Origin of the sequence: Ramlibacter sp. (genome assembly GCF_035655895.1) — a bacterium.
Taxonomy (GTDB): Bacteria; Pseudomonadota; Gammaproteobacteria; order Burkholderiales; family Burkholderiaceae_C; genus Ramlibacter.
This window is the reverse complement of the sequence record NZ_DASRTN010000006.1, coordinates 388,613-611,441: the sequence shown is the minus strand read 5'-3', so window position 1 is coordinate 611,441 and position 222,829 is coordinate 388,613. Positions and strand designations below refer to the sequence as shown.

General features: G+C 71.5%; 212 protein-coding genes (2 of these 212 cut by a window edge). 101 read left to right on the top strand and 111 right to left on the bottom strand.

The window, feature by feature from the left end; genetic code table 11:
* Positions 1-182, bottom strand: partial view of an acetate--CoA ligase gene (gene acs, locus VFE82_RS06025; protein ID WP_324999344.1) — the 5' end (the start) only. 1,804 nt of this gene lie to the left of the window's left edge; 182 of the gene's 1,986 nt are visible here — the first part of the coding sequence; it begins with the start codon at positions 180-182; its stop codon lies beyond the left edge, outside the window.
* A gap of 190 nt (positions 183-372) precedes the next feature.
* On the opposite strand from acs, the gene VFE82_RS06020 reads away from it, so the two are divergent.
* The 3 genes from VFE82_RS06020 (at position 373) to VFE82_RS06010 (ending at position 3,000) form a co-directional block, all read left to right on the top strand.
* Complete coding sequence (locus tag VFE82_RS06020; protein ID WP_324999343.1) at positions 373-981, top strand: YqhA family protein; 609 nt, start codon at positions 373-375, stop codon at positions 979-981.
* 17 nt (positions 982-998) lie between these two features.
* Complete coding sequence (locus VFE82_RS06015) at positions 999-1,946, top strand: hypothetical protein (protein ID WP_324999342.1); 948 nt, start codon at positions 999-1,001, stop codon at positions 1,944-1,946.
* 148 nt (positions 1,947-2,094) lie between these two features.
* Positions 2,095-3,000 carry a DMT family transporter gene (locus VFE82_RS06010; RefSeq protein WP_324999341.1) on the top strand — a complete coding sequence of 302 codons (906 nt, stop codon included), beginning with the start codon at positions 2,095-2,097 and terminating at the stop codon, positions 2,998-3,000.
* 35 nt (positions 3,001-3,035) lie between these two features.
* Here the strand turns inward: VFE82_RS06010 and VFE82_RS06005 are convergent, their stop codons facing one another.
* The 14 genes from VFE82_RS06005 to VFE82_RS05940 all read right to left on the bottom strand — a co-directional run bounded on the left by VFE82_RS06005 (position 3,036) and on the right by VFE82_RS05940 (position 14,666).
* Positions 3,036-4,037 carry an aldo/keto reductase gene (locus tag VFE82_RS06005; protein WP_324999340.1) on the bottom strand — a complete coding sequence of 334 codons (1,002 nt, stop codon included), beginning with the start codon at positions 4,035-4,037 and terminating at the stop codon, positions 3,036-3,038.
* A gap of 43 nt (positions 4,038-4,080) precedes the next feature.
* The gene (locus VFE82_RS06000; protein ID WP_324999339.1) at positions 4,081-4,551 is read right to left on the bottom strand and encodes a hypothetical protein; all 471 of its coding nucleotides are present in this window, start codon (positions 4,549-4,551) and stop codon (positions 4,081-4,083) included.
* Entirely contained in the window at positions 4,548-4,979 is a 432-nt protein-coding gene (locus VFE82_RS05995) for a helix-turn-helix domain-containing protein (protein ID WP_324999338.1), read from the bottom strand. Before VFE82_RS05995 ends, VFE82_RS06000 begins: the two co-directional genes overlap by 4 nt.
* Positions 4,976-5,374, bottom strand: coding sequence for a GIY-YIG nuclease family protein (locus VFE82_RS05990; protein WP_324999337.1), 399 nt, complete (start codon positions 5,372-5,374; stop codon positions 4,976-4,978). Before VFE82_RS05990 ends, VFE82_RS05995 begins: the two co-directional genes overlap by 4 nt.
* Before the next feature lie 164 nt (positions 5,375-5,538).
* Complete coding sequence (locus VFE82_RS05985; protein ID WP_324999336.1) at positions 5,539-6,492, bottom strand: Gfo/Idh/MocA family oxidoreductase; 954 nt, start codon at positions 6,490-6,492, stop codon at positions 5,539-5,541.
* Complete coding sequence (locus VFE82_RS05980; RefSeq protein ID WP_324999335.1) at positions 6,493-7,344, bottom strand: class III extradiol dioxygenase subunit beta; 852 nt, start codon at positions 7,342-7,344, stop codon at positions 6,493-6,495.
* Entirely contained in the window at positions 7,344-7,733 is a 390-nt protein-coding gene (ligA, locus tag VFE82_RS05975; protein ID WP_324999334.1) for a protocatechuate 4,5-dioxygenase subunit alpha, read from the bottom strand. The genes VFE82_RS05980 and ligA overlap by 1 nt, the downstream gene beginning before the upstream one ends.
* A gap of 2 nt (positions 7,734-7,735) precedes the next feature.
* Positions 7,736-9,469 carry a tannase/feruloyl esterase family alpha/beta hydrolase gene (locus VFE82_RS05970; RefSeq protein WP_324999333.1) on the bottom strand — a complete coding sequence of 578 codons (1,734 nt, stop codon included), beginning with the start codon at positions 9,467-9,469 and terminating at the stop codon, positions 7,736-7,738.
* The gene (locus tag VFE82_RS05965; RefSeq protein ID WP_324999331.1) at positions 9,466-10,401 is read right to left on the bottom strand and encodes an amidohydrolase family protein; all 936 of its coding nucleotides are present in this window, start codon (positions 10,399-10,401) and stop codon (positions 9,466-9,468) included. The genes VFE82_RS05970 and VFE82_RS05965 overlap by 4 nt, the downstream gene beginning before the upstream one ends.
* A gap of 17 nt (positions 10,402-10,418) precedes the next feature.
* Positions 10,419-11,399 (bottom strand): tripartite tricarboxylate transporter substrate binding protein, encoded by a 981-nt coding sequence (locus tag VFE82_RS05960; RefSeq protein ID WP_324999330.1) that lies wholly within the window; start codon positions 11,397-11,399, stop codon positions 10,419-10,421.
* Between the two features lie 20 nt (positions 11,400-11,419).
* Positions 11,420-12,223, bottom strand: coding sequence for a transporter substrate-binding domain-containing protein (locus tag VFE82_RS05955; RefSeq protein ID WP_324999329.1), 804 nt, complete (start codon positions 12,221-12,223; stop codon positions 11,420-11,422).
* A gap of 10 nt (positions 12,224-12,233) precedes the next feature.
* Positions 12,234-12,917, bottom strand: a complete 684-nt coding sequence (gene ligK / locus VFE82_RS05950) for a 4-carboxy-4-hydroxy-2-oxoadipate aldolase/oxaloacetate decarboxylase (protein WP_324999328.1) — start codon at positions 12,915-12,917, stop codon at positions 12,234-12,236.
* Positions 12,918-12,919: 2 nt separating this feature from the next.
* Entirely contained in the window at positions 12,920-13,948 is a 1,029-nt protein-coding gene (locus VFE82_RS05945; protein WP_324999327.1) for an amidohydrolase family protein, read from the bottom strand.
* A 28-nt stretch (positions 13,949-13,976) separates the two neighbouring features.
* A complete protein-coding gene (locus VFE82_RS05940; RefSeq protein WP_324999326.1) occupies positions 13,977-14,666 on the bottom strand; it encodes a substrate-binding domain-containing protein in 690 nt (229 codons plus the stop codon).
* Between the two features lie 122 nt (positions 14,667-14,788).
* Between VFE82_RS05940 and VFE82_RS05935 the strand changes: the two genes are divergently transcribed.
* From VFE82_RS05935 to VFE82_RS05920, 4 genes are read left to right on the top strand one after another with little or no spacing between them, the layout of a single operon-like run.
* A complete protein-coding gene (locus VFE82_RS05935) occupies positions 14,789-15,700 on the top strand; it encodes a LysR substrate-binding domain-containing protein (protein ID WP_324999325.1) in 912 nt (303 codons plus the stop codon).
* Between the two features lie 57 nt (positions 15,701-15,757).
* Positions 15,758-16,762 carry a tripartite tricarboxylate transporter substrate binding protein gene (locus tag VFE82_RS05930; RefSeq protein ID WP_324999324.1) on the top strand — a complete coding sequence of 335 codons (1,005 nt, stop codon included), beginning with the start codon at positions 15,758-15,760 and terminating at the stop codon, positions 16,760-16,762.
* Between the two features lie 58 nt (positions 16,763-16,820).
* On the top strand, positions 16,821-17,711 hold the full coding sequence (locus tag VFE82_RS05925; RefSeq protein WP_324999323.1) for an aldo/keto reductase: 891 nt from the start codon (positions 16,821-16,823) through the stop codon (positions 17,709-17,711).
* A 13-nt stretch (positions 17,712-17,724) separates the two neighbouring features.
* Positions 17,725-18,309, top strand: a complete 585-nt coding sequence (locus VFE82_RS05920) for a DUF6064 family protein (RefSeq protein WP_324999322.1) — start codon at positions 17,725-17,727, stop codon at positions 18,307-18,309.
* On the opposite strand, the gene VFE82_RS05915 is transcribed toward VFE82_RS05920, so the two are convergent.
* From VFE82_RS05915 to VFE82_RS05875, 9 genes are all read right to left on the bottom strand, one after another.
* Positions 18,306-19,268: an AEC family transporter gene (locus tag VFE82_RS05915; RefSeq protein ID WP_324999321.1), complete on the bottom strand. Its 963-nt coding sequence runs from the start codon at positions 19,266-19,268 to the stop codon at positions 18,306-18,308. The genes VFE82_RS05920 and VFE82_RS05915 overlap by 4 nt on opposite strands.
* A gap of 4 nt (positions 19,269-19,272) precedes the next feature.
* Positions 19,273-20,178, bottom strand: coding sequence for an NAD(P)-dependent oxidoreductase (locus tag VFE82_RS05910; protein WP_324999320.1), 906 nt, complete (start codon positions 20,176-20,178; stop codon positions 19,273-19,275).
* 14 nt (positions 20,179-20,192) lie between these two features.
* A complete protein-coding gene (locus VFE82_RS05905) occupies positions 20,193-21,179 on the bottom strand; it encodes a tripartite tricarboxylate transporter substrate binding protein (protein WP_324999319.1) in 987 nt (328 codons plus the stop codon).
* A gap of 28 nt (positions 21,180-21,207) precedes the next feature.
* The gene (locus VFE82_RS05900; RefSeq protein ID WP_324999318.1) at positions 21,208-21,912 is read right to left on the bottom strand and encodes an ABC transporter ATP-binding protein; all 705 of its coding nucleotides are present in this window, start codon (positions 21,910-21,912) and stop codon (positions 21,208-21,210) included.
* Complete coding sequence (locus VFE82_RS05895; RefSeq protein ID WP_324999317.1) at positions 21,905-22,678, bottom strand: ABC transporter ATP-binding protein; 774 nt, start codon at positions 22,676-22,678, stop codon at positions 21,905-21,907. The genes VFE82_RS05900 and VFE82_RS05895 overlap by 8 nt, the downstream gene beginning before the upstream one ends.
* The gene (locus VFE82_RS05890) at positions 22,678-23,703 is read right to left on the bottom strand and encodes a branched-chain amino acid ABC transporter permease (RefSeq protein ID WP_324999316.1); all 1,026 of its coding nucleotides are present in this window, start codon (positions 23,701-23,703) and stop codon (positions 22,678-22,680) included. Before VFE82_RS05890 ends, VFE82_RS05895 begins: the two co-directional genes overlap by 1 nt.
* Positions 23,700-24,575 (bottom strand): branched-chain amino acid ABC transporter permease, encoded by an 876-nt coding sequence (locus VFE82_RS05885; protein WP_324999315.1) that lies wholly within the window; start codon positions 24,573-24,575, stop codon positions 23,700-23,702. The genes VFE82_RS05890 and VFE82_RS05885 overlap by 4 nt, the downstream gene beginning before the upstream one ends.
* A gap of 100 nt (positions 24,576-24,675) precedes the next feature.
* Positions 24,676-25,848 carry an ABC transporter substrate-binding protein gene (locus VFE82_RS05880; protein ID WP_324999314.1) on the bottom strand — a complete coding sequence of 391 codons (1,173 nt, stop codon included), beginning with the start codon at positions 25,846-25,848 and terminating at the stop codon, positions 24,676-24,678.
* A gap of 149 nt (positions 25,849-25,997) precedes the next feature.
* Positions 25,998-26,750: a GntR family transcriptional regulator gene (locus VFE82_RS05875; RefSeq protein ID WP_324999313.1), complete on the bottom strand. Its 753-nt coding sequence runs from the start codon at positions 26,748-26,750 to the stop codon at positions 25,998-26,000.
* A 141-nt stretch (positions 26,751-26,891) separates the two neighbouring features.
* On the opposite strand from VFE82_RS05875, the gene VFE82_RS05870 reads away from it, so the two are divergent.
* Genes VFE82_RS05870 through VFE82_RS05860 form a run of 3 tightly spaced genes read left to right on the top strand, consistent with a single transcriptional unit; the run spans position 26,892 to position 30,058 of the window.
* On the top strand, positions 26,892-27,935 hold the full coding sequence (locus VFE82_RS05870; RefSeq protein WP_324999312.1) for an aromatic ring-hydroxylating dioxygenase subunit alpha: 1,044 nt from the start codon (positions 26,892-26,894) through the stop codon (positions 27,933-27,935).
* A gap of 2 nt (positions 27,936-27,937) precedes the next feature.
* Positions 27,938-28,894, top strand: a complete 957-nt coding sequence (locus tag VFE82_RS05865; protein ID WP_324999311.1) for a PDR/VanB family oxidoreductase — start codon at positions 27,938-27,940, stop codon at positions 28,892-28,894.
* Between the two features lie 51 nt (positions 28,895-28,945).
* Positions 28,946-30,058: a 5-methyltetrahydropteroyltriglutamate--homocysteine S-methyltransferase gene (locus VFE82_RS05860; RefSeq protein ID WP_324999310.1), complete on the top strand. Its 1,113-nt coding sequence runs from the start codon at positions 28,946-28,948 to the stop codon at positions 30,056-30,058.
* Between the two features lie 149 nt (positions 30,059-30,207).
* Here the strand turns inward: VFE82_RS05860 and VFE82_RS05855 are convergent, their stop codons facing one another.
* The 6 genes from VFE82_RS05855 to VFE82_RS05830 all read right to left on the bottom strand — a co-directional run bounded on the left by VFE82_RS05855 (position 30,208) and on the right by VFE82_RS05830 (position 38,202).
* The gene (locus VFE82_RS05855; protein ID WP_324999309.1) at positions 30,208-30,387 is read right to left on the bottom strand and encodes a hypothetical protein; all 180 of its coding nucleotides are present in this window, start codon (positions 30,385-30,387) and stop codon (positions 30,208-30,210) included.
* 197 nt (positions 30,388-30,584) lie between these two features.
* Positions 30,585-31,808: a CaiB/BaiF CoA-transferase family protein gene (locus tag VFE82_RS05850; protein ID WP_324999308.1), complete on the bottom strand. Its 1,224-nt coding sequence runs from the start codon at positions 31,806-31,808 to the stop codon at positions 30,585-30,587.
* Between the two features lie 94 nt (positions 31,809-31,902).
* Positions 31,903-33,438, bottom strand: a complete 1,536-nt coding sequence (locus tag VFE82_RS05845; protein ID WP_324999307.1) for a SpoVR family protein — start codon at positions 33,436-33,438, stop codon at positions 31,903-31,905.
* Positions 33,435-34,775 carry a YeaH/YhbH family protein gene (locus tag VFE82_RS05840; protein WP_324999306.1) on the bottom strand — a complete coding sequence of 447 codons (1,341 nt, stop codon included), beginning with the start codon at positions 34,773-34,775 and terminating at the stop codon, positions 33,435-33,437. The genes VFE82_RS05845 and VFE82_RS05840 overlap by 4 nt, the downstream gene beginning before the upstream one ends.
* Positions 34,776-34,888: 113 nt before the next feature.
* Entirely contained in the window at positions 34,889-36,811 is a 1,923-nt protein-coding gene (locus VFE82_RS05835; protein WP_324999305.1) for a PrkA family serine protein kinase, read from the bottom strand.
* 527 nt (positions 36,812-37,338) lie between these two features.
* The gene (locus VFE82_RS05830) at positions 37,339-38,202 is read right to left on the bottom strand and encodes an amidohydrolase family protein (protein ID WP_324999304.1); all 864 of its coding nucleotides are present in this window, start codon (positions 38,200-38,202) and stop codon (positions 37,339-37,341) included.
* Positions 38,203-38,296: 94 nt separating this feature from the next.
* Here VFE82_RS05830 and VFE82_RS05825 point away from each other — a divergent pair, with 94 nt between their 5' ends.
* The 6 genes from VFE82_RS05825 to VFE82_RS05800 all read left to right on the top strand — a co-directional run bounded on the left by VFE82_RS05825 (position 38,297) and on the right by VFE82_RS05800 (position 43,849).
* Positions 38,297-39,070 carry a crotonase/enoyl-CoA hydratase family protein gene (locus VFE82_RS05825; RefSeq protein ID WP_324999303.1) on the top strand — a complete coding sequence of 258 codons (774 nt, stop codon included), beginning with the start codon at positions 38,297-38,299 and terminating at the stop codon, positions 39,068-39,070.
* Positions 39,071-39,095: 25 nt separating this feature from the next.
* Entirely contained in the window at positions 39,096-40,979 is a 1,884-nt protein-coding gene (locus VFE82_RS05820) for a feruloyl-CoA synthase (protein WP_324999302.1), read from the top strand.
* Positions 40,976-41,740: an SDR family NAD(P)-dependent oxidoreductase gene (locus tag VFE82_RS05815; RefSeq protein WP_324999300.1), complete on the top strand. Its 765-nt coding sequence runs from the start codon at positions 40,976-40,978 to the stop codon at positions 41,738-41,740. The genes VFE82_RS05820 and VFE82_RS05815 overlap by 4 nt, the downstream gene beginning before the upstream one ends.
* Positions 41,741-41,764: 24 nt before the next feature.
* Positions 41,765-42,754 (top strand): Bug family tripartite tricarboxylate transporter substrate binding protein, encoded by a 990-nt coding sequence (locus VFE82_RS05810; RefSeq protein WP_324999299.1) that lies wholly within the window; start codon positions 41,765-41,767, stop codon positions 42,752-42,754.
* A gap of 122 nt (positions 42,755-42,876) precedes the next feature.
* Positions 42,877-43,353 carry a helix-turn-helix domain-containing protein gene (locus VFE82_RS05805; RefSeq protein ID WP_324999298.1) on the top strand — a complete coding sequence of 159 codons (477 nt, stop codon included), beginning with the start codon at positions 42,877-42,879 and terminating at the stop codon, positions 43,351-43,353.
* 148 nt (positions 43,354-43,501) lie between these two features.
* Entirely contained in the window at positions 43,502-43,849 is a 348-nt protein-coding gene (locus VFE82_RS05800) for a hypothetical protein (protein WP_324999297.1), read from the top strand.
* A gap of 178 nt (positions 43,850-44,027) precedes the next feature.
* Here VFE82_RS05800 and VFE82_RS05795 read toward each other — a convergent pair whose 3' ends face one another.
* Complete coding sequence (locus VFE82_RS05795; protein WP_324999296.1) at positions 44,028-45,518, bottom strand: catalase; 1,491 nt, start codon at positions 45,516-45,518, stop codon at positions 44,028-44,030.
* Positions 45,519-45,751: 233 nt separating this feature from the next.
* On the bottom strand, positions 45,752-47,335 hold the full coding sequence (locus VFE82_RS05790; RefSeq protein WP_324999295.1) for a methyl-accepting chemotaxis protein: 1,584 nt from the start codon (positions 47,333-47,335) through the stop codon (positions 45,752-45,754).
* A gap of 199 nt (positions 47,336-47,534) precedes the next feature.
* Here VFE82_RS05790 and VFE82_RS05785 point away from each other — a divergent pair, with 199 nt between their 5' ends.
* Entirely contained in the window at positions 47,535-48,107 is a 573-nt protein-coding gene (locus VFE82_RS05785) for a peroxidase-related enzyme (RefSeq protein ID WP_324999294.1), read from the top strand.
* A 21-nt stretch (positions 48,108-48,128) separates the two neighbouring features.
* On the opposite strand, the gene VFE82_RS05780 is transcribed toward VFE82_RS05785, so the two are convergent.
* Positions 48,129-51,239 carry a hybrid sensor histidine kinase/response regulator gene (locus VFE82_RS05780; protein WP_324999293.1) on the bottom strand — a complete coding sequence of 1,037 codons (3,111 nt, stop codon included), beginning with the start codon at positions 51,237-51,239 and terminating at the stop codon, positions 48,129-48,131.
* A 174-nt stretch (positions 51,240-51,413) separates the two neighbouring features.
* Positions 51,414-52,298 (bottom strand): N-formylglutamate amidohydrolase, encoded by an 885-nt coding sequence (locus VFE82_RS05775; protein ID WP_324999292.1) that lies wholly within the window; start codon positions 52,296-52,298, stop codon positions 51,414-51,416.
* Between the two features lie 106 nt (positions 52,299-52,404).
* Between VFE82_RS05775 and VFE82_RS05770 the strand changes: the two genes are divergently transcribed.
* The 9 genes from VFE82_RS05770 to VFE82_RS05730 all read left to right on the top strand — a co-directional run bounded on the left by VFE82_RS05770 (position 52,405) and on the right by VFE82_RS05730 (position 63,283).
* Positions 52,405-53,247, top strand: a complete 843-nt coding sequence (locus VFE82_RS05770; RefSeq protein WP_324999291.1) for an alpha/beta fold hydrolase — start codon at positions 52,405-52,407, stop codon at positions 53,245-53,247.
* A gap of 45 nt (positions 53,248-53,292) precedes the next feature.
* Entirely contained in the window at positions 53,293-54,183 is an 891-nt protein-coding gene (locus VFE82_RS05765) for a LysR family transcriptional regulator (protein WP_324999290.1), read from the top strand.
* Positions 54,184-54,293: 110 nt separating this feature from the next.
* Complete coding sequence (locus VFE82_RS05760; protein ID WP_324999289.1) at positions 54,294-55,091, top strand: putative hydro-lyase; 798 nt, start codon at positions 54,294-54,296, stop codon at positions 55,089-55,091.
* A 16-nt stretch (positions 55,092-55,107) separates the two neighbouring features.
* A complete protein-coding gene (locus VFE82_RS05755; RefSeq protein WP_324999288.1) occupies positions 55,108-56,073 on the top strand; it encodes a TRAP transporter substrate-binding protein in 966 nt (321 codons plus the stop codon).
* An 8-nt stretch (positions 56,074-56,081) separates the two neighbouring features.
* A complete protein-coding gene (locus VFE82_RS05750) occupies positions 56,082-56,666 on the top strand; it encodes a TRAP transporter small permease subunit (RefSeq protein ID WP_414708726.1) in 585 nt (194 codons plus the stop codon).
* Between the two features lie 10 nt (positions 56,667-56,676).
* Positions 56,677-57,987, top strand: coding sequence for a TRAP transporter large permease subunit (locus tag VFE82_RS05745; protein ID WP_324999287.1), 1,311 nt, complete (start codon positions 56,677-56,679; stop codon positions 57,985-57,987).
* 20 nt (positions 57,988-58,007) lie between these two features.
* Positions 58,008-58,982 (top strand): TRAP transporter substrate-binding protein, encoded by a 975-nt coding sequence (locus VFE82_RS05740; protein WP_324999286.1) that lies wholly within the window; start codon positions 58,008-58,010, stop codon positions 58,980-58,982.
* A 34-nt stretch (positions 58,983-59,016) separates the two neighbouring features.
* Positions 59,017-62,658, top strand: coding sequence for a hydantoinase B/oxoprolinase family protein (locus tag VFE82_RS05735; protein ID WP_324999285.1), 3,642 nt, complete (start codon positions 59,017-59,019; stop codon positions 62,656-62,658).
* Between the two features lie 97 nt (positions 62,659-62,755).
* Complete coding sequence (locus VFE82_RS05730; RefSeq protein WP_324999284.1) at positions 62,756-63,283, top strand: DUF4019 domain-containing protein; 528 nt, start codon at positions 62,756-62,758, stop codon at positions 63,281-63,283.
* Here the strand turns inward: VFE82_RS05730 and VFE82_RS05725 are convergent.
* The 5 genes from VFE82_RS05725 to VFE82_RS05705 form a co-directional block, all read right to left on the bottom strand.
* Positions 63,280-63,921: a DUF4142 domain-containing protein gene (locus VFE82_RS05725; RefSeq protein ID WP_324999283.1), complete on the bottom strand. Its 642-nt coding sequence runs from the start codon at positions 63,919-63,921 to the stop codon at positions 63,280-63,282. The genes VFE82_RS05730 and VFE82_RS05725 overlap by 4 nt on opposite strands.
* A gap of 200 nt (positions 63,922-64,121) precedes the next feature.
* Positions 64,122-64,853, bottom strand: a complete 732-nt coding sequence (locus tag VFE82_RS05720) for a DUF4142 domain-containing protein (RefSeq protein ID WP_324999282.1) — start codon at positions 64,851-64,853, stop codon at positions 64,122-64,124.
* Between the two features lie 65 nt (positions 64,854-64,918).
* Positions 64,919-66,208 (bottom strand): hypothetical protein, encoded by a 1,290-nt coding sequence (locus VFE82_RS05715; RefSeq protein ID WP_324999281.1) that lies wholly within the window; start codon positions 66,206-66,208, stop codon positions 64,919-64,921.
* Between the two features lie 162 nt (positions 66,209-66,370).
* Positions 66,371-67,270: a ZIP family metal transporter gene (locus tag VFE82_RS05710; RefSeq protein ID WP_324999280.1), complete on the bottom strand. Its 900-nt coding sequence runs from the start codon at positions 67,268-67,270 to the stop codon at positions 66,371-66,373.
* 138 nt (positions 67,271-67,408) lie between these two features.
* Complete coding sequence (locus tag VFE82_RS05705; protein WP_324999279.1) at positions 67,409-68,305, bottom strand: dienelactone hydrolase family protein; 897 nt, start codon at positions 68,303-68,305, stop codon at positions 67,409-67,411.
* A gap of 117 nt (positions 68,306-68,422) precedes the next feature.
* On the opposite strand from VFE82_RS05705, the gene VFE82_RS05700 reads away from it, so the two are divergent.
* The gene (locus VFE82_RS05700; protein ID WP_324999278.1) at positions 68,423-68,611 is read left to right on the top strand and encodes a 4-oxalocrotonate tautomerase; all 189 of its coding nucleotides are present in this window, start codon (positions 68,423-68,425) and stop codon (positions 68,609-68,611) included.
* Between the two features lie 15 nt (positions 68,612-68,626).
* Here VFE82_RS05700 and VFE82_RS05695 read toward each other — a convergent pair whose 3' ends face one another.
* Together VFE82_RS05695 and polA are read right to left on the bottom strand one after the other, a co-directional pair.
* Entirely contained in the window at positions 68,627-69,151 is a 525-nt protein-coding gene (locus VFE82_RS05695; RefSeq protein WP_324999277.1) for a hypothetical protein, read from the bottom strand.
* A gap of 111 nt (positions 69,152-69,262) precedes the next feature.
* A complete protein-coding gene (gene polA / locus VFE82_RS05690) occupies positions 69,263-72,088 on the bottom strand; it encodes a DNA polymerase I (RefSeq protein WP_324999276.1) in 2,826 nt (941 codons plus the stop codon).
* A 72-nt stretch (positions 72,089-72,160) separates the two neighbouring features.
* Here polA and VFE82_RS05685 point away from each other — a divergent pair, with 72 nt between their 5' ends.
* The 6 genes from VFE82_RS05685 (at position 72,161) to VFE82_RS05660 (ending at position 77,455) form a co-directional block, all read left to right on the top strand.
* Positions 72,161-72,475 carry a hypothetical protein gene (locus tag VFE82_RS05685; protein WP_324999275.1) on the top strand — a complete coding sequence of 105 codons (315 nt, stop codon included), beginning with the start codon at positions 72,161-72,163 and terminating at the stop codon, positions 72,473-72,475.
* 10 nt (positions 72,476-72,485) lie between these two features.
* Positions 72,486-73,448 carry a homoserine kinase gene (locus VFE82_RS05680; RefSeq protein ID WP_324999274.1) on the top strand — a complete coding sequence of 321 codons (963 nt, stop codon included), beginning with the start codon at positions 72,486-72,488 and terminating at the stop codon, positions 73,446-73,448.
* A gap of 96 nt (positions 73,449-73,544) precedes the next feature.
* Positions 73,545-74,300, top strand: coding sequence for a BPSS1780 family membrane protein (locus tag VFE82_RS05675; RefSeq protein ID WP_324999273.1), 756 nt, complete (start codon positions 73,545-73,547; stop codon positions 74,298-74,300).
* Positions 74,297-75,049 carry an iron dicitrate transport regulator FecR gene (locus VFE82_RS05670; RefSeq protein ID WP_324999272.1) on the top strand — a complete coding sequence of 251 codons (753 nt, stop codon included), beginning with the start codon at positions 74,297-74,299 and terminating at the stop codon, positions 75,047-75,049. The genes VFE82_RS05675 and VFE82_RS05670 overlap by 4 nt, the downstream gene beginning before the upstream one ends.
* Before the next feature lie 117 nt (positions 75,050-75,166).
* On the top strand, positions 75,167-76,918 hold the full coding sequence (locus VFE82_RS05665) for a histidine kinase famiy protein (protein ID WP_324999271.1): 1,752 nt from the start codon (positions 75,167-75,169) through the stop codon (positions 76,916-76,918).
* Positions 76,919-77,245: 327 nt separating this feature from the next.
* Positions 77,246-77,455, top strand: coding sequence for a hypothetical protein (locus tag VFE82_RS05660; RefSeq protein ID WP_324999270.1), 210 nt, complete (start codon positions 77,246-77,248; stop codon positions 77,453-77,455).
* A gap of 91 nt (positions 77,456-77,546) precedes the next feature.
* Here the strand turns inward: VFE82_RS05660 and VFE82_RS05655 are convergent, their stop codons facing one another.
* Positions 77,547-77,834, bottom strand: coding sequence for a hypothetical protein (locus tag VFE82_RS05655; protein ID WP_324999269.1), 288 nt, complete (start codon positions 77,832-77,834; stop codon positions 77,547-77,549).
* A gap of 270 nt (positions 77,835-78,104) precedes the next feature.
* Here VFE82_RS05655 and VFE82_RS05650 point away from each other — a divergent pair, with 270 nt between their 5' ends.
* Complete coding sequence (locus tag VFE82_RS05650) at positions 78,105-79,106, top strand: P1 family peptidase (RefSeq protein ID WP_324999268.1); 1,002 nt, start codon at positions 78,105-78,107, stop codon at positions 79,104-79,106.
* 23 nt (positions 79,107-79,129) lie between these two features.
* Positions 79,130-80,464 carry a TAXI family TRAP transporter solute-binding subunit gene (locus tag VFE82_RS05645; protein ID WP_324999916.1) on the top strand — a complete coding sequence of 445 codons (1,335 nt, stop codon included), beginning with the start codon at positions 79,130-79,132 and terminating at the stop codon, positions 80,462-80,464.
* Here VFE82_RS05645 and VFE82_RS05640 read toward each other — a convergent pair.
* From VFE82_RS05640 to VFE82_RS05625, 4 genes are all read right to left on the bottom strand, one after another.
* A complete protein-coding gene (locus tag VFE82_RS05640; RefSeq protein ID WP_324999267.1) occupies positions 80,461-81,927 on the bottom strand; it encodes a CHAD domain-containing protein in 1,467 nt (488 codons plus the stop codon). The genes VFE82_RS05645 and VFE82_RS05640 overlap by 4 nt on opposite strands.
* Positions 81,928-81,999: 72 nt before the next feature.
* On the bottom strand, positions 82,000-84,258 hold the full coding sequence (locus VFE82_RS05635) for a DUF1631 family protein (protein ID WP_324999266.1): 2,259 nt from the start codon (positions 84,256-84,258) through the stop codon (positions 82,000-82,002).
* A gap of 73 nt (positions 84,259-84,331) precedes the next feature.
* A complete protein-coding gene (ettA, locus tag VFE82_RS05630) occupies positions 84,332-85,999 on the bottom strand; it encodes an energy-dependent translational throttle protein EttA (RefSeq protein WP_324999265.1) in 1,668 nt (555 codons plus the stop codon).
* 171 nt (positions 86,000-86,170) lie between these two features.
* Complete coding sequence (locus tag VFE82_RS05625; protein WP_324999264.1) at positions 86,171-88,348, bottom strand: DUF1631 family protein; 2,178 nt, start codon at positions 88,346-88,348, stop codon at positions 86,171-86,173.
* A 222-nt stretch (positions 88,349-88,570) separates the two neighbouring features.
* Between VFE82_RS05625 and VFE82_RS05620 the strand changes: the two genes are divergently transcribed.
* The 4 genes from VFE82_RS05620 to VFE82_RS05605 all read left to right on the top strand — a co-directional run bounded on the left by VFE82_RS05620 (position 88,571) and on the right by VFE82_RS05605 (position 91,653).
* Complete coding sequence (locus tag VFE82_RS05620; protein WP_324999263.1) at positions 88,571-90,340, top strand: DEAD/DEAH box helicase; 1,770 nt, start codon at positions 88,571-88,573, stop codon at positions 90,338-90,340.
* An 87-nt stretch (positions 90,341-90,427) separates the two neighbouring features.
* Positions 90,428-91,081: a nucleoside-diphosphate sugar epimerase gene (locus VFE82_RS05615; protein WP_324999262.1), complete on the top strand. Its 654-nt coding sequence runs from the start codon at positions 90,428-90,430 to the stop codon at positions 91,079-91,081.
* 109 nt (positions 91,082-91,190) lie between these two features.
* Positions 91,191-91,358 carry a hypothetical protein gene (locus VFE82_RS05610; RefSeq protein WP_324999261.1) on the top strand — a complete coding sequence of 56 codons (168 nt, stop codon included), beginning with the start codon at positions 91,191-91,193 and terminating at the stop codon, positions 91,356-91,358.
* A gap of 7 nt (positions 91,359-91,365) precedes the next feature.
* Positions 91,366-91,653: a hypothetical protein gene (locus VFE82_RS05605; RefSeq protein WP_324999260.1), complete on the top strand. Its 288-nt coding sequence runs from the start codon at positions 91,366-91,368 to the stop codon at positions 91,651-91,653.
* 51 nt (positions 91,654-91,704) lie between these two features.
* Here the strand turns inward: VFE82_RS05605 and VFE82_RS05600 are convergent, their stop codons facing one another.
* The 9 genes from VFE82_RS05600 to VFE82_RS05560 form a co-directional block, all read right to left on the bottom strand.
* Positions 91,705-92,280, bottom strand: coding sequence for a DUF4334 domain-containing protein (locus tag VFE82_RS05600; RefSeq protein WP_324999259.1), 576 nt, complete (start codon positions 92,278-92,280; stop codon positions 91,705-91,707).
* Positions 92,281-92,302: 22 nt separating this feature from the next.
* Positions 92,303-93,508 carry a PAS domain-containing sensor histidine kinase gene (locus VFE82_RS05595; protein ID WP_324999258.1) on the bottom strand — a complete coding sequence of 402 codons (1,206 nt, stop codon included), beginning with the start codon at positions 93,506-93,508 and terminating at the stop codon, positions 92,303-92,305.
* A gap of 125 nt (positions 93,509-93,633) precedes the next feature.
* On the bottom strand, positions 93,634-93,993 hold the full coding sequence (locus VFE82_RS05590) for a hypothetical protein (protein ID WP_324999257.1): 360 nt from the start codon (positions 93,991-93,993) through the stop codon (positions 93,634-93,636).
* 104 nt (positions 93,994-94,097) lie between these two features.
* A complete protein-coding gene (locus VFE82_RS05585; RefSeq protein ID WP_324999256.1) occupies positions 94,098-95,294 on the bottom strand; it encodes a mandelate racemase/muconate lactonizing enzyme family protein in 1,197 nt (398 codons plus the stop codon).
* 23 nt (positions 95,295-95,317) lie between these two features.
* The gene (locus VFE82_RS05580) at positions 95,318-96,100 is read right to left on the bottom strand and encodes a transglutaminase-like domain-containing protein (protein WP_324999255.1); all 783 of its coding nucleotides are present in this window, start codon (positions 96,098-96,100) and stop codon (positions 95,318-95,320) included.
* A 127-nt stretch (positions 96,101-96,227) separates the two neighbouring features.
* Positions 96,228-97,235: a TRAP transporter substrate-binding protein gene (locus VFE82_RS05575; RefSeq protein ID WP_324999254.1), complete on the bottom strand. Its 1,008-nt coding sequence runs from the start codon at positions 97,233-97,235 to the stop codon at positions 96,228-96,230.
* A gap of 55 nt (positions 97,236-97,290) precedes the next feature.
* Positions 97,291-98,589 (bottom strand): TRAP transporter large permease subunit, encoded by a 1,299-nt coding sequence (locus VFE82_RS05570; protein ID WP_324999253.1) that lies wholly within the window; start codon positions 98,587-98,589, stop codon positions 97,291-97,293.
* Complete coding sequence (locus VFE82_RS05565; protein ID WP_324999252.1) at positions 98,586-99,140, bottom strand: TRAP transporter small permease; 555 nt, start codon at positions 99,138-99,140, stop codon at positions 98,586-98,588. The genes VFE82_RS05570 and VFE82_RS05565 overlap by 4 nt, the downstream gene beginning before the upstream one ends.
* Positions 99,141-99,160: 20 nt before the next feature.
* Positions 99,161-99,904 (bottom strand): FadR/GntR family transcriptional regulator, encoded by a 744-nt coding sequence (locus VFE82_RS05560; RefSeq protein ID WP_324999251.1) that lies wholly within the window; start codon positions 99,902-99,904, stop codon positions 99,161-99,163.
* A 68-nt stretch (positions 99,905-99,972) separates the two neighbouring features.
* Between VFE82_RS05560 and VFE82_RS05555 the strand changes: the two genes are divergently transcribed.
* The 4 genes from VFE82_RS05555 to VFE82_RS05540 are packed head-to-tail and all read left to right on the top strand — an operon-like array spanning position 99,973 to position 104,120.
* Positions 99,973-101,715: an IlvD/Edd family dehydratase gene (locus tag VFE82_RS05555; protein WP_324999250.1), complete on the top strand. Its 1,743-nt coding sequence runs from the start codon at positions 99,973-99,975 to the stop codon at positions 101,713-101,715.
* Between the two features lie 42 nt (positions 101,716-101,757).
* The gene (locus tag VFE82_RS05550; RefSeq protein WP_324999249.1) at positions 101,758-102,663 is read left to right on the top strand and encodes a 2-dehydro-3-deoxygalactonokinase; all 906 of its coding nucleotides are present in this window, start codon (positions 101,758-101,760) and stop codon (positions 102,661-102,663) included.
* A complete protein-coding gene (locus VFE82_RS05545; RefSeq protein ID WP_324999248.1) occupies positions 102,660-103,295 on the top strand; it encodes a 2-dehydro-3-deoxy-6-phosphogalactonate aldolase in 636 nt (211 codons plus the stop codon). Before VFE82_RS05550 ends, VFE82_RS05545 begins: the two co-directional genes overlap by 4 nt.
* A gap of 54 nt (positions 103,296-103,349) precedes the next feature.
* The gene (locus tag VFE82_RS05540; protein ID WP_324999247.1) at positions 103,350-104,120 is read left to right on the top strand and encodes an SDR family oxidoreductase; all 771 of its coding nucleotides are present in this window, start codon (positions 103,350-103,352) and stop codon (positions 104,118-104,120) included.
* 84 nt (positions 104,121-104,204) lie between these two features.
* On the opposite strand, the gene VFE82_RS05535 is transcribed toward VFE82_RS05540, so the two are convergent.
* A complete protein-coding gene (locus VFE82_RS05535) occupies positions 104,205-105,644 on the bottom strand; it encodes an NAD-dependent succinate-semialdehyde dehydrogenase (protein ID WP_324999246.1) in 1,440 nt (479 codons plus the stop codon).
* 181 nt (positions 105,645-105,825) lie between these two features.
* Here VFE82_RS05535 and VFE82_RS05530 point away from each other — a divergent pair, with 181 nt between their 5' ends.
* From VFE82_RS05530 to VFE82_RS05520, 3 genes are read left to right on the top strand one after another with little or no spacing between them, the layout of a single operon-like run.
* Positions 105,826-106,023 carry a hypothetical protein gene (locus VFE82_RS05530; protein WP_324999245.1) on the top strand — a complete coding sequence of 66 codons (198 nt, stop codon included), beginning with the start codon at positions 105,826-105,828 and terminating at the stop codon, positions 106,021-106,023.
* Positions 106,024-106,042: 19 nt separating this feature from the next.
* Positions 106,043-106,387, top strand: a complete 345-nt coding sequence (locus VFE82_RS05525) for a hypothetical protein (protein WP_324999244.1) — start codon at positions 106,043-106,045, stop codon at positions 106,385-106,387.
* Between the two features lie 6 nt (positions 106,388-106,393).
* The gene (locus VFE82_RS05520) at positions 106,394-106,864 is read left to right on the top strand and encodes a DUF1810 domain-containing protein (protein WP_324999243.1); all 471 of its coding nucleotides are present in this window, start codon (positions 106,394-106,396) and stop codon (positions 106,862-106,864) included.
* On the opposite strand, the gene VFE82_RS05515 is transcribed toward VFE82_RS05520, so the two are convergent.
* Complete coding sequence (locus VFE82_RS05515) at positions 106,827-107,144, bottom strand: hypothetical protein (RefSeq protein ID WP_324999242.1); 318 nt, start codon at positions 107,142-107,144, stop codon at positions 106,827-106,829. The genes VFE82_RS05520 and VFE82_RS05515 overlap by 38 nt on opposite strands.
* 214 nt (positions 107,145-107,358) lie before the next feature.
* On the opposite strand from VFE82_RS05515, the gene VFE82_RS05510 reads away from it, so the two are divergent.
* From VFE82_RS05510 to VFE82_RS05500, 3 genes are read left to right on the top strand one after another with little or no spacing between them, the layout of a single operon-like run.
* Positions 107,359-108,321: a UDP-glucuronic acid decarboxylase family protein gene (locus VFE82_RS05510; protein ID WP_324999241.1), complete on the top strand. Its 963-nt coding sequence runs from the start codon at positions 107,359-107,361 to the stop codon at positions 108,319-108,321.
* Between the two features lie 10 nt (positions 108,322-108,331).
* Positions 108,332-109,345, top strand: coding sequence for a hypothetical protein (locus tag VFE82_RS05505; protein WP_324999240.1), 1,014 nt, complete (start codon positions 108,332-108,334; stop codon positions 109,343-109,345).
* Positions 109,346-109,912, top strand: a complete 567-nt coding sequence (locus VFE82_RS05500) for a DUF1003 domain-containing protein (RefSeq protein ID WP_324999239.1) — start codon at positions 109,346-109,348, stop codon at positions 109,910-109,912.
* A gap of 21 nt (positions 109,913-109,933) precedes the next feature.
* Here VFE82_RS05500 and VFE82_RS05495 read toward each other — a convergent pair whose 3' ends face one another.
* The 4 genes from VFE82_RS05495 to VFE82_RS05480 form a co-directional block, all read right to left on the bottom strand.
* On the bottom strand, positions 109,934-110,749 hold the full coding sequence (locus VFE82_RS05495) for a glycine zipper 2TM domain-containing protein (protein WP_324999238.1): 816 nt from the start codon (positions 110,747-110,749) through the stop codon (positions 109,934-109,936).
* A gap of 122 nt (positions 110,750-110,871) precedes the next feature.
* Complete coding sequence (locus VFE82_RS05490) at positions 110,872-111,465, bottom strand: histidine phosphatase family protein (RefSeq protein ID WP_324999237.1); 594 nt, start codon at positions 111,463-111,465, stop codon at positions 110,872-110,874.
* Entirely contained in the window at positions 111,462-112,406 is a 945-nt protein-coding gene (locus tag VFE82_RS05485) for a beta-xylosidase (RefSeq protein WP_324999236.1), read from the bottom strand. The genes VFE82_RS05490 and VFE82_RS05485 overlap by 4 nt, the downstream gene beginning before the upstream one ends.
* 6 nt (positions 112,407-112,412) lie before the next feature.
* On the bottom strand, positions 112,413-113,618 hold the full coding sequence (locus VFE82_RS05480; RefSeq protein WP_324999235.1) for an inositol-3-phosphate synthase: 1,206 nt from the start codon (positions 113,616-113,618) through the stop codon (positions 112,413-112,415).
* 179 nt (positions 113,619-113,797) lie between these two features.
* Between VFE82_RS05480 and VFE82_RS05475 the strand changes: the two genes are divergently transcribed.
* Genes VFE82_RS05475 through VFE82_RS05425 form a run of 11 tightly spaced genes read left to right on the top strand, consistent with a single transcriptional unit; the run spans position 113,798 to position 125,609 of the window.
* Positions 113,798-114,913, top strand: coding sequence for an SDR family NAD(P)-dependent oxidoreductase (locus tag VFE82_RS05475; protein ID WP_324999234.1), 1,116 nt, complete (start codon positions 113,798-113,800; stop codon positions 114,911-114,913).
* A gap of 49 nt (positions 114,914-114,962) precedes the next feature.
* Positions 114,963-116,030, top strand: coding sequence for an NAD-dependent epimerase/dehydratase family protein (locus VFE82_RS05470; RefSeq protein ID WP_324999232.1), 1,068 nt, complete (start codon positions 114,963-114,965; stop codon positions 116,028-116,030).
* Between the two features lie 29 nt (positions 116,031-116,059).
* The gene (locus tag VFE82_RS05465) at positions 116,060-117,001 is read left to right on the top strand and encodes an MDR/zinc-dependent alcohol dehydrogenase-like family protein (protein WP_324999231.1); all 942 of its coding nucleotides are present in this window, start codon (positions 116,060-116,062) and stop codon (positions 116,999-117,001) included.
* Complete coding sequence (locus VFE82_RS05460) at positions 116,998-117,993, top strand: Gfo/Idh/MocA family oxidoreductase (RefSeq protein ID WP_324999230.1); 996 nt, start codon at positions 116,998-117,000, stop codon at positions 117,991-117,993. The genes VFE82_RS05465 and VFE82_RS05460 overlap by 4 nt, the downstream gene beginning before the upstream one ends.
* A 19-nt stretch (positions 117,994-118,012) precedes the next feature.
* Positions 118,013-119,104, top strand: coding sequence for a glycosyltransferase family 4 protein (locus tag VFE82_RS05455; protein WP_324999229.1), 1,092 nt, complete (start codon positions 118,013-118,015; stop codon positions 119,102-119,104).
* Positions 119,095-120,216 (top strand): CgeB family protein, encoded by a 1,122-nt coding sequence (locus tag VFE82_RS05450; protein WP_324999228.1) that lies wholly within the window; start codon positions 119,095-119,097, stop codon positions 120,214-120,216. Before VFE82_RS05455 ends, VFE82_RS05450 begins: the two co-directional genes overlap by 10 nt.
* Before the next feature lie 8 nt (positions 120,217-120,224).
* A complete protein-coding gene (locus tag VFE82_RS05445) occupies positions 120,225-121,328 on the top strand; it encodes a CgeB family protein (RefSeq protein ID WP_324999227.1) in 1,104 nt (367 codons plus the stop codon).
* Positions 121,325-122,407, top strand: a complete 1,083-nt coding sequence (locus tag VFE82_RS05440; protein ID WP_324999226.1) for a CgeB family protein — start codon at positions 121,325-121,327, stop codon at positions 122,405-122,407. The genes VFE82_RS05445 and VFE82_RS05440 overlap by 4 nt, the downstream gene beginning before the upstream one ends.
* Positions 122,404-123,765, top strand: coding sequence for a UDP-glucose/GDP-mannose dehydrogenase family protein (locus tag VFE82_RS05435; RefSeq protein WP_324999225.1), 1,362 nt, complete (start codon positions 122,404-122,406; stop codon positions 123,763-123,765). The genes VFE82_RS05440 and VFE82_RS05435 overlap by 4 nt, the downstream gene beginning before the upstream one ends.
* 6 nt (positions 123,766-123,771) lie before the next feature.
* Positions 123,772-124,584 carry a TIGR04290 family methyltransferase gene (locus tag VFE82_RS05430; RefSeq protein WP_324999224.1) on the top strand — a complete coding sequence of 271 codons (813 nt, stop codon included), beginning with the start codon at positions 123,772-123,774 and terminating at the stop codon, positions 124,582-124,584.
* Positions 124,581-125,609 carry an NUDIX domain-containing protein gene (locus VFE82_RS05425; RefSeq protein WP_324999223.1) on the top strand — a complete coding sequence of 343 codons (1,029 nt, stop codon included), beginning with the start codon at positions 124,581-124,583 and terminating at the stop codon, positions 125,607-125,609. Before VFE82_RS05430 ends, VFE82_RS05425 begins: the two co-directional genes overlap by 4 nt.
* A gap of 15 nt (positions 125,610-125,624) precedes the next feature.
* Here VFE82_RS05425 and VFE82_RS05420 read toward each other — a convergent pair whose 3' ends face one another.
* Both VFE82_RS05420 and VFE82_RS05415 read right to left on the bottom strand, forming a co-directional pair.
* A complete protein-coding gene (locus tag VFE82_RS05420) occupies positions 125,625-126,845 on the bottom strand; it encodes an MFS transporter (RefSeq protein WP_324999222.1) in 1,221 nt (406 codons plus the stop codon).
* Positions 126,838-127,296: a MarR family winged helix-turn-helix transcriptional regulator gene (locus tag VFE82_RS05415; RefSeq protein WP_324999221.1), complete on the bottom strand. Its 459-nt coding sequence runs from the start codon at positions 127,294-127,296 to the stop codon at positions 126,838-126,840. The genes VFE82_RS05420 and VFE82_RS05415 overlap by 8 nt, the downstream gene beginning before the upstream one ends.
* A 58-nt stretch (positions 127,297-127,354) precedes the next feature.
* Here VFE82_RS05415 and VFE82_RS05410 point away from each other — a divergent pair, with 58 nt between their 5' ends.
* Positions 127,355-127,900: a PaaI family thioesterase gene (locus tag VFE82_RS05410; protein ID WP_324999220.1), complete on the top strand. Its 546-nt coding sequence runs from the start codon at positions 127,355-127,357 to the stop codon at positions 127,898-127,900.
* A gap of 8 nt (positions 127,901-127,908) precedes the next feature.
* Here VFE82_RS05410 and VFE82_RS05405 read toward each other — a convergent pair whose 3' ends face one another.
* Positions 127,909-128,640 (bottom strand): SGNH/GDSL hydrolase family protein, encoded by a 732-nt coding sequence (locus VFE82_RS05405; RefSeq protein WP_324999219.1) that lies wholly within the window; start codon positions 128,638-128,640, stop codon positions 127,909-127,911.
* A gap of 94 nt (positions 128,641-128,734) precedes the next feature.
* On the opposite strand from VFE82_RS05405, the gene gloA reads away from it, so the two are divergent.
* Positions 128,735-129,121 (top strand): lactoylglutathione lyase, encoded by a 387-nt coding sequence (gene gloA, locus VFE82_RS05400; protein WP_324999218.1) that lies wholly within the window; start codon positions 128,735-128,737, stop codon positions 129,119-129,121.
* Here the strand turns inward: gloA and VFE82_RS05395 are convergent.
* Positions 129,118-129,855, bottom strand: coding sequence for a sulfite exporter TauE/SafE family protein (locus VFE82_RS05395; RefSeq protein WP_324999217.1), 738 nt, complete (start codon positions 129,853-129,855; stop codon positions 129,118-129,120). The genes gloA and VFE82_RS05395 overlap by 4 nt on opposite strands.
* A 118-nt stretch (positions 129,856-129,973) precedes the next feature.
* Between VFE82_RS05395 and VFE82_RS05390 the strand changes: the two genes are divergently transcribed.
* The gene (locus VFE82_RS05390) at positions 129,974-130,699 is read left to right on the top strand and encodes a papain-like cysteine protease family protein (protein WP_324999216.1); all 726 of its coding nucleotides are present in this window, start codon (positions 129,974-129,976) and stop codon (positions 130,697-130,699) included.
* Between the two features lie 113 nt (positions 130,700-130,812).
* On the opposite strand, the gene VFE82_RS05385 is transcribed toward VFE82_RS05390, so the two are convergent.
* From VFE82_RS05385 to VFE82_RS05370, 4 genes are all read right to left on the bottom strand, one after another.
* Entirely contained in the window at positions 130,813-131,484 is a 672-nt protein-coding gene (locus tag VFE82_RS05385; protein ID WP_324999915.1) for a sulfite exporter TauE/SafE family protein, read from the bottom strand.
* Positions 131,485-131,494: 10 nt separating this feature from the next.
* A complete protein-coding gene (gene hemN, locus VFE82_RS05380) occupies positions 131,495-132,871 on the bottom strand; it encodes an oxygen-independent coproporphyrinogen III oxidase (protein WP_324999215.1) in 1,377 nt (458 codons plus the stop codon).
* A gap of 29 nt (positions 132,872-132,900) precedes the next feature.
* Complete coding sequence (locus tag VFE82_RS05375) at positions 132,901-133,338, bottom strand: universal stress protein (protein ID WP_324999214.1); 438 nt, start codon at positions 133,336-133,338, stop codon at positions 132,901-132,903.
* A 220-nt stretch (positions 133,339-133,558) separates the two neighbouring features.
* A complete protein-coding gene (locus VFE82_RS05370) occupies positions 133,559-134,326 on the bottom strand; it encodes a ZIP family zinc transporter (RefSeq protein ID WP_324999213.1) in 768 nt (255 codons plus the stop codon).
* 103 nt (positions 134,327-134,429) lie between these two features.
* Here VFE82_RS05370 and VFE82_RS05365 point away from each other — a divergent pair, with 103 nt between their 5' ends.
* Entirely contained in the window at positions 134,430-134,723 is a 294-nt protein-coding gene (locus tag VFE82_RS05365) for a GNAT family N-acetyltransferase (RefSeq protein ID WP_324999212.1), read from the top strand.
* 213 nt (positions 134,724-134,936) lie between these two features.
* On the opposite strand, the gene VFE82_RS05360 is transcribed toward VFE82_RS05365, so the two are convergent.
* Entirely contained in the window at positions 134,937-135,692 is a 756-nt protein-coding gene (locus VFE82_RS05360; protein ID WP_324999211.1) for a class I SAM-dependent methyltransferase, read from the bottom strand.
* Positions 135,693-135,764: 72 nt separating this feature from the next.
* Here VFE82_RS05360 and VFE82_RS05355 point away from each other — a divergent pair, with 72 nt between their 5' ends.
* The 3 genes from VFE82_RS05355 to VFE82_RS05345 all read left to right on the top strand — a co-directional run bounded on the left by VFE82_RS05355 (position 135,765) and on the right by VFE82_RS05345 (position 139,248).
* Complete coding sequence (locus tag VFE82_RS05355; protein WP_324999210.1) at positions 135,765-136,424, top strand: response regulator transcription factor; 660 nt, start codon at positions 135,765-135,767, stop codon at positions 136,422-136,424.
* On the top strand, positions 136,421-137,731 hold the full coding sequence (locus VFE82_RS05350) for an ATP-binding protein (RefSeq protein ID WP_324999209.1): 1,311 nt from the start codon (positions 136,421-136,423) through the stop codon (positions 137,729-137,731). The genes VFE82_RS05355 and VFE82_RS05350 overlap by 4 nt, the downstream gene beginning before the upstream one ends.
* A gap of 65 nt (positions 137,732-137,796) precedes the next feature.
* Positions 137,797-139,248, top strand: a complete 1,452-nt coding sequence (locus VFE82_RS05345; RefSeq protein ID WP_324999208.1) for a DegQ family serine endoprotease — start codon at positions 137,797-137,799, stop codon at positions 139,246-139,248.
* 26 nt (positions 139,249-139,274) lie between these two features.
* On the opposite strand, the gene VFE82_RS05340 is transcribed toward VFE82_RS05345, so the two are convergent.
* The 7 genes from VFE82_RS05340 to VFE82_RS05310 all read right to left on the bottom strand — a co-directional run bounded on the left by VFE82_RS05340 (position 139,275) and on the right by VFE82_RS05310 (position 148,368).
* Positions 139,275-140,798 carry a hybrid sensor histidine kinase/response regulator gene (locus VFE82_RS05340; protein WP_324999207.1) on the bottom strand — a complete coding sequence of 508 codons (1,524 nt, stop codon included), beginning with the start codon at positions 140,796-140,798 and terminating at the stop codon, positions 139,275-139,277.
* 119 nt (positions 140,799-140,917) lie between these two features.
* Positions 140,918-141,652 carry an aspartate/glutamate racemase family protein gene (locus VFE82_RS05335; RefSeq protein WP_324999206.1) on the bottom strand — a complete coding sequence of 245 codons (735 nt, stop codon included), beginning with the start codon at positions 141,650-141,652 and terminating at the stop codon, positions 140,918-140,920.
* The gene (locus VFE82_RS05330; protein WP_324999205.1) at positions 141,649-142,629 is read right to left on the bottom strand and encodes a Bug family tripartite tricarboxylate transporter substrate binding protein; all 981 of its coding nucleotides are present in this window, start codon (positions 142,627-142,629) and stop codon (positions 141,649-141,651) included. Before VFE82_RS05330 ends, VFE82_RS05335 begins: the two co-directional genes overlap by 4 nt.
* 85 nt (positions 142,630-142,714) lie before the next feature.
* The gene (locus VFE82_RS05325; protein ID WP_324999204.1) at positions 142,715-143,872 is read right to left on the bottom strand and encodes a mandelate racemase/muconate lactonizing enzyme family protein; all 1,158 of its coding nucleotides are present in this window, start codon (positions 143,870-143,872) and stop codon (positions 142,715-142,717) included.
* Between the two features lie 112 nt (positions 143,873-143,984).
* On the bottom strand, positions 143,985-144,878 hold the full coding sequence (locus VFE82_RS05320) for a LysR family transcriptional regulator (RefSeq protein ID WP_324999203.1): 894 nt from the start codon (positions 144,876-144,878) through the stop codon (positions 143,985-143,987).
* Between the two features lie 23 nt (positions 144,879-144,901).
* Positions 144,902-147,133 (bottom strand): ATP-binding protein, encoded by a 2,232-nt coding sequence (locus VFE82_RS05315; RefSeq protein ID WP_324999202.1) that lies wholly within the window; start codon positions 147,131-147,133, stop codon positions 144,902-144,904.
* A gap of 59 nt (positions 147,134-147,192) precedes the next feature.
* Positions 147,193-148,368, bottom strand: a complete 1,176-nt coding sequence (locus VFE82_RS05310) for a DNA topoisomerase IB (protein WP_324999201.1) — start codon at positions 148,366-148,368, stop codon at positions 147,193-147,195.
* 166 nt (positions 148,369-148,534) lie between these two features.
* Here VFE82_RS05310 and VFE82_RS05305 point away from each other — a divergent pair, with 166 nt between their 5' ends.
* Positions 148,535-150,025: a PAS domain-containing sensor histidine kinase gene (locus VFE82_RS05305; protein WP_324999200.1), complete on the top strand. Its 1,491-nt coding sequence runs from the start codon at positions 148,535-148,537 to the stop codon at positions 150,023-150,025.
* A gap of 51 nt (positions 150,026-150,076) precedes the next feature.
* Here the strand turns inward: VFE82_RS05305 and VFE82_RS05300 are convergent, their stop codons facing one another.
* Positions 150,077-152,212 (bottom strand): family 1 glycosylhydrolase, encoded by a 2,136-nt coding sequence (locus VFE82_RS05300; RefSeq protein ID WP_324999199.1) that lies wholly within the window; start codon positions 152,210-152,212, stop codon positions 150,077-150,079.
* Between the two features lie 172 nt (positions 152,213-152,384).
* Between VFE82_RS05300 and VFE82_RS05295 the strand changes: the two genes are divergently transcribed.
* From VFE82_RS05295 to VFE82_RS05285, 3 genes are all read left to right on the top strand, one after another.
* Positions 152,385-152,588, top strand: coding sequence for a hypothetical protein (locus VFE82_RS05295; RefSeq protein WP_324999198.1), 204 nt, complete (start codon positions 152,385-152,387; stop codon positions 152,586-152,588).
* Positions 152,589-152,650: 62 nt separating this feature from the next.
* The gene (ctaD, locus tag VFE82_RS05290; protein WP_324999197.1) at positions 152,651-154,339 is read left to right on the top strand and encodes a cytochrome c oxidase subunit I; all 1,689 of its coding nucleotides are present in this window, start codon (positions 152,651-152,653) and stop codon (positions 154,337-154,339) included.
* Positions 154,340-154,348: 9 nt separating this feature from the next.
* Positions 154,349-155,053, top strand: a complete 705-nt coding sequence (locus tag VFE82_RS05285; RefSeq protein ID WP_324999196.1) for a succinate dehydrogenase iron-sulfur subunit — start codon at positions 154,349-154,351, stop codon at positions 155,051-155,053.
* Between the two features lie 90 nt (positions 155,054-155,143).
* Here the strand turns inward: VFE82_RS05285 and VFE82_RS05280 are convergent, their stop codons facing one another.
* The 7 genes from VFE82_RS05280 to VFE82_RS05250 all read right to left on the bottom strand — a co-directional run bounded on the left by VFE82_RS05280 (position 155,144) and on the right by VFE82_RS05250 (position 163,250).
* Positions 155,144-156,592, bottom strand: a complete 1,449-nt coding sequence (locus VFE82_RS05280; protein WP_324999195.1) for an iron-containing redox enzyme family protein — start codon at positions 156,590-156,592, stop codon at positions 155,144-155,146.
* Positions 156,593-156,685: 93 nt separating this feature from the next.
* A complete protein-coding gene (locus VFE82_RS05275; RefSeq protein ID WP_324999194.1) occupies positions 156,686-158,029 on the bottom strand; it encodes a phosphoribosylamine--glycine ligase in 1,344 nt (447 codons plus the stop codon).
* Positions 158,026-158,997, bottom strand: coding sequence for a methyltransferase (locus VFE82_RS05270; RefSeq protein WP_324999193.1), 972 nt, complete (start codon positions 158,995-158,997; stop codon positions 158,026-158,028). The genes VFE82_RS05275 and VFE82_RS05270 overlap by 4 nt, the downstream gene beginning before the upstream one ends.
* Positions 158,998-159,345: 348 nt before the next feature.
* Entirely contained in the window at positions 159,346-160,863 is a 1,518-nt protein-coding gene (locus tag VFE82_RS05265) for a BLUF domain-containing protein (protein WP_324999192.1), read from the bottom strand.
* A 38-nt stretch (positions 160,864-160,901) separates the two neighbouring features.
* Positions 160,902-161,261, bottom strand: a complete 360-nt coding sequence (locus tag VFE82_RS05260) for a hypothetical protein (protein WP_324999191.1) — start codon at positions 161,259-161,261, stop codon at positions 160,902-160,904.
* Positions 161,262-161,311: 50 nt separating this feature from the next.
* Positions 161,312-161,686: a hypothetical protein gene (locus tag VFE82_RS05255; protein WP_324999190.1), complete on the bottom strand. Its 375-nt coding sequence runs from the start codon at positions 161,684-161,686 to the stop codon at positions 161,312-161,314.
* A gap of 322 nt (positions 161,687-162,008) precedes the next feature.
* The gene (locus VFE82_RS05250; RefSeq protein WP_324999189.1) at positions 162,009-163,250 is read right to left on the bottom strand and encodes an MFS transporter; all 1,242 of its coding nucleotides are present in this window, start codon (positions 163,248-163,250) and stop codon (positions 162,009-162,011) included.
* Positions 163,251-163,861: 611 nt separating this feature from the next.
* On the opposite strand from VFE82_RS05250, the gene VFE82_RS05245 reads away from it, so the two are divergent.
* From VFE82_RS05245 to VFE82_RS05200, 10 genes are all read left to right on the top strand, one after another.
* Positions 163,862-164,323 carry a hypothetical protein gene (locus VFE82_RS05245; protein ID WP_324999188.1) on the top strand — a complete coding sequence of 154 codons (462 nt, stop codon included), beginning with the start codon at positions 163,862-163,864 and terminating at the stop codon, positions 164,321-164,323.
* 410 nt (positions 164,324-164,733) lie between these two features.
* Positions 164,734-165,387: an RBBP9/YdeN family alpha/beta hydrolase gene (locus VFE82_RS05240; protein WP_324999187.1), complete on the top strand. Its 654-nt coding sequence runs from the start codon at positions 164,734-164,736 to the stop codon at positions 165,385-165,387.
* 10 nt (positions 165,388-165,397) lie between these two features.
* On the top strand, positions 165,398-166,273 hold the full coding sequence (locus VFE82_RS05235) for a TauD/TfdA family dioxygenase (protein WP_324999186.1): 876 nt from the start codon (positions 165,398-165,400) through the stop codon (positions 166,271-166,273).
* A gap of 8 nt (positions 166,274-166,281) precedes the next feature.
* Positions 166,282-167,277 carry an ABC transporter substrate-binding protein gene (locus VFE82_RS05230; protein ID WP_324999185.1) on the top strand — a complete coding sequence of 332 codons (996 nt, stop codon included), beginning with the start codon at positions 166,282-166,284 and terminating at the stop codon, positions 167,275-167,277.
* A 10-nt stretch (positions 167,278-167,287) separates the two neighbouring features.
* A complete protein-coding gene (locus tag VFE82_RS05225) occupies positions 167,288-168,115 on the top strand; it encodes an ABC transporter ATP-binding protein (RefSeq protein ID WP_324999184.1) in 828 nt (275 codons plus the stop codon).
* The gene (locus tag VFE82_RS05220) at positions 168,112-168,984 is read left to right on the top strand and encodes an ABC transporter permease (protein WP_324999183.1); all 873 of its coding nucleotides are present in this window, start codon (positions 168,112-168,114) and stop codon (positions 168,982-168,984) included. Before VFE82_RS05225 ends, VFE82_RS05220 begins: the two co-directional genes overlap by 4 nt.
* Positions 168,981-170,006: a methionine ABC transporter ATP-binding protein gene (locus VFE82_RS05215; protein WP_324999182.1), complete on the top strand. Its 1,026-nt coding sequence runs from the start codon at positions 168,981-168,983 to the stop codon at positions 170,004-170,006. Before VFE82_RS05220 ends, VFE82_RS05215 begins: the two co-directional genes overlap by 4 nt.
* Positions 169,999-170,664, top strand: coding sequence for a methionine ABC transporter permease (locus VFE82_RS05210; protein WP_324999181.1), 666 nt, complete (start codon positions 169,999-170,001; stop codon positions 170,662-170,664). Before VFE82_RS05215 ends, VFE82_RS05210 begins: the two co-directional genes overlap by 8 nt.
* A gap of 34 nt (positions 170,665-170,698) precedes the next feature.
* A complete protein-coding gene (locus VFE82_RS05205; RefSeq protein ID WP_324999180.1) occupies positions 170,699-171,493 on the top strand; it encodes a MetQ/NlpA family ABC transporter substrate-binding protein in 795 nt (264 codons plus the stop codon).
* Between the two features lie 16 nt (positions 171,494-171,509).
* The gene (locus VFE82_RS05200) at positions 171,510-172,520 is read left to right on the top strand and encodes an ABC transporter substrate-binding protein (RefSeq protein WP_324999179.1); all 1,011 of its coding nucleotides are present in this window, start codon (positions 171,510-171,512) and stop codon (positions 172,518-172,520) included.
* 21 nt (positions 172,521-172,541) lie between these two features.
* On the opposite strand, the gene VFE82_RS05195 is transcribed toward VFE82_RS05200, so the two are convergent.
* Positions 172,542-172,757 carry a DUF3820 family protein gene (locus VFE82_RS05195; RefSeq protein WP_324999178.1) on the bottom strand — a complete coding sequence of 72 codons (216 nt, stop codon included), beginning with the start codon at positions 172,755-172,757 and terminating at the stop codon, positions 172,542-172,544.
* Between the two features lie 86 nt (positions 172,758-172,843).
* Between VFE82_RS05195 and VFE82_RS05190 the strand changes: the two genes are divergently transcribed.
* Positions 172,844-173,182 (top strand): hypothetical protein, encoded by a 339-nt coding sequence (locus VFE82_RS05190; RefSeq protein WP_324999177.1) that lies wholly within the window; start codon positions 172,844-172,846, stop codon positions 173,180-173,182.
* A 26-nt stretch (positions 173,183-173,208) separates the two neighbouring features.
* Here the strand turns inward: VFE82_RS05190 and VFE82_RS05185 are convergent, their stop codons facing one another.
* Both VFE82_RS05185 and VFE82_RS05180 read right to left on the bottom strand, forming a co-directional pair.
* A complete protein-coding gene (locus VFE82_RS05185; protein WP_324999176.1) occupies positions 173,209-173,463 on the bottom strand; it encodes a hypothetical protein in 255 nt (84 codons plus the stop codon).
* Between the two features lie 90 nt (positions 173,464-173,553).
* A complete protein-coding gene (locus VFE82_RS05180) occupies positions 173,554-174,858 on the bottom strand; it encodes a TIGR03862 family flavoprotein (RefSeq protein ID WP_324999175.1) in 1,305 nt (434 codons plus the stop codon).
* Between the two features lie 147 nt (positions 174,859-175,005).
* Between VFE82_RS05180 and VFE82_RS05175 the strand changes: the two genes are divergently transcribed.
* Together VFE82_RS05175 and VFE82_RS05170 are read left to right on the top strand one after the other, a co-directional pair.
* A complete protein-coding gene (locus tag VFE82_RS05175; RefSeq protein ID WP_324999174.1) occupies positions 175,006-175,395 on the top strand; it encodes a hypothetical protein in 390 nt (129 codons plus the stop codon).
* Between the two features lie 31 nt (positions 175,396-175,426).
* Positions 175,427-176,908, top strand: coding sequence for an MATE family efflux transporter (locus VFE82_RS05170; RefSeq protein ID WP_324999173.1), 1,482 nt, complete (start codon positions 175,427-175,429; stop codon positions 176,906-176,908).
* 88 nt (positions 176,909-176,996) lie between these two features.
* Here the strand turns inward: VFE82_RS05170 and VFE82_RS05165 are convergent, their stop codons facing one another.
* On the bottom strand, positions 176,997-178,235 hold the full coding sequence (locus VFE82_RS05165; protein WP_324999172.1) for an MFS transporter: 1,239 nt from the start codon (positions 178,233-178,235) through the stop codon (positions 176,997-176,999).
* Positions 178,236-178,536: 301 nt separating this feature from the next.
* Here VFE82_RS05165 and VFE82_RS05160 point away from each other — a divergent pair, with 301 nt between their 5' ends.
* The 4 genes from VFE82_RS05160 to VFE82_RS05145 all read left to right on the top strand — a co-directional run bounded on the left by VFE82_RS05160 (position 178,537) and on the right by VFE82_RS05145 (position 182,354).
* Positions 178,537-179,466 carry a ZIP family metal transporter gene (locus VFE82_RS05160; protein WP_414708725.1) on the top strand — a complete coding sequence of 310 codons (930 nt, stop codon included), beginning with the start codon at positions 178,537-178,539 and terminating at the stop codon, positions 179,464-179,466.
* Positions 179,467-179,697: 231 nt separating this feature from the next.
* The gene (locus VFE82_RS05155; RefSeq protein WP_324999912.1) at positions 179,698-179,967 is read left to right on the top strand and encodes a response regulator; all 270 of its coding nucleotides are present in this window, start codon (positions 179,698-179,700) and stop codon (positions 179,965-179,967) included.
* A gap of 132 nt (positions 179,968-180,099) precedes the next feature.
* Positions 180,100-180,723: an MEDS domain-containing protein gene (locus VFE82_RS05150; protein ID WP_324999171.1), complete on the top strand. Its 624-nt coding sequence runs from the start codon at positions 180,100-180,102 to the stop codon at positions 180,721-180,723.
* A 74-nt stretch (positions 180,724-180,797) separates the two neighbouring features.
* On the top strand, positions 180,798-182,354 hold the full coding sequence (locus VFE82_RS05145) for a hybrid sensor histidine kinase/response regulator (RefSeq protein ID WP_324999170.1): 1,557 nt from the start codon (positions 180,798-180,800) through the stop codon (positions 182,352-182,354).
* 90 nt (positions 182,355-182,444) lie between these two features.
* Here VFE82_RS05145 and VFE82_RS05140 read toward each other — a convergent pair whose 3' ends face one another.
* From VFE82_RS05140 to VFE82_RS05130, 3 genes are all read right to left on the bottom strand, one after another.
* The gene (locus tag VFE82_RS05140; RefSeq protein WP_324999169.1) at positions 182,445-183,755 is read right to left on the bottom strand and encodes a pitrilysin family protein; all 1,311 of its coding nucleotides are present in this window, start codon (positions 183,753-183,755) and stop codon (positions 182,445-182,447) included.
* On the bottom strand, positions 183,752-184,441 hold the full coding sequence (locus tag VFE82_RS05135; RefSeq protein WP_324999168.1) for a hypothetical protein: 690 nt from the start codon (positions 184,439-184,441) through the stop codon (positions 183,752-183,754). Before VFE82_RS05135 ends, VFE82_RS05140 begins: the two co-directional genes overlap by 4 nt.
* 82 nt (positions 184,442-184,523) lie before the next feature.
* Positions 184,524-186,677, bottom strand: coding sequence for an ATP-binding protein (locus VFE82_RS05130; protein ID WP_324999167.1), 2,154 nt, complete (start codon positions 186,675-186,677; stop codon positions 184,524-184,526).
* Between the two features lie 421 nt (positions 186,678-187,098).
* Here VFE82_RS05130 and VFE82_RS05125 point away from each other — a divergent pair, with 421 nt between their 5' ends.
* Positions 187,099-187,629 carry a GAF domain-containing protein gene (locus VFE82_RS05125; RefSeq protein WP_324999166.1) on the top strand — a complete coding sequence of 177 codons (531 nt, stop codon included), beginning with the start codon at positions 187,099-187,101 and terminating at the stop codon, positions 187,627-187,629.
* 88 nt (positions 187,630-187,717) lie between these two features.
* Here VFE82_RS05125 and VFE82_RS05120 read toward each other — a convergent pair whose 3' ends face one another.
* Positions 187,718-189,439, bottom strand: coding sequence for a hypothetical protein (locus tag VFE82_RS05120; RefSeq protein WP_324999165.1), 1,722 nt, complete (start codon positions 189,437-189,439; stop codon positions 187,718-187,720).
* 179 nt (positions 189,440-189,618) lie between these two features.
* Here VFE82_RS05120 and VFE82_RS05115 point away from each other — a divergent pair, with 179 nt between their 5' ends.
* The 3 genes from VFE82_RS05115 (at position 189,619) to VFE82_RS05105 (ending at position 192,035) form a co-directional block, all read left to right on the top strand.
* Entirely contained in the window at positions 189,619-191,250 is a 1,632-nt protein-coding gene (locus VFE82_RS05115) for a hypothetical protein (RefSeq protein WP_324999164.1), read from the top strand.
* A 211-nt stretch (positions 191,251-191,461) separates the two neighbouring features.
* Entirely contained in the window at positions 191,462-191,620 is a 159-nt protein-coding gene (locus VFE82_RS05110; protein WP_324999163.1) for a hypothetical protein, read from the top strand.
* A gap of 85 nt (positions 191,621-191,705) precedes the next feature.
* Positions 191,706-192,035 (top strand): hypothetical protein, encoded by a 330-nt coding sequence (locus VFE82_RS05105; RefSeq protein WP_324999162.1) that lies wholly within the window; start codon positions 191,706-191,708, stop codon positions 192,033-192,035.
* A gap of 51 nt (positions 192,036-192,086) precedes the next feature.
* On the opposite strand, the gene VFE82_RS05100 is transcribed toward VFE82_RS05105, so the two are convergent.
* The 7 genes from VFE82_RS05100 to VFE82_RS05070 all read right to left on the bottom strand — a co-directional run bounded on the left by VFE82_RS05100 (position 192,087) and on the right by VFE82_RS05070 (position 198,546).
* Positions 192,087-192,758, bottom strand: a complete 672-nt coding sequence (locus tag VFE82_RS05100; RefSeq protein ID WP_324999161.1) for an amino acid ABC transporter permease — start codon at positions 192,756-192,758, stop codon at positions 192,087-192,089.
* 2 nt (positions 192,759-192,760) lie between these two features.
* Positions 192,761-193,453, bottom strand: coding sequence for an amino acid ABC transporter permease (locus VFE82_RS05095; protein ID WP_324999911.1), 693 nt, complete (start codon positions 193,451-193,453; stop codon positions 192,761-192,763).
* A 5-nt stretch (positions 193,454-193,458) separates the two neighbouring features.
* On the bottom strand, positions 193,459-194,208 hold the full coding sequence (locus tag VFE82_RS05090; protein WP_324999160.1) for an amino acid ABC transporter ATP-binding protein: 750 nt from the start codon (positions 194,206-194,208) through the stop codon (positions 193,459-193,461).
* A gap of 4 nt (positions 194,209-194,212) precedes the next feature.
* Positions 194,213-195,052 carry a transporter substrate-binding domain-containing protein gene (locus VFE82_RS05085; protein WP_324999159.1) on the bottom strand — a complete coding sequence of 280 codons (840 nt, stop codon included), beginning with the start codon at positions 195,050-195,052 and terminating at the stop codon, positions 194,213-194,215.
* Positions 195,053-195,089: 37 nt separating this feature from the next.
* Positions 195,090-196,571 carry a dihydropyrimidinase gene (gene hydA / locus VFE82_RS05080; protein WP_324999158.1) on the bottom strand — a complete coding sequence of 494 codons (1,482 nt, stop codon included), beginning with the start codon at positions 196,569-196,571 and terminating at the stop codon, positions 195,090-195,092.
* Positions 196,572-196,573: 2 nt separating this feature from the next.
* On the bottom strand, positions 196,574-197,515 hold the full coding sequence (locus VFE82_RS05075) for a dihydrodipicolinate synthase family protein (RefSeq protein ID WP_324999157.1): 942 nt from the start codon (positions 197,513-197,515) through the stop codon (positions 196,574-196,576).
* Between the two features lie 89 nt (positions 197,516-197,604).
* Positions 197,605-198,546: a LysR substrate-binding domain-containing protein gene (locus VFE82_RS05070; protein ID WP_324999156.1), complete on the bottom strand. Its 942-nt coding sequence runs from the start codon at positions 198,544-198,546 to the stop codon at positions 197,605-197,607.
* 94 nt (positions 198,547-198,640) lie between these two features.
* Between VFE82_RS05070 and VFE82_RS05065 the strand changes: the two genes are divergently transcribed.
* From VFE82_RS05065 to VFE82_RS05055, 3 genes are read left to right on the top strand one after another with little or no spacing between them, the layout of a single operon-like run.
* Complete coding sequence (locus VFE82_RS05065) at positions 198,641-199,321, top strand: aspartate/glutamate racemase family protein (protein ID WP_324999155.1); 681 nt, start codon at positions 198,641-198,643, stop codon at positions 199,319-199,321.
* Positions 199,314-200,732: an FAD-binding oxidoreductase gene (locus tag VFE82_RS05060; RefSeq protein WP_324999154.1), complete on the top strand. Its 1,419-nt coding sequence runs from the start codon at positions 199,314-199,316 to the stop codon at positions 200,730-200,732. The genes VFE82_RS05065 and VFE82_RS05060 overlap by 8 nt, the downstream gene beginning before the upstream one ends.
* Positions 200,729-201,346, top strand: coding sequence for a flavin reductase family protein (locus VFE82_RS05055; RefSeq protein ID WP_324999153.1), 618 nt, complete (start codon positions 200,729-200,731; stop codon positions 201,344-201,346). Before VFE82_RS05060 ends, VFE82_RS05055 begins: the two co-directional genes overlap by 4 nt.
* Positions 201,347-201,496: 150 nt before the next feature.
* On the opposite strand, the gene VFE82_RS05050 is transcribed toward VFE82_RS05055, so the two are convergent.
* The 4 genes from VFE82_RS05050 to VFE82_RS05035 form a co-directional block, all read right to left on the bottom strand.
* Positions 201,497-204,514: an ATP-binding protein gene (locus tag VFE82_RS05050; RefSeq protein WP_324999152.1), complete on the bottom strand. Its 3,018-nt coding sequence runs from the start codon at positions 204,512-204,514 to the stop codon at positions 201,497-201,499.
* 97 nt (positions 204,515-204,611) lie between these two features.
* The gene (locus tag VFE82_RS05045) at positions 204,612-207,962 is read right to left on the bottom strand and encodes a PAS domain-containing protein (RefSeq protein ID WP_324999151.1); all 3,351 of its coding nucleotides are present in this window, start codon (positions 207,960-207,962) and stop codon (positions 204,612-204,614) included.
* A gap of 95 nt (positions 207,963-208,057) precedes the next feature.
* The gene (locus VFE82_RS05040) at positions 208,058-208,813 is read right to left on the bottom strand and encodes an AAA family ATPase (protein ID WP_324999150.1); all 756 of its coding nucleotides are present in this window, start codon (positions 208,811-208,813) and stop codon (positions 208,058-208,060) included.
* 139 nt (positions 208,814-208,952) lie between these two features.
* A complete protein-coding gene (locus tag VFE82_RS05035) occupies positions 208,953-209,927 on the bottom strand; it encodes a LysR family transcriptional regulator (protein ID WP_324999149.1) in 975 nt (324 codons plus the stop codon).
* 99 nt (positions 209,928-210,026) lie between these two features.
* On the opposite strand from VFE82_RS05035, the gene VFE82_RS05030 reads away from it, so the two are divergent.
* From VFE82_RS05030 to VFE82_RS05020, 3 genes are all read left to right on the top strand, one after another.
* Positions 210,027-211,250, top strand: coding sequence for an MFS transporter (locus VFE82_RS05030; RefSeq protein WP_324999148.1), 1,224 nt, complete (start codon positions 210,027-210,029; stop codon positions 211,248-211,250).
* Positions 211,251-211,427: 177 nt separating this feature from the next.
* The gene (phnD, locus tag VFE82_RS05025) at positions 211,428-212,369 is read left to right on the top strand and encodes a phosphate/phosphite/phosphonate ABC transporter substrate-binding protein (protein WP_324999147.1); all 942 of its coding nucleotides are present in this window, start codon (positions 211,428-211,430) and stop codon (positions 212,367-212,369) included.
* Between the two features lie 259 nt (positions 212,370-212,628).
* Positions 212,629-213,180 (top strand): hypothetical protein, encoded by a 552-nt coding sequence (locus VFE82_RS05020; protein ID WP_324999146.1) that lies wholly within the window; start codon positions 212,629-212,631, stop codon positions 213,178-213,180.
* A gap of 90 nt (positions 213,181-213,270) precedes the next feature.
* Here the strand turns inward: VFE82_RS05020 and VFE82_RS05015 are convergent, their stop codons facing one another.
* The 5 genes from VFE82_RS05015 to VFE82_RS04995 form a co-directional block, all read right to left on the bottom strand.
* A complete protein-coding gene (locus VFE82_RS05015; protein ID WP_324999144.1) occupies positions 213,271-213,750 on the bottom strand; it encodes a VOC family protein in 480 nt (159 codons plus the stop codon).
* A gap of 186 nt (positions 213,751-213,936) precedes the next feature.
* Entirely contained in the window at positions 213,937-215,790 is a 1,854-nt protein-coding gene (locus VFE82_RS05010) for a hybrid sensor histidine kinase/response regulator (RefSeq protein WP_324999143.1), read from the bottom strand.
* Positions 215,791-216,032: 242 nt separating this feature from the next.
* A complete protein-coding gene (locus VFE82_RS05005; protein ID WP_324999142.1) occupies positions 216,033-216,722 on the bottom strand; it encodes a hypothetical protein in 690 nt (229 codons plus the stop codon).
* 254 nt (positions 216,723-216,976) lie between these two features.
* A complete protein-coding gene (locus tag VFE82_RS05000) occupies positions 216,977-217,213 on the bottom strand; it encodes a hypothetical protein (RefSeq protein WP_324999141.1) in 237 nt (78 codons plus the stop codon).
* Positions 217,214-217,401: 188 nt separating this feature from the next.
* Complete coding sequence (locus tag VFE82_RS04995) at positions 217,402-218,364, bottom strand: LysR family transcriptional regulator (RefSeq protein WP_324999140.1); 963 nt, start codon at positions 218,362-218,364, stop codon at positions 217,402-217,404.
* Positions 218,365-218,792: 428 nt separating this feature from the next.
* Between VFE82_RS04995 and VFE82_RS04990 the strand changes: the two genes are divergently transcribed.
* On the top strand, positions 218,793-220,055 hold the full coding sequence (locus tag VFE82_RS04990) for an MFS transporter (RefSeq protein WP_324999139.1): 1,263 nt from the start codon (positions 218,793-218,795) through the stop codon (positions 220,053-220,055).
* Between the two features lie 5 nt (positions 220,056-220,060).
* Positions 220,061-220,669: a LysE family translocator gene (locus tag VFE82_RS04985; protein WP_324999138.1), complete on the top strand. Its 609-nt coding sequence runs from the start codon at positions 220,061-220,063 to the stop codon at positions 220,667-220,669.
* A gap of 105 nt (positions 220,670-220,774) precedes the next feature.
* Here the strand turns inward: VFE82_RS04985 and VFE82_RS04980 are convergent, their stop codons facing one another.
* Positions 220,775-221,731 carry a LysR substrate-binding domain-containing protein gene (locus tag VFE82_RS04980; protein ID WP_324999137.1) on the bottom strand — a complete coding sequence of 319 codons (957 nt, stop codon included), beginning with the start codon at positions 221,729-221,731 and terminating at the stop codon, positions 220,775-220,777.
* 105 nt (positions 221,732-221,836) lie between these two features.
* Between VFE82_RS04980 and VFE82_RS04975 the strand changes: the two genes are divergently transcribed.
* Positions 221,837-222,631, top strand: coding sequence for an SDR family NAD(P)-dependent oxidoreductase (locus VFE82_RS04975; protein WP_324999136.1), 795 nt, complete (start codon positions 221,837-221,839; stop codon positions 222,629-222,631).
* Positions 222,632-222,735: 104 nt separating this feature from the next.
* Here VFE82_RS04975 and VFE82_RS04970 read toward each other — a convergent pair whose 3' ends face one another.
* Positions 222,736-222,829, bottom strand: partial view of a DEAD/DEAH box helicase gene (locus tag VFE82_RS04970; protein WP_324999135.1) — the 3' end only. 1,181 nt of this gene lie beyond the right edge of the window; 94 of the gene's 1,275 nt are visible here — the last part of the coding sequence; the start codon falls outside the window, past its right edge; the stop codon is at positions 222,736-222,738.

Genomic DNA, 222,829 nt, shown 5'->3' with positions numbered 1-222,829 from the left:
AACGGCTTGGTCCACTGCACGTTCTCGCGCGCGAGCCGCGCCCAGAAACCCTCGAAGTCGGCCTCGGCCTCCTTGCACAACGCCTCGTAGGCGGGCATCCCCGCGATGCGGGCGCCGCGCACGGCGGCCTCGGGCGGGGGGAACACACGGTTCTCGACCAGGACGGACTCGATGGCGCTCATGGTGTTGTCTCCGGCTTTTCGGTTGCGATCGCGGCGTAATGTCGAGGGAGGCACTTACATTCGACTGACTGGCGCGAGACTGACAGCCTGCCCGCCCGCGCGGCCCCGCCGTAGCGACAAGTTACTCCGGTTCGCAGGCCCGTGCCACGCGGCAAACCTACAATCCAGCTCATCCTTTGCGCAGCCCACGATGCACGATCCGAACCCGAACCAGAGTCCCGTCTCCCCCCTGCGCCCGCTCCCCGGCATGATCTTCGCCAGCCGCTGGCTGCAGTTGCCCCTGTACCTGGGCCTGATCGTGGCGCAGGCCGTGTACGTGGTGCACTTCCTGCTCGAACTGTGGCACCTGGTGGAAGCCGCCGCCGGTAGCCAGACCGCGCTGCAGCAGCTGGTCTCGAGCATCGGCTACAAGACCAGCGTCCCGCTCACCTCGCTGAACGAGACGGTCATCATGCTGGTGGTGCTGGCGCTGATCGACGTGGTGATGATCTCCAACCTGCTGATCATGGTGATCGTCGGCGGCTACGAGACCTTCGTCAGCCGCATGAACCTGGAAGGCCACCCCGACCAGCCCGAATGGCTGAGCCACGTGAACGCCTCCGTGCTGAAGGTCAAGCTCGCCACGGCGATCATCGGCATCAGCTCGATCCACCTGCTCAAGACCTTCATCAACGCGGACAACTACACCGACCGGGTGCTGATCGCCCAGACGGCCATCCACATCACCTTCCTGCTGTCGGCCATGGCGATCGCCTACACCGACCGGCTGATGTCGACCGTCGGCGACGGCAAGCACTGACCGTTCCGGGGACTGCCATGACGCTCACCCGCCGCACGCTCCTGCTCGCCACCCCGGCCATGGCGTTCGCCACGCGCGCCGCGGCGCAGGCGCTGCCCGCGCCGCAGGACCTGGCCTGGACGGACGGCGACGGCCGGCAGCTGCGGGTGCTGGTGCGCTGGCCGGCCGCGCCGGCGGGCGCTGCCGCGCTCCCGGTGGTCCTGTACTCCCACGGCCTGGGCGGCAGCCGGGAAGGCGGCGCCGTGTGGGGCGAGGCCTGGGCCCGCGCCGGTTTCGTCGTCCTGCACCTGGAGCATGCCGGCAGCAACCTCGAGGCCATCCGGAAAGTGCGCGATGCGCGCCTGCTGGCCAACGCACGCCAGCTGGTCGACCGCTTCAAGGACGTGCGCCAGGCGCTCGACGCCGTCGAGCGCCTGCACGCTGCCCGGGACGGCGACTGGGCGCGCGTGCGGGCCGCGCGGTTCGGCCTGGCCGGCCACTCGTTCGGCGCGCACACCACGCTGGGCATGGCGGGCGAGCGCTCGCCCACCCTGGGCTCGATCGTCGAACCCCGGCTGGCCGCCTTCGTCGCCTTGTCGCCGAGCCTGCCGCGCACCGACCCGCAGGAGGCGTTCGTCGACATCAAGCGCCCGATGCTCTGCATCACCGGGACCGAGGACGGCGATGTCCTGGGCAACGGTTCCTCGCCCGAGCGCCGGCGCCAGGTGTTCGACGCCCTGCCCGGCCCGGCCCGCGCGCAGCTGGTGCTGCAGCATGCCGACCACATGACGCTGGGCGGCACGCCGCGCGCGCGGCAGCCGCGCCGTTCGCGCTCGGCCATCCGCGACGAGGGCTCGCACCAGGCCGTCGTCGCGGCGCTGACCACAGACTGGTGGCGCGCCTGGCTGCAGTCCGACGCCGCCGCGAAGGACCGCCTGCGGCAGCCCCAGGGCCTGATCGGCGCCGACAGCTGGCGCCTGGCCTGAGCGCAGCCTCGCCCTCTGCTCGCACCGGCGTGCTTCGTGGCACCGCGACCCTCCGGGCACGCACCGGCCCTGCGGCAGCCGCGACAGGCCCGCGCGACAGTTTCGATCCAGCCGACATGAACGCCCAGGCCAGCCTGCCACCTCGCCGATGACCCTGCCCGCTCCGGATGCACTGCGCGCCGCCAACCGCCGCGGCGTGCTGGCCCTGTCGGCCGGCATGGCCAGCTTCGTGACCAACGATGCGCTGGTCAAGTACGTCAGCCAGTCGCTGCCGGCCTCGGAGCTGATCTTCCTGCGCGGGGTCTTCGCCACCACCCTGCTGCTCGCGATCGCCGCCGCCACCGGCGAACTGCGCCAGTGGGCGCTGCTGCGCGACCGGCGCGTGCTGCTGCGGGCCGGCTTCGATGCCTTCGCCACGCTGACCTACCTGACCTCGCTGTTCCACCTTCCGCTGGCGAACGCGACCGCCATCAACATGGCGACGCCGCTGTTCATCACGCTGTTCGCGGTGATGGCGTTCCACGAGCGGGTCGGTCCCGGGCGGTGGCTGGCGGTCGCGGTCGGCTTCGCCGGCGTGCTGCTGGTCGTGCAGCCGAGCGGCGCGGCGTTCAACGCCTACGCCCTGCTCTGCCTGGGCGGCACGCTGCTGCATGCCGGCCGCGACCTCACCACGCGGGTGATCGACCGGGGCGTCCCTTCCCTGCTGATCACGCTCAGCACGGCGCTGGCCGTCACGCTGCTGAGCGGGTTCTGGGGCCTCGGGCACGACTGGATCGCCGTCACCACGGGCCAGCTCGCGCTGCTGGCCCTGGCCAGCATCTTCCTCAGCGGGGGCTACTTCCTGCTGACCGTGAGCATGCGGTCGGGCGAGATGAGCGTGATCGCGCCCTTCCGCTACACCGGGCTGCTGTTCGCGCTGGTGCTCGGCTTCGCGGTCTGGGGCGACGTGCCGAACCTGCTCGCCTGGGGCGGCATCGCGCTGCTGGTGGGTGCCGGGCTGGCCGTGCTGCACGGCCAGCGCAGCCGTGCCGTCGGCACGCCGGCGGCCGACTGAGGCGCCACCCGTGCCGCGCCGCTGCGCCGGCGAGGTCAGAACTCCTCGGTGTCGACTTCGCTGCGCGCCTGGGCCGAGTAGCGGTTGCCACTGACGGTCTGCTGGTTGATGTGGGCGTCCAGCCGCGCGAGCAGGTCCGGTGCCAGCCGGATCTCGGCCGCAGCGAGATCCTCGCGCAGGTGCTCGACGGACGTCGTGCCGGGGATCGGCAGGATGTCCTCGCGCCGGTGCAGCAACCAGGCCAGCGCCAGTTGCGCCGGCGTGCAGCCGGCCTCGGCGGCGAGCGCCTTGTAGCCGGGCAGCAGGGCCAGGTTGCGGGCGTAGTGCGCCGGCTCGAAGCGCGGCATGGAGCGGCGGATGTCCTTGGCGTCCAACGTCGACACGTCGTGCAGCGCGTCGCACAGGAAGCCCCGCGCGACCGGGCTGAAGGCGACGAACGCGATGCCCAACTCGCGGCAGGCATCGAGCACCGCGATCTCCGGGTTGCGGGTCCACAGCGAGTACTCGGTCTGCACCGCCGTGACCGGATGCACGGCATGCGCCTTGCGCACCGTGGCCGCCGACACCTCCGACAGCCCGAGCGTGCGCACCTTGCCCTGCTCCACCAGCCGGCTCATGGCGCCGACGCTCTCCTCGATCGGGACCTTCTTGTCCCACCGATGCAGGTAATACAGGTCGATCACGTCGGTCTGCAACCGGCGCAGGCTGTCCTCGCAGTTCCTGCGGATCGTCTCGGGCCGGCCGTCGATCACCCGGCGCAGCACGCCATCGTCCCCGGCCACCCCGGCCATGCCGCCCTTGCTGCAGAGCGTGATGGCGTCGCGCCGCGGCTTGAGCACACGGCCGACCAGGGTCTCGTTGGCGCCGAAGCCATAGAGGGCGGCGGTGTCGAACAGGGTCACGCCGGCGTCCAGCGCCGCGAGCAGCAGGCGCTCGCCCTGCTCGGGCGGTGGCGGCGTGCCGTAGGCATGGCTGAGGTTCATGCAGCCCAGGCCGATGGGGAAGACGGAAAACGGACCGAGCTGGCGTGTGGGCATGGCGCAATCGAATTGGGTGGAAAACAGGAGCCGCAGCTTACCGTCAGGCGAAGCTCGCGCGCGGTGCCTGCACGCGCTGCCGCGCGAGCGCCAGCCAGGCCGCGCTGCCGTAGCCGCTGACCAGGTCGCGGCCGACGGCCTGCCAGGCCGGGGCCGCCGGATCGACCCCGAGCTCGCGCACGAAGTCGGCCTCCACCAGCATGAACTGCCGGCGGTACGGCAGCAGGAAGGCGGCCGGCTGCTGCCGGTGCGCGGCCATCGCCCGGTCGCGCTGCGCAAACCACTGGTTGAGCAGGACGCCGGTGCGCGGCGCATGCCAGAAACTGCCCATGTCGTCGCCGGCGGTCGCTTCCCCGCCCAGCACGCGGCGCGCGTGCTCCCAGTGCAGGAACCCGACGTGGCGCGCCACCTCGTTCAGGCAGTCGCGCAGGCGGACCTGGCCGCCCCCGGCCCGGCGCAGTCCGTTCACCCGCAGCCGCGCGCGGACCTTCAGCTCGGTCAGCAGCGCCGTCATGGCCGCCGCGGCCCCAGGCCGTCCGGCCGCGCGTCCAGCACCCTCGGGTCGAATGCGCCCGGCAGCAGGTCGCCCAGCGCGCCCGCGCAAAGGTCGGCCGCGGTCTCGCCCGCTTCCTGCAGCAGGCGACGCCCGCCGGGCCGCAGCACGACCGTGCGGGGCGTGTCGCCACGGCCCTCGCGGGCCAGCCAGCCGAGCTTTTCCAGCGGTGCGAGGCGGCGCACGACGCCGGACAGCGGCAGCCCGACCGGCTCGACCAACGCGGCCAGCGGCAGGCGCTCCTGCGGGGCTGCGGCCAGCGTCGACAGCAGCGCGAAATCGCGCCACGCCAGGCCGTGCAGCGTGCCGAGGCCTTCGTCCAGCTTCCGCTGGACGCTGGCGTGGGCGCGGTCGAGGGCCAGGCAGGCCACCAGGGCGGCGCGGCTCATCGCGGCGCTCCCGTGCCCAGAGTCGGACGCAGTTCCTCGGTCCACAACTGCAGCAGCGTCCGGAGCTCCGCGTCGTGGTCGAACCCGGGATCCAGGCGCTGCCGCACGAACTCGAGCGGCTCGAAGGCCAGCGCCTGCGGTCCTTCGCGGTCCCAGGCCTGCTGCAACAGCGGCTGGCGGCAGCCCTGGCGCTGCAACTCGAAGCGGATGCGGTTGAGCGTGCCCGGCACGTTGCGGCTGGCAGCCACCAGCAGCACGGCGCCGGTGGCCCGGTGGCGCACCGCGTACACGCCCATGGGCGGGAAGGCATCACGCACCTGGCGCGACAGCGCGCGGCGGCGGGCCGGCGACAACCGGGCGGCAGGGAAAGACGCTTGGGGGGCGGACGACGCCATGACAGGGTTCCTCGTTCGTGCATGGCCCCTTCCCGCATGGGCCAACGAAACAGGTCTGTCGGGTCGTGGAAACGAACGACTGGCGAGGGTGAGAGCCTCTTGTGCGGGAGGGCGCCCCTCAGCGCCCGGGCCGCATTGTACGGCCCCGCCCGCCGGCCCCCCGGTCAGCCCAGCTGCTGCTCCAACTGGTGCAGCACCTCGTAGCAGGGCAGCACCCCCGCCACGCTCGCATTCGGCTCGCGCCCTTCGCGGATGGCCGCGATGAACTCGCGGTCCTGCAGTTCGATCCCGTTCATGGAGACGTCCACCTTGGACACGTCGATCTTCTCGTCCTTGCCGTTGAACAGGTCGTCGTAGCGGGCGATGTAGGTCGCGCTGTCGCCGATGTAGCGGAAGAACGTGCCGAGCGGGCCGTCGTTGTTGAACGACAGGCTGAGCGTGCAGATCGCGCCGTTCTCCGCCTTCAGCTGGATGCTCATGTCCATCGCGATGCCCAGGGTCGGGTGGATCGGTCCCTGGACCGCGTTGGCCTTGACCACCCGGCTGCCGGTCTGGTACTGGAACAGGTCGACCGTGTGCGCGGCGTGGTGCCACAGCAGGTGGTCGGTCCAGCTGCGCGGCTGCCCCAGGGCGTTCATGTTGCTGCGGCGGAAGAAGTACGTCTGCACGTCCATCTGCTGGATGTGGAACTCGCCGGCCGCGATCCTGCGGTGCACGTACTGGTGGCTGGGATTGAACCGGCGGGTGTGGCCGCACATCGCCACCAGGCCGGTCTTCTTCTGCATCTCCACCACCGCACGGCCTTCCTCGAGCCGGTCGCACAGCGGGATCTCCACCTGCACGTGCTTGCCCGCCCGCATGGCGGCGATGGCCTGCTGGGCATGCATCTGCGTGGGCGTGCACAGGATGACGGCATCGACGTCGGGGCGGGCGAGCGCCTCGTCGAGCTCCGTGGTGACGTGCCTGGCGCCGTACCTGGCGGCGACTTCCTGCGCCTTGGGCAGTTCGCGGCCGATGATCGAGGTGATCTCCACGCCCTCGATCAGCTTCAGGCCGTCGAGGTGCTTGATGCCGAAGGCGCCGGGCCCGGCCAGGGCGATGCGGACGGTCTTGCTCATTCAGTTCTCCATGATCAGGTGGCCCACCGCCGTGTTCGAGGCGGGCACGTGGTAGAAGCGGTGCTTCACGGTGGGCTTGCGGCCGCCGGCGACGTCGGCCATGGCGCCCCGCGCGATCAGCCACATCACCAGCTCGATCCCCTCGCTGCCGGCCTCCTGCACGTACTCGATGTGCGGTACGGACGCCAGGCCCTCCGGGTCGGCGACCAGCCGGTCGAGGAAGCGGTTGTCCCACTCCCGGTTGATCAGCCCGGCGCGCGGGCCCTGCAGCTGGTGGCTCATGCCCCCGGTGCCCCAGATCTGCACGTTCAGGTCCTCGTCGTAGCTCTCGACCGCCTTGCGGATCGCCTGGCCGAGGCGGAAGCAGCGCATGCCGCTGGGCACCGGGTACTGCACCACGTTGACGGCGAACGGGATGACCTTGAACGGCCAGGCCTGCGTCTGCCCGCACATCAGCGACAGCGGCACCGTCAGGCCGTGGTCGACGTCCATCTTGTTGACGATCGTGAGGTCGAAGTCCTGCTGGATCACCGACTGCGCGATGTGGGAAGCCAGGTCCGGCGCGCCCTCGACCGGGGGCACCGGGCGGGGGCCCCAGCCCTCGTCGGCCACCGCGTAGTCGGGGGCAGTGCCGATCGCGAAGGTCGGGATCATCTCCAGGCTGAACGCCGTGGCGTGGTCGTTGAAGACCAGGAACACGACGTCCGGCTTGTTCTCCTGCAGCCAGCGGCGCGAGTAGTCGTAGCCGGCGAACACCTTCTGCCAGTACGGCTCCTGCGTCTTGCCCAGGTCCATGGCGGCGCCGATGGCGGGCACGTGCGAGGTGTAGACGGATGCGGTGATGCGGGCCATTACTTGCTCTCCTCCGGGGGCGCGGTCCAGGTCGCGGGGCGGCCGCCGCCGATCATCATCTCGCGGTAGGCGTCCTCGCTCATGCCGGTCATGGAGCCGGCCATCTGCTGGAAGCTCTTGCCGTCGGTGGCGCCGATCTTGGCCAGGAAGTAGATGTTCCCGCCCAGCTGGATGCAGCGGTTCAGGTCGCGCGCGAGCACGGCCTGCTTCTGCTCCTCGGTCATCGGCCATTCGTCCAGGTAGGCGCGTTCGTCGGCCTTGAAGCGCTCGCGGTTGGGCGCCTTCATCAGCGACATGCAGAACTGGTTGAGCCAGTAGCCCCTGCGGCTCTGGTCGGCATCGAAGATGGTGGTGCCTGGGACGTTGGTGTAGGGTTTGTCGAGCGGCATGGTCAGCCTCCTGAACATTCGAAACTGGCGGCCTGCGCCGGGTTCCCGCCCTTGTAGCGGGGGAAGGCGGGCCACTCGCACAGCGGCCGGCTGCGGGTCACCGCGAACGGCGGCCGGTGGTCCTGCTCCAGCAGGGTGAGCCCGGCAGGTTCGCGCCCCTGCTCCACCCACGCCACCAGGGCCGGCAGGAAATCCGCATTGGCGGGCCCGCCCGTGCCCACGTGGTCCACGCCGGGCGCGGCATACAGCTTGAAGAAGCGGTCGACCGCCGGGCGGCCCATGCGCTGCACCACCGCCTGGTGGTAGCCGATGCCGGCGAACGGGCTCTGCGCATAGTCGGCCAGGTTCTCCAGCACGATCAGCTTGCCACCGCGTGCCTGGAAGGCCGACAGGTCGGGGTTGGTCGAGTCCATCAGCGCCGAGACCTGCTGCACGCGCTGGACATGGCGCTTCGGGTCGTACTGGCGCAGGTCGGCCTTCGGATCCTGTGCATAGAAGTACTGGATCGCGCCGGCGCCATAGAACCAGGCGATGCCGTTGGCCTGCACCGGCGGAAACGCCGGCGGCTGCGAGCCGGTCCACCAGGCCTGCCAGCCGCCGGTCGGGCCGGAGGACGGCGTGTTCTCCCCGCCGGGCCCGCGGCCCGGGTACTCGCGCAGGCCGTTGGCCAGCGGAACGTCCAGCCGCAGCGGCGAGTGCAGCGTCTGCACCGCGCGCACCTGCGCGGCGGTCAGGCAGCCGTCGGTCGCCGCGCCGGTGCAGCGCAGGCGGGTCACGTCGAAGCGGGTGCGGCAGCCGACCGGGTCGGACACCAGGCCATCGGCCAGGCCGTCGGCCGCGTCGCAGGCGCCCAGCACGGCGTCGTGCACCAGCTTCACCTTGGCCGGCGGCAGCCAACCCTCGCCCACCAGCGCCAGCCCGTCGCGCAGGCCGGCGTGCTGCAGGCCCGTCCAGTGGATCACCGGCACGCGGCTGAAGATGCCGTCGAAATCCGCCGGGTAGCGCTGTGCCATGGTCAGGCCTTCGCGGCCGCCTTCCGAGCTGCCGACGAAGTAGAGCTTCTGCGGCCCGCGCCCGTAGTGCCGCGCCATCAGCGCCACCGCGACGTCGCGTACCTTCTTGTACGAGGCGTGGGCGAAGTTCACCAGCGCCTCGTCGTTGAGCGCGAAGGCCTGTGGCGGCTCGCCCGGCCGGCTCTGGTGGCCCGAGTCGGTGCCATAGGTCACGTAGCCCTGCGCCAGCGGCGTGGGGCTGCCGTAGGGCTGGGCCGGGGCCAGCCCCACGGCGTTGATCAGCACGCCGTTGAAGCCGCCGCCGCCGTACTGCACCGAGCGGCCGTTCCACTGCTGCGGCAGGTTGACCTGGAACAGGATGGGTGGCGCCTGGGGATCGAGCGGTGCGATGCGGCCCAGCACCTTGCAGTAGGCCGGCGTCGCCGGCGTGATGGTGGCCGCTGGCGTGGGCGCGCGCTCGACGGTCGCCAGCGGGGCAGCGGGCAGGAAGGTCGCGGTGTCGACGGTGGCGGCGCCGCTGGGCAGGCCGATCGCCGCTGGCGCGATCGTCGTGCCCTGCAGCGCGGCGCACGTCGCGGCCGCATCGGCGGCGGGCACGGCCCCCGATGGGCCCCGCGTGGTGGCGGCGCCCGGGCGCTGTGGACCCGGCGCATCCGGCACGCCAGCGCAGGCGACCAGCAGTGCGGCCGTGCAGGCGGCCAGCAGGAACGACGCGCGTGTCATCGACGCTCCTCGGGCCAGTACAGGCGCATGGGGTTGTCCACCAGCAGCTTGCGCTGCAGCTCGGGCGTGGTCGCGATGTGCGGGATGAAGTCCACCAGCAGGCCGTCGTCGGGCATGTGGCCTTTCAGGTTCGGGTGCGGCCAGTCGGTGCCCCACAGCACGCGGTCGGGGAAGGTCTCGACGACCTTGCGCGCGAACGGCACGACGTCGCGGTAGGCGTTGCGTTCGCCCTCGAGCGCGGGCGGGCCCGCCACCGACAGCCGCTCGGGGCAGCTCACCTTGCTCCAGACGTTGGGATGCTCGCGCATGAACTTCAGGAAGAGCCCGAACTCCGGGCCGTCCAGCGGCTTGGTCACGTCGGGGCGGCCCATGTGGTCGACCACCACGGTGGTCGGCAGGCTGGTGAAGAAGTCCCACAGCTCGGGCAGGTCGACCGCCTCGAAGTAGATGACGACGTGCCAGCCCAGCGGCGCGATCCGCGCGGCGATCTCCAGCAGTTCGTCCTTGGGCGTGAAGTCGACCAGGCGCTTGACGAAGTTGAAGCGGACCCCGCGCACCCCGGCGTCGTGCATGTCGCGCAGCTCGCGGTCGGAGATGCTGCGGCGCACCGTGGCGACCCCGCGCGCCTTGCCGCCCGAGTGCTGCAGCGCATCGACCAGCGCGCGGTTGTCGGCACCGTGGCAGGTGGCCTGGACGATGACGTTGCGCTCGAAGCCGAGGTGGTCGCGCAGCGCGAACAGCTGCTCGCGGCTGGCGTCGCAGGGCGTGTACTTGCGCTCCGGCGCGTAGGGGAACTGCGCGCCGGGGCCGAACACGTGGCAGTGCGCATCGACGCTGCCGGGCGGCACCCGGAACTGGGGCTTGCTCGGACCGGTGTACCAGTCGAGCCAGCCTGGCGTCTTGATGAAATCTCCGCTGGTGGGCTTGGACATGTCGGTCGGACTCGGTGTCAGTCGGGTTTGATGTTGGCTTCGCGCACCAGCTTGGCGTAGCGCTGGCGTTCGCTGCGCACGAGCGCGGCGAACTGCTCCGTGGTTCCCGGCAGGACTTCCCCGCCCGCGGACGCCAGTCGCTCGCGCACCTCGTTGCTCCTGAGGGCCTTCTGCACCTCGTCGTGCAGGCGCGCGACGATCGGCCTGGGCGTGGCCGCCGGCGCGATCAGGCCGTACCAGACCGACGCCTCGAAACCGGGGAAGCCGGACTCGGCGGTGGTGGGCACGTCGGGGAAGATCGTCGCGCGGTTCGGGCTGAGCACGGCCAGCACCTTGAGCTTGCCGGCCTTGGCCTGGGGCAGCGCCTCGAGTGCGTTCACCACCACCAGCGGCACCTGGCCGCCGATCGCGTCGGTCAGTGCCTGGCTGCCGCCCCGGTAGGGCACGTGCAGCAGGTTGATCCCGGCCGCACGGGTGAAGAACTCCATCGCCATGTGCGGCGTGGAACCATTGCCCGGCGTCGCGTAGCCGATGCTGTCCGGCCTGGCCTTGGCCGCCTGGACGAGCGCCTGCACGTTGGCGTACGGGGTCGAGGGATTGGCGGCGATGACCACCGGCACCCGGCCCACCTGCGCGACCGGCGCGACGTCCTTCTCGGGATCGAAGGGCGCCGGCTGGAACAGCGCCGGGTTCGCCGCCAGGGCATTGGCCGTGAGCATCAGCGTGTAGCCGTCGGCCGGCGCATCGATCAGCGTCTTGACCGCGATGTTGGTGCCGGCACCCGGCTTGTTCTCGATGACGATCGGCTGGCCCAGGCCGGCCGACATGGCCTGCGCCACCGCGCGCGCCACCTGGTCGACCGCGCCGCCGGCGGTGTAGCCGACCAGCAGCCGGATCGGCCGCGCCGGATAGGCCTGCGCGAAGGCCGGAAGCCCGAGGCTGGCCGTGGCCAGCGCCACGGCCGCGCTCCGGAGGGCCGAACGCCTGTTGCACTGCATGCGAAGTCTCCTTGTGTCTGTCAGTCGGTGGCGGTGCCCCGCAGCCCGGCGCGCTCGACCATGCCCTGCAGCCGGCCGGAGTCGCGCAACGAGAGCGCGAAGCTGCGCAGGTACCCGGCGGCGGCCTGGCGCCCCTTGGGCACCGCGATGGCCAGCTGCTCCAGGCCCCAGCGGCCCTCGAGCACCCGCGAGCCGGGCAGCTGGTCGCCCAGCTCGTGGAGGATGCCCTTGTTGGTGGCGAACGCGTCGAGGGCCTGCGCGCCCAGCTGCTGCTGCGCGGCCTCGAGCGACGGCACCGGGACGATCGTGGCGGACCTGAGCAGCCGGGGCAGCGACGACTGCGAGCTGCTGCCCTGCGACACGCCGACGCGCACGCCGGGGCGGTCAATGTCGGCGGCACTGCGCAGCGGGGACCCGGCCGGCACCAGGTAGCCCAGCTCCAGCCGCACCAGCGGCGCCGTGAAGTCGACATCGCGGGCGCGGGCCTCGGTGGCGTTGGTGAAGGTCAGGTCGGCTTCGCCGGCCTTGAGCGCCTCGACCACCTGCTGCACGCGGGCGAACTCGACGACCCGCACGGGCACGCCCAGGTCGCGGCCGAGCTGGTGGCCCAGTTCGTAGGCGACACCCGCGGGCAGGCCGTCCTTGCCACGCACCAGCGACGTCGGGCTGCCCGGGTACACGGCGACGCGCAGGGTGCCGGTGGGCGCCAGCGCGTCGCGCACCGCCGGATCGGCCGGCCTGGGCGGGGGGCCGCCGGCGCATCCGGCCAGCAGGAGCCCCGTCGCGAGGGCGAAGGCGGCGAACGCGCGGCGCTGCAGCAGCATGGCGGGCCGCTCAGTCGATGTAGCGCAGGCCGGCCTTGGCCAGCGGCTCGCGCATGTTGTACATGTCCAGGCCCAGCACGCCGGACGCCAGCCTGGCGCGCTTGTCGCCCTCATTGGCCTCGCGCGCAGTGGCCGCGTCCAGCGTCTTCTGCGCGAGCGCGCGCGGCACGCAGGTGACGCCATCGTCGTCGGCGACGATCACGTCGCCCGGATGCACGAGGGCGCCCGCGCACACGACGGGGATGTTGACCGAGCCGAGGGTGGCCTTGATCGTCCCCTTGGCGCTGATCGCCCGGCTCCACACCGGAAATCCCATCTCGGTGAGCGTCTTCACGTCGCGGCATCCGGCGTCGATGACCAGCCCCCGGGCGCCGCGCGCCTGGAACGACGTGGCCAGCAGGTCGCCGAAGAAGCCGTCGGTGTTCTCCGAGGTGCAGGCGCACACGACGATGTCGCCGGGCTGGATCTGCTCGGCCACCACGTGCATCATCCAGTTGTCGCCGGGGTGCACGAGCACCGTGACTGCCGTCCCGGACACCTGCGCGCCGGGGTAGATCGGGCGCATGTAGGGCTTCATCAGGCCCACCCGCCCCATCGCCTCGTGGACAGTGGCCGAACCGAATTGCGCCAGCCTGTCGGCGACCTCCCGGTCGGTGCGCTGGATGTTGCGGTAGACGACGCCGAGTTCGTACATGGTCAGATCCCCCTGCCCTTGAGCAGCTTGTCGAGACGCGGGAACACCCGGCGGGTGTTGCCCTCGAAGATGGCCTGCTTGTCCTGCGGCGACAGGATGCGGCTCGCATCGATGTAGCGCTTGGTGTCGTCGTAGTAGTGGCCGGTGGTCGGATCGATGCCGCGCACCGCGCCGATCATCTCGGACGCGAACAGCACGTTCTTCACCGGGATGACGGTGTTGAGCAGGTCGATGCCGGGCTGGTGGTACACGCAGGTGTCGAAGAAGATGTTGTTCAGCACGTGCTCGTCGAGCAGCGGCTTCTTCATCTCCTGCGCCAGCCCGCGGAAGCGCCCCCAGTGGTAGGGGACGGCGCCGCCGCCGTGCGGGATCAGGAAGCGCAGCGTCGGGAAGTCCTTGAACAGGTCGCCCTGCACGCACTGCATGAAGGCCGTGGTGTCGGCGTTCAGGTAGTGGGCCCCCGTGGTGTGGAAGCACGCGTTGCAGCTGGTGCTCACGTGGATCATGGCCGGGATGTCGTACTCGACCATCTTCTCGTAGATCGGGTACCACCACCTGTCGGTGAGCGGCGGCTCCTTCCAGTGGCCACCCGACGGATCGGGATTGAGGTTGATGCCGACGCAGCCGTACTGCTCCACGCACTTGACCAGCTCGGGGATGCAGGTCTTCGGGTCGACGCCGGGCGACTGCGGCAGCATCGCCACCGGCACGAAGTGCTCGGGGAACAGCTGGCTCACGCGGAAGCACAGCTCGTTGCAGATCGCCGCCCAGGTGCTGGACACCTCGAAGTCGCCGATGTGGTGCGCCATGAAGCTCGCGCGCGGCGAGAACAGGGTCAGGTCGTTGCCGCGCTCCTTCATGAGGCGCAGCTGGTTCTGCTCGATGGACTCGCGGATCTCGTCGTCGCTGATCGTCAGCTCCGACACCTTGGGCCGCTGGGCGGGATCCTGCAGGCCCGCGATCTGCCGGTTGCGCCACGTCTCCAGCGCCTTGGGCGCCGTCGTGTAGTGGCCGTGGCAGTCGATGATCATGAAGTGCTCCTCCTGGTGGCGGTGGGGGTCACGCCGGGTCCATGCCGTGGCGGCGCTTGGCCTCGGCGGTGGCCGGCGAAGCCATGAACGCGAGCAGCTCGCGCACGGCCTGGGGCTGCGCCGACGTGGCGCAGGCCGCGCCGGCGAAGATGGTGGTGATCTGGATGGCCGGCGGCAGCGGGCCGACGACGTCGATGCCTGCCAGGCCCTGCAGTTCGCTGGTCTGCTGGAACCCGAGCGCCACTTCGCCGGAGGCGACCATCGTGCCCACCGGGATGCCGGGCCGGGCCTGGACGGTGCGGTCCCCCACCTGCCGGGCGATGCCCCAGCGCTCGAACAGCTGGAGCAGCGCCGTGCCGCTGGGGCCGGTCGAGTAGCCGATGGTGGGCGCGGCCAGCACGGCCTGGCGCACGGCATCCTCCGAGCCGATGTCCGGCCGGGGCGCCCCGGCCTGCACCGCCACCGCGACGCCCGAGCGCACCAGGTCCACCCGGCTGCCGGCCAGCGCGTGGCCGCCGGCCAGCAGCTTGTCGATGGCGTCCGACGCCAGGATGACGAAGTCGAAGGTCTCGCCGGCCTGGACGCGCCGCGCGGCGTCGACACCGCCCACCGATTCGATCTGCACGGCGCGGCCGGACTGCCGCTCGTAGGCGGCCGCCAGCTGCGCCAGCACCTGGCGGGTGGCCATGGAGGAGATTCCGCGGAGGGGTGCGGTCATGCGGCGGTTCCGGCAGACATGGGCGCATTCTGCGGCGCCGTCGGCGTGCGCGAGAAGCCGCCTCGCCGGCTATCAGCTAGAACAAGCACGCATACCTGCAGGCACCCCACTACACTTTGGGCATGGATCTGCGGCAGCTGGAGTACTTCGTTCGGGTCGCCGAACTCGGCAGTTTCACCCGCGCCGCCATCGAACTGGACGTCGCGCAGCCGGCCTTGAGCCGGCAGGTGCGGTTGCTCGAACTCGAGCTGCGCCAGAACCTGCTGGTGCGCAACGGGCGCGGCGCCGTGCCGACCGAGGCCGGCAAGACCCTGCTCGAACATGGGCGCGGCATCCTGCACCAGGTGCAGCGGGCCCGCGACGACCTCGGCCGGCTGCGCGGCGGCCTCTCGGGCCGGGTCGCGGTCGGCCTGCCCAGCAGCGTGGCGCGCGTGCTCACGGTGCCGCTCAGCCGGGCCTTCCGGGAGACCATGCCCGAGGCCCGGCTCTCGATCAGCGAAGGCCTGTCCAGCGCGCTGGAGGCAGGACTGGTGAGCGGGCGGCTGGACATCGCCGTCCTCTACAACGCGCAGCCCTCGCGCGAGCTCGATGCCGCGCCCCTGCTCGACGAGGACCTGCTGCTGGTGCGGGCGCGCCCGCCCGGCCTGCACGAGGACCCCCCGCCCGGCCCCATCGCGCTGCAGGACGTCGCCGCGCTGCCGCTCATCATTCCCACGCGCCCCAATGCGATCCGCATGCACGTCGAGACCGCCATGGCCGCGATCGGCTGCAAGCCCGAAGTGGCGCTGGAGATCGACGGCGTGCTGGCGATCCTCGACCTGGTGCGCGATGGCGCCGGCTGCGCCATCCTGTCGCGCAACGCGCTGCTGCATTCGCCGCGGCCGTCGGCCTTCACCGCCCAGCCGATCGGCAGCCCGCCGCTGCGCATCCGGCTGTCGGTGGCGACCAGCCTGCAACGCCCGGCGACCCCGGTGCAGGAAGCCACCCTCGATCTGATCCGCAAGACGGCGCCCAAGGTGGTGCCGCACGCCTGAGCGACGGTCCCGCAACGAACGCCACGCACCGACGATGCCCGTCCACCCTGGCCCCCGATGACCGACGACTGCTTGCCTTCCTCCCGCCGCGCCGTGCTGCGCCACCTGGTCGCCGCCGGCCTGTCCGGCGCACTGCCGGCCTTCGCCCAGGCCCCCTACCCCGCCAAGCCGATCCGGCTGATCGTGCCCTTCACGCCCGGCGGCTCCAGCGACATCCTCGGCCGCGCCATCGGCCAGGAGCTGGCCCGCTCGCTTGGCCAGCCGGTGCTGGTTGACAACGTCCCGGGCGCGGGCGGTTCGATCGGCGCCGAGCGCGCCGCCCGCGCACCCGCCGACGGCCACACCCTGCTGATGGGGCACATCGGCACGCTCGCCGTCAACCCCGCGCTCTACCCGCGGCTGGGCTACGACCCGGTGCGCGATTTCGCCCCGGTCGCCTGGGTGGCCCGCGTGCCGAACGTGCTGGTGGTGCATCCCTCGGTGCCGGCGCGCAACCTGTCGGACCTGGTGGCGCTGGCACGCGCCAGGCCGGGCGCCATGAACTACAGCTCGGGCGGCAACGGCAGCGCCGCCCACATGACGATGGAGTACCTCAAGCAGGCAGTCCGCATGCCCATGCTGCACATCCCGTACCGCGGCGCGGCACCCGCAGTGTCCGACGTGATCGCCGGGCAGGTGCAGGCGGTGTTCACCGGCGCGCCGGCTCTGCTGCCCCACATCAAGGCCGGCAAGCTGCGTGCGCTTGCGGTGTCCAGCCCGCGCCGCATCCCGTCGCTCCCCGACGTGCCCACGATCGCCGAGAGCGGCGTGACGGGCACCAGCGGCTTCGAGGCGGACCAGTGGTACGGCGTCGTGGCACCAGCCGGCACGCCGCCGGAGGTCGTGCGGCTGCTCAACGAGCACGTGAACCGTGCACTCGGCTCGGCCGAGGTGCGCACGCGCCTGGCCAGCGAGGGGGCCGACCCCATGCCCACCACGCCGGCGGCCTTCGGCCAGCTGATCGCCACCGAGCTGCGGCGCTGGGCGCCGGTGGTGAAGGCCGGCAACATCCGCGCCGAGTGAGGCGGACCGCCGGCCGTCTTGCGCCCCGCGGCGCGGGCGCCGCTGCTACGCTGCACCCATGCACCGCCGCACCGCCCTGCACCTGCTGAGCCTGGCGGCGACCGCGCCCCTGGCGCAGGCTGCCGACGCGCCACAGACCCGGCCGGTGCCCTCGACCGGCGAGCACCTCCCGGTCGTCGGCCTGGGCAGCTGGATCACCTTCAACGTCGGCCGCGACCCCCAGGGCCGGCGCGAATGCGGCGACGTCCTGGGCGCCTTCTTCGCGGCCGGCGGGCGGCTGGTCGACTCGTCGCCGATGTACGGCTCGTCGCAGTCGGTCATCGGCGAAGGCCTGCAGCGCATCGGACGCCCGCCGGCGCTGTTCGCCGCGGACAAAGTGTGGACGTCCTCGCGCGGCGCCGAGCAGGTCGAGGCCTCGCGCCAGCTCTGGCAGGTGCCGCGCTTCGACCTGCTGCAGGTGCACAACCTGCTGGCCTGGGAGCAGCAGCTGCCACTGCTGCTGCAGATGAAGCAGGCGGGCCGCGTGCGCTATGTCGGCATCACCACTTCGGAAGGCCGCCGGCATTCGGAGTTCGAGCGGCTCATGCGCGCGCAGCCGCTGGACTTCGTGCAGCTGACCTACAACCCGGTCGACCGCGAGGCCGAGCAGCGCCTGCTGCCGCTGGCGCGTGAGCGCGGCATCGCGGTGATCGCCAACCGGCCCTTCCAGGAAGGCGCGCTGCTCAAGCCGCTGCGGCGGCAGAAGCTGCCCGCGTGGGCGGGCGAGATCGGCTGCACGACCTGGGCGCAGGTGGTGCTGAAGTTCATCGTGAGCCATCCGGCGATGACCTGCGCCATCCCGGCCACCTCGCGCGTGGACCATGTGCGCGAGAACATGGCTGCCGCCTCGGGCCGCATGCCCGACGAGGCGCTGCGGCGCCGCATCGCGGCCGAGATCGGCCGGCTGTGACCGGTGCGCGCCGATGATGGAGTGGTGGACCTACCGGCCCTCCGATTTCCTGATGTTCTCGGGCCGCAGCTGGGCCCGCCTGCTGGAGGCCCTGAACCGGGATGCCTGGCCGGCGCAGCCGCTGCTGCTGGTCGTGGGGATGCTGCTGGTGGTGCTCGCATGGCAGCGCCCGCAGGCCGTGCGGCGCAGCGCGCTGCTGGTGCTCGCCGCCGCCTGGGCCTGGGTGGCCTGGAACTTCCATTGGCAGCGGTTCGCCGCCATCAACACGGCAGCGCCGTGGTTCGCGCTGGCCTGGGTCGTGCAGGGGCTGGCCCTGGTGGTGCCGGGCCTGCGCCCCGCGCCCCAGGAGCCGGCCAGGTGGATGCGGCGCGCCGGCATCGCCCTGGCGCTCGCGGCCGTCGGCTATCCGCTGGCCACGCTGCTGGGCGATGACGGCGTTGCCCGGGCGCAGGTGGCCGGGTTGGCGCCCGACCCGACCGCGCTCCTGACCGCCGGCCTGCTGCTCGCGTTGCCCGTGCGCCACCGCGGGTGGCTGCTGGTGGTGCCGCTGCTGTCGCTCGCGGTGGGATGGACCACTGCCTGGCTGCTGCGCGGCTAGCGGACCTGCTGCAGCAGCCACAGCAGGCTGGTCAGCGTGAAGAACGACAGGACGGTGGTGCCCAGCTGCGCGGCCGCCGCCATGCTGTCCTGGCCATGGCGCTGCGCCAGGATCGGGTAGATGCCCAGCATCGGCACCGCCGCCATCACGACCACGGCCGTCTGCAGCTGCCGCTCCATCGGGGGCAGCAGCACGACCAGCAGCAGCACGGCCAGCGGATGCAGCAGCAGCTTGCCGAAGGCGATGGCCGAGACGTCGCGCACCATGCCCCGCGCCTGGATGCCCACCAGCGACCCGCCGATCACCAGCAGCGAGATCGCCGCGCAGGAGCTGGCGAACAAGGTGACCGCCCGGCCCGCGAACTCCGGCAGGCGCCAGCCGGCCAGAGAGGACAGGAACCCCAGCGCGATGCCCCAGATCATCGGGTTGCGCGCCAAGCCGCGCAACGACTGCCCGAAGGCCGCGCGCAGGCGCTGCGCCCTGGTGCGGCCATCGTTCGCGTCGCCCGTGTCGCTGTCGGCCAGGGCCAGCGCGAGCGGAAGCGTGATCAGGTTCTCGACCACCATCGCCAGCGCCAGCCCGACGCCTGCGGTCTGGGCGCCGAACACCTGCGCCACCAGCGGGAAGCCGATGAAGCCGCTGTTCGGGCAGGCCATGCCCATCGCCGCAATCGCGCTGGCCGGCATGGTCTTGCCCTCGATGCGGCGCGCCCACACCATGCCGGCGCCCAGCGCCAGCAGCGAGCCGCCGGCGTACGCGGCCACGAACACGGGGTTGACGATCTCGGCCAGGCTGCGGGACGAGAGCGCGTTGAACAGCAGCGCCGGCAAGGCGAGGTTGATGACGTACTTGCCGAAGACCCGCATCTCGGCCCGGGCGAACAGCCCGCCGCGCGTGGCCAGCCAGCCGACGGCGATCACGAGGTAGATGGGGCCGGTGATCGCGAGGACCGAGAGCATGCGCTCAGCGATGCAACTTGCGTGCCGAGATCAGCGCATCGGCGTAGTCCTGCCACCGTGCGTCTTGCGCAACGTCACGGAACACGCCCGCCGCGGCGGCGTCCGCCACCCATTGGTGCTTCTCGGCGATGGCCGCCGCCATCAGCGGCGGAAAGCCCGCTTCGCGCACGGTGTTGGCCGACTCGCGCATCTCCTCGGCACGGCGCTTGCCGTGCTGCACCACGCGGCTGAAGAAATAGGCGCCCTGCCGGGCCCAGTCGATCGACGGGAAGGTCTCGGCCAGCGTCGGCAGCACGTGCTCCTCCACGCCGTACTGGCGCGCGGTGGCGTAGCTCTCGATCACGAGGGCCTCCAGGCCCTTGATCATCACGCTGCGACACATCTTGATGGCGCTGGCCACGCCCAGCTGCTCCGAGACGGCCCGGGCGTCCAGGCCCCAGCCGGCCAGCGCCGCCGCCAGCTCGCCGGCCCGGGCGCCGCCGAGCAGCATCGGCACGCGGATGCCGTAGGGCGGCACCGAGGTCATCACGCCGGCTTCGACGTAGTGCGCGCCGCGCGCCTCCACCAGGGCGGCGGCCTGCTGCTTGGTGCCCGGCGATGCCGAGTTGAGGTCGAGGAAGACCGTGCCCGGGCGCAGGAACGCGGCCGCCTCCCGTGCCACGGCGAGCGTGTTGGATGCGGTCACCGCGGAGATCACCAGCTCGCTCGCTTCGCACAGCGCCTGCATCGACGGCTGCGGCACGACGCCGGCGGCCTGCGCATGGGCGAGTTGCGCCGTGCGGGTCGCCTGCTGGGCGAACGTGAGGTCCCAGGCACTCGCCTGGCGGACCGCCTCCTGCGCCAGGAGGCCGGCGCTGAAGATCTTGCCAACCTCGCCGTAGCCGACCAGGCCGATGCGGGACAGGTTCATGCGCGTCTCCTCTGTTACTGCTTGGGGATGCGGGCGCGGGCGATCACCTCGGACCAGCGGCGGATGTCCCCGGCCAGGCGCTCGCCCAGTTGCGCGGGCGTGCCACCCTGCGCGATCAGGTTCAACTCGGCCAGGCGCTTGCGCACCTCGGGCCGGGCCAGCGCCGCGTTGACGTCGCGGTGCAGGCGCTCGATCACGGGGGCGGGCGTCTTCGCCGGCACCGCCAGACCGTTCCACGAGCTCACGTCGAAGCCGGACAGCGGACCGCCGGCCTCGCGCGCCGCCGGCACGTCGGGCAGCTGCGGCGGGCGCCCCGCCCCCAGCACGGCCAGCGGACGCAAGGCCCGGGCGCCGATCTGGCCCATCAGCGGGCCGAGGATGTCGATGCCGGCGTCAACCTCGCCCGAGCGCAGTGCGGTGATCACCGGCGGCGTGCCGTTGAAGGGCACCACCTGTGCGTCGATGCCCGCGCTGGCCTTGAACAGCTCCGCCGCCAGGTGCTGGGTGGTGCCCATCTGCGGCGTGCCCAGGTTCAGCTTGCCGGGATTCGCCCGGGCCCAGGCCAGCAGGTCGTTGAGGCTGCGGAAGCGGCCGCCTTCGGCCGCCACCAGGACCAGGTCGAAGGTGGCGAGCTGGGACACCGGGGCGAAGTCGCGCAGCGTGTCGAACGGCAGCGACTTGAACAGCGCCGCGCTGACGGCCGTGCCGCTGGACACCAGCAGCAGGGTGTGGCCGTCGGGCTCGGCCCGGGCGACCAGTTCACCGGCCACCACGCCACCGGCGCCAGGTCGGTTCTCGATCACGACCGGCTGGCCCAGGCTCGTCGAGAGCACCTGCCCGATGGTGCGTGCCGTGATGTCCGCGGCGCCGCCGGCCGCATTGGGCACCACGATGCGCAGCGCGCGCGAGGGAAAGGCCGGCTGGGCGCGCAGCCCGCCCGCCCACGCGGGGATCAGGGCGGTGGCGGCCAGCTGGCGCAGGAAGCGGCGGCGGAAGGTCATCGGCGAGGCGGCGTGCACTCGCGCGAGCTTAGCGCGCCACGCCCAGCAGGCGGTCGACCAGCGCGGTGTCCTCGCGCAGCTCGCGCGCGGTGCCGCTGTGCACCACGGTGCCGCGATCGAGCACCACCGCGTGGTCGGAGATCGCCAGGATGGCCTGCGGATGCTGCTCGACGATGATCGCGGACAGCCCCTCTTCGCGGGTGATGCGGCGGATCGCCCGCAGCAGTTCCTCCACGATGATGGGCGCCAGGCCTTCCAGCGGCTCGTCCAGCAGCAGCAGGCGCGGGTTGAGCACGAGCGCCCGACCCACCGCCAGCATCTGCTGTTCGCCACCGGACAGCTGCGTGCCCAGGTTGGTCTTGCGCTCGGCCAGGCGCGGGAACATCGCGTACACCGCGTCCGGCGTCCACTTGCCCGGCCGCGCCACCGCGGTGAGGTTCTCGTGGACCGTGAGCGACTTGAAGATGTTGCGCTCCTGCGGGACCCAGCCTATGCCGGCCGCGGCCCGCTGGTGCGGCGCCAGCTTGTGCAGGGCGGTGCCGGCCAGCGTGATGCTGCCGGCATGCTGGCGGGTGGCGCCCGCCAGCGTGTTGATCAGCGTGGTCTTGCCCGTGCCGTTACGACCGAGCAGGGCGAGGGTGGCGCCCTCCTCCAGGACCAGCGAGACGTCCTGCAGCACCACGGCTTCGCCATACCCCGCGCTCAGGCGATCGACCTTCAGCAGTTCAGACATGGGCCGGCTCCGCAGCGGCGTCGCCATGGCCGAGATAGACCTCCTTGACGCGCGGGTCGGCGGCGATCTGTTCGGGATCGCCCTCGGTGAGCACGGTGCCGTTGACCAGCACCGTCATGCGGTTGGCGAAGCTGAAGACCAGGTCCATGTCGTGTTCGATCAGCAGCACCGACACGTCGGCCGGTAGCGCGGCGACGGTCTGCAGGATCTCCTCGCGCTCGCCCGCCGGCACGCCGGCCACCGGCTCGTCGAGCAGCAGGACGCGCGGCTCGCAGGCCAGCGCGATCGCGATCTCCAGCAGGCGTCGCTTGCCGTAGGCGAGGTGCTCGGTGGTCTGGTCCATCACCTCGGCCAGCCGGAACTGCGCCAGCAGCTGCTCGCAGCGCTCGGCCACCGAGCGGTCGCGGCCCAGCGCCTGCCAGAAGCGGGTGCCCAGCCCGCGCTGCTGCGACACCACCAGGGCCAGCGTCTGCAGCGGCGTCATCGAGTTGAACAGCTGGTTGATCTGGAAGGTGCGCACCATCCCGCGCCGCACCCGCTGGTGCGGCGCCAGCCACGTGATGTCCTGCCCGTCCAGCACGATGCGGCCCGCGGTCGGCTCGAGGACCCCGGTCAGCAGGTTGATCAGGGTGGTCTTGCCCGCGCCGTTGGGTCCGATCAGCGCATGCCGGGCGCCGCGGCGCAGGTCGAGCGTGACGTCGTTGGTGGCGGTGATGCCGCCGAAGCGCTTGACCAGGCCCTGCGCGGACAGCACGACATCGGTCATCACGAGGCCCCCCCGCGGCGCACCCAGGTCCAGGGCCTGAGCAGGCGGTCGCGGCCCACCAGCACCAGCACGACCAGGAACAGGCCCAGCCAGAACGTCCAGTACTGCGGCGTGATCGCCGACAGGAAATCCTGCATCAGCTTGAAGACGATGGCGCCGTAGACGCCGCCGTAGAGCCAGCCGGTCCCGCCGATCACCAGGATCAGCATCACGTCGGCGGAGCGGTGGAACTCGAAGACGTCGAGCGAGGCAAAGCCGGTGGTCTGGGCCAGCAGGCCGCCGGCCGCGCCGGCCAGGCCTGCAGCGACCGTGTAGACCACGGCCAGTCGCGAGCCCACCGGGATGCCGATCGCCATGGCGCGCAGGCGGTTGTCGCGGATCGCCTGCAGCGTGGCGCCGAAGGGCGAGTGCACGAAGCGGCGCGCGCACACGAACACCAGCAGCAGCACCGCGAGCGAGTAGTACGCCGCCGTGCGCCCGGTGAGATCGAACTCGAACGTGCCGAGCAGCGGCCCCATCAGCACCCCCTGCAGCCCATCGGCCCCGCCGGTGAGCCAGTCGAGCTTGTTGGCCAGCTCCAGCAGGATCAGGGCGACCCCCAGCGTCACCATCAGCCGGGTCAGGTCGCTGCCACGCTGGATGGTGAAGCTGGCGACGGCGCCAAGCGCGGTGGCGGCCGCCACCGCGACGGCCAGGCCCGCCAGCGGATCGGGCATCACGTGCTTGGCGAACAGGGCGGCGGCGTAGGCGCCGAAACCGAAGAACGCCGCGTGGCCCAGCGACACGATGCCGGAGAAGCCCAGCACCAGGTCGAGCGACACGGCGAACAGGGCGACGATCGCGATCTCGTTGACGATGGCCGCGTACTGCGGCAGCAGGACCGGCGCGGCGAACGCGGCCAGCCAGAGCACCGGTTCCCAGGGACGCCAGCGGACGGCGGACAGCAGCGAGCGCTGCGCGCGGGACACGTCGGCCGGTGCCGGCGGGATCGCGGCCACCGGTTCGGGGACGGCTGCATTGCTCATGCCTTGCCTCCTTGCCGCACGAACAGGCCCTGCGGACGCCAGATCAGGATGGCGATCATCAGCGTGTAGACGATGAAGGCGCCCATCTTGGGGATGTAGTACTTGCCCGCGACGTCGGCGATGCCCAGCAGCAGCGCGGCCAGCAGCGGGCCGGTGATGGACGAGGTGCCGCCGACGGCCACGACGATCAGGAAATAGATCATGAACTTCAGCGGGAAGGTCGGATCCAGGCCCAGCACCTCCGCACCGAGCGCCCCGCCCAGCCCCGCCAGCCCGCAGCCGAACGCGAACGTCGAGAGGAACACCACGTTGACGTTGATGCCCAGGCCGGCCGCCACGCGCTGGTCGTCGACCGACGCCCGCAGCCGACTGCCGAAGCGGGTGCGCGAGAGCACGAACTGCAGCACCAGCGTGAGCGCCGCGCACACCGCGATGATGAACAGGCGGTAGTGGCCCATGCCCAGCGTCCAGGCGCCGCTGCCGAGCTCGGTGCGGCCGCGCAGCCAGTCCGGCAGCTGCACGAACTGCTGGGTCGAGCCGACGAAGTAGTCCACGCTCGCCACCGCCATGAAGGTCAGCCCGATCGAGAACAGCACCTGGTCCAGGTGCGGCTTGCGGTACAGCGGCCGGTACAGCGTGCGCTCGAGCACGCCGCCCAGCAGCGCCGCACCCAGGAAGGCAGCCGGCAGGCACAGCAGGAAGGGAACGCCGGCACGCTGCATCAGCAGCACCGTGATGTAGCCGCCCACCATGGCGAACGCGCCGTGCGCGAGGTTGATGAAGTTCATCAGCCCCATGGTCACGGCCAGTCCCAGGGCCAGGATGAACAGCAGCATGCCGTAGGCGATGCCGTCGAAGAGGATGGTCAGCATGGTGGGTCTCGCTCCCTCTCGGCGCACAAGAGGGTCGGGGCGGCCGGCGGCGCAGGGCGTCCCGCCCGGCCTTCTCGCCGGGGGGCGAGAAGGCGCGGGATCACTTGTTCTTGCCGGGGTCCTTGACGTCCTTGATCACGTCGAACTCGACGTTCCAGAGCTGGCCGTCCTTCTTCTCGACCTTGCGCAGGTAGATGTTCTGCACGATGTCGCGGGTCTGGGCGTCGATGAACACCGGGCCGCGCGGGCTCTCGAAGATCTGGCCCTTCATCCCGGCCAGCAGCGCCTCGCCGCCGCCCTTGCCGCCGGTCTTCTTCAGCGCCTCGTAGATCAGGCGCATGCCGTCGTAGCCGCCCACCGCCATGAAGTTGGGGCGCAGGTTGCGGTTGGCCTTCTGGAACGCCTCGACGAACTTCTTGTTGGCCGCTGACGGGTGCGCGGCCGAGTAGTGGTGCGAGGTGACCACGCCCACGGCGACCTCGCCCATGTCGTTGAGCTGGTCGTCGTCGGTGACGTCGCCGGTGGCGATCATCTTGATGCCCGCCTTGTCCATGCCGCGCTCGGCGAACTGCTTCATCACCGCGGCGCCCGCGCCGGACGGCACGAACACGAACAGCGCATCGGGCTTGAGGTCGCGCACCTTCTGCAGGAAGGGCGCGAAGTCCGGGTTGCGCAGCGGCACGCGCAGCGACTCGGCGACCTTGCCGCCGTTGAACTGCAGGCGATCCTTGAAGAACTTCTCGGCGTCCAGGCCGGGGCCGTAGTCGCTGACCAGGGTCACCACGTTCTTGATGCCGTTCCTGGGCGCCCAGTCGGCCAGGGCGACCGAGGCCTGCGGCAGGGTGAAGCTGCTGCGCACGATGAAGGGGGAGGCTTCGGTGATGCTGGAGGTGGCGGCGGCCATCACCACCAGCGGCGTCTTCGACTGCGTGGCGATGGGCGCCACCGCCAGGGCCGACGGCGTGATGCCCATGCCGGCCAGGACGTCGACCTTCTCGTTGACGACGAGCTCCTGCGCCAGGCGACGGGTGGCGTCGGGCAGGCTGGTGTCGTCCTTCACGATCAACTCCACCTTGCGGCCCGCGACCGTGTCACCGTTCTGGGCGATCCAGAGGCGCGCGGCGGCCTCGATCTGGCGGCCGGTGGTGGCCTGCTGACCGGTCATGGGCAGGATCAGGCCGATCTTGAACGGCTTGGCCTGGGCGAACGCGGCGCCGCCCGCGGACAGCAGGACGGCGCAGGCCGCGGCCTGGATCCAGGTTCTCTTGTGCATCGAAGTCTCCTCAGAAAGCGTGAACGGCCCGCGAAGCGCCGGCAGCCGGATTCTGGCCTTGCGCCGGCCGCCGGGCCAAGGCACGGCCGGCTCTATCAGCTATCCAGATTGGCTATAGCCGCTGCGCGGATATAGCAAGGCGCATTGTGTCAGGCCCGCTTGCGGATCAGCCGCACGCCGGGCATGCGATCGAGGTTGTGGGTCTGCACCGCGTCGCGCAGGTTGCGCTGGGCCAGGCGCGAATGCTCGCGCATCAGCGCTTCGGCCCGGCTGCCCTCGCGCTGCTCGATGGCTTCCAGCACCTGGCGATGCTGGTCCTGGGCGACGATGAGCATGTCGCGCGCACGCGGCGAGTTGGCCTGGACGACGACGAAGCCGGAGGGCGACGCGAACGGCAGGTTGACCACCCGCTCGAGTTCGCGCGCGACCACGGCGCTGCCGGCCATCTCGGCGAGCAGCACGTGGAAGCGCTCGTTGAGCTTGACGTACTGCAGGAACGCCTCGTCGTCCAGCGCCGGCTGCAGCAGCACCGCATCGATGCGGGCCAGGCACTCGCGGGCTTCCGCCAGCACCACGCTGGCCACGCCCCGCTCGGCCGCCAGCCGTGCGGCAAGCCCCTCCATCGTGCCGCGCAGCTCGATCGCGTCGGAGACGTCGCGCTCGCTGAAGGTGCGCACGGCATAGCCGCCCCCAGGCAGAAGCTCCAGCAGGCCCTCCTGCTCCAGCCGCATCAGGGCCGCACGGATCGGGGTGCGCGAGGCGCCCAGTTTCTCGACCAGCGCGAGCTCGGCGATGCGCCCGCCCCCCGGCAGGTCGCCGGCCAGGATCATTTCGCGCAGCCGCAGCTGCGCCTTGACGGCCTGTGAACTGCTTTCGGGCTCGGCGGCAGGAACGTTGCTCATGGATGTGATGTATACCAAGTCGAGTCTACTGAGCTTGCATTCAGCTTGATTCCTGGGGTTTACCCGCAGAACAGGGCGGGCAGCTTGCCGACAGCTGTATACAACGCGTATTCTTCAAAGCCCATTCAGCCTGCCCACACCATGTTCCCGAAGAACGCCTGGTACGTCGCCTGCACCCCCGACGAGATCGATGCCAAACCCCTGGGTCGCACCATCTGCAACGAGAAGATCGTGTTCTACCGCGGCCAGGAAGGCGGCGTCGCGGCGCTGGAGGATTTCTGCCCGCACCGGGGCGCACCCCTGTCCCTCGGGCGGGTCTGCGAGGGTCAGCTGGTGTGCGGCTACCACGGGCTGGTCATGGGCTGCGACGGCAAGACCGTGGCCATGCCCGGCCAGCGCGTCCAGGGATTCCCGAAGATCCGGGCCTTCCCGGTCGTGGAGAGGTACGGCTTCGTCTGGGTCTGGCCGGGCGATCCCGCGCAGGCGGATCCGGCCAGGATCCACCACCTGGACTGGGCGGAGAACCCCGACTGGGCCTACGGCGGCGGGCTGTACCACATCCGGTGCGACTACCGGCTGATGGTCGACAACCTGATGGACCTGACGCACGAGACCTACGTGCACGCGAGCAGCATCGGCCAGAAGGAGATCGACGAATCGCCGGTCACCACCCGGACCGTGGGCGACCGGGTGGTCACCAGCCGGTTCATGCACAACGTGATGCCGCCGCCGTTCTGGCGCGCCAACCTGCGCGGCAACCACCTGGCCGACGACGTGCCGGTGGACCGCTGGCAGGTCTGCCACTTCATCCCGCCCAGCCACGTGATGATCGAGGTGGGCGTGGCCCACGCCGGCAAGGGCGGCTACGAGGCCGACCCGAAGGACAAGGTCTCCAGCGTGGTCGTCGACTTCCTCACGCCCGAGACCGATTCGACCATGTGGTACTTCTGGGGCATGGCGCGCAACTTCAACCCGCGCGACACCAACCTCACTGCGCAGATCAAGGAAGGCCAGGGCAAGGTGTTCTCCGAGGACACCGCGGTGCTGGAAGAACAGCAGCGCAACCTGGACCGCTTCCCCGACCGCAAGCTGCTGATGCTCAACATCGACGCCGGCGGCGTTCAGGCGCGCCGCATCATCGAGCGGCTGGTGGCCCAGGAACAACCGCAGAAGCTGGCCGCCTGAGCATGGCCGACATCACCGTCAAGGTCCTGCGGCGCAGGCAGGAAGCGCAGGACATCGCCTCGTTCGAGCTCGGCCGCCCGGACGGCGCGCCGCTGCCGGCCTTCTCCGCCGGGTCGCACATCGACGTGCACGTGCCCGGCGGGCTGGTGCGCCAGTACTCGCTGTGCAACGACGCGGGCGAGCGGCACCACTACCGGATCGCCGTGCTGCGCGACCCCGCGACGCGGGGCGGCTCGGCCGGCATGCACGACGCGGTGCAGGAGGGCGACCTGCTCACCATCAGCGAGCCGCGCAACCACTTCCCGCTGGTCCATGCGCGGCGCACCGTGCTGCTGGCCGGCGGCATCGGCGTGACGCCGCTGCTGTGCATGGCGCAGCGCCTGGCGGCGGCCGGCGCCGAGTTCACCCTGCACTACTGCACCCGCTCGCCGGAGCGCACGGCATTCCGCGACGAGATCGCCGCCGCGGCATTCGCGTCGCGCGTGCGGTTCCACTTCGACGATGGCGAGGCGTCGCAGAAGCTGGACCTGCCGGCCGCCCTCGGGCCGGCCGAGGCCGACGCGCACGTGTACGTCTGCGGGCCGGCCGGCTTCATCGACCACGTGGTGCAAGGCGCGAACGCGGCAGGCTTCAGCCCGGAGCAGATCCACCTCGAATACTTCGGCGCGGCACCCCAGGACACCGCCGGCGACCGGGCGTTCGACGTCAAGCTCGCCAGCAGCGGCCAGGTCATCCGCGTGGCTGCCGACCAGACCGTGGTGCAGGCGCTGGCCGCCCAGGGCGTCGAGATCCTCACGTCCTGCGAGCAGGGTGTGTGCGGCACCTGCATCACCCGCGTGCTGTCCGGGGAGTGCGACCACCGCGACCTGTACTTCACCGACGAGGAGAAGGCCGCCCAGGACCAGTTCACCCCCTGCTGCTCGCGCGCCAGAAGCGCGATGCTGGTGCTGGACCTGTGACGCTTCGCTACCATTGCCGCCACTTTCCCGAACGACCCGAGGACCACGACCATGATGCAACTCCCCGCCCGCTACGACCACGTGGGCAGCTTCCTGCGCCCGAAATACCTGCTGGAGGCGCGCGAGCAGAAGGCCCGCGGCGAGATCACGCCCGAGCAGCTGCGCAAGGTCGAGGACAAGGCGATCACCGAGATCGTGAAGTTCCAGGAAGACCTGGGCCTCAAGAGCATCACCGACGGCGAGTTCCGCCGCACGTACTTCCACATCGACTTCCTCGAGCAGCTGGGCGGCGTCAAGACGGACATCCCGGTGACGATCCGCAAGCCCGACGGCACCGAGGAGCTGGCGCCGCCGGTGATCCGCGTGGTCGACAAGGTGCGCCATGCCAGGGACATCCAGAAGGCCGACTTCGAGTACCTGCGCTCGCAGCTCGCGCCGGGCAGCCTCCCCAAGGTGACCATTCCCTCGCCGACCATGCTGCACTTCCGCGGCGGGCGCGCCGGCATCAGCAAGCAGGCCTACCCGGAGCTCGATCCGGCGTTCTACGACGACGTGGCCCAGGCCTATGGCGACGAGCTGCGCTCGCTGCACGCGGCGGGCTGCCGCTATGTGCAGATGGACGACACCAACCTGGCCTACCTGTGCGACGAGAAGATGCGCGAGGCGGCGCGCCAGCGCGGCGACGATCCCAACGAGCTGCCGCACCGCTACGCCCAGTTCATCAACAAGGTGGTGGCCCAGAAGCCCAAGGACATGCTGCTGGCCATGCACCTGTGCCGCGGCAACTTCAAAAGCACGCATGCCGCCGCCGGCAACTACGAGCCGGTGGCCGAGGCGCTGCTCTCGGAGATGCAGATCGACGCCTTCTTCCTGGAGTACGACGACGAGCGCTCGGGCGACTTCCGCCCGCTGCGCTACCTCAAGCCCGGCAAGACCGTGGTGCTGGGCCTGGTGACCACGAAGTTCGGCCAGCTGGAGAACCAGGATGCGCTCAAGCGCCGCATCGACGAAGCCGCCAAGTACGCCCCGCTCGAGCAGTTGGCACTGTCGCCCCAGTGCGGCTTTTCCAGCACCGTCCACGGCAACAACATCGCGGTGGAAGACCAGCGCAGCAAGCTGCGCCTGGTGATCGACACGGCGCGCCAGGTCTGGGGCGACCGCTGAGCCACTGGAGTTGAGCGCCGCGGTCGGCTGAGCGCGCTCCGCCGGTCCGCCGGGCTTCGGACGGCGCCAACGGCCGCCCCGGCGCGACGCGCGCGATCACGGCGACGACGCAACGCCGGCAGGACCTGCACGCGCCGTGCGGCGCGGCTTCAGGACGGCTGGCTGGTGCCCGCCCGGGTGGGCGCGTCGGGATGGCGACGCCGCGGCGAGGGATCGATCGCCGCAGGCGATTGCTGTTGCTGTTGCTGCTGCTGGCGGGGACGTTCACCGCCGTCGCGCGGCGGTTGCGAGGGGACGTTCTCGCGCTGTTGCTCTTGCGTGTCGGACATGGTGGCGTTTCCTGGTCTGGAAGCTTCCACCGTAGCCGTGCTGGCTGCCGGCGTCTGTAGGAAGCGCCCCCGCGCGCGGACGAGGCGTCGCCGACCCGGTGGCGTCCACGCGTGGTGCGCCGCCGGCATCACCGCACCACCCAGCGCCCGGCTTCTTCGGCAGGCGCCGTGTGCCGTCCTCAGCGGCTGCCGGATGCTCAGGCCACCACGTGGCGGGACTTCAACGCGGCGATGTCGCCATCGGTGTAGCCCAGCTCCCGCAGCAGTTCGGTCGTGTGCTCGCCCATGCGCGGCGGGTCCATCCGCACGCCCAGCCGCGCGCCGTCCAGGGTGATCGGGCACAGGGGCGCCGGTGCTGCCTCGCCCGCCCGCGGACCGTCGGCCAGCCGAATCTCGGCCAGGCCGCCGGTGGCCAGCAGGTGCGGATCGTCGAACAGCTCCTCCGGCCGTCGGATCGGCGCGAACGGCAGGCCGTGCCGCTCGAAGATGGACGACAGCTCTGCGGCGCTCCACGCGGCGAGGCGCTCGCGCAGGGTCGGCAGCAGTCGCGGGCGCTGCCGCACGCGGTCGTTGTTGGTGGCGTAGGCAGGGTCGGCCAGCAGGTCCTCGAATCCGAGCGCCTGGCACAGCACCTTCCATTGCCCGTCGCTCACGGCGGCCAGGAAGATCTGCTCGCCGCCCCGGACCGTGAAGACGTCGTACACGGCCCAGGCCGAGATGCGGTTGGGCATCGGCTCGGCCGCCTTGCCGGTGATCGCGTACTGCAGCATGTGCTGCGCCACCAGGAACACGTTGTTCTCGAACAGCGCGCCCTGCACTTCCATGCCCCGCCCGGTGATGCCGCGCTGGACCAGGGCGCCGAGCGCGCCGATGGCGCCGAACATCCCGCCCATGATGTCGTTGATGCTGGTGCCGGCGCGCAGCGGATCGCCCGGACGGCCGGTCATGTAGGCCAGCCCGCCCATCATCTGCACCACCTCGTCGAGCGCCGTGCGGTTGTCGTAGGGCCCGGGCAGGAAGCCCTTGAGGCTGACGTAGATCAGGCGCGGGTTCCCGGCCGACAGGCCCGGGTAGTCCAGGCCGTACTTGGCCATCGTCCCCGGCTTGAAGTTCTCGGCCACCACGTCGGCCTTCGCGCACAGGCGTCGGGCGATCTCGGTGCCGTCGGCGCTGCGCAGGTCCAGGGCGATGCTCTTCTTGTTCCGGTTGAACATCGGGAAGAAGCCGGCGCCCGATCCGAGGAGGTGACGGGTGCGGTCGCCCTCGATCGGCTCGATCTTGACGACGTCGGCCCCCAGGTCGGCCAGCACCATGCCGCAGGCCGGGCCCATGACCATGTGGGTGAACTCGACGACCCGCAGCCCCTGCAGCGGCTGCGGTGCTGGGCGGATGTCGTGACTGGAAGCGGGATCGGGCGTCATGCCCGGAGTCTAGGATCTCCGCCGGCCGCCGTGGAACGGACGGCAAGGTCGCAGCCGGTGCCAGTCGGCACGGCGCGGCACCGACCGGAAGGCGTCAGAGGTGCTGGGCCGGCGGCGTCACTTCCCAGTGCTGGAGCACGCGCTCGTGGCTGTCCACGCTTTCGAGGCGCACGCGGAAACCCCACAGGCGGGCGACGTGCTTGACCACCTCCTCGGCGCCGTTGTCCAGTGGACGGTCGTTGTGGCGCACGTGCCGCAGGGTGAGCGAGCGGTCACCGCGCAGGTTGACGTTCCAGACCTGGATGTTGGGCTCGCGCCAGTTCAGGTCGTACTGCTTGGACAAGGCTTCGCGCACGCGCCGATAGCCGCTGTCGTCGTGGATGGCCGCGACCTCGAGCTCGCGCTGCGCCGCGTCGTCGACGATCGTGAACAGCCGGAACTCGCGCATCAGGCGTGGCGACAGGTACTGCCCGACGAAGCTCTCGTCCTTGAAGTGGCGCATCGCGTAGTCGAGCGTCTTGAGCCAGTCGGAGCCTGCGATGTCGGGGAACCACTCGCGGTCCTCCTGCGTCGGGTTCTCGCAGATGCGCTTGAGGTCGGTGAACATGGCGAAGCCCAGCGCATACGGGTTGATTCCCGAGTAGCGCGGGTCGGTCACCGGCGGCTGGAACACCACGTTGGTGTGCGACGACAGGCACTCCATCATGAAGCCGTCGGCGAGCAGGCCGTCGTCGTACATCGTGTTGAGCAGCGTGTAGTGCCAGAACGTGGCCCAGCCCTCGTTCATCACCTGGGTCTGGCGCTGCGGATAGAAGTACTGCGCCACCTTGCGCACGATGCGCACGACCTCGCGCTGCCAGGGCTCCAGCAGCGGCGCGTTCTTCTCGATGAAGTACAGCAGGTTCTCCTGCGGCTCCTCGGGAAAGCGGCGGCGCTCCTGCTTGGACTGCTTGCCGGGCTGCCGGGGAAGCGTGCGCCAGAGGTCGTTGACCTGCTGCTGCAGGTAGGCCTCGCGGTCCTTGCGGCGCATCTCCTCCTCGACCAGGCTGATCTTCTGCGGACGCCGGTAGCGGTCGACCCCGTAATTCATCAGGGCGTGGCAGGCGTCCAGCACCTCCTCGACCGCCTCCAGGCCGTGGCGCTCCTCGCACTCGGCGATGTAGCCCTTGGCATAGACCAGGTAGTCGACGATGGACGAGGCATCCGTCCACATCCGGAACAGGTAGTTGTTCTTGAAGAACGAGTTGTGTCCGAAGCAGGCGTGGGCCATGACCAGCGCCTGCATGGGGAGCGTGTTCTCCTCCATCAGGTAGGCGATGCACGGATCGGAATTGATCACGATCTCGTACGCCAGGCCCATGTGGCCGCGGCGGTAGTTCTTCTCGCTGGCGATGAACTGCTTGCCGAACGACCAGTGCCGGTAGTTCACCGGCATGCCGACCGACGCGTAGGCGTCCAGCATCTGCTCGGCCGAGATGACCTCGAGCTGCACCGGGTAGGTGTCGAGCTTGAACCGCTCGGCCGTCTTGCGGATCGCGTCGAAGTACTCCTCGATCAGCTCGAAGGTCCAGTCGGAGGCGCTGGGAAGCCGGTTGGCTCCGCGCACGGGGGTGTCGAAGACGGCGCTCATGAGGTCGTGGCTCCCACGGGGTTCTTCTTGAACAGGTCACGGAAGACCGGAAAGATCTGCGCCGGCGTCACGATCTTCTGCATCGCGAAGTTCACGTTGCTGTCGCGCACGCGGGTGTACTCCTCCCACAGGTTCTGGTCCTCGTCGGCCACCTGCACGTAGGCGAAGTAGCGGCACAGCGGCAGCAGCTTGTTGTCGAGGATGTCACGGCACTTGGACGAGTCCTGCTGCCAGTTGTCGCCGTCCGAGGCCTGCGCGCCGTAGATGTTCCACTCGCTGCCCATGTAGCGCTCGCGGATGATCTCGTTCATCAGGATCAGCGCGCTCGACACCACGGTGCCGCCGGATTCGGTGGCATGGAAGAACTCGTCTTCCGGCACTTCGGCCGCCTGGGTGTGGTGGCGGATGAAGATGACGTCGGTCTGCTTGTAGTGCCGGGTGAGGAACAGGTACAGCAGGATGAAGAAGCGTTTGGCCAGGTCCTTGCGCGACTCGTCCATCGAACCCGACACGTCCATCAGGCAGAACATCACCGCCTTGCTGGTGGGCAGCGGCTCGCGGATGCGGTTGCGGTAGCGCAGGTCGAACGGATCCAGGAACGGCACGCGCTTGAGACGCTGGCGCAGCTCTTCGATCTCGGCCTTGAGAGCGGCGATCTCTGCGCGCGGGGTGTCGTCGCGGGCCTCGATGACCTTCAGGTGCTCCTCGGCCATGCGCAACTGGCGGCGTGCGTCGCCGCCCATCGCGATGCGGCGCGCCAGTCCGACCCGCATCGAGCGCACCACGTGCAGGCTGGTCGGATTGCCTTCGGAGATGAAGCCGGCCCGGCGCGACTTCCACTCCGGCGCATCGGCCAGCAGCTGCGTGCGGATCAGCCGCGGCAGCGCCAGGTCGTCGAAGAAGTAGTTCATGAACTCCTCCCGCGTGATGCGGAAGGTGAAGTCGTCCTCGCTGCTGCCGTCGGGCGACGCACCGCTGCCGCCACCGCCGCCCTGGCCGCCGCGGGGCCGCGGAATGCGGTCGCCGCGCACGTATTCCTGGTTGCCCGGGTGCACCATCTCGCGCGAGCCGCCAGGGCCGTGGTTGAACACCGGCTCCGACACGTCGCGTTTGGGCAGGCTGATGTCGGCGCCCTCCTCGATGTTGTGGATGCTGCGGTCGCCGACCGCCTTGCGCACGGCGTCGCGGATCTGCTCGCGGTAGCGGCGCAGGAACCGCTCCCGGTTGCCGATCGACTTGTTCTTGCCGGACAACCGGCGGTCGATCACCTGGTGGAGCGCCGATCGCTCCGTTCGGTTGTTGGAGGCCACGGGCGGGAAATCCTGGTTGTCAGCCATCCACGGTCGCCACCAGGCGAGCCCCTTGCACCATCCCCGGGGCGCCGGCCGGGCCGGGCCTCAGGTGTCGCTCCTCGGGGGCACGCGCCGCCGGCGCTGCGGGATGGACCATGTCATGAACTCTTGCGCACCCGCAGGTACCACTCGCACAGCAGCCGCACCTGGCGGTGGGTGTAACCCTTTTCCACCATGCGGTTGACGAAGTCCTCGTGCTTCTTCTGCTCGTCGGCGCTGGCCTTCGCATTGAAACTGATCACGGGCAGCAGGTCTTCGGTGTTCGAGAACATCTTCTTCTCGATCACGGTGCGCAGCTTCTCGTAGCTGGTCCAGACCGGGTTCTTGCCCGCGTTATTGGCGCGCGCGCGCAGGACGAAGTTGACGATCTCGTTGCGGAAATCCTTCGGGTTGGACAAGCCCGCCGGCTTCTCGATCTTCTCCAGCTCGGCGTTGAGTGCCTGGCGATCGAAGATCTCGCCGGTGTCGGTGTCGCGGTACTCCTGGTCCTGGATCCAGAAGTCGGCATACGTCACGTAGCGGTCGAAGATGTTCTGGCCGTACTCCGAGTAGGACTCGAGGTAGGCGGTCTGGATCTCCTTGCCGATGAACTCCGCGTAGCGGGCCGACAGGTGCTCCTTGATGTACGAGAGGTACTTCTGCTCGATCTCCGGCGGGAACTGCTCGCGCTCGATCTGCTGCTCCAGCACGTACATCAGGTGCACGGGGTTGGCCGCGATCTCGTTGCTGTCGAAGTTGAAGACCTTGGACAGGATCTTGAACGCGAAGCGCGTGGAGATCCCGGTCATGCCTTCGTCGACACCGGCGTAGTCGCGGTACTCCTGGTAGCTCTTGGCCTTCGGATCGGTGTCCTTCAGGTTCTCGCCGTCGTAGATCTGCATCTTGGAGAAGATGCTGGAGTTCTCGGGCTCCTTCAGCCGGGTGAGCACCGCGAACTGCGCCATCATCTTGAGCGTGCCGGGGGCGCACACCGCGTCCTTCAGCGACGAGTTGCGCACCAGCTTGTCGTAGATCTTGATCTCCTCGGTGACGCGCAGGCAGTACGGCACCTTGACGATGTAGATCCGGTCGAGGAACGCCTCGTTGTTCTTGTTGTTCTTGAAGGCCTTCCATTCGCTCTCGTTGGAGTGCGCCATCACGATGCCGTCGAACGGGATCGCGCCGAAGCCCTCGGTGCCCTTGAAGTTGCCTTCCTGGGTTGCGGTGAGCAGCGGGTGCAGCACCTTGATCGGGGCCTTGAACATCTCGACGAACTCGAGCAGGCCCTGGTTGGCCAGGCACAGGCCACCGGAATAGCTGTAGGCGTCCGGATCGTCCTGGGCATAGGACTCGAGCTTGCGGATGTCGATCTTGCCCACCAGCGAGGAGATGTCCTGGTTGTTCTCGTCGCCCGGCTCGGTCTTGGCGATGCCGCACTGCTTCAGGATGGACGGGTAGCGCTTGACCACCTTGAACTTGCGGATGTCGCCACCGAATTCCTCGAGGCGCTTGACCGCCCAGGGCGACATGATGCGCTGCGTGTAGCGGCGCGGAATGCCGAACTGCTGCTCGAGCAGCGGGCCGTCCTCGTCGTTGCTGAACAGGCCCAGCGGCGACTCGTTCACCGGCGAGCCCTTGATCGCGTAGAAGGGCACCTGCTCCATCAGCTGCTTGAGGCGCTCGGCGATGGACGACTTGCCGCCGCCGACCGGCCCGAGCAGGTAGAGGATCTGCTTCTTCTCCTCGAGGCCCTGCGCCGCGTGGCGGAAGTGCGAGACGACCTGCTCGATCGGCTCCTCGAGACCGTAGAAATCCTTGAAGGCCGGATAGATCCGGACCATCTTGTTGCCGAAGATCCGGGAGAGGCGGGGATCGTGCCGCGTGTCGATCATCTCCGGCTCGCCGATCGCGGCGAGCATGCGCTCGGCGGCCGTCGCGTACACCAGGGGATCTTTGCGGCACAACTCGAGGTAGTCCTCGAGCGACATCTCTTCCTCGCGCGTCTGCTCGTATCGCGCCAGGAAATTGCGAACCACATCCATGAAAACTCCTTCCGCTACGGGGCCGGCGCCAGCCGATGGCTTGCAGGCAAGTTCGCTTCCACTTTAGCGCAGCGCCTCTGATGAGGCTCCACCATCCTGTAGGCAAACGTCGGACTTCAATGTAGGTGAACCATAGAGAAAAAAGAAGCGGAAAAAGTTTCTCGGTGATTGCCCTGTCGACGCGACATCGCGCTCGCGCAACACGGTTCGGACGATGCGTAAATTCGCTTGCGCCATGGAGCTGTTTGCGGCTCAATGGACTGCTGTTTTGCACGCCGATGCGAGCGGCGCGACGCCTGCTCGTCGCGCGTGGCCGCCCAGCCGTGGTGCAGCTTGCGCCGTGGTCGTGCATGCAAAGCACGGGCGCCCAGCGCGGGTCGACGATGGCCGTCGCCCGCTTTCGGCGATCCCGCTCTTGGGGGCCGCCAGAGGCCCTTGGCAGGCAACCTGCGCCGCTTGCCCGGCAGCGACGTAGCGTGATGGCGCAGCGCAGCCGCTGCGCCTTGTAGGACGAACGCCGCGCCGTGTCAGCCCAGGCCCAGCAGGCGCACGGCGTTGCCCTTGAGGATGCCAGGCATGACTTCAGGCTTGAAGCCGGCTTCCTCGAAATCCTTCATCCACCGCTCGGGCGTGATCAGCGGATAGTCGCTGCCGAACAGCACGCGGTCCTTCAGCAGCGTGTTCGCATACTGCACCAGCTGCTTGGGGAAGTACTTCGGGCTCCAGCCCGAGAGGTCGATCCACACGTTGGGCTTGTGGGTGGCCACCGACAGCGCCTCGTCCTGCCAGGGGAAGCTCGGGTGCGCCATCACGATCTGCATGTCGGGGAAGTCGATGGCCACGTCGTCCAGGTGCATCGGGTTGCTGTACTCCAGCCGCAGCCCGCCGCCGCAGCGCATGCCCGAGCCGATGCCGCTGTGGCCGGTGTGGAAGATGGCCGGCAGCTTGTGCGCGTCGATCACCTCGTAGATCGGCCAGGCCATGCGGTCGTACGGGTGGTAGCCCTGCACCGTGGGGTGGAACTTGAACCCCTTGACGCCCTCCTCGCGGATCAGGCGCTCGGCCTCGCGTGCGCCCATCTTCCCCTTGTGGGGATCGATGCTCGCGAAGGCCATCATCATGTCGCTGTTCTCGCGCGCGGCCTGCGCGATCTCCTCGTTGGGAATGCGCCTGCGCCCGAGCTTGGACTCGCTGTCCACGGTGAACATCACCAGGCCGATCTTGCGCTCGCGGTAGTACGCGACCGTCTCGGCAATGGTCGGGCGGCGGCTGCTGCGGAAGTACTTGTCCGCGGCGCGGTCGTACTCCTCCCCGTAGTTGTCGAACGGGTTCCAGCAGCTGACTTCCGCGTGGGTGTGGATGTCGATGGCGATGAGGTTGGCGTGGTCCATGGCGGTCGTCTCCCGATCAGGGTTACTCCTAGTTCGGCGGGCTTGTTTTGATTATTCTTTATAACAAATAATCCGGCCACTCCGCAAACCTTCCATGACCACCCCAGACCTCCAGATCGAGCACCGCGGCGCCGTCGCCATCGTGCGCCTGAACCGCAGCGCCAAGCGCAACGCACTGAACGATGCGCTGATCCTCGCCATCCGCGACGCGTTCATGAACCTGCCCGAGGGCATCGGCGCCGCCGTCATCGATGGCGAAGGCGAACACTTCTGCGCCGGGCTCGACCTGTCCGAGATCAAGGAGCGCGACGCCGGCGCCGGCATGCGCCATTCGCGCATGTGGCATGCCGCGCTCGAGCAGGTGCAGTTCGGCCCGGTCCCGGTGGTGGCGGCGCTGCACGGCGCGGTGGTCGGCGGAGGACTCGAACTCGCGAGCGCCTGCCACATCCGCGTGGCCGACGAGACCACCTTCTACGCGCTGCCCGAAGGTTCGCGCGGCATCTTCGTGGGCGGTGGCGGCTCGGTGCGCATCCCGCGCCTGATCGGCGTCGCGCGCATGACCGACATGATGCTCACGGGCCGCGTCTACAACGCGCAGGACGGCGACCGCGCCGGCTTCGCGCAGTACCTGGTGCCGCAGGGCACGGCGCTGGACAAGGCGATCGAACTGGCCGGCCGCATCGCGCAGAACGCGCCGCTGACCAACTACGCGCTGATGCACGCGCTGCCGCGCATCGCCGAACAGCCCGCCGACCAGGGCTTCCTCACCGAAGCCCTGATGTCCGGCATCGTGCAAAGCGCCCCCGAAGCCAAGGAACGCGTGCGAGCCTTTCTCGAAGGGCGCGCCGGCAAGGTCGCGGGCGGCTGAACCCGCCCCACCAGAGCACAAGAAGATGGACGAGACAAGCACCCCGCGCGAGCCGCGCTACCGCCCACTGGAGTTCGGCGTCACCCGCGCGCGCCTGCGCCAGGGCGAAGGCGGCGTGCAATACCTGCGCGCCGACCAGGACCTGGCACCGCACGCCGTCCGCATGACCGACCGGCTGCTGCACTGGGCCCGGACGGCGCCCGAGCGCACCTTCATCGCCCGGCGCGAACGCCTGCCCGACGGCAGCACCGGCGACTGGACGCGCGTCAGCTACGGACGTGCGCTGCAGTTGGCCCGCAGCATCGGCCAGGCGCTGCTCGACCGGGGGCTGTCGGCCGAGCGCCCCGTGGCCATCCTCAGTGAGAACAGCATCGAACACGCGCTGCTGGCGCTGGGCTGCCTCTACGCCGGCATCCCGCACTGCCCGGTCTCGCCCGCCTATTCCACCATCAGCCAGGACTACGACAAGCTGCGGCACGTGCTGTCCACGCTCACGCCGGGCCTGGTGTTCGCGGGCGACGCCGCGCGCTACGGCAAGGCGATCGTGGCCACGGTCGGGCCGGATGTCGAGGTCGTGCTCGGCGAAGGCGAGCTGCCCGGCCGCCCGTACACCCGCTGGTCGGCGCTGCTCGACACGCCCCCGACACCCGCGGTCGACGCCGCCATGCAGGCGATCGGCCCGGACACCATCACCAAGTTCCTGTTCACCTCGGGCTCGACCAAGCTGCCCAAGGCAGTGGTCAACACGCACGGGATGTGGTGCGCCAACCAGCAGCAGATGCGCCAGTCGATGCCGGTGCTGGCCGGCGAGCCGCCGGTGCTGGTGGACTGGCTGCCCTGGAACCACACCTTCGGCGGCAACCACAACATCGGCCTGACGCTCTACAACGGCGGCACGCTGCACATCGACGATGGCAAGCCGACGCCGGCGCTGATGGCCGAGACGCTGCGCAACCTGCGCGAGATCGCGCCGACGATCTACTTCAACGTGCCCACCGGGTTCGAGGCGATCGCCCATGCCATGAAGGCCGACGCGGTGCTGCGCCGCAACCTGCTGTCCCGGGTGCGGATGTTCTTCTACTCCGGCGCGGCGCTCGCGCAGCCGATCTGGGACCTGCTGCACGAGGTGCAGGAGGCCGAGGTCGGCGAGCGCATCGTCATGGGCACGGGGCTGGGCATGACCGAGTCCTCGCCGTTCGCGGTGTTCGTCACCAGCCACCGCGTCAGGTCAGGCCACCTGGGCCTGCCCTGCCCCGGCATGGAGCTCAAGCTGGTGCCCGTCGACGGCAAGACCGAGGTCCGCTACAAGGGGCCGAACATCACGCCTGGCTACTGGCGCGCACCCGAGGCCACCGCCGAAGCCTTCGACGAGGAAGGCTTCTTCCGCACCGGCGACGCCGTGCTGTGGATCGACGACGCGGACCCGCACCAGGGACTGCGGTTCGACGGCCGCATCGCCGAGGACTTCAAGCTCGCCACCGGCACCTTCGTGAGCGTCGGGCCGCTGCGCGCGCGGATCATCGCGGCTGCCGCACCCTACGTGCAGGACGCGGTGATCACCGGCCTGAACCGCAACGAGGTCGGCGCGCTGCTGTTTCCGACGCCCAAGGTCCGCGCGCTCGCCGGACTGCCCGAGCAGGCGTCGCTGCGCCAGGTGCTGGAGAGCCCGGCGGTGCAGGCACATTTCCAGCGGGTGGCCGACGAGCTCGCGACCCAGGCAACCGGCAGCGCCACCCGGGTCGCCCGCCTGCACCTCCTGCACGAGCCGCCGTCCATCGACAAGGGCGAGGTCACCGACAAGGGATCGATCAACCAGCGCGCCGTGCTCAAGCACCGCGACGCGCTCGTGCAGGCCTTCCACGAGGACGCCCTGCCCTTCACCATCCAGCCCAGGGGAGCCGCACGATGAACATCCACGGACAGCCTGCGCTGGTCACCGGCGGCGCCTCCGGCCTCGGCGAGGCGACCGCCCGCGAGCTCGCGCGCCTGGGCGCCCGCGTGGCAGTGCTCGACGTGAACCTGGCCCGGGCCGAGCAGGTCGCGGCCGAGATCGGCGGCGTCGCCTGCGCCTGCGACATCACCAGCACCGACAGCCTGCAGGCGGCCATCGCCCGGGCGGCTGCCGCGCACGGGCCGGCCCGCATCCTGATGAACATCGCCGGCATCGGCACCGCCAGGCGCGTCGTCCAGAAGGACGGCAGCCCCGCGCCCCTGGAGGACTTCGCGCGCGTGATCGGCGTGAACCTGGTGGGCACGTACAACGCCAGCCGCCTGTTCGCCGCCGAGTGCGCCCGGCTCGCGCCGCTGGATGACGGCGAGCGCGGCGTGATGCTGTTCACCGCGTCGGTCGCCGCGTACGACGGCCAGGTCGGCCAGCAGGCCTACAGCGCGTCCAAGGGCGGGCTGGTGGGCATGACCCTGCCGATGGCGCGGGACCTGGCGCAGCACGGCATCCGCGTGTGCACCATCGCGCCGGGCCTGTTCGCCACGCCGTTGATGCAGCAGCTGCCCGAAGCCGTGCAGCAGTCGCTCGCGGCCTCGATCCCCTTCCCGCCGCGGCTGGGCAAGCCCGAGGAGTTCGCGCAGCTGGCCTGCCACATCGTCACCAACACCCACCTCAATGGCGAGGTGATCCGCCTCGACGGCGCGTTGCGCATGGCGCCGCGCTGACTGCTTTTCCACCAGGAGACCACCATGGGCAACCGCAGGCAGTTCATCACGTCCGTCGCAGCGCTCGGCGCCGCCGCGGGCTTTCCTTCCGGCGCCTCGGCGCAGGCGTTCGAACAGGTGAAGATCGTCAATGGCTTCCCGGCCGGCGGCACCGCCGACAGCACCAGCCGCCGCGTGGCCGAGAAGCTGGGTGGCACGCCCTACTCGCGCCATGCCGCGGTGGTGGAGAACAAGACCGGCGCGGCCGGCCGCATCGCGGTGGAGACCGTCAAGGCGGCAGCGCCGGACGGCGCCACGCTGTTGCTGACGCCGTATTCGTGCATGTCGATCTATCCGCACATCTACCGCACGCTCAGCTACGACCCGTTCAAGGACTTCGTGCCGGTGTCGATGGCCGCGGTGATGACGCACGCCCTGGCGGTCGGCCCGATGGTGCCGCAGTCGGTGCGGACGGTGAAGGACTTCCTGGCCTGGGCCAAGGCCAATCCGGACAAGGCCAACTATGGCTCGCCGGCCGCGGGCTCGACACCGCACTTCCTGGTTGCCCTGCTCGGTCTGGACAACGGCGTCGACCTCAAGCACGTGCCCTACCGCGGCTCGCTGCCCGCGGTGGCCGACGTGATCGGCGGCACGCTCGCGGCCGTCTCGTGCCCCACCGGCGACTCGCTGGCCAACCACAAGGCCGGCAAGATCCGCATCCTGGCCACCTCGGGCGGCAAGCGCACGCCGTTCACGCCCGATGTGCCCAGCTTCGCCGAAAGCGGGTTCGGTGATCTCACCACCGAGGAGTGGTTCGGCTTCTGGCTGCCCGCCCGCACCCCCGCCAGCGTGGTGGCGAACGCCAATGCCGCCATCAACCAGGCGCTCCGTGAGAAGACGGTGGTGGACTCGCTGGCGCTCATGGGCCTGGTTGCGCAGGGTTCGACCGCCGCCGAGATGGACCGCAGCCAGAAGGAGGAGCACGTCCGCTGGGGGCCGCTGGTCAAGCGGATCGGGTTCACCGCCGAATCGTGAGCGCGTCGTGCCGCGGCGCGGCCCCCCGGCCGCGCATGCTGCGAGAATCGCCGTCCACGCGCGCGGCAGCGCCGCGCCACTTCCGCGCAGCCGGCGGCCACAGCCGCCCGAACCCAGCACCGATGCCCCGCCCCAGCGACACGACGAGTGCCGAGGTCCCGATGGTGGACCAGGTCGACACCAGCTACCTCGAGAGCCTGCTTGGCTACAACGCGCGCCGTGCGGCGCTCGCCGTGATCGAGGTGTTCCTCGAGCGGATGGCGGTCTACCGGCTGCGCCCGGTCGACTTCTCGGTCCTCTCGCTGATCGTGCACAACCCGGGCATCACCTCGCGCCAGCTGTGCACCACGCTGGGCATCCTGCCGCCCAACCTCGTGAGCCTGGTGGGCAACCTCGAGAAGCGCGAGCTGATCGAGCGCAAGCCGCATCCGCGCGACGGGCGCGCCACCGGCCTGCATCCCACCGCCGCGGCGCTCAAGCTGATGCGCCAGGCCGAGCGGACCGCGGCCGAACTCGAGGCCGAGGCGGCCGCCGGCCTGACCGCCGCCGAGCAGAAGACCCTGCTGCGTCTGCTGCGCAAGCTGTACCAGGGCGGCTGACACCGACCGCCGGTCTCTGTCCCCGTTTCCGGGAGACGCCGGCCTGTCCGCGCAGGGACCGCCTGACCCGGGGTCGCAAGGGCGTCCTACACGCGCCGCCCGGGCGCCCGGCGAGAGTGCCATGCATCCTCACGAGCACCGCACGCGCATGCCCACCGACCCCAGCCTGACCCGGGCGCATTTCACCTTCCTGGCCGCCCATGGGCGCCTCTATGCCCGCAACCCCGATGGCAAGACCATCGACCTCGGCAGCCTGGACCGGGCAGAGGACGGCTGGCGCTATGTGCTGGACGGCAACCAGCTCACCGGCACCGGCCTGCCCTCGCCGCAGGCAGCCCTGGGGCAGGCAGCCCAGCGCATGGGTTTTCTCTACCTCGACGGGCAGTTCACCGCCGTCGCCGACGCGGGAGACGTCCCGCTGGATCAGGCGGCGTCGATCGAGCTGGACATCGATGAATTGCAGGCCGGCGAGCGGATGCAGGACGCACGCGTCTGACAAACTTGTCCGATCGCGGTCCGGACGCAGACAAAAAACGTTGAGCTTGCGGCCCGTGCGTGCTGGCATGCGGCCGGCACGGCTCCAGCCAGGCGGCACGTCGCCGGACAAAAAAAGGGCCGCATCCCTGCGGCCCTCCAAGCGGTGTTCCGTCCCGCGTTTAACCATGAAGAAACTGTCAGGCGGCTTCCTTGGCCACGGAGACCGTTGCGCCGCCGGTCTTGTCCTGCAGCTTCCGTGCCACTTCAGCCCCATACCGGGCATCCGCCTTCGAAAAGTGTGCAATCTGCCGCTCCCGGATGGCCGCTGACGTGACCGCCGCCAGCGCGCCGGCGATGTTCGTCGTGAGCCGGTCCTGTTCGTCGGCCGGCATCAGCCGGAACAGGTTGCCAGCCTGGGTGTAGTCGTCCTCGGTGCCGCGGGCGTCGTAGCGGCCGGCGACACCGTCCAGCGCCCAGCCCGGGTCGCCGTGGCCGAAGCCGCGCGTGTCGCTTCCATGGCCCTGCACCGGATCGTAGTTGCGCGTCGCACCGCCGTTGTGGATGGCCATCGCGCCGTCACGCTGCTGGTTGTGGAACGGGCAGCGCGGACGGTTCACCGGCAGGTGCTGGTGGTTGGTGCCCACCCGATAGAGCTGCGCATCGTGGTAGGCGAACAGCCGGCCCTGCAGCATCTTGTCGGGGCTGTAGCCCAGGCCCGGGACCACGTTGGCCGGGGAGAAGGCGACCTGCTCGACATCGGCGTGGTAGTTGTCAGGGTTGCGATCGAGCTCCAGCACGCCCACCGGGAGGCGCGGGAAGTCCCGGTGCGGCCACACCTTGGTGAGGTCGAAGGCGTTCCAGCCGGTGCGCTGCTCCCAGGCCACGCGCTCGGCCTCGGTCATGACCTGGATGAAGGCGGTCCAGCGCGGGAAATTGCCGCTGCGGATCGCCTCGAACAGGTCGCGCTGGGCGTAGTCCGGATCCTGGCCTGCCAGGCGAACGGCGTCCTGCGCCGACAGGTTGCGGATGCCCTGCTGCGTCTTGAAGTGCCACTTCACCCAGACGCGCTCGCCGGCCGCGTTGACCAGGCTGAAGGTGTGGCTGCCGAAGCCGTCCATGTGGCGGTAGCCGTCGGGCGTGCCGCGGTCGGAGAACAGCATCGTCACCTGGTGCAGCGACTCGGGCGCCTGGCTCCAGAAGTCCCACATCATGTCGGCCGACTTCAGGTTGGTCTGCGGGTCGCGCTTCTGGGTGTGCACGAAGTCAGGGAACTTGATCGGGTCCTTGATGAAGAACATCGGCGTGTTGTTGCCCGCCAGGTCCCAGTTGCCTTCCTCGGTGTAGAAGCGGATCGCGAAACCCCGCGGGTCGCGCTCGGTGTCGGCCGAACCGCGCTCGCCGCCGACCGTGGAGAAGCGGACGAAGGTCTCGGTCTTCTTGCCGACCTGGCTGAACAGCCGGGCCTTGGTGTACTTCGTGATGTCGTGCGTCACGGTGAAGGTTCCGTACGCGCCCGACCCCTTGGCATGCACCACGCGCTCGGGAATGCGCTCGCGGTTGAAGTGCTGCAGCTTCTCGATCAGGTGGAAGTCCTGCAGGAGGATCGGGCCACGCGGGCCGGCCGTGATGCTGTTCTGGTTGTCGGCGACCGGAATGCCGGAGGCGGTGGTGAGGCGGGGAGAGTCCATCGCGTGTCCTTCGTGGGTGAACGGTGGCGCGATTGTGTTTTTCACTGCTGGATTGACAAAGACAATTGGGCAAATTTCGCCAATAGACTTCAGTTATTCAGCACCGGCGGGCACCTGCGACATGCATGCGACGGCGCACCGGCGCCGCGGCCCTGGCAGGCCCGCAGAAGCACGAACGCCGGGCAGTGCCCGGCGTCTCGATCGCTTGCCAGGCGCGCCGCGCGCGCCGGAATTCAGGCGAAGGCCGGCTGGCCGTGGCCGTGCGCGTGCTCCTCGGCCAGGCGGAAGGCGCCCACCACTTCCACCAGGCGCGCCGCCTGCCCGCGCAGGCTCTCGGCCGCCGCGGCGCTCTGCTCCACCAGGGCGGCGTTCTGCTGGGTCACCTGGTCGAGCTGCTGGACCGCATCACCCACGTGCGAGATGCCTTCGGTCTGCTCGATCGTCGCGGCGGTGATCGTGTCGATCAGCTGGGCGACGCGCTGCACCTGCTGCACGATGTCGGCCATCGTGCGGCCGGCCTGGCCCACCTGGGCACTGCCGCTCTCGACCTTCTGCACGCTGTCGCCGATCAGCGCCTTGATCTCGCGCGCGGCATCCGCCGAGCGTTGCGCCAGCCCGCGCACCTCGCTGGCCACCACCGCGAAGCCGCGGCCCTGCTCGCCGGCCCGCGCCGCTTCCACGGCGGCGTTCAGCGCCAGGATGTTGGTCTGGAAGGCGATGCCGTCGATCACGCCGATGATGTCGCTGATGCGGCGGCTGGATGCGCTGATCGCCTCCATCGTGTGCACCACCTGGCCGACGACTTCGCCGCCCTGGCGCGCCACCGCGCTGGCGCTGCCCGCCAGCTCGGTCGCCTGGCGGGCCGTGTCGGCGTTGGTGCGCACGGTGGTCGTCAGCTGCTTCATCGAGGCCGCGGTCTGCTGCAGGTTGGAGGCCTGCTCCTCGGTGCGCTGGCTGAGGTCGGCGTTGCCCATCGCGATCTGGCTGGAGCCGGTCGCGATGCTGTCGCTGCTCTGGCGGACTTCACCGACGATGCGCCGCAGCGCGTCGGCCATGCGCCCCATCGCACCCATCAGCTCGCCCACTTCGTCACGGCGGCTGGTGTCCAGCGTCACCGAGAGGTCGCCGGCGGCGATCGCGTCGGCTGCCTCGCGCGCCTGCCGCACCGGCACCACCACCGAGCGGGTGAGCACCCAGGCCAGGCCGATGCCGGCCAGCAGCGCCAGGCCGGCGCCCAGGCTGAGGAACAGCACGCCTTCGGCCGCGGCTGCGTCGGCGCGCGCCCGGCTCTCCTCGACCTTCTTGCGCTGGTGCTCGGCGATCCGCTCGACCGATGCGAGGTAGGACTGCGCAGCCGGGAACACCTTGGCCACGACCTCGGCACCCACGTCCTCGCCGGCTTCCTTGCGCTTGAGCAGGCTGTTGCGCATGGCCTGGAACGCCTCCCGCTCCTTGGTGATCTCCGCCACGATCGACTTGGCGACCTCGTCGTCGACCAGCAGTTCCGTCATCCGCTTCAGGCGGTCGGTCTGGGCGGCGACGACGGCCTTCATCTCGTCCTTGACCCGGGCAAGCACCGCGGCGTCGGTGGCGAAGAACACGACCCACGAACGGGCCGCGTTGGTCTCGATGGAGCGCACCCACGACTGGGTGAGCACCAGCATCTCGGCGTCGTGCGTGGCCAGCTGCTCGGCCAGGCCCCGCATGGTGCGGATCCGCTCGATTCCGGCCAGGGCGCTGAGCAGCCCCGCGATGATCAGGATGGCAAACCCCAGCGAGAGCCGGGTGCCGAGTTTCATGTTCGCCAGGAATGGCATGGTCGACCTCACGAAGAAGCGAAGGGCGCCGGAATGGCGCCATGGGTTCATTTACGGACGAGGACCATTCTTCTTGAGGCAGGTCAACCGGAGCCGCGGGAAAACTGGGGAAAAGCCCCCCTGTTCCCGGCTTCTGCAGGCCTAGACTGGCCGCTTCACCAGAACACGGCCGGCGACCGCGGCCGGCCAGGAGACGCCCGTGACCCGCTACCCCGCCCCGGCACTCGAGCAGGTGCCCGACGACATCCGTGCCCGCATCCTGGAGGTGCAGGAGAAGGCCGGCTTCGTGCCCAACGTGTTCCTCGCGCTGGCGCGGCGGCCGGCCGAGTGGCGCGCCTTCTTCGCCTACCACGACGCGTTGATGCTCAAGGAGGATGGCTCGCTCACCAAGGGCGAACGGGAGATGATCGTCACCGCCACCAGCGCGGCGAACAACTGCCTCTACTGCGTGGTGGCCCACGGCGCCATCCTGCGCATCCACGAGAAGAAGCCGCTCGTGGCCGACCAGGTGGCCGTGAACTACCGCAAGGCCGACATCACGCCGCGGCAGCGCGCGATGCTCGACTTCGCGATGAAGGTCTGCTTGCGCTCGCACGAAGTCGACGAAGCGGACTTCCCCCCCCTGCATGCGCACGGGTTCTCCGACGAGGACATCTGGGACATCGCCGCCATCACCGCCTTCTTCGGCCTGTCCAACCGCATGGCCAGCTTCAGCAACATGCAGCCCAATCCGGAGTTCTTCCTGATGGGGCGGGTGCCGCGGCAGAAGTAGGGCTGCCCGCCTGCGGGGGCGTCACGCCAGCACGGCCAGCGTGGCGTCGGCGACGGCCAGCACGGCCGGCACGGCCTCGCCGGCGGCGGCCGGATCGCGCCTGGCGCGCAGTTCGGCCTGCGCCGCCACCTCGGCCAGGCGGCTCGCCCCCACGCCGCCTGCCGAGGCCTTGAGGGTGTGGAAGCACCGGAGCAGCTCGGCGTCCGTCGGGCGGTCGCGCAGCGCCGCCAGCATGCGCCGCAGATCCTCGGCGAAGACGCCGACGATGCGCTCCAGCAGTTCGGGCCGCCCGCCCAGGACCGTGAGCGCCTGCTCCCGGTCCCACAGCGGCAGGTGTTCCAGCGCATCGTGCCCCGGCGCCGGACCACCCGTCCCGGCGCGGTCCTGCGCGCCGCCGTCGACGTGGTGCCGGATCAGGCGCACCAGGTCCTCCAGCACGAAAGGTTTGCCCACGTGGCCGTCCATGCCCGCGGCCAGGCACTGGTCGCGGTCCGTGTCCAGCGCGTTGGCTGTCATGGCCAGCACCGGCAGATCGCGCAGGCCCAGCGCGCCGCGGATGATGCGCGTGGCCTCCAGCCCGCCCATCACCGGCATCAGCACGTCCATCAGCACGAGGTCGGGCCGCGGCCCCCGCGACAGCCGCTCGATGGCCTGCTGTCCATCGCCCACGATCTCGATCTGCGCGCCCTCGCGCGTGAGCAGCTCGTCGGCGATCTGCTGGTTCACCACGTTGTCCTCCACCAGCAGCAGCCGGATCCCCGCCAGCGGCTGGTCGGCGCGCGGCTCGGTGGCCTCGCGGCGCTGCGCGCCCAGGGCCTCGCGCAGCGCCGCCTGCACCATGGAGCCAGTGACCGGCTTGACCAGGTAGCCGTCCACCAGTGCCTGTTCGGCAGCTGGGCGGCGGCTGAGCATCTCGCGGCCGTAGGCGGTGAGCATCAGCAGCAGATGCGGGTCCTGGCCCGCCTGCAGCTCGCGGATGCGCAGGCTGGTCTCCCAGCCGTCCAGCCCGGGCATGTTCCAGTCCACGAAGATGGCGTCGTAGCGGGTGCCGCCGGTTTCCAGGCGCTGCAGCGCCTCTTCGCCGCTGGCGACCGCCTCGGGCTTCCAGCCCTGCGCCACCGCGATGGCGGCCAGCGATTCGCGGGCCACGACGTTGTCGTCGACGATCAGCACGCGCTCGACCGGCAGGGTGTCGACGGCCTCCGCCACCGGCGTTGCCAGCGGCAGCAGCAGCTCGAACGAGAACCGGCTGCCCTGGCCCGGAGTGCTCTGCACGTGCAGCTCGCTGCCCATCATCGCGGCCAGCCGGCGGCAGATGCTCAGGCCCAGCCCGGTGCCGCCGAAGGCGCGCGCGATCTCGCCGCTGGCCTGGGCGTAGTCGTCGAACAGGCGCGAAGACTGCTCCGGCGTGATGCCGATGCCGGTGTCCCTCACCGCGAACTCCACCCGGATCGCACCGGTGCCCGCGGCCACCAGGCGCAGCTGCACCACCACCTCGCCGGTGTCGGTGAACTTCACGGCGTTGCCGCCCAGGTTGATCAGGATCTGGCGCAGCCGCATGTCGTCGGCCACCAGCCGGTCGGGGATGCGCGGATCGATGTCGTACAGCACCTCGAGCTGCTTGCGCCCGACCGCGCCGGCCAGGATCGTGGACAGGTCGTTGAGCAGCGCGTCCAGCGAGAACGGGCGCGGCTCCAGCTGCATGCGGCCGGCCTCGATCTTGGAGAAGTCCAGGATGTCGTTGAGCAGCGACAGCAGCGAGCGCGCCGCCCCCTCGGCCTTGTCGGCGTAGTCCTTCTGCCGACTGTCCAGCGGGGTGAGCTGCAGCAGGCTGAGCATGCCCACCACCGCGTTCATCGGGGTGCGGATCTCGTGGCTCATGCTGCTGAGGAACCGGCTCTTGGCCTGGCTGGCGGCGACGGCGGCGTCCCGCGCGCGCCGCAGTTCGGTGACGTCCTGGGCGACGGTGAAGAACCCGGCCACTTCGCCGGCGACGAAGTGCGGCAGGTAATGCACGATCCAGGCGGTCTCGCGGCCATCGGCGTCGCGCGCATCCTGCTCCACCTGCCGGACCACCCCGCCCAGGGCGGCCGCCACGTGCTCGGGCTCCAGCCGCAGCGTGTCCTCGCCCTGGAACACGCGGGCATCGCGGCTGGCGCCCAGCAACTGCTCGCGTTCGACGCCGAGCACCTCGCAGTAGCGGCGATTCGCGAACTGGCAACGCAGGGAGGCGTCCCAGTACGCCAGCCGAACCGGCATGTTGTCGGCCATCACCCGCATCAGGTGCTCGCCGGCCTCCACCCGCTGCTCGGCCTCCACCAGGGCCTGCATCGACCGCGTCAGTTCGTCGTTCTCCGACTGCACGCGGTCCAGCGCCGAGAGGTGGTCGTCCAGCAGCCGGTCGAAGCTGTCGGCCAGCTGGCCCAGTTCGTCCCGCGAGCCCAGGTGGGTGCGCGCCCGCAGGTCGCCCTCGGCCACGCGCGCGATCGTGCCCTGCAGCCGTCCCAGGGGACGGTGGACGCTGCGCACCACGATCCAGGCCGTCAGCAGCGCGCCGAACAGCAGCACGGCGGCGGCGATCGCGTGGCGCAGCTGGGCCTCGCGGGTCAGCCGCTCCAGTCGCAGTGCATCCTGCCGGCCGCTCGCGTCCACGAGCTGCGCGACCGCCCGGACCGTCGCCGCCCCGAACGGCGTGGTGGTCGCCGCGCGCCACTCGGTGGCCTCGTCCATCCTGCCCTGCGCGATCAGCTGGAACCAGTGCGGCCGCGCCGTCTTGTACCGCTCGAAGGCCAGTTGCACCGCGCGCGCGCCCTCCACTTCCTCCGGCGTGAGGCCGTCGGAACTCGCGAAGGCGCCGATGTTGTCGTCGAACGTCCGGTAGAGCGCCGGCTCTCCCTGCGTGATGCGCTGGCGGCTCTCCGCGTCCGTGAACACCAAGAACTGCGGGAAGCCATAGCGCAGCTCCCACAGTGCGTTCTGGCACCGTGCCAGCAGCGTCGCCTTGCCCTGCGTGCGGCGCAGCGTCTCCCGCAGCTGGGTGGTCTCGTAGGCGTCGTACAGGCCGTAGGCGGCCATGAAGCCGGCCATGAGGCTGAAGCCGACGATCAGGCGGCCGCGGATGGTGAGGGACACGCAGGCTCCTGCGGGATGGAACGGGGCGGCGGAAAGGAGGGCCCGTGCCGCGCCTTCCTCTCGCGGGTGTGCAGCCAGTATGGGCGGCCGGCCGTTCCTGCGATGCGCGCATAAGCGCCGGGAAACCGGCGCGTCTTGCCATCCCGCGGCCGCCGTGGGGGCAGCCGTCAGCGCTCAGAGGCGGCGCGGATCGGTCTCCAGCAGCATGCGGGCCAGGTCCTGCAGGTCGCGCCGCAGGCGTTCGCTGCCGGGGAGCAGCTCGAAGCTGCGCTCGTCCATGTAGAGGGCGCGGTTGGCCTCCAGCTGGATGCTGTGGCGGTGGCGCGCCGGATCGCCGTAGCGGCGCACCAGCTCGACACCCTTGTACGGGAAGTTCACTTCCACCGAGTAGCCGCGGCCGCGCAGGAAATCGGCCAGCGCCGCCGACAGCCTCGGGGAGGCCGTGGTGCCGTCGCGGTCACCCACCACGAAGTCGGCATGGGCGACGCCGGGGTACAGGGTGGCGTGGCTGCCGGCCACGGCCGGCATCGAATGGCAGTTCACATGGATGCTGTAGCCGTGCCGGGCGTGGGCCTCGTCGATCGCACGCGCCACCGCCTCGTGGTAGGGCCGCCAGCAGCGCTCGATGCGCGCCGCCACTTCGGCCGGCCGCAGCCGCCGGGCATAGAGCGGCACCCCGTCGTCGGTGTTGCGCCAGATGAGGCCCTTGCCCAGCCGCACCTTGGCCAGCACCACCGGATCGGTCTCCACCGGTCCGGTCCAGGGCCCATCGAGCATCTCGACGTCGATCTCGCGTTCGCTGCGGTTGGCGTCCAGGTAGCTGCGCGGGAACAGCGCCTCGACCCAGGCGATGCCCAGGGCGGGCGCGAAGTCGTAGAGCTTCTCCACGTGCGTGTCCTCGGCGGTGCGCAGCAGCGCCCGGTCGCAGGCGTGGTCGAAGTCGGCGGGGTAGCGGGTGCCGCTGTGCGGCGAGTCGAGCACCAGGGGGGTACGGCCGGCGACGGTGCGGATCGCCGGCTCCAGGTCGGGCGCCTCGTGGCGCAGCGGATCGGAAGCCATGCCCGACTCTAACGCGCCGGCCGGACACCGGCGCGCCGGCGTGCTCTTCCGGAAAGCGAGCGCAACGGCGCATCCGGCAGAGCAGGCCAGCGCCCACAATGGCGCCATGCACACCCGCACGTTCGAGGCGAACGGCCAGCGGCTGGAGGCGATCGTCGACGGGCCGGACGACGGCGATCTGGTCATCCTGCTGCACGGCTTCCCGGAGTCCGGCGACGCCTGGCACCGGCAGGTGCCGGCGCTGGCCGGTGCCGGTCTGCACGTCATGGCGCCGCACCAGCGCGGCTACGCCGGGTCGTCGAAGCCGGCGACCGTGTTCGACTACCGCCTGGGCCTGCTGGCGCTCGACGTGGTCGGGCTGGCCGACGCCGCCGGCGCATCCCGGTTCTCGGTCGTCGGGCACGACTGGGGCGCGGTCGTCGCCTGGCATCTGGCCACGACCCAGGCGGCACGGCTGAAGCGCGTGGTGGTGCTCAACGGCCCCCATCCCGGCACCGTCGGGATGCACGCGATGCGCCATCCCACCCAGTTCCTGCGCAGCTGGTACATCGGCGCCTTCCAGATCCCGGTCGTGCCCGAGCTGCTGCTGCGCGCGGGCGGCCACGCCTGGCTGCGGCGCGCTATGGAAGACTCCGCGCGGCCGGGGGCGCTGCCACAGGATCTGCTGCAGCGGTACCAGGCGCAGTGGGTCCAGCCCGGCGCCCTCACCGCGATGCTCAACTGGTACCGGGCGCTGGCGTTCGATCCGCCCACCCCGGCCCGGCCGATCGACCTGCCGGTCACCATCCTCTGGGGCGAACAGGACCGGTTCCTCGACCGCGGCCTGGCCGACGCGGCCCTGGCGCTGTGCCGGCAGGGCGAACTGGTGCCCTTCCCCAACGCGACCCACTGGTTGCACCATGAAGAGCCCGACGAGGTGAACCGGCAGCTGCTCAAGGCGCTGGCCTAGGTCGCACCGCACCGTGGCAGCCGGCTGCTCAGGTAGAGTCGCCGCATGAACCTGCGTTTCCTCGAGGCCTTCTACTGGATCGCCAAGCTGGGAAGCTTCAGTGCCGCGGCCGCCCGGCTGCACACCACGCCCGCCGCCATCTCCGAGCGGATCCGGACGCTGGAAGAGGACCTGGGGGTGCGGGTGTTCGAACGCGACAGCCGGCGGGTGGCGCTCACCGCCCCAGGACAGCGCCTGCTGCCCTATGCGGAGCAGATGCTCTCGCTGCGCGACGCGATGAAGAAGTCGGTGCAGGACGGCAGCGCGCAGACCGGGATCATCAGCCTGGGCGTGATCGAGTCGGTGGTGCACACCTGGCTGCCCGACGTGCTGCGCGAGCTGACCGAGGTCTACCCCGGCATCACCGTCGAGCTCTATTCGGACTCGACGCCGCGCCTCAAGGAGGAATTGCGCACCGACCACCTGGACATGGCCATCCTCGCCGACGAGGTCGACGGCGAGCTGTACGAGAGCGTGCCGCTCGCGCAGGACCCCATGCTGTGGGTGGCCCATCCCGCCATCGCGGCAGCCGTGACCGATGCCAAGGGCTTCGAGGCGGTGCTGGCCCGCCAGCCGGTGATGACCTTCGTGCGGGACACGCCGGCCTACCACGACGTGCGCCGCGCGCTGGCCAACGTGATCGGCGTGCGCATCAACCCGTTCTCCTCGATCGCCGCGATCAACGCGGTGCTGCTTGGTGGCTACGGCATCGCGGCCATGCCCTCGCGCGTGGTCGGAGCCGCCCTTGCCGAAGGGCGCCTGCGCGAGATCCCGTGCGGGCCGCGGCTGGCGCCCCTGCGGATGCTGCTGGTGCGGCCGAGGGCCGGCCGCGAGCCGGTGGTGGACGCGGTGGCCGACCTGGTGGCGCGCGTGTGCACCCGTCTTGCGCAGCCCTGAGCACCCGCTCCGGGCACCGCCCCCGGACGGTGCGCAGCTTGGGTTTTTCTTGACGCTGCCTGCTGAATTTCTCGTTTGATGCCGCGGCCGGCATCCGAATAATCCGCCGCATGCATCCGCTTCCCGACAGCTACAGCACCGGCGCCGAGGCCCGACGCGCCATCCGCGCCGGCCGCCTGCGCGGCGACACGAGCAGCGTGGCGACCGGCCACGTGCAGGCCAACCTGGCCATCGTCCCGCAACGCTGGGCGCCGGATTTCCTGACCTACTGCATGCGCAATCCCAAGCCCTGCCCGCTGCTGGGGGTGAGCGAGCCGGGGCAGGTGACCCTTGCCGCCGTGGCGGCCGACCTGGACCTGCGCCGCGACGTGCCGGGCTACCGCGTCTGGCGTGACGGCGAGCTCGAGCGGGAGGTCGACGACCTGCTGGCCCTCTGGCAGCCGGACTGGGTCACGTTTGCGATCGGCTGCTCGTTCTCGTTCGAGCAAGCCCTGATCGCCCACGGCATCGGCGTGCGCAACATCGAGCAGCAGGTCAACGTCTCGATGTACGTCACGAACATCCCCACCGAGGCGGCCGGCCCGTTCGGCGGCCCGCTGGTGGTGACGATGCGGCCGATGCTGCCGGCCGACGCGATCCGCGCGGTGCAGATCACCAGCCGGTTTCCCAAGGTGCATGGCGCGCCGGTGCACATCGGCGACCCGGGGCGCATCGGCATCCGCGATCTCGCGCGGCCCGATTTCGGCGATGCCGTCGAGATCCGCGAGGGCGAGCTGCCGGTCTTCTGGGCCTGCGGCGTCACGCCGCAGATGGCCATCCGCCAGGCCCGCCTGCCGCTGTGCGTGACCCACATTCCCGGCCACATGCTCGTGACCGACCTGCTCAACAGCGAGCTCGAGTTCCAGTAACCCCAAGGAGCGATCAATGCAACGATGGATCATCGGCGCGGCCGCGCTGGCCGCCGCCTGGGCAGCGCATGCCCAGGTCAAATGGGACCTGCCCTCGGGCTACGGCACCAACACCTTCCAGGTGCAGAACCTGCAGCAGTTCGCCGACGACGTGGCCAGGGCCAGTGGCGGCAAGCTGCGCATCGTGGTCCATCCGAACGCGTCGCTGTTCAAGGCCAACGAGATCAAGCGCGCCGTGCAGTCATCGCAAGTGGCGGCCGGCGAGTTCATCCTGTCCGGCTTCGCCAACGAAGCGCCGGTGTTCGGCGTCGACTCGATCCCGTTCCTGGCCACCAGCTATGCCGAGTCGCGCCGGCTCGACGAGGCGTCGCGGCCGCTGCTCGCCAGGACGCTGGCGGCGCAGGGCATCAAGCTGCTGTACACGGTGCCCTGGCCGCCGCAGAGCCTCTACTCGGCCAAGCCGGTGTCGGCGCTCAAGGACCTCAAGGGCACCCGCATGCGGGCCTACAACCCGGCGACCTCGCAGATCGCCAGTGCCGTGGGCGCGCAGCCGGTGACGATCCAGCTCGCCGAGCTGCCGGCCGCGCTGGCCACCGGCGGCGTCGACAACTTCCTGACCTCCAGCGCCAGTGGCGTGGACAGCAAGCTGCACGAGAGCGTCAAGTACTTCTACGGCGTTGCGGCCTGGCTGCCGCGCAACGCGGTGGTGGTCAACCAGAAGGCGTTCGACGCGCTCGACAAGCCCACCCGCGACGCCCTGCTGCAGCAGGCCGCCGCCGCCGAGCAGCGCGGCTGGCGCGTGAGCGAACAGAAGGACGGCGAGTACCTGCGCGAACTCGCCTCCAAGGGCATGAAGATCGACCCGACCGCCGACCACCTGAAGAAGGAGCTCAAGACGATCGGCGAGCAGATGACGGCCGACTGGGTGCGGCAGGCCGGCCCGGAAGGCAAGGCCGTCATCGACGCCTACCACGGCAAATGAAGCCCGCGATGGACGCCCCTGCCCTGTCCCCCGCCCGCCAGGCGCCCGCTGGCGGCGCCTGGCGGGCCGCCCTCGACGGCTTGTTCGGCCTGGCCGGCTGGCTGGGGGCCGCCTGCATCGCGCTCATGTGCCTGCTGATGGTCGGCCAGTCGGTCGGCCGCCAATTCGGCTGGCCGACCGGGGCGGTGAACGACCTGGTTGCCTGGCTGTGCGCCGCCGCGGCGTTCCTCACCATGGCCCACGCCTTCAAGCACGGCGACTTCGTGCGCGTCACGCTGCTGCTCGAACGCTGCGCGCCTGCCGCCCGCCGCCGCTACGAGCTGGGCTGCCTCGCCCTGGCGGTGGCGGCCGTCGCCTACCTGGCCTTCTGGGCGTGCCGCTTCACCTGGCAGAGCTGGCAGTTCCACGAAGTCGCGCAGGGGGTCTGGGCCGTGCCGATCTGGATTCCCCAATTGAGCTTCGCCGCGGGCTCGCTGCTGTTCCTGCTGGCGGTGGCCGACGAATTCGTGATCGTGCTGCGGGGCGGCGAGCCGACCTTCGTGCGCCTGGTGCGCGAGCGGCACGCCCAGGGCGACTTCTCCTCCGACGTCTAAGGACCCCCGCATGACCACCCTCACCGCCGGCGCGATCCTGCTGGCCCTGATGCTCCTGCTGCTGGCCGGCGGCGTCTGGATCGCCATGACCCTGGCGATCTGCGGCTGGGTCGGGCAGGCGTTCCTCACCTCGAGCGAACCCGGCCTGAACCTGTTCTCGGCGTTCTGGGAAAGCAACGCCAGCTGGGAACTGGCCGCCTTGCCCCTGTTCATCTGGATGGGCGAGATCCTGTTCCGCACCAAGCTGTCCGAGGAGATGTTCCGCGGCCTCGCGCCATGGCTCAACCGGGTGCCCGGCCGGCTGTTCCACACCACGATCCTGGGCTGCGGCATCTTCGGCTCGGTCTCGGGGTCGTCGGCAGCCACCTGCGCCACGATCGCCAAGGTGTCGCTGCCCGAGCTCAAGCGCCGCGGCTACGACGAGCGCATCGCGATGGGCTCCCTCGCGACGGCCGGCACACTGGGCATCCTGATCCCGCCGTCGATCACGATGGTGGTGTATGCGGTCGCGGCCGACGCCTCGATCATCCGCATCTTCCTGGCAGGCTTCCTGCCCGGCCTGCTGCTGATGGCGCTGTTCTCCGGCTACATCGGCTGGTGGTCGCTGCGCCACCGCGACCGCATGCCGCCCCCGGAGCCGACCACCACCCTGGTCGACAAGTTGAAGCTGTCGCGCAACCTGCTGCCCTGCGCCGCGCTCATCGTGTTCGTCTGCTGGTCGCTGGTGGCGGGCTGGGCAACGGCCACGGAGTGCGCCGCCTATGGCGTGGTGGGGGCGCTGGCCCTGGCCGCCTGGAGCGGCTCGCTCAGCTGGCCGAGCCTGCGCGACAGCCTGGCCGGCGCCGCACGCACCAGCTGCATGATCATGTTCATCCTGGCGGGCGCCGCGTTCCTCACCAAGACGATGGCGTTCACCGGCATCCCGCGCGAACTGGCCGAATGGGTCGACAGCCTGCACCTGTCACCCTACGCGCTGATCGCGACCCTGGTGGCGGTCTACCTGGTGCTCGGCACCGCCCTGGACGGCATCAGCATGATCGTGCTGACCGCCGCGGTGGTGATGCCGATGATCCAGAAGGCCGGCTTCGACCTGGTGTGGTTCGGCATCTTCGTGATCCTGCTGGTCGAGATCGCCGAGGTCACCCCGCCGGTGGGCTTCAACCTGTTCGTGCTGCAGAACATGACGGGACAGGACAGCAACCGGATCGCCCGGGCTGCCTTGCCGTTCTTCGGCTGCCTGGTGGCGTGCATCGTGTTGATCACGGTCTTTCCGGCGATCGTGACCATCGTGCCCGACCTGCTGATGGGCCAGGCCCGCTGAGCGCGTCCAGGAGCCAGCCCATGCATTCCTTTGTCCTGGCGGCCGCGCTGGCCGTCCTGCTGGCGCAGCCCTGCGCTGCGCGGTCCGGCACGGCCTGGAACCTGGCCACCGGGTACCGCGCCGAGACGTTCCACACCATCAACCTGGCCGAGTTCGCCCAGGAGGTCGAGGGCGCGACGGGCGGCGAGCTGCGCATCCGCCTGCATCCGAACAACAGCCTGGCGAGGCTGGCGGACATCCCGCGGGCGGTGCAGGACGGCCGCGCCGAAGCCGGCGAGACGATCATGACCAACCTGGCGGGCGAGATGCCGATGGCCGGGGTCGACTCGATCCCGTTCCTGGTCGGCACCTATGCGGACGCACGCCGCCTCTGGACCCTGCAGCGGCCTCTCGTCGAGAAGCGCTTCGCCGCCCAGGGCCTGCGCGTGCTCTATGCCGTGCCGTGGCCGCCCCAGGGCCTGTTCACCAGCCGGCCCGTCCGCGGCTCGGCGGATTTCGCGGGCACCCGCATGCGCACCTACAACGGCACCACGCTGCGGATCGCGCAGATGCTGGGCGCGACGCCGGTGGACGTTCCGATGGTCGAGGTCAGCAGGGCGCTGGCGTCCGGCACCATCGACAGCATGATCACCTCGGCCGTGACCGGGGTCGAGAATGCCGTCTGGGGGCCCATCAAGCACTACTACGAGATCAACGCCTGGTTCCCGAAGAACGTGGTGTTCGTGGCCGAACGCGCGTTCTCCGCGCTGCCGCCGCCCCAGCAGAGGGCGGTGCTGCAGGCGGCACAGGCCGCCGAGGCACGCGGCTGGGAGCGCAGCCAGGCCATCCTGAAGGAATCGACCGACGTGCTGCGCGCGCACGGCATCCGCATCGAGCGCGCGCCGCCGGAATTCGAGGCCGACCTGCGGCGCATGGGCGACAAGTTCTCGCGCGAATGGGTGCGCAGCGTCGGCAACGAGGCGAACGCGATCTTCGTGCCTTACTACACGCAGTAAATTGGAGGGCCGAGCGCCCCGAACCAAGAGCCCCATGCAAGCACTTCCGAACCCATCCGTCGCCCCTGCCCGCTGGCAATTCTGGATCGACCGCGGCGGCACCTTCACCGACATCGTGGCGCGCCGGCCCGACGGCAGCCTGGTCACCCACAAGCTGCTGTCGGAGAATCCCGAGCAGTACCGCGACGCGGCGGTGGCCGGCATTCGCCACCTGCTGGGCCTGGCCCGGGGCGAGCCGATCCGGCCGGAGCAGGTCGAGTGCGTGAAGATGGGCACCACGGTGGCCACCAATGCGCTGCTGGAGCGCAAGGGCGAGCCGACCGTCCTGGTCACCACGCGGGGATTCCGCGACGCGCTGCGGATCGCCTACCAGAACCGGCCGCGCCTCTTCGACCGCCGCATCCTGCTGCCCGAGCTGCTGTACAGCCGCGTGATCGAAGCGCGCGAGCGCGTCGCGGCCGATGGCCAGGTGCTGGAGCCGCTCGACCAGGCGCAGCTGCGCCAGGCGCTGCAGGCGGCGCACGCCGAGGGCCTGCGCAGCGTGGCGGTGGTGTTCATGCACGGCTACCGCCACACCGCACACGAGGAAGCCGCCGGCCGCATCGCGCGCGAGGTCGGCTTCGCCCAGGTGAGCACCTCGCACGGCACCAGCCCGATGATGAAGTTCGTCAGCCGGGGCGACACGACCGTGGTGGATGCCTATCTCTCGCCCATCCTGCGCCGCTACGTCGAGCAGGTCGCGGCCGAGATGCCCGGCGTCAAGCTGTTCTTCATGCAGTCCTCCGGCGGCCTGACGGACGCCCATGCCTTCCAGGGCAAGGACGCCATCCTCTCCGGGCCGGCCGGGGGCATCGTCGGCATGGCCCGCACCGCGGCGCTGGCAGGCCATGCCAAGGTGATCGGCTTCGACATGGGTGGCACGTCGACCGACGTGTCGCATTACGCGGGCGAGTTCGAGCGCGAGTTCGAGACCCAGGTGGCCGGGGTGCGGATGCGCGCGCCGATGATGAGCATCCACACGGTGGCGGCCGGCGGCGGCTCGATCCTCGACTTCGACGGCGCGCGCTTTCGCGTCGGGCCGCAGAGCGCGGGCGCGAATCCCGGGCCCGCCAGCTACCGGCGCGGCGGCCCGCTGGCGGTGACCGATGCGAACGTGATGGTCGGCAAGATCCAGCCGCGCCACTTCCCGAAGGTGTTCGGACCCGAGGCCAACGAGCCCCTGAGCCACGAAGCGGCGGCCGACAAGTTCGGCGAGATCGCGCGGCGCACCGGGCGCGCGCCCGAAGAGGTGGCCGAGGGCTTCATCGACATCGCGGTCCAGCAGATGGCCAACGCGATCAAGAAGATCTCCGTGGCCCGCGGCTACGACGTCACCCGCTACACGCTGCAGTGCTTCGGCGGGGCCGGCGGCCAGCATGCCTGCCTGGTGGCCGACGCGCTGGGCATGACCCGGGTGTTCGTGCACCCGCTGGCCGGCGTGCTGTCGGCCTACGGGATGGGTCTGGCCGACCAGAACGTGATCCGCGAGCAGGCGGTGGAGCTGCCGCTGACCGCCGCGGCGCTGCCCCAGGTGGCCGAGCGGCTCGATGCGCTCGCCGCGGCGGCACAGGCCGAGCTGGCGCGCCAGCAGGTCAGTGCCGGCGAGGTGCGGGTCGCGCGCCGCGTGCACGTGCGCTACGAGGGCAGCGACGCCGCGCTCGTCGTTCCGTTCGGGCCGCTTGCCGCCATCCAGCAGGCCTTCGAGGCCGCCTACCGCCAGCGCTTCTCGTTCCTGATGCAGGGCAAGGCGCTGGTGGTCGAAGCCGTGTCCGTCGAGGCGGTCGTCGCGGGCGACGCGCCGGCCGAACAGCGGCACGCGCTGCAGGAGCGGCGCGAGGTGCCGCGCCGGGAAACCGTGCGCATGTATTCCGGCGGCCGGTGGCACGAGGCTGCCCTGGTCGTGCGCGAGGACCTGCGCCCCGGCGACGTCGTGCCCGGCCCGGCCATCATCGCGGAGAAGAACGCCACCACGGTGGTGGAACCCGGCTGGGAAGCGGCGGTCACCGAGCTCGACCACATCGTGCTCGACCGCCGCGTCCCGCGCGATGCGCGCCATGCCGCGGGCACGCAGGTCGACCCGGTGCTGCTGGAGGTGTTCAACAACCTGTTCATGAACATCGCCGAGCAGATGGGACTGCAGCTGCAGAACACCGCCTACTCGGTGAACATCAAGGAGCGGCTGGACTTCTCCTGCGCCCTGTTCGATGCCGAGGGCAACCTCATCGCGAACGCGCCGCACATGCCGGTGCACCTGGGCTCGATGGGCGAGAGCATCAAGACCGTCGTGCGCGAGAACGCCGGCCGGATGGCGCCTGGCGACGTGTTCGTGCTGAACGACCCGTACCACGGCGGCACCCACCTGCCCGACGTGACCGTGATCACGCCGGTCTACCTGGACGACGCCGCCGGCGGCAAGCCGCTGTTCTACGTCGGCAGCCGCGGCCACCACGCCGACATCGGCGGCACCACGCCCGGCTCGATGCCGCCCTTCTCGACCCGCATCGAGGAGGAAGGCGTGCAGATCGACAACGTCAAGCTGGTCGACCGCGGCGTGCTGCGCGAGGCCGAGATGGTCGCGCTGCTGCAGAGCGGCGAATACCCCAGCCGCAACCCGGCGCAGAACATGGCCGACCTCAAGGCCCAGATCGCGGCCAACGAGAAGGGCGTGCAGGAGCTGCGCAAGATGGTCGGGCAGTTCGGTCTCGACGTGGTGCAGGCCTACATGCGCCACGTCCAGGACAACGCCGAGGAATCGGTGCGCCGGGTCATCACGCGCCTGAAGGACGGCCAGTTCACGCTGCAGCTGGACAACGGTGCGCAGATCCGGGTGGCGATCCGCGTCGACGCCGCGGCCCGGAGCGCCGAGATCGACTTCAGCGGCACCTCCCCGCAGCAGTCGAACAACTTCAACGCGCCCACCGCGGTGTGCATGGCGGCGGTGCTGTACGTGTTCCGCACGCTGGTGGACGACGACATTCCGCTGAACGCGGGCTGCCTGAAGCCGCTGAAGGTCATCATCCCGCCCGGCTCGATGCTCAACCCGAACCCGCCGGCCTCGGTGGTGGCGGGCAACGTCGAGACCTCGACCTGCATCACCAACGCGATCTACGGCGCGCTGGGGGTGATGGCCGCTGGCCAGTGCACGATGAACAACTTCACCTTCGGCAACGCCCGGCACCAGTACTACGAGACGATCTCGGGCGGCTCCGGCGCCGGTGGCCTGTACGACGAGCAGGGCACGCTGTGCGGCGGCTTCGACGGCACCAGCGTGGTCCAGGCGCACATGACCAACTCGCGCCTGACCGATCCCGAGGTGCTCGAGTTCCGCTTCCCGGTGCGGCTGGACAGCTACGAGATCCGGGCCGGCTCGGGCGGCGCCGGCCGCTGGACCGGCGGCAACGGCGGCATCCGGCGCGTGCGGTTCCTGGAGCCGATGACGGCCAGCATCCTGTCCAACGGCAGGCGCCACGGCGCGTTCGGCATGGCGGGCGGCGAGCCTGGCCAGGTCGGCATCAACCGGGTGGTACGCGCGGACGGCAGCACCGAGGACCTCGACCACATCGGCTCGGCGCAGATGCAGCCGGGCGACGTCTTCGAGATCCACACGCCGGGTGGCGGCGGCTTCGGAACGCCGTGAGGCGGGCCCGTCCGGGCCCCCCGGCCAACCGGCGGCGCAGACCGTTGCCCGGCCGGCCGGGCCGCAGGACGGCCGCGAATCGGTTCCAATCGGACCCATGCCCATGCCCAAGCCCATGTACCGCTCCACCCTGACCGCCGTCGCCCTGGCGGCTGCCGCCCTCGGCGGCCCCGCGTTCGCCCAGCTCAAGGCGCCGTCCTCGGCCGGCGGCAAGCCCGCCCCCGCCGCCGCGGCGTCGCCGGCGCCGGCCGCCAGTGCATCCACCAGCCCCGAAGCGGCCGAGAAGGAAGCCGCCGGCCGGGTCGCCGCCGCCGGCTGGCTCAGCCTGCTGGACCGCCGCGACTGGGGCACCGCCTGGGAGACCTCGTCCGCCGTGTTCCGGGGCGCCGTGCCGCTGGCGCGCTGGATGGACGCGGTGCCGAAGGTGCGCACTGACCTCGGCGCACTGGTGGAGCGCACGCCGACGGAATCGGTCTACCGCACCGAGCTGGAGGGCCGCCCGCCGGGCGACTACGTGAGCGTGGTGTTCACCAGCAAGTTCGAGCAGCGCGAGATCGAGGAGGTGGTGACCACCGTGCGCGAGCCGGACGGCCGCTGGCGCGTCACCGGCTATCTCACGCGCTAGCCGCGGCTGCCGGCGCCCGGCAGCGCTGCAGGTCGCCAGCCCTCCGGCCGGGCACGCCGGCCGTCTCCGGCGATGCGCTGCACCGCCGCTTGCTGCTCGCGCAAGGTGGGCAGCTGGCGCTCGATCCAGCCCTTGAGCACCGGATCGCGCACGCCCAGCAGGGCCTGCTGGTACATCTGCACCTCCTCGCGCTGCCGGCGAGCCCCGACCAGTTCCATGAACTCGCGGTCGAACTTGGGTCCCGACATCCTGGCCAGCCGGGCCAGGGCCTTGCGCTGGGCGTTCTCCATCATGGGCGGCGCCATGGCGCGGCCGTGCAGCAGGTGCAGGATCTCGGCATCGGCCGCCTGGTGGTACTGCAGCTGCTCGGCGGCGAACTCGCGCACGCCCGCGCTCTGGGCGCGGGCGACGGCCAGGCGGCTGGCCTCGACCTCGAACCGGGCGGTGACGGCGGCGGTGCGCAGGAAGGCACGGGCCTGTCGCTCTTCGGGCGGCAGGCGGGTGACGTTGCGCGCCGCCTCGGCCGCGAAGCCGGTGCCGAGCGCGCGCCGGGGTGCCGAAGCAGCCTTGGCCGTCGGCTTGGCGGCAGGGTCGGGCGGCGACGGATGGACGGCGCCGATCTCGGCTTCGACCTCCATCGTTCCCGCGGCATTGGCCCATCGCGCGAGCAGCAGCGCACCCGCTGCCCCTGCAACCATTCCCCACACGACCCTGCGACCGACCACCGACTTCTCCAGCGCCGCAGACTTCGCGGCGGCCGCCATTATTGTTGGGCCGCGCGGGGCGCGGCGGCGTCGGACGCGTCCCACGCCGGCGTAGGACGGTCCGCCGCGCGACCTCAGGTGCCGGTCTTGTTGGCGCCGCTGCCGCCGCCGGTCTTGGTGCTGGCGCCGCCGCCGGTCTGGCCACCGGCCGCGCCGGCCTTGGCATCACCGCCGCCCATGCCGGTGTTCAGCTTCTGCGCCTGGGCCAGGTGCTCCTTGAGCTGGGGCAGGGTCTTGTCGGCGAAGGCCTTCAGTTCCGGATCCTTCAGGTCCTTGCTGGCCTTCTCGAACTCCTTGATGTCCTTCTCGTGCGCCTTGATGCCCACGTTGCGGATGTAGTCGCGATCGAACTCCTGGCCGTTCTTCTTGCCCAGCTGCTCGATGTCGCGCCGCATCGCGCGCGGCGGCGCGGCCGGCAGCTCGACGCCCTTGCTGTTGGCGATCTTGGTGAGCTCGTCGTTGGCCTTGGTGTGGTGGTCCACCAGCATGCCGGCGAAGCTCTTCACGTCGGGGCTGCTCGCGCGCGTCGTCGCCAGCTGGGACACCTGGACCTCGAACATGCCGCTGCCCGCAGCGCGCTCGATGAACCGGCGGTCGCCCTTGGCGACCTTGTCGTCCTTGCTGGTCTCGGACTGGCGCGTGCCGGTGGACGGCTGCGCCGCGGGGGCCGAGCGGCCGCCGGTGGCGGACGTGCCCGCGCCGCCCGTGCCCGAGGGCGCGGATCCGCTGGATGTCTGGGCGACTGCGCCGCCCAGCGAGAACGCCATCGCGAGCGCGACGGCCGAGAGTTTCATGGTCTTGTGCATGCGTTTGCTCCTGGTTTCAAGAAGACGGCGCCCGGAAGGCGCCGCCAAGTCGGGAAAAAGGTGGGTTACTTGCGCGGCGAGCCCGTGGTGCTGGCCGAGGTGCCGGTGCCGGAGGTCCCCGTGCCGGACCCGGTGGCGCTGGTGCTGCCGCCGCCCGGCACCGCCTCGGCACCCGAGGAGGCCTGGGTGCCGGCAGCGCCCGTCATCGAGCTGCCAGCCGTGCCCATGCCGCTGGAGCCGCGCAGGTCGTTCATCGAGCCGCCGCCCGAGCCGCCGGCGCCGCTGGCGCCCTGCCCCTGGGCACCGGATGCGCCCTGCTGCTGCGCGCCGACGTCCTGCTGGGGCACACCACTGTTCTGGCCCTGGCCGCCGCTGCGGCTGGACCGCCAGCTGTTGAACTCCTCGGAGAACTTCTTGTAGCGGTCCTGGCGCCAGTTGTGGTAATCGTTGTCGAGGTTGCGGATCTGCTCCTCGCGCCACTGGTGGTAGTCCGGGTCGTGGTGGTGCGGCTGGTGTCCGCCGAAGCCGCCCTGCTGCCCGTAGCCCTGCATGCCGCCGGAGCTGCCCACGCCCTGCTGGCCATGGGCCTGGCTGCTGCCGTAGGAACTGGAGCCCTGGCCGTACCCCTGCTGGCCGCCCTGGTGCTCGGGACCCCAGCCCACGTTGCCAGGATGGCTGCCGCCCAGCCCGCTCTGGCCGCGCCCGTAGAACGACTCGCCCTGCATGCCGCCGCGGTGACCCTGCATGCCGCCGTACTGCCCCTGCTGGCCGCCCCACTGCCCGCCCTGGCTGCCATAGCCGCCCTGGCCGTAGCTGCTGGCCGTGCCGCCCTGGCCGTAGTTCGTCGCCATGCCGCCGTAGGGCTGGCCGTGCTGCTGGCCATAGCTCTCGTCGTGGCCGCGCCAGCTGTCCTGGCTGTGGCGTGCCGGGCCGCCCTGCACGCTGCCCCAGCCGCCGGCGCCGCTCTGGCCGCCGCCGTAGCCGCCCTGGCCACCGTAGCCGCCCGGCCCGTAGCCGGACTGGCCGCCGTAGCTGCCTTCGCCGCCATAGCCGCCGCGGCCCCAGCCCGACTGGCCGCCGAACTCGCCGCCGGTCCCGCCGAACTCGCCGCCGCGGCCGTCATCCCGGCGGCCGCCGCCCTGCTCGCCCCGGCCCTGGCCGTGGTTCTCGCCGCCATAGCCGCCGTAGCCGCCCGACTGCTGCGAGCCCATGTCGCCGTAGCCGCGGGCCGATTCCCAGCCGAGGCCGCGGGCGCCCTGCGACGCCTGCGAGTCACGCTCGCGGCCCTGGTCCTGGCTCCAGCGCCCCTGCGGGCCCTGCTGCCGGTCGCGGTCTTCCCAGTCACGTGAAGCCATGTCCGTTCTCCTATCGAAGCAAGTTCGTCTGCGGCGGACTGGTTCCGCCGACCCCAGGGACCTTAGGACGAGGTCGGGCCGGACCCTGTCGGACAAGGGACGAACCGGTGTAGGAGCAGCTTGGCGGCGGGCAACCAAACGTTGCTGCTGCCGAGCAAGGCGTCAGTGCACGTGGGCGAACGCGCTCACGAGGGCGACGAGCCCGATGCCGACGCCCAGCCACAGCACCTGCGCGACCGTCTCGCGCGGGCCCAGCCGCCGCTGCAGCTGCGGAATCAGGTCGGCCAGCGCGACGTAGATGAAGCTGCTGCTGGCCACCACCAGCAGGAAGGGCAGCAGGCCGTGCAGCTGGTCGACCAGCCACCAGCCCACCAGGCCACCCAGCGGCGTCACGGCGCCGGCCATCGACACCTTCAGCAGCGCGGCACGCCGGCTCCCGCTGGTCTGGCGCAGCACGGCCAGGTCGCCGATGTGGTGGGGCACCTCGTGCGCCAGCACCGCGACCGCGGCGACCAGGCCCAGGCGCAGGTCGGCGACGAAGGCCGAGGCGATCAGCACGCCATCGCCGAAGCAGTGCACGCTGTCGCCGGCGAGCACCGCCCAGCCGCCGGAGCGAAGGTGCGGGCCGTGCGGGGCATGACCGTGCGCGTCCGGCGCCCCATGCGCCGTGTGGGCATGCGGGTGCCGGTCGTGGGCTGCTGCGGGCGCGCCGGGGTGCGATGCCGCATGCGCATGCGTGGCCGGCACCTCGCCGTGGCCGTGGTGTTCGTGGCCGTGGTGCCAGAGTTCCGCCTTGTCCAGGAGGAAGAAGAAGACGACGCTGACCAGGAGCGTGAGGAACAGCGGCTGCGGCTCGGCGCCGCTCTCGAACGCCTCGGGCAGCAGGTGCATGAAGGCGGTGGCGAGCAAGGCGCCGGCGGCCAGGCTGAGAAGATGCTGGGCCGCCGGTCGGCTGCCGCGTTCGGCCGACCGCAGCAAGCCCAGGCCCATGAGCGCCGCGGCCAGCCACACGCTGCCGATGCCGGCCGCCAGCGTGGCCACGAGGATCGCGATCAGAGTCATCGAGAAGCACGCCCGCTCCGCCTGCGGCCGGACGCATCCAAATCCATCAACCAAACACATGAAAGCCGCCCTGCGAGGGCGGCTTCCGCTGAAAGAACCTGTCGCCGCTCGCCGCGGCGACGACGCCGCGGCCGTGCGTCAGGCGACGCCGTTGGCCTTGAACCAGGCCAGCGCGCGGTTCCAGCCGTCCTCGGCCGGCCCCTGGCGGAAGCTCGGACGGTAGTCCGCGTGGAAGGCGTGCGGGGCGTCGGGGTAGACCACGAACTGCGAGGCCCTGGCCGCGGGCGAGCCACCGGCCAGGGCAGCCTTCATCTTATCAACCGTGTCCTGCGGGATGCCGGTGTCGGCGCCGCCATACAGCCCCAGCACCGGCGCGCGCAGGCCCGCCGCCACGTCGACCGGGTGCTTCGGGGTGAGCTCCGTGCTGTTGCCCACCAGCCGGCCATACCAGGCGACGCCAGCCTTCACCGGCCCCTGCGCGGCGTACAGCCAGGTGATGCGGCCGCCCCAGCAGAACCCGGTGACGCCGGCGCGCGAGACGTCGCCGCCGTGGGCACCCGCCCACTTCAGGGCGCCGTCCAGGTCGGCCAGGACCTGCGCATCGGGCACCTTGGAGACCAGTTCCGCCTGCAGCCGGGCGATGTCGGTGTACTTGGAGGCGTCGCCCTGGCGCGCGTACAGGTCCGGCGCGATCGCCAGGTAGCCGGCCTTGGCGAAGCGGCGCGCGGTGTCGGCGATGTACTCGTGGACGCCGAAGATCTCCTGCACCACGAGCACGACCGGCAGGCCGGTGCGGCCGGCGGGGGCGGCCCGGTAGGCCGGCACCTTGAAGCCGTTCACCTCGTACTCCACCGGCCCGGCGGTGAGGCCCTCGGCGCCGGTCTTGATCGCCGTCTGGGCCATCGCGGTGCCGGCCGCGGCGGCGTAGCCGACGCCCAGGACCTTCAGCGCCGTGCGGCGGCTCGGTCCCGCCTCGCCGGTCGCACCGGCAGGCAGCAGGGCATCGAAATCGTTCTTCAGGTCATCGGAAAGCATCGGGGGGGATTCTCCTGGTGGAAGGATGCGGACGCGGCGCGAGGATAGCCGGGCCGTGGCCGCAGTGCCGGGCGCGCTCCGATAATCCCCGGCTTCGCATCATTCCCAGGAGATCCCATGCCCACGCTGCGCGTCGAACTGATGGAGGGCCGCACGCCCGAACAGAAGAAGGAACTGGTCAAGGCCCTCACCCAGGCCGTGGTCGACACGCTGGGCAGCAAGCCCGAGTCGGTCGACATCCTGCTGTTCGACATCAAGCGGCACGACTGGGCCACCGGCGGCGTGCTCTGGTCCGAGCAGTCCTGAGATCGCCCCGGGGCGTCACTGCCCCAGGTGGTGCCACTGGTCCTCGGGCAGCGCCGCGAGGAAATCGTGGGCGACCTGCAGCGCGCCGGTGCGCGCAGCCCACTCGATCTGGTCCCGCAGCCGCAGGCGCTTGCTGATCGGCGAGGTGGCGGGCCACTCGGCGTTCTGCAGCGGCGGCGGCGCGACCAGCACCCGGCCCTGCAGCGCCTGCGTCGGCAGCAGCCGGTGGAACGCCGCCCACTGGGCGGGCACGGGGCAGGCGCGGTTGTTGCGGCGGGCCAGCACCATCACATCGTCCAGTGTCACAGGCCCGGTGCCTGACGCGGCGTCGCGGTCCGCCTGCGGCTCCATCGGGCGGGTCGGGTCGAACGCGAGACGGCCGGACTGCGCCTGGGTGCGCTCGAAGTCGGCGCCGGGCGCTTCCTGCAGAGCCAGGAACCGCTGCCAGGCGGACTCGCTCGTCTCCTCCAGCGCATCCGGGGCGGTGGCGCGCTCGGCCGGGAACCGGGCGTCGAAGGAGGTGGGTTTGCGGGTGGCCATGACCGGCCGATTATGGTGGCGGCAGGCGCCGGCCACCAGGGGCCGGACCGCGGCCGCTGCCAACGCGTGCGCCGTTGGCGCGCCAGGCAACCGCGCGGGCGACCGGCAGCCTCAGTGCGCCTTGTCCCAGTTCTCGCCCATGCCGATCTCGGCCAGCAGGGGAACGCGCAGCTCGGCGACGCCGGCCATCAGCTTCGGGATCTCGGTGCGCACCCACTCCGCCTCGGCCTGCGGCACCTCGAACACCAGTTCGTCGTGCACCTGCATGATCATCCTGGTGCCGCGGTTCTCGCGATCGAGCACCTCCTGCACCTTCACCATCGACAGCTTGATCAGGTCGGCCGCCGTGCCCTGCATGGGGGCGTTGATGGCGGCGCGCTCGGCGCCGCCGCGGCGCGGCCCGTTCGGCGAGTTGATCTCGGGCAGATACAGGCGGCGGCCGAACACGGTTTCGACGTAGCCGCGGCTCTTGGCCGACAGCCGGGTCTCGTCCATGTACTGCTTGACCCCCGGGTAGCGCTGGAAGTAGCGGTCGATGTAGGCCGCGGCGGCCTTGGTCTCGATGCCCAGGTTGCGGGCCAGCCCGAAGCTGCTCATGCCGTAGATCAGGCCGAAGTTGATCACCTTGGCATAGCGGCGCTGCTCGCTCGAGACGTCCTGCGGCGCCACGCCGAACACCTCGCTGGCGGTCGCCCGGTGCACGTCCAGGCCCTCGGTGAAGGCCCGCAGCAGCGCCGGGTCCTCGGACAGGTGGGCCATGATGCGCAGCTCGATCTGGCTGTAGTCGGCACTGGCGATCAGATGGCCCGGCGGCGCGACGAACGCCTCGCGCACCCGGCGGCCCTCGGTGGTCTTGATCGGGATGTTCTGCAGGTTCGGCTCGTTGCTGGAGAGCCGCCCGGTCACCGCCACCGCCTGCGCGTAATGGGTGTGCACGCGCCCGGTGCGCGGGTGCGCCATCTGCGCGAGCTTGTCGGTGTAGGTGCCCTTGAGCTTGGACAGGCCGCGGTGCTCCAGGATCTTGGCCGGCAGCGGGTAGTCCTCCGCCAGCTTCTCCAGCACCTCCTCGTCCGTGCTGGGCGCGCCGCTGGCGGTCTTCTTCACCACCGGCAGGCCCAGCTTGCCGAAGAAGATCTCGCCGATCTGCTTGGGGCTACCCAGGTTGAACGGCTGGCCGGCGAGTTCGTGCGCCTCCTTCTCCAGCTGCATGATGCGCTGGCCCAGCTCGTGGCTCTGCCTGGCCAGGGTGGCGGCGTCGATCAGCACGCCGTTGCGCTCGATGCGGTACAGCGTCTCGCTGCTGCGCATCTCCAGGTCGTAGATGAAGCGCAGCTTGGGGTCGCGCTCCAGCTTGGGCCACAACGTCAGGTGGACGTCCAGCGTCTGGTCCGAATCCTCGCAGGAGTACTCCGCGGCCTTGTCGATGGCGACCTGCTGGAACGGGATCTGGTGCGCGCCCTTGCCGGCGATGGTCTCGAAGTCGATGCCGCTGCGTCCCAGGTGGCGCTCGGCCAGGCTGGCCAGTCCGTGCGGCTTGTGCACCTCGAGCACATAGCTTTGCAGCATGGTGTCGTGCGCGTAGCCGCGCACCTCGATGCCGTGGTTGGCGAAGACGTGGCGGTCGTACTTCACGTGCTGGCCGAGCTTGGGCCGCTCGGGGTTTTCGAGCCAGGGCTTCAGGCGCGCCAGCACCTCCTCGCGCGGCAGCTGGTCCGGCGCACCGGCGTAGCTGTGGGCCAGCGGGATGTACGCGGCCACGCCCGGCTCGACCGAGAACGACAGCCCGACGATCTCGGCCAGCATCTCGTCCAGCGAACTGGTCTCGGTGTCGAGCGCCACCAGGGGCGCCGCCTCCAGCCGTGCCAGCAGCGCATCGAAGCGGTCCCAGGCCAGCACGGTCTCGTACTGGAGGTTGGTGGCGCGCGAGAGGCCGGACAGGTCGGGCTCCTCGAACAGTCCCGCGCCGGCGGCGCCGGGCCCCACCTTCCGGTGGCTGCGGTGCTCCTCGAGCAGCTCGGGTGGCACGTCGTGCAGTTCGAGCTGCTTGATCAGGCCCTTGAAGCCGTAGCGCTCGTAGAACGCCTTGAGCTTCTCGATGTCCTGGCCGCCGACCACGATGTCGTCCAGTGACGGCAGGCCGGGGATGTGGTCCTTCAGGTCGCAGTCCTTGCGGATGGTGAGCAGTTCGCGCCCCTTGGGAATCCACTCCAGCGCCCGGCGCAGGTTCTCGCCGACCGCACCCTTGACCTCGTGCGCGCGTGCCAGGAGCGCGTCGAGCGATCCGTACTCCTGCAGCAGCTTGACGGCCGTCTTGGGGCCGACCTTGTCCACCCCGGGCACGTTGTCCACCGAATCGCCCACCAGGGTCTGGTAGTCCACCATCAGTCTGGGGGGCACGCCGAACTCGGCCTCGACGCCGGCCAGGTCGCGGCGTCGCTCGTTCATGGTGTCGATCACGACGACGTGTTCGTTCACCAGCTGCGACAGGTCCTTGTCGCCGGAGGAGATCACGGTGTGCAGGCCCTGTTCGGTGGCCATGCAGGACAGGGTGCCGATCACGTCGTCGGCCTCGACGCCGGGCACGTGCAGCACCTTCCATCCCAGCAGCCGCACCACTTCGTGGATCGGTTCGATCTGGGACCGCAGGTCGTCGGGCATGGCCGACCGGTTGGCCTTGTAGTCGGGGTACAGGTCGTCGCGGAAGGTCTTGCCGGGCGCATCGAACACGCATGCGGCGTAGTCGGCGAGCACGTCCTTGCGCAGCTTCTGCAGCATGTTGATCATTCCGCGGATCGCGCCGACGGCGGGACTGGCGGGATCGCCGGGCACCGCACGCAGGTCCGGCATCGCGTGGAAGGCCCGGTACAGGTAGCTGGAGCCGTCGACCAGCAGCAGGGTCTTGGGGTGGTCGGGGGTGTCGGAGGCAGGCTCGCTCATTCCCGGAATTGTGTCACCCGCGAATGCACGCGTCGGGCGGGCAGGCCGGGCGGCCGCGCCTACAATCCGGGCATGTCCTCCCGTGCCCCGCTCGCCCTGCTCCTCGCCTGCGCCGCGACGCTGGCCCACGGCCAACCGGCCGGCGACGATGCCGCGCAGGGACGGCGCAACCAGAAGGTGGAGCGCATCCACCACGAGGACGGCGCCAACCGCATCGACGAGGTCCGCTACGGCGGCCAGACCGAGAGCATCACGGTCCAGCCGAAGGCCAACGTCCCCGCCTACGAGGTGGCGCCCGCCAACCTCTCCCGCAGCCGCCCCGGGGACGACCGCAACGGCCTGTCGGCCGCGGGTGGCCAGCGCTCCTGGAACCTGCTGCGCTTCTGACCCCCAGCCGATGGCAGTCTTCACCGAGGTCCCGGAGGACGAGGCGCGCGGCCTGCTGCGCGGGCTGGGCCTGGGCGAGCTGCGCGAGCTGCGCGGCATCCAGGGCGGCATCGAGAACACCAACTACTTCGCCACCACCGAGGACCTGTGCGGCCGGCAGGAGTGGGTGCTGACGGTCTTCGAACGGCTCACGTTCGAGCAGCTGCCGTTCTACCTGCACCTGATGAAGCACCTGGCCCAGCGCGGCATCCCGGTGCCCGATCCGGCGGCCGACCGCGACGGCGACATCCTGCACACGGTCTGCGGCAAGCCCGCCGCGGTGGTCAACCGCCTCCCGGGCCGCAGCGAGCTGGCCCCCACCGCCGCCCATTGCGCCAGCGTCGGCGAGATGCTTGCGCGCATGCACCTGGCCGGCCGCGACTTCGGCCGCAGCCAGCCGAACCTGCGCGGGCTGGCGTGGTGGAACGAGACGGTGCCGGTCGTGCTGCCGTTCCTGGATCCGCCGCAGGCCGCGTTGCTGCGCAGCGAGCTCGCCTTCCAGAACCACGTCGCCGCGTCGTCGGCCTACGCCGGCCTGCCGCGCGGGCCGGTGCACGCCGACCTGTTCCGCGACAACGTGATGTTCGACGACGGCGCCCTCACCGGCTTCTTCGACTTCTACTTCGCGGGGGTCGACACCTGGCTGTTCGACGTGGCCGTGTGCCTGAACGACTGGTGCATCGACCTGGCCAGCGGCGTCCACGACCCGGTGCGCGGCCAGGCGTTCCTGCAGGCGTACGCGCGCGTGCGGCCGTTCGCCGCAGCCGAGCGCCGGCTGCTGCCGGCGATGCTGCGGGCGGGCGCGCTGCGCTTCTGGATCTCACGCCTGTGGGACTTCCACCTGCCGCGCGAGGCCGCCCTGCTCAAGCCCCACGATCCCGCGCATTTCGAGCGTGTCCTGCTGCAGCGGGTGCGCCAGCCAGTGACCGTCTGAGCCGCCAAGCCAGCCCATCCGCCAACTCCTTCACGATCGCCTCGCCGGCGCCATCGGCCCCGCGAATCCGCGACGCCCGTCCGACCGTACTCCGCCATGAAACTCAACGTCGTGCCGCCGCGCACCGGGCTCCTGTGGGTCCGGCTGGGCATCCAGACCTTCGTGCGGCAGCCGCTCGCCCTGGCGGGACTGTTCTTCATGTACATGGCAGTGGTGATCGTGATCTCGCAGATTCCCGTGCTCGGCCCGCTGATCGGCGGGCTGCTGGTGCCGGCGGCCACGCTGGGCCTCATGGCCGCGACGGCCGAGGCGGCCGGCGGGCGCTTCCCGCTGCCCACGGTGCTGGTCAGTGCATTCCGGGCCGGCCGCCAGCGCGCCCGCGCAATGCTGGTGCTGGGCGCGATCTACACGGTCGGCTCGCTGGCGGCCACCACGCTGGGCGGGCTGCTCGGTGGCGGCACGCCCTCCGGCGCGCAGCGCAGCGATGCCTCGACCTTCGTCACGCTGCTGCTGCACCTGCCGCTGTTCATCATGTTCTGGCACGCGCCGGCGCTGGTGCACTGGCACGGCGTCCCGCCGGCCAAGAGCCTGTTCTTCAGCGTGGTCGCCTGCTGGCGCAACCTGGGAGCCCTGCTCGTCTACGGACTGGGCTGGATGGGCGTGTTCATCGCGGTCGGCACGGTGCTCGGCCTGGTCGGCGGCCTGGCCGGCGGCGCCGGGCTGGCCCGCACCGTGATGGTCCCGGCCGCGCTGCTGATGGCCGCGATGTTCTCGACGTCCATTTGGTTCACCTTCCGCGACAGCTTTGCCGCCGACGCGGCCCCCTCCACCGCCGCAGACCCCGCACCATGACCCGCCACACCCTGCAAGGCCGCGACGACGCCGAGCTCCTCTGGTTCCGCCGCCGCGGCATGCTGCGGGCCGCTGCCGCCTGGACGACCCTGGGCGGCTTCGCCGCGGCGTGGGCCCAGCAGCGCAGCAATGTCGTCGAGCTGGTCGGCGATGCGCAGGTGAACGGCCGGCGTGCCACGCCGGCCACCGCCATCCAGACCGGCGACGCGGTCGAGACCGGGCCCGGCTCGAACCTGGTCTTCGTGATCGGCACGACGGCCTTCCAGGTGCGGCAGAACTCGCGGCTCGTCGTCGAGCGCGGCGCGACGCTCCATTCGGTGGGCGTGCTGCGCCTGCTGACCGGCGCGGTCGCCAGCGTGTGGGGCCGCGGCCCGCACCGCACCATCGTCACGCCGACGCTCACCGCCGGCATCCGCGGCACCGGCGTGTACACCGAGGTGTTCCCCGCCCAGGCCAGCCGCAGCTACTTCTGCAACTGCTACGGCACCGTGGAGCTCCAGGCCGGCCGCGACCGGGCCGTGTCTCGTGCCGACTACCACCAGTCCTTCTGGGGCGAGGCCGAACCGAAGGCCGGACGCCTGCTCACGCCGGCCCAGGCCATCAACCACACCGACGAGGAACTGGAGTTCCTGGCCAGGCTGGTGGACCAGCGCACCACCTGGCAGGTGCTGGGTCGCAAGGGTGTCAAAGACGGCAACGGCTCCATGGACGAGAACCCGGCGCAGGCCCGTCCGGCCTCGGCGCGCTGACCGCGGGGCCTGCGCACGACGAGGGCTTGGGGACCTCTCCGACAGACCGCCGCGGCGCGCGGCCCTAGGGTGGTGCCCTGGCCTGGCGCGATGCCGGCCAGCTTTGCAGGAGCGCCCATGACCGTCGGCCGCGACCCGACCGATCCCCGACAGCAGCAGCAACTCGACACCGAAGGCGGCGGCCAGAGCGGCGGGGTCCCGGCCGCGGGCGAACTCGAGGGCAGCAGCTACAACCCCCTGGGCAACCCGGGCCTGCGCCACTGGCAGGCCAGCTACATCACGCGGCCCGGCATCGAGGACCGCGACAACGTCTTCTTCGCTGCCGTCGAGATGACGCGCATGCCGATGGTCGTCACCGATCCGAACCAGCCCGACAACCCCGTGGTCTTCATCAACCGCGCCTTCCTGGACCTGACCGGGTACTCGCGGGAGCAGGTGCTGGGGCGCAACTGCCGCTTCCTGCAGGGCGAGCTGACCGATCCGGCCACGGTGGCGGAGGTGCGGGAGGCCGTTCGTGAGCGGCGCGCGGTGGCCGTGGACATCCTCAACTACAAGGCGGACGGCTCCCACTTCTGGAACGCGCTGTTCGCCGGGCCGATCTTCGACGCCGAAGGGCGCCTGCTGTACTGGTTCTCCTCCCAGCTGGACATCACGCACCGCCGGGCGGCCGAGCAGACGTTCCGCCAGGCCCAGAAGATGGAAGCGATCGGCCAGCTCACCGCGGGCCTGGCCCACGACTTCAACAACCTCCTGCAGGTCATCTCGGGCAACCTGGAGCTGGCGCTCATGCACGCCGGCGACAACGCCACGCTGCGCACCGCCATCGAGCGGGCGACGCAGGCGGCGGCCAAGGGCGGCCGCCTCACCCAGCAGCTGCTCACGTTCGCGCGCAAGCAGCGGCTGGAGCCGCGCCGGGTGAACCTGAACACGCTCGTGGTGGAGTTCAGCGACATGCTGATGCGCACGCTCGGCGAACAGGTCGACCTGCGGCTGGACCTGCGGCCGGCACTGCCCGTCTGCACGCTGGACCCCGTGCACATGGAGATGGCCCTGCTGAACGTGCTGATCAACGCACGCGATGCGATGCCGGGCGGCGGCCGCGTCACGGTCGGGACCTCGCTGGTGCAGGAGTCCGGCCGTGCCGGGGAGCAGGCGGCGCCCGGACAGTACGTCGCGCTCTGCGTGACCGACGAGGGCGAAGGCATGACGCCGGACGTCCGGCGCCGCGCGACCGAACCCTTCTTCACCACCAAGGGCCCCGGCACCGGCCTCGGCCTGGCGATGGTGCACGGCTTCGTGCAGCAGTCGCATGGCCGGCTGGAGATCGAGAGCGAGCCCGGCCGGGGCACCACGGTCCGGATGCTGTTCCCGGTGGCATCGGAGCGGGCGGTCCAGGGCGACGCCGCGCCGGCGCCTGCGGAGCAGACCGGAACGCGGACCGTGCTGCTCGTCGAGGACAGCGACGACATCCGCGAGGTCGCCGAGATCTACCTGCAATCCCTGGGCTGGCGGGTGCTCGCCGCAGCGAGCGGCGAGCAGGCGCTGCAGATCCTCCAGGAGCAGCCCGTGCCCGACCTGCTGTTCACGGACGTCCTGATGCCCGGCGGCATGAACGGCGTGCAGCTGGCCGAGCGCGCGCGCCGGCTCCATCCGGAGCTGCCGGTGCTGCTGACGACCGGCTACATGGACGAACTGCTGACCTACGGGCAGCGCACCGCGCAGATGGTGACCCTGGGCAAGCCTTACCGCCGCACCGACCTGGCCGAGAGCATCCGGCAGACGCTGGCGAAAGCGCAGGCGCAGGCGCAGGAACGAGTGAGAGCGCCAGCATCTGCAATGCCGCAGCGGCGCCAGACGTCGGCGGGCTGAGCGCCAGCCTGGTGGCGCGCGCTGCGGCGGTCCGGCGCCGCGCCCCGTCCGCTGCGAACGTCTGCTGAAAGCGCGCCGCTCCCATCCCACGCGCAGCCGCACCGCGCGGCATCCGCACGCGCGCCCGCGGCGCGACACGCTCCTGTGCCCACGCCGGCTGGTGCGCAACGCGGCGTCGATGCCGTCCATGCCAGCCTGCGCCTTCCCCCGTCCCGTCCCTGGCACCGCACGTGACAAACGCGTCACGTGGACGAGGCGTTCGCTGACATCCATGGATCAGCGTCCCCGCTGAAATGGGGACTCACGGACAGACGAAAGGAGTACGCCATGTCCCAGCAAGCGCTCATTCGCGGAGAAGTGAGCTTTCGCGTCGGCGACGGCATGATGATGCCCATCCCCGACGGCCCCGTTGACATCGAGATCGCCGATGACAGCGTGACGGTGTCGTGGATCGAAGGCCGCGATCCCGGCTCGGCCGCCATTCCGCGCGACGAATACGACCGCTACGTGCGCGAAGGCAAGATCAAGGTCGACTGAAGGACGCGCCTGCGGGCGCACAGTCGCAAGAAAGGCCGGGAGACCCGGCCTTTTCTTCTACGGGCCGGGGATCCCGGCCTGTCGCTGCAGCTCAGCGCATGAAGAGCTTGGAGAACACGATGCCGACCGCGAAGGCCACGCCGACGGCGGCCAGCGGATTGGTGCGCACCTGCTCGCGCGCCATGTCGCCGTACTCCTGCTGCCAGCCCATCATCTTCTCGCTGGAGGAGCCGAGGGTCTGCTCCAGGCGGTCGACGGCCTGGTGGGCGGCCTGCGCCATGCGCTGCACGCGGCCTGCATCGGCACCGGTGCCGCCGGAGGCGCCACCGTCCATGGTCGAGCTGGTCGGGAAGGGGGATTCGCTGGTTTCGCTGTTCATCGGATGCTCCGTTGGTGTTCGAACGAGTCGCCGGCGAACCCGGCTTGCAGCGACTGTAGGAAGCCCAGCGTTGAGAGCCTGTCGTCCGGATGGGAGTCCGCCTGTCAGACGATTCCTTCTCCGGCCGGGCGGTTCGCCCCTGTCCGCCCGTCTCGTCGCCACTGCCATCGGCAACTGAGCCGCCGGCACGCCGCGCCGGCCGTCGGGGCCGATCGCAGTGACGCCCCGAGGGGCGGCCGGTTCCACCCGCATGTGGATAATCGCCCGCGCATGCAAGCGCCCCCTCTTGCGCCGCCCGGCGGCGCCATCACCGATGTCGCCGGCATCGAGGTCGGCCACTTCACCGACGACCGGCGGCCCACCGGCTGCACCGCGGTGCTGGCCCGCCAAGGCGCGGTGGCGGGTGTCGACGTCCGTGGCGCGGCGCCGGGCACGCGCGAGACCGACCTGCTCGCCCCCACCAACCTCGTCGAGCGCGTGCACGCGGTGATGCTGAGCGGTGGCAGCGCCTGGGGCCTGGACGCCGCCAGCGGCGCGATGCGCTGGCTCGAGGCGCAGGGCATCGGCCTGGAGGTCGGACCCGCGCGGGTCCCGCTGGTGCCGGCGGCCGTGCTCTTCGACCTGTACCTGGGCGACACGCGCGTGCGCCCCGATGCCGACGCTGGCCATGCCGCCTGCGCCGCCGCCTCGGCGCAACCACCCGCCGAAGGCTGCGTGGGCGCCGGCGCCGGCGCGGTGGTCGGCAAGATCTTCGGCCTCGATCGCGCCATGAAGGGCGGCATCGGCACCGCCTCGGTGCGGGCCGGCGGCTTCACCGTCGGCGCCATCGTGGCCTGCAACGCCCTGGGCGACGTCATCGACCCCGACACCGGCCGCGTGCTAGCGGGCGCGCGCACCGAGGATGGCCGCGCCCTGCTGGACACCCGGCGGGCGCTGCTGGCCGGGCAGCCGCCGCGCCGGGTGGCGGCCGCGGCGAACACCACCATCGGCGTCATCGCCACCGATGCCGTGCTCACCAAGGCGCAGGCCAACCGCCTGGCCACCGTCGGCCATGACGGACTGGCCCGCAGCATCAACCCCGGCCACACGATGCTCGACGGCGACACCCTGTTCGCGCTCGGCACCGGCGCCAGCGGGCGCCCGGCCGAGATGATGCTGCTGTCGGTGCTTGCGGCCGAAGCCGTGGCCCGCGCCACCGTCCGTGCGGTCCGCGCGGCCACCACGCTGTCGGTGGGCGGCCTGCACCTGCCCGCGCTGCGCGACCTGCCGTGAAGCTCCCCGATGCCCGCCTGAAGATGCCCAAGGCGATCCGCTACACCCTGGTCTCGGTGCGCGACCTGCTGATCTCGGCCGGGCCGGTCGCGGCCCTGGCCATCGGCCTGCTGGTGCTGGCCTACTTGTGGCTCGATCCGGCGCCGCCCCGCACCGTGCGGCTGGCCACCGGCCCGGCGCAGAGCGCCTACGACGAATTCGGCAAGCGCTACAAGGCGGCGCTCGCGCGCAACGGCATCGAGGTGGTGCTCGTGCCCAGCGGTGGCTCGACGGCCAACGAGCGGCTGCTGCGCGACAACAAGGCCGATCTGGCCTTCGTGCAGGGCGGCACCTCGGGCCGCGAAGGCAGCGCCGAGGTGCTGGAGGGCCTGCAGTCGCTCGGCAGCCTCTTCGTCGAGCCGGTCTGGCTGTTCTACCGCGAGGAGGCCGCGCGCAGGAAGTCGCGCGGCGGCACCCTCACCTCGCTCACCCAGCTGGAAGGCCTGCGGCTGAACGCGGGCTCGCGCGGCAGCGGCGTGCCGCGCCTGATGCGGCGCCTGTTCGAGGCCAACCGGATCGACCCTGCCTCGATGACGCTGTCGCAGCTGGAACAGACGCCCGCGGTCACTGCCTTCCTCGCCGGCGAACTCGACGCGGTGGTGTTCGCTTCCGCGCCGGAGTCGCTGATGGTGCAGATGCTGCTGCAGACCCCCGGCGTGAAGCTGATGGACTTCGCCCAGAACGAGGCCTACTCGCGGCGCTTCGGTTTCCTCACGCCCGTGGTGCTGCCGCGCGGCATCGTCGACCTGGCCGGCGACGTGCCGCCCGAGCCGGTGCGGCTGGTTGCCACCACCACGGCGCTGCTCACCCGGGACGACACGCACCCGGCGCTGGTGCAACTGTTCGCGCAGGCGGCCCGCACACTGCACGGCCCGGCCGGCTGGTTCAACCGCGCGCGCGCCTTTCCCAGCCTCGAGCAGAGCGAGTACCCGGTCTCGCGCGAAGCCGAACGCGCGATCCAGGGCGGCGCGCCGTTCCTGCAGCGCTACCTGCCGTTCTGGCTGGCCAACCTGGTCGAGCGCATGTGGCTGGCGCTGGGCATCATCATCGCGGTGCTGCTGCCGCTGTCGCGCATCGTGCCGCCGCTCTACGCGTTCCGCATCCGCTCGCGCGTGTTCCGCTGGTACGCGCAGCTGCGCGCGATCGAGGACCGCGGCGCCGAGGCGCCCGGGGAGCGGGCCGAGCTGCTGGGCGAGCTGGACGCGCTCGAACGCCGCGTGGCCCGGGTGACGGTGCCGCTGTCATACGCCGACGAGCTGTACGCGCTGCGCAGCAACATCAACCTGGTGCGCTCGCGCCTGGCCAGCGCCGCGTCCTAGCGCCAGAACGGCTTCACGCGCGACAGCCGGCGCAATGCCTTGCCGCCGGCCCTGGCCAGCGGTGCGCGCCGCGCCGACAGCCAGCCGGCGCCGAACAGTGCCTTCGGATCGTCCTGCGCCAGCCGGCGCCAGGCCGCCAGCGCGATCGCCTCGTCGTTGTTCAGGCCCAGGGCGTCCTGCACCGGCTTGAGCTCGCGCACGAAGGCCTGCACGCGGCGGGTCGTGAACAGCGGCTGGGAGAATTCCGCCAGATACCGCAGCCGCTTGAGCCGCTTGCGCACCCGGTGCTGCAGCGGTTCGTCCAGCTCGGTGAAGCGTTCGCCCTCGCGCGTCACCTGCCGCCACAGGCGCTGCAGCGCGCGGCGCAGCGCCTTGCGCGGCTTGCCGGGCTGCCGGCCGACCCGCACCTGCTGCGCAAGCAGGTCGAACAGCGCGTCCTGGAACGCGGGGGCCCGCACCACCTCGCCCGGCTCCGCCAGGGCCGGCGCGTGCGGCGCGGTCTCCAGCGGCGGGCCGCCGGCGGCGAGCAGCTGCGGCGCGACCAGGCGGGTCACGTGCGTCCAGTCACGGTGCGCGCCGAGGGCCCGGAACGCGTCGACGAGCGCGGGCTCCGCGCCGGCGTCCAGCGGCGCCAGCGCCTGCAGCTCGCGCAGCGCGGTGCGCAGCCGCCGGATCCCGACCCGCAGCTGGTGCACATGGTCGTCGGCGTTGCTGCCGGCCGCGATCTCGCTCGCGTTGCCGATCACCTGCGCCAGGCAGGACGCGAGCACCGCGGCCACGAATTCGCCACTTCCGGCATCCGGGTCGCAGGCCACGGGGTCGGCCCCGACCGGCGCTCCGGTCACCTGCCCCGCGGCGAGCAGGCGGCCGCGCTGGGCCTTGCTGGTGGCGCTCAGCCACAGTCCGTGGCGCCCGGCCCATCGCCGTGCCAGCTGCACCGCATCGGCGGGATCGCCGTCCTTGAGCTCGACTTCGAGCTCGCGCACCACGTGGCTGCGACCGGCTGCCAGCAGACGGCCCTGGTCCAGCGCCAGTTCGAGCACGGAGGCGCCTTCACGGACGTCCCGCAACGTGCGCTCCACATCGGTCTCGAACGTCACCTGGAGCGGCGGGAACGCGTCCCCTGCCGGGCACCCCAGCGCTTCGCGGATGCGCGGCGACAGCGGCGTGCCGTCGTGGCGACCGGGATCGGCGGCCGGCGTGGCCGCCGCGGAATCCGGCAGCGGCACGTTGTGCTCGAGACGCTCGACCGGCCCGCTGCCCGGCCCCTTGGCCGTCTGCACCCAGCGATCGCCCTCCAGCCGCAGACGCAGCGCCACGCCGTGCCGGGCGAGCGCCTGGTCGGGCGTGTCGAGGTACAGCGCACGCAGCCGCACGCGCTGCACCGGTTCGGACGCGACCTCGGCAGCCACCTCGTCGAGGCGGGCCACCGGGATCTCCAGCTTCAGTTCGAACTCGGTCATGCGTGCCGATTGTGGCCAGCGCCGATGCCCGGCCATGCAGGACGCCGCCCCGCGCCGGCGGCATGCCCAGGGCTACAGCTTGAACTCGGCGCTGTTGAGCAGCGCGGCGCCCGCGATGGCATCGAGCGCGCCGTCGACCACCGCCTGCCCGGACACCAGGCGCAGCGAGCCCGATTGCGCCATCGCGCTGGCGAGCTTGGGCGTCATCGAATGCGACTTCCCGCTGGCGGCGGTGAACATCAGCAGGGTGCGGTGCGGGCTGATCCAGCTGAGCTGCCAGCGCGACCAGCTGCCGTCCAGCAGCAGTTCGACCCAGCTGCCAGGCTGCAGCGACAGCGGCAGGTCGGGGTCGGCCGCCGGCAGCGGCGCCGGCCGGCTCGGCGCACGGGCGGCCTCGGTCGCCGCGAACAGCGGCGGCTCGGTGCCGGGCACCGACTCCATGAAACCGGTCTGCTGCTGCTCCGAGGGCGCCAGCCAGCTCTCGGACTCCAGCGGCACCGGGCCGAGGAGCCGCTCGAGTTCCTCGCGTCCGCGCATGCGCAGGTCACCCTCGGCCGGCACCGGCTCCGCCGGCAGGCCCTTGAGGGCGCGCTGGTGCAAGGCAGCCAGCGCGTCCAGGAACCGGCGGATCTGCACCTGCGCGTAGCCGATGGACCTCAGGCCCCGCTGCAGGGTGTCCAGCAGTCCCGGCAACGTGCGGCCCAGCCTCGTGGCCGCCGCCATCGAGCTGTGTGGCAGCACGCTCCAGAGCAGCTCGGGAACGGCGGCGCGGTAGCCACCGGGATCGTGCTGGCCTTCGGCGTCGGCCAGCTGCGCCTGCGCCATGACCTGCACCCAGGGCCCGAGCAGGAAGGCGGACACCTCGGCCGGCGCCTGGGCCAGGTCGGCCCGGCCTTCGATCTCGCGGCCGAGCCGCGATGCGAGCAGGTTGCGCTGCTCGGCCTTGAGCAGCGCGCGGACCGCCTTCTCGCGGTGGCGGCGCTCGCGTGACTGGCCGCGCGTCCAGGCGTCGTCCAGCGTCTGCACCGCGAATTCGTAGGGTTCCGCGCCTTCGACATGGGTCTGCACCAGGGCCTCGACGGCCTCGCGCAGCGGACCGATGAAGCCGTCGTAGCCGGGCTCGTCCTCGGCCTGCCAGGCGAGGCTGCGCGTGGTCATCTCTTCCAGGAAGCGGCGCGCCGGATGGCGCCGGTCGCTGAAGAAGCGCGGGTCCTTGAGCGCCAGCCGCAGCAGCGCCGGCTCGAGCGCGCGCAGCTCGGTGCGCACCGAGGGCAGCAGGCGATCGTCGCCGGCGAGGTTCTCGACCATGAGGCTGACCACCTCCAGCGCGAGCGCCTGGCCGGGCCGGTGCACTTCGCGCCGCAGCGACTCGCGCAGCGAGGCCGAGCCGCCGCCGGCAGCCGCCTCGAGGGACTCGCGCCGGCGCAGCCGCTGCATCACCGACTCGACCTGCCGCATCTCCTGCAGCACCTCGACGGCCGCGGGAACGGTTTCGGCGAAGCCCACGGGATGGTCTGCCGGCGCGGGTGCAGCGGACGGCATGGGAGCGGCGGCCGTCGGGCGGCCGTCCCCCTCGCCGGCGAGCAGCCGCTGCAGCGCGCGCACCGTGAGCAGCGTGCTGATCTCGGCCGGCATGGCGGCGCCGCCGTCGCCGCCGCGCGGGCCCGACGCTGGCGCGGCCACGATCTGGAACCCGGCTTCGCTGACCCCCTGCGCGCGCAGGAAGGCACACAAGCGCCCATAGGTGGCGGCCAGCTCGGGACCGAGCGCCTCGCCCAGGAACTGCAGCCAGCGCAGCCGGATCGCGGGCGACACCGGGCTTTGCTGCAGCACCGAGCGCAGGCTGCGCACGTAGGTGTCGGGCCGCAGCGGATTGCGATCGCTCTGGACGGTGCGCAGGCCCTGCGCCGCGCACACCAGCGCGCTCAGCTGCACCAGTTCGGCCTCGACCGCGCTCGCGACGGACTGCTGGGTGCGCAGGACCTCAACGCTCTCCTGGACCTGCGCGTCGTCGACCAGTTCGAGCTCGGCAAAGCTGAGGGCGCCCGCGCCCTGGCGCGCCGCATGGCCGGAGATCGCCTGCGCGAAGTCGGTCAGCAGCATCTGGGGGTAGGCGACGCACAACGCGGGCTCGTGCTTGCCCAGCAGGGTGATGGCCTCGTGCACGGCCTGCCGCACTGGTGCGTCGGGCGCGCGCGCGGTGCGGTCGGCCAGGCTGGCCTGGACGCGCCGGATGGCGCGCTGCATCAGGTCGCGGCCGTCGGCGGCCGCCTCCTTGATGCAGGCGCGGTACACCGACTGGAGCGAAGGGGAGCTGGCGGTCACAGGCATCGGTCGAGCTGTCGCCGCCTTTATAGCGCAGCGACCGCGGCCTCGATGCGGCCGTGTCGCCGGTGAAAACGGCTTACTTCAGCGCCTTGAAACGCACCCGCTTGGGCTTGGCGCCCTCCTCGCCCAGGCGCTTCTTCTTGTCGGCCTCGTACTCCTGGTAGTTGCCATCGAAGAAGACCCACTGGCTGTCGCCCTCGGCGGCCAGGATGTGGGTGGCGATGCGGTCCAGGAACCAGCGGTCGTGGCTGATCACCAGCACGCTGCCCGCGAACTCCAGCAGCGCGTCTTCCAGCGCGCGCAGCGTCTCGACGTCCAGGTCGTTCGACGGCTCGTCCAGCAGCAGCACGTTGCCGCCCTGCAGCAGCGTCTTGGCCAGGTGCAGCCGGCCGCGCTCGCCGCCGGACAGCATGCCGACCTTCTTCTGCTGGTCGCTGCCGTTGAAGTTGAAGCGGCCGCAGTAGGCCCGGCTGGCCATCTGGAACTTGCCGATGTTGATGATGTCGAGGCCGCCCGAGACGTCCTCCCACACGGTCTTGTTGTCGGACAGCTCGTCGCGGTGCTGGTCGACAAAGGCCATCTGCACGGTCTTGCCGATCTTCACCTCGCCGCTGTCCGGCTTTTCCTTGCCCGCGATCAGCTTGAACAGCGTCGACTTGCCCGCGCCGTTGGGGCCGATGATGCCCACGATGGCGCCGGCCGGCACCTTGAAGCTCAGGTTGTCGATCAGCAGGCGGTCGCCGAACGACTTGCTCACGTTGACGAACTCGATCACCTCATGGCCCAGGCGCTCGGCCACCGGGATGAAGATCTCGTTGGTCTCGTTGCGCTTCTGGTATTCGACGTCGCTCAGCTCCTCGAAGCGGGCCAGGCGCGCCTTGCTCTTGGACTGGCGGCCCTTGGCGTTCTTGCGGACCCACTCCAGTTCGCGCTTCATGGCCTTGGCGTGCGCTTCCTCGCCCTTCTGCTCGGCCTCCAGGCGCGCTTCCTTCTGCTCCAGCCAGGTGCTGTAGTTGCCCTTCCACGGGATGCCGCGGCCGCGGTCCAGCTCCAGGATCCACTCGGCGGCGTTGTCCAGGAAGTAGCGGTCGTGGGTGATGCCCACCACGGTGCCGGAGAAGCGGGCCAGGAACTGCTCGAGCCATTCGACCGATTCGGCGTCCAGGTGGTTGGTCGGCTCGTCCAGCAGCAGCATGTCGGGCTTGGACAGCAGCAGGCGGCACAGCGCGACGCGGCGCTTCTCGCCGCCCGACAGGTGCTGGATGGTGGCGTCCCAGGGCGGCAGGCGCAGCGCATCGGCCGCGATCTCCAGCTGGTGGTCGCTGTCGCTCTCGGCCCCGGCGGCGGCGATGATGGCTTCGAGCTCGGCCTGCTCGGCGGCCAGCTTGTCGAAGTCGGCATCGGGTTCAGCGTAGGCGGCGTAGACCTCCTCGAGGCGCTGCTTGGCCGCGTTGACCTCGCCCATGCCGCCCTCGACGGCTTCGCGCACGGTCTGGTTCGGATCGAGCTGCGGCTCCTGGGGCAGATAGCCGATCTTCAGGCCCGGCATCGGCGTGGCCTCGCCCTCGATCTCGTTGTCGATGCCGGCCATGATCTTCAGCAGCGTCGACTTGCCCGAGCCGTTGAGGCCGAGCACGCCGATCTTGGCGCCCGGGAAGAAGGACAGCGAGATGTCTTTCAGGATCTGCCGCTTCGGCGGCACGATCTTGCTGACGCGGTTCATGGTGTAGACGTACTGGGCCATGGCTCTCGTTGTGTGTGGGGGATGCAGGACCCGCGACGGCGCGGGGGAACCCGCAATTATCGGCCTGCCGCGCAACCCCGTCGCGCCGCCGGCCGGCAAGCGGCGCACCGAGGCCTGTCCAGGCGGCGGCCCGGCCGCGGCAACGGGCCCGACCGGCCCGCCACGTGCGCCTCAGGCCTTGCGGTCGAGACTGTTTTTCAGCGCCGCCTGGGCGACCTGGTCGAAGGCGTCGTCGACCACGTTTCGGCCGGCGACCACGCGCAACAGGCCCTGCGAGCGCAGCCGGTCCAGCGTGCGGCGCGACATCGAATGCGCCGTGCCCGCCAGGGCAGTGAACATGAACAGGGTGCCGTGCGGGCTGGCCCATGTGAGCTGCACCCGCGTCCACTGCCCCTGCACCATGAGCTCGGCCCAGGCGCCGGTGCGCAGCTCGGCAGCGGCGCCCAGCGGCTCGGCCCCGGAGCCGGGCTCGCCCAGGTCGGCCAGCAGCTCGTCGAGGTCGCCCAGCTGGCTCTCGATCCAGCCGGATTCCTGGGCTTCATCCTCGGCCAGCCAGGGTTCGGGCTCGACCGCCTGCTCCAGCGGCGGCTCCGCTTCGAGCGCCGCGGCGGCGTCGCGTGCCACGGCGGCCTCGCTGCCCTCCTCGAGCGCAGCCTCGTGCAGCGTGGCCAGGCTGTCGAAGAACCGCTGGCTGAGCTCGGGCGGATAGTCGATCCGCTGCAGGCCTTCGCCCAGCCGGGCCAGCAAGGCGGGCACCATCTGCTTGAGCCGGCGTGCGCGGCCACGCTGCGCCGTGCTCTTCTGCACGCTCCAGATCAGGTCGTCCACCAGTGCGCGGTACCCGAACGGATCGTCGGAGCCGTCGGTGCAGCTCAGCTGAGTCTCGGCCACCACCTGCGCCCAGCTGCCGCGCAGGAAATCGAGCACGAACGGTGCGACGTCCAGCCCGTGGCAGAGCGCCTCGAAATCCTGGGCCAGCTTCTGCGCGAGCAGGTTGCGCTGCTCGGCATGCAGCAATGCGCGCGCCGCCTCCTCGCGCCGCTGGCGCAGGCCGCTGTCCTGGTCGCTCCAGGTGCGTTGCAGGTGGTCCAGCAATTCGCCGAAGGTGTCGGCGTCCAGCACCTTGCTGCCGGCGACCCACTTCACGGCATCCTCGACCGTGCCCATGAAGCGGCGCCAGCCATCGTCGGATTCGCTCTGGAACGCCAGGCTGCGCTGCGTGATGCGGTCGAGCAGCAGGCGGGCCGGATGCGTGCGGTCGCTGAAGAAGCGCGAATCCTGCTGCGCGAGCCGCGCCACCCCGGGCTCGAAGGCGCGCAGCTGCTTGCGGAAGGCCGGCAGCAGCCGATCGTCCTGCCCCAGCGTGTCGAACATCAGGCGCAGCACCTCGCCGCCGAGCTGGCGGCCCAGGCGCGCGCCGGGCGGCGGTTCGTGGGCGGCGGCGGGCTCGGCCGGCGCGGCCGGCTTGGGCCGCTCCTCCAGCCGCTTGACCAGCGCGTCGACCTGCTTGAGCTCCTGCAGGAGCGACATCGAGGCCGGCACGGTGTGCAGGAATTCCGGCTTGCCCGGCGGGGGGTCGAAGTCGCCCGCCAGCAGCTTGCGCAGGCGGTCCAGCGTGAGCAGCGTCTTGGCCATCGTCCCCGCAGCCGGGGCGCCGGTGGCGCTGCCCTGCTGCAGCCGCCCGCCCAGCGGCACCGCGGGCTCGATGCCGCTGGACAGGAGCCAGTCGGCCAATTCCCGGTAGAGCCGGCGCAACTGCGCACCCAGCAGGCCCGCGGCGGGCGTGATCATCGTCTCGCGGGCACGCGTGTCGGGCACGTGGGCGGCCAGCGTGACCTGCAACGCCCGCACGAACACCTCAGGCCGCAGCGGATTGAGGCCGGGCTGGATCGTGCGCCAACCCATCAGGGTGCTGACCAGGGCGTCGAGCGTGGGCAGCACGTCGTCGACGGCCAGGGAGACCTCCTGCTGGGCGCGTGCGACCTCGATGCTCTGGTCGAGCTCTGCATCGCCGAACAGCTGCAGGTCTTCGTAGCGCAGCACTTCGGTCTGCACCTGGTCCTTGCCGCCGCCTTCGTAGACCAGGCGGGCCAGCTCCGCGGAATAGGTCGCACAGGCCGCCGGCCTGGCATGGTCCAGGGAGGCGATGGCCACCTTCACCGAGGTCAGCTGGAAGGCGGCGATGCTCTGCGGGCCGGCGGGTGTGGCGCCGCGCACCAGGCCGCCGATGACGTCGGCCATGAGCAGCTCGGCCTGCTGCAGCATGGTCGAGAGGCAGTCGTTGAGCGTGGGCTGCAGGGTCGTCGGGTCGTCGGCGACGCCGAGTCTGAGCTTGAGCATCTTGGCCATGGTCGCGTTGATTATGTCCGGCACGCCCGGCTTTGCGAAGCGTGCGACAATGCGGCTTCCCGCGGACCACAGTCGATCCTCGGGCTCAGCGATTCGCTGGGGCGTGCCGGTCCTTCCCGGGCCTTCGCATTCCCACCCTCCCAACCCGATCTGCCTGGACTGGCGCGGTGTCCTGCACCGCACGGGCCGATCCCTGCGCCAAGGTTGGCGCTCCTTCAGCTGATGACATTTGACGATCTGAAACTGGCCCCGGCCATCCTCAAGGCCGTGCGCGAGCAGGGTTACGAGACCCCCACTCCCATCCAGGCCCAGGCCATCCCCGTGGTGCTCGAAGGCCACGACCTGCTCGGGGGCGCCCAGACGGGCACCGGCAAGACGGCCGCGTTCACCCTGCCCCTGCTGCACAAGCTCACCATGTCGCGCAGCGGCAAGAGCAAGTTCGGCGGCCTCGGGATTCGCGCCCTGGTGCTCACGCCGACCCGCGAGCTGGCCGCCCAGGTCGAGGAGTCGGTGCGCACGTACGGCAAGTACCTGCAACTGACCTCGACCGTGATCTTCGGCGGGGTCGGCATGAACCCGCAGATCGACCGCATGAAGAAGGGCGTCGACATCCTGGTGGCGACGCCGGGCCGCCTGCTCGATCTGCAGCAGCAGGGCTTCATGGATCTGTCCACGGTCCAGATCCTGGTGCTCGACGAGGCCGACCGCATGCTGGACATGGGCTTCATCCACGATGTGAAGAAGGTGCTGGCCCTGATGCCGAAGGACAAGCAGAGCCTGCTGTTCTCCGCCACCTTCAGTGATGAAATTCGTGACCTTGCTAACGCTTTGTTGCGCGAGCCGCGTAGCGTCCAGGTGACACCGCGCAACACCACGGTGCAGCGCATCACCCAGGTCGTCCACCCGGTCGGCCGCGCGAAGAAGAAGCAGCTGCTGGCGCACATCATCCAGGAGCACGACTGGAGCCAGGTGCTGGTGTTCACCCGCACCAAGTTCGGCGCCAACCATGTCGCCGAATTCCTCAACAAGAGCGGCATCACGGCAATGGCGCTGCACGGCAACAAGAGCCAGGGTGCCCGCACCCAGGCCCTGGCCGGTTTCAAGAGCGGCGAGATCCGCGCCCTGGTGGCGACCGACATCGCGGCGCGCGGCATCGACATCGACGATCTGCCGCACGTGGTGAACTACGAGGTGCCCAACGTCCCCGAAGACTACGTCCACCGCATCGGCCGCACGGGCCGTGCCGGCCGCGAAGGCCAGGCGGTCAGCCTGGTCTGCCTGGACGAGGAAGGCTTCATGCAGGAGATCGAGCGCTTCACCAAGCAGCAGATCCCGGTGCAGCCGGTCGAGGGCTTCGGTCCCGAGCCGGGCGAGCGCGCCGAGCCGATCGCCATGGGCCGCCAGACCCTGTGGGGCGGCGCCGGCAAGCCGCCCAGCCGCGACGTCATGGCCGCCGCCGCCAAGGCCGCGCGCCAGGAAATGATGCAGCGCATCCGCGAGAACAAGGGCGAGTCGGGCGGCGGCAAGTCCCGCTCCGCCGGCAACGGCGGTGCGAACGGCAACGGCAACGGCGGTGGCGGTGGCCGCAGCGGCAAGCCGGCCGGCGGACGCCCCGCGCAGGGTGCCAACGGCCAGCGCCAGGGCGCCGGGCAGCAGGCACGCCCGCCCCAGCAGCAGCGCCCGCCGCAGCAGGCCCGCGCGCCCCAGGGCGACCGTGGCTACGACGACGAACGCGACGACAGCAACGATTCGCTGCCGCGCAACGTCGATCCGCTGCGCACCAGCCTGCCCAGCCGGCGTGACATGACCGGCGTGCGCCGCCCTGCCAGCGGCAACGGCGGCCAGCCCGACCCGATGCGCACCAGCATCGACAGCATGGGCAGCGGTGGCCGACGCGGCGGCGGCAACGGCAACCGCCGTGGCGGCGGTTCGGGCGGTGGTGGCGGCTACGGCGCCCGCGGCGGCAACGCCAACCGCAGCTACGGCCGCTGAGCGGCATTCCCCCGACGATGTCGGGGTCCGGGGCGGCAGGGGCATGATCCGGCAAGCTCGACTTCGCCGGCGCACCGGCCCTCCGCCATGACCGCACGCACTGCCCTCCTCGCCGGGGCCACCGGCCTCGTCGGCCGCGAGCTCCTGGCCGGCTTGCTGGCCGACCCTGGCCTCGCCGCTGTGCACACGCTCGGCCGACGCGAACTGCCGCTGGTGCACGCCAAGCTCAGCCAGCACTGGGTCGATTTCGCGGCGCTGCCCACCCTGCCTGCCGTCGACGAGGTCTACCTGGCCCTGGGCACCACCATCCGCGCCGCAGGCAGCCAGGCGGCGTTCCGCGCCATCGACTACGACGCCAACCTGGCGGTCGCGCGCGCGGCGCGCGCCGCCGGGGCGAAGCGGCTGGGAGTGGTCAGCGCCATGGGGGCGAATGCCCGCTCCGGCATCTTCTACAACCGGATCAAGGGCGAACTGGAGGAAATCCTGGACACCCTGGCCTACGAGGGACTCGTGATCGCGCGCCCCTCCTTCCTCACCGGGGACCGCGCAGCCCTGGGGCAGTCCACGCGCCGCGGCGAAACGCTGGCGCGGCGCCTCAGCACGGTGCTGCGGCCGTTGATCCCGCCCAACTACCGCGCGATCCGTGCCGTCGACGTCGCGGCCGCCCTGCTGCGCGCCGTGCCGCATGCACGCGGACGGCAGGTGCTGCCGTCCGGCCGCATGCAGGGTGCCGGCGGCTGAGCCGGCGCGCACGGTTGCGCCGCCGTCCTACAGGCGCGCCGGTCGCGGCCGCTTGGCGGCCCCCGCGCCGCGGGACATGCTGTGGAGCATCCACGACAGGAGACGGCCCATGCCCACGCCCCAAACGCCCGACAGGCCCAGCGCCGACGAACCGCTCGACGGCCAGGACCGCCCGCGCCCCGACGAGGACGGCCCGCATGACGTGCCCGACGAGGCCGTGATCGAGAAGACGCTTCCCAGCGGCGCAAGCGACCGCACGGATGGCCGCGCGGCCTGAAGGATCGATGTACTACCAGATCGATGCGATCCGCTGGGGCCCCGACGGCCATCTCTCGCACGTGCGCTGGCACGAGGTGATGGCGGACGAGGAGGCGGTCCGGCACGGGCCCGCGAAGATCGTTCCCGTGGTCGATGCAGCGTCCGTGTGCGGGTCGTCCGAGGTGCGCGTCTACGTCGAAGGCAGCACGGGCAAGTTCTTCCGGATGAAGGCATGCCCCGAAGGGATCGACGCCGAAGCGGACGAGCGCGGCACGCCCCTGCAGAAGCGGCTGGCACACCTGCCGGTCTTCTGAGCGCGCCGCGCGCGGCGCAGGCGGCCGCGCAGCCGCGGCGCCCCCGACGGGCTAGCCTGCCTCGCGGCGCAGCAGAAAGAACAGCGGCCGGCTCAGGCCCTTCATGTCCATGGCACCGAGCACGGTGTCGGCGTCGACGGCCCGGAACACGTCGTGCACCGGCACCTGGTCGTACACCATCGTCGCCGTGCTGGCGCCCCGATAGCAGGTCACGCGCAAACGCGCACCCGAGCGCCCGGTGGCCAGCAGGACGAGCGCAGGACGTGCCAGGCGGGCGACGGCCGCAGACTTCAGCCAGGGCAGCCGCAGGACCAGCCGGACCGCCAGCGTCAGGCCGAGCGCACGCAGCCGCATGGTGCCGCCCCACGGCGCGCGGAACACCAGCGGATGCACGTCCTCCAGGCTGTCGAAGCGCTTGCCATGCCAGCCATAGGCCGCCAGCAGGCCGTCGAGCGGGTGGCCGGTCGGGAACTCCTCGCCGCGCCAGGCCCCGAACAGCGCTTCCGGCTGCACCGCGTCCAGCCGGTCGAAGAGCGCCAGCGCCCGCTCGGTGTCCAGCGCGTGCGACGAGGCGGCGCGACCGGCTGCCGCCACGCCGTCGATCCCGTTCCCGGCGGCCTGGGTCACGATGCCCGCACCATGCCGTCGTCTAGTGGGGATCGCTCTCGTGCAGGGCATGCCGCCGCTCGCGACGCGCGCCCTCGCTCGCACTGCCGTGCCCCGGACGTCGTTCGCGCGTCCTGCGGTCGGCCCCGAGCGGGAAGCGCACGGTGAACTCGGCGCCCTTGCCGGGGCCCGAGCTGCGGGCCTCGACACTGCCGCCATGCAACTCCATCACCGCCCGCACGACCGCCAGCCCGATGCCCAGCCCGGAAGGCGCCAGGTCCTCGGCCACGCGGTCGCGGGTGAACAGGTCGAACAGCCGCGGCAGCATCGCGCTTTCGATCCCGATGCCGGTGTCCTCGACATGGATCAGCACCTCGCGGCCTTCCGCCGTGGCCTTGATCCACACCTGTCCCGCGGGCGTGTACTTGATGGCATTGGACAGCAGGTTGGAGATGACCTGCTGGAACCGCTGGCGGTCGACGTCGGCCAGCAGCTGCCCTTCCGGAAGGATGCTCGACAGGCCGATGCCCTTGGCCCGCGCGCTGTCCTGGAACGAGATGCAGGCCTGCTGCAGCAGCGGCCGCACGTCGATGCGCTCGACCTTCAGCTCCGTGCGGCCGGTGTCCAGGCGCGTCACGTCCATCAGGTCATCGGCCAGGCGTGCCAGCGTGCCCACCTGGTTGCGGATGATCTCGGCCACGCGCTGCACCGCTGCGGGGTCGCCGGCGCGCCGCTGCAGGATGGCGGCGCCATTCTGCAGCGGCGTCAGCGGGTTGCGCAGTTCGTGGCCGAGCGTGCGCAGGAACATCCGCGTGCGCACCGCCGCCGCCTCGCTGGCAGCCTGCAGCTGCTCCAGGTGCTCCACCTTGGTCTGCAGGTCCGTGCGGTCGCGCACCGCCTTCACGTAGCCGATCAGGGCACCGTCACTGTTGCGCACGGCCTCGACCGCGCCCGACACCCAGATCCGGGTGCCGTCCTTGCGCACGTGCCAGCGGTCGTCGGAGGAGCGGCTGTCCTCCCGCGCCACGGCCAGCTCGTGCTGGTCGAAGGCGGCGCGCCGGTCCTCCGCGGTGAACAGCACCCCCACGTGCTGGCCGATGATCTCGTCCTGCGTGTAGCCGAAGATGTCCTCGGCCGCGCCGAGCCAGCCCACGATGGTGCCGCTGCGGTCCAGGCAGATCAGTGCATGGACGCGGGTGGTGGCCAGAAAGCCCTCGATGATCAGGGGAAGGCTAAATGTCGAGCTCATGCTTCCAGCATCCGGCACGCTGGTGCGTCGCAGGCGAGGTTCGTGCCGTGGGCTCTTGTAGGAGAGGGAGCAGTGGGCCGGCCGGAAACCCGGCCTGCTGCCGCGCCAGGCGCGCCGGGCAGCCGTCAGGGCTGGGTCAGCCAGGCCTGGGCATCGGCCAGGGAGGTGAAGGTCTTGATCTGCAGCCCCTGGAGTTGCGCGGCCCGCTCGCTGACGCCGACCTTCTGCTGGGCCGGCACCACGGTCGCCACCCGCTCCAGACCTGCCGCCACTTCAGCCAGGTGCGCGCCCAACTGCAGGTGCTCGGTGAACGAGAGGTCCTGTTCGACGCCGAGCAGGTCGATCAGCACCCGGCGGCAACCCGACAGCCTGGCCGTCACCGCACCCAGGCTGGCGCCCCCGCACAGGTCGGACACTGTCGCCGCCCCAGTTCCGACGACGAGCAGGTAATGCTCCCCGTGCTGGACGCCCACGTTGAAGAACATGATGCACAACGATACAGCACCGCGGCCCGGGTGGACAGCGCGATCGGGTTTGCCCGGAGCGCCGCAGCGCTGCAGCCGTGCCGAAGTGCCGCGGGTCGGCCGCTTCAGGCCTTGGCGATCCGCACCATGGCGTCGGGCCGCCGGTGCAGGTCGGGCAGCAATTCGAGCCCGAGGCCGGGCTTGTCGTTCAGGCGGACCATGCCGCCGCTGACCTGCGGCAGCTCGGTCACCAGTTCCTTGTACCAGCCGGTGTAGAAGGCCCGCACGCTCTCCTGCACCAGGGCGTTGGGCGCATGCAGCGACAGGTGGGTGGACGCCGCCCACACCACTGGGCCGGTGCAGTCGTGCGGCGCCACCGGGAGCTGCCAGGCATCGGCCATGCCGGCGATCTTGCGCGCCTCGGTGAGGCCGCCGCACCACGACAGGTCGAGCATCACCACGCCGGCGACGCCGGTTTCGAGGTAGTCCTTGAATCCCCAGCGGTAGCTGAGCGTCTCGCTGGCGCAGATGAGCGCCTGGCAGTCCTGCGCGTACTGCTTCAGCAGGGCCAGCGAATCCATGCGGATCGCATCCTCGTGCCAGAAGGTGTCGAACGGCTGGAGGGCCCGCGCGATCTTGCGTGCCATCGGCAGGCGCCACAGGCTGTGGAACTCCACCATGATGTCCATGCGGTCGCCCACCGCGCCGCGGATCTTGCGGAACGGCTCGAGGGCGAGGTCGAGGTCGGCGTTGCTGATGTACTGGCCGTGGCTGGCCTCGGCGGCCGGATCGAACGGCCAGATCTTCATCGCGGTGATGCCTTCGGACAGCAGCGACTGCGCCAGTTCGTCGGCGTGGTGCAGGAAGCCCTGCAGGTCCTCGTAGGGTCCGTTGCGGTTGGCCAGCCCCCAGTTCGAGGAGGTCTGGTTGGCGTTGCTGCGGATGTACTGGTAGCCGGCGCAGGTGTTGTACACGCGGATGGCGTCGCGGCTGCGTCCGCCCAGCGCCGTGTGCACGGGCATGTTCGCCGCCTTGCCGAACAGGTCCCACAGCGCGATGTCGACGGCCGAGTTGCCGCGCGTCTCGACACCCGAGCCGCGCCAGCCGAGATAGCCGGTCAGGTCGCGCGCGCGCGCCTCGATGGCCAGCGGGTCGGCGCCCAGGAGCCGCTGCGCGGCCCACTCGTGCAGGTAGGCCTCGACCGCCTCGGCGCCCATGAAGGTCTCGCCCAGGCCCACCAGGCCCTCGTCGGTGTGCAGCCGCACCCACAGGATGTTGGGGAACTCGCCGAGGCGGATGGTCTCGAGGGCGGTGATCTTCATGTCGCGGTCGGGCGGGGGCCGCGTCAGGTGGAGTTGCGGGGCGGATGGGCCGACACCTGCGGGCCGGCCTCGGCCCGCAACCGCCGGATCGCGCCATCGATGCGCGGCCCCAGCAGGTTCCACTTCATCGAGCGGGCCAGCGGCCGATGGGGGAAGGCGTCGGAGGCCGAGAAGTCCTGCGTGTCGTGGAAGCGCCCCAGGTCGCGCAGCACCAGCGGGTCGTCGGCTGTCGGCATGCCGCCCAGCCAGGCACCTTCGAGGCCGTCCCAGATCGCATGGCCGTTCAGGCAGATGCCCCAGCCGCAGTCCCACGCCAGCGCTCGCAACCGCTGGCGTGCCGCGGCGACGTAGGCGGCGTCGAAGATGAAGGTGTCGGTCGGCACCCAGCGGCCCTGCAGCCAGACCTCGACGATCGGACGGTTGACGCAAGGGATGGCCGGCAGCAGCCCGCGCAGCAGCTGTCCATGCACCTGCACCCAGTGCTGGCGCGCGGGAATGCCCGCCAGCCGCAGCAAGGCGACGAACAGCGTGGCCTTGTCCGGCGCGTCCCCGGTGCCCGCGTCGAGCGTCTGGCGCGCCGTGCGCGGACGCAGCTTCATCGGCCGCGAGAACGGCTGGCGCTTGACGAACGCATAGACCGCCAGCGCCTTCTCGCGCTCGCTGCGGGACAGCTGGGTGAGCGCCCGGGCCTTCAGGCGCAGGCGCGGATCCTGCAGGTCGATCAGCGGGCTGCTGCCGCGCCAGTCGTCCGGCGCATCGGACGATGCGGCCGGGCCAGGGATGCGGGGATCGGCCGGTTCGGACAATGGGGAGGGACCTTCGGAAGCAGTCGGCGCCCGGCAGGCGCCCTGCGCCGACGGTAGCAGACCCGGGGCGGGCCGGCCACGTCTGCCGCCGGCCGGCCAGGGGCGGACCGGCGGCGGGTCGCGGCGATCAGCCGCCGCGCGCCTTCTTCAGTGCGTCCAGCACCACGTTGACGGCCTCGGCGCCGATCGTGGGCACGTTCTTGTCGTACACCGGGCGGACCTTCTCGAACATGCGCTTCTGCTCGGCGGGCGCAACCTCGTTGACCTGCATGCCCTTGGCCTTGAGGCTGGCCAGGGACTTGGCGTTGAGCTCGCGGTTTGCGGCGCGCTCGACCTTCTGGCCCTCGATGGCGGCCTCGCGCAGCACGGCCTGCTCCTGCGGGGTGAGCTGGTCCCACAGCTTCTTGCTGTACAGGATCAGGAACGGCGTGTAGGCATGGCGGGTGACCGACAGGTACTTCTGGACCTCGTTGAACTTGGAGGTCTCGATGGTCACGAAGGGGTTCTCCTGGCCGTCGATGGTCTTGGTCTCCAGCGCGGTGAAGATCTCGCCGAAGGCCATCGGCACGGCATTGGTGCCCAGCGTCTTGAAGGTGTCCAGGAAGATGTTGTTCTGCATCACCCGGACCTTGACGCCGTCGAAGTCCTCGACCTTGGTCACCGGCCGCTTGCTGTTGGTCAGGTTGCGGAAGCCGTTCTCCCAGTAGGCCAGGTTGACCAGGCCCGCTTCTTCCAGCTTCTTGTTGAAGTACTTGCCGGCATCGCCGTCGAGCACCGCGTCGGCTTCCTTCTCGCTGCCGAACAGGAACGGCAGGTCGAACACGCCCAGTTCCTTGACGATGCCCACCAGCGGCGAGGACGAGGTGCACACCATCTCCTGGGTGCCCGCGCGCAGCGCCTGGGTCGCCTGCAGGTCGCCGCCCGCGGCGCCACCCCAGAAGGCGTTGATCTTCATCTTGCCGCCGGTCTTGGCCTGCAGCACTTCCTGCATCTTCTTGACGCCCTGGCCCACGGGGTGGTCCTCGTTCACGCCGTTGGTGAACTTGATGGTGCGCTCCTGGAACTGGGCGAAGGCCGGCGCGGCCGCCAGCATGGCAGTGGCCGCCAGGGCCACGAGGGAACGTCGTTTCAGCATGGTTGTCTCCTTGTCGAGGGGAAGGTTGCGGTCGAGAGTCGCTCGGCTGCCGCGGTCACCGCATCAGGAACTTCAGCGGGACGAGCACGAGGTCGGGGAACAGCACCAGCAGGAACAGCACGGCCAGCTGGGCCAGGAAGAACGGCATCACGCCCTTGAACGCGTCGTCCATCGTGATGCGCGCCACGCCGCACACCACGTTGAGCACCGTGCCGACCGGCGGCGTGATCAGGCCGATCGCGTTGTTCATGATGAACAGCACGCCGAAGTACACCGGGTCGATGCCGGCCTTGAGCACCACCGGCATCAGCACCGGCGTGAGGATCAGCACCGTCGGCGTGAAGTCCAGCGCCGTGCCCACCACCACGATGAGCACCATGATGATGAACATCAGGAGCGTCTTGTTGCCCACGAAGGGGGACAGCAGGTTGGCCACCTCGGTGGGGATGTTGGCCACAGTGATCAGCCAGGCGCTGACCATCGCGGCGGCCACCAGGAACATGACCACGGCGGTGGTCTTGCCGGCCGCCAGCACGAGGGCGTAGAGCTCGCGCACCTTCAGTTCACGGTAGATGAACATGCCCACGGCGAAGCTGTAGACGGCCGCGACCACGGCCGCCTCCGTCGGCGTGAAGACGCCGAACTTCATGCCGCCCAGGATCACCACCGGCAGGGCGACGGCGAAGCCGCCTTCGGCCGTGACCTTCAGCCGCTGCACCATCGGCATGCGGGGGGCGGGCTGCACGTTCTCGCGGCGGGCCAGCCACCACCAGGTGGCGCCGATGGCCACGCCCATCAGGATGCCGGGGACGATGCCGGCCAGGAACAGCTTGGTGATCGACACGTTGCCGGCCACGCCGAAGACGATCATGCCGATCGAGGGCGGGATCACCGGCGCGATGATGCCGCCGGCCGAGATCAGGCCTGCCGAGCGGTTCACCTGGTAGCCGGCCTGCTTCATCATGGGGATGAGCAGCGCCGCCAGCGCCGCGGTGTCCGCGACGGCGGAGCCGGACAGGGACGCCATGATCACGGCGGCCAGCACGGCCACGTAGCCCAGGCCCCCACGGAAGTGGCCGACCCACGCCATCGCCAGGTTGACGATGCGCCGCGACAGGCCGCCGGCGTTCATGAACTCGCCGGCCAGCAGGAAGAAGGGCACGGCCAGCAGCGGGAAGTTGTCGGCGCCGTCGACGAAACGCTGCGCCAGGATCTGGCTGTCGAAGGCCGGCAGCACGCCGGTGGCCGCGAGGTAACCCATGAGGGCCAGGCCGCACACCAGCAGCGCGTAGGCGATCGGCATGCCGATGCCCATGGCGCCGAGCAGGCTGAAGAGGAAGACGCCGACCGTCATGCCTTGGCTCCTTCAGGGGTGGCGGACGCCGGCGCCGCGAGCGGCACGTCCTCGGACTCGACCACCTGGACCAGTTCGTCGTCCGCGATGCGGCCGGTGACCAGGCGCCACAGCACGTGCAGGTTGAACAGGGCCATCACGGTGCCGACCACGTAGCCGATGCCGTAGATCCAGATCATCGAGATGCCGACCACCGGCGACACGTTGGTGACCTGCAGGTCGTGCATCTTCCAGGTGCCCACGACGAACAGCACGTTGCACCAGAGCATGAGCGCTTCGGACAGGAACAGGCAGGTCTTCTTGCCCGCGCGCGGCAGGTGCTTGACCAGCGTGTCGACCCCCAGGTGGCCCTTGTCGCGCATGGCGATCATGGCGCCGATGTAGGTCAGCCAGATGAAGCAGTAGCGCGACATCTCGTCGGACACCGTGATGCCCGAGTTGAAGCCGTAGCGCAGCACCACGTTGCCGAAGACCATGATGACCATCGCCACCATGGCCGCCACCACCAGGAACTCGAGGAACCTGAAAAACCAGTCGACCGTCTTCTTCATCTTGTTCTTCCTTTCACCTCTCACGCCACGCGCAGCAGCGGCGCGGGCGCATCCAGCTGGGGCAGCCGCCGGCGGGTGGCGAGCACCTCCTCGATGTCGGCGCGGGCGCCGTCGATCAGCACCAGGATCGCCTGCTCGGCCTTGTGGGCGTCGCGCGCGATCACCGCGTCCAGCACCGCCCGGTGCAGGGGCAGCGACAGGCGCGGGCCGTCCTGGCGGGTGGTCGAGATCTCGAAGCTGGTGCGCAGCAGCGCGGCCAGCGCCTTGCTCATCTGCACGATCATGCGGTTGTGGCAGGCCTTGAGCAGACCCTGGTGGAAGCGCAGGTCGTGGCGCACGTAGTCGCCGCCCTCCTCCACCGCCAGCCGCATGCCCTGGTACGCCGCCTCGATCGCCGCGATGTCCTCCGCCGTGCCGCGCTCGGCCGCCATGCGCACCGCGGCCGGCTCGACCACGCGGCGCAGCTCCTGCAGGTCCTGCAGGAACTCGCGCGTCAGGCCGGCGCGCGACTGCCACACCACCACGTCCGGATCGAACCAGTTCCACTGGTCGGCCGGCAGCACGCGGGTGCCGACTTTCGGCCCCGTGGTCACCAGGCCCTTGGCCACCAGCGACTTCACCGCTTCACGCACCACGGTGCGGCTGACTCCGAGTTCCTCGCACAGCAGGGGCTCCGGCGGCACCGAGGCACCGGCCGGGTAGCGCCCCGCGACGATCGCCTCGCCGAGGTGATCGACCGTGTTGCCGTGGATGGTCTTGATCATGGTTTGTACGGAACCGCCGGCGGCAATCGTATGACCATAATATGTTTGCAAATCCGAGGACTAACCCTATGAGCACGAGAGACAAGCCGCGCAAGAAACCAGAGGAACTCCGCAGCCAGCAATGGTTCGGGCGGCAGGACCGCGACGGCTTCGCATACCGCAGTTGGGTCAAGGGCAAGGGCGTGCCGCACGACCAGTTCGATGGCCGCCCCGTGATCGGCATCTGCAACACCTTCAGCGAGCTGACGCCCTGCAACTCGCATTTCCGCACGCTGGCCGAACAGGTCAAGATCGGCGTCTACGAGGCCGGCGGCTTCCCGCTCGAATTCCCGGTGATGTCGCTCGGCGAGACGCTGCTGCGGCCCACCGCCATGCTGTATCGCAACCTGGCCAGCATGGACGTCGAGGAGTCGATCCGCGGCAACCCGGTGGACGGCGTGGTGCTGCTCATGGGCTGCGACAAGACCACGCCGTCGCTGGTGATGGGTGCCTCCAGCGTCGACCTGCCGACCATCGGCGTGTCCGGCGGCCCGATGCTCTCGGGCAAGTGGCGCGGCCAGGAGCTGGGTTCGGGCACCGGCGTGTGGAGCATGAGCGAGCAGGTGCGCGCCGGCACGCTCAAGCTGCAGGACTTCTTCGAGGCCGAGAGCTGCATGCACCGCAGCCATGGCCACTGCATGACCATGGGGACCGCGTCCACGATGGCCAGCATGGTCGAGGCGCTCGGCCTGGGTCTGCCCGGCAACGCGGCCTACCCCGCCGTGGACGGCCGCCGCAACGTGCTCGCGCGCATGGCGGGCCGCCGCATCGTCGACATGGTCCACGAGGACCAGAAGCTCTCGACCATCCTCACCCGCCAGGCGTTCGAGAACGCGATCAAGACGCTGGCCGCCATCGGCGGCTCCACCAACGCGGTGATCCACCTGATCGCCATCGCCCGCCGCATTGGCGTCGAACTCGCGATCGAGGACTTCGACCGTCTGGCCAGCGAGCTGCCCTGCCTGGTGAACCTGCAGCCCTCGGGCAAGCACCTGATGGAAGACTTCTGCTACGCCGGCGGCCTGCCCGTGGTGATGAAGGAGATCGGCCAGCACCTGCACCTGGACGCGGTGACGGCCAACGGCCGCACCGTGGGCGAGAACATCGCCGACGCCCAGAACTACAACACCGAGGTGATCCAGCCGCTGGAGCGCCCGTTCAAGGACAAGGCCGGCATCGCGGTGCTGCGCGGCAACCTGGCCCCGCGTGGCGCGGTCATCAAGCCCAGCGCCGCCACGCCCGAGCTGATGGTCCACAAGGGCCGCGCCGTGGTGTTCGAGGACATCGAGGACTTCCACGCCCGCATCGACGACGAGAACCTCGACATCGACGAGACCTGCGTGATGGTGCTGAAGAACTGCGGCCCCAAGGGCTACCCCGGCATGGCCGAGGTCGGCAACATGCCGCTGCCGCCCAAGGTGCTGCGCAAGGGCATCACCGACATGGTCCGCATCAGCGACGCGCGCATGAGCGGCACGGCCTACGGCACGGTGGTGCTGCACACGGCCCCGGAAGCGGCCGCCGGCGGCCCGCTCGCGATCGTGCGCAACGGCGACATCATCGAGCTGGACGTGCCCAACCGGCGCATCCAGCTGCACATCAGCGACGAGGAGCTGCAGGCCCGGCTCAAGGCCTGGACGCCGCCCAAGCCGCCGCTGGACTCCGGCTACTGGAAGCTGTACGTCGACCACGTGCTGCAGGCCGACCAGGGCGCGGACCTGGACTTCCTGGTCGGCAAGCGCGGCGCCTTCGTGCCCCGCGACAACCACTGAGCGCGCCCGCGCCGGCGCCAGCCTTCCCCCCGGACCATGGCCATGCATGAACTGATCGCCCTGGACTGGGGGACCTCCTCGCTGCGCGCGGCCCGCATCGCCGCGGACGGCACGGTGCTGGACGAGCACCACAGTCCCGAAGGCATCCTGAACGTGGCGGCCGGCGCCTTTCCGGCCGTGTTCGCCGCGGCGGTGGAGCGCTGGCAGCCGGCGCCAGGCGCGCTGTGCCTGGCCGGCGGCATGGTCGGCAGCCGCCAGGGCTGGCGCGAGGCGCCCTACTGTCCCTGCCCGTCCGGCTTCGCCGACCTGGTCGGGCGCATCACCTGGGTGCCGGACGCACCAGGCGGGCTGCGGCTGGGCCTGGTGCCCGGCCTGCAGGCCGAGGCCCACGGCGTGCCCGACGTGATGCGCGGCGAGGAGACGCAGATCGTCGGCGCGCTCGACCTGCTGGGCCTGGACGACGGTCTGTTCGTGCTGCCCGGCACCCACAGCAAGTGGGCCCGCGTGCGCGGCCGCCGCATCGAGGGCTTCTCGACCTTCATGACCGGCGAGGTGTACGCGCTGCTGCGCCGGCATTCGATCCTGGCGCGGACGCTGCCTCCAGAAGACGGCCCGCTGGACGAGGCGGCCTTCCTGCGCGGCGTCGGCCACGCCCGGCAGGCCGGCAGCCTGCTGCACGCGGCCTTCAGCGCCCGCACGCTGGCGCTGTTCGGGCAACTGGATGCCGGCGCGCTGCCGAGCTACCTGTCCGGACTGGTCATCGGCGAGGAACTGCGCAGCCAGGCCCTTCCCACCGGCCAGGAGGTGGTGCTGATCGGCGCGCCGGCGCTCACCGCCCGCTACCAACTCGCACTGCGTTCGCTGGGCGTGCCGGCCCGCACGGCTGGCGACCATGCCACGTGGCATGGCCTGTGGACGCTCGCGCGCACCCTGGAGTCCCCACGATGAATCCCTCTTCCTTCCCATCGGCGCTGGCGGCCTGCCCGCTGGTCGCCATCCTGCGCGGACTCACCCCGGCGGAAGCCGTCCCGGTGGGCCGGGCGCTGGTGGACGCGGGCTTTCGCATCCTCGAGGTGCCGCTGAACTCGCCCAGCCCGCTGGAGAGCATCGCCGCGCTCGCCGCCGCCTTCCCGCAGGCCTGGGTGGGCGCAGGCACCGTGCTGCGCCGCTCGGAGGTCGGCCCGGTGCAGGCGGCGGGCGGCCGCCTGGTGGTGGCGCCCAATTTCCAGCCCGAGGTGGTGCAGGAAGCGCGCGAGCTGGGCCTCGCCTGCCTGCCCGGCATCGCGACACCGACCGAGGCGTTCGCCGCGCTGGAGGCCGGTGCCAGCGGCCTCAAGCTGTTCCCGGCCGAGATGATGGGCCCGCCGGTGGTCAAGGCACTGCGTGCGGTGCTCCCGCGCGACGCGCTGCTGCTGCCCGTGGGCGGCATCACGCCGGCCAGCCTGGCGCCCTACCGGGCCGCCGGCGCCGACGGGTTCGGCATCGGATCCGCCCTGTACCGGCCCGGCATGCCCGTGGCCGAGCTGGCGCACCTGGCCCGCGAGTTCGTCGCGGCCAGCGCCGGGTCGATCCGCGCCTGACCGCCGGTTCTCGTCTCGCGCCCCCGTCCGCACGCTGAGCACGGAGTCTTCCCCATGAGCACGATTTCCTTCGGCCTCGAGGGCCGCATCTGCATCGTCACCGGTGGCGCCCAGGGCATCGGCGAAGCCTGCGCGCGGCGCTTCGCGCGCGAAGGCGCCCTGCCCGTCATCGCCGACGTCGATGCCGTGCGCGGACAGGCGCTGGCCGGCGAGCTCGGCGGGCTGTTCGTGGCCTGCGACGTGGGCGACAAGGCGCAGGTGGACGCCCTGGTGGCGCGGGTGGTGCGCGAGCACGGCCGCATCGACGTGCTGGTGAACAACGCCGGCATCTTCAAGGCCGCCGACTTCCTGGACGTGACCGAGGCCGACTTCGACGCGGTGCTGCGGGTCAACCTCAAGGGCTCGTTCCTCGCCGGGCAGGCGGTCGCCCGCGTCATGGCGGCCGCCGGCCGCGGCGCCATCGTGAACATGAGCTCGGTCAACGCGGTGCTCGCCATCCCGAGCATCGCCAGCTACAACGTGAGCAAAGGCGGCATCAACCAGCTCACGCGGGCGATGGCGCTCGCGCTGGCCGACCGCGGCGTGCGCGTGAACGCGGTCGCGCCCGGGACCATCGCCACGGAGCTGGCCGCGCAGGCGGTGCTCACGAGCGAGGACGCGCGCCGCCGCATCATGAGCCGGACGCCGATGAAACGGCTGGGCGAGCCGGCCGAGATCGCCGACGCGGTCGCCTGGCTGGCCAGCGACGCCGCGAGCTACGTCACCGGCGAGATCGTGGTGGTGGACGGCGGGCGCATGGCCCTGAACTACACCGTGCCGGCGTGACGCCGGCCGCGGGTTCCCGGCACGAGTCCGGGGCCGCGGCGGTGCTGCCCGCGCCTGCCACGGGCAGGCTGCGGGCGCCAGGCCTCAGACGTTCATCACGGCGACCGAACGCGCATTCAGGTACGCCTCCAGCGCTTCCGGGCCGCCTTCCGAGCCGTAGCCGGAGTCCTTGATGCCGCCGAACGGCATCTCGGCGCTGGGCATCGCCGGCATGTTGATCCACAACATGCCCACTTCGACCCGGCGCGACAGCAGGTCGGCGTTCTTCAGCGACCTGGTGAACGCGTAGCCGGCCAGGCCGAACGACAGACGGTTGGCCTCGGCGATCGCCTCTTCCAGCTTGGTGAAGCTGCGGATCGCCGCCACCGGGCCGAACGGCTCGTCGTTGAAGATCTTGGCCTCCAGCGGCACGTCGGCCAGCACGGTGGGTTCCCAGAAGTTGCCGGCGTCGCCGATGCGCTTGCCGCCGGCCAGCACCTGGGCCCCCTTCTTGACCGCGTCCTCGTGGAACTCGGCCATCGCCGTGAGGCGGCGCGGGTTCGCCAGCGGGCCCATCTGGGTGCCCTCGGCCAGGCCGTCGCCCACCTTCAGGCCCTGCGCGTACTTGGCCATGGCGGTGGCGAACTCGTTCTTCACGCTCTCGTGCACCAGGAACCGGGTCGGCGAGATGCACACCTGGCCGGCGTTGCGGAACTTGGCGCCGCCGGCGGCCTTGACCGCCAGCGCGATGTCCGCGTCGTCGCAGACGATCACCGGCGCGTGGCCGCCCAGCTCCATCGTCACGCGCTTCATGTGCTGGCCCGCCATCGCGGCCAGCTGCTTGCCCACCGGGGTCGAGCCGGTGAAGGTGATCTTGCGGATCACGGGGTGCGGGATCAGGTAGCTGGAGATCTCGGCCGGGTTGCCGTAGACGAGGCCCAGCACGCCCGGGGGCAGCCCGGCGTCCTGGAAGGCGCGGATCAGCTCGGCCGGGCCCGCGGGCGTCTCCTCGGGGGCCTTGACCAGCATCGAGCAGCCGGCCGCGAGCGCCGCGCCGACCTTGCGCACCACCTGGTTGATCGGGAAGTTCCACGGCGTGAAGGCCGCGACCGGGCCCACCGGGTCCTTCAGCACCATCTGGCGCAGCGACGGGCTGCCGCGCGACGGCACGATGCGGCCGTAGACCCGGAAGCCTTCCTCGGCGAACCATTCGATGATGTCGGCGGCCGCCATCGCCTCGCCCTTGGCCTCGACCAGCGGCTTGCCTTGCTCCTGCGTCAGCAGCCGGCCGATGGCCTCGGCGCGCTCGCGCATGAAGCCGGCGGCCTTGCGCATGACCTTGCTGCGCTCGGCCGGCGCCATGTCGCGCCAGGTCTCGAATCCCTTCTGCGCTGCCTCCAGGGCCTTGTCCAGGTCCGCCTTGCCGGCGTGGGCGACACGGCCGATCTCCTTGCCGGTGGCCGGGTTGAACACGGCGAGGGTGCGGCCGTCGGCGGCGTCCTGCCACTGGCCATTGATGAAGAGCTGGGTGTTGGGATACGTCATGCGCTGTCTCCGGGGAAAACGTGGATTCTGGCGGATTCGGCGCCACCTCACCCGCGAGGTCGTTGTTCCGGCTCCGCCAGCCCCGGCGGACCCGCGTCTGGCTCGACGTGGGAAGGCCACCGACTCGCCGGCGCAGCGGCGTCCTACACGGCGCCTGGATGGGAAAAATGAACATGCTCGCATGGCGATGCAGATGCCGGTCTTCGACGACAGCGAACTCGAGCTCCTGTGGCACGAGACGCCGACCCGGGCCGAGCCCCGCCGGCCCGCCACGGGATGGGACGCCGCACGCGTCGGCAACATGGCGGTGTGGATCGAGCTGACGCTGTTCACGCTGGCGCCGGCGCTGGGCTTCCTGCTGTGCTGGTATGGCTTCTGAGCACCCCGAGGAGCAACGCATGGAACAACTGGACACGAGGCAGCGGGCGCGGCGACTGCTGGTCGGGCTGGCAGCCTGCCAGGCCGAATTCGAACTGATGTGCGTCGCCGTCACCTGCGGCGGCCGCCGCATCGCGAGCAGCCAGGGCCTGCACGGCCTGTACCGCGACCATGTGGCCTTGCGACCGCGCTCGGGCAGCCAGTTCGTGCAGCTCATCGTGGCGCAGCGCGACGCCGTGCGGGCACTGGGCCAGCTGCGCGAGGGATCCGGGCGTGCGGCGGTGGCCGATCTGCGCGAGGTCCGGCAGCGCCACGCTGCGGTGATCGACGGCCTGATGACCGAAGTGCGCCAGCTGGCCAGCTGACGGCCGATGGCCGCGCCGGCCGACGCCTTCGACCTCCGACGCTTCACGCGGGCACAAGCCGGCGTGATCGGCCAGGTGCGCGACGAGCTGCGCGCCGGCCACAAGCGCACGCACTGGATGTGGTTCGTGTTCCCGCAGCTGCGCGGGCTCGGCACGAGTGCGACCGCCCGGACCTACGGCATCGCGTCACTCGAGGAAGCGCGTGCCTATCTCCGGCACCGGGTGCTGGGGCCGCGGCTGCGCGAATGCTGCGAGTTGCTGCTGGCCCATCCGCCGGGCAGCGGCCCCGCGATCCTGGGCAGCCCGGACGACCTGAAGCTGCGCTCGTGCCTCACCCTGTTCCAGCTGGCCGCGCCCGACGAGCCGCTCTTTCCCCGCTGCCTGGCCCACGTGCTCCGGCAGGGCCCCGACCCCCGCACCCTGCAGCTGTGCGCCGGCGTTAGCGGCGGCGCTGGATCAGCGCCAGCAGGCTCCTGAGCCCCTCGCCCGAGTGCACGGCGACGGGCCTCGGTTCGGCCGCCTCGTCGAGCAGTTCGTCGACCACCTCCAGATCGTGCGCGGCTTCCCGCACCTCGCCTTCGGCATGCGCGGTGCGCTCGGCCGCCTGCGCGATCGCATCGACGTCGCGCCGCGGGATCGCAGCCTTCAGTGCCTCGTTCGCGGCCACGAGTTCGTCCTCCGCGCTGCGGACCTTCTCCCGCGCCAGCTGCGCCTTGCGGCGCGCCACGCCGGCCATGGATTCATGCGTCAGAGCCATGCCCGCGTTGTAGCGTCCTGCCTCTGCGTTCCAAGCTCAGCGGGTTGCGCGGGCGGCTCTTCCGGCGCGATCCGTGGACAACTCCACGGATGAACCCGGCCATGGGAACGCTCCGCTACAAAAAAGTGAGCTCTGCCGGAGGCGAACGCCCCACGGCCGAGCCCGCTTTCTCTATAAACCTCTGCAGGGTCAGCGAACCAGGGAGCCGCCAGCAATGCGCAGATACAACGGATGCAGCCAGATCCTCGTGACGGGGGGCGCCGGGTTCCTCGGCAGCCACCTGTGCGAACGCCTGCTGCAGGAGGGCCACCAGGTCCTGTGCGTCGACAACTTCTTCACCGGCACGCGCCGCAACATCGAGCACCTGCTCGACCATCCGCGGTTCGAGCTGATGCGGCACGACGTCACCGTGCCCCTGATCGTCGAGGTCGACGAGATCTACAACCTCGCCTGTCCGGCGTCGCCGGTGCACTACCAGCACAACCCGGTGCAGACGATCAAGACCAGCGTGCACGGTGCGATCAACATGCTGGGCCTGGCCAAGCGGGTGGGCGCACGCATCTTCCAGGCGTCCACCAGCGAGGTCTACGGCGACCCCGATGTCCATCCCCAGCCCGAGACCTACTGGGGCCGTGTCAACCCCGTGGGCGTGCGCAGCTGCTACGACGAGGGCAAGCGCTGCGCCGAGACGCTGTTCCTGGACTACCACCGCCAGTACGGCGTGGACGTGCGGGTCGCGCGCATCTTCAACACCTACGGCCCGCGCATGCACCCGAACGACGGGCGGGTCGTCAGCAACTTCATCGTGCAGGCGCTGCGCGGCGAGCCGATCACCCTGTACGGCGAGGGCCTGCAGACGCGCAGCTTCTGCTTCGTGGACGACCTGGTCGAGGGCTTCGTGCGCTTCATGCGCCACGACGGCCCGCTGCCCGGCCCCATCAACCTGGGCAATCCGCGCGAGTTCACCATCGTCCAGCTGGCCGAGCAGGTGATCAACATCACCAATTCGAAATCGCCGATCGTGCACCGGCCGCTGCCCTCGGACGATCCGCGCCAGCGCCGGCCCGACATCGGCCTGGCCCAGGAGACGCTCGGCTGGGAGCCCCAGGTCCAGCTGCACGAAGGACTGGTGCGCACGATCGCGTACTTCGACGAGCTGCTGCGCGCGGGCCACTGAGCGCAGGGCGATGGACGCAACGACGCCGCACGAGGTCGGCGCCCGGTGGCTGGCGGCGATGCGCGCCGGCGACTGGGAAGGCGCCTGGCGACAGACCGACCGCCTGGAGCTGCCGCGCCGCCGCGCGCAGCACGCGGCGGGCTTCGTGCGCGAGGCGCACCACCTGGTGTGGGACGGCTCGCCCTTCGACGGCCGTTCCGTGCTGGTGCGCTGCGAACACGGCCTGGGCGACACGCTGCAGTTCTCCCGCTTCCTGCCGGCGGTCGCGGCGCGTGCCCGTGAGCTGCACGTGATGGTGCAGCCGCCCCTGGTCGAGCTGCTGCGCGCGGTGCCGGGCATCGGCCAGGTGCACAACGGCTGGCGCGGGCCCGACTGGCCGGCGCACGAGCTCGAGGTCGAGGTGATGGAGCTGGCCTATGCACTGCGCGCGAGCGCAGACACGCTGCCGCCACCGCTGCCGTTCGACACGGCTGCCGCGTCGCCGTTCGCGGATCTCGACCGTTCCCTGCGCAGCGACGGCCGCCTGCGGGTCGGGTTGCTGTGGGCCGCCAGCGAGTGGGACCCCAGCCGCTCGATCCCGCTCGCGCAGCTGCGGACGCTGCTCGACCTGCCGCATGTGCGCTTCTTCGGGCTGCAGCAGGGCCCGGCAGCGTTGCAGGCCGCGGCGGCCGGCTGGCCGATCGAGCCGCTGTGGGACCGCACCACGTCGGTGGTCGATGCAGCCGCTGCCATGCGGCACCTGGACCTCGTCGTGTGCGTCGATGGAATGCCGGCGCACCTGGCCGGCTCGCTGGGGCGTCCGACCTGGCTCCTGCTCAAGCACGACGCCGACTGGCGCTGGATGGACGACCGCTCGGACTCGCCCTGGTACCCGGCGATGCGGCTGTGGCGCCAGAGCCGCCCGGGCGACTGGGCCAGTCTCGTCGGCCGGGTGGCCCGCGGGCTGCAGCTCCTGTCGGACCCGACGGGCAGGCGCGGCGAGCTCCTACCCGGAAACGCCCCGGCGCTGGCGACGATGTCCTGAATGCAGGCCCACACCGGCAACCGCCCCAGGCTGGACGAATCCGCGCGCAGCGTGGCGGACGTGACACGTGCCAATGTGCAGGCGATGCGCCAGCTGGACCAGCTGGAGACGGCGCGCAGCAGCCTGTCCGACAAGTTCGCGGACCTGGTGGCGCGCGCCTGCGGCCACATCGGCTTTTCCATCGGGCATGCCGTCGGCTTTGCCGGCTGGATGGTCTGGAACACCTGGTTCGCCAGCCAGCCGCCCGATCCCTACCCCTTCACGCTGCTGACGCTGTGGGCGTCCGCCGAAGGCATCTTCCTGATGTCCTTCGTGCTGATCAGCCAGAACTACCAGATGCGCGTCTCGGAGCGGCGCAACCAGCTGGACCTGCAGATCAACCTGCTGGCGGAGCAGGAGAACTCCAAGATGCTCCTGCTGCTGGAGAACATCGCCAAGAAGGTCGGTGCCCTGCACACCGACGATCCCGAGGTCGGCGTGCTGGTGCAGGCCACGGAGCCGGACACGCTCGCCCAGCAGATCGACGACGCCTACCGCGAACAGGACCGCCAGGACGAACGGACCTGAACGGCCCTAGGTCGCCGCAGGTCAGGCGCCCGAACCGGTCGGCGCGCTGGTGCGCAGCGTGCGCGGCTCGCCTGCGCCGTAGCCCTGGTTCATCACGCGCAGGGCGTTGCCGTTGACCGTCACGCGCGTGCCGACCGCCATCGGTTCGGCGCGGCGGAAGGAGCGGACGCTGCCGTCTTCCATGCGCACCTGCACGTCGTAGGCCGTGGTGGCCCGGGCGCGCTTCTCGACCTCGTGGCCGGCCAGGCCGCCGCCGACCGCGCCGAGCACCGTCATCGCGGTCTTGCCGTTACCGCCACCGAACTGGTGGCCGACCAGGCCGCCGACCACGCCGCCAGCCACGGCACCCAGGCCGCTGCCCTCACCCTTTTCCTGCACGGCGCGCACCGATTCGATCGTGCCGCAGCTGGCGCACACGGCGGCGCGGGTGGTCTCCACCGGCGTGGGCACCACGGCAGGCACGGGCTGGGGCGCCGCGGCCTGCACGGGATGCTGCACCGCCGGCGCGGGCCGCGCCGGGGCGGGCTTGTGGACCGGAACGGCCGCATGCGCCTGGGGCGCCGGCTGGGCGATCGGGGTGGCGGGTGCGGTGGGAGCGGGCTGCAGCTGCGCCACCCCGGCCGGTGTCGTCGCCGGGGCCGCCGCCGGGACGGTGCTGAGCGCCGCGACCGGCGCGGCGGCGGGTGCCTCGGGCGCAGCCCAGCGGGACACCAGCGCGCCGGCCAGGCCCGCGGTGATCAGCGACAGCGTTCCGACGACGACCCACACCGCGCGCGGCACGGCGCGCAGCGAGGTGGCGGCGGGGGCAGCCGGCGGGGTGGAAGTGGCAGCGGTCATGGCGAGGCTCCTCGAGTTGGACTGCCCCGGTTATAACGGTCGAGCTGCAAACGGCCGATGTCTGTCCGGTTGGAGTTGTGTCGGGGTGTACGGCGGCGCTGGCGGTGGCCGGGCTGCGAGAACTAGTTGGCGAGGCTGTTGAGCAGCCGCAGCTGCCGCCAGCCCTCTCCCGCCTCGACCACGCTCAGCGACGCCGGCGCGACCTCGAAGCTCTCCAGGGCGTCGAGCGACAGGCCCAGCACACTCGCCACCACGGCCTTGATCACGTCGGCATGCGAGGCGACCAGCACGGTGCGGTCGGGATGGTGCAGGCGCAGCGCTTCCACGCCCGCCATCGCGCGCCGCCGCACGGCTTCGAACGCCTCGCCGCCGGGCGGCGACGCGGTGCTGCGCCGCGCGTTCCAGATTTGCCACCCAGGATCGTCGCGCAGGCTGTCGAACTCGCGCCCGGTCCACTCGCCGAAGTCGATCTCGTCGAACGCCGGCTCGACCTGCACCTGGAGCCGCCGGCGGGCCGCCAGGGCGCCGACGGTCTGGCGTGCGCGCGGTTGCGGGCTGCTGTAGATCGCATGCACCGGGCGCGGCTCCAGACGGCCGACCAGCGCTTCGGCCTGCAGCCAGCCCTGGGCATTGAGGGAGACGCTGGGCATGCGGCCCGCCAGCCCACGGCCGAGCCAGTCGTGCGCCGCGTGGCGCACGAACAGGAAAGTGGTCACGCCAGCGCGGCCAGGCTGCCGGCGACCGGCGCGGCGTCGACGGCCGCGCCTTGCGCGGGCGCGTAGCGGCGCACCATGCGCGCACAGAACTCCGCGTATTCCTGCGGCACCTGCGGCGCGCTGGTGTGGTGCGGCTGCAGGCCGCGGTGCTCGGGCGTGAAGCAGAAGGTCAGCGTCACGTCGAACTCGTCCAGCGCGAGCATCTGGCGGTCGAACCAGGCGTCCGCGTTCGGGCGGAAACTGTCGGCCCACGACAGTCCGGTGCGCAGCTTGCGCACGCCCAGCTGGCGCAGCCAGCGCACCGCGTCGTCGAGGCGGTGGTCCTCGAAGTGGAACCACTGGCAGATGCCCAGCTCGGGCGCGAACTCATGGAAGTGGCGGCAGGCCAGCTTGGGCGAGCCGTCCTCGCGCAGCAGTCCCATGTGGAAGTGCCGGTAGTAGCTGGAGCCCTCCGCCTCGCGATGCCGCGTGGTCGCCGGCCAGGCCTTGGGCAGGTCGTAGAGCGAGTACCAGTGGATGCGCGGCGCTCTACCCACGAGCAGTTCGGCGGTGCGCTTGAGGCCCCATTCCTGCACCTCCTCCGCGCCGAAGGTGGACACGCCGACTTCCGTCACCCACACGGGCAGCGAGGTCACGGCCTGGATCTCGGCCAGCTTCTGCGGCCACTCGTCGATCTGCCAGTGGTTCCAGTCCAGCGGGAAGCCATGCACCGCCACGGCATTCATCTGCTCCAGCGCGCCCAGCGCCTGCAGGCGCTGGATGAATGCGGGATCGATCGGCGAGATGCCGCCCAGCACGCGGGTCAGCGAGGGGCTCTCCTGGCGCACGGCCGCGCCTGCCAGGCGGACCATCTCGGCGAAGCGGACCCACTCGGGGTCGACTTCCAGGTCCCAGTGCGACTTGTTGTTCGGTTCGTTCCAGAACTTGACGGCTTCGATCATGGCGGGTCAGGCGGCTTTCTGCTTGGAGGTGGTGGGCGACGGGGTGGCGGGATCCGTGGCGGCCCGCGACACCGCGGCGTCGTCCATCGGGGTCGAGGCCAGCACCGGCGCGCTGTCGTCGGCGTCGGCCGTCACCGGACCGGTGTCGCCGCGGATGAAGGCCTCGACCAGCTCCCGCGCCTCGTCATCGGTGAACTGCAGCGGCGGCGATTTCATGAAATAGCTGGACGGTCCGTTCAGCGCGCCGCCGATCCCGCGGTCCAGTGCGATCTTGGCGCAGCGGATCGCATCGATCACCACGCCGGCCGAGTTGGGCGAGTCCCACACTTCCAGCTTCACCTCGCAGCTCATGGGCACGTTGCCGAAGCCGGTGCCTTCCATGCGGATGTGGCAGAACTTGCGGTCCTCCAGCCATGGCACGTAGTCGCTCGGGCCGACGTGCACGTCCTTGTCCTTCATCGGATTGCCCAGCTGGCTCGTCACCGCCTGCGTCTTCGACACCTTCTTGGATGCGAGCCGCTCGCGCTCGAGCATGTTGAGGAAGTCGGTGTTGCCGCCGAAATTGAGCTGGTAGGTCCGGTCCAGCCGCACGCCGCGCTTGCGGAACAGGTCGGTCAGGATGCGGTGCACGATGGTGGCCCCGACCTGGCTCTTGATGTCGTCGCCGATGATCGGCAGGCGCCGCTGCGCGAAGCGCTTGTTCCAGTACGGCTGCGACGCGATGAACACAGGTACGCAATTGACGAAGGCGCAGCCCGCCTCCAGCACCTGCTCCACGTACCACTTGGTGGCCATCTCCGAGCCGACCGGCAGGTACGAGACCACCACGTCGGTCCTGGTGGCCTTCAGGATGCCGACGATGTCGTCGGTGCTCGCGGTCGACTTGGGCACCACGTCCTTGAGGTAGCTGCCCAGCCCGTCGTGCGTCATGCCGCGGCTGACCTTCACGCCCAGCGGCGGCACCTCGGCGAAGCGGATGGTGTTGTTCGGCTCGGCGACGATCGCCTCGGACAGATCCAGCCCGACCTTGTGCGCGCTCACGTCGAACGCGGCGGTGAACTCGATGTCGCGCGGGTGGTAGCCGCCGAGCTCGACATGCATCAGTCCCGGAACGAACTCGTGCGGCTCGGCATTTCGATAGAACTGCACGCCCTGCACCAGCGACGACGCACAGTTGCCGACACCGATGAGGGCCACCCTGATTTTCGACATGCATCTCTCCTTTGAACGCCTTCTCAGCGCTTGCTTCATCGTACAAGCGCACGTGACGCGACCTTGCAGTTTTCCTGCTCGACACTGCAAATTTTTTTCTTCTGATGTGTTTGCAATCGGCCCCGCCTCCGAGATGGAACACATAACATTCCTCAGGTACTTAGAAGGAAGAACCCAACATGCAGCATGTCCTGATCACGGGAGGCGCCGGATTCATCGGATCGCATCTGGCCGATGAGTTGCTGGCCAACGGTTATCGCGTGCGCGTCCTCGACAGCCTCGAGCCGCAGGTGCACGGTGAACAACGCCGGCGGCCCGACTACCTCAGTCCGGAAGTCGAACTGATGGTCGGGGACGTGTGCGACAAGCAGGCCGTGCAGAAGGCGCTCAAGGGCGTGGACGCTGTGTTCCACTTCGCCGCCGCAGTGGGCGTGGGCCAGAGCATGTACGAGCTCGCGCACTACACGCGGGTGAACAACCTGGGCACCGCCGTCGTGCTCGAGGCCATGATCGAGGAGCCGGGCCGCAAGCTGGTCGTGGCCTCCAGCATGAGCCTGTACGGCGAGGGCCTGTACCGTGACACCGCGGGCCAGGTGCGCGAGGGCGGCGAGCGCAGCCTCGAGCAGCTCAAGCGCGCGCAATGGGAGCTGGCCGATGGCCACGGCGGCGTGCTCGCCCCGGTGCCCACGCCCGAGACCAAGAGCGCAGCGCTGGCGTCGGTGTACGCGCTGTCCAAGTTCGACCAGGAGCGCATGTGCCTGCTGGCCGGGCGCGCCTACAACTTCCCCGCGGTGGCGCTGCGCTTCTTCAACGCCTACGGCCCGCGCCAGGCGCTGTCCAATCCCTACACCGGCGTGCTCGCCATCTTCGCCTCGCGCCTGCTCAACGACAGCGCCCCGAAGATCTTCGAGGACGGCCTGCAGCAGCGCGACTTCGTCAGCGTCTACGACGTGGCCCGCGGCTGCCGGCTCGCGCTGGAAAAGCCCGAGGCGGCAGGCGACGTGTTCAACATCGGCAGCGGCCGTCCGCAGACGGTGCAGGCCGTGGCGGCGCGGCTGGCCAAGGTGCTGGGCAAGGAGCAGATCCAGCCCGAGATCGTCGGCAAGTACCGGGTCGGCGACATCCGCCACTGCTTCGCCGACATCGGCAAGGCGCAGCGCGTGCTGGGGTACCAGCCGCAGGTCACGCTGGACGACGGCATGGCCGAGCTGGCGGCCTGGCTGGCCGGCCAGGCGGCGGTCGACCGCGTGGCGCAGGCGAGTGCCGAGCTCAGCGCCCGGGGGCTGACCGTATGACCGCGGCGGCCCCGGCCCAGCCCGCAGCGCGCACCCTGGAGGCGTCCTGATGTCCGAGCAACTGTCCCTCATCACCGGCGGTGCCGGCTTCATCGGCTGCAACCTGGCCCAGCGCCTGCTGTCGTCCGGCCGCAAGGTCCGCATCCTGGACAACCTCACGCGGCCGGGCGTCGAGCAGAACCTGCAGTGGCTGCGGGACCAGCACCTCGACCGCCTGCAGGTGGTGGTCGGCGACATCCGCGACGAGGCCACCGTCAACCGCGCCGTCGCGGGCACGACCCAGGTCTTCCACTTCGCCGCGCAGGTGGCGGTGACCACCAGCCTCGACAAGCCGCGCGACGACTTCCTGGTCAACGCGCAGGGCACGTTCAACGTGCTGGAGGCGGTGCGTGCCCGGCCCGTGCCGCCCTTCATGCTGATGACGTCGACCAACAAGGTCTACGGCGACCTGGCCGACCTCGAACTGCAGCCGGCGGGCCAGCAGTACCAGCCCACCAACCTGGCCACGCGCGCGCGCGGCGTGTCGGAAGCGCGGCCGCTGGATTTCCACAGCCCCTACGGCTGCTCCAAGGGCGCGGCCGACCAGTACGTGCTCGACTACGCCCGCAGCTACGGCCTGGCCACGGCGGTGTTCCGCATGAGCTGCATCTACGGCCCACGCCAGTTCGGCACCGAAGACCAGGGCTGGGTCGCCCACTTCATCCTGCGCGCATTGCGCGGCGAGCCGATCACCCTGTATGGCGACGGCAAGCAGGTGCGCGACGTGCTCTTCATCGACGACCTGGTGCAGGCCTTCCTGCTGGCCGAGCAGAACGCCGACCAGATCGCCGGGCGGGCGTTCAACATCGGCGGGGGCCCGTCCAACGCGATCAGCCTGCTCGACCTGCTCGACCGGATCGAGGCGCTGCACGGCGTGCGGCCGGCCACGGCCTTCGACGCCTGGCGCACGGGCGACCAGCGCTACTACGTGAGCGACACCCGCGCCTTCGAGACCGCCACCGGCTGGAAGCAGCGCGTGCGCGCCGCCGACGGCATCGGCCGGCTCTACGACTGGCTCAAGACCCACCGCACGGCAGGCACCGCAAGCGCGGCGCTGCACGCCGTGGGTGCGCACTGACCGAAGGGACGACGACGATGCAGGCATGCGTGATCGCCGCCCCCGGCCGGGCCGACCTCCAGGACGCGCCGCGTCCCGAACCCGGTCCCGGTGAAGTGCTCCTGCGGCTCGAGGGATCGGGCGTCTGCGCCTCGAGCCTGCCGGTCTGGGAAGGCCGCGAGTGGTTCAGCTACCCCCAGGCCGCCGGCGGCCCGGGCCATGAAGGCTGGGGCCGGATCGCGGCGGTGGGCGAAGGCGTGACGGGCTTCGCGCCGGGCGACCGGGTCGCCGCGCTCAGCTACCGTGCCCACGCCGAGTACGACGTCGCCAAGGCCGACGCCGCGGTGCGGCTGCCCGACTCGCTGGCCGGCAAGGCGGTGCCGGGCGAGCCGCTCGGCTGCGCCGTCAACATCTTCCGCCGCAGCGAGATCCGCGCCGGGCAGACCGTCGCCATCGTGGGCATCGGCTTCCTCGGCGCGCTGCTCACGCAGCTGGCCGTCCACGCCGGCGCCCGCGTGATCGCGCTGTCGCGCCGCCAGGATTCGCTGGACTTCGCGCGCCGCTTCGGCGCGCAGCACACCATCGTGCTGGACGACCACTGGAAGGTGATCGAACAGGTCAAGGCGCTCACCGGCGAGCAGTGGTGCGAGCGCGTCATCGAGGCGACCGGGCTCGAGTGGCCGCTGCAGCTGGCCAGCGAACTCACCGCGATCCGCGGCCGGCTGGTGATCGCCGGCTACCACCAGGACGGCATGCGGCAGGTGAACGTGCAGCTGTGGAACTGGCGCGGCATCGACGTCATCAACGCGCACGAGCGCGATCCGCGCGCCTACATCGAGGGCATGCGCGAAGCGGTGGCGCTGATGGAGCAGGGCGTGCTCGACCCGGAGCCGCTCTACACCCACCGCCTGCCGCTGGACCGGCTGGGCGAGGCGCTCGAACTCACCCGCACCCGGCCGGAAGGCTTCATGAAAGCGCTGGTGACCGCATGAGCACGCAACGCCTCCCCCGCCTGGGCTTCCTCGGCCTCGGCTGGATCGGCCAGCACCGGTTGCAGGCGCTGCTCGACGAGCAGGCCTGCGAGGTCGTGGCGGTTGCCGATCCCTCGCCCGGGGCAAAGGCCAAGGTGCGCGAACTCGCCGCCTCCGCCGCGACCGTCGACACGCTCGAGCAGTTGCTCGCGCATGAGCTCGACGGCGTGGTGATCGCCACCCCGAGCGCGCTGCACGCCGCGCAGGCACTGCAGGTGCTGGAGCGGCGTCTCGCCGTGTTCTGCCAGAAGCCGCTGGCCCGCACCGCGCAGGAGACCGCGACCATCCTGGACGCCGCCCGCCGCGCCGACCGGCTGCTGGGCTGCGACCTGTCGTACCGGCACACGGACGCGATGCGGCGCATCCGCAACTGCGTCGTCGAGGGCGGCATCGGCGAGGTCTACGCGGTCGACCTGGTGTTCCACAACGCCTACGGGCCGAACAAGGGCTGGGCGCGCGACATGCAGCTGGCCGGCGGCGGCTGCGCCATCGACCTGGGCACGCACTTGGTCGACCTGGCCCTGTGGGTGCTCGGTTCGCCCGGCGTGCAGAACGTGTCGAGCCGGCTCTATGCGCGCGGCAGGCCGCTGGCGCCGAATGCAGGCGAGGTCGAGGACTACGCGGTCGCGCAGGTCGACCTGGCCGGCGGCACCGTGGTGCGCCTGGCCTGCTCCTGGGAGATCTCGGCCGGCCGCGATGCCGTCATCGAGGCGCATTTCCACGGCAGCCGCGGCGGCGCGTCGATGCGCAACCGCAACGGCTCGTTCTTCGACTTCGTGGCCGAACAGTACGAAGGCACGCGCACCACGGTGCTCGCCGAGCCGCCGGATGCCTGGGGCGGGCGCGCCGTGGTCGACTGGGCACGCCGCCTGCAGGGCGGCGCGCGCTACGAAGCTGGCATCGAGTCGCTGCTGCAGGTCGCGACCGTGATGGACGGCATCTATGGCCGGTGAGCCGCCGACCCGGGTGCTGATGACCGCCGACACGGTCGGTGGTGTCTGGACCTATGCCGTCGAGCTTGCCGGTGCGCTCAGCCGCCGCGGGCATGCCGTCCACCTCGCCACCATGGGTGCCCCCCTGCGGGCGGACCAGCGCCAGCAGCTGGCCCGCCATGCCGGCGTCGTGCTGCACGAGAGCGCCTTCCGCCTCGAGTGGATGGCCGACCCGTGGCAGGACGTCGACCGCGCCGGCGAGTGGCTGCTGGCGCTGGAGCGCGAGGTCCGGCCGCAGCTGGTGCACCTGAACCAGTTCGCGTTCGGCGCCCTGCCCTTCCAGGCCCCCAAGCTCGTCGTCGCCCATTCGTGCGTGCTGTCGTGGTGGCAGGCCGTGCATGGCGAACCTGCGCCCGCCGAGTGGTCCGGCTACCGCGACCGGGTCGCCGCGGGCCTGGCCGGTGCCGACCTGGTGGCGGCGCCGACGCAGGCCATGCTGGACACCCTGGTGCCGAACTACGGCGCCAGCTTCCGCGGCGTGGTGCTGCCCAACGGACGCACCGGTGCGCTGTTCAGGCCCGGCGCCAAGGAGCCGGCGGTGTTCTCGGCGGGCCGCTTCTGGGACCAGGCCAAGAACCTGGCCGCGCTGGATGCCGTCGCCACCGCGCTGCCCTGGCCGGTGCGCGTGGCGGGCTCGTGCACGGCTCCCGACGGGCAGCGTCGGCTGCCTGCCGCCGTCCAGCTGCTGGGGGAACTGCCCTCGCAGGACCTGGCGCGCGAGATGGGCCGCGCGTCGATCTATGCCCTGCCCGCGCGCTACGAGCCGTTCGGACTGTCGGTGCTGGAGGCGGCGCTGTCCGGCTGCGCGCTCGTGCTGGGCGACATTCCTTCGCTGCGGGAGGTGTGGGGCCCGGCGGCCGTGTTCGTGCCGCCCGACGACCACGCGGCCCTGCAGGCCGCGCTGCAGCGGCTGGTGCAGCGGCCGGACGAGCGCAGCCGGCTCGCGGCCGCCGCCCGCCAGCGCGCGCTGGCCTTCTCGACCGACCGCATGCTGGCTGCCTGCCTGGAAGCCTATGCGGGCCTCTCGAGCGCCTTCCAACCCACGCCCGAGGAGGAACTGCAGTGCGCGTGATCCTGTTCTGCCATTCGCTGGTCTCCGACTGGAACCACGGCAACGCGCACTTCCTGCGTGGCATCTGCGGTGACCTGCTCTCGCGCGGCCACGACGTCGAGGTCTACGAGCCGGCCGACGCGTGGAGCGTGCGCAACCTGGTGGCCGAGCACGGCCAGGCCCCCATCGAGGGGTTCGCACAGGCCTACCCGCATCTGCACAGCCGCAGTTACGACCTGGACCGGCTCGACCTGGACGCCGCCCTGGCGCAGGCCGACCTGGTCCTGGTGCACGAGTGGAATGACCACGCACTGGTCAAGCGCATCGGCCAGCACCGGCACGCCAACGGACACTACAAGCTGCTGTTCCACGACACGCACCACCGCAGCGTGACCGAGCCCGAGAGCATGGCGCGCTACGACCTGCGCCACTACGACGGCGTGCTGGCGTTCGGCTCCGTCATCCGTGACCTGTACCGGCAGCACGGCTGGTGCGAGCGCGCCTGGACCTGGCACGAGGCGGCCGACACCCGCATGTTCAAGCCGCTGCCGGCGCGCACGCGCGAAGGCGACCTGGTGTGGATCGGCAACTGGGGCGACGAGGAGCGCACGGCCGAGCTGCACGAGTTCCTGCTGGGGCCGGTCAAGGCGCTGGGCCTGAAGGCGCGCGTGCACGGCGTGCGCTACCCCGAGCACGCGCTGGCCAGCCTGCGCGAAGCCGGCATCGCCTACGGCAACTGGCTGCCCAACTACGAGGCCCCGGCCGTGTTCGCGCGGTTCGGCGTGACGGTGCACGTTCCCCGGCGGCCCTACGTGCAGGCGCTGCCGGGCATCCCGACGATCCGCGTCTTCGAGGCGCTCGCGTGCGGCATCCCGCTGGTGTCGGCGCCCTGGGACGACTGCGAAGGCCTGTTCGAGCCGGGCACCGACTTCCTGGTGGCCCGCGACGGCCGCCAGATGCGCGAGCACCTCGCCGCCGTGCTGAACGACCCGGCGCTGGCCCGCTCGCTGGCCGACCACGGCCGCCGCACCATCCTCGCGCGCCACAGCTGCGCGCACCGCGTCGACGAACTGCTGGACATCTACGCGCAGCTGCGCGAGCCCCGGAACACCACAAGAAAGGTCCGAGCATGACATCAGGGATGAACATCGCCTTCTTCGCCTCCAGCCTGGTCTCGGCCTACTGGAACGGGGCCGCCACCTACTACCGCGGCATCGTCCGCGCGCTGCACGAGCGCGGCCACCGGGTCACCTTCTACGAGCCGGACGCCTTCGACCGCCAGAAGCACCGCGACATCGCCGACCCGACCTGGGCGAAGGTGGTCGTGTACTCCGCGCAGTCCGAGGCCGAGGTGCTGGCCACGGTGGAGCAGGCGCGCGGTGCCGACCTGGTGGTCAAGGCCAGCGGCGTCGGCGTGCACGACGAACTGCTGGAGAACGCGGTGCTCGACCTCCAGGGGCCGGGCACGCTGGTGGTGTTCTGGGACGTGGACGCGCCGGCGACACTGGACAGGATGAATGCCGACGCCACCGACCCGCTGCGCCGGCTGGTGCCGCGCTACGACATGGTGCTGACCTACGGCGGCGGCGAGCCGGTGCGGCGCGCCTACCGCGCGCTGGGCGCGCGCGACTGCATCCCGATCTACAACGCGCTCGACCCGAGCACGCATTTCCCGGCGCCGCCGCAGCCTCGCTTCGAGGGCGACCTGGGCTTCCTGGGCAACCGGCTGCCCGACCGCGAGGCGCGCGTCGAGGAGTTCTTCCTGTCGGCGGCCGCGAGCCTGCCCGATCGCCGCTTCCTGCTGGGTGGCAGCGGCTGGGGCGACAAGCCCATGCCGGCCAACGTCCACTACCTGGGCCACGTCTACACCGCCGACCACAACGCGTTCAATTGCACGCCGCTGGCCGTGCTGAACATCAGCCGCGACAGCATGGCCCGCTACGGCTTCTCGCCCGCCACCCGCGTGTTCGAAGCCGCCGGCGCCGCCGCCTGCCTCATCACCGACGCGTGGGAGGGGCTGGAGCAGTTCTTCGAGCCCGGCCGCGAGATGCTGGTGGCACGCAGCGGCCAGGAGGTGGCGCAGCACGTGCGCACGCTCGATGCGGCCACGGCACGCGCCATTGGCCAGGCCGCGTACCGGCGCGTGCTGGCCGAACACACCTACGACCACCGTGCCGCGCAGCTCGACGCCATCCTGGCCGGCCGCGCAGCCTCCGTGCCGAAGGCGGCGGAGGTGGCCGCATGACGGCGCGTTCCATCGTCATCCTCGGGCTGTCGATCACCTCGTCGTGGGGCAACGGCCACGCCACGACCTTCCGTGCACTGGTGCGCGAACTGGTGGCTGCCGGCCACGACGTGCTCTTCCTCGAGCGCGACCAGCCCTGGTACGCGTCCAACCGCGACATGCCGCGCCCGCCCTGGGGCCGAACCGAGCTGTACGGCAGCCTGGACGAACTGCACGACCGGTTCGCCCAGGCGGTGCGGGCGGCCGACCTGGTGCTGGTCGGCTCCTACGTGCCGCAGGGCGCCGAGGTGGGCGACTGGGTGCAGCGCGAAGCCGGCGGCGTGACCGCCTTCTACGACATCGACACACCGGTGACGCTGGCCAAGCTCGCCCGCGGCGAGCACGAGTACCTGCGCCCGCAGCAGATCGCCGGCTACGACCTCTACCTGTCCTTCACCGGCGGCCCCACGCTGCGCCGGCTGGAGGACGAGTTCGGGTCCCCGCGGGCACGGGTCCTGTACTGCTCGGTCGATCCCCAGCTGTACTTCCCCGAGCCGCTGGCCCCCGCCTGGGACCTGGGCTACATGGGCACCTACAGCGACGACCGCCAGCCCGGCGTCGACCGCCTGCTGCTGCAGCCGGCGCGCGAGTGGAGCGCCGGCCGCTTCATCGTGGCAGGGCCGCAGTACCCGGCCGACATCGCCTGGCCCGGCAACGTGGAGTACCGGCCGCACCTGCCACCGGCCGAGCACCGCGGCTTCTACAACCGCCAGCGCTTCACGCTGAACATCACGCGCGCCGACATGATCGCCGCGGGCTGGTCGCCCAGCGTGCGCCTGTTCGAGGCGGCGGCCTGCGGCACCCCGATCATCAGCGACCGCTGGGCGGGGATCGAGACGCTGCTGGCACCCGGGCGCGAGATCGTGCTGGCCGACGGGCCGGCCGAGGTGCTGGCGGTGCTGCGCGGCATGCACGAGGACGAGCGCCGGCAGATGGGCGAGCGCGCCCGCGCGCGCATCCTGGCCGAGCACACCTCGGCCCATCGCGCGGCCGAACTGGTCGCGCATGCCTTCGAACGCGAACTGGAGTCGGCACCATGAACGTCACCGTGATGGGGGCCGGCTACGTCGGCCTGGTCACCGCGGCCTGCCTGGCGGACGTCGGCAACGACGTCGTCTGCCTCGACCTGGACCCGCGCCGGATCGACCTGCTCAACGCGGGGCAGGTCCCGATCTACGAGCCGGGCCTGGAGCAGGTCATCCAGCGCAACTGCGCCGAAGGCCGGCTGCGCTTCACGACCGACACCATGGCCGCGATCGGCCATGCGCAGGTGCAGTTCATCGCCGTGGGCACGCCCCAGGCCGAGGACGGCAGCGCGGACCTCAGCCAGGTGCTCTCGGCGGCCGACAGCATCGGCCGCCACATGCAGGGCTTCAAGCTGGTGGTCACCAAGTCCACCGTGCCGGTGGGCACCGGCGACCGGGTGCGCGGCGCGATCGCCGACGCGCTGCTGGCGCGCAACCTGCCTCACGGCCCCGAGGCGTTCGCCGTCGCCTCCAATCCCGAGTTCCTGAAGGAAGGCGCGGCGATTGACGACTTCATGCGGCCCGACCGCATCGTCATCGGCACCGACCCGGGGCCGGCCGGCGAACGCGCGCGGGAGCTGCTGCTGCGCCTGTACGCACCCTTCAACCGCGTGCAGGAACGCGTGCTGTCGATGGATTTGAAGGCGGCCGAGCTGACCAAGTACGCATCCAACGCGATGCTGGCCACGCGCATCAGCTTCATGAACGAGCTGGCCAACCTGGCGGCCGAGGTCGGGCTGGACATCGAGCAGGTGCGCAAGGGCATGGGGTCGGACGGCCGCATCGGCTACAGCTTCCTCTACGCCGGCACCGGGTACGGCGGCAGCTGCTTTCCGAAGGATGTCCGGGCCCTGATCCGCACGGCCTCGGCCCACGGGCGCCACCTGCGCGTGCTCGAGGCCGTCGAGGCGGTGAACGAGGCGCAAAAGCACATCCTGGTGCAGAAGATCAACGCGCGCTTCGGCACCAACCTGCGCGGCATGCTGTTCGGCCTGTGGGGGCTGGCGTTCAAGCCCAACACCGACGACATGCGCGAGGCGCCCAGCCGCATCGTGCTGAAGGCCCTGCTCGAGCGCGGCGCCCAGGTGATGGCCCACGACCCCGTGGCGATGGCGCACGCGCGCAAGGTGCTGGAACACGACTTCGCCGGCCGCACCGCGATGCTCGACCGGCTGCGCTATGCCGACAAGCCGATCGAGTGCGTGCGCGACGCCGACGCCCTGGTGATCGTCACCGAGTGGGCGGCCTTCAAGAGCCCCAACTTCGAGACGCTGAAGAAGGTGATGCGCCAGCCGATCATCTTCGACGGCCGCAACCTGTACGACCCTGCCATCCGCGAGCAGGGCTTCGAGTACCACGCGATCGGGAGGTGATGCGGGATGGACATGCAGGGGCACGACGAAGCCGTCGACACCGAGGCGCTGCGGCGCGAGATCGAGAGCCTGGGCCCGTGGTTCCACAACCTGCACCTGCCCGGCGGGGTGGAGACGGTGCCGAACCACTTCCTGGGCGGTGACTTCCCGCGCTTCAAGTGGCTGGAGATCGCGCCGCACCTGCCCGAGGACCTGAGCGGCTGGCGCGTGCTGGACGTCGGCTGCAACGCCGGCTTCTACAGCTTCGAGCTGGCGCGGCGCGGCGCGTCGGTGCTGGCCATCGACGTCGAGGAGCTCTACCTGGCGCAGGCCCGCTGGGCGGCGCGGGTGTACGGGCTGGAACAGCAGGTGGAGTTCCGGCACATGGGCGTGTACGAGGTCGCCCGGCTGGAGGAGTCGTTCGACCTGGTCTGGTTCATGGGGGTCTTCTACCACCTGCGCTATCCGATGCTGGCGCTGGACGTGCTCGCGCGCAAGACGCGCCGCCGGCTCGTGTTCCAGACGCTCACCATGCCCGGCGAGACGGTCTACCCCGACACCGCCGACCATCCGATCACCGAGCGCGAACCGCTGCTGGACCCGGGCTGGCCGAAGATGGCGTTCATCGAGCACAAGTTCGCCGGTGATCCGAGCAACTGGTGGGTGCCGAACCACGCGGGCTGCGAGGCGATGCTGCGGGCCAGCGGCCTGCGCATCACCGGCCGTCCGGCCGGCGAGATCTACCTGTGCGAGCCCGATCCGGACAGCAACGCGCGGTTCTGGATGTCGCACGGCGTGGTCGACCCGGCACTGGATGCGCTGCAGGTGATCGCGCGGTGAGCGACCGGCCGGCGCTGGCCGTCTGCACCGCCCGCTTCCTGCTGCCGGGCACCGCGCAGCTCGCGCTGGTCCGCGCGGCGCTGGCCCGCGCGCCGCGCTGCGCCGTGTTCATCCGCCGCGCCCACATGGCGCCCTCGCCCGCCAGTCCATTCGCCTGGGAGGAGCGCGCCCGCATGCTGCTGGCCGCCCTGGCACCGGCCGAGCGCGAGCGGGTCGAGGTGCTGCCGCTGCGCGAGCGCTGGGACGACCACCGGCTGCTGCGCGACATGGCGCTGCACACCAGCGGCGCGCAGCGCGTCGCCTGGCTGGTGGCCGGAGCGCCGCCGCTCGACGAACAGGACCTGCCGGCCGGCTGGACACTGGAGACGATCGGCCCGGAGGACGGCGACGCCCTGGCCGCGACCTGGCTGGAGCAGCTGTACGCGTCGGCCGACCCGGTGCGTGCGCTGCCGGCGGCGTCGCAGCACCTGCCGGCCGACGCACGGGCCTTCCTGCGCGACTGGGCGGACAGCGAACGCTTTGCCATCGTGCGCGACGACTGGCGCCAGATCGCCACCGAGAAGCGCGCCTGGTCGGTGGCGCCCTACCCGGTGGTGCTGGTCACCGTCGATGCGCTGGTGCGGGCGGGCGGGCACGTGCTGCTGGTGCGGCGCGGCCGTTCGCCGGGCAAGGGACTGTGGGCGGTGCCGGGCGGCTTCCTGGAGCCGCGCGAGCCGGTGCTGCAGGCGGCGCTGCGGGAGCTGGTCGAGGAAACCGGGCTGCCCCTGTCCCGGCGCGAGATGCAGCAACGGCTGCGCCGGGTCCACATCTTCGACCATCCGGAGCGCAGCCAGCGTGGACGGATCGTCACGCACGCCTTCTTCTTCGAGCTGGGCGACGCCGAGCCGCCGCCGGTGCAGGGCGGCGACGACGCCGCCGCGGCGCAGTGGGTGCCCCAGGCGCAGCTGACGTCGCTGGAGGCCCAGCTGCACGACGACCACTTCCACATCCTCGACACCTTCCTCGGGCTGAGCGGGCCATCGTGAGGATGCGGCCCGCCGTCAGGCGGGCGCGGCGGCCAGCGGGCGCGCCACCGGCGCCTCGCGGATCGGCAGATGGACGAGCGCCGCCGCCACGGCCAGCAGCGCGTCGGCGATCCAGATCGCGTCGTAGCTGCCGGTGGCCTGGAACACGGTGCCGCCCAGCCAAGCGCCCAGGAAGCCCCCGACCTGGTGGGTGAGCATCACCACGCCGAACAGCGTGGCCATGTTGGCGGGCCCGAAGAACTTGGCCACCAGGCCTGCGGTGGGCGGCACGGTCGACAGGAAGCTCGCGCCCATCACGGCCGCGAACAGCAGCACCACCGGCCCGGTCTTGGGCGCGAGCAGGAACAGCACGATCGCCACGGCCCGCACCAAGTAGATCAGCGACAGCAGGGATTTCATGCGCCAGCGCCCGACCGCCCAGCCCATGCCGACGCTGCCGACGATGTTGAACAGGCCCAGCACCGCCACCGCCCAGCCGGCCCACTGCGTGCCCAGGCCACAGGCGGCGACCACGCCGGGCAGGTGGGTCGCCAGGAATGCGACGTGGAAGCCGCAGACGAAGAAGCCAGCGGCCAGCAGCAGGAAGCCCGGATGGCGCAGGGCCTGCCCCACCGCCTGTCGCGTGCCGACCGCCTGCTGGCCGGCCGGCGCCGCGTGCCGCGCGCTGCCGCGCAGCACCAGCGCCGCCGGAAGCGACAGGAGCACCAGCAGCGCCATCACCTGCAGCGCCGCCACCCAGCCGACCCCTTCGATCAGGAAGGCGGCCACGGGGGCCAGGAGGAACTGGCCGGTCGAGCCCCCGGCATTGACCACGCCCGTGGCCAGGCCGCGCTTGTCGGGCGGCATCAGGCGGGTGGTGGCCGACATCAGCACGGCCGGGCCGGCCATGCCCGCGCCGCCGGCGGCCAGGATGCCCACCGCGAACACCAGGCCGAGGGTGCTTGTCATGTAGGGGGTGAGGAAGGTGCCCAGAGCCACCAGCACGGCGCCCGCCAGCAACACGCGGCCGGCACCGACCTTGTCGGCCACCGCGCCGGCGAACGGCTGCGTGAGGCCCCACCAGAGCTGGCCGAAGGCGAAGGCCAGGCTGATGCTCGCCAGGCCGAGGCCGGTCGCCGTGTTCAACGGCGACAGGAACAGGCCCATGGTCTGCCGGGTGCCCATCGTCAGGGCGAAAGTGCCGGCCGCCGCCAGCAGCACCAGCCAGGCCGCATGGCGGCGCGTCGCTTCATTCATCGTCGTTCTCCTGCTCCTGCGCGGGCGCCAGCCGCCCGCTGCATTCGTCCAGCAGCGCGTGCAGCGCCACCACCCTGTCGATGCCCAGCATCGCGTTCAGCTGTTCCTGCGCCACCCGCCAGCGGCGCTGGGCCTCCTGGCGCTTGTCGCGGCCGGCCCCGGTGGCCTGCACCAGCCGGCTGCGCGCGTCCTGCCCCGGGAGCATCTCGAGCCAGCCCGCCGCGATCATCGGCTGCAGGTTGCGGCTGAGGGTCGAGGCGCTCAGCTTCAACTCGCGCGCCAGGTCCACCGGGCGCAGCGGGCCGAGCTTGCAGACATACGACAGCAGCGAGTACTGGGTGGTCTTGAGGCCCGACTTGCCGACCTCGGCGTCGTAGTGCTGGGCCACCCGCCGCATCAGCTGGCGCAGCTTCAGGTTGGTGCAGCCTTGCGGCTTGACAGGGTGGTCCATGCTGATTATTGTACATGCAACAATTGCAGGTGCAAGCATGAAGGCTCAGGAGAATCACATGGCAGGACAGGAAGAACTGGAGCGCTGGCTGGCGCAGGAACGCGCGCAGGAAGCGCGGTTCGCGGCCGGCGTGGGGCCGGGGGTGGCGGGCCCGGAACAGGTGGCGGGCCTCACGGGCATGGAGACCCTGCAGGCCATGCTGGCCGGGCGCCTGCCCTTCGCGCCGATCGCCAGGACACTGGACTTCCTGCTGCTGGAGGCGGACGAGGGCCGCGCCCTGTTCCAGGGCACGCCGGGGCCGGCCCACCTGAACCCGATGGGCGGCATCCACGGCGGCTGGTACGCCACCCTGCTGGATTCGGCGCTGGGCTGCGCGGTCCACAGCAGGATGCCGGCCGGCCGCGGCTACACGACGGCCGAACTGAGCGTGAACATCGTGCGGGCGATCGGCGACCGGGCGCCGCGCGTGCGGGCCGAGGGCAAGGTGCTCCACGCGGGGCGCCAGCTCGCCACCGCCGAGGGCCGGCTGTACGGCCCCGACGGCACGCTCTACGCGCACGCGACGACGACCTGCCTGGTGTTCGAGCTGCCCTCGGCGCGGTAGGCGCAGGCTCAGGGCCGGCGCGGTCCTGCGGCGGCCAGCACCTGCGGCAGGAACGCGCGTCGCACTTCGCTGGCGCCGCGCAGGCTGGGTTCGATGGTGTGCGTGAACCAGTCCGGCGTGCCCTGCCGGAAGTGCGCGTGCAGGTCGACCAGTGCGCCATGGCGGGAGGCCGCCGCGGCGAGGACGTCGTTGACGCGCCGGTGGTTCGCGCGCGCCGTCCTCGCGTCCACGCCCAGGAAATTGCGCGCGTCGTCGCCGAAGGTCGGGTCGTAGACGTTGCCGATCAGCACCCGGCGGCCGCCCAGCCCGCGCAGGAACCGGCCGAGCTTGTCCTCGAACGCGCGCACGCCGGCGCCGGTGTCGGCGGCCAGCCCGCGCAGCAGGTCGTTGCCGCCCACCGTGAGCAGCACGACGGCCGGACCGGCGTCGGCCGGCAGCCTCCGGGCCTGTCCGGCGAGCCCGTCGACGGTGGCGCCATCCACGGCCCGGTGGTCCAGCCGGGCCGGACCCTGGCTGGACAGGTCGCGGCCCCGGAACTCGGGGAACAGCGTGTCGTCGTTGCGCACCAGCAGCGCGCCCGGGTGCACTCCGCGGTCGTTGTAGCGGCCGCAGTCGAGGATCGAATCACCGAAGGTGTGCAGGGTGAACATGGCAGGCGGCGGCGCCCCCCGCACGGCGCCGGTCGCCAGCCCGGCGGCCAGCAGCCCGAGGCCGCGGCGGCTGCAGCGCAGGTCTTGCATGCCCCGACTCTGGCCGGCGCGCGGCGCGCACGGTGTCGGCCTGCGCCCACGGCGGCCGTCGGCATGCCGCCGTCCGGCTGCCGATAATGCGGCCATGCGACTCCTCCACACCATGCTCCGGGTCGGCGACCTGCAACGCTCGATCGACTTCTACACCCGCGTGCTCGGCATGAAGCTGCTGCGCACCACCGAACGCCCCGAGCAGAAGTACTCGCTTGCGTTCGTCGGCTACGGCAGCAACCCCGACCATGCCGAGCTCGAGCTCACCTACAACCACGGCGTGTCGTCGTACGAACTCGGCACGGCATACGGGCACATCGCCCTGGGCGTGGAAGATGTCTACGGCGCCTGCGACAGGATCCGCGCGGCCGGCGGCAACATCACGCGCCAGCCGGGCCCGGTGCAGGGCGGCAGCACGGTGATCGCGTTCGTCACCGATCCGGACGGCTACAAGATCGAGCTGATCCAGCGCGACGCCTAGGCCCCGGCCGGGCGCTGCGCGGCCGCCCAGAGCAGCGTGACGCCCGAGACGAGCATCAGCCCGTCGATCAGCAGCCGGAAGGCCGCCGGCGACAGCCGCAGCACCACCAGGCGCCCGGCGAACGACCCCGCCATCAGCGCGCCGCCAGCCAGCAGGCCCTGCAGCGCGACTGCGGCCGGCAGCGCGTCGAAGCCGCGGAAGGTGGCGATCTTGGCGGCATAGACCGCCATCGACCCGAGCGCCTCGGTGCCCAGCAGGCTGCCGCGGTCCAGCCCGTAGGCGGTGAACAGGGGCACGCTCAGCGGCCCCGTCGAGACCACGATCCCGGTGAGGAACCCGAGCGGCGCGCCCAGCAGGGCGAGCTGGCGCAGCGACAGCCTGATCGCCTTGAGCGCCAGCCAGCGGCGCGCCGGGATCATGGCCAGGAAGAACAGCCCCAGCGCCGATTCGATCGCGCCTGCGGGCACCGACAGCAGCGTGCGCACACCCACCACGGCGGCGGGCACGGCGGTCAGGCAGAAGGCCGCCGCCGCGCTCCACTCGATTTCGCGGCGCCACGCAACCACCCTTCCGAGGTTTCCGAGCAGCGAGGCGACGGCCATGATCGGGACTGCCTGCAGCGGTCCATGGACCAGCACCAGCACCGGCATCAGGATGATCGACGAGCCGGTGCCCACGATGCCGCCCACCGTGCCCGCGAGCAGGCCCACCGCCGGCACGATCAGGATCTCCATGGCGCGCGGATTGTAGGCGGTGCCTAGGCAAGCGCCCTAGGCACCTTAGGCATTCGCCGCCTCCAGTCCTTCAGCAGCGCTCCGAAGACCCGGACATGAACCGGTCCAAGGAGGCGCCATGACGAACCGGAGTGCCGCGCACGCGCTGCGCGCCCTGTGCATGCTGTCCCTGGGCGGCGTGCTGCTCGCGGGCACCGCCCGTGCCGCCACCGACTGCGCGCCCGCGCAGCAGGCCGGCTACGAGCGCTGCGTCTCCGGCCTGCCGCCTGCGACCTTCGCCCGCATGCAGCAGTGGCAGAAGGCCAGCAACTGGTGCTGGGCCGCCAGCATCAGCATGGTGCTGCGCCGCTACGGGGTGGCCGTTCCGCAGGAACAGGTGGTCCGCACGCACTACGGCAGCTCGGTCAACCTGGGCGTGACGGCGGCCACCATCTCGGAGCTGCTCAACCGCGCCTGGCGCGACAGCACGGGCCGCTCCGTCGTCACCTCGACCGCCGCGCTGCCCGCGCCGCAGCGCCCGCTCGGGCTGCTGGCGCCCGACGTCATCGCCGACCTGACGCGCGGCAAGCCCCTCATCATCGGCGCCCAGCAGCATGCGGTGGTGCTGGTCAAGGTGGTCTACGAGCGGCGCGTCGACGGCGGCGAGCCGCGCCTGGTGGATGGCGTGGTGCTCGACCCGGCGTCCGACAGCGGTCTGCGCAGCATCCGGCGCGGCGAGCACGTGCCCGACTACGTCGCGCGCATCGAGGTGGACGCCGAGGCCGCCCTGGCGCTGGACGATGCGGCGCCCGCCTCCACCCTGCTGGCCCAGCGCGGCGACGACGTCGGGGCCGGCTGGCGCTGACCCCGCGCGCCGGTCGCGGGGCGTCTCACGCCGCCGCGCCGCAGCGGCGCAGCGCGTGTGTCACCGGGCCGGCTGCCACCGTGCCGGGTGCACCGAAGACTGCGCAGCGCCGTTCAACGGCACCAGACCGCGATGCGCTCGGCCAGGTCCATCCAGAGGGCCCAGGCGGCCGCAGCCGCCAGCAGCCCGCCGGCGGCGCGGGTGCCCCAGTCGCGGCGCAGGCGGTCGCCGGCCTGCCGCAGGCGGGCGAACAGCCAGGGACCCAGGAGCAGGCCGGTGGAACTGGCGGCGCCGAACAGCGCCATCGTCAGCGCGCCTTCCAGCGGGCCGCCGGCGAGCGACGCCACCAGCAACGCCGACCACAACAGGCCGCACGGCATGAAGATCCACAGGGCGCCGGCGGCGAACACACCGCCGCAGGCCTGCGCCATCGGGCGGATGCGCAGCCAGGCGCTGCGGCCGGCGGCGCCCACCCAGGCCGGCTGCCTCGCGAGCACGAGCAGCGCCAGGCCCCACAGCAGCACCGCCAGGTGGAACAGCGTCCAGGCCGGACGCAGCGCCGCGGTCTGCGCGGTCAGCCACGCGAACCCCTGCACCGCCGCGGCGGCGATGCCGCCGGCAGCCGAGTAGCCGGCCAGCCGGCCGGCCTGGAACTGCCAGCGCGCCCGGCCGGGCGAACGGCCGGCCCGGGCGATGCCGCCGCAGGCTGCGCCGCACATCGCCGCGCAATGCGGTGCGCCGGCGACGCCCATCAGGAGCGCGGTGGCGGCAAGGGTGGCCGACAGCATGGCGGTTTCAGAGGATGCGCGAGAAGCGGGCGCGCTGGCGGTCGGCCTGCAGGTAGCGGTCGAACACCATGGCCACCGCGCGCACGAAGAACCAGCCCTGCGGCGTGACCTGGACACCCTCGCCGTCCAGTGCCACCAGGCCCTGCCCGGCCAGCGACTGCAGCTGCTCCAGTTCCGCGGCGAAGTAGCTGCGGAAATCCAGCAGCCAGGCCACCTCGATGGTCTCGAACTGCAGCCGGCCCTGGCACATCAGCGCCATGATCACGGCCCGCCGCACCAGATCGTCGCGGGTCAGCGCCAGCCCGCGCACGATGGGCAGCCGCCCCTGGTCGAGCAGGTCGCAGTACTCCTCCATCGTCTTGGCGTTCTGGCTGTAGGTGGCACCCACCCGTCCGATCGCCGACACGCCCAGCGCGACCAGGTCGCAGTCCGGCTGGGTGCTGTAGCCCTGGAAGTTGCGATGCAGGCGCCCCTGGCGCTTGGCCACCGCCAGCGAATCGTTCGGCAGCGCGAAGTGGTCCATGCCGATGTACGTGTAGCCCGCCGCCAGGAACGCGTCCAGGGCCTGCGACAGCATCGCCACCTTCTGCCCGGCCATCGGCAGGTCGGCCTGCAGGATCCGCCGCTGCGGCTTGAAGCGCTCGGGCAGGTGGGCATAGCCGTACAGCGCGATCCGGTCGGGGCGCAGCTGGGCGACCTGCTGCAGCGTGCGCGCGAACGACTCGGGGGTCTGCCTGGGCAGGCCGTAGATCAGGTCGGCGTTCACCGACTCGAAGCCGATGCGGCGCGCCGCCTCCATCAGCGCGAACACCTGGTCGGCCGGCTGCACGCGGTGCACCGCCTTCTGCACCTGCGCATCGAAATCCTGGATGCCGAAGGACAGGCGGTTGAACCCCATCGCGGCCAGCGCCTCCAGGCGGCCCGCGTCGACGGTGCGCGGATCCACCTCGATGGAATACTCGCCGCCGGGCGCCAGCTCGAACGCGCGTCCGAGCATCGCCATCAGCTGCCGCAGTTCGTCGTCGGACAGGAAGGTGGGCGAGCCGCCGCCCAGGTGCAGCTGCGACACGACCGGGCGGCCGCCGAGCTGCGCGGCCTGCAGGTCGATCTCGCGCTGCAGGTAGCCCAGGTAGGCCTGCGCCTTGCCGTGGTGCCTGGTGATGATCTTGTTGCAGGCGCAGTAGTAGCAGAGCGACTCGCAGAACGGGATGTGCACGTACAGCGACAACGGCTGCGGCAGCGTGGCCTCGCGGCGCTGGGCCACGGCGCGGGCGTAGTCGCCGTCGGTGAAGGCCTCGACGAACCGGTCGGCCGTCGGGTACGAGGTGTAGCGCGGGCCCGGCACGTCGTAGCGGCGCAGCAGGTCTTCGGAAACGATCGTCATCGCAGGGAGCCTCTCTTGCCTCGCGTGCTTCAGCGCGCCACCAGCACCGGCACCGCGGCCTGCGCGACCACGTGGCCCGCCACGCTGCCCAGCATCAGCCGCTGCAGCCCCGAACGGCCGTGCGAGCCGACCACCACCAGGTCGGCCCCGACCGTCGCGGCGGTGTCGACGATGCCCTTGACGGCGGCCGCATCCTCCACCCGCCGCCAGTGCAGTTCGACCTGCCGCTCGCCGCCGCACGCGGCGAGCACCTCCTCGTGCGCCGCGGCGGCGTGGTCGAGCGCGGCCGCCATGTAGGCCTCGAAACCCATCGGATTGGCCTCGCCCAGACCCAGGTACGGATAGGGATCGACGACGTAGACGGCGGTCAGCCGCGCGCCGTGCTCGCGCGCCAGCCCGACGGCCATGCGGACGGCGCGCCGGGAGGCGTCGGAGCCGTCGGTGGCCAGGAGGATGTGCTGGAACATGGAAGTCTCGCTTCGGAATCGGATGGCGCCATGGTGCGCGCCAGGCGCCCGCACCCGGTTGACCTGGGTCAACGCGGGCCGCACACCGCGCCTCGCGGCCTTGCGCCAGATCAACGCCGGCGGCCATCGACCGGGCGCAGGGCGCGCGGGAAATCGACGCATGGCGTCGGGCGCAGGCGGCCCCTGCGATGGGAACCGGGAAACTGCCCGCCCGGCGCCCTTACCCGAGGGCCTTGCTCAGGCCGAAGGCGGCCAGGAAACCGGCCACGGTGATCAGTCCGGCGAAATCGTGGGTGTGCTCGAACGCCTCCGGGATCATGGTGTCGACCAGCATCGACAGGATGGCCCCGGCCGCGACCGCCATCGTGAAGGCCACGACCGCGGGCGGATAGTGCCGGAACGCGGTGTAGCCGACCACCGCCGCCACGCCCGACAGCAGCGCGATCGCGGCCCAGACGCCGAACACGTAGCGGGCGTCGCGCCCGGCGTTCTTCATGCCGGCCGCGCTGGCCATGCCTTCCGGCACGTTCGACAGGAACACCGCGGCCACCATGACCAGGCTCACGCCGCCGCCGCCCAGCAGGCTGAGGCCGACGACGATGGACTCGGGCACGCCGTCCAGCAGGGCCCCGACGGCAATGGCCATGCCGCTGCCGGCCTGCTCGGCTTCGCTGGGCTGCTGGCCCTGCGAACGCTTGCGGTGGCGGGCGCCGCGGTGCGACAGCCAGGCGTTGGCGGCGGTGTAGACCAATGCGCCGGCCAGGAAGCCGGCGGCGGTCGACCAGAAACCGCCGCGCTGCAGCGCCTCGTCCATCAGTTCGAACGACAGCGCCGAGATCAGCACGCCGCTTCCCAGCGCCATGACGGCGGCGATCAGCCGCTGCGGCACCCGCAGGAAGAAGCCGGCGGCGGCGCCGAGCACGAGCGCGAATCCGGCGAGCAGGCCCCAGAGGCCGGCCTGCAGCCACGGCGGGATGGCGAGGGGCATGGCGAGGCACTCTAGCGGCGGGCGCCGGCCGCGTGGCCATGCCCGGCGCGGTTCCGGCGCGGTCCTACACCCTTCCGTCGGGGGTGCGCCGTAGGATGGGTTGATGAACGAGCAATCCACCGCGACCGTGCGCGACAACGAGCAACGCAGCCGCTTCGAAGTCGAGGTTGACGGGCGCGTGGCCGGCTTCATCGACTACCGCGACCAGGACGGCGTGCTGGCGCTGGTCCACACCGAGGTGGACCCGGCCTACGAGGGACAGGGCCTGGCCGGACAGCTGGCCCAGCATGCGCTGGAGGCGGCCCGCCGGTCCGGGCGCAAGGTGGTGCCCAGCTGCTCCTACGTGGCCGCCTACATCCGCCGGCACGGGGAGCATGCCGACCTGGTCGCCGGCTGAGCCGAATCCCGCCGGCCCCCCCGCGCCAGCGCAGCAGACATCGTCCGTTCGACACGGCCGTGGCGCCGGCACGTCAGGACGGCGGCAACCCCGACATCGCCAGCGCCACCCGCGAGGTGCTCGACGCCGCGCGGTGCGACGTGGTTCACGTCCCCCGCCCGCCCGGTGGGCGCCTCGGCCCGGGCCTGACCGCCACCGGCGGCCGGCGCCACCCTACTCGCCCCGGCGCCGGAACACCAGCACGTGCTGCCACGGCAGCGTGCCGATGGTCCGCTCGTGCACCAGCGCCAGGGTCGCCATCTCGCGCCGCACCTGCGCCTCGCTCATCCTGTGCAGCGGCTTGATCGGCACCCGCGCGTCTTCGGCCCGGTACTCGACCAGGACCACGCGCCCCCCGGGCCGCAGTGCCTGCACCACGCTGTCCATCACCTCGTGCGGCCAGGCGAGCTCGTGGTAGACGTCGACCAGCACCGCCAGGTCGATGCTCGCCGGCGCCAGGCCACTGCTGCGTTCCTGCGCCTGCACCGTGCGGATGTTGCCCAGCCCCTCGCGGCGCGCCATCTCCTCCAGCAGCCGCAGCATCTGCGGCTGCACGTCCACCGCGAGCACCAGTCCCTGCGGGTCCACCAGCGGCGCCATCCGCCGGGCGAGGTAGCCGGTGCCCGCGCCCACGTCCGCCACCACCATCCCGGGGTGCAGCGCCAGCGCGCGCAGCAGCAGGTCGGTGCGTTCCTCGCGCTCGCGCTCCTGCCGCTCCAGCCAGGCCGCGCCCTGCCAGTCCATGACGCCGGCGATCTCGCGCCCCATGTAGAAGCGGCCCGTGCCGTCCGGGCTGGCCGGCCCGCTGCGGTAGCGGCCCTCGTCGCCCGCCCGGCCGCTGCGCGCGCCGCCGGCCAGCACCAGGGCGAGCGCCTGGCACAGCAGGCGGCGGGTGCGGTCGGCTCGGGCGGCGTGGGCGGAGCGGGTCATCAGCGCATTGTGCGAGCCGCTGCACGGCCGCGCTTAAGCCCGGTTTCAGGTGCGCGGCCACAATCGCATGCCATGCGACTCCTGCTCGTCGAAGACGACCCCATGATCGGCGAGGCCGTGCTCGACGCCCTGCGCGCCGAGCACTACGCGGTCGACTGGGTGCGTGACGGCGGCATGGCCGAGACGGCACTCGCGACCCAGGCCTACGACCTGGTGCTGCTCGACCTGGGCCTGCCCCGCCGCGACGGCCTGGAGGTGCTGCGCTGGCTGCGGGCCCGGCGGTCCGCGGTGCCGGTGCTGGTGGCCACCGCGCGCGACGCCAAGGAGGCGCGCATCGCCGGCCTGGACGCCGGCGCCGACGACTATGTGGTCAAGCCCTACGACACCGACGAGCTGCTGGCGCGCATCCGCGCCCTGCTGCGGCGCAGCGCCGGGCGCGGCGAACCGGTGTACAGCCACAAGGGCGTGACGCTCGACCCGTCCACGCACGAGGCCACGGTGCAGGGCAGGCCGGTGAAGCTGTCGGCGCGCGAGTGGGCCGTGCTGGAGCCGCTGCTGGCGCGGCCGGGCGTGGTGTTCTCGCGGGCCCAGCTGGAGGAGAAGCTCTATGGCTGGAAGGACGACATCAGCAGCAACGCGGTGGAGGTCTACGTGCACGGGCTGCGGCGCAAGCTCGGCGCCGACCTGATCCAGACCGTGCGCGGGCTGGGCTACGTGGTGCCGCGCGAATGACGGGCCCCGCCCAGGCCGCCCCGTCGCTGCGCCGCCAGCTCCTGTGGCTGGTGCTGGCCGCGATCGCGCTGGTGTCGGTGCTGCAGGCCGGCTCGGCCTACCGCACCGCGCTGCGCGAGGCCGATGCGCTGTTCGACGAGCACCTGCGCGAGCTGGCGCGCTCGGTCAGCCAGGGCGCCGCGCCGCAGGCGTTCGACCTGCAGGTGCAGATCTGGGGGCCCGACGGCGTCGAGATCTTCCGCTCCGGTCCCCAGATGCCCTCCCGCGTGCTGCTCGGGTTCTCCGACGTCGAGGTCGAGGGCACCCACTACCGTGTGTATGCGCTGCAGACGCCGCAGCAGACCATCCGCGTGGCGCAGGACCGCGACGCGCGCCAGCAGCGTGCGCGCGCGCTGGCGCTGCGGGCCGTGCTGCCGGTGGCACTGCTCGCGCCGCTGCTGATGGCGGCCGTGTGGTGGCTGATCAGCCGTTCGCTGGCGCCGGTGGCGCGCATGCGCCGCCAGGTGGCCGGCCGCGCCGCCGAGGACCTGTCGCCGCTGCCGGAGGCCGGCCTGCCCGAGGAGGTGCTGCCACTCGTGCAGGAGCTCAACCTGCTGTTCGGCCGGGTGCGGCTGGCGTTCGACGCACAGCGGCATTTCGTCGCCGACGCGGCCCACGAACTGCGTTCGCCGCTGGCGGCGTTGCGGCTGCAGGCGCAGGCGGTGCGGCGCGGCGGCGACGCCGACGCCGACGCCGACGCCCGCGAGGCCGCGCTGCATCGGCTGGAAGCGGGCATCGAGCGCGCCATCCGGCTGGTCAGCCAGATGCTGGCGCTGGCGCGTGCCGAGAGCGAGCCGGCGGAGCCGGCGCCGGTCGACCTGCAGCAGCTGGCCCGCGACACGATCGCCGACCTGCTGCCACTCGCCCGCGAGCGCGGCATCGACCTGGGCCTCGAAGGCAACGCCGCCGCCACCATCCGCGGCGACCCCGATGCGCTGGCCCTGCTGCTGCGCAACCTGGTGGAGAACGCGGTGAAGTACACCCCGCCGGGCGGCCGGGTCGACGTCTCGCTCGTGCAGGCCGACGCGGGTCCCGCCCTGCTGGTCGAGGACAGCGGCCCCGGCATCCCCGACGCCGACCTGGAACGCGTGTTCGACCGCTTCTACCGCTCGGCCGACGCACCGGGCCCCGGCAGCGGCCTGGGCCTGGCCATCGTGCGGACCATCGCGGCCCGCCATGGTGCCTCGGTCGCCCTGGACCGCTCCTTGCGGCTCGGCGGCCTGCGGGCGGCGGTCCGCTTTCCCTCGACGGGCCGGCGGCTTCCTTAAGACCGGCCTAAGCGCCGGCGCCGACAGTGAGGGTGAACGCAACCCATCACCCGGAGGCAACCACCATGTCCAAGTTCACCAGCAAGGCCGCGCCGCTCGCCCTGGCCATCGCGGCCGCCGGCTTCGGCGGCGCGGTCGGCAACGAGCTGCTGCACCACCCGGCACAGGCCCAGTCCGCCGGCGCGGCCGCCGCGCCGGTGCCGGCGGTCCCCGCCGCGACCACCCTGCCCGACTTCGCGCGCATCACCGACCGCTACGGCCCGGCCGTGGTCAACATCAGCGTGAGCGGCATGCGCAAGGCCTCGGCGGAGGATCTCGATCCCGAGGGCGCGGCCGATCCCTGGGAGCTGTTCCGCCGCTTCCAGCAGGGCCCGCAGGGCGCGCCCCGCAACGTGCCGGTGCGCGGCCTCGGTTCCGGCTTCATCGTCAGCCCCGACGGCCTGATCCTCACCAACGCCCACGTGGTGGCGGACGCGAGCGAGGTGACCGTCAAGCTCACCGACCGCCGCGAATTCCGCGCCAAGGTGCTGGGCAGCGACCCGAAGACCGACGTGGCGGTGCTCAAGATCGAAGCGCGCGGCCTGCCGGTGGTGCAGCTGGGCGACGTCAAGGCGCTGCGGCCCGGCGAATGGGTCGCCGCGATCGGCTCGCCGTTCGGGTTCGAGAACACGGTCACCGCCGGCGTGGTGAGCGCCAAGGGCCGCACGCTGCCCGACGACAGCGCGGTGCCGTTCATCCAGACCGACGTGGCGGTCAACCCCGGCAACTCGGGCGGCCCGCTGTTCAACGCCCGCGGCGAGGTGGTCGGCATCAACTCGCAGATCTACAGCCGCTCGGGCGGCTACCAGGGCGTCTCGTTTGCGATCCCGATCGACGTCGCGACGCGGGTGCAGCAGCAGATCGTGGCCACTGGCAAGGTGCAGCATGCGCGGCTGGGCGTGTCGGTGCAGGACGTGAACCAGGCGCTGGCCGACTCCTTCAAGCTGGACAGCCCGCGCGGGGCGCTGGTGGCCGGCGTGCAGAAGGGCAGCCCGGCCGAGAAGGCGGGCCTGCAGCCGGGCGACGTGATCCGCGAGGTCGACGGCCAGCCGGTGGTGGCCTCGGGCGACCTGCCGGCGGCGATCGGCCTGGCACGGCCCGGCGACAAGGTGCGGCTGCAGGTGCTGCGCCAGGGCAAGTCGGTCGAGCTGACCGCGGCCCTGGCGGCTGCCGACGACAAGGTGGCCGCTGCCGCGGCCCCGGACGCCGCACCACAGGGCCGGCTGGGGCTGGCGCTGCGTCCGCTGGACCGCGACGAGCAGCGCGAGGTCGGCTCGGCCGGCCTGCTGGTGGAGGACGTCAGCGGCGCTGCAGCCCGCGCCGGCGTGCAGCCGGGCGACGTCGTCCTGGCGATCAACGGCACCCCGGCCCGCGACATCGCCCAGGTGCGCTCGGCGGTGGCCAAGGCCGACAAGACGGTGGCCCTGCTGATCCAGCGCGGGGACGACAAGCTGTTCGTTCCCGTGCGGCTGGGCTGACCGCCACCCGCCGCACGGCCCGCGCGTCATGGGGCGGCGCGGGTCCCCTCCTGCGCGGCCAGGGCCACCAGCCGCGCCACCTGGTCGGGGTCGATCGGCTTGACCAGGTGGTGGTCGAACCCCGCTTCCGCCGCCCGCCGCAGGTCTTCGGTGCGGCACCAGCCGGTGGTCGCGATGAGCACGGCCGCGGGCACCAGTTCGCGGATGCGGCGCGCCGCGGCGTAGCCGTCCAGCCGCGGCATGCCGATGTCCAGCAGCGCCACCGACGGCTGGAAGCGGCCGGCCAGGTCGACCGCCTCCAGGCCGTCGGACGCCGTGCAGACCTCGTGGCCGAGCACCTCAAGCAGCACCGACAGCGTCTGGGCCGCGTCATGGTTGTCGTCGGCAATCAGGATGCGCACGCCGCGCGAGCCCGGCGGCCGGGGCGCCGGCGGCAGGTTGGGCAGGACCTCCTCGTCCTGCAGCAGGGGCAGCCGCACCACCACCTCGGTGCCGGTGCCGGGGCCGTCGGAGCTGGCGTCGACGCTGCCGCCGTGCATCTCGATCAACCCGCGCACCAGCGCCAGGCCGATGCCCAGGCCGCCCTGCGCCCGGTCGCGCGCGGGCACCGCCTGCGCATAGAGCCGGAACAGGCCGGGCAGCACGGCGGGATCGATGCCGATGCCGTTGTCGCGGATGCGGACCACCGCCTGGGCGTCCTCGACCGCCGCCGACAGGCAGATGCGCCCGCCCCGGTCGGTGTACTTGGCCGCGTTGTTCAGCAGGTTGGCGAACACCTGGCCCAGGCGCGGGCCGTCGCCGTCGACCAGCAGCGGCTCGGACGGCAGCCGGACCTCGAAGTCGTGGCCCTGCGCGTCGAGCAGGGGCCGGCTGGTCTCGATGGCGCGTTCGAGCGGGACGGCCAGGTCGAGGCGCTCACGCCGCACCTCCAGCTTGCCGCGGGTGATGCGGGTCAGGTCCAGCAGGTCGTCGAGCAGGCGCGCCATCTGCTCGACCTGGCGCTCGATGATGCTGCGCGCCCAGGTCGAGCGCGCATCGTCCTCGCGGCAGACCTTGAGCACGTGCACCGCATTGCGGATGGGCGCCAGCGGGTTGCGCAGCTCGTGCGCCAGCACCCCCATGAACTCGTCCTTGCGGCGGTCGGCGATGCGCAGCGCCTGGTCGCTGCTGCGCCGCTCGTGCACGTCGACGCAGGTGCCGACCCAGCCGCGCACCCGGCCGTCGGCCTCCACGTCCGGCACGGCGCGGACCTCGCAGCGCCGGTAGCGGCCGCTCTGGGCATGCCACACCCGCGCCTCGGCCACGTACATGCTGCGCTGCTCCCGGGCGGCCAGCCAGGCCCGCCAGATCGAAGACAGGTCATCCGGGTGCAGGGCCCGCTGCCAGCCGAGCCCGCGGTGGTCGTCGGCGTGCTGCCCGGTGTAGGCCGCCCAGGTGGGCTGGTTGGTCGTGAAGCAGCCGTCGGCATCGGTGATCCAGACCATCGAGGCGGCAGAGCGCGCCCGTGGCTCGAATCGCGATTCGGTGGCGGTGGCGGTGGCCCCCTGCATGTCTGACCTCCTGCGGACTTTGGATCCGTGGTCGAGCCACTATAGGCGGCCCGGCATGACGGCAGCAAGTCAACGGTAGGTGCAAAGGCCAAAGAAAACCGGCGCGGCCTCCGAACGGTTCAGCTGGCGGGCGGCTCGGTCCGCTCGAACAACCGGCCGTGGCCGGGGGAGCACGGGTCGGCGCCGGCCAGACGGACCACGTCCCAGAACCCGGCGGGCGAGCTGGCGGTGACCGGCACGCCGAACCGGTCTTCCAGCCGGCGGATCGCCTCCAGCGTCAGCAGGCCGCCACAGGAGATGAAGATGCCGTCGGCGCCGGGCGAGCGCTCCCAGGCCCGGCTGGCCAGCGCCACCAGCGTGCCGGTGGACACCTGCCGGATCTCGTCGATGCCGGTCATGGGCAGGCTCTCCAGGGCCGTGACCGTGAAGCCCGACCCTGCGAGGTACTCGACCAGCCGCTCGTTGAGCTCATCGATGTAGGAGGTGGCGATCGCCACCCGCCGGATGCCCAGCTGCCGCAGGGCCCGGACGATGGCGTGGCTCATCGTCGTGCAGGGCACGCCGGTCACCTCGGCCATCGCGGCGCGCAGCGTTTCGGTGAAGCCGGCACCGCGGTAGAAGCTGATCGAGGTGCCCATCAGCGAGATGATGTCCGCGCCGGCCCGGCGCAGCTCGCGCGCGTGCTCCAGCACGCCATCGATCACCGGATTGAAGCCGTCGGGGGCCACCGCGCCGATGCCGAGCCCCCGCGCCAGGAAACGCACCCGGCCCTGGTAGAGCAGCGGTCCGTCGTCGGGCACCCGGCCGTCGGCCGGCGGCACGATCAGGCCCACGGTCGGCACGCGCGCCGTCATTCCAGCGTGACCTTCTGCTGGCGGATCACCGCGGCCCAGTCGGCCGACTCGCGCGCCATCGCGGCGGCCAGCGCGGCCGGCGGCAGGTAGGCCGGCACGGCACCCTGCTGGGCGGCGGCCTGCGCGAGGTCGGCGCCGGCCAGCACGGTGCGGATCGCGTCGTTCAGGCGCTCCACCACCGGGGCCGGCGTGCCCGCGGGCGCGAGCACGAAGATGCGCGGCGCCACGTCAAAGCCCGGCAGCGCATCGGCCAGCGCGGGCACCTGCTCGGCACCCGGCAGCTTGGCCGTGCTGAGCAGCCCCACCGCCCTCAGCCGGCCCGCCTTGGCCTGCGCCAGCCCGGCGGCCGCGCTGACGACGCCGAAGGGCACCTGGCCGCTGATGACGTCGGGCACGATCTGGGCGGCACCGCGGTACGGGATGTGGAGGATGAACGCACCGGTGCGCGCCTTCAGGATCTCCATGCCCAGGTGGTGCACGGTGCCGACGCCCGAGGTCGCGTACGAGTAGTGGCCGGGCCGCGCCCTGACCAGCGCGATGAAGTCCTTCGGCGTGGCCGCCGGCACCTCGTTGTTCGCCACCAGCAGGAGCGGTACCTGGAACGCGCCCGCGGCCGGCGTGAACGAGGCCACCGGATCGAACGGCAGCCGGGTGCCCAGGTGCGGCGCCAGCAGCATCGCGGTCTCGCCCACCAGCAGCGTGGTGCCGTCCGGCGCCGCCTTGGCCACCGCGTCCGCCGCGATCGCGCCGGTCGCACCCGCGCGGTTCTCGACGATGACCTGCTGCCCCAGCAGGGCCGGAAGCCGGGTCGAGAGCATGCGCGCCACGGCGTCGACGCCGCCGCCGGCGGCGTAGCCGACCAGCATCCGGACCGGGCGGGCCGCCGCCGTGCCCTGCGCGCGCGACCAGGGCGCCGCCAGCGCGAGGGCGCCGCCGAGCACGCTGCGGCGGCCGATGGTGGAAGTCTTCTGGTTCACTCTGCTTGTCTCCTTGTCGTTGTCCTTGTGCTTGTCCTTGTCCTGCTTCGCCATCCCGCCGCGTCCGCCGGCGCCCGCGTCGCGGTCAGGCCTTGCCCACCCCGCGCGAGCCGGGCCGCCGGGCCAGCTCCCGCACCCGTTCGCGGTTCGGGCGGAAGCCCAGCCCCGGTGCCTGCGGCAGCGTCAGCACGCCCTGCTGCGGCTCGGGCAGACCGTCGAACACCAGCTTGCAGCACTCGACGGCGACCGAGTGGTACTCGACCAGCGAGCCGTTGGCCAGGCCGGCATGCAGGTGCATGTTGTGGTGCGGCCAGGCACCGCCGTTGGCGAACTGCGCATTGAAGGCCGCCGCCAGCCCGGCGATGCGCTGGCACTGCGTGAAGCCGCCGGTGATGCAGGCATTGGGCTGCACCACGTCGACGGCCTGCGCCGCCAGCAGATCGCGGAAGCGGCTGGCGAGCACCTCGTTCTGGCCGGCCGCCAGCGGAATGCGGGTGGCGGCGCGCAACTTGGCCAGGTTGCCGACGTCGTTCTGCGCCACCGGCTCCTCGAAGAAGGTGATGCCGAACGCCTCCAGCCGCTGCGCCAGCCAGTGCGCGTGCAGGTAGTCGAGGCTGCAGTTGGCGTCGATGAACAGCTGCACGTCGGGGCCGACCGCCTCGCGCACGGCGCGCACGCGCTGCACGTCCTCGGCGATCACGTCCCAGGGATTGCGCGGCTCGTCCCGGCGCTGCAGCGCGTGGTGGCCCACCGTCATCTTCAGGCGGCGGAAACCGCGCTCGACCCACGCGCGCGCGGCCGCCGCCAGTTCGTCGCGCTCGTAGAAGGCGAACCCGAAGGTCGCGTAGACCGGCACCTGCTCGCGCGCGCCACCCAGCAGCCGCCAGCAGGGCTGGCCCAGGATCTGGCCCTTCAGGTCCCACAGGGCCAGGTCGATCGCGGCGATCGCGTGGCCCGCGTAGCCCGACTGGCCGCGCGGCGTGAGCAGCCAGTAGAGGCGGTCCCAGGCCTGCTCGTGGCGCAGCGGATCCAGGCCGACCAGGGCCGGGCCGGCGATCTCGTTGACGATGCTGCCGATCACCTCTTCCTCGGTGATGGCGGTCATGCCGGCGCCGACCCAGCCGTCGTCGAGTTCGACCTCGACCAGGCACAAGGACAGCGAGGTGGACTTCGCGGCGCCCGAGGGCGACGCCATGGTGACGGGCAGGTTCAGGGGGGTGGCACGGACGGCGGCGATCTTCATGGCGGACGGCCGCGGCGCGGCAGGAACGATGCCGCCAGTCTTGGCGAGCAGGCCGCGGCCGGCAAGCCGTTGCGGCGAACGCGGCTTTCGCGCCAGGCGAAAGCCCGCCGCCTCAGCCGCCCGCGTCCTGCCGCAGGGCCTCGACCAGGGTGCGGGCGGCTTGCGGCGCATCGTGCCCGGTGCGCAGTGCGAGGTAGTTGGTGCGCTGCACCCAGGGCTCGTCGATCGGCACCACCGTGATCGGCAGGCAGGCCAGCTGCGGCGCCAGCGCCTCGCGCGGGAGCACTGCCACGCCAAGGCCGGCGGCCACCATCCGGCAGGCGGCGTCGAAGCTGCGCATCTGCATGGCCACCCGCACCGGCCGGCCCAGCGCATCGGCCGCGTTGAAGAGCCGCTTGGAGACCGCGTTGGCGCCTTCCAGCACCACGAAGTCCTCGTCCAGCAGCTCCGGCAGCCGGACCTGCCCGCGGCCGGCAAGCCGGTGCGCGTGCGGCACCACCAGGCCCAGGGCATCCCGGAAGAACGGCACGAACTCCAGCCCCTGGGTCGGGGTGGCCGCGTCCACCACGCCGACGTCGGCGCGGCCGTCCATCAGCTGCCCGAGGATGTGCGGCGTCATCCGCTCTTCCAGCTCGACCTGGATGCGCGGGTGCGTGCGCCGGAAACGCTCCAGCCGCGCAGGCAGCACTTCCAGGATGGCCGAGGCATTGGCCAGCATCCGCACGCTCCCCGCCAGGCCCTGGCCCCAGTCGCGCAGGTCCGTCGCGAGCCGGTCGGCCTCGCGCAGCAGCGACGCCCCGCGCTGCACCAGCAGGCGGCCCGCCGAGGTGACCTCGACCCCGCGCGGCGAACGCTCGAAGATCCGCACGCCCAGTTCGGCCTCCAGGGCCGAGATGCGGGCACTGGCCGCGGCCACGGCCAGCTGCAGCCGGTCGCTGCCCGCGCTGATGGAGCCGGACTCCGCCACGGCGAGCACCACGCGCAGGGTGAGCAGGTCCAGCGGCATGCCTTGGTCGTGCGTGCGCCGCCTCAGGCCGGCGGTGCCTCGCGCGCGGTCAGCGCGTTGAGCACGCCGCGCAGGAACTCCGGTGCGACCGGCTTGGTCAGGTGCAGGTCGAAGCCCGCCTCGTAGGCGGTGCGCTGGTCCTGCGGCTGGCCGAAGCCGGTCAGCGCCACCAGCCGCAACGGCCTGGGCAGGGCCAGCCCCCGCAGGCGGCGCGCGACCTCGTAGCCGTCGATGTCGGGCAGGCCGATGTCGACCAGCGCGATGTCGGGCGGCCAGTCCCTGGCCAGCTGCACCGCCGGCAGGCCGGCCGGGGCGGACCGCACCTCGTGGCCTTCCAGTTCCAGCAGCGCCTCCAGCATCTGCCGGCCGTCCTCGTTGTCCTCGACCAGCAGCACGCGCCGGCCTTCGGCACGGGCGCTGGGGGGCGTGGCGCCCACCGCCGGGTGGTCCGGCGCGGCCGCCAGCGGCAGATGCACGGTGAAGCAGGCGCCCTGCCCCGCGCCCTCGCTCGCGGCGTTGACCTGGCCGTGCTGCAGCTCCACCAGGCGGCGCACCAGGCTCAGGCCCAGGCCGATCCCGCCGTGCGGGCGGTCGACGCGCTGCTCGCCCTGCACGAACAGCTCGAAGATGTGCGGCAGGTCCTGGGGCAGGATGCCGTGCCCGTGGTCCCGGACCTGGAGCACCGCATGCCCGTCGTCGGGCCACACCCGCACCTCGACCAGGGCGCCGGCGGGCGAGAACTTGTTCGCGTTGTCCAGCAGGTTGGCCAGCACCTGCTCCAGCCGGGCCCGGTCGCCTTCGACCCACGCCGTGCTGGCGTCCACCCGCACCCGGCCGGCACGGCTGCGGCCGGCCTGCTGCCAGGTCTGGACGACGCGCTCGGCCAGGGCGCCCAGATCGAGCCGCTCCAGCTGCAGGGTGACCTTGCCCATCGCCAGCCGGCTCACGTCCATCAGGTCCTCGACGAGCCGCGTCATCTGGCGCGCCTGCCGCTCGATCACCTCGTGCGCCCGCGTGGCATCGGCGGCGCCGGGGCTGGACAGCCGCAGCACGTGGGCCGACGCCGTGATTGCGCTCAGCGGGTTGCGCAGCTCGTGGCCCAGCATCGCCAGGAATTCGTCCTTGGCCTTGTCGGCGGCCCGCAGCGCCTCGCGCTCGCGCCGGCGCAGGGACTCGCGCTCGGCCAGGGCCTCGTCGGCCTCGGCCAGCGCCGCCGCCACGGCGCGCACCTCGGCCACCGGGGCGCTCGCCTGCACCCCGGCCAGGTCCTCGGCCAGGCGGCGGTGGCCGAGGCCGCGTGCGGCCCGCGCCAGCCGCGCGATGGGCTCGGCGATGCGGCCGGCCAGCCAGGACGCGAAGCCCAGCGCCAGCAGCAGGGACAGCAGCGTGCCCGCGGTGGTCCACGCGGCCGCGCGCCAGGCGGCGCTGTGCACTTCGGCGGTGGGGATGGCCACGCCGACCGACCACCCCGTGAACGTGGACGTCATGTGGGCGGTGTAGGTGTCGCGCCCCTCCAGCGTCTGGCCGCGGTACCAGCCCTCGGCCCCCGAGCGGATCGCCTCCTGCAGGCGGACCGACGCGCGCCCGGGCAGCGGGGCCTCGGGCACCCGGGCGATGAAGTTGCTGTTGGCATCCACCAGGCCGAAGGCCCAGCTCGACGGATATTCCTGCAGACTCATCAGGGGCACCAGGGCCTGCGGCTGCAGAACGAACTGCAGGACCCAGGGCGGCCCGGAGCGGTGGGGCACCGCGATGCGCACCGGAATGCCCAGGCGGGCGCCCAGCGGTCCGCGCGAGATGTTGCCGACCGCGGGCTGCCCGGTGGCCACCACCCGCTGGATGAACGGCAGCTCCTCGGGCCTGGCTTGCGGCAGCGGCGCCGCGCCCGAACGGTTCATGTTGACCAGCTGCTGCCCCTGGACATCCAGCAGGATGATGTTGAGCCAGTCGGGCTGGGTGGCCAGCACCCGGCGCGCCTGGACCGCGAAGCCGCGCAGATCCTCGGCTTCGAGCTGCTCCGAGGCGGCCAGCGCCCGCAGGGTGGCGATGTGGCCCTGGAGCTTGGCGTCGACCGCCGCCAGGAAGGTGCGGTTGCGGGCCTGGGCGACGGCGCGGTAGTTCTCGCGCTCGTGCTGCAGGATGAACCAGCTCAGCACCCAGGCCAGCGCCAGCACGGGCACCAGGCTGCCGGCCGCCAGCAGCAGGAGCCTGGAGCGCAGTCGGGGTGGCCGGAGCGGGCGGGCGGGCCGGGGCATGCGGGCCAGTGTACGCGGCAGTGCCGCCGCCCTCACCGCCCGGACGAGGCGGCGCCGCGTCAGGGGGTAGCGGTGGCGCGGGCGCTGGCGGGCTTGCGCCTGCGTGCCGGCTTGCCGCGTTCCTTCAGCGCCACCAGGCTGTCCGCGAGGCGGCCCTCCAGCGTGCGCGACAGCCGGGCCTGCAGCAGGGCCAGCACCGCGCTTTCCTCGGGACGCAGCGTCGCCGCCTTCTCCAGCGCGCCCTCGACCTCGCTGCTGATCTCGAGCAGGAGCTCGCCCTCGGCGTGGGCCTGCAGCACTTCCGGGTGGACGTAGCACTTGCGGCAGATCGCCGGGGTGTTCCCCAGCCGGGTCGCGACGCGCTCGATGGCCGCGCGCACCTGCTTCTTGGCCGCCGCCTGCGTGTCGGCGCGCTCGACCTCCTGCAAGGCCAGCGCGGCCATCACGGTCCCGGCCCAGGTCCGGAAGTCCTTGGCCGTGATGTCGCGGCCGGTGATCTCGCGCAGGTAGGCGTTGACGTCGGACGACGTCACCTCGCGCAGCTCGCCGGACTCGTCGCGGTACTGGAACAGGCGCTGGCCCGGCAGCTCCTGGCAGGCGCGCACGACCTTCGCGACGCGGCGGTCCTTCAGCTGCAGGTTCCAGGTCTTGCCGCTCTTGCCCTTGAACTGGAAGCGCAGCTGCGCGCCTTCCACCGCGACATGGCGGTCGCGCAGGGTGGTGAGCCCGTAGCTCTTGTTCTCCTTGGCGTAGTCGTCGTTGCCCACGCGGATGAGCGTGCTCTCCAGCAGGTGCACCACGGTGGCGAGGACCTTCTCCCGCGGCAGGCCGCGCAGGGCCATGTGGGCCGAGACCGCGTCCCGGATCGCCGGCAGCGCCCGCGCGAACTCCATCATGTGGCCGTACTTGGTCTCGTCGCGCACTTCGCGAAAGCGCGGGTGGTAGCGGTACTGCTTGCGGCCGCGGGCGTCGCGGCCGGTGGCCTGCAGGTGGCCGTCGGGGGAGGTGCAGATCCACACCTCGGTCCAGGCCGGCGGGATGGCCAGCTTGCGGATCCGCTCCAGCGTCTTGTCGTCGGCCACCGTCTGGCCGTTCGGCTTGCGGTAGGCGAACCCCTCGCCCTGCGCCACGCGAGCGATGCCGGGCTGGTCGTCACCGACGTAGCGCAGGCCCGCCGATCGCGCGGCCTCCTCGGGGTCCGCGGCGGGGCTGTCGTCCTGGGTGTCGTCCTGCATGCATCCGTCCGTCGATGCGGCATCGTGGACCATCCCGGCGAGCGCAGCGGTAGGACAGAGGCGGCGCCACGGCGGGTGCGTGGCCGACAGGCCACACCGTCGCGCTCCACTGGTGGATCGGGCGGCCGATAATCCATCGTCAACTTCACGTTCCACGTCCTTCCGTTTGACCCCGCCCACCACCTCCCTGTCGACCGAGCGCCGCCTGCAGCTGCTGATCGATGCGGTCGTCGACTACGGCATCTTCGTGCTCGACGTGGAAGGACACGTGGTGTCCTGGAACAGCGGCGCCGAGAAGCTCAAGGGCTGGCGGCGCAGCGAGATCGTCGGCCGCCACTTCTCCATCTTCTACCCGCCGGAATCGGTGGCCACCGGCTGGCCGCAGGAGGAACTGCGCCGCGCCACCCGCGACGGCCGCTTCGAGGACGAGGGCTGGCGGGTCCGCAAGGACGGCACCCGGTTCTGGGCCAACGTGGTGATCACGGCGTTGCGCGAGCCCGAGACCGGCGAGCTCACCGGCTTCGCCAAGGTCACGCGGGACCTCACCGAGCGCCGCGCCCACGAGGAGGCCCTGCGCGCCAGCGAGGAGCGCTTCCGGCTGCTGGTCGACAGCGTGCGCGACCACGCGATGTTCATGCTGGACCCGCAAGGCCAAGTGCGCAGCTGGAACGCCGGCGCCCAGGCCACGCTCGGCTACACCGCCGACGAAATCGACGGCCGCCACTTCAGCCTGTTCTTCCTGCCCGCCGACGTGGAGCGCGGCCGGCCGGACGCGGAGCTGCAGGCAGCCCGCCGCGACGGCCGCTTCGAGGAAGAGGGGTGGCGGGTGCGCCGCGACGGCAGCCGCTTCTGGGCGCACGTGCTGGTGACGGCGATGTACAGCCGTGGCGGCCAGCTCGTGGGCTTCGCCAAGGTCACCCAGGACCTGTCCCGGCAACGCAAGCTGGAGGACCTGGAACATTCGACGCGGCGCATGAACGAGTTCCTGGCCATGCTGGCGCACGAGCTGCGCAACCCGCTGGCGCCGATCCGCAACGCGGTCACCCTGATGCAGCTGGACAAGTCGCTGCCCCCGCCGCTGACGCGCGTGCGCGACGTGATCGACCGGCAGGTGAGCCAGTTGACACGGCTGGTCGATGACCTGCTGGACGTCTCGCGCCTGACCACCGGCAAGATCCGGCTGCAAACGCAACGGGTGTCGCTGAGCGAGGTGGTCACGCGCAGCATCGAGACCCTGCGTCCGGTGATCGAGGCGCGCCGCCACGAACTTGTCGTCGACCTGCCGACGGGCGACGCGCTGCCGGTCGACGGCGATGCGACACGGCTGGCGCAGGTGGTGCAGAACCTGCTGGCGAATGCGGCCCGCTACACGCCGGATGGCGGGCGCATCCGCGTGGCCGCGCGCCGCCGGGGCACGGACCTGGAGGTCATCGTCCAGGACAACGGCCGCGGGATCGCGTCGGAGGAGCTGGAACGCATCTTCGAGCTGTTCACCCAGGGCGAGGCGGGCCAGCTCTCGCCCACCGACAGCGGGCTGGGGGTCGGCCTGGCGCTGGCCCGGGAGCTGGTGCGGATGCACGCCGGCAACCTGTCGGTGCACAGCGAAGGCCAGGGCCATGGCGCGGAGTTCACGGTCCGCCTGCCGGCCCCCCGCTGACCCGACCGGCCCGCCGGCACAGCCCCCGCCAGCGCCTCGAGCCCGCGGCCGTCAGCGGTTGGCGCCGGCATCCTCCAGCCGGGCGTCGTCCTGGCGCCGTTCCACGCCCTGCTCGCCTTCGCGCCGCGCCAGCCGCGCCTCCCGCACGAAACGCTCCAGCGTGGTCTCGGACGGCGGCAGGTGCGAGACCGCCCCGGGCGCGGGGAACGGCGGCGCCGTCTGCGCGACCGCATCGGGGCCGTCCACGCGCTGCGGATCGCACTCGGCCACGACCGCCATGCGCCGCGCCCACTCCGCTTCCGACCAGCCCTCGGCAGGGAAGAAGTTGAAGCCGCCGCTCGCGCCATCGAGCAGCAGGTCCAGCACGCCGTCCAGGAGGTCGGGGCCGTACACCGCATGCCAGTGCGCGGCGCCGTCCGCAGCCACGGGACCGCGCCCCGACTCCAGTGCCTCCAGCAGGCGCACGGCGCGGGCCGACGGATCCCAGGGCAGGTACACCGGGCCGGTGCGCGCCACCAGTACGCCCGGCAAGGAGAGCCCCTCGGCCGCCAGGCCCGGGCCGTAGGCCGAGGTGAACAGCGCGCAAGGCACGCCCGCGTCGGCACACTGCCTGGCCACGGACGTGCGCGTGCCGTGCGGGCAGCCGACCCGGCGCCGCCGCGGCCCGGCGAGGCCCTCGCGGTCGCGCGCATCGAGCACCGCCCAGGGCCGCGCACGCGCGAGCGCTGCGCCCAGGTCGTCGCCGCACCGCACGTACGGCAGCCCGCGAACCTCGCAGGCCCGCACCGCCAGGTGCGTGAGCGGCCCGTCGTCGCCGACCAGCAGCAGCGGCGTCTCGCCGGGCTCGTCCAGCGTGCGCTCGTAGCACGGGCCGGGCGCCGGCGGTGCATCCAGGAACCGGCTCTCGCGGTGCCACCAGCCGGGGATGTCCAGCGCCGGTGCGTCCGGCTTGCGACCCGCTGCCAGGTCGCGCAGCACCGGCGCCATCAGCGTGGGACGGGGCTGGCCGCCGCGCACGTCGAACACGCCGGGCTCGTAGTGCCCGATGAAGCGGGTGACCATCCGGTTCCAGTCGTACGACCCCAGCAGCGACCAGGCCGTCACGGCCCGCAGGTCCATGCCTTCCTCGCGCAGGCGCTCGGCGCCGCGCCAGACCTCGACGAACCAGCGCACCTGCTCCTCACGCGTGGCGCCGTTGTGGCACTCGGTCACCGCCAGCGGCAGGCGGTAGCGCTCCCACGCCTGGCGCAGCAGGTTGGGCAGGCCGACCACGCCGCTGCGCAGGTTGCGGATCGCGTCCACGTCGACGAGTGGCAGGTCCTCGATCTTGCCCACCTTGCGGTCGGCAATGGAGCGGTGCGGATACCGCTCGACGCGGTGGTCCATCAGGCGCTCGCTGGACAGGTAGTGGTTCACGCCCACGATGTCCGGCGGGCAGGGATCGTCGGCAATGGCGCGCAGGCGGTCCTCCAGGCCGAAGCCGCAAAGGCGCGCCCAGAGCGCATGGCCCGGCACCACCTTGCCGCACAGGAGGTCCCAGCCCATCCAGCGCCGCTCGTTCTGGAAGTCGGCATCGGCCTGCAGTGGCGGGGTGGCGTGGCAGTAGCCCAGGTCGTCGGTCTGCACCAGCCGGGCGGCGGGGTTGACCTTGCGGACCTCGCGCATCGCCAGCCGGGTGGCGTCGATCTCGTTGAGCAGCGCCAGCCAGAACTTCCCTTCGTCCTGGGTGTGCGGATACCAGAAGCCGTAGAGCGCCGAGAAGCGCGCGGTGGTGAGCGGCTCGTTCACGGGGGTCCAGTCCCGCACCCAGGGGTAGCGCTGCGCGACGGCCGCCGCATGGTCGGCCAGGCCGGTGGCGAAGCTGGCGTCCAGCAGGCTCGTGTAGTGCGGTCCGCTTCCGTGGTGGCACAGCGTCAGGATCGGGTTGACGCCCAGCCGCGCCAGCTCGGGCAGGCGCTCGTCGGTCCACCGGAAGTCGCGCTGCTGCGGATGCTGCGGGGCAATGCGCTCCCACAGGGCCGGATAGCGCAGCGAGCGCATCCCCAGGCCGGCGAACAGCGCCAGGTCCTCGATGCGGTGCTCGTGCCCGCTGCGCGGGGTCTGGTCGAACCAGGCATCGCCGACGCGGTTGACGGTGCACTCGTAGCCGCCCCAGAGCTCGAGAGACGAGGTCCGGTCGGAGGGCATGGACGGGGTGTGATGCGGGTAGCTTGGCATGCCGCCGATGCTCGCCGCGCGCAAGCTCGGCGGTTTGTAGGAGCCTCTTGTCGATTCGCTGCGAGGAAACGGCCGCATCGGCTGCCGGCCAGGCGGCCGGCATGCGCCTTGCCATCGCGGCCGGACGTTCCAGCAGCACGCCATGCGCCCGATCCGCCTGCCCGTCCCGCCCCGCCCGCCCACGCCGCGCATGCTGTGCGCGGTCGCCGCCGCCTGCCTGCTGCTTGCGCTGCTGGTGCTGGCCGGCGTGGGACTGGGGCCGTGGTGGTATGCGCTGATCGTGCCGGTGTGCGTGGTGTGCCTGCTGCCGCTCGCGCCATGCGTGCTGCTGGCCCTGCGGCGCTGAGGGCGCGGTCGCGCTGGTGGCACGTGCCTTGCCGCCCGCCCCCATTCCCCGAGGAGGCCGCCATGAGCGCCGTGATCGAGCACCCCGCCGCTGCCCCCGACAGCGGCCATCACCACGATGCCCCGCCGGGATGGCGCCGCTGGGTCTACGCCACCAACCACAAGGACATCGGAACGCTTTACCTGCTGTTCTCGTTCACGATGTTCCTGGTGGGCGGCGTGCTCGCGCTGCTGATCCGCGCCGAGCTGTTCCAGCCCGGCCTGCAGCTGGTGAACCCGGAGCTGTTCAACCAGTTCGTCACCATGCACGGGCTGATCATGGTGTTCGGCGCCATCATGCCGGCCTTCGTCGGCTTCGCGAACTGGATGATCCCGCTGCAGATCGGCGCCAGCGACATGGCATTCGCGCGGTTGAACAACTTCAGCTTCTGGCTGCTCGTGCCCGCCGCGCTGATCCTGGTGGGCTCGTTCTTCATGCCCGGCGGCGCGCCCGCCACCGGCTGGACCCTGTACCAGCCGCTGACGCTGCAGATGGGCCCGTCGATGGACGCCGGCATCTTCGCGATGCACATCATGGGCGCCAGCTCGATCATGGGCTCGATCAACATCATCGTCACGGTGCTCAACATGCGCGCGCCCGGCATGACGCTGATGAAGATGCCGATGTTCTGCTGGACCTGGCTGGTCACGGCGTACCTGCTGATCGCCGTGATGCCCGTGCTGGCCGGCGCGATCACCATGACGCTGACCGACCGGCACTTCGGCACCACCTTCTTCAACGCGGCCGGCGGCGGCGACCCGGTGCTGTACCAGCACATCTTCTGGTTCTTCGGCCACCCCGAGGTCTACATCATGATCCTGCCGGCCTTCGGCATCATCAGCCAGGTCGTGCCCGCGTTCTCGCGCAAGCAGCTGTTCGGCTACACGTCCATGGTGTATGCGGTCGCGGCCATCGCGGTGCTGTCGTTCATCGTGTGGGCGCACCACATGTTCACCACCGGCATGCCGGTGACCGGGCAGCTGTTCTTCATGTACACCACGATGCTCATCGCGGTGCCGACGTCGGTGAAGATCTTCAACTGGATCGCGACCATGTGGCGCGGCTCGCTCACGATGGAGACGCCGATGCTGTTCGCCGTCGGCTTCATCTTCGTCTTCACGATCGGCGGCTTCACCGGGCTGATCCTGGCGGTGGCCCCGATCGACCTGGTGCTGCAGGACACCTACTACGTGGTGGCCCACTTCCACTACGTGCTGGTGGCCGGCTCGCTGTTCGCCATGTTCGCCGGCTTCTACTACTGGTCGCCCAAGTGGACGGGCGTGCTGTACAGCGAGCGGCGCGGCCAGATCCACTTCTGGTGGTCGCTCGTCAGCTTCAACCTGGCGTTCTTCACGATGCACTTCCTCGGCCTGGCCGGGATGCCGCGGCGGTACGCGGACTACGCGGCCCAGTTCGCCGACTTCAACGCGGTCTCGACCATCGGTGCCTTCGGCTTCGGCCTGGCCCAGGTCTACTTCCTCCTGGCCGTCGTGCTGCCGGTGATGCGTGGGCACGGCGAGCCGGCGCCGCAGCGGCCCTGGAACGACCCCGACGGCCGCGGAGCCGAAGGCCTGGAATGGGAGGTTCCCTCCCCGGCGCCGCACCACACGTTCGAGGTGCCGCCACGCCTGGACCCGCAGACCTTGCGGGTGCTCGGCACCGGCCGGGACGTCAATCCGAACGATGACCGCGGCATGCCCGTGCCGCACTGAGGAACGCACATGGAAACCCGAACCTTCCAGATCTACCGCTACGACCCGGACCGCGACGCGCGTCCCGCGCTGCGAACGGTGCACGCGCGGCTGGAGGGCAACGAGCGCATGCTGCTGGATGCGCTGATGAAGCTCAAGGCCGACGACCCGACCCTCTCGTTCCGCCGCTCCTGCCGCGAAGGCGTGTGCGGCTCCGACGCGATGAACATCAACGGCAAGAACGGCCTGGCCTGCCTGACCAACATGCGAACGCTGCAGGACCCGATCGTGCTGAAGCCCCTGCCGGGCCTGCCCGTGGTCCGCGACCTGATCGTGGACATGACCGACTTCTTCAAGCAGTACCACTCGATCAAGCCCTGGGTGCAAGACGAGCGGGTGCCGCCCGATCGGGAACGGCTGCAGAACCTGGAGGAGCGCGAGGAGCTCAACGGTCTGTACGAATGCATCCTGTGCGCCTGCTGCTCCTCCAGCTGCCCGAGCTTCTGGTGGAACCCCGACAAGTTCGTCGGTCCGGCCGGACTGCTGTGGGCGTACCGCTTCATCGCCGACAGCCGCGACCAGGCAACCAGCGAGCGGCTGGACAACCTGGAAGACCCGTACCGGCTGTTCCGCTGCCGCACCATCATGAACTGCGCCGACGTCTGTCCCAAGGGCCTGAGCCCGGTCACCGCCATCGGCAAGATCCGCGACATGCTGGTGCGCCGCTCGATCTGAAGCGATGGCGGAGGTCGGGACGCGCGACCGGCGGGTGATGGCGACCGGGCCCCGACCCGGCCGACCGCGGCGTGCGACGCGAGCGCCGCGCTAGCGCGTGCCGGCCTGCCAGAACAGGCGCGTGGCTTCCAGCCCGGCCGGCGTCCAGTGCTGTGCCGGCGACATCGCCTCGACCAGCACGGCCTGCCGCTCCTCGTCGCCTGCGCCCTCCAGGCGCTGCCGCAGCAGGGCGAGATCCGGATCCAGGTCGTCCGCCGTCTCGCCGACGCTGGCCACCAGGCCGTTGCGGACCGCGGCGCGGAACGTGGGCCGGCGCCGGGCGGGGCCGGCCGGGGCGACCTCGGTGAAGGGCCGGCCGTCGGTGCTGGCGTCGCCGCGGATCCAGTCGTGGATCACCTGCAGTTCGTAGCTGGAGAACACGCCGAACATCTCCGCCCGCTCGCCCTGCAGCAGGTTCCAGAACCGGCTTTGCTCGGCCGGCTGCCCGCGCCGGATCCAGCCGGCGCCCTCCAGCGCCGCCAGGAAGCCGGGCAGGTCGTCCGCCGACGAGAGCCAGTCGTTCACGCTGCGCCCGGCAACCCGGCAGTAGTCCGAGTGCGCGCCGCTGCCGGCCCGGGCCTTGTGCCGCAGGATGCGCACCACCTCCTGGTCGATGTCGAAGCCCTCGATCACCGCCGTCGTGCCCAGGCCGACGTTGCCCAGCTGGCTGCCCAGCCGCAGCCGCCGCCAGAACTCGCCGCCGTCGTCCAGGCGCGGCAGCATGTCCAGGGCGGCCTGGCACGCCCGCCGTGCGTGCCCGGTGTCGGGGTTGTCGACCGTGACGTGCAGCGTGAAGTAGTACGGATCGAGCCCCAGTTCGTTCAGTTCGTAGGCCGTGATCAGCAGGTGCAGCGGGAGCTGTTCGTACCCGAGGTTGAAACCCACGACCTCGGGCAGGAAGCGTTCTGCGTTCCAGCCCAGCGCCAGCTGGATCAGCCCCTGGCGGTACAGCGCGTCGTCCAGGCCGTCCAGCGGGTCGAGCGCATAGCGGGCCAGCAGGCTGCGGTACAGCACCACGTGGTTCTTGTCGATGGCACCTTCGCCGAGTTCCTCGACGTAGGTGCGCACCAGGTCCGACAGGCGCGGATTGCGCCAGTGGGCCATCAGGCCGTACAGCCACGCGCCGTCGACCAGCTTGGTCGGGGCGATCGAGCGCAGCACGAACAGCGCATGGGCCCGGTTGGAGAAGTAGCGCCGGGGCGCGCCGCTGCGGCGCTCCGCGAGGTAGGCCGCGTAGCGCGTGTGCACCGACTGGGTCTCGCTCTCCATCCACTCGAGCAGGTGGGCCGGCGACTCGGGCAGCTCGGCCGCGGCGGGGTCGAGCGCGGCAATCTCGGCCTCCAGGAACGCGGCCGCTTCCGCGCGCGTGGCCGCGTCCGGCGTGGCGACGTCCAGCCGCCGGTAGAGGGCCGCGAAGGGCCCGGTGTCCGTGGCGCACAGCTGGGCCTTGGGCGCCGTCCTGGCTTCGAGCTGCTGCCATTCCTGGCGTCCGATGTGCATGGTGTCGCGCTTCTTGTGGTGTTGTGGCGACTGTGCTCCCCGTGCTGCGCGGCTGTTATCGGGAACGGCCGCGCACTGCCGTCGGCCGTGCGCCTACGCCATTGCAGGATGCAGGTGCATGCGCAGCGACAGCGGGCTGTCGTACCAGCCCAGGCTCTGCAGGCGCACCAGGTCGCCGCGCGCCACCCGCTCGCCGATGTCGCGTCGGTAGCGCAGGTTCGGCACGACCACGCCGCGGGCGATCCTCAGCGCCTCGGCGTTGGCGCTCTCGACCGTGGCGCCGACACCCGTGGCCACGCCCACGTAGCCGGTCGCACCGCTCGTCACCAGCTGGCCGTCCAGCCGGGCCACCTCGGCGAAGTGCAGGTGCTCGCGGTCCGATGCCCCGAGGCTGTCGCGCAGGCAGATCGGGGCGCCCTTGGACAGCGCCTCGTAGCCGTGGCGGTACGGGAAGGGCGGAACGCTCAGCACGATGCCGCAGGCGAAGTCCCGGCGCGTGGCGATCGCCAGGCCATCGCGCCGCAGCATGCGCCGGAAGATCGCTTCCCACGGCTCCTCGTGCAGGGCCTCGCAGATGGCAAAGCCCGGATAGCCGAAGCGGCTGGTGAACTCCAGCGGCCACAGGCCGTCGGCGTTGGCGATCAGGTTGACGTTGATGTAGCCCACGTAGCCGCCCTCGCGCAGCAGCGGCGCCACCGGGGCCAGTGCCGCTTCGAACAGCCGCGTGGCACCCCGGTAGCTGACGATCGTGCCCATCTCGCCCGTGAGCTCGCCCAGCTCGCCCGGGAAGAAGCGCTTGTGCTCGAAGTCGATGCAGGCCGGCTGCAGGAACTCGCGGCCGTTGAAGTACGCGCCGACGCCCACCTCGACGCCCTCGACGTGCTGCATCAGCACGAAGTCGACGGCTTCGCCCGCGGCCGCGCGCGCGGCGTAGAGCGACAGCAGCGCGAGCACATCGCAGCCATCCTCCATCTCCGAGACGAAGTTGCGCGTGCGGGCACCGTCGGCCCCGTTGAACTTCAGCACGTAGCGGCCCGGATGTTCGCGCAGGAAGCGCGTGGCCGCGGCGTAGTCGGTGAACCGGTGGCTGGCGGCCGTCTTCAGGCCGGCGTCGCGCAGCACCTGCTGGCCGAACTCGCGATCGGCCTCCAGGCGGTCGCCCAGCGCGCTGCCGCCGATCACCTGGAAGCCCTCGCGGCGCAGCCGGTCCTGCAGTTCACCGCGGGTGGCCGATTCGAACAGCACCAGCCCGTCCTCGCCCGCCTCGCGCACCCAGCCGAGTTCGCGTTCCCAGTCGTCGCAGAAGTCGAGCATCCCGGCGAAGACGTCCGCGCAGGCGGGGTCGGCGACGAACACGCGCACCGCGTGGCCCCGGCGCACGAAGCCGTGGTACATCGCCGCGAGATCGTTGGTCTCGCCGATCCCCAGGATCCTCATGGCCCGGGTCGTTGCACCACCAGGGCGACCGCGGCGATCCGCTCCGCGCGCGCGTAGGCCGGCTCGTCCAGCTCCTCGCCGAACACGTCGGGATCGAGTTCCCGGTAGTGCCAGGGCCACCCGCGCGCCTGCAGCAGCGGCGCCAGGCCTTCCGCCAGGGGATCACGCCCGTCCACGATGGCCGCGCCGGTGTAGAGCACCAGCCGGCCGCCGGGCGCGAGCCGGTCGATGCCGTCGGCCGCGATCCGCTCGGACAGGCCCTCGCCCCAGTCGCCACCGCCGTGGCGGTAGGTCCGCTGGGCCGCATCGTTGAGGTACGGCGGGTTGGACACGATGAGGTCGAAGGTGCCGTCGACCGCGGAGAACAGGTCGCTGTGCACGAGCGCCACGTCCTCGATGCCGGCCAGCGCGGCGTTGGCCGCTGCGAACCGCAGCGCGCGCGGATTGATGTCGGCCAGCACGAGCCGGGTGCCGCCCTCGCGCGACTGCCGGGCCGCCAGCAGCCCACCGGGGCCGCCGCCACACCCCAGGTCGAGGACGCGTGCGGCCGGCCGCAGCGGCTGGCGCTCCAGCTCGGCGCGGATCAGGTCGGCGAAGCGGCAGGTGTCCGGGCCGAAGAAGACGGCGTCCTCGTCCGTGGTGGGATAGGCCGAATGCGCGAACAGCTGGCCGCCCAGCGACGAGAAGCGCACGCGGCTGCGTTGCAGCCCGTCCCGGCTGCTGTCCAGGAGGCCGCCGCGGCGCAACGCGGCCATCGCCGCGTCCGGCAACAGCCCGTCGGGGAACGGCCGGCTCCAGCCGAACACGTCGCGCAGGTCGCGCGCCGGCCGCCCGGGGTCGCGCGCCAGCACGCGGGCATGGGTCGCCGGGGTGGCGGTGGTGAAGTGGTAGCCCGTCTGCCGCAGCCAGCGGCCGAGCACCAGCAGCGCGTCGGTCAGGGCCAGCTCGGCGGGAGCGGGTGCGTTCATCGGGCGCCGGGGTCGCGGGGCGCCTTGTCGCTCGCGCGGCGGCGCGGTGTGGCGGGGCCAGGCTCCGCCGGGCTCCTGGCGCGGCGCTCGTTCCACCCGCCGGTGGCCGGCCAGGGGTCACCGGCCGATTCCGGACGGGTCTTGCGGCTGCGCGTGCGCAGCGTGAACAGGGGGCCGAAGCTCATGGGTCGAGCCGGTCTCGCGAGCCGGCGAGGTGCATCTTGCGCACAAGATGCCAAAGCCGAGGCGGGGCTGCTGTAGGCGCGGTGCTCGACGTCCCGGCGGCAGGCGCCTGCACCGCCGGCGCAGCCCGGCGCCCACTGCCAGCAGCGGCCGCGACGGGCCGACTCAGCTCCAGCCGGCCGCTTCCAGCTCGTCCAGGCAGGCGCGCAGCTGCAGGCGCAGCCAGGGCTCGTTGCAGTAGCCCTCCTGGGTGGCCAGGAAAACCAGGGCCGCGGCACCCTCGTGCCGGTGCAGCAGCGACAGCCTGTTCTGCCAGCGGACCAGCAGATCGGCGGCCCCCTCCGGCACCGGCGCCGCGCACCAGGTTTCGAACTCGCCGGCGAGGGCGCGGGCGTTGCCGGATGCGCGCGGGTGGAAGGCCAGCGGTGCATGGCGCTCCAGGCACCACAGCCCGGCGGCGGCGACCCCTTCGAGGGTGAGCAGGTGCTGCACCCAGGCCACCGACTGTCGCGCCGGATGCTGCTGCGGCGCCGGGTCGGGCGCGGTGGGCGCCGTTGCCGGCAACGCCATCGCCGTTCGCGCGGTCGCGGGCGCCGGCGCTGTCCCGGTCGGCCGCGTCGCCGCGGTCGCTCCTGCAGCGGACGTCACGTCCCCGCCGACCTGGCCGGCGCCGGGCGCGGTGCGGCCCGCAGCAGCCACCACAGCCGGTGCCGCAGCCGGCGGGGGCTGCGATGTCGAGCGCCGCTCCAGGCGGTGGCCGATCTCCGACCAGACCGCGGCGCTGTCGGCCAGCGGCACGGGCACCAGGCTGGCCGCGCGCCCCGCGCCGTCGAACAGCGCCTGCAGGGCGGGGGCGAAAGGCGCCGCCGCCCGGCCGAGCAGCCCGAGCAGCGGGACCTCGCGGTGGGTGGCCTCGCCCAGTTGCCGCAGCACGCTGCCGGCGAAGTCGAGCACGGCCTGTTCCGTGGTGCCGCTGAAGAACAGCGTGGCCACGGTCAGCGGCCGGATGCTGCCCTGCATCCACGCAGCGGCCTGCAGGCCGGGCGAATGGTGGATGAGCGTGAGCGGGCCGAACTCCGGGTCGACGTGGTCCAGATGCTCGATGAACGCTTCGCGCTCGAGCCCCTGCGGCCCGAGCAGGCGGGTGCGGTGGGCGGCGGTCCGCCACCTGGCTTCCAGGTGCGACAGCAGGCCGGCCGGCCAGACACCCGTCTGGCCGAAGAGCCCGATGGTCTGGGCGGTGCTGCCGGCGGCCGGTTCGGCCAGCAGCCGCAGGATGGCGGCGGGAACGCCGGCAGGCCCTTCGGCGGGCAACGGCCCGGCGCGCAGGCGCTGCACCAGGGCCTGGCTGCCGGTGTCCGCCTCGGCCTCGGCACGCGACAGCACGGTGGTCGACCCGGCGCCCAGCAAGGCGGGCGTCGCCCCGGCCCAGAGCAGCTGGACGTTCCGGCGCAGCGGATCGGCCCGGATCGCGTCCAGGGCCTGCCGGATGCCGGCCTGTTCGCCTTCGAGCCACTCGACCAGGAAGCCCGATCCGCAGGCAAGCAGCCCGCGCACGCCGCACTGGCGGTTCCGCTCGGCCGAGGCGGCCTGCAGCGCCAGGAGCGATGCCCTCAGGGCCTCGGGATCGCGCCCGAGCACCTCCTGCGCCACGTCGCAGACGTAGACGGCCGACGATGGCATGGCGGTCTGGGTGTGGTGGTGGACGCGGTGCGCGTCGCTCAGAACATCATGTCCTTGTCCACGTCCTGCGTCTTGCGGCGGGCCATGGCCAGGTTGGAGCGCTGCTTGTCCAGCACGTAGTAGATGAACACGCCTTCCTTGCGAACCGACGGACGGATGATGTGGTACTGCTTGCCCAGGGTGATGAGGATGTCCTCGATCACGTCCTGCAGCCCGAGCGCGCGCATCGTCTTGAGCTTGGAGCGCACCACCTCGGTGTTGCCTGCGGCCGCGACTTCCAGGTCGACGCCCGAGCCGATCGATCCCAGCATCATGCCGCTGGAGCTGTCGACCACGGCGGCGCACAGGGCGCCGTCGATGGTCATGAGGTCTTCGAGAGTCTGCTTGATGGTTGCCATGCGGCGAGTCCTTGGTGGTGTTCAGTTGTCGTGACCGGCGGTCCGGGCACTCAGGTTGCGCGGACGGCTGCATGCAGCCGCCCCACGCCTTCCTTCCAGCGCGTCCAGTCCACCTTGTCGGGCTCGGCCGAGATGGTGACCAGCAGCAATTGCTTGGGACAGGCGACGGTCGTGATCCGGCCGCACGAATGGATCAGCACCTGCACGGTGAGGTCGCCCAGCCGCGCGAAGAGATGGTGGTGGCGCAGGGTCAGGCGCCAGTAGTCGGTGGCCGCTTCGGCCATGGGCACCGTGTCATCGCCGCCGGCGCTGCACCAGGGCAGGCCGCCTTCCATCTCGACCAGTGCGCAGCCGACGATGCCCGCCAGCGAGGCCATGGCCTCGATCTCCCGCTTCAATGCCTCGCCGCTCATGCCGAACTTCATCCATTCCGTTGTTCCGGGGCCGACTGCCGGACCTGGTGCGCCGCCCGGTGCCCGTCATCCGGGCCGCGCGCTCGACCCAGGCACGTTGCCCGCAGCGCCCGCAAGGCGCCACCGGGGCATTGCGCGGGCTCGGGGTGCGCGCGGCAGCCGCCTTGTGCGCCGCACCGCAAGTGCCGCGCGTCAGTAACGCCATGTTACAGGAGAAAACTGCCCAGATCAAGAACTGATCGAGTCGGTAACACTCTTGATGAGCTCGTTTTCAGGGGTTCCGGTGATGGCACCGGCGTCCAGTCCACCGCGCCTGCGGCGGCTGGCGGGGCGGTTACCCGGCCAGAACGGTGCGGCGGCCGGCGCGCAGCGCGACGCCGAACACGGCCAGGCCGGCCAGGGCCAGCAGGGCGCCCACCCAGCCGGTCGAGGTCCAGCCCAGGCCGGCGCTGATGGCCACCCCGCCGAGCCAGGCGCCCAGCGCGTTGGCCGCGTTGAAGGCCGAGTGGTTCAACGCCGCGGCGAGCGTCTGCGCTTCGCCGGCCACATCCATCAGCCGGATCTGCAGCGCAGGCCCGAGGGCCACGACGGTGCCGAGCAGGAAGGTGGCGGCCGCGGCGGTCGGCACGTGCCGCGCCGCGAACACGAAGCTGGCGAGCACCAGGGCCGACCAGAGCAGCACGCCGCCGACGGTCCCCATCACCGAGCGGTCCGCCAGGCGCGAGCCGACCAGGTTGCCGGCCACCATGCCGCCGCCGAACAGCGCGAGCACCAGCGGCACCTGCGCGAGCGGGAGGCCGGCGACCTCGGTCAGGGTCGGCTTGATGTAGCTGAAGACGGCGAACATGCCGCCGAAGCCGATCGCGCCGGTGGCCAGCGTGAGCCACACGTGCTGGTTGCGCAGCGCCTGCAGTTCGCGCCAGGGGCCGGCGCCCGGCGCCGCCGGCATCGCCGGCACGCCCCGGCGCACCAGCACCACCGCCAGCGCCGCGATGGCGCCGACGAAGACGAACGCCGCGCGCCAGCCGAAGTGCTGGCCCAGGCTGGAGGCGATGGGCACCCCGACGAGGGTCGCGCCCGTCAGGCCCAGCATCACCAGGCCGACCGCGCGGGCACGCCGGTTCGGCGGCGCGAGCGAGGCAGCCACGAGCGCGGCCACGCCGAAGTACGTGCCATGCGGCAGTCCGCTGATGAAGCGCAGCAGGTTGAGCGAGACATAGCCCGGCGCGAGCGCCGAACCGATGTTCGCCACGGCATAGGCCACCATGAGCGCGATGAGCAGCGTGCGCCGTCCCAGCCCGGCCGCCAGCACCGCGAGGGCCGGCGCGCCCACCACCACGCCCAGCGCATAGGCGCTGATGACGTGTCCTGCCTGCGGGATGCTGACGCCGACGTCGCGCGCCACCTCCGGCAGCAACCCCATGATCACGAACTCGCCGGTGCCGATCGAGAAGCCTCCCACGCCGAGGGCGAGCACGGCACGCAGCAGACGGGCATCGTCGGAGGTGGAGGGAACGAGCGGAGCGGCGCCGGCCTGTGCAGGGCCTTGCTCCGGCTGGAGCCGGGGAGAGGTCATCGGAGAGAGGATCGTGGTGCGCCGCCGAACGCGGCCGGAATCCGGAGCAGGCCCGGGGCGGGCGACCTTACCACCGGGGCCGCGGCCCTGCGCGCCATGGGGGCTCCGGTGCGCGGAAGGCATTTGCAGATGCCGATATGCACATGACCACTCGGTCGTTCCCCTGCGCGCTGCCGGCACCCAGAATCGGCGACGAACGATCCCGGCGCCTGCCGGCGGCTCGCCGGCCCCGCGTGGAGCGCCGGACACCTGCCGGGGTGGCCGGCGCGAGGCACGCCGGCACTGTTCGCGGCGGTGTCGCCTCGACGCCGTCCGCCTGCCCGGATCGCCGCGAAAGGACATGCCATGGCTGCCACACCCACACCCACACCCATACCCACGCCGAGACCCAGGCCCACACCCACGGCGCACCGACGCCAGGTCGAGCGATTGCTGTCGCTGACGGCCCGGCACTGGTCGCTGTCCCTTCCCGCCTCCGCGGCGGGCCTGTGCCCGGATCCCGCCTTGCAGCCGCGCGCCGGTCGGGCCTGGTCGACGCCCTGCGAAGGCCACGACCACGACCAGCCTCGCGCCAGCGCCCGTCGGGCCACGCCGCTGCCGGAGCACTGCGCATGACGGCGCTGGTGCACTTCGACCGGCGCGGCCGCTGGGGCGAGACGCTGGTGTGCGACGACCGCGTGCGTCAGCAGCTGCAGCGGCTGGGCGTCGCGCTCGGCCGCGGCGCCCCAGCGGCGGAACGATCCGCCCCGCACGAGCCGGCGCGCCACCTTCCGCCGGCCAGACTGCCGGCCCAGGGCGAGCACCTGCACCACGTCGTGGAAGGCACGGCGGTCTTCTACCTCGGGCTGGACACCGGCTGGCTGGGCCTGCTGTGCGAGGCGGGCGAGTGGGTGATGGTGCCCGCCAGCCTGCCCCTGGGCATCGACAGGGGCGCGCAGGCACCCGGCGGCGTGGTCCATGTCGGCAGCGGTGCCACCGGCACGCCAGCGGGTCTGCTCCTGCCCGCCGCCCTGCCCGCGCACGACGACTTCGTGGCGCACCTGCTGGAGCTGCTGGGCGAGGAACAGGCCTGAACAACAGGCCCGGGGCACGGGCCGGCGGGACAGGCTGGCACGCGTGCCCGTGCAACACGCCCGGCGCCACGGGCTGCGGAAAAGAACCCCGCCGGTGGACACCGGCGGGGTGAAGTGCCCCGAGGGGCAAGGAGACAACCGTGTCGACGCCGACCCCGCGCAGTGGGTCGGTGCGCCGCCATCCGCGCGCCGCATCGACGCGCGGACGCGAGCGCGTGCCAGGCGAGAGCTGCATTGTCGGCAGGCACGGGAGGCGACGGAACGAACGGATGGCGATGTCGTTCCAACCAGTCGTTGGCTGGACCCTTCGGACGATCCGGTTCTGAGCTTCTGCACCATGAGCTCATGCCCATATGTTTGCGAAAAGATGTTCGTTGGGAATCGATGGGGCGCTGCGCAGAATCGCGCCGATGCACAGCCAGGCCACATCCCACGCGACGGACGCTTCGCACCACCGGCCCGCCGATTTCGACGGCGGCACGGCATGGCCGGCCGGGTCGGCGCAGGGCCCCGGGGCGCTGCCGCTGATCGTGCCGGGCTGGCGCGATTCCGGCGCCGGCCACTGGCAGACGCTGTGGGCCGAGCAGCTGCCCGGGGCGCTGCGGGTCGTGCAGGACGACTGGGTCCATCCCACGCGCGCCGCCTGGGTGGGGACGATCGCCCGCTACGTCATGGAAGCGCCGCAGCCGGTGGTGATCGTCGCCCACAGCCTGGGCTGCATCGCGGCGGTGCACCTGCCGCCGGAGGCGGCGCGACGGGTGCGGGCGGCCCTGCTCGTGGCGCCGGCCGACCCCGAGCGACGCGCGCTGCTCAACGACTTCGCCCCCGTGCCGCACGAACGGCTGCCCTACCGCAGCATCGTGGTGGCGAGCACCAACGACCCCTACTGCCCCTCCCGGCTCGCCGGCGCCTATGCGCGCGCCTGGGGCAGCGAGTTCGTGCGGCTGCCCGGGGCAGGCCACATCAACGTGGAGTCCGGCCACGGCGAATGGACGCTGGGCTTCGCGCTCCTGCAGTCGCTGCTGGCGCGCCCCAGCCACTCACCCTTCCACATCGCCATCTGAGGACGACGCCATGAGCCTGGTCGAGACCACCGCGCAGCGGCTGAGGATCCGCCCGCTGCACCACACCCTGGGGGCCGAGGTCCTGGGCCTGGACCTGGGCGAGCCCCTGGCGCCGCAGGACTTCGAGGAGATCCGCCGCGCCCACCTGCAGCACCACGTGCTGGTGTTCCGCGAGCAGCGCATCACCCCCGCACAGCAGGTGGCGTTCAGCCGCCGCTTCGGCCCGCTGCAGATCCACGTGCTGAAGGACTTCCAGCTGCCCGGCCATCCGGAAGTCCTGGTGGTCTCCAACATCAAGGAGAACGGACGCCCGATCGGACTGGGGGACGCCGGCCACTTCTGGCACTCCGACCTGTCGTACAAGGAAAAGCCCAGCCTCGGCTCCCTGCTCCTTGCCCAGGAGCTGCCCGCCGAAGGCGGCGACACCCTGTTCGCGAACCAGCACGCCGCCTACACCGCGCTGCCCGTGGCGCTGAAGAACCGCCTCGAGGGCCTCTCGGCCGAGCACACCTACCTGGCGCGCTACGAGGAACTGCGCGCGCGCAGCCCCTGGCGGCCCCGGCTGACGCAGGCGCAGATCGACGAGGTGCGGCCGGTGGTCCATCCGGTGGTGCGCACGCATCCCGAGACCGGTCGCAAGGCGCTGTTCGTCAGCGAGCACTTCACGACGCGCATCGTCGGCCTGCCCGCCGACGAGAGCCGCGCCCTGCTCGACGAGCTGTTCGCGCACAGCACGCGCGCCGAGTTCGTCTACCGCCACCAGTGGCAGCCGCACGACATGGTGTTCTGGGACAACCGCTCGGTGCTGCACCTGGCGGCGGGCACGCCCGACCACCTGCGCCGCAGGCTCCACCGCACCACGATCGAAGGCGACGTGCCTTTCTGAACAGGACCATGACCATCACCACACGCCTCCTCGCCGCCGCCCTCGCGCTCGGCCTTGCCGCCGCGGCCCATGCCGAAGGCAGGATCAGCATCGCCCAGCAGTTCGGCATCGGCTACCTGCTGCTGGACGTGGTCCAGGACCAGAAGCTGATCGAGAAGCACGGCAAGGCGCAGGGCCTGGACGTGCAGGTCGAGTGGAGCCAGATCTCCGGCGCGACCGCCATGAACGAGGCCCTGCTGGCCGGCTCGCTCGACGTGGTCTCGGCGGGCGTGCCGCCGATGCTGACCCTGTGGGACCGCACCCGCGGCCGGCAGAACGTGAAGGCGATCGCGTCGCTGGGGTCGCTGCCCAACTACCTGCTCACCAACAACCCGAAGGTGAGGACGCTCCAGGACCTGGGCGAGAAGGACCGCATCGCCGTGCCGGCCGCCGGCACCGGGTTCCAGTCGCGCACGCTGCAGATCGAGACGGCCCGCCTGTTCGGCCGCGACGACTACAAGCGCTTCGACACGATCTCGGTCAGCCTGCCGCATCCGGAAGCGACGGCGGCGCTGCTGGCCGGCGGCTCGGAGATCACCACGCACTTCTCCAGCGCGCCGTTCTACTACCAGGCGCTGGAGAACCGCAACGTGCGCAAGATCCTCAGCTCCTACGACGTCCTGGGCGGGCCGGCCACCTTCAACGTCCTGTACACGACGCAGAAGTTCCACGACGAGAACCCGAAGACGTACAAGGCCTTCTACGCGGCGCTGCTGGAGGCCGCGCAGATCGTCAAGGCCGACAAGGCCCGCGCAGCGGACATCTTCATCCGCGTGCAGAAGTCCAGGCTGCCGCGCGACTTCGTCCGCCGCATCGTCGAGGACCCGGAGAACGACTTCACCGCCTCGCCCTACCGCACCCAGGTCTACGCCGAGGAGCTGCACAAGCTGGGCGTCCTGAAGAACCGGGCCGCCTCCTGGAAGGACTACTTCTTCGAGGAAGCGCATGCCCAGCCGGGCAGCTGAGGACGCCGACATGGCCATCGTGACCCCCATCAAGCCCGAGCTGTCGTCCGCGCCGCTGCTGCGCGTGGACGGCGTCAGCCTGGAGTACCGCACGCCGCGCCACGTGGTGCGCGCCACGCACCGCGTCAGCTTCGACGTGCACACAGGCGAGCGCTTCGTCCTGCTGGGCGCGTCCGGCTGCGGCAAGTCCACCCTGCTCAAGGCCATCGCCGGCTTCCTCGCGCCGGTCGAGGGCGAGATCCGCCTGGATGGCCAGGCCGTGCGGGGCCCGGGCCCCGACCGCATCGTCGTGTTCCAGGAATTCGACCAGCTGCCGCCCTGGAAGACCGTGCGCGAGAACGTCGCGTTCCCGCTGCTGGCCTCGCGCACCGCGGGCCGCCGCGAAGCGCTGGAGCGCGCCGACCACTGGCTGGCCAAGGTGGGGCTCGCACGTTTCGGCGACGTCCACCCACACCAGCTGTCCGGCGGCATGAAGCAGCGCGTGGCGATCGCCCGGGCACTCGCGATGCAGCCGCGGGTCCTGCTCATGGACGAGCCGTTCGCCGCGCTCGATGCCCTCACCCGCCGGCGCATGCAGGAGGAGCTGCTCGCCCTGTGGGACGAGGCGCGCTTCACGCTGGTGTTCGTCACGCATTCGATCGAGGAGGCCCTGGTGGTCGGCACGCGCATCGGCGTGCTCTCGCCGCATCCCGGGCGCATGCGCGCCGAGATCAACAGCCACGACTTCGGCCTGGACAGCGAAGGAGCGGCCTTCCAGGCCGCCACGCGCCGCATCCATGGCCTGCTGTTCGACGACCAGGCGCCGCAGGCCGCCGGCCCGCAAAGGAGAACCGCATGACCACCTGGACGCTCGCGGTGCGCCCCGAGTACGAAGTCGCGCTCGCGCCGTTGCCGCCACGGGAGGCCGAGCGCCCGCTGCCCTGGACCACCCGGCTGTGGCAGCAGGCCTGGCTGCGCCGCGCACTCCTGCTGCTGGTGCTGGCGGGGGTGTGGGAACTCGCGGCGCGCTGGCAGGACAACGACCTGCTGCTGCCGACCTTTGCGCAGACGGCGCGCGCCCTGGTGGAAGGCCTGGCCAGCGGCGAACTGGTCGAGAAGACCCGCATCAGCCTCGTCGTGCTGCTGCAAGGCTACGCGGCCGGCGTGCTGGCGGCGTTCGTGCTCACCGCGGCCGCCGTCTCGACGCGGCTGGGGCGCGACCTGCTGGCCACGCTGACGGCCATGTTCAATCCGCTCCCCGCCATCGCGCTGCTGCCGCTCGCGCTGCTGTGGTTCGGTCTGGGCCGCGGCAGCCTGGTCTTCGTGCTGGTGCACTCGGTGCTCTGGCCGCTGGCGCTCAACACGCACGCCGGGTTCCAGGCCGTGCCGGAGACCTTGCGCATGGCCGGCCGCAACTACGGCCTGGGCGGGCTGCGCTACGTGCTGCAGATCCTGGTGCCGGCGGCGCTGCCCGCCATCGTGTCGGGCCTGAAGATCGGCTGGGCGTTCGCGTGGCGGACGCTGATCGCGGCCGAACTGGTGTTCGGAGCCTCGTCCGGCAAGGGCGGGCTGGGCTGGTACATCTTCCAGAACCGCAACGAGCTGTACACCGACCGCGTGTTCGCGGGCCTGGCCCTGGTGATCGCCATCGGCCTGGCGGTCGAGGGCCTGGTGTTCCAGACGCTCGAGCGCGTGACGGTGCGCCGCTGGGGAATGGTGCGCGGATGATCGAACTGCAAGGCATCGTCCAGTCCTACGGCGCCGTGCAGGCGCTGCGGGGCATCGATCTCGCCATCGCGCCCGGCGAGGTGTTCGGGGTCATCGGCAAGAGCGGCGCCGGCAAGAGCTCGCTGGTGCGCACCATCAACCTGCTGAACCGGCCGACGGCCGGGCGGGTGCTCGTGGCCGGGCGCGACCTGACCGCGCTGGCGGGGCGCGAGCTGCGCGAGGCCCGGCGCCAGATCGGCGTGGTCTTCCAGCACTTCAACCTGCTGTCCTCGCGCACGGTGCGCGGCAATGTCGCGCTGCCGCTCGAGCTGGCCGGCGTGCCGTCGGGCGAGATCCGCCGGCGCGTCGACGACCTGCTGGCATTGGTCGGCCTGTCCGAGCTGGCCGATCGCTACCCGGCGCAGATCAGCGGCGGGCAGAAGCAGCGCGTGGGCATCGCCCGGGCGCTGGCCAACCGGCCCAAGGTGCTGCTGTCCGACGAGGCGACCTCAGCGCTCGATCCGGAGACCACCCGCTCGATCCTCGCGCTGCTGCAGCAGATCCGGCGCGACTTCGGGCTGACCATCGTCCTGATCACGCACCAGATGCAGGTGATCAAGCAGATCGCCGACCGGGTCGCCGTGCTCGACGCCGGCCAGGTGGTGGAACAGGGTGCCGTGCTCGACCTCTTCACGCACCCGCGGCAGGCCATCACCCGCAGCCTGATCGAGGACGTGGTCCCGCAGCAGCTGCCCGAGAGCGTGGTGGCGCGGGTGCGGGCGCTGATGGCGGCCGACGACGGCCCGGCCCAGCTCCTGCGCCTGGCGTTCGCGGGCGACGACCTCGGGCGGCCGCTGCTGTCGGACGTGATCCGCCGCTTCGGCCTCGACCTGAACATCCTGCATGGACAGGTGGACGAGGTGCAGGGCCGCCCCTTCGGCTCGCTGGCGGTGCTGGCCCGCGGCGCGCGGGAGCAGCTGGCCGCCGCCACGGCCGCGCTGCGGGACGCCGGGGTGCGCGTGCAGGAGCTGCCCCATGCTTGACCGCTTCACGCCCGCCTTGCTGGAGCTGTTCGTCACCTCGGGCTGGGAGACGCTGGTGATGGTGGGCGCCTCGGGCTTCCTCGGCGCGCTGGTGGGCATCCCGTTGGGCGTCTACCTGCGCCTGTCCGACCGCGGCGGCGTCCTCGAGAACCGGGCCGCCAACCGCCTCCTGGGCGGCCTGGTGAACGCGGTGCGCTCGACGCCCTTCATCATCCTGCTGGTTGCCATCATCCCGTTCACCCGCCTGCTGGCGGGCTCCTCCATCGGCACCGCGGCCGCCGTGGTGCCGCTGACGGTGGCGGCGGCGCCCTTCATCGCGCGCCTGGTGGAAGCCTCGCTGCGCGAGGTCGACCACGGCCTGGTGGAGGCGGCGCTCGCGATGGGCGCCAGCACCCGCCAGATCGTCTTCCGGGTGCTGCTGCCCGAGGCATTGCCCGGCATCGTGGGCGGCCTGACCATCACCCTCGTCAGCCTCACCGGCTACTCCGCGATGGCCGGCGCCATCGGCGGCGGCGGCCTGGGCGACCTGGGCATCCGCTACGGCTACCAGCGCTTCCTGCCGGAAGTGATGCTGGCCGTGGTGCTCGTGCTGGTGCTGTTCGTGCAGGCCGTGCAGAGCGCCGGCGACTGGGCGGTGCGCCGGCTCTCGCACAAGTGACGAATCCCCTTCCCTCCACAAGAAAGAGAAAGCCATGACCAAGAGAAACCTGATGAAAGCCGCCGGGGCGGCCCTGCTGCTGGCCTGGGGCGGCGCCGCCCTGGCCCAGGATCGTCCGATCAAGATCGGCGTGACCGCGGGCCCGCACGCCCAGATCTTCGAGCAGGTGAAGAAGATCGCGGAGAAGGACGGTCTGAAGATCCAGATCGTCGAGTTCAGCGACTACATCCAGCCGAACGCTGCCCTGGCCGCGGGCGACCTGGACGCCAACAGCTACCAGCACAAGCCCTACCTGGACCAGCAGGTCAAGGACCGCGCCTACCGCATCGTGCCGGTCGGCTACACCGTCAACTTCCCGATCGGCCTGTATTCGAAGAAGGTTCGGTCGCTGGCCGACCTGAAGGAAGGGGCACGGGTGGGCATCCCGAACGACCCCACCAACGGCGGCCGCGTGCTGCTGGTCCTGCAGGACAAGGGCCTGATCCGCCTGCGTGCCGATGCCGGGCTGAAGGCCACCCCGCTGGACGTGGTGGAGAACCCGAAGAAGCTGCGGTTCGTCGAGGTGGATGCCGCCCAGCTGCCGCGCACGCTGGACGACCTGGACGCCGCGGCGGTCAACACCAACTACGCCATCCCCGCCGGCCTGAATCCCGGCCGCGACGCCATCGCCCAGGAGAGCGCCAAGAGCCCCTACGTGAACCTGATCGCCGTGCGCGAGCAGGACAAGGACAAGCCGTGGGTGGCCAAGCTGGTCAAGGCGTACCAGTCGGAGGCGATCCGCCAGTACGTGCAGACCGAGTTCAAGGGCGCCGTCATCCCCGGCTTCTGAAGCACAGGATCGCACGATGAAGCTCCCCCGTTCCCTCGCCCGCGGCCTGCTGCTGGTCGCGTCACTCGCCGCACTGCTGCCGGCCGCCCGCGCCGAAGGCCAGTTGCGCATCGCCGAGCAGTTCGGCGTGGTCTACCTGCTGCTGAACGTCGCGCAGGACCAGAAGCTGGTGGAAAAGCACGGCAAGGCGGCCGGCGTCGACATCAACGTCGAGTACATCAAGCTGTCCGGCGGCGCGTCGGTCAACGATGCGCTGCTCTCCGGCTCGATCGACATGGCCGCCGCCGGCGTCGGGCCGCTGCTGACGATCTGGGACCGCACCCACGGCCGGCAGAACGTGCGGGGAGTCGCCTCGCTCGGCAACTTCCCGTACTACCTGGTCACCAACAACCCGGCGGTCAAGACCATCGCCGACTTCGGCGACAAGGACCGCATCGCCCTGCCCGCCGTGGGCGTGTCGGTGCAGTCGCGGGTGCTGCAGTACGCCTCGGCCAGGCTGTGGGGGGACGCGCAGTACAACCGGCTCGACCGCCTGCAGGTGGCGCTGCCGCATCCGGAGGCCACGGCCGCGATCGTCAAGGGCGGGACCGAGGTCACGGCGCATTTCGGCAATCCGCCGTTCCAGGAACAGTCGCTTGCGGGCAACCCGAACGCACGCATCGTGCTCAACTCGTACGACGTGCTGGGCGGGCCGGCCTCGGCCACGGTGCTCTACGCGACGGAGAAGTTCCGCAGCGAGAACCCGAAGACCTACAAGGCCTTCCTCGACGCGTTGCAGGAGGCCGCGCAGTGGATCACGGCCAATCCGGAGAAGGCCGCCGACACCTACATCCGCGTGACCAACGCCAAGATCGACCGCGACCTGCTGCTGCGCGTGATCCGCAACCCCGAGGTGCAGTTCAAGATCACGCCGCAGAACACGTTCGGGCTGGCGAGCTTCCTGCACCGGGTCGGCGTGATCCGCAACAAGCCCGCGTCGGTGAAGGACTACTTCTTCCCCGACGCGCACGTGGCGTCGGGCAGCTGACGGCAGCGCGGCGCCCTGCGCTCAGCGCCCCTGGGAGCGCAGCGGTGCCAGCAGCTGCCGCATCCCGTTGTGGTCCAGCTCGTGCATCAGCGCGAGCAACTGCCCCAGTTCGCCCCGCGGGAAGCCCTCGCGGGCGAACCAGGTCAGGTAGTTGCCGGGCAGGTCGGCGATGAGGGTGCCCTTGTACTTGCCATAGGGCATCTCGACCTCGAGAAGGCGCAGCAGGGGATCGCTCATGGCGCCATTGTCGGGGCCGGGCGTGGCGGTGCGGCCGGCCCGGCCAGCCGGGCCCGGCGGCGCAGCACCCTACAATCGCCGCCCCGATGAACCTCCCGCGCCGGCCGCGTGGGCCAGCCGCCATGACGATGTACATCCTGTCCCACGCCGTGCTCGACCAGGTGCTGCAGCAGCACCGGGTCAAGCCGAACGACCTTGCCGGCATCGACAGGCTGTTCGGCGGCGCCGACGGCTACTACTGGTACCACACGATGCGGCACCTCTGCCCGCGCGGCCAGGAGATCGTCTGGCACCGCCCCGAGGAGATCCGGCAGGCGCTGCAGGCGCACGAGAACGAGACGGCGGCCGAAGACGAGGTCAAGCCGCAGGTCCTGCAGGAGGGGCACCTCGCGGCGATCGCCGGCCTGCTGGCGATCCCGGCCTAGCGGCGCCGCGCCGCCGCAACCCGCCCTCAGTCGGGAACGAAGCGGGCCGAGAACCGTACCGCGTCGGCCTCGAGCTCGAAGGTCACCAGCTGGCCGTTCTTGCCGTCGGCCAGCCGGTGCGCCGCGAACAGGCTCCAGCGGCCCTGCGGGTCGTAGCTGGGCGGGTCGACGAGCGCATACGGGTGCGGCACGAACACCTCGTGCAGGAAGATCTCCCGGTGCCGGTTGCGCGGCGACGGGAACAGCTTGTAGGTGTCGGTCGTGATGGTCGGTTCGGGCATCGCAGGCGTGACAAGGCAGGCACCCATTGTCGGCGCAAGCACGGTGCAGCGCCGCCGGCGGACCTGCGACGCATCCAGGCCCCGGCCGGCTCAGGCCGCGGCCGCGCGCGGCCCGGCCTGCTGCAGCCACCGCAGCACTCCCTCGCCCGCCACCCGGCCCGTGGCCAGGCAGGCGGTCAGCAGGTAGCCGCCGGTCGGCGCCTCCCAGTCGAGCATCTCGCCGGCGCAGAAGACGCCCGGCAGCGCACGCAGCATCGCACCGTCGTCGAGCGCCTCGAAGGGGATGCCGCCGGCGGTGCTGATCGCCTCGGCCACCGGCCGCGGACGGGCCAGGGTCAGCCGGCAGCCCTTGAGCGCCTGCGCGAGCTGCGCCGGGTCGTCCAGCTGGGCCGGCGCGAGCAGCTCGTGCAGCAGCGCCATCTTCAGACCGCCCAGCCCCAGGCGGCTTTTCAGGTGGGTGGACAGGCTGCGCGAGCCGCGCGGACGCGCGGTCTCCGCCAGCACCTGCGCGGGCGTGTGCTGCGGCAGCAGGTCGATCTCCCACGTCGCGTGGCCATGCGCGGCGATCGCCTCGCGCAGGCGCGCGCTGAACGCATAGACCAGGCTGCCCTCGATGCCGGTGTCGGTGACCACGAATTCGCCCTGCAGCGATTCGGTCCGGCCTGACGGGTCGGTGAAACGCCCGACCACCGGCTTGACCGGCTGCCCGGCAAAGCGCTGGCGCAGGTGGTCGCTCCAGCCGCTGCGGCCGGGTGCGGTGGGTGCCACGTCGAAGCCGCAGTTGGCCGGCCGCAGCGGCGCGACGGCGACACCGCCGGCCTGCAGCAGCGGCACCCAGGCCGCGTCGCTGCCCAGGCGTGGCCAGCTCGCCCCGCCCAGCGCCAGCACGCAGGCATCCGCCGCATGGACGACCGGGCCGGCCGGGCTGTCGAACGCCAACGCGCCCTGCGCGTCCCAACCCGTCCAGCGGTGCCGCGTGTGCACGCGCACGCCCGCCGCCCGCAGCCGGTGCAGCCAGGCCCGCAGCAGCGGCGCCGCCTTCATGTCGACCGGGAACACGCGCCCCGAACTGCCGACGAAGGTCGCGATGCCGAGCCCGGCCGCCCAGTCCCGCACGGCCGGGCCGTCGAAGGCCGTGATCGCGGCGCGCAGGTGTTCGGTGCGTTCGGCGTACCGGCCCAGCAGGACCGCGGTGGGCTCCGAGTGCGTCAGGTTCAGCCCGCCGCGCCCGGCCAGCAGGAACTTGCGGCCGACCGAAGGCATCGCGTCATAGAGGTCCACCGCCAGGCCGCGCCCCGAGAGCACATCGGCGGCCATCAGCCCCGCCGGCCCGCCTCCGACGATGGCGACGCGGCGGACGGCAGGCGAGGACGGGATGGAAGGCTGGAGCGGCATCGGGCGTCGATTGTCGCGAAAGACGCTGCCGGCCTTCCCATGGCCCGGCTTGTCGGCCCTTCCCTACGAGCGATGCGTCACCGGGCCGATGGATCGCGCAACAGGTCTCGGCCACAGTGGTCGCCTGATCACTCGAGAGGACACACCATGGCCGATGAGGAACGCGAAGAACGTGCGGGCCCGACCGACACGGCAGCGCCATCGCACCCCCTGACCGGAGCGGCGGGGGCGGCAGCCGGCGCGGCCGCGGGAGCCGTGGCCGGTGCGCTGGGCGGTCCCGCCGGCATGGCGGCCGGCGCCGTCGCCGGCGCAGTGCTGGGCGCGAGCGCCGGATCGGCCGCGGGCCGCGGCGTCGAGCAGGCCGGGCAGGACACCGGCCCGCAGGCCGGACAGGAAGACGCGGGACTGCGCGCCATCGATCCCGCGCGCGAGAGCGCCGGGCTGGGCACGGCAGACGCCCGGCCGGCCGCGCGAACGGACGAGGAAGCCCGGGCCCGCGACGGGATCGACCCGGCGCGCGACAGTGCCGGCACCTGAGCCGCGCGCCGTGGCGGGCGCCTCCGGCGCGGTGAACAGGCCCCGCCACAGCGGCGCCACGCGCGACCTCACCAGCGGGCCCATCGCCCGCAACCTGATCGTCTTCGCCCTGCCGGTGCTGGGCGCCAACGTCCTGCAGTCGCTCAACGGATCGGTCAACGCCGTCTGGATCGGCAACCTCCTGGGCGAAGCCGCGCTCACCGCCACCTCGAACGCGAACCTGGTGCTGTTCCTGCTGCTCGGCTCGGTGTTCGGCGTGTCGATGGCGGCCACCATCCTGGTCGGCCAGGCGCTGGGGGCCCGCGATGCCGCCCGGGCCAAGTGCGTGGTCGGCACCGGCGCCACCTTCTTCGTCGTGGCTTCGCTGGTGCTCGCCGCGGCGGGCTGGCTGTTCACGCCGGCGATCCTCACGCTGCTGGGCACGCCGGCGGCGGCCTTCCCGCTGGCGGTCGCGTACCTGCGCGTGATCTTCCTGGCCGTCCCCGTCATGAATGCCTTCGCGTTCGCGATGGCGGTGCTACGGGGCTCGGGCGACGCGCGCACGCCCTTCCACTTCATGGCCTTGTCGGTGGCGATGGACATCGCGCTCAACCCGCTCCTGATCCAGGGGGCCGGGCCCCTGCCCGCGCTCGGGATCGCGGGCTCTGCGGCGGCGACGCTCGTCGCCCAGGCTACCAGCCTGGCCGCGCTGCTGGCCCTGCTGCACCGGCGCCGGCATCCACTGCTGCCGGGTCGGGACGAGATGCACCACTACCGCCCACGTCCCGCCCTGCTGCGCGCCATCCTGGGCAAGGGCATCCCGATGGGGTTGCAGATGGTCGTGATCTCGTCCGCCGCGCTGGCCATGATGGGCCTGGTGAACGGGTTCGGCGTCGGCACGGCGGCGGCCTACGGCGTGGCGGCCCAGCTGTGGACCTACGTGCAGATGCCGGCGCTCGCCACCGGCGCAGCCGTGTCGGCGATGGCCGCCCAGAACGTCGGTGCCGGTCGCTGGGACCGGGTCGGGAAGATCGCGCTGGCCGGCGTGCTGTTCAACCTGGTCCTCACCGGGGCCCTGGTCGCCCTGCTGTACCTGGCCGACCGCCACGTGCTGGGCTTCTTCCTCCCGGCGGACAGCCCGGCCACCGCCATCGCCGCCCACATCAACGACGTCGCCAGCTGGTCGTTCGTGCTGTTCGGGGTCACCATCGTCCTGTTCGGCGTGGTGCGGGCCACGGGCGCGGTGATGCCGCCGCTGGTCATCCTGGCGCTGTCGATGCTGGTGGTCCGGGTGCCGTTCGCCTGGGCCCTGCGCGACGAGCTCGGCGCCGACGCGATCTGGTGGAGCTTCCCGCTCGGCGCGGCGGTCTCCGCCGTCCTGGGCGTCCTCTACTACCGGTACGGCGGCTGGCGCCAGGCACGCGTCGCACCGGCGGGGCCGGCGACCGGCACCGCCGCGGACACGGGTGTGGCGACGCCGGCGATGGACCACGAGCCGCTGGCGCCGTCGGCGTCGGCCCCGGTCACCCGGTAGCCCGGGTCCCGGGCCTGCACGGCGGGCCGACGTCGGAACCCTCGCCGCTTGTGGCGCAGCGCGGTCGAGCCCCCCAGCGCCGCTGGTTTCACGCCGGCTGCAACCGCGTCGCGCCCGGCGTGCGCGGAAACAGCATCGCGATGCCGGCAGCCGCCAGGCCGACGACCATCGAGCCGATGTACAGCCAGGCATAGGTGCCGAAGCGGTCGTAGAGCCAGCCGCCGAGGAACGGGCCCAGCGCCATCCCCAGGCTCGACAGCATGGTGGCCGCGCCGAGCACCGTGCCCTGGATCCGGGCGTCGAATGCGTCCCGGGCCAGCGCGGCGTACAGCGGCATGGTGCCGCCATAGGCGGCGCCGAAGACGATCGCCACCGCATAGAAGCCGCCGAGCTGGTTCACGGCAAGGTAGGAGACGGCGGCGAACGCCTGCACCAGCAGCCCGGCGACGAGCACCGGCTTGGCCCCGTACCGGTCGGCCAGCACGCCGAACAGCAGCCGGCCGCCCAGGCCCGCCGCGCCCTCCATGCTGTAGATGGTGACCGCCGCCACCAGGGGCAGGCCGCACCCGGTCGCGTAGCTCACCGTGTGGAAGATCGGTCCCGAGTGCGCGGCGCAGCAGGCGAAGAAGGCGCCGCCGAGCACCAGGAAGGCCGGCGAACGCAGCGCGTCCCGCGTGCGGGCGACCGGCCCGCCGGCGCCCGGCCCGGCGCCGGCAGTGCTGGCCGCGGCGGGCACCGCGCGGATGAAGTGGACGAACGGCAGCAGCACCACCCAGGTGCCCAGGCCGAGGCCCAGCATCGTGGCCCGCCAGCCGTACAGCGTGACGAGCCAGCCGGCCAGCGGCGCGATCGTCATCGGCGCCACGCCCATCCCGGCGCTGACCAGCGCGACCGCCAGCCCGCGCCGCTTCTCGAACGAGACGGTCGTTGCCGCGATGATCGGAGCGAAGAAGGCGCCCGCCGCGACGCCGATGAGCACGCCGAAGCTCGCCTGGAACTGCAGCAGCGTGCCGGCCCGGCTGGCCAGCACGCTGGCCAGGCCCAGCAGCACGACACCGGCCAGCACGACCGGGCGCGGACCGAAGCGGTCGCTCAGCGTGCCCCAGCCGACGCCGGAGAACCCCATGCTGAGGAAGGCCAGCGTCATGGCGGCCGAGATCCCGGCACGCGACCAGCCCGTGTCGGACCCCATCGGGTCGAGGAAGACGGCCAGCGAGAACACCACCCCGATGGCGACGCAGGTCATCAGGGCGCCGGCGGCCACCAGCCCCCAGTTGCGGTCGAGCTCGGGCGCCGTGGGGGCGGCAGGGGCGGACGAGGCGTGCATGCGGGATTCCTCCGGGATGGTCTCGGACGACGAACGACCCGGCGCGACATCGACACGCGGCCGACGGCGATGCGACGGACGGATCGATGGTGGCATGCCGCCGCGGGTGCGGCATCTCCGGAGCGGCTGCGTTCTCTCGGCACACGCGTTCTGCGGGGCCGGGATCGGCGGGTCCGGACGGCGCGCGGGGGCGCACGCGGGCGCGGCGTAGGCCGCGTCCGACGAAGCATCGTGTGCAAAGCCCGGGCCCGGCGCGATGCCGGCCTCGCCACGGCACCCGGGGCGCCGTTACGCTGGCGGCGTGAACACGTCCGCACAACAAAGCAGGGCGGGAGGCTGGGCGGCGGCGCTCGGCCGCCGCGCACGCCACCACCCGCTGTCGGTCCTCGGCCTGCTGTCGGGCATGGCAGCGCTTGCCGCCGTGGCGCACGGCCTGTCCCAGCCCGCGAACGCGCAGACGGCGCAGAACGTCCGCTGGGCGTTCCTGGGCGGCTCGGCCGGTTTCGCCGCCACGGCCCTCGGCGCCCTGCCGATCCTGTTCCTGCGGCGACTGCCGCAGAAGGCGGAGGACGTGATGCTCGGCGGCGCGGCCGGAATGATGCTCGCCGCCGCCTTCTTCTCGCTGCTGGTGCCGGCGCTGGAGGCGGCCGAGCGGTTCACCGGCAGCGGGTGGACCGGCGCCCTGCTGGTGGTGGCGGGCATCGCGGCGGGCGTGGCGCTGATGCTGGGCCTGGACGCGTTCACGCCGCACGAGCACGAGCGCTCGGGCCCCTGGGGCCCCGGGCACGAGCGCTTCAACCGCATCTGGCTCTTCGTCTTTGCGGTGGCCATCCACAACCTGCCCGAAGGCATGGCGATCGGCGTGGGCTACGCCCAGGGCGACCTGAAGGTGGCGCTGCCCCTGACGGCGGCGATCGCGCTGCAGGACGTGCCCGAGGGACTGGCCGTGGCCATGACGCTCAAGGCCATCGGCACGCCGGTGTGGCGGGCCATCGCCGTGGCGGCGGCCGGCGGCCTGCTGGAACCGCTGGGTGCGCTGGTGGGGGTGCTCCTGGTCGGCAACTCGGTGGTCGCCTATCCGATGGGGCTGGGGCTGGCCGCGGGCGCCATGCTGTTCGTGGTCTCGCACGAGGTCATTCCCGAGACGCACCGCAACGGCCACCAGACGCTCGCGACGGTCGGTCTGATGATCGGCTTCGTGGTCATGATGGTGCTGGACACGGCCTTGTGAACCACCGCGGTCGGCTCCCGCCGCCGCGGCGGTGTGCCGGCGTGTGCAGGTTATGCTCCGCCCCTTGCTGCGCCAGCCCGGGGCAGCGCCCCGGGGCCGGGAGATCGGCTGCCGCATGAGCGGGGCGCGCGTCCTGCTGGTAGACGACGAACTGTCCAGCACGGAGGTGCTGGCGCTCATCCTCGCCGGTGAGGGCTACCAGGTGACGGTGGCCGCCGACGGGCGACAGGCCTGGCCCGGCTGGACGAGGCGGCGGCGCCCGACCTGCTGGTCACGGACTTCATGATGCCGGGCATGAACGGCGCCCAACTGGTGGCCGCCCTGCGCGACATGCCGCGCTACCAAACGGTTCCCGTGCTGCTGATCAGCGGCGCGCCGGAAGCGGCGCTGCGGGCCTACAACGTGTCCTACCAGGCGTTCCTGCGCAAGCCATTCGGGCTGGACCAGTTCCTGTCCGTGCTGGTGTCCCTGCGCCGTGCGCAAAACGACGGCCAGCGCTGAGCCTACGGGGTCGGCCGCCACGCGGCCGGCCTCCCGGGAATGTCCTCACCGGCACGATCGCGCCGTAGGACAAGTCCTGCTGACATGTCATCCGGCTGCCGCTATCCTCGCCGGCTCTTCAAGGAATCCCCCATGAACCTGTCCCTCGCCGGCACCGAGATCGAATACTTCCACGTCTGCGCCTTCTTCAACAGCAAGGAGGAGGAGTACGACGTGCTGGTTCCCTTTTTCAAGGAGGCGGTCGAGCAGGGCGAGAAGAACATGCACATCGTCGATGCCGCGTTCGCGGCCGAGCACAAGGCCCGGCTGGTGGCGGGCGGCGTCGATGCGCACCAGTGCGAGGCGTGCGGGCAGCTGGAGGTCGTCTCCTGGCATGAGGCTTACCTGGACGAGAACGGCGTGTTCGACAAGGACCGCATGCTCGCCACGGTGGACCATCTGACCGGCACCGGACGCGACGCCGGCTACAAGCGGCTGCGCATCATGGGCAACATGGACTGGGCGTTCAAGGACCTGCCCGGGGCCGACAAGCTGATCGAGTACGAAGCCGAAGTGAACGACGTCCTCGCCCGCAACCGCCAGCCCGCGGTCTGCGTCTACGACATCGCCAAGCTGAGCGGCAGCATGATGATGGACCTGCTGCGCACGCACCCGCTGACCCTGGTGGGCGGCGTCGTGCAGGAGAACCCGTTCTACACCCCGCCGGCCAAAATGCTCGAAGAGCTGCGCGCGCGCGACGCCCAAGCGGCGTCGTGACCTCGCGGGAGGCTGCCGCAGTCGACCAATCCAGCGACCCGGCGGATGGGGCAGGAGCAGCCATCCGTGACCTGATGGGTCTTCTGGCCTTGCCGGCCCTGTGGGCCGGCAAGGATGGGCAGACGGTCCTGCAGATCATGGTGGACGCGGCCTGCACCATCGTGCCGGCATCGGCCGTGCTGGCGGTGACGTCGTTTCCACCGGACGACCGCCCGGTCTCGTTGATGAAGGTCGGCCCGTCAGCCCCCGAGTGGCGCGTGCCGGCCCCCTGGCAGGCGTTCGCGACGGCTTGCGAGCACGAGCTCAGGGCAGGCCGGCTGGGAACCATCGCCTCGCCGGCCGGACCGCTGACGGTCCTGCACCTCCAGATGGGCGCCGGGCGCCACCGGAGCGACGTCTGGTTCGGATCGGCCGACCCCAGTTTCCCGACGGCCAACCACGTCGCCTTCCTGCGGGCAGCAGCGTCGCTGGGGGCGACCGGCCTGAGCGCAGCGAGGACGGAGTACGAACGTGCCCGCGCACAGCGTGCGAAGGACGAGTTCCTGGCAATGCTGGGCCATGAGCTGCGCAATCCGCTGGCGCCGATCGTGACCACCCTGGGCATCATCCGGATCAAGGGTCGGGGCCAGCTCGATCGGGAGCATGAAGTGATCGAGCGCCAGGTGGGACATCTGTCGCGCCTGGTGGACGACCTGCTCGACATCACCCGGATCACGCGCAACCGCATCGAACTGCGCAAGGAAGTCTTCGATCTGCACCAGGCGGTGCTGGAGGCCCTGGAGGCTGTCGCGCCCCTCGTCGAGGAGCGCCAGCACCACGTCGCCCTGGAGGCGCAACCGGGTCAATACGTCGAGGCCGACCGTTCGCGGATGCGCCAGGTGGTGGCGAACCTGCTGATCAACGCGGCCAAGTACACGCCGCCCGGCGGACGGCTGCAGGTGCAGGTGGCCCCCCGGGGCGGGGCGGTGCAGGTGGTGGTCCAGGACAACGGCATCGGGATCGATGCCGCGTTGCTGCCCCGCGTGTTCGACCTGTTCGAGCAGGGCTCCACCTCCATCGACCGTGCCCGGGGCGGCCTCGGGATCGGCCTGGCGATCGTGCAGAAACTGGTGACGCTGCACGGCGGGACGGTCCAGGCACACAGTGAAGGAACCGGGCGGGGCTCGCGCTTCACGTTCACGCTCCCGCTGGTGGAGCAGTCCCCTGTCGCGACCAGTCCGGCAACGTGCACGGACGCCGTCGGACAGGGACGGCGCGTGCTGCTGGTGGACGACAACGCCGATGCACTCGATTCGCTGGAGGCTCTGCTCGCCATGAACGGCTTCGAGGTCGTGACGGCCCGGGACCCGGCGCAGGCGCTTGTGAAGTCGGCCAGCTTCGAGGCGGATGCGTTTGTGCTCGACATCGGGCTGCCCGGCATGGACGGCTACCAGTTGGCCGAGGAACTGCGGCGACGCGGGGGAGCCCGCCTGGCATCCGCCCGCTTCATCGCCCTGACCGGCTACGGCCAGGAGTCCGACAGGGCCCGTGCGATGCAAGCCCGCTTCGACCACCACATGGTCAAGCCCGTGGACATCCAGAAGCTGCTGGAGGTCCTCTCGCCCGACGCTGCGGAGCCGCCCGTCAGGTGACGTTGGACGCCAAGGCGTGCAGCCGACCACCGCCACGGCCGGTGCACACACCGGCCGCCGCACCACCGGCGTCCCGCCGGCCGTGTGGCCTCACGCCCTGCTGGCGGCAGCGAGCGAGAGCGCCAGGCGCCTGGCGCTCGCCGCCGTCGCCCCCTTCCCCGTGATCGCCAGCGCCGGCGGCTGCGCCAGCATGCGATCGAAGACCGCGCGCACCTCGTCCGCCGTGATGCTGTCGAGCATTGCGATGGCGTCGTCCGCCGGGGTGACGGTGCCGCGCGCGAACAGCTCCTCGACCGCGCGTTCCATGGTCGCGTAGGTGCGCTCGGCCGAGCGCACGCGCGACACCACCAGCTGGTTCCTGGCCCGCTCCAGGTGCACCGGGTCGATCCGCTGCGCGTGCTCGCGCAGCAGCCGGCCGGTGGCGTCCACCAGCGCGTCGAGCTTGTCGGGCGTGGTGATCGCGTGGACCACGAAGTTGAACCAGGCGTCGCCCTGCTCGGACATCGACTCGGCGGTGTAGGCCAGTCCCAGCCGTTCTCGCACGGTGTCCGTCAACGGCGCCGACATGCCGCCCCCGAACAGCATGGCGGCCAGCGACGCCGCCAGGCGCCAGCGCGGTGCCGCCATCGCGTCATCGGCGGGCGGCACGACCGGATAGGCCAGGTTCAGGAACACCTGCGAGACCTGGCTGAAGCGGCGCCCCATGGCGCCGGCGACGTGGGCCGGCGGCTGCGGCGCTGACCGGCTCCGACCGTGGGGCGCGGCGGACATGCCCGCGAACAGCCGCCCGGCCTGGGCGAAGAAGGCTTCCGGATCGAGCTGGCCGGCGGCGGCGACGACGGTGTTGCCGGCCACGTAGTGGGCCTTGACATGCGCCAGCAGGTCCTGCCGGGTGAAGCGCTCGATGTTCTCCACCGTGCCGATCACCGGCATCCCCATCGGGTGGTCGCCCCAGAGCGCGCGATCGAGCAGGTCGCTCGAGCTCTCCTGCGGATCTTCCGCGTACTCGATCGCCTCCTGGCGGATCACCTCCAGCTCGCGCTGCAGCTCGGCCTCGGGGAAGGTGCTGTTCAGCACGATGTCGGCCGTCATCTCCAGGAACGGCCCGACGTGCCGCCCGAGGCCGGACATGAAGTAGCCCGTGGTGTCCTTGCTCGTGAAGGCGTTCACGTCGGCGCCCAGCCGCTCCGCATCCATGTTGATGGCCTGCACCGACCGCGTGGCGGTTCCCTTGAAGGCCATGTGCTCCAGCACGTGGCTGATGCCGTTGCTGGCCGGCGTTTCGTCGCGCGAGCCCACCCGCAGGAAGACCCCGACGCTGGCGCTCTGCAGGTGGGGCAGCGGGATCGCCAGCAGCCGCACGCCGTTGGCGAGCGTCTTGAGGATCGGCGTCGTGGTCATGCGCGGGCGCGGCCTGCGGTGTCCGGCAGCAGGGCCTTGGCGGCCTCGATGCGCCAGCGCATGTCCATCGCCGGGTCGCTCATGACGTCGAGCAGGAAGCGCCGGGGGTCCAGCGCGGGCCGGGGCGTGGCCGGGTCTTCCTTCGTGTCGGGTCCACGCTCCGCGGCGGCCGGCGCGGGCGGCTGCAGCCGCTCCAGCGCGCGCCGCCAGTCGTCCGGCGTGGTGCTGGCCAGGCGCGACAACAGATCGGCCTGCGCCTCGGCACTGGGCGGCAGGTCGAGCCAGGGTTCGTCGGCGAACAGCGCTGCCAGGTCCGGGGCGACGAACGCCGACCACTGCCCCGATGCGACCTCGACCGGCGGCGCCGCGCCGCAGGGCCGCATCGAGACGCGGCCCGGCTCGACGTCCGGCAGGTAGCGCTGGCGCAAGGCCGCGAGGAACTCCAGCGCCTGGGCCGCCGGCACCGGCTGTGCCAGCGAGAACCAGAGCTGGTGGCCATCGCGGCCGGAGACGGCGATTGCCGGCGCCGGCAGGCCCAGGTCGGCCTGCACGCCCTGCCAGGCCCTGGCCAGGTCGGGCCAGCCGGGCGGTCCTGCGAGTTCCAGCACCATGGCCCGTAGCTGGCCCGGGGCTGCCGCGTCGTTCGGGGGATACAGCCGTTGCAATTCGGCTTGGAGTCGGCTCATGGGACCGCAGTTTCGCAGAGTGCCGGCGCACCGCGCCGCACCGTCGCCCCCCAGCGGGCCTTCCTGGCGCAGCGTGCCGGACTCAGGCGCGTGGCAGCGTGAACACGAACACCACGCAGGGCGGCCGGTACTCGTAGACCAGCGTGCCGCCGTGCCCGCGCGCGATCTCGCGGGCGATGTACAGCCCCAGGCCCAGCCCGCCCGGGTTGCGGCTGTTGTCCAGGGATTCGGGCTTGTACGCGTCGAACATGCGGTCGCGCGATGCGGGCGCGATCGGCGGGGCATGGTTGGCCACGCTCAGGCGCACGTGGCCGCCCGCCTCGTGCAGCTTCACCTGGATCGGACGGCCGGGATCGCCGTGCTGGCGCGCGTTGCCCAGCAGGTTGTCGAGCAGCTGGCGCACCCGGCCGGTGTCAAGGGGCACCTCCAGCGTGGCCGGTGCCTCGACCGCGACGTCCACCCCCGGGTGGCCCAGCATCAGGTCCTGCGCGGCGTCGCGCACCAGCGCGGCCAGGTCGGCTGGCGCGCGGCTGACGGCCAGGCCCATGCCGCCCTGCAGCCGCGACAGGTCCAGCAGGTCGCTGACCAGCCGCGCCATGTGGGTGCTGGAGCGGGTGATGCGCGGCCCGACGGTCGCGCCATCGGCGCCGCGCGCCAGCATCTGCGACGCCATCGTGATCGTCTGCAGCGGGTTGCGCAGGTCGTGCCCCAGCACCGCCAGCATCTGGTCGCGCGCCCGGGTCACCTGGGCCCGGCGCGAGCCGCCGGCCCGGTGCAGCTCGGCCTGCAGCCCGCGCGCGATCTCCAGCTCGGTGGCGCTCCAGGGCACCGCGACGCCGCGCACGATCTCGCGCCAGACCTCGAACGAGCCGCGCGGCGTCAGCCGCATCCCGTGCGGCCCCGCCTTGTAGACCTTCTCCGGCCGGCCACCCCAGGCGACCGTCTCCACCTGCTCCTGCCGCAGCAGCACCAGCCAGTCGTGCCGGCTGTCGTCCATCTGGAGGGCCAGCAGGCCGCACCAGGTTCCCAGCGAGGCCGACAGCTCCACCGGCAACCGGGCCTGTTCGGACACCGCCAGGAGCCCCTCGGGCGGGCCGTTGGCGCGCAGCCATCGCAGCAGTTCAGCCCCCGCCGGCGCGCTCACCCCGCCATGGACGAGGGTCTCGGTGCCCTCCGACGCCACCAGCGCCTGCGCCGCGAACAGGCCGCACAGCGCCGGCACGAAGGGCCGCAGGGCTTCCAGCATCCCCTCGGTCTGCACGAACGCGCCCACCAGCTGCCCGCGCACGGTGCTCGCCGCCTCGACGCGCTCGGCACGCTCGGCCGCCAGCAGCGTCTGCACGTTGCTGGCCAGCAGCTGGGCCAGCACATCGCACGCGACGCGCTTGCCGTACGGCACCACCAGCGGCGCGAGGTGGTGGCAGGCGATCATTCCCCACAGCTCGCCGCCGATGACGATGGACACGCTCATGGACGCCGCCACGCCCATGTTGCCGAGGTACTCGATGTGGATCGGCGAGACGCTGCGCAGCGTCGACCAGCTCATGTCGAGCGGCTCGGACCCGATGCCGCGCACCGGCACCGGCGCGGACCCCACGTCCGCGATCAGCCGCAGGGTGTTGATGACGTACAGCCGCCGGGCCTGCGCCGGGATGTCGCTGGCCGGGTAGCGCCGGTGCAGGAACGGCTCCAGGTCGGCGCGGCGGTCCTCGGCCACGATGTCGCCGCTGGCGTCGTGGCGGAACCGGTAGGCCATCACCCGGTCGAAGCCGGTCAGCGCCCGGATCGCGGTCACGGCCACGCGCAGCAGGTCGTCGATCGAGCGCTGCGCGCGCAGCAGGCTGAGCGCGCCATTGGCCAGGGTGGTGAACGGGCGGATCTCGCGGTCGGCCGGTTGCCGCTCCTCGAACTCGGCCACGACGAGGTGGCCGTTGAAGTGCAGGATCAGGTCGAAGATGCGGTCGCCGACCGCCAGCTCGGAGCGCTCCGCCACGCCGCTGGCCGCATGGTCGCGGGCCGCGAAGTCGCGGATGGCCCGTACCACGCCGGGCTGGGCCGCGAACTCCGGTGCCTCCAGGCCGGCGCCCAGTGCAGGCAGCGGGAACCCCAGCAGCTGCTGCGCGTTGTCGCTGCGGCTGACAAGCCGGCCGGACACCTCGAAGGCGAGCAGCGCCCCGTGCGACTGGATGTGCCCGGGCACATGGATCGGTTCCCGGTCGCAGTTGTCGAGGCTCACCACTTCAGCGGCAGGTGGCGGGACGACGGGGGAGGAGTCGGGTCGGGTGGACTGCATGCAGGACGGGAGAAGCCGTCCAGTCTGCGCCGTCGGGCCTGGCCCAGTTTAGCGACGGGGCCCCTGGCGATGGGGTCACGACAGCCCTCGCTTACAAAACGACGCCACCGGCCCTCGATGCCCCGGCACGAGGCGCCGCCCGAGCCTGCCTTCCAGGCGCTGCCAGGCGCAGGCCCGTGCCCGGTGTGGACCAGGCGCGGCGAACGGCCGCGCGAACGCCTGGTCTGGTCGGCCGCCAGCCTGCCCGGCGTGGCATCGGTGGAGCGCCACGGCAGAAGTGCGCAGAAGCCGGACCCTTGGCCCGCTTCTCGGCGGGGCCGGCGCGGCAGCGCGCCCGATAATGCCTCGGCAGGAGACGGCAAGCATGGTCCAAGAACATCCCGATCGCCCGGACGGGCTCGACGACGCCCAGGAACGGTTCGCCGTCGCGACGTCCGAAGGCGCCAGCGAGGCACGGCTGTCGACGCTGAGCCAGCTGCTCGACAAGGTGCGCGTGCAGCTGAAGATGGACGTGGTCTTCGTCTCCCAGTTCAGCGCGGGGCGGCGCTTCTTCCGCCACGTGCGGCGCGGGCCGGGCGAACCCGAGACGGTGGCCGTGGGCGGATCCGACGCCCTGGAGGAAAGCTATTGCCAGCGGGTGGTGGACGGGCGGTTGCCCCAGGTCATCCGCAGCGGCCGGGGCCACCCGGTCGCCACGCTGCTCCCGGCCACCCATGCGGTGGGTGTCGGCGGCCACCTCAGCGTGCCGATCGTGATGCCGGACGGCAGCGTCTTTGGCACGGTCTGCTGCTTCAGCCACCGCGACATGCCCTGGCTCAGCGACCGCGACGCCGACACCCTGCGTGGCATCGCCAAGCTGATCGCAGCGCATGTGAAGCGGCACGGCCACATCTGATCATCCCGGCCGCATGCCGTCCGGCATGCCTGCCCTGCCGGCTGCCGCTGGCCCCCGGTCAGGGCGCCGCGTCCAGGTCCCATGCCGCCTAGGGCGCCGCCGCTGGCGCCGAGCCGCTGGGCGCCTCGAAGATCCGCACCCGGCTGTTCCGGTACGCCGTGCGCCAGCCGGCGGCCTCGAAGCAGCCCGCCGCCGTGCCGTCGCCCTCGAGCGCGCCCAGCGCGGCCTGGCCGTCCGCCGGCGGCTGCCCCTGCAGCCGGCGCCCCAGGGCTTCCAGCACGTCGAGCACCGCCAGGCCTTGCGCCGCACCGGTGGCCGCCCTGGCGCGGGCTGCCAGGTCGATGCCCTCCACCCATGCGAGGTCGACCGGGTCCGACCGCTGCAGGGTGCGCATCAGCTGTGGGCAACCGATGCTCACATTGAGCGCCGCGACATCGGCCTGCACCTGCGCGAACGAGTCGTCCGCCAGCCACTCGCGCCCCTGCACGGTCGTGGTGCTGGTGGCACGCGCCAGAACCGGGAACCACTCCGCCGTCGCGTTGTACTGCCAGGTGCTCTGGCGCAGCACGGCAAAACGCCGGCCGGCGTGGTGGTCGGCCACCCAGGCCATGGCCTGGCGCGCTTCGGGGGCGAGCGCGGCGAAATGCTCGTTGCGTCCGGGTCCCTGGGCGGCGCGCACCGCGACCAGGGCACCGGTGGCCAGCACGAAGGCCGGCAGGCCCCAGGCGGCCCGGCGCAGCGGACCGGCCCGCAGCGCCGCCGCCAGCCCCAGCAAGCCAGTCGCCGCGAGGACGGCCACGCCCAGGACCAGGGGCGTCTCGCCGCTGCGCGGGATCAGCCAGACCGATGCCAGGGCGAGCAGCAGCCAGAAGCCGTCGCGCGTGCGCACCACCAGGGCAACGCCGAAGGCCACCAGCGGGAGCAGCACGGAGGAGGTGCGCAACAGCATCAGGCCGGCGTTGCCGGGCGCCCAGCGCCAGGCACTGGTGGCCGAGGCCGCCTGGAAGGGTGCCGGCCCGTGCACCTGCAGCACGGCGGCCAGCCAGGGCAGCACCAGGCATGCCGCGGACAGCGCGACGGCCACCCCACCCTGCAGCCAGGGCGCCCACCGTGGCTGGGCCAGCCGCAGCGCGAGCAGCCCGCAGAAGCTGCCCAGCAGTCCCCATTCCAGGTGGGACAGCACCGTCGCGCCCAGCCAGGCGCCGGCGACGACCAGCCGCCTGCGATCCCAGCCATTCGCCGTCCACAAGCCGGGCGGCAGCAGCGCGAGCAGCATGCCCAGGAAACACAGGCTGCCCAGGCCGCGGCTGAGGCCGCCGCCCATGACCAGCCACTCGTACGACCGGAAGGTCGTGCCGAAGACCAGCAGCGCCACGGCCGTGAAGAGCCGGGAATGGCCGGTGCGCAGGAGCAACCGGGCGAACAGCAGGACCCAGGCCAGGTTCATGAGCATGGGCGCCCGGTGCACGATCGCCAGCGGGTCCGCACCCAGCCGGACGGCCGCGGCGGCCAGCCAGAACGACAGCGGCGGGTAGGCATACGGGAGGTCAAGCCCGTTGTAGCCGACGAAGGCCGGCAGCGCCGGGAACACGCGCGCGTGCGCCTGCACGAAGACCAGGAACAGCGCTCCGTCGTTGAGCGGGAAATCGGTGCCCAGCAGCAGGTCCAGCCGGATCCAGGCCACGCCGGCCATCACGGCCAGCAGCAGCGGAAGATCCCAAGGTCCCCAGGATGAGGTCCTGGCGGCCCGCGCCAGCGCGGCGAGGCGCTGCCATGCGGTCGGTCGGGGCGGCACTCTGGCGTGGGTCATGGGTGTCGGCATGAGCATGGGCACGCTGCGTGCCCATCTTTCCGGCGGGCTCTGCAAAAGGGCGCGAGACGCACCTTCCGGCTCATCGCTGCGCAGCGCCGGCCGAAGGCACGACGGCCGGGCTGGCGCGGCCGGCACGACCTGGAACGAGGTGCCTTGAGTGTGAGGGGATTGCCTTGGTGACGTGGCCTGACGATCCACTGCGACGCGCCGCGGCCGACGCGGCAAGCACGGCCTGGCGGCCGCGGCTGGACCGCGCCTTGCTGCTGCTCGCGCTGGCGGTCGTCATCGGGGTGCGCGTGCACCTGTTGCGCTCGACGGATTTCCCGATCAACGACGGCGCCCTCTTCCTGTCGTTCATCGAGGCGATCGTGCCCGTGTTTCCGGCGCTGCCGGACACCGTCGCCTTCAGCGGCCTGTCGATCCCGTTCGCATATCCGCCGCTGTCGTTCTGGCTGGCCGCCGCGGCCGTCCGGCTGGGCGCGGACCCGCTGGCGATCGTGCACCGGGTGCCCATCCTCATGAACACCGGCTACGTGCTCCTGTTCGCGGCGCTGCTGCGGCGCACCGGGCACTCGCGCTTGTTCACGGCGACGGCGGTCCTGGTGTTCGGCACGACCTTCCTGTCCTACGAGTGGCTGGTCATGGGCGGCGGCCTGAGCCGCGGGCTGGGCAGCCTGTTCCTGCTGCTCACGCTGCTCGTGCTCATGCCCGCCGTCCACGGCCGGGGGCCGGCATGGTCGCCCGCGCGCCTGCTGGTCGCGGGCGCCTGCGTCGGGGCCGCGGTGCTCTCGCACCTGGAGTGGGGCCTCCTGGCGGCGTTCTCGGCCGCCGCCTGCGCCGCGCTGACGCCGCTGGGCGCGGGCGCGCGCGCCCGCGCCGCCGCCACCGTCGGCGTGGCGGCCGCGGCGGTGGCGGGCCCGTGGTTCCTGTCGGTGGTGGGAACGCACGGCCTGGAGCCTTTCCTTGCGGCGGCGCGCACGGGCTCCCTGCAGGGGCTGGGCGCGGCGCCCGGTGGCGCCATGAAGGTCGCCGGCGCCATCGGCGTGCTGCTCCCGTTCGTGCTGCTGGGTGCCATCGTCGTGGCGCGCACGCGCGACGTCTTCTGGCTGCTGTTCGTGGCAGCCGCCCTCCTCCTGACGCCGCGCGGCGGCCGCACCCCCATGCTGCTGGCGCTGGGCGTGCTGGCCGCCAGCGGGCTGCTGACCAGCGTGGCGCTGCTGCGGCACTGGGCAGGGCCGCGCCGGCAACGCAGCGCCACGGCCGCAGCCGCCCTGCTCGTGGCGGCGCTCCTGGTGGCTCGCACCATGCCGGCGATGCGGGCGGACGACCGGTTCGCCGTCCTGCCGCGCGAACTGCGCGAGGCGATGGCCTGGGTCGCCGCCCACCACCCGGGCAGCCGGTTCGCTGTGCTCAACGACCGCGCCTGGTACTACAACGCCTCGGCCGAGTGGTTCCCGGTGCTCGCCCGCGCCGTGAACACCACCACCGTCCAGGGGCGCGAGTGGCTGCCGCACCATGACTTCCGCCGCGCCGAGCTCGCGGTGGGGGCGCTGAACGCCAGCAGCTCGTGCGAGCAGCTGCTGCGCCATCTGGAGTCATTCGCGCGGTCGGACTTCATCTGGGTCGAAGCCGTGGACCTGCGTGCCCGCGCAGCGGGCGCAACGGCCGCCGCCACCGCGGGGCCCGAGGCCGGCGCCCTGCGCGGGCCGGCCTCCCTGGCCGGCTGCTTCGATCGCGCGGGCTACGAGGAAGTGCACGCGAACGCGCGCGTGCGCATCTTCCGGGCAACGGCGGGGCCCAGCCGGTGAAGCCCGCCGTCCGCTGGCGGTGGTTTTGCCTGTCCGGCAGGCCGATGTCGGGCAGGGCCATGCGGAGGCGGAAGGCCCGGGCCACGCCGATCCTGCCGCCATGCAGCCCGACCAGGCGCAGTGTGGTCGAGCCATCGAAACAGTTCATTGCCCAGCTTCCCCGCGCGCACCGCGGCCTAGCATGCGGGGCTTCTTCACCGAGGAGCAAACGATGAGCAAACGCACCCGTTACGCCGACAACAGCAAGCGCCAGCAGCCCGTGCAGCAGCAGCGCGCCGAGGCCGCGCGCCAGGCGACCGGCCAGAGCAAGGCAGCCAAGGGCCATGGTCAGCAGCCGGCGCGCGAACGCACCGGCGGCAACGGCCGCTGATGTGCCGACACGCCCTGGTCGGCGGGACCATTCCTCCCACTGCCGCGGACGTGCGCGGCCCCGCCGCACCGCCAGGTCGACCCCCATGACCCGCATGCATCCCCTGCTGGGCAGGATCCCGAACGGGGTGGTGTTCGCGACGGCGGGCGGCCGCGGCGGCGCCTACACCTGCCGGGTGCGGGACGCCGGCAGGGGCTGGGCCGTCGCGTTCGTGCGCGCCTCGGGTACCACCAAGCGCGTGAGCGAGGCGCGATTCCTGGCGTTCTGGACGCTCTGGCGAGCGGGCGTGCGGGAACTTCGCGCCTCCCGCAACCAGAGCGGCGAACGCACCCCGGCGGCGGCAGCCTGCTACCTCCTGCCCCTCTTCGAGTGGCTGTCGCGGCACGACATGCCCTCACCGGCGCCGGCGAACTGACCGCCGGCGCTCGCCGCCTGGTGCGCCGCCCTTGCGCCCGGGCACGCCCGGCTAGCGCTGGCCGGCCCGGTGCTCCAGCCGCCCGAGCCACCGCACCAGGGGCCACAGCAGCGCCAGGTACATCAGCGCCGCCAGCACGATGGGCGAGGGGTTGTAGACCAGCGACTGCGCATCCCGCGCCACGCGCAGCAGCTCGGGCAATGCCACGACGCTGGCGATCGTGGTCAGCTTGATCACCTCGATGCCGTTGCCCACCAGGTCGGGCAGCACGTTGCGCGCGGCCTGCGGCACCACGACGTGCCGCAAGGCCTGCAGCCGCGTCAGGCCGGTCGAGCGCGCCGCCTCCATCTGCCCGGCAGGCACGCTCTCGATGCCCGCGCGGAACACCTCGGCGAAGTAGCTGGAGTTGTTCAGCATGAAGCCGAGCGCGACGGCAGCGAGCTTGGGCAGCTCCAGGCCCAGGAAGGGCGTGCCGAAGTAGATCAGGATCAGCAGCACCAGCGGCGGAAAGGCGCGGAAGAAGTCGGTGTGGACGGCCACCAGCAGGCGCACCCAGCGCCGGCGGGTCTGGGTGCCGAGCAGGGCCAGCGCCAGTCCCGACGCCAGGCCGATCGGGATCACCAGCAGGGACAGCCAGACCGTGGTCCAGAGGCCGCGCAGCAGGAAGGGGAACACGTCGCGGTAGACCGCGAGGTTGAAGAAGTTCTGGAGCAGGGCTTCCATGGTCAGCGCTTCCAGCGCCAGCGGGTTTCCAGCCAGCGCGCGAACAGCACCACCGGCACGAACAGCACCAGGTACGCCGCGGCCCCGAGCACCAGCGGGGTCGGACTGCCTGCGTTGCTGCTGGCCGACTGGGCCGTGTTCAGGATCTCGCTGAGCGCCACCACCGAGCCGAGCGCGGTGTTCTTCGTGACCGAGATCACGCGGTTGGTCAGTGGCGGCACGGCGATCCGCAAGGCCTGCGGCAGCACCACGCAGCGCGTGGCCTGCCACCAGCCGAGGCCGGTGGAACGCGCCGCCTCCCACTGGCCGCGCGGCAGGGCCACGATGCCGCCCCAGATGCTCTCCTCCGCGTAGGCGGCCAGCACCAGCGTCAGGGCCAGCCAGGTCGCCGCGAAGGCGGACATGGGCAGGTCCAGGAACGGGAATCCGAAGAACAGGACGAACAGGATCACCAGCGGCGGCAGCGCGCGCAGGATGTCCGCGAATGCCACGATGGCCAGCGTCAGCGGCCGCCACCGGAGCGAGCGCAGCACCGCGAGCGCCAGCCCGGACGCCACGCCGGCGACGACCACCGCCAGGCTGAGCAGCGCCGTGACGCCCATGCCGCGCAGGATGTCGGGCGCGTAGCGCGCCGCGATGTCAGCGTTGAGGAAGGTGAAGACGAACTGGCCGAACCCGGCCGGCGTGCTGCCCATCCTGCTCACGCCCCCTGCGCGTAGCGCGAGACGAAGGCGCGGGTGCGCTCCTGCCGCGGCGCATCGAAGATCTGCTGCGGCGGGCCCTCCTCGACGATGACGCCGCCATCCATGAAGACCACGCGGTCGGCCGCCGCGCGGGCAAAGCCCATCTCGTGCGTCACCACCAGCATCGTCATGCCCGCATCGCGCAGCTGCCGCATGACCTCCAGCACGCTGCCCACCAGCTCGGGGTCCAGCGCGCTGGTCGGTTCGTCGAACAGCACCACCTTGGGCTCCAGCGCGATCGCACGCGCGATGCCCACGCGCTGCTGCTGCCCGCCGGACAGCTGGCCCGGGTACGCGTCGGCCTTGCCCGCCAGGCCCACCCGCTCAAGCGCCGCGAGGCCGCGGCGACGGGCCTCCTCGCGCGCGTGTCCCTGCACCTTGCGCAGCGCCAGCGTCACGTTGTCCAGCGCGGTGAGGTGCGGGTACAGGTTGAACTGCTGGAACACCATGCCGATGCCCTGGCGGACCTTGTTGAGGTCGGTGTCGGCGCGCGTGATGTCAACGCCGTCCACCACCACCTGCCCGGCCCCCGGCTCCTCCAGCCGGTTGCAGCACCGCAGCATGGTGCTCTTGCCGGAGCCGGAAGGCCCGATCACGCACACCAGCTGTCCCGGCCGCACGCGCAGGTCGATGCCGCGCAGCACCGCGTTGTCCTGGTAGGACTTGTGCAGGCCGACGATCTCGAGGATGGGGGCGGACGACACCATCGCCTCAGGACTTGCAGGCAGGCCTGGCGGCGTTGGGGTCGTAGCCCTCCAGGCCCGGGACGCCCTGCCCCACGCCGACCTTGACTGCCGTGGCGTCGGGCGGCGGCGTCACGCCGAACCACTTGGTGGCGATCCTGGCCAGCGTACCGTCCGCCTTCATGCACTTGAGCGCGTTGCCGGCGGCGTCGCGGCCGGCCTTGTCGTCGAGCCGGAACGCCAGCGCCCACACCAGGCCGGTCTTGATCGTGTACGAGGTCTGCACCGCCGGGTTCTGCTTGGCGGCCCACGCGGCGACCGTGCTGCCGGCCAGGTTCGCGTCGGCGCGGCCGGACTGCACCGCCTGCACCGCGTCGGCATTGGTGCCGTACACGTCGTACTTGAAGCCGTACCTGGCCATGTTGTCGCGCGCCCAGTTCTCGTAGGCAGAGCCCTTGTTCACGGCGATGGTCTTGCCCTTGAGTTCTTCCAGCGCCGTCACCGCCACGCCCTTCTTGGTCACGAAGGTGTAGTCGGTGTCGAGGTAGCCCTCGGTGAACAGCATCGCCTTGGCCCGCTCGGGCGTGACGGTGACCGGTGCCAGGATGAAGTCGTACTTCTTCGCGTTCAGCCCGGGCACCAGGCCGGAGAACTCGGTCCCCTCGATCGTGATCCTGCGTCCCAGCCGGCGCGCGAGCTCCTCGCCCAGGTCGATGTTGAAGCCTTGCAGGCCGCCGTCCAGCCGGGTCATGGCATGCGGCGCGAACGTGGCGTCGACACCGGTGCGCAGGGCATCGCCCTGGGCGAAGGCGGACAGGCAGGCGAGGGAAGCCGCGGCAAGCAGCGCGAGGCGCCGGGTGAGGGACATGGGAGGCTCCTGGGTTGAAGGTGGATTCGGAACGGGATCAGAGCGTCGGCCAGGCCTTGCCTTGCAGGCCCAGCATCGCGGGGAGGCGGGAAGCAGGTGGCGTGCCTGCCGCGGGCAGCGTGGCCTCGGGACTGCGCCGGGCGATGTAGCGGCCCGAGCCCCGCGCCGCCAGCAGCCGGTCGCCTTCGACCACGACCCGGCCGCGGCTCATCACCAGCTCGGGCCAGCCGCGCAGGCGCCGGCCTTCGTACGGCGTGTAGCCGACGTTGTCGTGCAGCATGCCCGCCGAGACCGTCACCTCGCGGTCGGGGTTCCACAGGGCCAGATCGGCGTCCAGCCCCACCGCCAGGTTGCCCTTGCAGTGCGACAGCCCGTACATGCGGGCGTGGTTGGTGGCGGTGAGCGCGACGAACTCGTTGATCGTGATGCGGCCCTGCTGCACGCCCTCGGAGAACAGCAGCGGCAGCCGTAGCTCGATGCCGGGCACCCCGTTGGCCATCTCCTTGAAGGTGGTCGCCTCGCCGCGCGGCAGCTTGCCGCTGGCGTCGAACCGGTACGGTGCGTGGTCCGACGAGTACAGGCCGAGCGTGCCGTCCTTCAGGCCGGCCCAGACCGCCTCCTGCGAGCGCGCATCGCGCGGCGGCGGGCTGCAGCAGAACTTGGCGCCTTCGACACCGGGCAGGTCCAGGTCGTCGGCGGTGAGGAACAGGTACTGCGGGCAGCTCTCGGCGTAGACCTTGCTGCCCAGGCGCTGGGCCGACCGCACCAGCTGCACCGTCTCGGCACCGGCCACGTGCACCAGCAGCACCGGCACGTCGACCAGCCGCGACAGCGCGATGGCGCGGTGGCTCGCTTCCGTCTCGGCGATCGCATCGTGCGCCACGGCATGGAACTTCGGCGCGGTGTGCCCGCGCTCGAGCAGCCGCTGCGCGATCCAGCGGATCATGTCGTGGTTCTCGGCGTGGATCATCACCAGCGCGCCCTCGCGGCCGGCCAGCGCCAGCACGTCGAGCAGCTGGTAGTCGTCCAGCTTCAGCGCGTCGTAGGTCATGTAGACCTTGAACGAGCTGATGCCGTCGCGGATCGCCTGGGGCAGGTGCTGCGTGAGCGCCTCCTCGTCCGGGTCGGCCAGGATCAGGTGGAAACCGTAGTCGATCACGGCCTTCTCGCGCGCCCGTCGCGCGTAGTCGGCGACGACGTCCGGAATGCGCTTGCCCCGGTGCTGCGCGGCGAAGGGGATGATGGTGGTCGTCCCGCCGAAGGCCGCCGACACCGTGCCGGAGTAGAAGTCGTCCGCGCACATCCTGCCCATCCCGGACAGCTGCTCGATGTGCACGTGGCTGTCGATGCCACCGGGCAGCACCCAGCGGCCGGCGGCATCGATGTCGCGCGCCGCGGGCGGCAGGCGGCTGTCGATCGCCACGATCACGCCGTCCCGCACGCCGATGTCGGCCTGCAGCGTCTCGCGGTCGGTCGCGATGCGGCCGCCGCGGATGGTGACGTCGAAGGGCGCGGCCATGGTCAGCGGATCTGCAGCGGCGCGGCCGAGGTGATCGACAGGCCGACGCGTTCCACGGTGGCCTCCAGCTCGCGGGCGGTGACCGCGTCCAGGCGCATGCCGGGCGAGCGGATGAAGTCGCTGGCGAGCACGCCCCGGCGCTTGTACACGTACTTGCGCAGCGCCAGCCCGAGCCTGGGCTGGAACTCGTAGCGGATCAGCGGGCAGTAGCGGTCGAAGGTGGCCGCCGCGCCGGCATGGTCGCCCGTCGCGTACTGCTGGTAGATGCGCACCAGGATCTCCGGGAACGCGAAACCGGTCATGGTGCCCACGGCGCCGCGTTGCAGTTCCTCCAGGAAGTAGACGCCGCCCAATCCGCCGAACACGCGCATGCCGTCGCCGGCCAGCTCGCGGATGCGGGTGATCTTGGGGCCCACGGGCGGCTCTTCCATCTTGATCATGCGCACGCCGCCCTCGCGGCCGAGGCGGGCCACCAGCTCGGCCGACAGCTCGGTGCCGAACGAGGCCGGGAAATCGTGGATCACCACCGGGATCGGCAGCGCCGCCGCCAGCGCCCGGTAGTAGTCGAACTGCACGTTGTCGGACACGCCGTCCAGGGGTGCGGCGAACACCGCCACCGCCCCGAGCTCGGCCGCCTCCAGCGCCTGCTCGATGGTGCCGGCCAGTCCCAGGGCCCGCACGCCGACCCAGACCGGCACCCGTCCGGCTGCGGCCTCCACGAAGGCCGCGACCACCTGGCGCCGCTCGCCATTCGACAGCTTGTGCGCCTCGCCGAGGAATCCCAGGACCGCCAGGCCCGACACGCCGGCCGCCACCTGGAAGTCCACCAGCGGGGCGATGCTCGCCAGGTCGAGCGCGCCGTCGGTGCCGAAGGGTGTCGGGCAGATCGTGTAGACGCCGGTGGCATCCAGGGCCGGCACGCTCGGGGAAGTCGTCGTTTGCATGGGTTCATTGTTGTGAACCACGCCCGGCGTGTCGCGTGCCGATTTGTGCGGTCCGTATAACCGCGTGTTAAGGGCCCGGCCCCGGCCGGTCACGCGGCCAGTGCCAGCGGCGGCTCGTTGGCCGCCGGCGCGAACCCCTGGCTTCGCACCAGCTGGCGCAGCTGCGCGACGAACGCCTGGGTCAGCTGGGACGGCGGCTCGAAGCGCATGTGCACCAGATTGGCCTGCAGGATCGGCGCATTGGCCACCGGACGCACCACGATGTGGCTGTTCTGGCCGGCCCAGCTGCGCACGGAGAACTCGTCGACCAGCGCGACACCCGCGCCCATCTGCACCATGGCGCAGGCGTTCTGCGGCGAGCCGACCTCGATGCTGGCGGCCAGCGGCTCACCGGCTTCCTGGTACAGCCGCTCCAGGATGCCGCCGAACGGCGTGCTCCTGTCGTAGGCGACCAGGGGAAACGGGCGCAGATCGGCCAGCGTGAGCGTGGCGCGGCGCGTCAGCTCGTGGTTGTAGGGCAGGATGCAGACCAGGCGGTTGCGGCACAGCGGCGTGAGCTCCAGGTTCGGATGCTCCATCGGCAGGATGATCACGCCCAGGTCCGCCTGGCGCTGCAGCAGGCGCTCCTTCAGGTGGGGATACGCCATGCACTGGAACGTGACCTTCACGTCGGGGTGGCGCGACTTGAACAGCGCCACCGCCTCCGGGATCAGCATCTGGCCGACGCTCGGGCTGGACACGATGTTCAGGATGCCCGAGCGGTTGCGCGAGAGGTCGCCGGCCAGGTCGTTGACCCGCTGGACCGCCTGGTACACCGCCTCGACCTCGTGGAACAGCTTCTTGGCTTCGGGCGTCGCGTAGAGGCGGCCCTTGATGCGCTCGAACAGCGCGAAGCCGACCCGCTGCTCGGTGTGCGACAGCAGGCGGCTGACCGCCGGCTGCGAGACGAACAGCAGTTGCGAGGCGCCGCTGATGGACCCGGTGGTCATCACGGCACGGAAGATCTCGATCTGGCGCAGGTTGAGCGTCATGGCGGCTCCTGGTGCTGGCGCCCTTAACACGAGGTTAAGGGTCCCGCACGAATGAGCAAGAGCCGTGCCGCCCGATGCGGCCTAGAGTCGCCCCATGACAGCGACCCTCTTCGTGATCAACCCGAACAGCACGCGCAGCGTGACCGCCGGCATCGACGCGGCCGTCACGCCGCTGCGCACGCCAGGAGCGCCGGCCATCGAGTGCCTGACGCTGGCGTCGGGGCCGCCCGGCATCCAGACCCAGCGCGACGTCGAATCGGTGACCCTGCCCCTGGTGCAACTGGCCACCTCGCTGCAGGCGCGCGCGGCGGCCCTGGTGATCGCGTGCTTCAGCGACCCCGGCCTGCACGCGGTGCGCGAGGCGGTGCCGGGCACCCCGGTGCTGGGCATCATGGAATGCGGGCTGCTCACGGCGCTCACGCTGGGCCAGCGTTTCGGCGTGATCGCGATCCTGCCGACGTCGATCCCCCGCCACCTGCGCGCCTACGGCGCGATGGGACTGAACGGCCGCTTCGCCGGCGAACTGGCGATCGGCCTGGGCGTGACCGAGCTGGGCAACGCCGACGTGACGCTGTCGCGGATGGTGGCCACCGGCCGTCGGCTGCGCGAGGAGCACGCGGCCGACGTGCTGGTGATGGGCTGCGCCGGCATGGCGGCCTACCGCGACGCACTGCAGGATGCCGTCGGCGTGCCGGTCGTGGAGCCGACCCAGGCCGCCGTCGCCATGGCCATCGGCAGGGCGCAGCTCGGCTGGGAGGCGGTGCGCCGTGGCTGACCGCGATCCGGAAGGACTGGTGCGCCGCCTGCGCGACGTCGTCGGGCCGGCGGGTGTGGTGACGGACCCTGGGGCGCAGGCATCCTACACCCGCGACTGGCTGGGCAAGTGGCAGGGGCGCGTGCCGGTGGTCGTCCGCCCGGGGAACACGCAGGAAACCGCCGCCGTCGTGCGCCTGTGCCGGGAGGCGCACACGCCGATCGTCCCGCAGGGCGGCAACACGGGCATGAGCGGGGGCGCCACGCCGGATGCCAGTGGCGCACAGGTGATCGTCTCCACCACGCGCCTGCAGCAGGTCCGCGCCGTGGATCCCGTCAACAACACCATGACGGTCGAGGCCGGCGTGGTGCTGGCGCAGGCACAGGACGCGGCGCGCGGCGCCGGCCGCTTCTTTCCCCTGAGTCTCGGAGCCGAGGGCAGCTGCACCGTCGGCGGCAACCTGGCCACCAACGCCGGTGGCATCGCGGTGCTGCGCTACGGCAACATGCGCGACCTGGTGCTGGGGCTGGAGGTCGTCCTGCCCGACGGCCGCATCTGGAACGGGCTGCGCGGGCTGCGCAAGGACAACACCGGCTACGACCTGCGCGGCCTGTTCGTCGGTTCCGAGGGCACGCTGGGCATCATCACCGCCGCCGTGCTCAAGCTCTTCCCGCAGGCGGCCGCGCGGGCGACGGCATGGGTGGGCGCCGCCTCGCTCGAAGCGTTGCTGGCGTTGCTGCAGCAGGCGCGTGCCCGTTGCGGCGAGCGGCTCGTGGCCTTCGAGATGATGACCGATGCCGCGCTGCAGCTGGTGCTGCGGCACGTGGCCGACACCCGGGCTCCGGTCGCCGGCGCGCCGCCGTTCCACGCGCTGGTGGAACTGGCCGACACCGAACCGTCCGGCCTGGCCGACGCGCTGGAGCAGGTGCTGGCCGGCGCGATGGACGCGGGCCTGGTCGGCGAGGCGGTGATCGCCGCCAGCCAGTCCCAGGCGCAGGCGCTGTGGAAGCTGCGCGAGGGCATCTCGCAGGCGCAGGTGCGCGCCGGCCCGGTGGTCAAGCACGACATCGCCCTGCCGATCACCGTCCTGCCCGCCTTCTGCGGCGAGGCCCAGGCCGCCGTCGCCAGGACCGGGCTGGACACGCAGGTCATCAACTTCGGCCACCTCGGCGACGGCAACCTGCACTACAACGTGTTGCTGCCGGCGGGCCTGCCGCCCGACGCGGTGAAGGACGCGACGGCGCGCCTGAACCGGGCCGTGCACGACCTGGTGGTGCGCCACACCGGCAGCATCAGCGCGGAGCACGGCGTCGGCCAGCTGCGCCGCGACGAGCTGCGGCACTACAAGTCGCCGGTGGAGATGGACCTGATGCTGGCCATCAAGCGGGCGCTGGACCCGAACCTGATCATGAACCCGGGCAAGCTGCTGTGAGGATCGACTTCGCCGATCTCGCGCCCGCGCAGCGCTACCGGCTGCTGGCCGCCACCGTGACACCGCGCCCGATCGCGCTGGTCAGCACCTGGTCGGCGCACGGCGGGGACAACGCCGCGCCCTACAGCTTCTTCAACGTGATGGGCGAGGACCCGCCGGCCTTGGTGCTGGGGCTGGAAGCCACGCGCGGCACCGGCACGCTCAAGGACACCACCATCAACATCCGTGACCAGGGCGAGTTCGTGGTGCACATGGTCGACGAGCCGCTGGCCGACGCGATGAACCTGTGCGCCTTGCCGTTCCCGCCCGGCACCAGCGAGGCCGCACTCGCGGGCCTGGCGCTGGTGCCGTCCAGCCTGGTGCGGCCACGCCGCATCGCGGCGGCGCCGGTGGCGTTCGAGTGCGAGCGGCTGGACCTGCTGCCGCTCGGACCGAACCGCTTCATCGCGGTCGGCAAGGTGCTGGCGATGCACGTGCGCGACGGCCTGATGGATCCGGCCACGCAGCGCATCGACACGGATCTCTACCAGCCGGTGGGCCGGCTGTGCACCCCGTTCTACACCCGCACGCGCGACCGCTTCGCCCTCGAGGTGCCGCCGCTGCCGGGCGCCTGAACGCGCGGGCGGCAGCCAGGCGAGGGTCTCCCCCGCCGTCGACGACCGAAGGGAAGTTCCGCGGCCTCGTCGGTCCGGGCTGGCAGGCGGTGATCTGCAGGCGCCGGTTCGCCGCTGCACGGTCGCGCATTCCCGCGCGGCGGAGTGGCGCTAGCTCGAACGCGCCGACTGCCGTGCACTGCGCGCGAGGATCTCGATCAGCGACTGCGGCTCGACGGGCTTGACCAGGTGGTGGTCGAAGCCCGCCGATGCGGAGCTTGCCCGGTCGGCGGGCTGTCCGTAGCCGCTCAACGCGATCAGGGTCCCCACCCGCAAGCCGCGGGTGCGGATGGTTGCGGCCAGCGCGTACCCGCTCATGTCGGGCAATCCGATGTCGAGGACCGCCGCATCGAACGATCCGGCGCACATCAGGTCCAGCCCCTCACGGGCCGTGTAGACGCACTGCACCCGGTGGCCGACGCCACGCAGGAGCGCGGCCAGGGTGTCGGCGGCATCCTGGTTGTCGTCCACCACCACGACATCGAGGAGGCGGGCGGGCACATCCACAGACGCGACTGCAGCGGCCGCACCGGCCTGCGGCGGCGGCGGCGCGACGGGCAGGTCGACGACGAAGCGGCTTCCGCGGCCCGGGCCTTCGCTGTGGGCGCTCACGCGGCCGCCTTGCAGCGCCACGAGCCCGCGGACCACCGCCAACCCCAGCCCCAGCCCGCCTCCCGACCGGTGAGATCCGCGCTCTGCCTGCGTGAAAGGCTCGAACACGCGGGGAAGAAGCTCTGCCGAGATTCCCTGGCCGTTGTCCGCAACCTCGATGTGCACCTGGTCCCCGGACCTGCGCACATCGACCCGGATGGTGGACTGCGGGGGCGAGTACTTGGCGGCGTTGTCCAGCAGGTTCGCCACCACCTGCGTCAGGCGCAGCGAACTGCCCATCACCTCGAGGTCCGCGTCGAACGGTCCGGCATGCACGTGGTGGCGCCGGGCTTCCAGCAAGGGGCGCACCTGCTCCATCGCACCTGCCACGACGGCGGCGATGTTGACGCGCTCCGGCTCGATGGTGATCAGTCCCCTGGTGATGCGGGAGACGTCCAGCAGGTCGCTGAGCAGGCCGCTCATGTGGGTGACCTGGCGCGCGATGATCTCGCTGGCTCGCGCCAGCTGCGGCTCGTCGCTTCGCAGGCGCCTGAGCAACTCCGCCGCGGTGCGGATGGGGGCCAGCGGATTGCGCAGTTCATGGGCGAGCATCGCCAGGAACTCGTCCTTGCGGCGGTCGGCTTCGCGCAGCTCGTCTTCGGCCTTCTTCAGGCTGGAGACATCCGTGTTCGTGCCGAACCATTGCACGATCGCACCCGAGGCGTCTCTCAATGGAACCACCCGCGTGAAGAACGGCCGGAACACGCCGTCCCTGCCGCGCAGCGGCACGAAGGGCATCTCGAAAGGCTCTCCCGTCAGGAGCGACTCGCGCCAGCGCCGCACCACCTCGGGCAGCGTGTCGGGCTGATGCACCCGCTGCCAACCCAGGCCCCTCATCTCGTCCGGCGTGCTGCCGGTGTAGTCGTACCAGCGGTCGTTGTACCAGGTGATGTCGCCCCCCGGGTCCGCCATCCACGCCAGGTTCGGGATGGTGTTGGCCAGCTGGCGCAGCCGCTCCTCGTTCTGCCGCAGCGCCATTTCGGTGGTGACCCGCTCCGTCACGTCGGCCGCAGTTCCGACGATCACCGGCTCTGGACCGCCCTGCGGCTGCGACCGGCCGGTGAACTCGACCCACCTCAGGCGGCCATCGCGCAGCCGGATGCGGCCGCGGAAGTGGAACGGCTCCTGGCGCTCGAGTGTCTTCTGCACCGACGCAGCGAACACCGGGGCATCGTCGGGGTGCACGAACTCCGCAACGAACCTGGCCGCGGTGATCGGCGGCTCGTCTTCAGTGATGCCGAAGATCCTGTAGGGCAGGTCGTTGTGCCACTCCACCTCGTCACTCGTCGCTCGCCAGGTGAACAGGCCCAGTCCGCTGGTCTCGGTGGCGAGGTGGAGCCGCTCGTTGCTGCGTCGCAGCGCCTGAGCGGCTGCTTCGGCCTCGGCACGCCGGCCCTCCAGCGCCCGGTTGGCCTCGCCGATGCGCTGGTCGGCCGCCCGCAAGCCGGCCAGCACCTGGTCGGTCTCCAGCAGACCCGTGGGTGCGGCATCGAGCACGCGCCCCGAGCCGACCGCCTCGGACGCCGCCTTCAAGCGCTCCACGGGCTGGAGCAGACGGCGGCCGATGAGAACGGCTGCCAGGAGGGCACAGGCCACGAGCACGGCCGCGAGTGCGCCGAAGGCTGCGATGACGCGCAACGGCGCGGTTGCGGCGCTGAGTGGCACGCCGACGACGACGGACCAGCCGTAGTTGGGCGACCTGCTGAACGTCGCCCGGATCGGATGGCCGTCGATGCTGCGGGAGACGAAGCTGCCTTCCGCAAGCCGGGCCATCTGCGAGCGAAGTCGCTCGCTTGCGGGCTTGCCCACGAACTTCTCGGCCCCGACGTTCCTGGCCACCAGCACGCCCTTGGCATCCAGGATGGACGCCACCCAGCCATCGGCCACGCGCTGGTCCTGCAGGATCGACTGCAGGGCCGATGCGAACCCAGCCAGCGACAGGTAGTACACCGGCCGACCGTCGCGGATGACCGGCACCTGCACGGCAAAGCTGTATTGCTGGCCGAAGGGTGCGAAGTACAGGTTGGAGACAAGCGTGGCCTGCGGGTCGATCGCCGCGCGCTCGGCCGCGACGTTCGACACCTTGGGCAGGGGAGAACCGAAGGGCACGCGGGTGTTCACGAGCTGCGTGCCGTCCAGGGCGTGCAGCACCACCACCTTGTCCCGCGTCGGGGCGATCTGGCTCGCGTACTCGTGGAAGGCCCGCAGGTCGCCACGTGTCAGCGTGGGCGAGCCCGCCAGGGTCAGCGCGATCGCCTCGCGGCGTGCGATCTCCCTGTCGACCACGAGCGCCAGCGCGCGCGTGGTGTCCTTCAGCCGCGCGTGGAAAGCTTCCTGCTCCTCCGAGTAGGCATAGAGCAGCGTCGCGATGGCGGCAATCAACGTGGGCAGGACCGCGGCGGCCATCAAGGCCACGAGCCACCGGCGGACGGTCGGGCTGGACTTGTCCCCGGTACGGTCGGCCGAGCTCGGGTTCAATCGAAGCTCCAGGTCCGGGCCATGCGCAAGGCCAGGAGATCTTGGGCGGGCAGCATCAGCTCGGGCATCGGGCATCGGGCATCGGGCATCGGGCTCCTCACGATGCCGCCACGCGCGGCGGCTGTGCCAGGTCGTACACCCGGCGAACGAGTTCGTGGGGCTCGACCGGCTTGGAGAGGTAGAGGTTGAAGCCTGCCCCCAGCGCGCGCTCACGGTCTTCAGGCCGGGCGAAGGCGGTCAGTGCGATCGCCGGAATGCCAGCCACCGAGGCATCCGCAGCCCGGCGCACCCGGCGCATCAGCTCGTAGCCATCCATGCCCGCCATGCCGATGTCGGAGATGAGCAGTCGTGGCGGCTCGCGCGTGAGCGCCTCCAGAGCCTGCTGCGCGCTGGCCACGGCCACCACGTGGGCACCCGCGTCGCCCAGCACGCGCGCCAGCAGTTCCAGCACGTCGGGCTCATCATCCACCACCAGGACCGTCACACCCTGCAGTGCCACGTCATCGGACAGGATCGGCGCTGCCGGTGCCACGGGCAGGGTTGCGCCGACGTGCGCGGGCAACACCACCGTGAAGGTCGCGCCAAGGCCCTCGCCGGGGCTGTGCGCGCGCACGGTCCCTCCATGGAGCTCACCCAGATGGCGCACGATGGCCAGGCCCAGTCCGAGTCCTCCGAACTTGCGTGTCGTGGAGCCGTCGGCCTGCCGGAAGCGCTCGAAGACATGGGGCAGGAATTCCGGCGCGATGCCCACGCCGCGGTCCTGGACCTCGATGGTGGCGAGCCTGTCGTCGCCACCCAGCAGCACCGACACCTCGCTGCCGGCCGGACTGAACTTGACCGCGTTCGAAAGCAGGTTCCACACGACCTGCTGCATGCGCGCGCCGTCCACCAGGACGGCGGGCACCGTCTCGGCGACCGTGAGCGCCACCTTGACGCGCGACGTCTCGGCAAGCGGCCGGATGGAATCGATGGCGGCCTGCACGAAGACGATCGGGTGCATCGGCTGCAGGTCCAGCCGCAGCTTGCCCGAGGTGATGCGGCTCATGTCCAGCAGATCCTCGATCAGCTGCGTCTGCACCCGGGTGCTGCGCTCGATGACATCGATGCCCTTGGCCACGGCCGGGTCGCTGCCGACCTTGCGGCGCAGGATGTGCGCCCAGCCGAGCATCGCGCTGAGCGGCGTGCGAAGTTCGTGCGACAGCGTGGCGAGGAACTCGTCCTTCAACTTGCTCGCGCGTTCGGCCTCCGCCCGCGCTGCGCGCTCGCTCTCGAGCAGCTGGGTGCGCTCCTGGGCTGCGCGCTGGGCCTGCGCATACAGGCGCGCGTTGTCGATGGCGACACCTGCCTGGGAGGCGACCCCCACGGCCAGCCGTTCGCTGCGGTCGCTGAACACGCCGGGTTCGGGATGGCCGAGGAACAGACCGCCGACGACATCGCCGCCGCGGGAGAGCACCGAGACGGCCAGGTAGCTGCGCACCGGCAGGTGGCCCTGCGGCATTCCGTGGTGCGGGCCGAGCCGGCCGTAACGTGGATCCTGCAGCACATCGTGCAGCCGGATCGGCGGACCGCCGCGGAAGGTCGGCTCGAACACCGGCGTGGCACGCGGATGCCCGAACTTCTCGAAGGCCGAGCGAGGTGCCCCCGAGAGCGTGAACAGCATGTAGGCGTCACCCTGCGCGTCCCTGCCGTTGTAGAAGAACGCGCCGAACCGGGCACCGGTGAGCTTCGTCGCCGCGTCGGTCACGCGTTGCAGCAGGACCTCCAGGTCGAGCTCTCCGGCGAGCAAGGCGGCGGTCTGGTTGAGCAGATCCAGCATTTCGGCTTCGCTCTGCGCGCGCTCCTGCTCGCGCTTGCGTTCGCTGATGTCCACCGACGCCCCGATCAGCCCGACCACCTGGCCCGTCGCATCGAACAGCGGCGCCTTCGTGGACAGCCAGTAGGCCGGCGTGCCGTCCGGGAGAGGCACCTTCTCCTCGAACTGCTGCGCCTGTCCCGACGCCATGATCCGCCGGTCGTTGGCCATCACGGCGTGCGCGAGTTCCTGGTCCTGCAGGAACTCGGCGTCCGTCTTGCCGATGAAGAACTCCGGCGGCTTGCCGATCAACTGCGCCGTTCCCTTGTTGGCCAACAGCATCCGGCCTTGCAGATCCTTGGCGTAGACGACGCCCGGGACCGCCTCGATGAACGTGCGCAGCATGGCCGTGGCCTGGTCCCGCTCGCGCTCGGCCTGGCGCCGGTCCTCGATGTCCAGCAGCACGCCGGGAAAGCGGATCGGCCGCCCGCCGGCGTCGAGTTCGCAGCGGCCGCTCGCCTCGATCAGGTGGTAGCGGCCATCGTGCTGAAGCACCCGGTAGTCGCAGCGGTAGTTCCCGCCCTGCCGCAGCGCCCGATCGGTCGCCTGTCGCACGCGGTCGCGCTCGTCCGGATGGATCGATTCGAAGATCCTGTCCACCGGCAGGCCCGTGCGGCAGTCCTCGGCATCCAGCCCGAAGGCCCGCGCGAAGCGCTCGTCGGCCACCAAGCGATCGGCTTGGGGGTCCCAGACCCAGGTCCCGACGATGGCGCCGGCTTCCAGCGCAAGCTGCACGCGCTCTGCCGACTCGGCGGCCTGCTGCGCCACCTCGTGGCGGGCGGTGACATCGCGAAAGAAGACGGCCAGCCCGTCCACCGTGGGATACGCGCGCACGTCGATCCAGGTCTCGCGGCCGTCAGGCCATGCGTAGAGGTGCTCCAGGGTGCCCGGAGTGCCGTCGGCCATGGCCCGGATGTACAGCCGGCCGATCTCCAGTTCTTCGCTGCCGGGAAACAGCTCCCAGTGGCTGCGGCCGACCATCTCCTCGCGCTCGCGTCCGCTGAGGCGCAGTGCGTAGTCGTTGATGTCCGTCACCCGGAATCCGCGGTCCATGAGAACGAATCCCTCGTCCATGTTGGAGAGGACCCGACGGTAACGCGCCTCGCTGGCGCGCAGCTCCCGCAGGACGAGCACCTCGTTGGTCCTCTCGCTGACGGCACAGAAGAACCCGGCCACCTGGCCGTCGTCGCCCAGGATGGGTGAATAGGAGAACGAGAAGTGCGCCTCCTCCGGATGGCCCTTGCGATGCAGCACGAGCGCGATGTCGTCCATCTGCACCGCTTCGCCGGCGTAGGCACGAGCGACCAGCGGGGCGATGTCGTTCCGGATCTCGTACCAGGCATCCAGGAAGTCACGTCCGAGGGCTGCGGGATGCTTGAGTCCCAGGATGCTCGTGTAGACGTCGTTGTACAGGTAGGTCCTGTGCGGTCCCCAGACGATGAACATCGGCTGGCTCGACGCGAGCATGAGTTGCACCAGCGTCTTGAGCGCAGCGGGCCACCCGTGCGGCTCACCCAGCGGCGTGGCCGACCAGGGATGTGCGCGCATGAGGGCGCCGACGGCACCGCCGCCGGCAAGAAAGTAGGGATTGGACATGGAACAGGCGCGCGCGGTGCCGCACGGAACCGCCGAGTGTCGCAGCACGAGCCCATCCACAACGTAGGATGCCGCCTACACGCGGCCCCGCGCCGTCAGGTGCCCCGGGAATCGGAATCGTCGTCGGCCAGCAGCTGCTGCAGTCGGCGCGGGTAGTGGTCCAGGAAGTCCTTGGTCACCGCGAAGTGCTCGGTGTCCTCGAAGGCGACCTCGCTGACGCCCGAGCGGTCGAACTGGATGATCCGCGCATGCGGGTAGGCCAGCAGGATCGGCGAGTGCGTCGCGATGATGAACTGCGACGCGTCTTCCACCAGCTGGTGGATGGCATGCAGCGCCGCCAGCTGCCGGTTGGGGGACAGGGCGGCTTCGGGCTCGTCCAGCAGGTAGATCCCGTCGCCGCGCAGCTTGTTCGTCAGCACCGCCATGAAGGACTCGCCATGCGACTGGCGGTGGAGCGAGCGGCCGCCGTACCCCTGCAGGTATCCGGTCTCGTCCATGTAGGTCGCGAGGTTGAAGAAGCTCTCGGCCCGCAGGAAGTAGCCGTCCTTCGGCTTGGGGACACCGCGCGCCAGGCGCAGCACGTCGTGCAGCGGCGACACCGAATCGGCCGTCTGGAACCGCACGTTCCGCGTGCCGCCTTCGCTGCCGAAACCGAGCGCCAGCGCCAGGCCCTCCAGCACCGTCGACTTGCCGGTGCCGTTCTCGCCGACGAAGAAGGTCACGTTGGGGTGGAAGTCGACATTGCCCAGCTCGCGCACCGCCGGGATGTCGAACGGATGGACGTCGACGTCGATCGCGACGTCAGGACGGAAGGTCGCGCGGATCAGGTAGGGCTTGGTGCGCTTGGGCATGCGGGTTCCTGCGACTTCTGGGTGACGGCCGGCCGATGCCGGGAGCCGGCATGTGCGGCCAGCGGCTGCGTCCGCGCACACATGCTAGATGGCATCCGGCGCAGGTCGCCGGGGGGCGGGCGCGTGTGGCGCGGCGGGCTCAGGCCTCCACGATCCTCGGCACTGCCGCCCGCATGGCCGCGACGAACTGCAGCAGCCGCGACGGGTAGTGCGGGGCGTGCGGATAGGTGATCCAGGTCGGCAGCGGCGCCGGCTGCCAGTCGGCCGCCAGCTGCACGAGGTCGCCCCGTGCGATGTCGCCCGCCAGCAGCCATGCCGACCCCGCGCACACCCCGAGGCCATGCAACGCCGCGCTGCGCAGCGCGTAGAGGCTGTCGGTGCTGACGCGCGGCTGCATCCGCACGCTGCGGGTCTCGCCGCTGACCGCGTGCGTGAGCACGAGCTCGTCACGGTAGTAGGTGCGCAGCGCCAGCCAGGGGAGCGCACCGAGGGCTTCGGGATCCTGCGGCACCGCACGCCCGGCCAGCAGGGACGGCGCGGCGACCACGATGCGCTCCACCGCGGCGAGCCGGACCGCGACCACCCCCGGATCGGTCGGATGGCCAACCTGGATGGCGCAGTCGATGCCGCGCGACAGGGAGTCCGACACGTCGTCCATGAGCAGCCACTCGACCGTGATGCGGGGATGGGCCTGCAGGAAGGCGGCCAGCGGCGCGACGAACTTGTCCTGGCCGAAGGCATGCGGCACCGCGACCCGCAGCAGTCCCTGCGGTTCGGCGCTGGCCCGGCCGATGTCCGCCTCGAAGGCGGCCCAATGCGCCAGGAGGGTCCGCGCCCGTTCGTAGCAGCGCTCGCCGTCCAGGGTCAGCCGCATGGCGTGCGTGGACCGCTGCAGCAGCTGCACGCCCAGGCTCGTCTCCAGCGTGCGCAGCCGGCGGCTGATGGTGGGCTGCGTGGTGCGCAGCAGCGGAGCGGCGGCAGACAGGCTGCCGGCCTCGACGATGCGCACGAACGTCTCGAGGAGGGCGATCCGGTCGGCCGCCAGCCCGGCCGGGGCGTCGGCCAGGAGCGCCTCGGGCGGCAGGAGACGCTGGTTGGGGGAAGAAGTGTCCATGCACGAAGCGTATAGCCGTTGTGTGGTCCAGGCACGTTCCGTCTGCACGATCGCGCAGGCACAGTCTCGGCTCGACGCGACAACCTCAGGACTTCCACGATGACCGACATCCCTCTGGCGCATGACCAGGCGATCGCCACCACCCCTTCGCAGCCCAGCCGTGCGCTGATGCTGCTGCTCGCCGCCGGCGCCGGCCTCTCGGTCGCGTCCATCTACTACGCCCAGCCGCTCCTGGGCGTGGTGGCCGCGGACCTGGCCGCGCCGCCCTGGCTGGTCGGCTGGATCCCGACCGCCACCCAGCTGGGCTATGCGGCCGGGCTGCTGTTCCTCGGTCCGCTGGCCGACCGCTTCGACCGGCGCCGCGTGATCCTGGCCAAGGCCCTCGCCCTGGTCGTCGCGCTGCTGCTCGCCGCCGCGGCGCCTTCCGTCCATGCACTGCTGGCGGCCAGCGCCCTGATCGGCATCACGGCCACCCTGGCGCAGGACTTCGTGCCGGCCGCCGCCGCACTGGCCCCGGCGTCCAGCCGTGGCCGGCTGGTCGGGACGGTGATGACGGGGCTCCTGCTGGGCATCCTGCTGTCGCGCGTGCTCAGCGGCCTGGTGGCCGAGCAGTTCGGCTGGCGTGCGATGTTCGTTGCAGCGGCACTGGCGGTGGCCGCCATCGGCGGCGCGTCCTGGCGATCGCTGCCCGCCTTCCCGCCGAGCGCGACCCTGGGCTATGGCGCGCTGCTGCGGTCGCTGGGAACGGTCTGGCGGCAGCACCCGGCGCTGCGCCGCGCCGCCGTCGCGCAGGGCCTGCTGGGGCTGGGCTTCAGCGCGTTCTGGTCGACCCTTGCGGTGATGCTGCACGGCAGCCCGTTCCACCTGGGCAGCGCCGCCGCTGGCGCGTTCGGCCTGGCCGGCGCGGCCGGCGCGCTGGCGGCGCCCTTCGCGGGCCGCGCCGCCGATCGGCGCGGGCCGCTGCACGTGGTGCGCCTGGCCGCCGCCGTGGCCGCCGCCGCCTTCCTCGCGATGGGTGCCGGCAGCGCGTTGCCGCCCACCTGGCAGCTGGTGCTGCTGGCGGTCGGCACGGTGGTCTTCGACCTGGGCGTGCAAGGCGCGCTGATCGCCCACCAGACCATCGTGTACGGCCTGGACGCCGCCGCGCGCAGCCGGCTCAACGTGGTGCTGATGACCGTGATGTTCCTGGGCATGGCGGCCGGCTCCGGCCTCGGAAGCCTGTTGCTCGCCCACGGGGGCTGGACCGCCGTGATGGTGCTGGCGGCCGTGTCGGCGATCGCAGCGCTCGGGGTGCAGGCGCGCCCGGGAGCCGCCCGGGCCTGAGCAACCGCCGGAGGCGTGCCGGCGCGGCGACTCTCACGCGCCAGAGCACTCGCGTTGCGCCGTGGACCGCTCACGCCAACGCGCCACGGACGGCTTGCGGCCCGTCCGCCGCTGGAGTCTGCAGACGAGTTGAGGCATCATGCGCCGGCACCCATTTACATTTTGAGAGGTCTTACGATGAAAGTAGTCAGTTCGTTCGTGTTGCTCGCTTGCGCGGCCGCCGCCTGCGGCGCCCTGGCGCAAGGCACGACGACCCCGGCGCCGGCGGGCAAGGGCCACGGCGCGGGCTCGCAACGCTTCCCGATGGTCCTGGCCATGCCCAAGACCTATGGCAAGACGGAAACGATGGGCATCTGGGGTGGCTACTTCTCGCACCTGAGCCAATGCGCGAACGTCAGCCTGCGCAACCAGCTGGGCGAATCGCTCGACCAGTCGACCAACGTCGACACCCTGGCCGAAAAGGACCTGATCGACGTGGTCAGGACCGGCAAGGCGCACCTGGCCCAGGTGAACCCCGGCCTGGTGCCGCAGCTGGTGGCCGCCGGCCAGCCGGCGCCGTTCGCGGTGCCCGGCAACAAGGCGAGCAGCAAGCCCAACTCGTACCACCTGATCCTGATCGCGCGGACGGACTCGCCCTACCGCAAGCCGGCCGACCTCGCCGGCAAGAAGATCGCGCACACCACCCCCACCTCCAACTCCGGCAACCTGGCGCCCCGCGCGCTGTTCCCGGCGATCGGCCTGGTGCCCGAGAAGAACTACGAAGTGGTGTTCTCCGGCGGCCACGAGCGCTCGGCCATCGGGGTGATGCACGGCTTCTACGACGGCGCCGCCGTTGCCAGCGACCTGTTCCAGCGCATGGTGGTCAAGGGCGACGTGCGCATGTCGAGCGTGCGCGTGCTGTGGGAAAGCCCGCCGTTCATGACCGAGAGCTGGATCATGACCAAGGAAGTCCCGGACGACGTGCAGGCCCGCGTGCGCAGCTGCACCTTCAGCTACCAGTTCTCGCCCAACCTGAAAAAGCTGCTGCCCGGCAACGACGTGTTCCTGCCGGTCAAGTACGAGCGCGATTTCGCAACCGTGCTCGAGGTCTACAACAAGAGCCAGGCCGCGGCCAAGTGAGGCTTGCGGCGCGCCCGCCCCGCACGGGCGGCCGCCCTGCCGGGCACGTCCCTGGACGCCAGGCCCGGCAGGTCTCCCAGCAAGGCATGGCCCTTTTCTCCTGAGCAAGCGCGCGCACACGCCCGTCGAGGGCCGGCGTGACGGCCGGTGGTCGGTGGCCTTCAGGAGCGCCTGACCGCCGGACAGGACCGAGTCCCACAAGCTCGACGAGAGCCGGCGCGATCAGATGCGTCTTTCGGAACCCGACTAGGAGAACCCCATGCAACGCACCCTCGTGGCGCTCGGCTGTGCCGCCGCCCTGATCGCCGGCAGCGCCCTGGCGCAGCAACAGCCGCAACAGAACTCGGCCACCACCGGCACGCCCGCGACCAACACGCCCTCGGGCGGCAGCGTCACCGACCGTTCCAAGCAGGCCGCCCAGACCGTCGGCGAGAAGACCCGCGAAGCGGCTGGCCAGGCCAAGGACAAGCTCCAGGACACCGCCCAGAAGGCCAAGTCGGCCACCGACCAGTCGAGCCAGTCCGCGCAAGGCGGCTCATCCGGCCAGGATGCCAAGTCGATGGGTGCATCGGGCGCGTCCGGCTCGTCCGGCGGCGGCGCCGACGATCCGAAGCAGAAGCAGAAGCAGGCCGATGCCGACTACAAGTCGGCCAAGGCCCAATGCGAGCCGATCCAGGACCGCGCGCAGAAGTCGCTGTGCGAGAAGCAGGCCACCGCCGCGCACGCGAATGCCGAAGTCGAGATCGAGAAGGCCAAGGCAGCCCAGGGCGGCAGCACCTCCTCGATGGGGGCCGGCAAACCGTCGCAGTGAGCAGGCACTGCCGCGCGGCAGCGGTGCCGGGTCCTGCTGGCCCAGCGCTGACGGCGTGGGCAGCACGCAACCGGGCAGCACCCGGCCGCGTCAGCCGCGTCGCGCGGCTTCGATCGCGGCGATGTCGATCTTGCCCATCTGCATCATCGCGTCGAAGGCGCGCCGGGCGGCGGCGCGGTCCGGGTCGGCGATCGCTTCGCTGAGGACGCGCGGCGTGATCTGCCAGGACAGGCCCCACCGGTCCTTGCACCAGCCACAGGCGCTCGCCTGTCCGCCGTTGTCGACGATCGCGTTCCACAGGCGATCCGTCTCGGCCTGGTCCTCGGTCGCCACCTGGAAGGAAAACGCCTCGCTCGGCCGGAACGCCGGCCCGCCGTTCAGGCCGAGGCAGGGGATGCCGAGGACGGTGAACTCCACCGTCAGCACGTCGCCCTGCCGGCCGGCCGGATAGTCGCCGGGCGCGTGGACGACGGCGCCCACCGCGCTGTCGGGAAAGGTCTGCGCGTAGAACCGCGCGGCCTCCAGTGCGGTGCCGTCGTACCAGAGACAGACCGTGTTCTTGCTGGCCATGGATTCCTCCCACGTCGAGCGGGGCCCGGGCCGTCGGGCGATGCACAAGCGGCCGATGGCGGCTGCCACGCGAGGTGCGCCGCCCCGCCGGCGAGTCTGCCACGGGATGGTGCGGCGGTGCCATGCAGCGCGGTCCTGCCGCCTGCCCGTGCGTTCCGGCTGGAACGGCTGCAACGACTGCGGGATCTAGGTCTTCGCCTCCGCCCTCGGCCCTGCGGCAGCGCCGAGGGCCTCCTGGAGCCCATTGGGCGTCAGGGGCTTGACCAGGTGCAGGTCGAAGCCTGCGTCGGCCGTCCGCTGGCGGTCGGCCGGCTGACCCCAGCCGGTGAGGGCGACGAGCCGCGTCGTGGACAGCCCGCGATCGGCGCGGAACTCCCGTGCGGCCTGGATGCCGTCCATCACGGGCATGCCCAGGTCCAGGAACGCGACATCCGGCCTGAACCGCCGCGCCAGCGCCAGCGCCTCGCGGCCGTCCGACGCCGTGACGACCTGGTGGCCCGCCGCCCGCAGGAGGCTGGCCAGGGTGTCGGCCGCATCCACGTTGTCGTCGGCGACCAGGATGCGCCGGGACGGAGCGGAAACACCCTGCGGAACGTTCTCGTGCGCCGGCCGGGCGGACGGCTCCTGCACGCGCGGCAAGCGGACCCGGAAGGTGCTGCCCTGCCCGCTCCCGTCGCTGTGCACATCGACCGTGCCACCGTGCAGGCGCACCAGGCTGTCCACCAGCGCCAGGCCGATGCCCAGCCCTCCTCCGGCGTGGGCCTGGTGGTCGCGTACTTGCGAGAACAGTTCGAACACCCGCGGCTGGTGCTCCGCCGGGATGCCGATGCCCGAGTCGCTGACACTCACGACCACCTGCCCCGGCGCGAGCGACGATTGCACGCGGATGTGGCCGCCCGCCGGCGTGTACTTCACCGCGTTGGACAACAGGTTGGAGAACACCTGGGTCAACCGGTCGGCGTCGCCGCGGACGAACACCTCGCCCTCCGGCAGCTCGACGGAGAGCCGGTGGGATTTGGCGTCCAGGCTGGCCTGCACGGACTCCAGGCTGCGGGCGAGGACGTCCCCCACCGACACCACGTCCAACACGACCCGCACCTTGCCCGAGGTGATGCGTGCCACATCCAGCAGATCGTCGACGAGGCGCACGAGGTGGTCGAGCTGCCGGTCGATCACATCCAGCGTGCGGCGGGTGGCTGGCGCCTCCTGGCTCTTCAGCCGCAGGATCTGCATGCCGTTCTTGATCGGCGCGAGCGGATTGCGCAGTTCGTGCGCGAGCGTCGCAAGGAACTCGTCCTTGCGACGGTCCGAGGTGCGCAGCGCTGCCTCGGCGAGCCGACGCTCGGTCACGTCGAGGACGAACTCGATGACTTCGTCGCCGATCTTGCGCGGCGCGAACAGACCCCACCAGCGGCTGCCGTCCTTGCGCATGTACTCCTTCTCGTACGGCACCGCCTCGCCGGTTTCCGTCACCTGCCGCACCGCGTGCCAGGAGGCCTGGTGGTACTCCGGCGGCGTGAGTTCCTGCCAGGTCTTGCCCATCGCTTCGGCATGGCTGAAGCCGCTCATCCGCGCGAAACCTTCGTTGATGTCCACCAGACCGAACGCGGGCCCCCACGAGATGACCCCGACGGTGGAGATCCGGCGCAGGCCGATCAGCCGCTCCACCATCTGGCGGTGCTGCGAGATGTCGTGCAGGCGAAGACCCAGGCAACCCGGCGAGCCGGGCAGCGGGAATGCATGGACCTCCACCCAGTCCGACCCCTTCCAGGCCAGGCAGGCGCGCAGTGGCTCGCCGCGCGCCGCGACGTCCTCGAGCAGCCGGGTCCACGGCGGATCGAGCCGCAGCAGGCCCGCATCCGGTTGCAGGCCATGGCTGGCGAGGAACTGCTGGCAACTGGCATTGGCGTGCAGCAGGCGCAGGCCGCGCGCGTGCCCCGACGGCTCACCCTCCGGCTGCAACACGCAGCAGCAGTCGTCTGTCATGTCGAAGAACGTCTGGAAGACCTCCTCGAGCCTTGTGGTCGGGCTGGAGTCCATGGGCCATGCATGATGGCGGCGGCCTCTGCACCGCCGCGTAGGAAGACGGGCACGTGTGCTGACCGACGGAGGAACAACGCACCGGCGTCAGCGCAGGCAGCTCGGCTGGATGCGTCAGCACCTCGCGTCGATCAGGCGAGCAATGCGGCCGCGTGGACATGCCGTCGCTTCAGCGACGCTGCCAGGCGCCTGCCATCCCGCGGGACCCGGTGCAGGCGCTGGCATGCAGCGCGCCCGCCGCCTCAGCGCGGACCCGGCGTCAGCACGGCGGTGCGCAGCTCGCCCGGTCCGACGGAGCTCACGGGCTGCCAGGCGATGGCGATGGCATCGTTGGGCAAGCGCAGCCCGGCATGCTCGTGCGAGTGGCTCGCGGCCTGGAGCTCGATCGCCGGATCCAGCGGCTCGCCGGTGTCGGAGACGTGCTGCAGCGACAGGCTGGCCCGCATCTCGTTGCTGAACACGAACCGCAGGAAGCCGCCGCCGAGCGCCGGCACCTGGTCCACGCGGTCGCCGATCAGCCCGGCGGGCAGCGACGGGAGCACCGTCTCGCTGCCGACCCGTTGCCCGGTGGCGTCGTAGCGCTGCTCGAAGTAGGTCCGCTGCAGCGTGCCGCTGCTGTCGAACTCGGCCATGTCCCAGACGATGCGGTAGCCGCCGTCGGCCGTCACGTCCATGCCGCGCAGCGACTGGTAGCCCACGGTCGTGTCGTTGGCGACGGTCACGGGGCCCATCGTGTACCGGACTTCGGTGGCGCCCGCCGTCACGCCCGAGGCGCTGGTGCCGAGTGCGGTGGCCGCACCGGTGGCGCCGGTCGACGCGGTGGAGCCTGGCGCATTGCCGCCACCACCACCGCCACAGGCCGAGACGGCCAGCAGAAGTCCGGCGAGGAGCGGCATGACGGCGCCGCGGGGCCAGTGAGGGCGTGCTTGCATGGTGTCTCCCGAAGAAACTGCGGTCCCGCACGGCAGGGGTGCGAGGCATCCAGGGTTTGTAGAAGAAGCCGGTCTGCTGCGCGGCCGTGCAGAGCCCGCTTCGCAACCAGTGGTTTCCGCGGTTACGCGCCGCGGCCGTCGCACGCTCCGGCGCTCACATCGGCGCGGTGGCACGCCCACCAAGCCGTTACGGCTTGGAACCGGTCGGGTTGCTTACTTTCAACAGGCGGCGTCGTCGCTGCACGTGCCGGGCTTCAGTGCAATGCAGTCGCCGCCGGCAGGCCGAGCCGGCTGCGCAGGCTGTGCTCGTACTCCCAGTCGCTGGCGCAGTCGACATCGCAGAACAGGCGGTCGGCGATGCCGTCAGTGTTACCGCAGTGGTGGCAGCTGCCCATGGGCTGGAGGATGCGGCTGCGCTGGCCGCGGGTGGCCAGCGCATGGTTCAGGTAGCGCTGCTCGGAATCGAACGCGAGGTCTGCTTCATCGGCCATGTCTGTGTCGGACCGCTCGGGATCCGCCGTTTGCGAACATGTCCCATTGTTCGGCCGCACGCGGTGCGCCGGCCTTCTGGCTCGTCCGGTGCTGCTGTAGGACCGCTGCTGAGGCAGCCATCAGCGTTCGGCCCGTGGTCAGCCTCCACGCGCCCGGCGGACGGCCCGTAAGGCCTGGAGGGGCCGCGTCAGCGCGTTGGCGGCACCACCACCGGATCGCGCCGGAGGGCCTGCATGGCCAGCTCGACGAACGCCCTGGTCTTGGCCGGGACGAAGCGCACGCTCGGCGTCACGAGGTGGATGGCGCTCTCCTCACCCACGTCCCATTCGGGGAGCACCGGCAACAGGCGGTCGCGGTCGGGGTGCTTGTCCAGCAGCCAGTCGGTCGCAACGGCGATGCCGGCCCCCTGCGCCGCCGCCATGACCAGGGTTTCGGCATCGTCGGAAGTCATGGCCAGGGGCACCGCGATCTCGCGACGTTCAAGTCCCTGGCGCAAGATCCAGCTGGAGCGGCGCTGGAAACCGGCGAAGCCCAGGCACCTGTGCTGCAGCAGGTCCTCTGGGCGCGCCGGCGTGCCGTGCTTGGCCAGGTACGCCGGCGAGGCGACCATCCGCCGGCGCACGGCGGCGACCTTGCGCGCCACCAGCGTGCTGTCGGCCAGCTTGCCCAGCCGTACCGCGACGTCGTAGCCCTCGCCGACCAGATCGACGAAGTGGTCCGCGTAGTGCGCCTGGATCCGCAGGGTCGGGTATCTCGCCATCAGCACCGGCAGCAGCGGCGCGACCCACAGCCGGCCGTACGCCCGCGGCAGCGAGATCCGCAGCGACCCCTGGGGGACGTCGCCGTGGGCCGCCATCTCGGCGTCGGCGTGGGCGATTTCCTCGAGCACCGCCGTCATGCGCGCGAGATAGCTCGTGCCGGCTTCCGTCAGTGCCACCCGGCGGGTGGTGCGGGCGACCAGTCGCACGCCCAGCCGGGCCTCCAGCGCCGCGACCCGTCGCGACACCGTGGACGCATTCCGCTCGAGCCGGCCGGCAGCCGCGGTGAAGCTGCCGCATTGCGCCACCGCCACGAACGCCTGCACCTCGTCCAGGTGGCCGGCTTCGAGCAGGGCTCCGCCGAGGACGGGGGTGGAAGGAACGGACGCCACGCCGGGAGTTTAGTGCGCCTGACGCAACAGTCATTTGCATCGGGCTCGATTGCGGCGGGTGGCGCACGAATGTCCAATGCCTCGACGTTCCCGACCGAGCTTCCTTGCGAGCCCCCACCCACCATGCATGTCCTCTTCTCCGACCAGCCGGGCGGCGCCGGCCCCGTGTGTCGCACCGGTGCCGTGTCCATTCCCTCCACGCTCCCCTGCCAGGGGTGCCTCCATGTGCACACCCCTGCGGTCCGCAGGCGCCGCACGATCTCGTGCCAGAAGTCCGGGCGACCCCCGGTGGTCCGGGTGGCGGCGCCCGGGACGCCCAGGGCGCCCGGTGCGCATGCCGCGGCGCCTGGCGGGCGCGCGCGCATCGCCCGGCCCGGCGAGGTGCTGCCCGTGGAGGACCTGCGGTGAGCGCGGCGCCAGGACACCCCGTGGCAGGCCAGGCGGCAGGGCGCTGGCACGTGCTGGCCGCCGGCTTTGCGGCCAATGCCGCGTTCTCGGCCGCCATCTCCGGCCTGCCGGCCGCGGCGGTCCTGCTGCGGAGCCAGTACGTGCTCTCAACGGGCGACCTGGGCATCGCCTTCAGCGCCGTCGGGCTGGGCATCGCCCTGAGCGAACTCCCCTGGGGCATGGTCACCGACCGGGCCGGCGACCGGAGCGTGCTGCTCGCGGGGCTGGGCCTCACCGCAGCGGTCCTGCTCTGGATGGCCGCCTTCGTCTCGCCATCGGCAGCACACCTGCCCTCGCTGGCGCATCTGGTCACCTGCATGGCGCTGCTGGGCCTGGCGGGCGGCAGTCTCAACGGGTCCAGCGGGCGTGCCGTCATGGCCTGGTTCTCCGAAGCCGAACGCGGCCTGGCCATGGGGATCCGGCAGACGGCCCTGCCGGTGGGCGGTGCCGTGGGCGCGCTCGCCGTCCCGGCCGCTGCGCGTGCCTGCGGGTTCGCACCTGTCTTTGCGGGTCTGGCGCTCTGCTGCCTGATGGCAGCTGTCTACTGCTGGCATTGCGTCCGCCCTGCCGCGGCGGCCTCGATCCCGCTCGCGCAGCGTCCGGGCGAATCCGCCCCCAGGATACCGTTCGACCGCCGCGTCTGGCGCATCGCGCTCGGGATCGGCGCCCTCTGCGTCGGCCAGATCGCCGTGCTGAATTTCATGGCGGTCTTCCTCCACGACCTGGCCCGCCTGGGCGTCGTCGCCACCAGTGCCTGGATGGCCACGTACCAGGTGGCCGCCGCAGCGCTGCGCATCGGGAGCGGCGCGTGGACGGACCGCCGCCGCAACCGTCCGGCCTTCCTGCGGACCTGCAGCGCCGTCTCCGGCGCCGTGTTCGTGATTCTGGCGGGGCTGTCGGCCCTGCTGGCGGCCCGCCCGGCGAGCACCCTGGCCATGCACGCCGGCGTCGCCTGCCTCGTGCTCGCCGGGACGGTCGCCTCCGGCTGGCACGGCGTTGCCTTCACCGAGCTGGCCACGTCGGCCGGTCCTGCGCGCGTCGGCACGGCGCTCGGGCTGGGCAACACGCTGGCCTTCGGCGCCTACTTCCTCACGCCACTGGCCGTGCCCCTGGCACTCGCGATGGCCGGATGGCCCGCGGCCTGGCTGCTGGTCGCACTCTGCGCCGCGGCGGCGATGCGCCTCTTCCCGGGCCCGGCCGCCCGTGCAGGAGCTCCTGCAGCGTCGCGCAGCGCGCGGGCCTGAGCACCATGCTGCACGCCTGGCTGGGATTTCTGGCCGTCGCGCTCCTGACGGCGTTCTCGCCGGGGCCGGCGGTCACGCTGGCCGTGGCCCATGCGCTCTCGGCAGGACCGCGGACCGCGGCGCTCAGCTCCCTCGGCAATGTCGGCGGGGTCCTCGTGGTCGGCACCGCCTGCGTCCTGGGGCTGCACGCCCTGGCGACGGACCCCTCCGTCCTGCGGGCGATCCAGTTCGCCGGCGGCGCATCCCTGATGGTCCTGGGCCTGCGGGCGGCGACGCGTCCGGCCGCGCCGGCGGATCCCGGCGACCGGCACCAGCGCGTCCGCACGGGGGCCGCGGCGACCTTCCTGCAGGGCGCGGCCGTGGCCGTTCTCAACCCCAAGAGCTACCTGTTCTTCGGCGCGGTGGTACCGGCCGTGTCGGGTGCGGCGGCGGCCACGGCGATGCTGCAGGTGATCGCCTTTGCCGGATGCACGGCCTTGTCGCACGCCACGTACATCGTGCTGTGCCACCGCGGCCCCCTGTCCGGCCAGGGCGCCCGGGCCCTCGCCCGCTGCTGCGGCCTGGCGACCGCCCTGCTCGGCGCCGGCTTCATCGGCACGGCGCTCACGACGTGACCGCGCGGACGACGTGCCGTCAGCCGAGTCGCTTCGGTCGATTGGAAGACGGGCTGCCTCCGGTCACGCTTGCCGCCGTCGCCCGCCTCGCACGCGCACCGCCCTTCAGCGGCCCACCCGCCGCGACCGCTGGCGCAGCACGCGCGGTGGCGGCCCGGGCTCGGCTGCGGCCAGCTCCGGCGCCACCACCTGCGCCAGCCACTGCATGACCGCCTGCACGCGCGGCGGCACCTGCCGGCGATGGGGATACACCAGGCTCACGGGCAGGGGGGCGGCCGTGAACTGCGGCAGCACCTCCACCAGCTGGCCGGCTTCCACCAGGCGCCGGGTGCCGCGCACGGGAGCCTGGATGAGCCCCAGGCCGGCCAGGCAGGCCGCCTGGTAGGCGTCGGTGCCGTTGACCACGACGGTGCTGCGCATCGGATGCACGCGGACGACGCCATCCTGCTGGTACTCCCAACCCGCCCCGTGCGTGCCGAGCCGCGCGGCGTAGTGGACCACGCGGTGGTGGGCCAGATCCTCCAGCGACACGGGGGTTCCATGGGCCCGCAGATAGGCCGGGCTGGCCAGGTTGCACATCGGCAGTTCGCCCAGCGGCCTGGACACCAGCTCCGAATCCGCCAGCGCGCCGATGCGCAGCACGCAGTCGAAGCCTTCCCGCACCACGTCGACCCGGTGGTCGGTGCTGCTGATCCCGATCTCCAGCAGCGGATGCGAGGCCAGGAACTGCGGCAGCCGCGGGATCACGACGTCCCGCGCGAAGGTGCTCGGCAGGTCCAGCCGGAGCCGCCCGCGCAGGCCGGCCGCCGCGGGCTGGAACATGCCGCGCAGCTGCTCCGCGTCGGCCAGCAGGTCCCGGCAGCGCGCAAGGAACTGCTCGCCGTCGGGCGTGAGCCGCACATGCCGGGTCGTGCGCTGCAGCAGGCGCGTCCCGAGCTGGGCCTCCAGGCGTTGCACCGCGGCCGAGACCCGGCCCTTGGCCAGCCCCAGCTGCTCGCCCGCCCGGGTGAAGCTGCCCAGCTCGGCGACCCGCGCGAACACCTGCAGTTCATGGAGTTCCATCCGGGCATTGTCCGTCATGACGGAACAGTTCGTGTCGCCACGCCGCATTTATCCGGTCGGACGGAACGCCTAGAGTGAACCCACTTCCACTTGCCGGAGATCTCCATGACCCCCTCGACCACACCGACCACCTCCACCACGTCCACTCCCCGCATCGCCCTGGTCACGGGCGGCAGCCGCGGGCTCGGCCGCAGCATCGCCCTCCATCTGGCCGCGCACGGCACCGACGTCATCCTCACGTTCAGGAGCAACGAAGCCCAGGCGCACGACGTGGTGCAGCGCATCCAGGCGCTCGGCCGGCGTGCGGTCGCCCTGCCGCTCGATGTGGCGGACAGCGGTGGGTTCGCGGCATTCGCCGGGCGCGTGCAGCAGGTCCTGGCCACCACCTGGCGGCGCGAGCGGTTCGACCAGCTGGTGAACAACGCCGGCACGGGCCTGCACGCGCCGATTGCCGAGACGCGCGAGGCCCAGTTCGACGAGCTCTACGCCGTGCACCTGAAGGCGACCTTCTTCCTGACCCAGAAGCTGCTGCCGCTCATCGCGGACGGCGGCCGCATCGTCAACACCTCCAGCGGCCTGACCCGCTTCACCTTCGCGGGCGCAGCCGCCTACGCGGCCATGAAGGGCGGCATCGAGGTGCTGACGCGCTACATGGCCAAGGAACTCGGCCCACGCGGGATCGCCGTCAACACCGTGGCGCCCGGGGCGATCGAGACGGACTTCGGCGGTGGCCGGGTGCGCGACAACGCCGACCTCAACGCGCAGATCGGCGGCCTCACCGCGCTGGGACGCGCCGGCCTGCCGGACGACGTCGGCGGCGCGGTGGCTGCGCTGCTCTCCGAGGGCACCGGCTGGATCACCGGGCAGCGGATCGAGGTGTCGGGCGGGATGGTGCTGTAGCAACGGCCCGGCTTGCGCCGCCACCGCGCGGCCGCCCGCGGGGTCGGACGGCCCGACCGTGGCACGGCGACGGCTCGGGCGGAGGTCGCACGCGCCGAACGGCGCTAGCCGACGCTGCCCTGCGGACCGCCGCCCTGCCCGGCCGCCGCGGCGCGCAAGCGATCCTTCTTGTTGGGCTTCCTGCCCTTGATGCCGCCC

Excerpts from the sequence above, each read along its gene's own strand:
- VFE82_RS06020 (WP_324999343.1), top strand. The coding sequence starts at position 373 with ATGCACGATCCGAACCCGAACCAGAGTCCCGTCTCCCCCCTGCGCCCG.
- VFE82_RS06015 (WP_324999342.1), top strand. The coding sequence starts at position 999 with ATGACGCTCACCCGCCGCACGCTCCTGCTCGCCACCCCGGCCATGGCG.
- VFE82_RS06010 (WP_324999341.1), top strand. The coding sequence starts at position 2,095 with ATGACCCTGCCCGCTCCGGATGCACTGCGCGCCGCCAACCGCCGCGGC.
- VFE82_RS06005 (WP_324999340.1), bottom strand. The coding sequence starts at position 4,037 with ATGCCCACACGCCAGCTCGGTCCGTTTTCCGTCTTCCCCATCGGCCTG.
- VFE82_RS06000 (WP_324999339.1), bottom strand. The coding sequence starts at position 4,551 with ATGACGGCGCTGCTGACCGAGCTGAAGGTCCGCGCGCGGCTGCGGGTG.
- VFE82_RS05995 (WP_324999338.1), bottom strand. The coding sequence starts at position 4,979 with ATGAGCCGCGCCGCCCTGGTGGCCTGCCTGGCCCTCGACCGCGCCCAC.
- VFE82_RS05990 (WP_324999337.1), bottom strand. The coding sequence starts at position 5,374 with ATGGCGTCGTCCGCCCCCCAAGCGTCTTTCCCTGCCGCCCGGTTGTCG.
- VFE82_RS05985 (WP_324999336.1), bottom strand. The coding sequence starts at position 6,492 with ATGAGCAAGACCGTCCGCATCGCCCTGGCCGGGCCCGGCGCCTTCGGC.
- VFE82_RS05980 (WP_324999335.1), bottom strand. The coding sequence starts at position 7,344 with ATGGCCCGCATCACCGCATCCGTCTACACCTCGCACGTGCCCGCCATC.
- ligA (WP_324999334.1), bottom strand. The coding sequence starts at position 7,733 with ATGCCGCTCGACAAACCCTACACCAACGTCCCAGGCACCACCATCTTC.
- VFE82_RS05970 (WP_324999333.1), bottom strand. The coding sequence starts at position 9,469 with ATGACACGCGCGTCGTTCCTGCTGGCCGCCTGCACGGCCGCACTGCTG.
- VFE82_RS05965 (WP_324999331.1), bottom strand. The coding sequence starts at position 10,401 with ATGTCCAAGCCCACCAGCGGAGATTTCATCAAGACGCCAGGCTGGCTC.
- VFE82_RS05960 (WP_324999330.1), bottom strand. The coding sequence starts at position 11,399 with ATGCAGTGCAACAGGCGTTCGGCCCTCCGGAGCGCGGCCGTGGCGCTG.
- VFE82_RS05955 (WP_324999329.1), bottom strand. The coding sequence starts at position 12,223 with ATGCTGCTGCAGCGCCGCGCGTTCGCCGCCTTCGCCCTCGCGACGGGG.
- ligK (WP_324999328.1), bottom strand. The coding sequence starts at position 12,917 with ATGTACGAACTCGGCGTCGTCTACCGCAACATCCAGCGCACCGACCGG.
- VFE82_RS05945 (WP_324999327.1), bottom strand. The coding sequence starts at position 13,948 with ATGATCATCGACTGCCACGGCCACTACACGACGGCGCCCAAGGCGCTG.
- VFE82_RS05940 (WP_324999326.1), bottom strand. The coding sequence starts at position 14,666 with ATGACCGCACCCCTCCGCGGAATCTCCTCCATGGCCACCCGCCAGGTG.
- VFE82_RS05935 (WP_324999325.1), top strand. The coding sequence starts at position 14,789 with ATGGATCTGCGGCAGCTGGAGTACTTCGTTCGGGTCGCCGAACTCGGC.
- VFE82_RS05930 (WP_324999324.1), top strand. The coding sequence starts at position 15,758 with ATGACCGACGACTGCTTGCCTTCCTCCCGCCGCGCCGTGCTGCGCCAC.
- VFE82_RS05925 (WP_324999323.1), top strand. The coding sequence starts at position 16,821 with ATGCACCGCCGCACCGCCCTGCACCTGCTGAGCCTGGCGGCGACCGCG.
- VFE82_RS05920 (WP_324999322.1), top strand. The coding sequence starts at position 17,725 with ATGATGGAGTGGTGGACCTACCGGCCCTCCGATTTCCTGATGTTCTCG.
- VFE82_RS05915 (WP_324999321.1), bottom strand. The coding sequence starts at position 19,268 with ATGCTCTCGGTCCTCGCGATCACCGGCCCCATCTACCTCGTGATCGCC.
- VFE82_RS05910 (WP_324999320.1), bottom strand. The coding sequence starts at position 20,178 with ATGAACCTGTCCCGCATCGGCCTGGTCGGCTACGGCGAGGTTGGCAAG.
- VFE82_RS05905 (WP_324999319.1), bottom strand. The coding sequence starts at position 21,179 with ATGACCTTCCGCCGCCGCTTCCTGCGCCAGCTGGCCGCCACCGCCCTG.
- VFE82_RS05900 (WP_324999318.1), bottom strand. The coding sequence starts at position 21,912 with ATGTCTGAACTGCTGAAGGTCGATCGCCTGAGCGCGGGGTATGGCGAA.
- VFE82_RS05895 (WP_324999317.1), bottom strand. The coding sequence starts at position 22,678 with ATGACCGATGTCGTGCTGTCCGCGCAGGGCCTGGTCAAGCGCTTCGGC.
- VFE82_RS05890 (WP_324999316.1), bottom strand. The coding sequence starts at position 23,703 with ATGAGCAATGCAGCCGTCCCCGAACCGGTGGCCGCGATCCCGCCGGCA.
- VFE82_RS05885 (WP_324999315.1), bottom strand. The coding sequence starts at position 24,575 with ATGCTGACCATCCTCTTCGACGGCATCGCCTACGGCATGCTGCTGTTC.
- VFE82_RS05880 (WP_324999314.1), bottom strand. The coding sequence starts at position 25,848 with ATGCACAAGAGAACCTGGATCCAGGCCGCGGCCTGCGCCGTCCTGCTG.
- VFE82_RS05875 (WP_324999313.1), bottom strand. The coding sequence starts at position 26,750 with ATGAGCAACGTTCCTGCCGCCGAGCCCGAAAGCAGTTCACAGGCCGTC.
- VFE82_RS05870 (WP_324999312.1), top strand. The coding sequence starts at position 26,892 with ATGTTCCCGAAGAACGCCTGGTACGTCGCCTGCACCCCCGACGAGATC.
- VFE82_RS05865 (WP_324999311.1), top strand. The coding sequence starts at position 27,938 with ATGGCCGACATCACCGTCAAGGTCCTGCGGCGCAGGCAGGAAGCGCAG.
- VFE82_RS05860 (WP_324999310.1), top strand. The coding sequence starts at position 28,946 with ATGATGCAACTCCCCGCCCGCTACGACCACGTGGGCAGCTTCCTGCGC.
- VFE82_RS05855 (WP_324999309.1), bottom strand. The coding sequence starts at position 30,387 with ATGTCCGACACGCAAGAGCAACAGCGCGAGAACGTCCCCTCGCAACCG.
- VFE82_RS05850 (WP_324999308.1), bottom strand. The coding sequence starts at position 31,808 with ATGACGCCCGATCCCGCTTCCAGTCACGACATCCGCCCAGCACCGCAG.
- VFE82_RS05845 (WP_324999307.1), bottom strand. The coding sequence starts at position 33,438 with ATGAGCGCCGTCTTCGACACCCCCGTGCGCGGAGCCAACCGGCTTCCC.
- VFE82_RS05840 (WP_324999306.1), bottom strand. The coding sequence starts at position 34,775 with ATGGCTGACAACCAGGATTTCCCGCCCGTGGCCTCCAACAACCGAACG.
- VFE82_RS05835 (WP_324999305.1), bottom strand. The coding sequence starts at position 36,811 with ATGGATGTGGTTCGCAATTTCCTGGCGCGATACGAGCAGACGCGCGAG.
- VFE82_RS05830 (WP_324999304.1), bottom strand. The coding sequence starts at position 38,202 with ATGGACCACGCCAACCTCATCGCCATCGACATCCACACCCACGCGGAA.
- VFE82_RS05825 (WP_324999303.1), top strand. The coding sequence starts at position 38,297 with ATGACCACCCCAGACCTCCAGATCGAGCACCGCGGCGCCGTCGCCATC.
- VFE82_RS05820 (WP_324999302.1), top strand. The coding sequence starts at position 39,096 with ATGGACGAGACAAGCACCCCGCGCGAGCCGCGCTACCGCCCACTGGAG.
- VFE82_RS05815 (WP_324999300.1), top strand. The coding sequence starts at position 40,976 with ATGAACATCCACGGACAGCCTGCGCTGGTCACCGGCGGCGCCTCCGGC.
- VFE82_RS05810 (WP_324999299.1), top strand. The coding sequence starts at position 41,765 with ATGGGCAACCGCAGGCAGTTCATCACGTCCGTCGCAGCGCTCGGCGCC.
- VFE82_RS05805 (WP_324999298.1), top strand. The coding sequence starts at position 42,877 with ATGCCCCGCCCCAGCGACACGACGAGTGCCGAGGTCCCGATGGTGGAC.
- VFE82_RS05800 (WP_324999297.1), top strand. The coding sequence starts at position 43,502 with ATGCCCACCGACCCCAGCCTGACCCGGGCGCATTTCACCTTCCTGGCC.
- VFE82_RS05795 (WP_324999296.1), bottom strand. The coding sequence starts at position 45,518 with ATGGACTCTCCCCGCCTCACCACCGCCTCCGGCATTCCGGTCGCCGAC.
- VFE82_RS05790 (WP_324999295.1), bottom strand. The coding sequence starts at position 47,335 with ATGCCATTCCTGGCGAACATGAAACTCGGCACCCGGCTCTCGCTGGGG.
- VFE82_RS05775 (WP_324999292.1), bottom strand. The coding sequence starts at position 52,298 with ATGGCTTCCGATCCGCTGCGCCACGAGGCGCCCGACCTGGAGCCGGCG.
- VFE82_RS05770 (WP_324999291.1), top strand. The coding sequence starts at position 52,405 with ATGCACACCCGCACGTTCGAGGCGAACGGCCAGCGGCTGGAGGCGATC.
- VFE82_RS05765 (WP_324999290.1), top strand. The coding sequence starts at position 53,293 with ATGAACCTGCGTTTCCTCGAGGCCTTCTACTGGATCGCCAAGCTGGGA.
- VFE82_RS05760 (WP_324999289.1), top strand. The coding sequence starts at position 54,294 with ATGCATCCGCTTCCCGACAGCTACAGCACCGGCGCCGAGGCCCGACGC.
- VFE82_RS05755 (WP_324999288.1), top strand. The coding sequence starts at position 55,108 with ATGCAACGATGGATCATCGGCGCGGCCGCGCTGGCCGCCGCCTGGGCA.
- VFE82_RS05750 (WP_414708726.1), top strand. The coding sequence starts at position 56,082 with ATGGACGCCCCTGCCCTGTCCCCCGCCCGCCAGGCGCCCGCTGGCGGC.
- VFE82_RS05745 (WP_324999287.1), top strand. The coding sequence starts at position 56,677 with ATGACCACCCTCACCGCCGGCGCGATCCTGCTGGCCCTGATGCTCCTG.
- VFE82_RS05740 (WP_324999286.1), top strand. The coding sequence starts at position 58,008 with ATGCATTCCTTTGTCCTGGCGGCCGCGCTGGCCGTCCTGCTGGCGCAG.
- VFE82_RS05735 (WP_324999285.1), top strand. The coding sequence starts at position 59,017 with ATGCAAGCACTTCCGAACCCATCCGTCGCCCCTGCCCGCTGGCAATTC.
- VFE82_RS05730 (WP_324999284.1), top strand. The coding sequence starts at position 62,756 with ATGCCCATGCCCAAGCCCATGTACCGCTCCACCCTGACCGCCGTCGCC.
- VFE82_RS05725 (WP_324999283.1), bottom strand. The coding sequence starts at position 63,921 with ATGGAGGTCGAAGCCGAGATCGGCGCCGTCCATCCGTCGCCGCCCGAC.
- VFE82_RS05720 (WP_324999282.1), bottom strand. The coding sequence starts at position 64,853 with ATGCACAAGACCATGAAACTCTCGGCCGTCGCGCTCGCGATGGCGTTC.
- VFE82_RS05715 (WP_324999281.1), bottom strand. The coding sequence starts at position 66,208 with ATGGCTTCACGTGACTGGGAAGACCGCGACCGGCAGCAGGGCCCGCAG.
- VFE82_RS05710 (WP_324999280.1), bottom strand. The coding sequence starts at position 67,270 with ATGACTCTGATCGCGATCCTCGTGGCCACGCTGGCGGCCGGCATCGGC.
- VFE82_RS05705 (WP_324999279.1), bottom strand. The coding sequence starts at position 68,305 with ATGCTTTCCGATGACCTGAAGAACGATTTCGATGCCCTGCTGCCTGCC.
- VFE82_RS05700 (WP_324999278.1), top strand. The coding sequence starts at position 68,423 with ATGCCCACGCTGCGCGTCGAACTGATGGAGGGCCGCACGCCCGAACAG.
- VFE82_RS05695 (WP_324999277.1), bottom strand. The coding sequence starts at position 69,151 with ATGGCCACCCGCAAACCCACCTCCTTCGACGCCCGGTTCCCGGCCGAG.
- polA (WP_324999276.1), bottom strand. The coding sequence starts at position 72,088 with ATGAGCGAGCCTGCCTCCGACACCCCCGACCACCCCAAGACCCTGCTG.
- VFE82_RS05685 (WP_324999275.1), top strand. The coding sequence starts at position 72,161 with ATGTCCTCCCGTGCCCCGCTCGCCCTGCTCCTCGCCTGCGCCGCGACG.
- VFE82_RS05680 (WP_324999274.1), top strand. The coding sequence starts at position 72,486 with ATGGCAGTCTTCACCGAGGTCCCGGAGGACGAGGCGCGCGGCCTGCTG.
- VFE82_RS05675 (WP_324999273.1), top strand. The coding sequence starts at position 73,545 with ATGAAACTCAACGTCGTGCCGCCGCGCACCGGGCTCCTGTGGGTCCGG.
- VFE82_RS05670 (WP_324999272.1), top strand. The coding sequence starts at position 74,297 with ATGACCCGCCACACCCTGCAAGGCCGCGACGACGCCGAGCTCCTCTGG.
- VFE82_RS05665 (WP_324999271.1), top strand. The coding sequence starts at position 75,167 with ATGACCGTCGGCCGCGACCCGACCGATCCCCGACAGCAGCAGCAACTC.
- VFE82_RS05660 (WP_324999270.1), top strand. The coding sequence starts at position 77,246 with ATGTCCCAGCAAGCGCTCATTCGCGGAGAAGTGAGCTTTCGCGTCGGC.
- VFE82_RS05655 (WP_324999269.1), bottom strand. The coding sequence starts at position 77,834 with ATGAACAGCGAAACCAGCGAATCCCCCTTCCCGACCAGCTCGACCATG.
- VFE82_RS05650 (WP_324999268.1), top strand. The coding sequence starts at position 78,105 with ATGCAAGCGCCCCCTCTTGCGCCGCCCGGCGGCGCCATCACCGATGTC.
- VFE82_RS05645 (WP_324999916.1), top strand. The coding sequence starts at position 79,130 with ATGCCCAAGGCGATCCGCTACACCCTGGTCTCGGTGCGCGACCTGCTG.
- VFE82_RS05640 (WP_324999267.1), bottom strand. The coding sequence starts at position 81,927 with ATGACCGAGTTCGAACTGAAGCTGGAGATCCCGGTGGCCCGCCTCGAC.
- VFE82_RS05635 (WP_324999266.1), bottom strand. The coding sequence starts at position 84,258 with ATGCCTGTGACCGCCAGCTCCCCTTCGCTCCAGTCGGTGTACCGCGCC.
- ettA (WP_324999265.1), bottom strand. The coding sequence starts at position 85,999 with ATGGCCCAGTACGTCTACACCATGAACCGCGTCAGCAAGATCGTGCCG.
- VFE82_RS05625 (WP_324999264.1), bottom strand. The coding sequence starts at position 88,348 with ATGGCCAAGATGCTCAAGCTCAGACTCGGCGTCGCCGACGACCCGACG.
- VFE82_RS05620 (WP_324999263.1), top strand. The coding sequence starts at position 88,571 with ATGACATTTGACGATCTGAAACTGGCCCCGGCCATCCTCAAGGCCGTG.
- VFE82_RS05615 (WP_324999262.1), top strand. The coding sequence starts at position 90,428 with ATGACCGCACGCACTGCCCTCCTCGCCGGGGCCACCGGCCTCGTCGGC.
- VFE82_RS05610 (WP_324999261.1), top strand. The coding sequence starts at position 91,191 with ATGCCCACGCCCCAAACGCCCGACAGGCCCAGCGCCGACGAACCGCTC.
- VFE82_RS05605 (WP_324999260.1), top strand. The coding sequence starts at position 91,366 with ATGTACTACCAGATCGATGCGATCCGCTGGGGCCCCGACGGCCATCTC.
- VFE82_RS05595 (WP_324999258.1), bottom strand. The coding sequence starts at position 93,508 with ATGAGCTCGACATTTAGCCTTCCCCTGATCATCGAGGGCTTTCTGGCC.
- VFE82_RS05590 (WP_324999257.1), bottom strand. The coding sequence starts at position 93,993 with ATGTTCTTCAACGTGGGCGTCCAGCACGGGGAGCATTACCTGCTCGTC.
- VFE82_RS05585 (WP_324999256.1), bottom strand. The coding sequence starts at position 95,294 with ATGAAGATCACCGCCCTCGAGACCATCCGCCTCGGCGAGTTCCCCAAC.
- VFE82_RS05575 (WP_324999254.1), bottom strand. The coding sequence starts at position 97,235 with ATGCTGAAACGACGTTCCCTCGTGGCCCTGGCGGCCACTGCCATGCTG.
- VFE82_RS05570 (WP_324999253.1), bottom strand. The coding sequence starts at position 98,589 with ATGACGGTCGGCGTCTTCCTCTTCAGCCTGCTCGGCGCCATGGGCATC.
- VFE82_RS05565 (WP_324999252.1), bottom strand. The coding sequence starts at position 99,140 with ATGAAGAAGACGGTCGACTGGTTTTTCAGGTTCCTCGAGTTCCTGGTG.
- VFE82_RS05560 (WP_324999251.1), bottom strand. The coding sequence starts at position 99,904 with ATGATCAAGACCATCCACGGCAACACGGTCGATCACCTCGGCGAGGCG.
- VFE82_RS05555 (WP_324999250.1), top strand. The coding sequence starts at position 99,973 with ATGAGCACGAGAGACAAGCCGCGCAAGAAACCAGAGGAACTCCGCAGC.
- VFE82_RS05550 (WP_324999249.1), top strand. The coding sequence starts at position 101,758 with ATGCATGAACTGATCGCCCTGGACTGGGGGACCTCCTCGCTGCGCGCG.
- VFE82_RS05545 (WP_324999248.1), top strand. The coding sequence starts at position 102,660 with ATGAATCCCTCTTCCTTCCCATCGGCGCTGGCGGCCTGCCCGCTGGTC.
- VFE82_RS05540 (WP_324999247.1), top strand. The coding sequence starts at position 103,350 with ATGAGCACGATTTCCTTCGGCCTCGAGGGCCGCATCTGCATCGTCACC.
- VFE82_RS05535 (WP_324999246.1), bottom strand. The coding sequence starts at position 105,644 with ATGACGTATCCCAACACCCAGCTCTTCATCAATGGCCAGTGGCAGGAC.
- VFE82_RS05530 (WP_324999245.1), top strand. The coding sequence starts at position 105,826 with ATGGCGATGCAGATGCCGGTCTTCGACGACAGCGAACTCGAGCTCCTG.
- VFE82_RS05525 (WP_324999244.1), top strand. The coding sequence starts at position 106,043 with ATGGAACAACTGGACACGAGGCAGCGGGCGCGGCGACTGCTGGTCGGG.
- VFE82_RS05520 (WP_324999243.1), top strand. The coding sequence starts at position 106,394 with ATGGCCGCGCCGGCCGACGCCTTCGACCTCCGACGCTTCACGCGGGCA.
- VFE82_RS05515 (WP_324999242.1), bottom strand. The coding sequence starts at position 107,144 with ATGGCTCTGACGCATGAATCCATGGCCGGCGTGGCGCGCCGCAAGGCG.
- VFE82_RS05510 (WP_324999241.1), top strand. The coding sequence starts at position 107,359 with ATGCGCAGATACAACGGATGCAGCCAGATCCTCGTGACGGGGGGCGCC.
- VFE82_RS05505 (WP_324999240.1), top strand. The coding sequence starts at position 108,332 with ATGGACGCAACGACGCCGCACGAGGTCGGCGCCCGGTGGCTGGCGGCG.
- VFE82_RS05500 (WP_324999239.1), top strand. The coding sequence starts at position 109,346 with ATGCAGGCCCACACCGGCAACCGCCCCAGGCTGGACGAATCCGCGCGC.
- VFE82_RS05495 (WP_324999238.1), bottom strand. The coding sequence starts at position 110,749 with ATGACCGCTGCCACTTCCACCCCGCCGGCTGCCCCCGCCGCCACCTCG.
- VFE82_RS05485 (WP_324999236.1), bottom strand. The coding sequence starts at position 112,406 with ATGATCGAAGCCGTCAAGTTCTGGAACGAACCGAACAACAAGTCGCAC.
- VFE82_RS05480 (WP_324999235.1), bottom strand. The coding sequence starts at position 113,618 with ATGTCGAAAATCAGGGTGGCCCTCATCGGTGTCGGCAACTGTGCGTCG.
- VFE82_RS05475 (WP_324999234.1), top strand. The coding sequence starts at position 113,798 with ATGCAGCATGTCCTGATCACGGGAGGCGCCGGATTCATCGGATCGCAT.
- VFE82_RS05470 (WP_324999232.1), top strand. The coding sequence starts at position 114,963 with ATGTCCGAGCAACTGTCCCTCATCACCGGCGGTGCCGGCTTCATCGGC.
- VFE82_RS05460 (WP_324999230.1), top strand. The coding sequence starts at position 116,998 with ATGAGCACGCAACGCCTCCCCCGCCTGGGCTTCCTCGGCCTCGGCTGG.
- VFE82_RS05455 (WP_324999229.1), top strand. The coding sequence starts at position 118,013 with ATGACCGCCGACACGGTCGGTGGTGTCTGGACCTATGCCGTCGAGCTT.
- VFE82_RS05445 (WP_324999227.1), top strand. The coding sequence starts at position 120,225 with ATGAACATCGCCTTCTTCGCCTCCAGCCTGGTCTCGGCCTACTGGAAC.
- VFE82_RS05440 (WP_324999226.1), top strand. The coding sequence starts at position 121,325 with ATGACGGCGCGTTCCATCGTCATCCTCGGGCTGTCGATCACCTCGTCG.
- VFE82_RS05435 (WP_324999225.1), top strand. The coding sequence starts at position 122,404 with ATGAACGTCACCGTGATGGGGGCCGGCTACGTCGGCCTGGTCACCGCG.
- VFE82_RS05430 (WP_324999224.1), top strand. The coding sequence starts at position 123,772 with ATGGACATGCAGGGGCACGACGAAGCCGTCGACACCGAGGCGCTGCGG.
- VFE82_RS05420 (WP_324999222.1), bottom strand. The coding sequence starts at position 126,845 with ATGAATGAAGCGACGCGCCGCCATGCGGCCTGGCTGGTGCTGCTGGCG.
- VFE82_RS05415 (WP_324999221.1), bottom strand. The coding sequence starts at position 127,296 with ATGGACCACCCTGTCAAGCCGCAAGGCTGCACCAACCTGAAGCTGCGC.
- VFE82_RS05410 (WP_324999220.1), top strand. The coding sequence starts at position 127,355 with ATGGCAGGACAGGAAGAACTGGAGCGCTGGCTGGCGCAGGAACGCGCG.
- VFE82_RS05405 (WP_324999219.1), bottom strand. The coding sequence starts at position 128,640 with ATGCAAGACCTGCGCTGCAGCCGCCGCGGCCTCGGGCTGCTGGCCGCC.
- gloA (WP_324999218.1), top strand. The coding sequence starts at position 128,735 with ATGCGACTCCTCCACACCATGCTCCGGGTCGGCGACCTGCAACGCTCG.
- VFE82_RS05395 (WP_324999217.1), bottom strand. The coding sequence starts at position 129,855 with ATGGAGATCCTGATCGTGCCGGCGGTGGGCCTGCTCGCGGGCACGGTG.
- VFE82_RS05390 (WP_324999216.1), top strand. The coding sequence starts at position 129,974 with ATGACGAACCGGAGTGCCGCGCACGCGCTGCGCGCCCTGTGCATGCTG.
- hemN (WP_324999215.1), bottom strand. The coding sequence starts at position 132,871 with ATGACGATCGTTTCCGAAGACCTGCTGCGCCGCTACGACGTGCCGGGC.
- VFE82_RS05375 (WP_324999214.1), bottom strand. The coding sequence starts at position 133,338 with ATGTTCCAGCACATCCTCCTGGCCACCGACGGCTCCGACGCCTCCCGG.
- VFE82_RS05370 (WP_324999213.1), bottom strand. The coding sequence starts at position 134,326 with ATGCCCCTCGCCATCCCGCCGTGGCTGCAGGCCGGCCTCTGGGGCCTG.
- VFE82_RS05365 (WP_324999212.1), top strand. The coding sequence starts at position 134,430 with ATGAACGAGCAATCCACCGCGACCGTGCGCGACAACGAGCAACGCAGC.
- VFE82_RS05360 (WP_324999211.1), bottom strand. The coding sequence starts at position 135,692 with ATGACCCGCTCCGCCCACGCCGCCCGAGCCGACCGCACCCGCCGCCTG.
- VFE82_RS05355 (WP_324999210.1), top strand. The coding sequence starts at position 135,765 with ATGCGACTCCTGCTCGTCGAAGACGACCCCATGATCGGCGAGGCCGTG.
- VFE82_RS05350 (WP_324999209.1), top strand. The coding sequence starts at position 136,421 with ATGACGGGCCCCGCCCAGGCCGCCCCGTCGCTGCGCCGCCAGCTCCTG.
- VFE82_RS05345 (WP_324999208.1), top strand. The coding sequence starts at position 137,797 with ATGTCCAAGTTCACCAGCAAGGCCGCGCCGCTCGCCCTGGCCATCGCG.
- VFE82_RS05340 (WP_324999207.1), bottom strand. The coding sequence starts at position 140,798 with ATGCAGGGGGCCACCGCCACCGCCACCGAATCGCGATTCGAGCCACGG.
- VFE82_RS05335 (WP_324999206.1), bottom strand. The coding sequence starts at position 141,652 with ATGACGGCGCGCGTGCCGACCGTGGGCCTGATCGTGCCGCCGGCCGAC.
- VFE82_RS05325 (WP_324999204.1), bottom strand. The coding sequence starts at position 143,872 with ATGAAGATCGCCGCCGTCCGTGCCACCCCCCTGAACCTGCCCGTCACC.
- VFE82_RS05320 (WP_324999203.1), bottom strand. The coding sequence starts at position 144,878 with ATGCCGCTGGACCTGCTCACCCTGCGCGTGGTGCTCGCCGTGGCGGAG.
- VFE82_RS05315 (WP_324999202.1), bottom strand. The coding sequence starts at position 147,133 with ATGCCCCGGCCCGCCCGCCCGCTCCGGCCACCCCGACTGCGCTCCAGG.
- VFE82_RS05310 (WP_324999201.1), bottom strand. The coding sequence starts at position 148,368 with ATGCAGGACGACACCCAGGACGACAGCCCCGCCGCGGACCCCGAGGAG.
- VFE82_RS05300 (WP_324999199.1), bottom strand. The coding sequence starts at position 152,212 with ATGCCCTCCGACCGGACCTCGTCTCTCGAGCTCTGGGGCGGCTACGAG.
- VFE82_RS05295 (WP_324999198.1), top strand. The coding sequence starts at position 152,385 with ATGCGCCCGATCCGCCTGCCCGTCCCGCCCCGCCCGCCCACGCCGCGC.
- ctaD (WP_324999197.1), top strand. The coding sequence starts at position 152,651 with ATGAGCGCCGTGATCGAGCACCCCGCCGCTGCCCCCGACAGCGGCCAT.
- VFE82_RS05285 (WP_324999196.1), top strand. The coding sequence starts at position 154,349 with ATGGAAACCCGAACCTTCCAGATCTACCGCTACGACCCGGACCGCGAC.
- VFE82_RS05280 (WP_324999195.1), bottom strand. The coding sequence starts at position 156,592 with ATGCACATCGGACGCCAGGAATGGCAGCAGCTCGAAGCCAGGACGGCG.
- VFE82_RS05275 (WP_324999194.1), bottom strand. The coding sequence starts at position 158,029 with ATGAGGATCCTGGGGATCGGCGAGACCAACGATCTCGCGGCGATGTAC.
- VFE82_RS05270 (WP_324999193.1), bottom strand. The coding sequence starts at position 158,997 with ATGAACGCACCCGCTCCCGCCGAGCTGGCCCTGACCGACGCGCTGCTG.
- VFE82_RS05265 (WP_324999192.1), bottom strand. The coding sequence starts at position 160,863 with ATGCCATCGTCGGCCGTCTACGTCTGCGACGTGGCGCAGGAGGTGCTC.
- VFE82_RS05260 (WP_324999191.1), bottom strand. The coding sequence starts at position 161,261 with ATGGCAACCATCAAGCAGACTCTCGAAGACCTCATGACCATCGACGGC.
- VFE82_RS05255 (WP_324999190.1), bottom strand. The coding sequence starts at position 161,686 with ATGAAGTTCGGCATGAGCGGCGAGGCATTGAAGCGGGAGATCGAGGCC.
- VFE82_RS05250 (WP_324999189.1), bottom strand. The coding sequence starts at position 163,250 with ATGACCTCTCCCCGGCTCCAGCCGGAGCAAGGCCCTGCACAGGCCGGC.
- VFE82_RS05245 (WP_324999188.1), top strand. The coding sequence starts at position 163,862 with ATGACGGCGCTGGTGCACTTCGACCGGCGCGGCCGCTGGGGCGAGACG.
- VFE82_RS05240 (WP_324999187.1), top strand. The coding sequence starts at position 164,734 with ATGCACAGCCAGGCCACATCCCACGCGACGGACGCTTCGCACCACCGG.
- VFE82_RS05235 (WP_324999186.1), top strand. The coding sequence starts at position 165,398 with ATGAGCCTGGTCGAGACCACCGCGCAGCGGCTGAGGATCCGCCCGCTG.
- VFE82_RS05230 (WP_324999185.1), top strand. The coding sequence starts at position 166,282 with ATGACCATCACCACACGCCTCCTCGCCGCCGCCCTCGCGCTCGGCCTT.
- VFE82_RS05225 (WP_324999184.1), top strand. The coding sequence starts at position 167,288 with ATGGCCATCGTGACCCCCATCAAGCCCGAGCTGTCGTCCGCGCCGCTG.
- VFE82_RS05220 (WP_324999183.1), top strand. The coding sequence starts at position 168,112 with ATGACCACCTGGACGCTCGCGGTGCGCCCCGAGTACGAAGTCGCGCTC.
- VFE82_RS05215 (WP_324999182.1), top strand. The coding sequence starts at position 168,981 with ATGATCGAACTGCAAGGCATCGTCCAGTCCTACGGCGCCGTGCAGGCG.
- VFE82_RS05210 (WP_324999181.1), top strand. The coding sequence starts at position 169,999 with ATGCTTGACCGCTTCACGCCCGCCTTGCTGGAGCTGTTCGTCACCTCG.
- VFE82_RS05205 (WP_324999180.1), top strand. The coding sequence starts at position 170,699 with ATGACCAAGAGAAACCTGATGAAAGCCGCCGGGGCGGCCCTGCTGCTG.
- VFE82_RS05200 (WP_324999179.1), top strand. The coding sequence starts at position 171,510 with ATGAAGCTCCCCCGTTCCCTCGCCCGCGGCCTGCTGCTGGTCGCGTCA.
- VFE82_RS05195 (WP_324999178.1), bottom strand. The coding sequence starts at position 172,757 with ATGAGCGATCCCCTGCTGCGCCTTCTCGAGGTCGAGATGCCCTATGGC.
- VFE82_RS05190 (WP_324999177.1), top strand. The coding sequence starts at position 172,844 with ATGAACCTCCCGCGCCGGCCGCGTGGGCCAGCCGCCATGACGATGTAC.
- VFE82_RS05185 (WP_324999176.1), bottom strand. The coding sequence starts at position 173,463 with ATGCCCGAACCGACCATCACGACCGACACCTACAAGCTGTTCCCGTCG.
- VFE82_RS05180 (WP_324999175.1), bottom strand. The coding sequence starts at position 174,858 with ATGCCGCTCCAGCCTTCCATCCCGTCCTCGCCTGCCGTCCGCCGCGTC.
- VFE82_RS05175 (WP_324999174.1), top strand. The coding sequence starts at position 175,006 with ATGGCCGATGAGGAACGCGAAGAACGTGCGGGCCCGACCGACACGGCA.
- VFE82_RS05165 (WP_324999172.1), bottom strand. The coding sequence starts at position 178,235 with ATGCACGCCTCGTCCGCCCCTGCCGCCCCCACGGCGCCCGAGCTCGAC.
- VFE82_RS05150 (WP_324999171.1), top strand. The coding sequence starts at position 180,100 with ATGAACCTGTCCCTCGCCGGCACCGAGATCGAATACTTCCACGTCTGC.
- VFE82_RS05145 (WP_324999170.1), top strand. The coding sequence starts at position 180,798 with ATGGGTCTTCTGGCCTTGCCGGCCCTGTGGGCCGGCAAGGATGGGCAG.
- VFE82_RS05140 (WP_324999169.1), bottom strand. The coding sequence starts at position 183,755 with ATGACCACGACGCCGATCCTCAAGACGCTCGCCAACGGCGTGCGGCTG.
- VFE82_RS05135 (WP_324999168.1), bottom strand. The coding sequence starts at position 184,441 with ATGAGCCGACTCCAAGCCGAATTGCAACGGCTGTATCCCCCGAACGAC.
- VFE82_RS05125 (WP_324999166.1), top strand. The coding sequence starts at position 187,099 with ATGGTCCAAGAACATCCCGATCGCCCGGACGGGCTCGACGACGCCCAG.
- VFE82_RS05120 (WP_324999165.1), bottom strand. The coding sequence starts at position 189,439 with ATGACCCACGCCAGAGTGCCGCCCCGACCGACCGCATGGCAGCGCCTC.
- VFE82_RS05110 (WP_324999163.1), top strand. The coding sequence starts at position 191,462 with ATGAGCAAACGCACCCGTTACGCCGACAACAGCAAGCGCCAGCAGCCC.
- VFE82_RS05105 (WP_324999162.1), top strand. The coding sequence starts at position 191,706 with ATGACCCGCATGCATCCCCTGCTGGGCAGGATCCCGAACGGGGTGGTG.
- VFE82_RS05100 (WP_324999161.1), bottom strand. The coding sequence starts at position 192,758 with ATGGAAGCCCTGCTCCAGAACTTCTTCAACCTCGCGGTCTACCGCGAC.
- VFE82_RS05095 (WP_324999911.1), bottom strand. The coding sequence starts at position 193,453 with ATGGGCAGCACGCCGGCCGGGTTCGGCCAGTTCGTCTTCACCTTCCTC.
- VFE82_RS05090 (WP_324999160.1), bottom strand. The coding sequence starts at position 194,208 with ATGGTGTCGTCCGCCCCCATCCTCGAGATCGTCGGCCTGCACAAGTCC.
- VFE82_RS05085 (WP_324999159.1), bottom strand. The coding sequence starts at position 195,052 with ATGTCCCTCACCCGGCGCCTCGCGCTGCTTGCCGCGGCTTCCCTCGCC.
- hydA (WP_324999158.1), bottom strand. The coding sequence starts at position 196,571 with ATGGCCGCGCCCTTCGACGTCACCATCCGCGGCGGCCGCATCGCGACC.
- VFE82_RS05075 (WP_324999157.1), bottom strand. The coding sequence starts at position 197,515 with ATGCAAACGACGACTTCCCCGAGCGTGCCGGCCCTGGATGCCACCGGC.
- VFE82_RS05070 (WP_324999156.1), bottom strand. The coding sequence starts at position 198,546 with ATGACGCTCAACCTGCGCCAGATCGAGATCTTCCGTGCCGTGATGACC.
- VFE82_RS05065 (WP_324999155.1), top strand. The coding sequence starts at position 198,641 with ATGACAGCGACCCTCTTCGTGATCAACCCGAACAGCACGCGCAGCGTG.
- VFE82_RS05045 (WP_324999151.1), bottom strand. The coding sequence starts at position 207,962 with ATGTCCAATCCCTACTTTCTTGCCGGCGGCGGTGCCGTCGGCGCCCTC.
- VFE82_RS05040 (WP_324999150.1), bottom strand. The coding sequence starts at position 208,813 with ATGCCCAAGCGCACCAAGCCCTACCTGATCCGCGCGACCTTCCGTCCT.
- VFE82_RS05035 (WP_324999149.1), bottom strand. The coding sequence starts at position 209,927 with ATGGACACTTCTTCCCCCAACCAGCGTCTCCTGCCGCCCGAGGCGCTC.
- VFE82_RS05030 (WP_324999148.1), top strand. The coding sequence starts at position 210,027 with ATGACCGACATCCCTCTGGCGCATGACCAGGCGATCGCCACCACCCCT.
- phnD (WP_324999147.1), top strand. The coding sequence starts at position 211,428 with ATGAAAGTAGTCAGTTCGTTCGTGTTGCTCGCTTGCGCGGCCGCCGCC.
- VFE82_RS05020 (WP_324999146.1), top strand. The coding sequence starts at position 212,629 with ATGCAACGCACCCTCGTGGCGCTCGGCTGTGCCGCCGCCCTGATCGCC.
- VFE82_RS05015 (WP_324999144.1), bottom strand. The coding sequence starts at position 213,750 with ATGGCCAGCAAGAACACGGTCTGTCTCTGGTACGACGGCACCGCACTG.
- VFE82_RS05010 (WP_324999143.1), bottom strand. The coding sequence starts at position 215,790 with ATGGACTCCAGCCCGACCACAAGGCTCGAGGAGGTCTTCCAGACGTTC.
- VFE82_RS05005 (WP_324999142.1), bottom strand. The coding sequence starts at position 216,722 with ATGCAAGCACGCCCTCACTGGCCCCGCGGCGCCGTCATGCCGCTCCTC.
- VFE82_RS05000 (WP_324999141.1), bottom strand. The coding sequence starts at position 217,213 with ATGGCCGATGAAGCAGACCTCGCGTTCGATTCCGAGCAGCGCTACCTG.
- VFE82_RS04985 (WP_324999138.1), top strand. The coding sequence starts at position 220,061 with ATGCTGCACGCCTGGCTGGGATTTCTGGCCGTCGCGCTCCTGACGGCG.
- VFE82_RS04980 (WP_324999137.1), bottom strand. The coding sequence starts at position 221,731 with ATGGAACTCCATGAACTGCAGGTGTTCGCGCGGGTCGCCGAGCTGGGC.
- VFE82_RS04975 (WP_324999136.1), top strand. The coding sequence starts at position 221,837 with ATGACCCCCTCGACCACACCGACCACCTCCACCACGTCCACTCCCCGC.